204 protein-coding genes, 4 tRNA genes and 2 pseudogenes are annotated in these 203,473 nt (G+C 73.4%); 129 read left to right on the forward strand and 81 right to left on the reverse strand.

Annotation, left to right across the window (positions count from 1 at the left end; translation table 11 throughout):
• The first annotated feature begins 97 nt into the window (after positions 1 to 97).
• Together ACPYO4_RS02520 and ACPYO4_RS02525 are read left to right on the forward strand one after the other, a co-directional pair.
• A complete protein-coding gene (locus ACPYO4_RS02520) occupies positions 98 to 355 on the forward strand; it encodes a FitA-like ribbon-helix-helix domain-containing protein (protein WP_425707640.1) in 258 nt (85 codons plus the stop codon).
• Positions 352 to 741 carry a type II toxin-antitoxin system VapC family toxin gene (locus ACPYO4_RS02525; RefSeq protein ID WP_425707641.1) on the forward strand — a complete coding sequence of 130 codons (390 nt, stop codon included), beginning with the start codon at positions 352 to 354 and terminating at the stop codon, positions 739 to 741. Before ACPYO4_RS02520 ends, ACPYO4_RS02525 begins: the two co-directional genes overlap by 4 nt.
• An 80-nt stretch (positions 742 to 821) precedes the next feature.
• Here ACPYO4_RS02525 and ACPYO4_RS02530 read toward each other — a convergent pair whose 3' ends face one another.
• Positions 822 to 1,415, reverse strand: a complete 594-nt coding sequence (locus ACPYO4_RS02530; RefSeq protein WP_425707642.1) for a hypothetical protein — start codon at positions 1,413 to 1,415, stop codon at positions 822 to 824.
• Positions 1,416 to 1,939: 524 nt separating this feature from the next.
• On the opposite strand from ACPYO4_RS02530, the gene ACPYO4_RS02535 reads away from it, so the two are divergent.
• Entirely contained in the window at positions 1,940 to 3,004 is a 1,065-nt protein-coding gene (locus ACPYO4_RS02535; RefSeq protein WP_425707643.1) for an O-antigen ligase family protein, read from the forward strand.
• A gap of 5 nt (positions 3,005 to 3,009) precedes the next feature.
• On the opposite strand, the gene ACPYO4_RS02540 is transcribed toward ACPYO4_RS02535, so the two are convergent.
• The 4 genes from ACPYO4_RS02540 to ACPYO4_RS02555 form a co-directional block, all read right to left on the reverse strand.
• A complete protein-coding gene (locus ACPYO4_RS02540; RefSeq protein WP_425707644.1) occupies positions 3,010 to 4,506 on the reverse strand; it encodes a bifunctional PIG-L family deacetylase/class I SAM-dependent methyltransferase in 1,497 nt (498 codons plus the stop codon).
• Positions 4,499 to 5,569: an acyl-CoA dehydrogenase family protein gene (locus ACPYO4_RS02545; protein WP_425707645.1), complete on the reverse strand. Its 1,071-nt coding sequence runs from the start codon at positions 5,567 to 5,569 to the stop codon at positions 4,499 to 4,501. The genes ACPYO4_RS02540 and ACPYO4_RS02545 overlap by 8 nt, the downstream gene beginning before the upstream one ends.
• Positions 5,566 to 6,135, reverse strand: coding sequence for a CinA family protein (locus tag ACPYO4_RS02550; RefSeq protein ID WP_425707646.1), 570 nt, complete (start codon positions 6,133 to 6,135; stop codon positions 5,566 to 5,568). Before ACPYO4_RS02550 ends, ACPYO4_RS02545 begins: the two co-directional genes overlap by 4 nt.
• A gap of 126 nt (positions 6,136 to 6,261) precedes the next feature.
• Complete coding sequence (locus ACPYO4_RS02555) at positions 6,262 to 6,990, reverse strand: glycosyltransferase (protein ID WP_425707647.1); 729 nt, start codon at positions 6,988 to 6,990, stop codon at positions 6,262 to 6,264.
• A 134-nt stretch (positions 6,991 to 7,124) separates the two neighbouring features.
• On the opposite strand from ACPYO4_RS02555, the gene ACPYO4_RS02560 reads away from it, so the two are divergent.
• Positions 7,125 to 8,225, forward strand: coding sequence for an FUSC family protein (locus ACPYO4_RS02560; protein WP_425707648.1), 1,101 nt, complete (start codon positions 7,125 to 7,127; stop codon positions 8,223 to 8,225).
• Between the two features lie 84 nt (positions 8,226 to 8,309).
• A complete protein-coding gene (locus ACPYO4_RS02565; protein ID WP_425707649.1) occupies positions 8,310 to 9,152 on the forward strand; it encodes a formate/nitrite transporter family protein in 843 nt (280 codons plus the stop codon).
• Between the two features lie 46 nt (positions 9,153 to 9,198).
• Here the strand turns inward: ACPYO4_RS02565 and ACPYO4_RS02570 are convergent, their stop codons facing one another.
• Entirely contained in the window at positions 9,199 to 9,609 is a 411-nt protein-coding gene (locus tag ACPYO4_RS02570) for a type II toxin-antitoxin system VapC family toxin (protein ID WP_425707650.1), read from the reverse strand.
• A 10-nt stretch (positions 9,610 to 9,619) separates the two neighbouring features.
• Positions 9,620 to 9,847 (reverse strand): AbrB/MazE/SpoVT family DNA-binding domain-containing protein, encoded by a 228-nt coding sequence (locus tag ACPYO4_RS02575; RefSeq protein ID WP_425707651.1) that lies wholly within the window; start codon positions 9,845 to 9,847, stop codon positions 9,620 to 9,622.
• Between the two features lie 199 nt (positions 9,848 to 10,046).
• Between ACPYO4_RS02575 and ACPYO4_RS02580 the strand changes: the two genes are divergently transcribed.
• The 3 genes from ACPYO4_RS02580 (at position 10,047) to ACPYO4_RS02590 (ending at position 12,626) form a co-directional block, all read left to right on the forward strand.
• Positions 10,047 to 10,364: an ArsR/SmtB family transcription factor gene (locus ACPYO4_RS02580; protein WP_425707652.1), complete on the forward strand. Its 318-nt coding sequence runs from the start codon at positions 10,047 to 10,049 to the stop codon at positions 10,362 to 10,364.
• Between the two features lie 3 nt (positions 10,365 to 10,367).
• Positions 10,368 to 10,997, forward strand: coding sequence for an SRPBCC domain-containing protein (locus ACPYO4_RS02585; protein WP_425707653.1), 630 nt, complete (start codon positions 10,368 to 10,370; stop codon positions 10,995 to 10,997).
• Between the two features lie 555 nt (positions 10,998 to 11,552).
• Positions 11,553 to 12,626, forward strand: a complete 1,074-nt coding sequence (locus tag ACPYO4_RS02590) for a 3-deoxy-7-phosphoheptulonate synthase (protein ID WP_425707654.1) — start codon at positions 11,553 to 11,555, stop codon at positions 12,624 to 12,626.
• Between the two features lie 240 nt (positions 12,627 to 12,866).
• Here the strand turns inward: ACPYO4_RS02590 and ACPYO4_RS02595 are convergent, their stop codons facing one another.
• Positions 12,867 to 13,286, reverse strand: a complete 420-nt coding sequence (locus ACPYO4_RS02595; RefSeq protein ID WP_425707655.1) for a type II toxin-antitoxin system VapC family toxin — start codon at positions 13,284 to 13,286, stop codon at positions 12,867 to 12,869.
• Positions 13,283 to 13,537 (reverse strand): FitA-like ribbon-helix-helix domain-containing protein, encoded by a 255-nt coding sequence (locus tag ACPYO4_RS02600; protein ID WP_425707656.1) that lies wholly within the window; start codon positions 13,535 to 13,537, stop codon positions 13,283 to 13,285. Before ACPYO4_RS02600 ends, ACPYO4_RS02595 begins: the two co-directional genes overlap by 4 nt.
• 390 nt (positions 13,538 to 13,927) lie before the next feature.
• Here ACPYO4_RS02600 and ACPYO4_RS02605 point away from each other — a divergent pair, with 390 nt between their 5' ends.
• The gene (locus tag ACPYO4_RS02605) at positions 13,928 to 15,412 is read left to right on the forward strand and encodes an RNB domain-containing ribonuclease (protein ID WP_425707657.1); all 1,485 of its coding nucleotides are present in this window, start codon (positions 13,928 to 13,930) and stop codon (positions 15,410 to 15,412) included.
• A 180-nt stretch (positions 15,413 to 15,592) separates the two neighbouring features.
• Here the strand turns inward: ACPYO4_RS02605 and ACPYO4_RS02610 are convergent, their stop codons facing one another.
• Together ACPYO4_RS02610 and ACPYO4_RS02615 are read right to left on the reverse strand one after the other, a co-directional pair.
• Positions 15,593 to 17,623: a heavy metal translocating P-type ATPase gene (locus ACPYO4_RS02610; RefSeq protein ID WP_425707658.1), complete on the reverse strand. Its 2,031-nt coding sequence runs from the start codon at positions 17,621 to 17,623 to the stop codon at positions 15,593 to 15,595.
• 128 nt (positions 17,624 to 17,751) lie between these two features.
• Positions 17,752 to 17,988, reverse strand: a complete 237-nt coding sequence (locus ACPYO4_RS02615; RefSeq protein ID WP_425707659.1) for a heavy-metal-associated domain-containing protein — start codon at positions 17,986 to 17,988, stop codon at positions 17,752 to 17,754.
• Positions 17,989 to 18,112: 124 nt separating this feature from the next.
• On the opposite strand from ACPYO4_RS02615, the gene ACPYO4_RS02620 reads away from it, so the two are divergent.
• Positions 18,113 to 18,796 (forward strand): Crp/Fnr family transcriptional regulator, encoded by a 684-nt coding sequence (locus ACPYO4_RS02620; RefSeq protein ID WP_425707660.1) that lies wholly within the window; start codon positions 18,113 to 18,115, stop codon positions 18,794 to 18,796.
• A gap of 145 nt (positions 18,797 to 18,941) precedes the next feature.
• Complete coding sequence (locus ACPYO4_RS02625; protein ID WP_425707661.1) at positions 18,942 to 19,640, forward strand: heme oxygenase (biliverdin-producing); 699 nt, start codon at positions 18,942 to 18,944, stop codon at positions 19,638 to 19,640.
• Between the two features lie 193 nt (positions 19,641 to 19,833).
• Here the strand turns inward: ACPYO4_RS02625 and ACPYO4_RS02630 are convergent, their stop codons facing one another.
• Complete coding sequence (locus ACPYO4_RS02630) at positions 19,834 to 21,096, reverse strand: O-antigen ligase family protein (protein ID WP_425707662.1); 1,263 nt, start codon at positions 21,094 to 21,096, stop codon at positions 19,834 to 19,836.
• 162 nt (positions 21,097 to 21,258) lie between these two features.
• On the opposite strand from ACPYO4_RS02630, the gene ACPYO4_RS02635 reads away from it, so the two are divergent.
• On the forward strand, positions 21,259 to 22,356 hold the full coding sequence (locus ACPYO4_RS02635; RefSeq protein ID WP_425707663.1) for a hypothetical protein: 1,098 nt from the start codon (positions 21,259 to 21,261) through the stop codon (positions 22,354 to 22,356).
• A gap of 192 nt (positions 22,357 to 22,548) precedes the next feature.
• Here the strand turns inward: ACPYO4_RS02635 and ACPYO4_RS02640 are convergent, their stop codons facing one another.
• Entirely contained in the window at positions 22,549 to 23,520 is a 972-nt protein-coding gene (locus tag ACPYO4_RS02640) for a LacI family DNA-binding transcriptional regulator (protein WP_425707664.1), read from the reverse strand.
• Positions 23,521 to 23,748: 228 nt separating this feature from the next.
• Here ACPYO4_RS02640 and ACPYO4_RS02645 point away from each other — a divergent pair, with 228 nt between their 5' ends.
• The 6 genes from ACPYO4_RS02645 to ACPYO4_RS02670 all read left to right on the forward strand — a co-directional run bounded on the left by ACPYO4_RS02645 (position 23,749) and on the right by ACPYO4_RS02670 (position 29,396).
• Positions 23,749 to 24,576, forward strand: coding sequence for an ABC transporter permease (locus tag ACPYO4_RS02645; protein ID WP_425707665.1), 828 nt, complete (start codon positions 23,749 to 23,751; stop codon positions 24,574 to 24,576).
• Complete coding sequence (locus ACPYO4_RS02650) at positions 24,573 to 25,370, forward strand: ABC transporter permease (RefSeq protein ID WP_425707666.1); 798 nt, start codon at positions 24,573 to 24,575, stop codon at positions 25,368 to 25,370. The genes ACPYO4_RS02645 and ACPYO4_RS02650 overlap by 4 nt, the downstream gene beginning before the upstream one ends.
• Positions 25,367 to 26,383, forward strand: coding sequence for an ABC transporter ATP-binding protein (locus ACPYO4_RS02655; protein WP_425707667.1), 1,017 nt, complete (start codon positions 25,367 to 25,369; stop codon positions 26,381 to 26,383). The genes ACPYO4_RS02650 and ACPYO4_RS02655 overlap by 4 nt, the downstream gene beginning before the upstream one ends.
• A gap of 102 nt (positions 26,384 to 26,485) precedes the next feature.
• Positions 26,486 to 27,556, forward strand: a complete 1,071-nt coding sequence (locus ACPYO4_RS02660) for an ABC transporter substrate-binding protein (RefSeq protein ID WP_425707668.1) — start codon at positions 26,486 to 26,488, stop codon at positions 27,554 to 27,556.
• On the forward strand, positions 27,549 to 28,658 hold the full coding sequence (locus ACPYO4_RS02665; protein ID WP_425707669.1) for an adenosine deaminase family protein: 1,110 nt from the start codon (positions 27,549 to 27,551) through the stop codon (positions 28,656 to 28,658). Before ACPYO4_RS02660 ends, ACPYO4_RS02665 begins: the two co-directional genes overlap by 8 nt.
• 54 nt (positions 28,659 to 28,712) lie before the next feature.
• Entirely contained in the window at positions 28,713 to 29,396 is a 684-nt protein-coding gene (locus ACPYO4_RS02670; protein WP_425707670.1) for a histidine phosphatase family protein, read from the forward strand.
• A 33-nt stretch (positions 29,397 to 29,429) separates the two neighbouring features.
• On the opposite strand, the gene ACPYO4_RS02675 is transcribed toward ACPYO4_RS02670, so the two are convergent.
• From ACPYO4_RS02675 to ACPYO4_RS02705, 7 genes are all read right to left on the reverse strand, one after another.
• Positions 29,430 to 29,888: a hypothetical protein gene (locus ACPYO4_RS02675; protein WP_425707671.1), complete on the reverse strand. Its 459-nt coding sequence runs from the start codon at positions 29,886 to 29,888 to the stop codon at positions 29,430 to 29,432.
• Positions 29,889 to 30,403: 515 nt separating this feature from the next.
• Complete coding sequence (locus ACPYO4_RS02680) at positions 30,404 to 31,459, reverse strand: PfkB family carbohydrate kinase (RefSeq protein WP_425707672.1); 1,056 nt, start codon at positions 31,457 to 31,459, stop codon at positions 30,404 to 30,406.
• On the reverse strand, positions 31,456 to 32,946 hold the full coding sequence (locus ACPYO4_RS02685; RefSeq protein ID WP_425707673.1) for a purine-cytosine permease family protein: 1,491 nt from the start codon (positions 32,944 to 32,946) through the stop codon (positions 31,456 to 31,458). Before ACPYO4_RS02685 ends, ACPYO4_RS02680 begins: the two co-directional genes overlap by 4 nt.
• Positions 32,947 to 33,072: 126 nt before the next feature.
• Positions 33,073 to 34,098, reverse strand: coding sequence for an ADP-ribosylglycohydrolase family protein (locus ACPYO4_RS02690; RefSeq protein WP_425707674.1), 1,026 nt, complete (start codon positions 34,096 to 34,098; stop codon positions 33,073 to 33,075).
• Positions 34,095 to 34,862, reverse strand: a complete 768-nt coding sequence (locus ACPYO4_RS02695; RefSeq protein ID WP_425707675.1) for a GntR family transcriptional regulator — start codon at positions 34,860 to 34,862, stop codon at positions 34,095 to 34,097. Before ACPYO4_RS02695 ends, ACPYO4_RS02690 begins: the two co-directional genes overlap by 4 nt.
• Before the next feature lie 58 nt (positions 34,863 to 34,920).
• On the reverse strand, positions 34,921 to 36,003 hold the full coding sequence (locus tag ACPYO4_RS02700; protein ID WP_425707676.1) for a FecCD family ABC transporter permease: 1,083 nt from the start codon (positions 36,001 to 36,003) through the stop codon (positions 34,921 to 34,923).
• The gene (locus tag ACPYO4_RS02705) at positions 36,000 to 37,184 is read right to left on the reverse strand and encodes a FecCD family ABC transporter permease (protein WP_425707677.1); all 1,185 of its coding nucleotides are present in this window, start codon (positions 37,182 to 37,184) and stop codon (positions 36,000 to 36,002) included. The genes ACPYO4_RS02700 and ACPYO4_RS02705 overlap by 4 nt, the downstream gene beginning before the upstream one ends.
• Before the next feature lie 97 nt (positions 37,185 to 37,281).
• Between ACPYO4_RS02705 and ACPYO4_RS02710 the strand changes: the two genes are divergently transcribed.
• The 6 genes from ACPYO4_RS02710 (at position 37,282) to ACPYO4_RS02735 (ending at position 45,442) form a co-directional block, all read left to right on the forward strand.
• Complete coding sequence (locus ACPYO4_RS02710) at positions 37,282 to 38,337, forward strand: iron-siderophore ABC transporter substrate-binding protein (RefSeq protein ID WP_425707678.1); 1,056 nt, start codon at positions 37,282 to 37,284, stop codon at positions 38,335 to 38,337.
• 52 nt (positions 38,338 to 38,389) lie between these two features.
• Complete coding sequence (locus ACPYO4_RS02715; RefSeq protein ID WP_425707679.1) at positions 38,390 to 39,382, forward strand: siderophore-interacting protein; 993 nt, start codon at positions 38,390 to 38,392, stop codon at positions 39,380 to 39,382.
• A gap of 317 nt (positions 39,383 to 39,699) precedes the next feature.
• Entirely contained in the window at positions 39,700 to 40,311 is a 612-nt protein-coding gene (locus ACPYO4_RS02720) for an O-methyltransferase (protein ID WP_425707680.1), read from the forward strand.
• Between the two features lie 203 nt (positions 40,312 to 40,514).
• Positions 40,515 to 41,723, forward strand: a complete 1,209-nt coding sequence (locus tag ACPYO4_RS02725; protein WP_425707681.1) for an acetamidase/formamidase family protein — start codon at positions 40,515 to 40,517, stop codon at positions 41,721 to 41,723.
• A 640-nt stretch (positions 41,724 to 42,363) separates the two neighbouring features.
• Positions 42,364 to 43,644: an alpha-hydroxy acid oxidase gene (locus tag ACPYO4_RS02730; protein ID WP_425707682.1), complete on the forward strand. Its 1,281-nt coding sequence runs from the start codon at positions 42,364 to 42,366 to the stop codon at positions 43,642 to 43,644.
• A gap of 226 nt (positions 43,645 to 43,870) precedes the next feature.
• Positions 43,871 to 45,442: an FGGY-family carbohydrate kinase gene (locus ACPYO4_RS02735; protein ID WP_425707683.1), complete on the forward strand. Its 1,572-nt coding sequence runs from the start codon at positions 43,871 to 43,873 to the stop codon at positions 45,440 to 45,442.
• Positions 45,443 to 45,569: 127 nt separating this feature from the next.
• Here ACPYO4_RS02735 and ACPYO4_RS02740 read toward each other — a convergent pair whose 3' ends face one another.
• The 3 genes from ACPYO4_RS02740 to ACPYO4_RS02750 all read right to left on the reverse strand — a co-directional run bounded on the left by ACPYO4_RS02740 (position 45,570) and on the right by ACPYO4_RS02750 (position 48,988).
• Complete coding sequence (locus tag ACPYO4_RS02740; RefSeq protein ID WP_425707684.1) at positions 45,570 to 46,508, reverse strand: serine hydrolase domain-containing protein; 939 nt, start codon at positions 46,506 to 46,508, stop codon at positions 45,570 to 45,572.
• Between the two features lie 136 nt (positions 46,509 to 46,644).
• Complete coding sequence (locus tag ACPYO4_RS02745; RefSeq protein ID WP_425707685.1) at positions 46,645 to 48,132, reverse strand: aldehyde dehydrogenase (NADP(+)); 1,488 nt, start codon at positions 48,130 to 48,132, stop codon at positions 46,645 to 46,647.
• 7 nt (positions 48,133 to 48,139) lie between these two features.
• Entirely contained in the window at positions 48,140 to 48,988 is an 849-nt protein-coding gene (locus tag ACPYO4_RS02750) for a FadR/GntR family transcriptional regulator (RefSeq protein WP_425707686.1), read from the reverse strand.
• A 70-nt stretch (positions 48,989 to 49,058) separates the two neighbouring features.
• Between ACPYO4_RS02750 and ACPYO4_RS02755 the strand changes: the two genes are divergently transcribed.
• Genes ACPYO4_RS02755 through rpiA form a run of 6 tightly spaced genes read left to right on the forward strand, consistent with a single transcriptional unit; the run spans position 49,059 to position 55,871 of the window.
• Entirely contained in the window at positions 49,059 to 50,333 is a 1,275-nt protein-coding gene (locus ACPYO4_RS02755; RefSeq protein WP_425707687.1) for a fumarylacetoacetate hydrolase family protein, read from the forward strand.
• 19 nt (positions 50,334 to 50,352) lie between these two features.
• Positions 50,353 to 51,357: a C-terminal binding protein gene (locus tag ACPYO4_RS02760; RefSeq protein WP_425707688.1), complete on the forward strand. Its 1,005-nt coding sequence runs from the start codon at positions 50,353 to 50,355 to the stop codon at positions 51,355 to 51,357.
• On the forward strand, positions 51,354 to 52,790 hold the full coding sequence (locus ACPYO4_RS02765) for an aldehyde dehydrogenase family protein (RefSeq protein ID WP_425707689.1): 1,437 nt from the start codon (positions 51,354 to 51,356) through the stop codon (positions 52,788 to 52,790). The genes ACPYO4_RS02760 and ACPYO4_RS02765 overlap by 4 nt, the downstream gene beginning before the upstream one ends.
• A gap of 39 nt (positions 52,791 to 52,829) precedes the next feature.
• Positions 52,830 to 54,350, forward strand: a complete 1,521-nt coding sequence (gene xylB / locus ACPYO4_RS02770) for a xylulokinase (RefSeq protein ID WP_425707690.1) — start codon at positions 52,830 to 52,832, stop codon at positions 54,348 to 54,350.
• Positions 54,347 to 55,090, forward strand: a complete 744-nt coding sequence (locus ACPYO4_RS02775; protein WP_425707691.1) for an HAD family hydrolase — start codon at positions 54,347 to 54,349, stop codon at positions 55,088 to 55,090. Before xylB ends, ACPYO4_RS02775 begins: the two co-directional genes overlap by 4 nt.
• A gap of 1 nt (position 55,091) precedes the next feature.
• Positions 55,092 to 55,871 carry a ribose-5-phosphate isomerase RpiA gene (rpiA, locus tag ACPYO4_RS02780; RefSeq protein WP_425707692.1) on the forward strand — a complete coding sequence of 260 codons (780 nt, stop codon included), beginning with the start codon at positions 55,092 to 55,094 and terminating at the stop codon, positions 55,869 to 55,871.
• A 141-nt stretch (positions 55,872 to 56,012) separates the two neighbouring features.
• Here rpiA and ACPYO4_RS02785 read toward each other — a convergent pair whose 3' ends face one another.
• The 7 genes from ACPYO4_RS02785 to ACPYO4_RS02815 form a co-directional block, all read right to left on the reverse strand.
• Entirely contained in the window at positions 56,013 to 56,450 is a 438-nt protein-coding gene (locus ACPYO4_RS02785) for a PPC domain-containing DNA-binding protein (protein ID WP_425707693.1), read from the reverse strand.
• A gap of 108 nt (positions 56,451 to 56,558) precedes the next feature.
• Positions 56,559 to 56,984, reverse strand: coding sequence for a hypothetical protein (locus ACPYO4_RS02790; RefSeq protein WP_425707694.1), 426 nt, complete (start codon positions 56,982 to 56,984; stop codon positions 56,559 to 56,561).
• Positions 56,981 to 58,435 carry an Nramp family divalent metal transporter gene (locus tag ACPYO4_RS02795; protein WP_425707695.1) on the reverse strand — a complete coding sequence of 485 codons (1,455 nt, stop codon included), beginning with the start codon at positions 58,433 to 58,435 and terminating at the stop codon, positions 56,981 to 56,983. The genes ACPYO4_RS02790 and ACPYO4_RS02795 overlap by 4 nt, the downstream gene beginning before the upstream one ends.
• Before the next feature lie 62 nt (positions 58,436 to 58,497).
• Complete coding sequence (locus ACPYO4_RS02800; protein ID WP_425707696.1) at positions 58,498 to 58,971, reverse strand: RpiB/LacA/LacB family sugar-phosphate isomerase; 474 nt, start codon at positions 58,969 to 58,971, stop codon at positions 58,498 to 58,500.
• Between the two features lie 36 nt (positions 58,972 to 59,007).
• A complete protein-coding gene (locus ACPYO4_RS02805) occupies positions 59,008 to 59,901 on the reverse strand; it encodes a ribokinase (RefSeq protein WP_425707697.1) in 894 nt (297 codons plus the stop codon).
• Complete coding sequence (locus tag ACPYO4_RS02810; RefSeq protein WP_425707698.1) at positions 59,898 to 60,968, reverse strand: LacI family DNA-binding transcriptional regulator; 1,071 nt, start codon at positions 60,966 to 60,968, stop codon at positions 59,898 to 59,900. The genes ACPYO4_RS02805 and ACPYO4_RS02810 overlap by 4 nt, the downstream gene beginning before the upstream one ends.
• A gap of 207 nt (positions 60,969 to 61,175) precedes the next feature.
• A complete protein-coding gene (locus ACPYO4_RS02815; RefSeq protein WP_425707699.1) occupies positions 61,176 to 61,730 on the reverse strand; it encodes a GNAT family N-acetyltransferase in 555 nt (184 codons plus the stop codon).
• 269 nt (positions 61,731 to 61,999) lie between these two features.
• On the opposite strand from ACPYO4_RS02815, the gene ACPYO4_RS02820 reads away from it, so the two are divergent.
• From ACPYO4_RS02820 to purM, 4 genes are all read left to right on the forward strand, one after another.
• A complete protein-coding gene (locus tag ACPYO4_RS02820) occupies positions 62,000 to 62,770 on the forward strand; it encodes an SDR family NAD(P)-dependent oxidoreductase (protein ID WP_425707700.1) in 771 nt (256 codons plus the stop codon).
• 184 nt (positions 62,771 to 62,954) lie between these two features.
• The gene (locus ACPYO4_RS02825; RefSeq protein WP_425707701.1) at positions 62,955 to 63,494 is read left to right on the forward strand and encodes a hypothetical protein; all 540 of its coding nucleotides are present in this window, start codon (positions 62,955 to 62,957) and stop codon (positions 63,492 to 63,494) included.
• A 272-nt stretch (positions 63,495 to 63,766) separates the two neighbouring features.
• Positions 63,767 to 65,227, forward strand: coding sequence for an amidophosphoribosyltransferase (purF, locus tag ACPYO4_RS02830; protein WP_425707702.1), 1,461 nt, complete (start codon positions 63,767 to 63,769; stop codon positions 65,225 to 65,227).
• Positions 65,224 to 66,438, forward strand: coding sequence for a phosphoribosylformylglycinamidine cyclo-ligase (purM, locus tag ACPYO4_RS02835; RefSeq protein WP_425707703.1), 1,215 nt, complete (start codon positions 65,224 to 65,226; stop codon positions 66,436 to 66,438). Before purF ends, purM begins: the two co-directional genes overlap by 4 nt.
• Before the next feature lie 266 nt (positions 66,439 to 66,704).
• Here purM and ACPYO4_RS02840 read toward each other — a convergent pair whose 3' ends face one another.
• The gene (locus ACPYO4_RS02840) at positions 66,705 to 66,896 is read right to left on the reverse strand and encodes a DUF3073 domain-containing protein (protein WP_425707704.1); all 192 of its coding nucleotides are present in this window, start codon (positions 66,894 to 66,896) and stop codon (positions 66,705 to 66,707) included.
• Between the two features lie 378 nt (positions 66,897 to 67,274).
• On the opposite strand from ACPYO4_RS02840, the gene ACPYO4_RS02845 reads away from it, so the two are divergent.
• Positions 67,275 to 67,490 carry a BldC family transcriptional regulator gene (locus ACPYO4_RS02845; protein ID WP_425707917.1) on the forward strand — a complete coding sequence of 72 codons (216 nt, stop codon included), beginning with the start codon at positions 67,275 to 67,277 and terminating at the stop codon, positions 67,488 to 67,490.
• Positions 67,491 to 67,605: 115 nt separating this feature from the next.
• Here ACPYO4_RS02845 and ACPYO4_RS02850 read toward each other — a convergent pair whose 3' ends face one another.
• Positions 67,606 to 67,914 carry a DUF3618 domain-containing protein gene (locus tag ACPYO4_RS02850; protein WP_425707705.1) on the reverse strand — a complete coding sequence of 103 codons (309 nt, stop codon included), beginning with the start codon at positions 67,912 to 67,914 and terminating at the stop codon, positions 67,606 to 67,608.
• Positions 67,911 to 68,399, reverse strand: coding sequence for a phage holin family protein (locus ACPYO4_RS02855; RefSeq protein WP_425707706.1), 489 nt, complete (start codon positions 68,397 to 68,399; stop codon positions 67,911 to 67,913). Before ACPYO4_RS02855 ends, ACPYO4_RS02850 begins: the two co-directional genes overlap by 4 nt.
• A gap of 643 nt (positions 68,400 to 69,042) precedes the next feature.
• On the opposite strand from ACPYO4_RS02855, the gene ACPYO4_RS02860 reads away from it, so the two are divergent.
• Positions 69,043 to 70,935 (forward strand): peptidoglycan DD-metalloendopeptidase family protein, encoded by a 1,893-nt coding sequence (locus tag ACPYO4_RS02860; protein WP_425707707.1) that lies wholly within the window; start codon positions 69,043 to 69,045, stop codon positions 70,933 to 70,935.
• A 102-nt stretch (positions 70,936 to 71,037) separates the two neighbouring features.
• Here ACPYO4_RS02860 and ACPYO4_RS02865 read toward each other — a convergent pair whose 3' ends face one another.
• From ACPYO4_RS02865 to ACPYO4_RS02880, 4 genes are all read right to left on the reverse strand, one after another.
• Positions 71,038 to 71,193, reverse strand: a complete 156-nt coding sequence (locus tag ACPYO4_RS02865) for a hypothetical protein (protein WP_425707708.1) — start codon at positions 71,191 to 71,193, stop codon at positions 71,038 to 71,040.
• Between the two features lie 264 nt (positions 71,194 to 71,457).
• A tRNA-Phe gene (locus tag ACPYO4_RS02870) sits at positions 71,458 to 71,530 on the reverse strand.
• A 36-nt stretch (positions 71,531 to 71,566) separates the two neighbouring features.
• Positions 71,567 to 71,640 (reverse strand) — tRNA-Asp (locus ACPYO4_RS02875).
• Positions 71,641 to 71,701: 61 nt separating this feature from the next.
• Positions 71,702 to 71,774: transfer RNA gene (locus ACPYO4_RS02880), tRNA-Glu, on the reverse strand.
• 432 nt (positions 71,775 to 72,206) lie between these two features.
• On the opposite strand from ACPYO4_RS02880, the gene ACPYO4_RS02885 reads away from it, so the two are divergent.
• From ACPYO4_RS02885 to ACPYO4_RS02960, 16 genes are all read left to right on the forward strand, one after another.
• Positions 72,207 to 72,566 (forward strand): metallopeptidase family protein, encoded by a 360-nt coding sequence (locus tag ACPYO4_RS02885; RefSeq protein WP_425707918.1) that lies wholly within the window; start codon positions 72,207 to 72,209, stop codon positions 72,564 to 72,566.
• 298 nt (positions 72,567 to 72,864) lie between these two features.
• Positions 72,865 to 73,548: a hypothetical protein gene (locus ACPYO4_RS02890; RefSeq protein ID WP_425707709.1), complete on the forward strand. Its 684-nt coding sequence runs from the start codon at positions 72,865 to 72,867 to the stop codon at positions 73,546 to 73,548.
• On the forward strand, positions 73,541 to 74,659 hold the full coding sequence (locus ACPYO4_RS02895) for an SRPBCC family protein (protein WP_425707710.1): 1,119 nt from the start codon (positions 73,541 to 73,543) through the stop codon (positions 74,657 to 74,659). Before ACPYO4_RS02890 ends, ACPYO4_RS02895 begins: the two co-directional genes overlap by 8 nt.
• Before the next feature lie 30 nt (positions 74,660 to 74,689).
• Positions 74,690 to 75,112: a gas vesicle protein GvpJ gene (gvpJ, locus tag ACPYO4_RS02900; RefSeq protein ID WP_425707711.1), complete on the forward strand. Its 423-nt coding sequence runs from the start codon at positions 74,690 to 74,692 to the stop codon at positions 75,110 to 75,112.
• Positions 75,109 to 75,861: a GvpL/GvpF family gas vesicle protein gene (locus tag ACPYO4_RS02905; RefSeq protein ID WP_425707712.1), complete on the forward strand. Its 753-nt coding sequence runs from the start codon at positions 75,109 to 75,111 to the stop codon at positions 75,859 to 75,861. Before gvpJ ends, ACPYO4_RS02905 begins: the two co-directional genes overlap by 4 nt.
• Positions 75,862 to 75,866: 5 nt before the next feature.
• Positions 75,867 to 76,121, forward strand: a complete 255-nt coding sequence (locus ACPYO4_RS02910) for a gas vesicle protein GvpG (RefSeq protein ID WP_425707713.1) — start codon at positions 75,867 to 75,869, stop codon at positions 76,119 to 76,121.
• A gap of 5 nt (positions 76,122 to 76,126) precedes the next feature.
• On the forward strand, positions 76,127 to 76,693 hold the full coding sequence (gvpO, locus tag ACPYO4_RS02915) for a gas vesicle protein GvpO (RefSeq protein WP_425707714.1): 567 nt from the start codon (positions 76,127 to 76,129) through the stop codon (positions 76,691 to 76,693).
• Positions 76,694 to 76,719: 26 nt separating this feature from the next.
• On the forward strand, positions 76,720 to 77,211 hold the full coding sequence (locus ACPYO4_RS02920; RefSeq protein ID WP_425707715.1) for a gas vesicle protein: 492 nt from the start codon (positions 76,720 to 76,722) through the stop codon (positions 77,209 to 77,211).
• Positions 77,212 to 77,259: 48 nt separating this feature from the next.
• On the forward strand, positions 77,260 to 78,279 hold the full coding sequence (locus ACPYO4_RS02925; protein WP_425707716.1) for a gas vesicle protein: 1,020 nt from the start codon (positions 77,260 to 77,262) through the stop codon (positions 78,277 to 78,279).
• On the forward strand, positions 78,263 to 78,586 hold the full coding sequence (locus ACPYO4_RS02930; RefSeq protein WP_425707717.1) for a gas vesicle protein K: 324 nt from the start codon (positions 78,263 to 78,265) through the stop codon (positions 78,584 to 78,586). The genes ACPYO4_RS02925 and ACPYO4_RS02930 overlap by 17 nt, the downstream gene beginning before the upstream one ends.
• On the forward strand, positions 78,583 to 79,407 hold the full coding sequence (locus ACPYO4_RS02935) for a GvpL/GvpF family gas vesicle protein (protein WP_425707718.1): 825 nt from the start codon (positions 78,583 to 78,585) through the stop codon (positions 79,405 to 79,407). The genes ACPYO4_RS02930 and ACPYO4_RS02935 overlap by 4 nt, the downstream gene beginning before the upstream one ends.
• Before the next feature lie 126 nt (positions 79,408 to 79,533).
• Positions 79,534 to 82,191, forward strand: a complete 2,658-nt coding sequence (locus ACPYO4_RS02940; RefSeq protein ID WP_425707719.1) for a mechanosensitive ion channel family protein — start codon at positions 79,534 to 79,536, stop codon at positions 82,189 to 82,191.
• 76 nt (positions 82,192 to 82,267) lie between these two features.
• Positions 82,268 to 82,723 carry a peptide-methionine (R)-S-oxide reductase MsrB gene (gene msrB, locus ACPYO4_RS02945; protein ID WP_425707720.1) on the forward strand — a complete coding sequence of 152 codons (456 nt, stop codon included), beginning with the start codon at positions 82,268 to 82,270 and terminating at the stop codon, positions 82,721 to 82,723.
• Positions 82,723 to 83,658 carry an endonuclease/exonuclease/phosphatase family protein gene (locus ACPYO4_RS02950; protein WP_425707721.1) on the forward strand — a complete coding sequence of 312 codons (936 nt, stop codon included), beginning with the start codon at positions 82,723 to 82,725 and terminating at the stop codon, positions 83,656 to 83,658. Before msrB ends, ACPYO4_RS02950 begins: the two co-directional genes overlap by 1 nt.
• A complete protein-coding gene (locus ACPYO4_RS02955; RefSeq protein WP_425707722.1) occupies positions 83,655 to 84,575 on the forward strand; it encodes an AEC family transporter in 921 nt (306 codons plus the stop codon). Before ACPYO4_RS02950 ends, ACPYO4_RS02955 begins: the two co-directional genes overlap by 4 nt.
• Positions 84,572 to 85,531 carry an EamA family transporter gene (locus ACPYO4_RS02960; RefSeq protein WP_425707723.1) on the forward strand — a complete coding sequence of 320 codons (960 nt, stop codon included), beginning with the start codon at positions 84,572 to 84,574 and terminating at the stop codon, positions 85,529 to 85,531. Before ACPYO4_RS02955 ends, ACPYO4_RS02960 begins: the two co-directional genes overlap by 4 nt.
• A gap of 51 nt (positions 85,532 to 85,582) precedes the next feature.
• Here ACPYO4_RS02960 and ACPYO4_RS02965 read toward each other — a convergent pair whose 3' ends face one another.
• Positions 85,583 to 86,344 carry a TetR/AcrR family transcriptional regulator gene (locus ACPYO4_RS02965; protein WP_425707724.1) on the reverse strand — a complete coding sequence of 254 codons (762 nt, stop codon included), beginning with the start codon at positions 86,342 to 86,344 and terminating at the stop codon, positions 85,583 to 85,585.
• An 89-nt stretch (positions 86,345 to 86,433) separates the two neighbouring features.
• On the opposite strand from ACPYO4_RS02965, the gene ACPYO4_RS02970 reads away from it, so the two are divergent.
• From ACPYO4_RS02970 to ACPYO4_RS02980, 3 genes are read left to right on the forward strand one after another with little or no spacing between them, the layout of a single operon-like run.
• Entirely contained in the window at positions 86,434 to 87,375 is a 942-nt protein-coding gene (locus ACPYO4_RS02970) for an ABC transporter ATP-binding protein (protein WP_425707725.1), read from the forward strand.
• Positions 87,372 to 88,232 carry an ABC transporter permease gene (locus ACPYO4_RS02975; protein ID WP_425707726.1) on the forward strand — a complete coding sequence of 287 codons (861 nt, stop codon included), beginning with the start codon at positions 87,372 to 87,374 and terminating at the stop codon, positions 88,230 to 88,232. The genes ACPYO4_RS02970 and ACPYO4_RS02975 overlap by 4 nt, the downstream gene beginning before the upstream one ends.
• Positions 88,229 to 88,840, forward strand: a complete 612-nt coding sequence (locus tag ACPYO4_RS02980; protein WP_425707727.1) for a hypothetical protein — start codon at positions 88,229 to 88,231, stop codon at positions 88,838 to 88,840. Before ACPYO4_RS02975 ends, ACPYO4_RS02980 begins: the two co-directional genes overlap by 4 nt.
• Here ACPYO4_RS02980 and ACPYO4_RS02985 read toward each other — a convergent pair.
• Positions 88,800 to 89,579 (reverse strand): TetR/AcrR family transcriptional regulator, encoded by a 780-nt coding sequence (locus ACPYO4_RS02985; RefSeq protein WP_425707728.1) that lies wholly within the window; start codon positions 89,577 to 89,579, stop codon positions 88,800 to 88,802. The two genes, ACPYO4_RS02980 and ACPYO4_RS02985, sit on opposite strands and share 41 nt — an antisense overlap.
• 117 nt (positions 89,580 to 89,696) lie before the next feature.
• Here ACPYO4_RS02985 and ACPYO4_RS02990 point away from each other — a divergent pair, with 117 nt between their 5' ends.
• The 3 genes from ACPYO4_RS02990 to ACPYO4_RS03000 all read left to right on the forward strand — a co-directional run bounded on the left by ACPYO4_RS02990 (position 89,697) and on the right by ACPYO4_RS03000 (position 92,048).
• A complete protein-coding gene (locus ACPYO4_RS02990; protein WP_425707729.1) occupies positions 89,697 to 90,698 on the forward strand; it encodes an ATP-binding cassette domain-containing protein in 1,002 nt (333 codons plus the stop codon).
• Positions 90,695 to 91,546, forward strand: a complete 852-nt coding sequence (locus ACPYO4_RS02995; protein WP_425707730.1) for an ABC transporter permease — start codon at positions 90,695 to 90,697, stop codon at positions 91,544 to 91,546. The genes ACPYO4_RS02990 and ACPYO4_RS02995 overlap by 4 nt, the downstream gene beginning before the upstream one ends.
• Positions 91,547 to 91,787: 241 nt before the next feature.
• A complete protein-coding gene (locus ACPYO4_RS03000; RefSeq protein WP_425707731.1) occupies positions 91,788 to 92,048 on the forward strand; it encodes a GlsB/YeaQ/YmgE family stress response membrane protein in 261 nt (86 codons plus the stop codon).
• 177 nt (positions 92,049 to 92,225) lie between these two features.
• Here the strand turns inward: ACPYO4_RS03000 and ligD are convergent, their stop codons facing one another.
• The 5 genes from ligD to ACPYO4_RS03025 all read right to left on the reverse strand — a co-directional run bounded on the left by ligD (position 92,226) and on the right by ACPYO4_RS03025 (position 96,315).
• Complete coding sequence (ligD, locus tag ACPYO4_RS03005) at positions 92,226 to 93,506, reverse strand: non-homologous end-joining DNA ligase (protein ID WP_425707732.1); 1,281 nt, start codon at positions 93,504 to 93,506, stop codon at positions 92,226 to 92,228.
• Positions 93,507 to 93,530: 24 nt separating this feature from the next.
• Complete coding sequence (locus ACPYO4_RS03010; RefSeq protein WP_425707733.1) at positions 93,531 to 93,767, reverse strand: hypothetical protein; 237 nt, start codon at positions 93,765 to 93,767, stop codon at positions 93,531 to 93,533.
• 160 nt (positions 93,768 to 93,927) lie between these two features.
• Positions 93,928 to 95,121, reverse strand: a complete 1,194-nt coding sequence (locus ACPYO4_RS03015) for a zinc-dependent alcohol dehydrogenase (RefSeq protein ID WP_425707734.1) — start codon at positions 95,119 to 95,121, stop codon at positions 93,928 to 93,930.
• A 142-nt stretch (positions 95,122 to 95,263) separates the two neighbouring features.
• Positions 95,264 to 95,551: a WhiB family transcriptional regulator gene (locus ACPYO4_RS03020; RefSeq protein ID WP_425707735.1), complete on the reverse strand. Its 288-nt coding sequence runs from the start codon at positions 95,549 to 95,551 to the stop codon at positions 95,264 to 95,266.
• A 35-nt stretch (positions 95,552 to 95,586) separates the two neighbouring features.
• The gene (locus ACPYO4_RS03025; protein WP_425707736.1) at positions 95,587 to 96,315 is read right to left on the reverse strand and encodes a sigma-70 family RNA polymerase sigma factor; all 729 of its coding nucleotides are present in this window, start codon (positions 96,313 to 96,315) and stop codon (positions 95,587 to 95,589) included.
• Between the two features lie 317 nt (positions 96,316 to 96,632).
• On the opposite strand from ACPYO4_RS03025, the pseudogene ACPYO4_RS03030 reads away from it, so the two are divergent.
• The 3 genes and pseudogenes from ACPYO4_RS03030 to ACPYO4_RS03040 form a co-directional block, all read left to right on the forward strand.
• Positions 96,633 to 96,788: pseudogene (locus ACPYO4_RS03030) on the forward strand (SDR family oxidoreductase); the annotation flags it as partial.
• Positions 96,785 to 97,069, forward strand: a complete 285-nt coding sequence (locus tag ACPYO4_RS03035; RefSeq protein ID WP_425707737.1) for a hypothetical protein — start codon at positions 96,785 to 96,787, stop codon at positions 97,067 to 97,069. The pseudogene ACPYO4_RS03030 and the gene ACPYO4_RS03035, both read left to right, overlap by 4 nt.
• Positions 97,070 to 97,099: 30 nt before the next feature.
• Positions 97,100 to 98,752 (forward strand): NAD-dependent epimerase/dehydratase family protein, encoded by a 1,653-nt coding sequence (locus ACPYO4_RS03040; RefSeq protein WP_425707738.1) that lies wholly within the window; start codon positions 97,100 to 97,102, stop codon positions 98,750 to 98,752.
• Positions 98,753 to 98,756: 4 nt separating this feature from the next.
• Here ACPYO4_RS03040 and ACPYO4_RS03045 read toward each other — a convergent pair whose 3' ends face one another.
• Positions 98,757 to 99,485, reverse strand: a complete 729-nt coding sequence (locus ACPYO4_RS03045) for a GAF and ANTAR domain-containing protein (protein ID WP_425707739.1) — start codon at positions 99,483 to 99,485, stop codon at positions 98,757 to 98,759.
• Positions 99,486 to 99,699: 214 nt separating this feature from the next.
• Between ACPYO4_RS03045 and ACPYO4_RS03050 the strand changes: the two genes are divergently transcribed.
• The 3 genes from ACPYO4_RS03050 (at position 99,700) to ACPYO4_RS03060 (ending at position 101,821) form a co-directional block, all read left to right on the forward strand.
• Entirely contained in the window at positions 99,700 to 100,164 is a 465-nt protein-coding gene (locus tag ACPYO4_RS03050; protein WP_425707740.1) for a hypothetical protein, read from the forward strand.
• Positions 100,165 to 100,244: 80 nt separating this feature from the next.
• Positions 100,245 to 101,348 (forward strand): NAD(P)H-dependent flavin oxidoreductase, encoded by a 1,104-nt coding sequence (locus ACPYO4_RS03055; protein ID WP_425707741.1) that lies wholly within the window; start codon positions 100,245 to 100,247, stop codon positions 101,346 to 101,348.
• Positions 101,345 to 101,821 carry a nucleoside deaminase gene (locus tag ACPYO4_RS03060; RefSeq protein WP_425707742.1) on the forward strand — a complete coding sequence of 159 codons (477 nt, stop codon included), beginning with the start codon at positions 101,345 to 101,347 and terminating at the stop codon, positions 101,819 to 101,821. The genes ACPYO4_RS03055 and ACPYO4_RS03060 overlap by 4 nt, the downstream gene beginning before the upstream one ends.
• An 8-nt stretch (positions 101,822 to 101,829) precedes the next feature.
• Here ACPYO4_RS03060 and ACPYO4_RS03065 read toward each other — a convergent pair whose 3' ends face one another.
• A complete protein-coding gene (locus ACPYO4_RS03065; RefSeq protein ID WP_425707743.1) occupies positions 101,830 to 102,834 on the reverse strand; it encodes a helix-turn-helix transcriptional regulator in 1,005 nt (334 codons plus the stop codon).
• A 62-nt stretch (positions 102,835 to 102,896) separates the two neighbouring features.
• Here ACPYO4_RS03065 and ACPYO4_RS03070 point away from each other — a divergent pair, with 62 nt between their 5' ends.
• Positions 102,897 to 103,499, forward strand: coding sequence for a DinB family protein (locus ACPYO4_RS03070; RefSeq protein ID WP_425707744.1), 603 nt, complete (start codon positions 102,897 to 102,899; stop codon positions 103,497 to 103,499).
• Entirely contained in the window at positions 103,496 to 103,957 is a 462-nt protein-coding gene (locus tag ACPYO4_RS03075; RefSeq protein ID WP_425707745.1) for a VOC family protein, read from the forward strand. Before ACPYO4_RS03070 ends, ACPYO4_RS03075 begins: the two co-directional genes overlap by 4 nt.
• 69 nt (positions 103,958 to 104,026) lie before the next feature.
• On the opposite strand, the gene ACPYO4_RS03080 is transcribed toward ACPYO4_RS03075, so the two are convergent.
• A tRNA-Lys gene (locus tag ACPYO4_RS03080) sits at positions 104,027 to 104,099 on the reverse strand.
• Positions 104,100 to 104,305: 206 nt separating this feature from the next.
• Between ACPYO4_RS03080 and ACPYO4_RS03085 the strand changes: the two genes are divergently transcribed.
• Positions 104,306 to 104,704, forward strand: coding sequence for a VOC family protein (locus tag ACPYO4_RS03085; protein WP_425707746.1), 399 nt, complete (start codon positions 104,306 to 104,308; stop codon positions 104,702 to 104,704).
• 9 nt (positions 104,705 to 104,713) lie between these two features.
• Here the strand turns inward: ACPYO4_RS03085 and ACPYO4_RS03090 are convergent, their stop codons facing one another.
• Both ACPYO4_RS03090 and ACPYO4_RS03095 read right to left on the reverse strand, forming a co-directional pair.
• Positions 104,714 to 105,310 (reverse strand): NUDIX hydrolase, encoded by a 597-nt coding sequence (locus ACPYO4_RS03090; RefSeq protein ID WP_425707747.1) that lies wholly within the window; start codon positions 105,308 to 105,310, stop codon positions 104,714 to 104,716.
• Position 105,311: 1 nt separating this feature from the next.
• Entirely contained in the window at positions 105,312 to 106,133 is an 822-nt protein-coding gene (locus ACPYO4_RS03095) for a transglutaminase-like domain-containing protein (RefSeq protein ID WP_425707748.1), read from the reverse strand.
• Between the two features lie 267 nt (positions 106,134 to 106,400).
• Here ACPYO4_RS03095 and ACPYO4_RS03100 point away from each other — a divergent pair, with 267 nt between their 5' ends.
• The 8 genes from ACPYO4_RS03100 (at position 106,401) to pstB (ending at position 117,058) form a co-directional block, all read left to right on the forward strand.
• Positions 106,401 to 107,045 carry a hypothetical protein gene (locus ACPYO4_RS03100; RefSeq protein WP_425707749.1) on the forward strand — a complete coding sequence of 215 codons (645 nt, stop codon included), beginning with the start codon at positions 106,401 to 106,403 and terminating at the stop codon, positions 107,043 to 107,045.
• 40 nt (positions 107,046 to 107,085) lie between these two features.
• Complete coding sequence (locus ACPYO4_RS03105) at positions 107,086 to 108,153, forward strand: GNAT family N-acetyltransferase (RefSeq protein ID WP_425707750.1); 1,068 nt, start codon at positions 107,086 to 107,088, stop codon at positions 108,151 to 108,153.
• A 476-nt stretch (positions 108,154 to 108,629) separates the two neighbouring features.
• Positions 108,630 to 110,999: an RNA degradosome polyphosphate kinase gene (locus ACPYO4_RS03110; protein WP_425707751.1), complete on the forward strand. Its 2,370-nt coding sequence runs from the start codon at positions 108,630 to 108,632 to the stop codon at positions 110,997 to 110,999.
• Positions 110,996 to 111,976, forward strand: a complete 981-nt coding sequence (locus tag ACPYO4_RS03115) for an NUDIX hydrolase (RefSeq protein ID WP_425707752.1) — start codon at positions 110,996 to 110,998, stop codon at positions 111,974 to 111,976. The genes ACPYO4_RS03110 and ACPYO4_RS03115 overlap by 4 nt, the downstream gene beginning before the upstream one ends.
• Before the next feature lie 469 nt (positions 111,977 to 112,445).
• The gene (locus ACPYO4_RS03120) at positions 112,446 to 113,696 is read left to right on the forward strand and encodes a PstS family phosphate ABC transporter substrate-binding protein (RefSeq protein ID WP_425707753.1); all 1,251 of its coding nucleotides are present in this window, start codon (positions 112,446 to 112,448) and stop codon (positions 113,694 to 113,696) included.
• 141 nt (positions 113,697 to 113,837) lie between these two features.
• On the forward strand, positions 113,838 to 114,965 hold the full coding sequence (locus tag ACPYO4_RS03125; RefSeq protein WP_425707754.1) for a PstC family ABC transporter permease: 1,128 nt from the start codon (positions 113,838 to 113,840) through the stop codon (positions 114,963 to 114,965).
• Positions 114,962 to 116,188: a phosphate ABC transporter permease PstA gene (gene pstA, locus ACPYO4_RS03130; RefSeq protein ID WP_425707755.1), complete on the forward strand. Its 1,227-nt coding sequence runs from the start codon at positions 114,962 to 114,964 to the stop codon at positions 116,186 to 116,188. Before ACPYO4_RS03125 ends, pstA begins: the two co-directional genes overlap by 4 nt.
• Positions 116,189 to 116,278: 90 nt before the next feature.
• The gene (gene pstB, locus ACPYO4_RS03135) at positions 116,279 to 117,058 is read left to right on the forward strand and encodes a phosphate ABC transporter ATP-binding protein PstB (RefSeq protein ID WP_425707756.1); all 780 of its coding nucleotides are present in this window, start codon (positions 116,279 to 116,281) and stop codon (positions 117,056 to 117,058) included.
• Positions 117,059 to 117,174: 116 nt separating this feature from the next.
• Here pstB and ACPYO4_RS03140 read toward each other — a convergent pair whose 3' ends face one another.
• The 4 genes from ACPYO4_RS03140 to ACPYO4_RS03155 all read right to left on the reverse strand — a co-directional run bounded on the left by ACPYO4_RS03140 (position 117,175) and on the right by ACPYO4_RS03155 (position 120,640).
• Positions 117,175 to 117,612: a septum formation family protein gene (locus tag ACPYO4_RS03140; protein WP_425707757.1), complete on the reverse strand. Its 438-nt coding sequence runs from the start codon at positions 117,610 to 117,612 to the stop codon at positions 117,175 to 117,177.
• A gap of 182 nt (positions 117,613 to 117,794) precedes the next feature.
• Entirely contained in the window at positions 117,795 to 118,814 is a 1,020-nt protein-coding gene (locus ACPYO4_RS03145) for an anion permease (protein WP_425707758.1), read from the reverse strand.
• Positions 118,811 to 119,437, reverse strand: coding sequence for a hypothetical protein (locus tag ACPYO4_RS03150; protein ID WP_425707759.1), 627 nt, complete (start codon positions 119,435 to 119,437; stop codon positions 118,811 to 118,813). The genes ACPYO4_RS03145 and ACPYO4_RS03150 overlap by 4 nt, the downstream gene beginning before the upstream one ends.
• A gap of 453 nt (positions 119,438 to 119,890) precedes the next feature.
• Complete coding sequence (locus ACPYO4_RS03155) at positions 119,891 to 120,640, reverse strand: winged helix-turn-helix domain-containing protein (RefSeq protein WP_425707760.1); 750 nt, start codon at positions 120,638 to 120,640, stop codon at positions 119,891 to 119,893.
• Positions 120,641 to 120,757: 117 nt separating this feature from the next.
• Between ACPYO4_RS03155 and ACPYO4_RS03160 the strand changes: the two genes are divergently transcribed.
• The 6 genes from ACPYO4_RS03160 to dtd all read left to right on the forward strand — a co-directional run bounded on the left by ACPYO4_RS03160 (position 120,758) and on the right by dtd (position 125,580).
• Positions 120,758 to 121,516, forward strand: a complete 759-nt coding sequence (locus ACPYO4_RS03160) for a hypothetical protein (RefSeq protein WP_425707761.1) — start codon at positions 120,758 to 120,760, stop codon at positions 121,514 to 121,516.
• A 133-nt stretch (positions 121,517 to 121,649) separates the two neighbouring features.
• The gene (locus ACPYO4_RS03165; protein WP_425707762.1) at positions 121,650 to 122,231 is read left to right on the forward strand and encodes an FABP family protein; all 582 of its coding nucleotides are present in this window, start codon (positions 121,650 to 121,652) and stop codon (positions 122,229 to 122,231) included.
• On the forward strand, positions 122,231 to 123,394 hold the full coding sequence (locus ACPYO4_RS03170) for a YgfZ/GcvT domain-containing protein (protein WP_425707763.1): 1,164 nt from the start codon (positions 122,231 to 122,233) through the stop codon (positions 123,392 to 123,394). The genes ACPYO4_RS03165 and ACPYO4_RS03170 overlap by 1 nt, the downstream gene beginning before the upstream one ends.
• Positions 123,395 to 123,399: 5 nt before the next feature.
• Entirely contained in the window at positions 123,400 to 124,608 is a 1,209-nt protein-coding gene (locus tag ACPYO4_RS03175; RefSeq protein WP_425707764.1) for an FUSC family protein, read from the forward strand.
• Between the two features lie 77 nt (positions 124,609 to 124,685).
• Positions 124,686 to 125,057: a DUF2516 family protein gene (locus ACPYO4_RS03180; RefSeq protein WP_425707765.1), complete on the forward strand. Its 372-nt coding sequence runs from the start codon at positions 124,686 to 124,688 to the stop codon at positions 125,055 to 125,057.
• Between the two features lie 88 nt (positions 125,058 to 125,145).
• Positions 125,146 to 125,580, forward strand: a complete 435-nt coding sequence (gene dtd / locus ACPYO4_RS03185; RefSeq protein ID WP_425707766.1) for a D-aminoacyl-tRNA deacylase — start codon at positions 125,146 to 125,148, stop codon at positions 125,578 to 125,580.
• A 93-nt stretch (positions 125,581 to 125,673) separates the two neighbouring features.
• On the opposite strand, the gene ACPYO4_RS03190 is transcribed toward dtd, so the two are convergent.
• Positions 125,674 to 126,351, reverse strand: a complete 678-nt coding sequence (locus ACPYO4_RS03190; RefSeq protein ID WP_425707767.1) for a hypothetical protein — start codon at positions 126,349 to 126,351, stop codon at positions 125,674 to 125,676.
• Between the two features lie 242 nt (positions 126,352 to 126,593).
• Here ACPYO4_RS03190 and ACPYO4_RS03195 point away from each other — a divergent pair, with 242 nt between their 5' ends.
• Positions 126,594 to 129,170, forward strand: a complete 2,577-nt coding sequence (locus ACPYO4_RS03195) for an ATP-dependent Clp protease ATP-binding subunit (protein ID WP_425707768.1) — start codon at positions 126,594 to 126,596, stop codon at positions 129,168 to 129,170.
• 131 nt (positions 129,171 to 129,301) lie between these two features.
• Here ACPYO4_RS03195 and ACPYO4_RS03200 read toward each other — a convergent pair whose 3' ends face one another.
• Together ACPYO4_RS03200 and ACPYO4_RS03205 are read right to left on the reverse strand one after the other, a co-directional pair.
• Positions 129,302 to 130,465 carry a DUF4349 domain-containing protein gene (locus ACPYO4_RS03200; protein ID WP_425707769.1) on the reverse strand — a complete coding sequence of 388 codons (1,164 nt, stop codon included), beginning with the start codon at positions 130,463 to 130,465 and terminating at the stop codon, positions 129,302 to 129,304.
• Positions 130,466 to 130,688: 223 nt separating this feature from the next.
• Positions 130,689 to 131,420: a glutamine amidotransferase gene (locus ACPYO4_RS03205; protein WP_425707770.1), complete on the reverse strand. Its 732-nt coding sequence runs from the start codon at positions 131,418 to 131,420 to the stop codon at positions 130,689 to 130,691.
• Between the two features lie 280 nt (positions 131,421 to 131,700).
• Here ACPYO4_RS03205 and ppdK point away from each other — a divergent pair, with 280 nt between their 5' ends.
• Together ppdK and ACPYO4_RS03215 are read left to right on the forward strand one after the other, a co-directional pair.
• Entirely contained in the window at positions 131,701 to 134,418 is a 2,718-nt protein-coding gene (gene ppdK, locus ACPYO4_RS03210) for a pyruvate, phosphate dikinase (protein WP_425707771.1), read from the forward strand.
• A gap of 58 nt (positions 134,419 to 134,476) precedes the next feature.
• Positions 134,477 to 137,596, forward strand: coding sequence for an FAD-binding and (Fe-S)-binding domain-containing protein (locus ACPYO4_RS03215; protein WP_425707772.1), 3,120 nt, complete (start codon positions 134,477 to 134,479; stop codon positions 137,594 to 137,596).
• Between the two features lie 4 nt (positions 137,597 to 137,600).
• On the opposite strand, the gene ACPYO4_RS03220 is transcribed toward ACPYO4_RS03215, so the two are convergent.
• The 6 genes and pseudogenes from ACPYO4_RS03220 to ACPYO4_RS03245 form a co-directional block, all read right to left on the reverse strand.
• Positions 137,601 to 138,035 carry a type II toxin-antitoxin system VapC family toxin gene (locus tag ACPYO4_RS03220; RefSeq protein ID WP_425707773.1) on the reverse strand — a complete coding sequence of 145 codons (435 nt, stop codon included), beginning with the start codon at positions 138,033 to 138,035 and terminating at the stop codon, positions 137,601 to 137,603.
• A gap of 2 nt (positions 138,036 to 138,037) precedes the next feature.
• Positions 138,038 to 138,325 (reverse strand): type II toxin-antitoxin system Phd/YefM family antitoxin, encoded by a 288-nt coding sequence (locus ACPYO4_RS03225; protein ID WP_425707774.1) that lies wholly within the window; start codon positions 138,323 to 138,325, stop codon positions 138,038 to 138,040.
• 60 nt (positions 138,326 to 138,385) lie between these two features.
• The gene (locus ACPYO4_RS03230) at positions 138,386 to 139,627 is read right to left on the reverse strand and encodes an alpha/beta hydrolase (protein ID WP_425707775.1); all 1,242 of its coding nucleotides are present in this window, start codon (positions 139,625 to 139,627) and stop codon (positions 138,386 to 138,388) included.
• 64 nt (positions 139,628 to 139,691) lie between these two features.
• Positions 139,692 to 140,840, reverse strand: coding sequence for a homoserine O-acetyltransferase MetX (gene metX, locus ACPYO4_RS03235; RefSeq protein ID WP_425707776.1), 1,149 nt, complete (start codon positions 140,838 to 140,840; stop codon positions 139,692 to 139,694).
• A 37-nt stretch (positions 140,841 to 140,877) separates the two neighbouring features.
• The gene (locus ACPYO4_RS03240) at positions 140,878 to 142,203 is read right to left on the reverse strand and encodes a bifunctional o-acetylhomoserine/o-acetylserine sulfhydrylase (RefSeq protein WP_425707777.1); all 1,326 of its coding nucleotides are present in this window, start codon (positions 142,201 to 142,203) and stop codon (positions 140,878 to 140,880) included.
• A 263-nt stretch (positions 142,204 to 142,466) separates the two neighbouring features.
• A pseudogene (locus ACPYO4_RS03245) lies at positions 142,467 to 142,961 on the reverse strand (inorganic diphosphatase); the annotation flags it as partial.
• A 166-nt stretch (positions 142,962 to 143,127) separates the two neighbouring features.
• Here ACPYO4_RS03245 and ACPYO4_RS03250 point away from each other — a divergent pair.
• The 14 genes from ACPYO4_RS03250 to panD all read left to right on the forward strand — a co-directional run bounded on the left by ACPYO4_RS03250 (position 143,128) and on the right by panD (position 158,264).
• On the forward strand, positions 143,128 to 144,528 hold the full coding sequence (locus tag ACPYO4_RS03250) for a D-alanyl-D-alanine carboxypeptidase/D-alanyl-D-alanine-endopeptidase (protein ID WP_425707778.1): 1,401 nt from the start codon (positions 143,128 to 143,130) through the stop codon (positions 144,526 to 144,528).
• A gap of 130 nt (positions 144,529 to 144,658) precedes the next feature.
• Complete coding sequence (locus tag ACPYO4_RS03255) at positions 144,659 to 145,699, forward strand: zinc-dependent metalloprotease (RefSeq protein ID WP_425707779.1); 1,041 nt, start codon at positions 144,659 to 144,661, stop codon at positions 145,697 to 145,699.
• A complete protein-coding gene (gene tilS / locus ACPYO4_RS03260; RefSeq protein WP_425707780.1) occupies positions 145,696 to 146,790 on the forward strand; it encodes a tRNA lysidine(34) synthetase TilS in 1,095 nt (364 codons plus the stop codon). Before ACPYO4_RS03255 ends, tilS begins: the two co-directional genes overlap by 4 nt.
• 18 nt (positions 146,791 to 146,808) lie before the next feature.
• Entirely contained in the window at positions 146,809 to 147,363 is a 555-nt protein-coding gene (hpt, locus tag ACPYO4_RS03265; protein ID WP_425707781.1) for a hypoxanthine phosphoribosyltransferase, read from the forward strand.
• A 195-nt stretch (positions 147,364 to 147,558) separates the two neighbouring features.
• Positions 147,559 to 149,685, forward strand: coding sequence for an ATP-dependent zinc metalloprotease FtsH (gene ftsH, locus ACPYO4_RS03270; RefSeq protein ID WP_425707782.1), 2,127 nt, complete (start codon positions 147,559 to 147,561; stop codon positions 149,683 to 149,685).
• Between the two features lie 98 nt (positions 149,686 to 149,783).
• Positions 149,784 to 150,380 (forward strand): GTP cyclohydrolase I FolE, encoded by a 597-nt coding sequence (gene folE / locus ACPYO4_RS03275; protein ID WP_425707919.1) that lies wholly within the window; start codon positions 149,784 to 149,786, stop codon positions 150,378 to 150,380.
• Between the two features lie 5 nt (positions 150,381 to 150,385).
• Positions 150,386 to 151,273: a dihydropteroate synthase gene (folP, locus tag ACPYO4_RS03280; protein ID WP_425707783.1), complete on the forward strand. Its 888-nt coding sequence runs from the start codon at positions 150,386 to 150,388 to the stop codon at positions 151,271 to 151,273.
• A gap of 113 nt (positions 151,274 to 151,386) precedes the next feature.
• A complete protein-coding gene (gene folK, locus ACPYO4_RS03285; protein ID WP_425707784.1) occupies positions 151,387 to 152,289 on the forward strand; it encodes a 2-amino-4-hydroxy-6-hydroxymethyldihydropteridine diphosphokinase in 903 nt (300 codons plus the stop codon).
• Positions 152,286 to 152,756, forward strand: a complete 471-nt coding sequence (locus ACPYO4_RS03290) for a DUF3180 domain-containing protein (RefSeq protein WP_425707785.1) — start codon at positions 152,286 to 152,288, stop codon at positions 152,754 to 152,756. Before folK ends, ACPYO4_RS03290 begins: the two co-directional genes overlap by 4 nt.
• Before the next feature lie 204 nt (positions 152,757 to 152,960).
• Complete coding sequence (locus ACPYO4_RS03295; RefSeq protein WP_425707786.1) at positions 152,961 to 153,614, forward strand: PH domain-containing protein; 654 nt, start codon at positions 152,961 to 152,963, stop codon at positions 153,612 to 153,614.
• A complete protein-coding gene (locus ACPYO4_RS03300; RefSeq protein ID WP_425707787.1) occupies positions 153,611 to 155,623 on the forward strand; it encodes a PH domain-containing protein in 2,013 nt (670 codons plus the stop codon). The genes ACPYO4_RS03295 and ACPYO4_RS03300 overlap by 4 nt, the downstream gene beginning before the upstream one ends.
• Entirely contained in the window at positions 155,620 to 156,513 is an 894-nt protein-coding gene (locus ACPYO4_RS03305) for a Rossmann-like and DUF2520 domain-containing protein (RefSeq protein WP_425707788.1), read from the forward strand. Before ACPYO4_RS03300 ends, ACPYO4_RS03305 begins: the two co-directional genes overlap by 4 nt.
• Positions 156,514 to 156,876: 363 nt before the next feature.
• Positions 156,877 to 157,773, forward strand: coding sequence for a pantoate--beta-alanine ligase (gene panC / locus ACPYO4_RS03310; RefSeq protein WP_425707789.1), 897 nt, complete (start codon positions 156,877 to 156,879; stop codon positions 157,771 to 157,773).
• 29 nt (positions 157,774 to 157,802) lie between these two features.
• Complete coding sequence (panD, locus tag ACPYO4_RS03315; protein WP_425707920.1) at positions 157,803 to 158,264, forward strand: aspartate 1-decarboxylase; 462 nt, start codon at positions 157,803 to 157,805, stop codon at positions 158,262 to 158,264.
• A 12-nt stretch (positions 158,265 to 158,276) separates the two neighbouring features.
• Here panD and ACPYO4_RS03320 read toward each other — a convergent pair whose 3' ends face one another.
• Positions 158,277 to 159,467 (reverse strand): GTP-binding protein, encoded by a 1,191-nt coding sequence (locus ACPYO4_RS03320; RefSeq protein WP_425707790.1) that lies wholly within the window; start codon positions 159,465 to 159,467, stop codon positions 158,277 to 158,279.
• Positions 159,468 to 159,520: 53 nt separating this feature from the next.
• Here ACPYO4_RS03320 and rpmB point away from each other — a divergent pair, with 53 nt between their 5' ends.
• From rpmB to ACPYO4_RS03355, 7 genes are all read left to right on the forward strand, one after another.
• Positions 159,521 to 159,757, forward strand: coding sequence for a 50S ribosomal protein L28 (gene rpmB, locus ACPYO4_RS03325; protein WP_425707791.1), 237 nt, complete (start codon positions 159,521 to 159,523; stop codon positions 159,755 to 159,757).
• A complete protein-coding gene (gene rpmG / locus ACPYO4_RS03330) occupies positions 159,757 to 159,927 on the forward strand; it encodes a 50S ribosomal protein L33 (protein WP_425707792.1) in 171 nt (56 codons plus the stop codon). The genes rpmB and rpmG overlap by 1 nt, the downstream gene beginning before the upstream one ends.
• Positions 159,927 to 160,232 (forward strand): 30S ribosomal protein S14, encoded by a 306-nt coding sequence (gene rpsN, locus ACPYO4_RS03335; RefSeq protein WP_425707793.1) that lies wholly within the window; start codon positions 159,927 to 159,929, stop codon positions 160,230 to 160,232. Before rpmG ends, rpsN begins: the two co-directional genes overlap by 1 nt.
• 8 nt (positions 160,233 to 160,240) lie before the next feature.
• Positions 160,241 to 160,519: a type B 50S ribosomal protein L31 gene (locus tag ACPYO4_RS03340; protein ID WP_425707794.1), complete on the forward strand. Its 279-nt coding sequence runs from the start codon at positions 160,241 to 160,243 to the stop codon at positions 160,517 to 160,519.
• A complete protein-coding gene (gene ykgO, locus ACPYO4_RS03345; protein WP_425707795.1) occupies positions 160,516 to 160,638 on the forward strand; it encodes a type B 50S ribosomal protein L36 in 123 nt (40 codons plus the stop codon). The genes ACPYO4_RS03340 and ykgO overlap by 4 nt, the downstream gene beginning before the upstream one ends.
• A 38-nt stretch (positions 160,639 to 160,676) precedes the next feature.
• Entirely contained in the window at positions 160,677 to 162,230 is a 1,554-nt protein-coding gene (lysS, locus tag ACPYO4_RS03350) for a lysine--tRNA ligase (protein ID WP_425707796.1), read from the forward strand.
• A gap of 97 nt (positions 162,231 to 162,327) precedes the next feature.
• Positions 162,328 to 163,299 (forward strand): aldo/keto reductase, encoded by a 972-nt coding sequence (locus ACPYO4_RS03355; RefSeq protein WP_425707797.1) that lies wholly within the window; start codon positions 162,328 to 162,330, stop codon positions 163,297 to 163,299.
• A gap of 22 nt (positions 163,300 to 163,321) precedes the next feature.
• On the opposite strand, the gene ACPYO4_RS03360 is transcribed toward ACPYO4_RS03355, so the two are convergent.
• Positions 163,322 to 164,014: a uridine kinase family protein gene (locus tag ACPYO4_RS03360; protein ID WP_425707798.1), complete on the reverse strand. Its 693-nt coding sequence runs from the start codon at positions 164,012 to 164,014 to the stop codon at positions 163,322 to 163,324.
• A 78-nt stretch (positions 164,015 to 164,092) separates the two neighbouring features.
• Here ACPYO4_RS03360 and ACPYO4_RS03365 point away from each other — a divergent pair, with 78 nt between their 5' ends.
• Positions 164,093 to 164,380, forward strand: a complete 288-nt coding sequence (locus ACPYO4_RS03365) for a hypothetical protein (RefSeq protein WP_425707799.1) — start codon at positions 164,093 to 164,095, stop codon at positions 164,378 to 164,380.
• 12 nt (positions 164,381 to 164,392) lie between these two features.
• Here the strand turns inward: ACPYO4_RS03365 and ACPYO4_RS03370 are convergent, their stop codons facing one another.
• Entirely contained in the window at positions 164,393 to 165,253 is an 861-nt protein-coding gene (locus tag ACPYO4_RS03370) for an SMP-30/gluconolactonase/LRE family protein (RefSeq protein ID WP_425707800.1), read from the reverse strand.
• 175 nt (positions 165,254 to 165,428) lie between these two features.
• On the opposite strand from ACPYO4_RS03370, the gene ACPYO4_RS03375 reads away from it, so the two are divergent.
• The 5 genes from ACPYO4_RS03375 (at position 165,429) to ACPYO4_RS03395 (ending at position 169,725) form a co-directional block, all read left to right on the forward strand.
• Positions 165,429 to 166,070 (forward strand): LppA family lipoprotein, encoded by a 642-nt coding sequence (locus ACPYO4_RS03375; RefSeq protein ID WP_425707801.1) that lies wholly within the window; start codon positions 165,429 to 165,431, stop codon positions 166,068 to 166,070.
• On the forward strand, positions 166,064 to 167,728 hold the full coding sequence (locus tag ACPYO4_RS03380; RefSeq protein WP_425707802.1) for an alpha/beta hydrolase: 1,665 nt from the start codon (positions 166,064 to 166,066) through the stop codon (positions 167,726 to 167,728). Before ACPYO4_RS03375 ends, ACPYO4_RS03380 begins: the two co-directional genes overlap by 7 nt.
• Before the next feature lie 99 nt (positions 167,729 to 167,827).
• Positions 167,828 to 168,358 (forward strand): amino-acid N-acetyltransferase, encoded by a 531-nt coding sequence (locus tag ACPYO4_RS03385; protein ID WP_425707803.1) that lies wholly within the window; start codon positions 167,828 to 167,830, stop codon positions 168,356 to 168,358.
• A 208-nt stretch (positions 168,359 to 168,566) separates the two neighbouring features.
• Positions 168,567 to 169,418: a hypothetical protein gene (locus ACPYO4_RS03390; RefSeq protein WP_425707804.1), complete on the forward strand. Its 852-nt coding sequence runs from the start codon at positions 168,567 to 168,569 to the stop codon at positions 169,416 to 169,418.
• 151 nt (positions 169,419 to 169,569) lie between these two features.
• A complete protein-coding gene (locus ACPYO4_RS03395) occupies positions 169,570 to 169,725 on the forward strand; it encodes a hypothetical protein (RefSeq protein ID WP_425707805.1) in 156 nt (51 codons plus the stop codon).
• A gap of 118 nt (positions 169,726 to 169,843) precedes the next feature.
• On the opposite strand, the gene ACPYO4_RS03400 is transcribed toward ACPYO4_RS03395, so the two are convergent.
• Positions 169,844 to 170,278, reverse strand: a complete 435-nt coding sequence (locus tag ACPYO4_RS03400) for a hypothetical protein (RefSeq protein WP_425707806.1) — start codon at positions 170,276 to 170,278, stop codon at positions 169,844 to 169,846.
• 20 nt (positions 170,279 to 170,298) lie between these two features.
• The gene (locus ACPYO4_RS03405) at positions 170,299 to 171,216 is read right to left on the reverse strand and encodes an A/G-specific adenine glycosylase (RefSeq protein WP_425707807.1); all 918 of its coding nucleotides are present in this window, start codon (positions 171,214 to 171,216) and stop codon (positions 170,299 to 170,301) included.
• Positions 171,217 to 171,304: 88 nt separating this feature from the next.
• Here ACPYO4_RS03405 and ACPYO4_RS03410 point away from each other — a divergent pair, with 88 nt between their 5' ends.
• The gene (locus ACPYO4_RS03410; protein ID WP_425707808.1) at positions 171,305 to 172,084 is read left to right on the forward strand and encodes a hypothetical protein; all 780 of its coding nucleotides are present in this window, start codon (positions 171,305 to 171,307) and stop codon (positions 172,082 to 172,084) included.
• Positions 172,085 to 172,093: 9 nt separating this feature from the next.
• Here ACPYO4_RS03410 and disA read toward each other — a convergent pair whose 3' ends face one another.
• The 3 genes from disA to ACPYO4_RS03425 all read right to left on the reverse strand — a co-directional run bounded on the left by disA (position 172,094) and on the right by ACPYO4_RS03425 (position 175,405).
• The gene (gene disA / locus ACPYO4_RS03415; protein WP_425707809.1) at positions 172,094 to 173,149 is read right to left on the reverse strand and encodes a DNA integrity scanning diadenylate cyclase DisA; all 1,056 of its coding nucleotides are present in this window, start codon (positions 173,147 to 173,149) and stop codon (positions 172,094 to 172,096) included.
• A gap of 64 nt (positions 173,150 to 173,213) precedes the next feature.
• Entirely contained in the window at positions 173,214 to 174,584 is a 1,371-nt protein-coding gene (gene radA, locus ACPYO4_RS03420; protein WP_425707810.1) for a DNA repair protein RadA, read from the reverse strand.
• An 80-nt stretch (positions 174,585 to 174,664) separates the two neighbouring features.
• Positions 174,665 to 175,405: a GPP34 family phosphoprotein gene (locus ACPYO4_RS03425; RefSeq protein WP_425707811.1), complete on the reverse strand. Its 741-nt coding sequence runs from the start codon at positions 175,403 to 175,405 to the stop codon at positions 174,665 to 174,667.
• Positions 175,406 to 175,577: 172 nt separating this feature from the next.
• Here ACPYO4_RS03425 and ACPYO4_RS03430 point away from each other — a divergent pair, with 172 nt between their 5' ends.
• The gene (locus ACPYO4_RS03430) at positions 175,578 to 176,750 is read left to right on the forward strand and encodes an acyl-CoA dehydrogenase family protein (RefSeq protein WP_425707812.1); all 1,173 of its coding nucleotides are present in this window, start codon (positions 175,578 to 175,580) and stop codon (positions 176,748 to 176,750) included.
• A 3-nt stretch (positions 176,751 to 176,753) separates the two neighbouring features.
• On the opposite strand, the gene ACPYO4_RS03435 is transcribed toward ACPYO4_RS03430, so the two are convergent.
• Positions 176,754 to 177,605: an aldo/keto reductase gene (locus tag ACPYO4_RS03435; protein ID WP_425707813.1), complete on the reverse strand. Its 852-nt coding sequence runs from the start codon at positions 177,603 to 177,605 to the stop codon at positions 176,754 to 176,756.
• Positions 177,606 to 177,727: 122 nt separating this feature from the next.
• On the opposite strand from ACPYO4_RS03435, the gene ACPYO4_RS03440 reads away from it, so the two are divergent.
• Positions 177,728 to 178,300 carry a GNAT family N-acetyltransferase gene (locus tag ACPYO4_RS03440; protein ID WP_425707814.1) on the forward strand — a complete coding sequence of 191 codons (573 nt, stop codon included), beginning with the start codon at positions 177,728 to 177,730 and terminating at the stop codon, positions 178,298 to 178,300.
• 174 nt (positions 178,301 to 178,474) lie between these two features.
• Here the strand turns inward: ACPYO4_RS03440 and ACPYO4_RS03445 are convergent, their stop codons facing one another.
• Positions 178,475 to 179,137: a potassium channel family protein gene (locus tag ACPYO4_RS03445; RefSeq protein ID WP_425707815.1), complete on the reverse strand. Its 663-nt coding sequence runs from the start codon at positions 179,135 to 179,137 to the stop codon at positions 178,475 to 178,477.
• 112 nt (positions 179,138 to 179,249) lie between these two features.
• Positions 179,250 to 180,629, reverse strand: coding sequence for a TrkH family potassium uptake protein (locus ACPYO4_RS03450; RefSeq protein WP_425707816.1), 1,380 nt, complete (start codon positions 180,627 to 180,629; stop codon positions 179,250 to 179,252).
• Positions 180,630 to 180,742: 113 nt separating this feature from the next.
• Between ACPYO4_RS03450 and ACPYO4_RS03455 the strand changes: the two genes are divergently transcribed.
• The 4 genes from ACPYO4_RS03455 to ACPYO4_RS03470 all read left to right on the forward strand — a co-directional run bounded on the left by ACPYO4_RS03455 (position 180,743) and on the right by ACPYO4_RS03470 (position 182,986).
• Entirely contained in the window at positions 180,743 to 182,032 is a 1,290-nt protein-coding gene (locus ACPYO4_RS03455) for an acetoin utilization protein AcuC (protein WP_425707817.1), read from the forward strand.
• A gap of 129 nt (positions 182,033 to 182,161) precedes the next feature.
• Positions 182,162 to 182,377, forward strand: a complete 216-nt coding sequence (locus tag ACPYO4_RS03460; protein WP_425707818.1) for a helix-turn-helix domain-containing protein — start codon at positions 182,162 to 182,164, stop codon at positions 182,375 to 182,377.
• 136 nt (positions 182,378 to 182,513) lie between these two features.
• Positions 182,514 to 182,612, forward strand: coding sequence for a 30S ribosomal protein bS22 (locus ACPYO4_RS03465; protein ID WP_076808172.1), 99 nt, complete (start codon positions 182,514 to 182,516; stop codon positions 182,610 to 182,612).
• 155 nt (positions 182,613 to 182,767) lie between these two features.
• The gene (locus ACPYO4_RS03470) at positions 182,768 to 182,986 is read left to right on the forward strand and encodes a glutaredoxin family protein (protein ID WP_425707819.1); all 219 of its coding nucleotides are present in this window, start codon (positions 182,768 to 182,770) and stop codon (positions 182,984 to 182,986) included.
• Positions 182,987 to 183,200: 214 nt separating this feature from the next.
• Here ACPYO4_RS03470 and ACPYO4_RS03475 read toward each other — a convergent pair whose 3' ends face one another.
• The gene (locus ACPYO4_RS03475; protein WP_425707820.1) at positions 183,201 to 183,746 is read right to left on the reverse strand and encodes a YceI family protein; all 546 of its coding nucleotides are present in this window, start codon (positions 183,744 to 183,746) and stop codon (positions 183,201 to 183,203) included.
• Positions 183,747 to 183,891: 145 nt separating this feature from the next.
• Here ACPYO4_RS03475 and ACPYO4_RS03480 point away from each other — a divergent pair, with 145 nt between their 5' ends.
• From ACPYO4_RS03480 to ccsB, 6 genes are all read left to right on the forward strand, one after another.
• Entirely contained in the window at positions 183,892 to 184,392 is a 501-nt protein-coding gene (locus tag ACPYO4_RS03480) for a MarR family winged helix-turn-helix transcriptional regulator (protein WP_425707821.1), read from the forward strand.
• A 133-nt stretch (positions 184,393 to 184,525) separates the two neighbouring features.
• Positions 184,526 to 185,311, forward strand: coding sequence for a histidine phosphatase family protein (locus tag ACPYO4_RS03485; protein ID WP_425707822.1), 786 nt, complete (start codon positions 184,526 to 184,528; stop codon positions 185,309 to 185,311).
• Positions 185,308 to 185,904 carry a redoxin domain-containing protein gene (locus tag ACPYO4_RS03490; RefSeq protein ID WP_425707823.1) on the forward strand — a complete coding sequence of 199 codons (597 nt, stop codon included), beginning with the start codon at positions 185,308 to 185,310 and terminating at the stop codon, positions 185,902 to 185,904. The genes ACPYO4_RS03485 and ACPYO4_RS03490 overlap by 4 nt, the downstream gene beginning before the upstream one ends.
• Before the next feature lie 3 nt (positions 185,905 to 185,907).
• Positions 185,908 to 186,786, forward strand: coding sequence for a cytochrome c biogenesis CcdA family protein (locus tag ACPYO4_RS03495; RefSeq protein ID WP_425707824.1), 879 nt, complete (start codon positions 185,908 to 185,910; stop codon positions 186,784 to 186,786).
• Positions 186,783 to 188,627: a cytochrome c biogenesis protein ResB gene (gene resB, locus ACPYO4_RS03500; protein ID WP_425707825.1), complete on the forward strand. Its 1,845-nt coding sequence runs from the start codon at positions 186,783 to 186,785 to the stop codon at positions 188,625 to 188,627. Before ACPYO4_RS03495 ends, resB begins: the two co-directional genes overlap by 4 nt.
• Before the next feature lie 26 nt (positions 188,628 to 188,653).
• Positions 188,654 to 189,688 (forward strand): c-type cytochrome biogenesis protein CcsB, encoded by a 1,035-nt coding sequence (gene ccsB, locus ACPYO4_RS03505; RefSeq protein WP_425707826.1) that lies wholly within the window; start codon positions 188,654 to 188,656, stop codon positions 189,686 to 189,688.
• A gap of 27 nt (positions 189,689 to 189,715) precedes the next feature.
• Here ccsB and ACPYO4_RS03510 read toward each other — a convergent pair whose 3' ends face one another.
• Positions 189,716 to 190,252 carry a PLD nuclease N-terminal domain-containing protein gene (locus ACPYO4_RS03510; protein ID WP_425707827.1) on the reverse strand — a complete coding sequence of 179 codons (537 nt, stop codon included), beginning with the start codon at positions 190,250 to 190,252 and terminating at the stop codon, positions 189,716 to 189,718.
• Between the two features lie 102 nt (positions 190,253 to 190,354).
• Here ACPYO4_RS03510 and ACPYO4_RS03515 point away from each other — a divergent pair, with 102 nt between their 5' ends.
• On the forward strand, positions 190,355 to 190,849 hold the full coding sequence (locus ACPYO4_RS03515) for a DUF4229 domain-containing protein (RefSeq protein WP_425707828.1): 495 nt from the start codon (positions 190,355 to 190,357) through the stop codon (positions 190,847 to 190,849).
• Between the two features lie 16 nt (positions 190,850 to 190,865).
• Here ACPYO4_RS03515 and ACPYO4_RS03520 read toward each other — a convergent pair whose 3' ends face one another.
• Positions 190,866 to 191,762: an RDD family protein gene (locus ACPYO4_RS03520; RefSeq protein WP_425707829.1), complete on the reverse strand. Its 897-nt coding sequence runs from the start codon at positions 191,760 to 191,762 to the stop codon at positions 190,866 to 190,868.
• A gap of 19 nt (positions 191,763 to 191,781) precedes the next feature.
• On the opposite strand from ACPYO4_RS03520, the gene ACPYO4_RS03525 reads away from it, so the two are divergent.
• A complete protein-coding gene (locus tag ACPYO4_RS03525) occupies positions 191,782 to 192,780 on the forward strand; it encodes a stage II sporulation protein M (protein ID WP_425707830.1) in 999 nt (332 codons plus the stop codon).
• A 46-nt stretch (positions 192,781 to 192,826) separates the two neighbouring features.
• On the opposite strand, the gene ACPYO4_RS03530 is transcribed toward ACPYO4_RS03525, so the two are convergent.
• Genes ACPYO4_RS03530 through ACPYO4_RS03550 form a run of 5 tightly spaced genes read right to left on the reverse strand, consistent with a single transcriptional unit; the run spans position 192,827 to position 198,626 of the window.
• Complete coding sequence (locus ACPYO4_RS03530; RefSeq protein ID WP_425707831.1) at positions 192,827 to 194,146, reverse strand: DUF58 domain-containing protein; 1,320 nt, start codon at positions 194,144 to 194,146, stop codon at positions 192,827 to 192,829.
• The gene (locus tag ACPYO4_RS03535) at positions 194,146 to 195,354 is read right to left on the reverse strand and encodes an AAA family ATPase (RefSeq protein WP_425707832.1); all 1,209 of its coding nucleotides are present in this window, start codon (positions 195,352 to 195,354) and stop codon (positions 194,146 to 194,148) included. The genes ACPYO4_RS03530 and ACPYO4_RS03535 overlap by 1 nt, the downstream gene beginning before the upstream one ends.
• Entirely contained in the window at positions 195,351 to 196,586 is a 1,236-nt protein-coding gene (locus ACPYO4_RS03540) for a DUF4350 domain-containing protein (protein WP_425707833.1), read from the reverse strand. The genes ACPYO4_RS03535 and ACPYO4_RS03540 overlap by 4 nt, the downstream gene beginning before the upstream one ends.
• Positions 196,583 to 197,290, reverse strand: a complete 708-nt coding sequence (locus ACPYO4_RS03545) for a DUF4129 domain-containing protein (protein WP_425707834.1) — start codon at positions 197,288 to 197,290, stop codon at positions 196,583 to 196,585. The genes ACPYO4_RS03540 and ACPYO4_RS03545 overlap by 4 nt, the downstream gene beginning before the upstream one ends.
• Positions 197,283 to 198,626 carry a hypothetical protein gene (locus ACPYO4_RS03550; RefSeq protein ID WP_425707835.1) on the reverse strand — a complete coding sequence of 448 codons (1,344 nt, stop codon included), beginning with the start codon at positions 198,624 to 198,626 and terminating at the stop codon, positions 197,283 to 197,285. Before ACPYO4_RS03550 ends, ACPYO4_RS03545 begins: the two co-directional genes overlap by 8 nt.
• 95 nt (positions 198,627 to 198,721) lie before the next feature.
• On the opposite strand from ACPYO4_RS03550, the gene mtrA reads away from it, so the two are divergent.
• From mtrA to ACPYO4_RS03565, 3 genes are all read left to right on the forward strand, one after another.
• Positions 198,722 to 199,405, forward strand: a complete 684-nt coding sequence (mtrA, locus tag ACPYO4_RS03555; RefSeq protein ID WP_425707836.1) for an MtrAB system response regulator MtrA — start codon at positions 198,722 to 198,724, stop codon at positions 199,403 to 199,405.
• A gap of 185 nt (positions 199,406 to 199,590) precedes the next feature.
• Positions 199,591 to 201,219 (forward strand): MtrAB system histidine kinase MtrB, encoded by a 1,629-nt coding sequence (mtrB, locus tag ACPYO4_RS03560; protein ID WP_425707837.1) that lies wholly within the window; start codon positions 199,591 to 199,593, stop codon positions 201,217 to 201,219.
• Between the two features lie 161 nt (positions 201,220 to 201,380).
• Positions 201,381 to 203,087 carry an LpqB family beta-propeller domain-containing protein gene (locus tag ACPYO4_RS03565; RefSeq protein WP_425707838.1) on the forward strand — a complete coding sequence of 569 codons (1,707 nt, stop codon included), beginning with the start codon at positions 201,381 to 201,383 and terminating at the stop codon, positions 203,085 to 203,087.
• The last annotated feature ends 386 nt before the right edge of the window (positions 203,088 to 203,473 follow it).

Consider the following 203,473-nt stretch of genomic DNA (forward strand, 5'->3'; position numbering starts at 1 on the left):
TTGGTAGTCTTCCAGACCGTGGGTTTGGCCCATCCCCCCGCCGCCCGAGCCGGATCGATCCATACATTCTGCATAGAGTGTGAGCTAATCTGGATGCATGGCCTCACTGGTGCAGATCAGGAACGTGCCCGACGACGCGCGTCGGACGCTCAAGGCGCGGGCTGCCGCTCGTGGTGAGTCCTTGAACACCTACCTGTTGAAGCTGATCGAGCAGGAGGTCGCCCGGCCAACGGCTGCGGAGGTGCTCGACCGTGCAGCCAGCCGCAGCGAACGTGCGACGGCGTCTGCCGTCACCGTGCTCGACGAGGCGCGGGCGCAGCGCGAGGGCGAGCTCCCGCAGAGTTCGCCGACGTGATCGTCGTGGACAACGCCGCAGTGGTCGATGCCCTCACTGCGGTGGCAGGGACCGACGAGCTACGCGCCCGGCTCGCACAGGACGAGCTGCATGCCCCGAGCCTGATCGACGTCGAGGTGGTCTCTGCACTGCGGGGACTCACTCTCGGTGGCCACCTCAGCGCGGCCCGGGCGGAGGACCTGCTCACCGATCTCGACGACCTGCCCCTGCGGCGCTGGCCGTCCGACCATGCACTGCGACGGCGCGCCTTCCAGCTGAGGGACAACGTCTCCGCCTACGACGCCGCCTACGTCGCCCTGGCCGAGGCGATGGACTGCCCGCTGGTGACGCGCGACAGCCGCTTGGCTCGCTCGAGCGGCCACGGTGCGCGGATCGTGGTCCTGTAGCCGATCCGTGACGGGCGCCTCGGCGCGCGGGGGCGCTGGTGAGAAGGCGGGTGAATCACCTGCGTGAGGTTAGTTCATCACTATTGCTCTGAACCTTCGTGCACGACGACAACCCCGCCTATCGCCTCACGAAGCATTTCCAGGCTGTCGGAAGGCGCGTTGATGATCCAGTTCGCACCGACGAGCCACTCAAACTGCCCGACCTCTGCGAAGACCTCTCTGCTGGTCTCAACCTGCGCGTTGGCTTCGTCGGCGTTGATGTAGATTGAAAAGACGTCCTCGGTCGAACAACTGCCCGATTGAGCTGCCATCGGCATGTGGTTCGTCTGCTCCCAAGTAGCGCAGTCGTAACCAGCCCCGACGGCAGCATCGCGCAGATCCACTAGTGATCCGTAGCTTTGCGCTTCCACCTGCGGTGATGCACTGGGCGTGGGTTCGGGTTCCGATGTGGGCTCAGGGTCGGTCTCGGCGGGGCTCTCCTCCCAGCGATAGACCTGGTCGCGGGCATCCACCGACTGCGAAGTGGAATCGGTGGACGGGGTCTCCTGTTGCGTCGATGCAGGTGACGACTCGCTGGCTTCCCCGGACGGGGTGGCATCGGTGGGTTCGTCGCCGCTGCATCCCGTCAGCGTTGCAAACGCCACCAACGCCAATCCATAGACCGATTTACGCATCCGTGCGCTCCCGTGCTCTCGAAATGTCAATTCAAGGATATCTGAGTGCTACCGTAAGATTAATGTGATGTGCGGCGCATTTCGAAAGATGCCGGTGCTCCCAGTGCAACCAATGCTGGTGTTGCTCTAGTGCCGCACTCTCCCGACGAAGTGGCGTTGTGGCCGCTCGCCGCGAGCCCGTGGCTACGCTCGACGGTTCGTCATTCTGTTTGGGGGGGGCGATGCCGAGACCTTCGGCTTTGCGTCCGCGGGGATGGTTCGACGCGTGAGGACTACGAGGGGCAGGCGCCGTCGTCTCGCGGGGCCGCCCGGCCTGCGGGCTGAGCGCCGACCCCACACTCTTCCGCCGAGCCCACAGAGTCGGTGCCGAGCCTGCCCACGGCGCATGTGGGGTCGGCACTCGATGTGTGGGTTCGGCGTCTAAGGGGTGTACCGGGGGCGTCGCTACGTCGTCGGCCGGCCCTTGATGCCGACGCGGGTGGTCGGTGACGCGGTAGAGGTCGAGCTGACCTACCGTTCTCGGTGTGCTCGTTCCTCGCGGTCGCCGCCAGGTGGCGGACCGGTACCTGCTGGGGGCCGCGCTCCTCTGGGTGGCGTGGGTGCTCGCCGCCTCGATCCTTGCGGTGTCGACGGCCGGCTCCTGGGTGCCCTACGTGGTGGCGCCGCTCGTCCTCCTTCTCGGTGTGCTCATTGGTGGGCGGCTAGTGACGGCGTGGGAGCGGTGGTGGGTCGCGCCGGTCGCTGTGGTGGGCGCGCTCGCGGTGCTGGCAGCCGACGCGTTCTACGCCAACGCGCAGGCGGCCATCGGGGTCCAGGCCGTGGCGCTCGGCGTGCTCATGCTGGTCTCCGTCCTGCGCCTGGGGTTCAGCGAGCGGACTCCGCTCAGCGTCATCTCGGCTGTGCTGCTGGTCGTTCTCGGGGTCCTGCTCGCGTCGCGGTCGCAGGCGGCGCTCCTGCTCGCCGTCGTCGGGGCGGTGGCCGTGGTGGTGGCTGTGCTGGTGGCCCGGTGGCGGGGCGGACGCGTGCGGGGTACACGAGTGCGTCCGCGGAGTTGGGCCTGGGCCGGACGCGTGCGCGCGCAGAGGTGGGCCTGGGCCGGCGGCGTGATCGTCGGGTTGGCCGCCGTCGTCGTCGTGTGGCTCGGGAGCCGGGATCTGTGGCCGGGGCTCCTCACCGGGCGCTGGAGTCTGAGCGGTGCGCGGCACACGCTGTGGGCCGACGCGCTCGAGCTGTGGGCGCAGGCGCCGGTCGTGGGCGCGGGGCCGGGCTCGTTTGTCGAGCACTCCGCGCTGGCGGCGTCCGACCCGAGCCTGTCCGAGGTGCACTCGTCGGTCCTGCAGGTCGGCTCGGAGCTCGGTGTCATCGGCGTCGTGCTGTTCCTCGGCCTGCTCGCGGCCGGCCTGGCGGTGGCGGCGCGGGGGAGCGGGGTGTCCGGCGTCGTCGGGGTGGTGGCGTGGGCCGCACTGGCCGTGCACGCGATGATCGACCACCTCTACGAGTTCCCGCCGGTGGTGCTCCTCGCGGGCGTGGTCATCGGGTGGGCGGGGGCCGCCGGCGGCCCGGGCGGTGAGGTCGACCGCAGGGGCTGACGGTCCTACCCGCCGCCGAAGAACTCCCCGCTCGCCACGCTCGGGCGCGGTGGTCCGAACGTCTCGATGAGCACGTCCTCGTCGCGGTAGGACGCCAGCCGCTCCCAGCCCGGCTGGTCCGCCAGCGCACGATGGATCGCTTCGGCATCGCGGTACGCGCCGGGGATCGCATGCCGCCAGTGGGCCGCCGCGAGCACCCCATCTTCCGCGAGGGACTCTTGCGAGTAGCGGAGGGCGTCCTCGAACTCGCTGTCGCTGAGGTAGTACGCGAGCTCGCTGAGCACGACGAGGTCGAGCTCGCCCGCGGGCCAGTCGGCGACGCCGCCGACCCGGAAGTCCACGTGCGGGTGCGGGACACGCTCGCGCGCGGTCTCCACCGCGGCGGGGACGATGTCGGTGGCGAGGAGCTGCTCGCAGCGGTCCGCCAGCAGCGCCGTGAGCCCGCCGATCGAGCAGCCCGGCTCGTATCCCCGCCGGAACGTCCGCCGCGGCAGCATGGCCACCGTCAGGGCGTACTTGCGCTCCTCGTACCACCGCTCGTCGACCGACCACGGGTCCTCCCCGCGGTCATAGATCGCAGCGAACCCGGCCGCGCCGTGGGGGAAGACGACCTGGCGGCGGCGCAGCATCCGGTCCCGCACCCGGCGGGGCAGGACCACCTGGTGCTCCGGGTCCGCGCCCACGCGGCCGGCGGGCACGCCGAGGTCGAGGCTGATCTGCGAGCGGAAAGCCACCATCGCCGCGGACCGTGCGTGGTCGAGCTCGTCGTCGACGACCAGCACCCGGGCAGAGTCCCAGTCGACACCCGGGTGCTCGCGCGGCAGCGTGTGCTGCCACAGCCACACCGGGTATTCGACGAGTCGCGCAGTGGGGACGCGGGCCAGGGCTCGGCGCGCGGCGCGCCCGGTGGCGTCATGGTCCGGGTGCCCGTCGTGGCGCAGCGGTGCGGCCACCCACGTCCCCGGCGGGAGCTGGCCGAGCGCCTCGGCGATGCGCTCGGCGAGAGCGTCCTCGTGCTCGGAGACTCGCCCGTCGGGCAGCCGCAGCCGACTGCGCCGGATCTCGTGGTCCGGATCGGCATCGAGCTCCGCTAGCGTCGCGAGCGCGACGTCGGACTCCGCGGAGCGGACCTCGGCGAGGTCCTCCGGCGAGATGAGCTCGGGCGGGTGGGAGGCGTTGCCGTCGGTAACCGCGAGCACGAGCGTGGGGATCCCGGCGCGGGCGGCCGTGCCGAGCAGGGCGCCGGCGCCGAGCACCTCGTCGTCGGGGTGCGGGGAGACGACGACCAGCGCGGGTGCCTCGGCGGACTCGGCGGTCCCGGCGGACTCGTTCGCTCTGACGGGCCCGATTGTCGCGGCGCCGCCGGAGGCAAGGTCGGCGGGGCGGTCGTCGCCGGTCGGCGCCGCGCGCAGGGTCCACGGCTCGAGCCCGTCCTCGAATTCCCGCAGCACCGCCTCCGACGTGGCCGGCGCGGCGTCACCGCGGAACAGCGGCTCAGGCATCGCCGTCGGCGATCGCCGGCATGCCCGCCCCCGGGCGTCGCTCCGGGGTGTCCCCGCCGTTGGGGTCGAAGCCGATGATCGCCCCCCACAGGACGGACGCGTCCTCGCCCGCCTCGGCGCGGGCGGCGACCGCGGCGGCGATCTGGGCCTCGTCGGCCTCGGCGTGGGTCTGGCGGATGTAGACGCCGAGATCGGCCACGCGCCGTGCGTGCTCGCCGTCCGCGCACAGGGGGCCGGCGCCGAGGCCCCGGCCGACGCGCGCGATGACGGTGGTGGCGAGGCGATCGATCCGGGTGCGCACCGAGAGGGCCCGCGCCGTTCGCAGCCCCGCGCGGTCGTCGGGGTCGGCGTCGATCGTCGCGGCGGCCTCGGTGAGCAGCGCCCACCCGGCCGCGAGCTCCGCGGCGGTCGCGCCGGCGTGCGCGCGGACCAGCTCCGAGGCGCCGGGGCGGGCGGCCCGGGCCAGGAGGGGAGCCGCGACGCCCGCGGCCCCGCCGAACCAGCAGGCGGCCACGCCGGCCCCGCCGTGCCAGAAGCCGGGCCGGTCGAGGTAGTCGGCGTGGCTGCCCAGGCGGCGCGCGGGTACCTCCGAGAGCTCGACCCAGCCGGAGTCGCTGTCCGCCATGCCCACGGCCGGCCACGTGTCCGGCACGGCGCGCACCCCGGGCCGGCGCAGGTCGACGGCGAACAGCGCCACCGCACCGCCGTCCCCGTCGACGGTGGCCGTGACGAGCGCGTGCGTGCACAGCGACGCGCCCGAGCACCACGGCTTGGTGCCGGACAGCGTCCAGCTGCCGCCCGCCTCGGCGGCGTAGAGCCGGGGGCTGGGTGGCTCGGCGGCCCAGACGCCCCAGTGGGTGCCGGGCGCCACCAGCTCGGGCGCACCGAGGTCGGTGGTGATCGCCACGGCGTCGGCGTGTGCCTCGGCGAGTCGGCCGGTCACGACGTTGCGCGCCGTCAGCCGCGCGAGGTCGCGCCATCGGGCGAGGGTGGCCCCGCGGCCCGGCAGAGGGAGGTCCAGCTCCGCGAGCAGCGGACCGTAGGTGCCACGCGCGGGGCTCACGCGTGCGCCGTCGTCGGGTCGGTCGCGTTCGTCGACCCTGCGGAGGGGCGCTGGTGGTGCCGCTCGTCGTCGGGCCCCCAGCGCGTGGCCGCCTCCCACAGCATCTCGAGCGCGCGCTCCTCGGTCCGGGCGAGGATCTCGAGCGGCTCGCCGTCGACGTGGTGCAGCTCCGAGTGCACCTGGTCCCCGAAGAGGACGGCGAGCCAGGTGGTGCCCGGCTCCTGGCCCTCCTGGGTGGTGGGGCCGCCGGCCCCGGAGGTCGCGACGGCGAGGTCGGCGGCCATCAGGACGCCCACCGAGCGCGCCATCGTCTCCACCGCTTGCTGGGAGATGACCGGGCCGTGCGGGACGCCGAGGACCCGGCGCTTGACCTCGGCGGAGTAGCAGACCACGCCGCCGGCGAACCACGCACCGGAGTCGGGCGCGGCCGCCAGCTGGGTGGCGATCTTGCCGCCCGTGAGGGACTCGGCGACCGCGGCCCGGAGGTCATTCGCCAGCAGCACGGCGGACAGGCGCCTGGCGATCTCTCCGGCTCGCTCCTCGTGCTCCTGCGACAACGTCGCCATCACGTTCCTTCCTGTGCTCGGGCTGTGCTGAGGTCGCTCGCTCCTCGAAGGACGCGTGCCCGTGCCTCGCGCTGCGCTGATAGTAGGTCGAGGGCGGGTGGGCCGCCGGGCGCGTCGATGCGGCGGTCAGCCGGAGCGCACCCTGGCCGGGGCGAGCCCGCCGGCCAGGTGGGCGAGATCGTCCGCGAAGCCGGCGGGTGCGCGGCCGGCGGTGCGCCGCGAGGTGACCACGGGCATGTCCAGGGCGCGCACCGTGCACAGCCCGCGGGCCGCGGCGCGGCGCACGAGGTCGACGTCCTCGCCGGTCCGCAGCGGTCGGAAGCCGCCGAGGAGCCGGAAGGCCTGCGCGGAGAAACCGAGGTTGGCGCCGTGCACGTGGTCGTGGCCGCGCGCGCTGACGGCGCTCGCGTACTGCTCGGCCCAGGCGCGGTCGAGGGGGTCCTCGGCGTGGCCGCCCTCCAGCGCGACGGTCCCCACCACGAGGTCGACCTGCCTCGACCGGTATCGAAGGTGCGCCGCGACCCAGTCCTCGGGGACCACGGAATCCGCGTCCGTCGTCGCGATCCAGGAGCGGGGGTCCGATGCGGCGCCGGACAGCAGGGCGCGGGCGCAGCCGGCCCGGCGGGCGGCACCGACGTTGCGCGCCTCGATCTCGAGCACCGCCGAGCCGCGGGCCCGGGCGATCTCCGCGGTGCCGTCGGTGCACGAGTCGGCGACGACGATGACCCGCATCTGCGCCCCGGCCGCTCCGGCGGCCGCCCACAGGGAGTCGAGCGTGCGCCCGATCAGCGCCTCCTCGTCACGCGCGGGGACGACGACCCAGACGTCGGGCCGGCACGCAGGACCCACGCTCACGACTGGCCTCCTCACGGCGCGCCGGGTCGACGCGCGCGAGCGCACGCCGTCACGGGCAGTGCACCACAGCGCGGACCGTCTCGCCCGGCGAGGTGGCCGGCAGGGGCGGCGCCGGGTGCAGGAACAATGGGCGGATGCGCCGACTGCGAGAGCTGGCCCTGCGGCCACAGTTCACGACCGACCTGCTGCAGATCCTCAAGAGCGTCGTCGCGGCCACCGCGGCGTGGTGGGTCTCAACCACCGTGCTCAGCTCGCCGCTGCCCTTCCTCGCTCCGTGGACGGCGCTGCTGACCGTGCACGCCACGGTCCACCGATCGCTGTCGCGCGGGGTGCAGTCGACGGTGGCCTCGACGCTGGGCGTCGGGCTGTCGTTCCTGGTGGGCGCCTACCTCGGCGTGAGCGTGTGGACCTTCGCTCTCGCACTGTTCGTCGGGCTGGCCGGAGCGCGGATCTCCTGGATCCGGGACGAGGGCATCGCGATCGCCACCACCGCGATCTTCGTCCTGGGCAGCGGTTTCTCCGAGCAACAACCGCTGCTGCTCGACCGCATCATCGAGGTCGGCCTCGGCGTGGGCATCGGGGTCGCGGTCAACCTGCTGGTCATCCCGCCGCTGCGCGATCAGCAGGCTTCGCGCTACGTCGACAGCATCAATCGCCGGATCGGAGACGTCCTGGTCAACATGGCCGACGAGTTCTCGAACTCCTGGGAGACCGACAAGGCCGAAGCGTGGCGGGAGGAGATCGAGTCGATGACACACGAGCTGAACACCGCGTGGCAGTCGGCGCGCTTCGCCACCGAGAGCAGGCGGTACAACCCTCGGGCACGACTCGCTCGTCGGTCAAGGCCAGGCGAGGAGGTCAGCTACGAGAACATCCTCGAGCGCGTCGACGAGGGGATCTCGCACCTGCGGCACCTGGCCCGGACCCTGTACGAGGCCGCCTACGCCGAGGGCGCCTGGGACGAGGACTTCCGCGAGCGATGGACCACGATCGTGCGCGACACGGGACTCGCCGTCGCCGATCCCGACGCGGACGTGGAGCCGGTCCTCGGCCGGCTCACCGCCCTGGCACGGGACCTGTCCCACAAGCACGACCTGCCGGCGGAGAGCTGGCCGCTCTACGGCTCCCTCTTGTCCGGCGTGCGGCACATCGTCGTCATCATCGACGACGTCGCCTCGGCCCGGGAGGCGCGCGAGGCCGGGGCGAGCAATCCGCGGACAAGCGGCTCGTCGTAGGCATGCGTCGACGGGCGGGCGGTGCTCGCCGGCAGGTAGGCGGCCCGGGCGGCGAGGTTCGGCGCGCGTCCTTACGCTGAGCGGATGGATCAGAGCGAGCAGCGGCGGCGCCTCGGCAGCACGGACTTCGACATCGAGGACGGGTTGGCCCAGGAGGCCGCCGCCACCGTGGTCAAGGGCTCGGAGCGGCTGAACCGGACCTGGCCCGAGCTCATCGTCACGGGGTTCTTCGGCGGGATCGACGTCGGTCTCGGCATCCTCGCGATGCTGCTCGTCAAGCAGGCCACGGGCTCCGACATCCTCGCCGGCATGGCCTTCGGGATCGGCCTGCTGGCGCTCAGGCTCGCGCACTCCGAGCTGTTCACCGAGGAGTTCCTGCTGCCCATCAACGCGGTGCTCGCCGGCCAGGGGACGTGGCTGCAGATCGCCCGGTTGTGGTCGGTCAGTCTCGTCACCAACCTCCTGGGCGGCATCGTGTTCGCCTGGCTCATGGTGCTCGCCCTGCCCGGCTACCACGCCACCATCACCGCCAGCGCGCTGAGCTACCTCGAGCAGCCGTCGGCGGCCGTGACGATCGCCCTGTCCGTGCTGGCAGGGGCCACGATCACCCTGTCGACGCGTATGCAGCAGGGCACGTCCAACGACGTCGTCGCCGCGGTGACCTGCATGGCCTCCGGGCTCCTGCTCATCGGATTCGGGATGCTGCACGGCGCGCTCAACGCGCTCGTCATCTTCGCGGCGATGTTCGCCGGCGCCGACATCTCGGTGGGGGACTTCCTCCAGTGGTTCGGCCTGGTCATCCCGTTCAACATGCTCGGCGGCCTGCTGATCATCACGCTGCCCCGTGTGGTGCGGACGTGGCGGCTGCTGCGGGGGCTGAACCGCGGTGACTTCACGCTCGAGGAGCTCGAGCGGCAGGCGGGGTGACGGGGGTTGCTGAGTTCGGTTCGGACTGGTCGCACGGCCGACCGGGCTACTCCGTGCCCGGCGTGAGGAGGGTGAGACCTGGGAAGTAGGTGCGGTACCGGCGCGCGTCGCGGGTGAGTAGCTGGTATCCCGCGACAGCGGCATGTGCACCGATGTAGAAGTCGGGCATCGGCGACGTCTTGGTTCCGCCCCGGCGGCGGTAGTCGACAAGAGCCTTTCCGGCAACGAAGCCCGCCGCGTACGGCAGTGGTTCGCGCCGGAACGCGGTGATCGGCAGCGCCACGTCGAGCTCCTCGATGCGGTCGAAACCGACGGACACCTCGGCGTAGACGAGCGGATTGATAACCGACTCGCCGTCGTTCAGGACGCGTTCGAGTGCCTCGCCGGACCAGCTCGACCACACGGGGTCGTCGGTGAGGATGTCGAGCAGCACGTTGGAGTCGACCAACGTGATCATGGGCGCGCGCTCACTCGCCACGAAGCAGCGTCATCAGCTCGTCCGTGGACCGGGTTGTGGTCGCGGTACCGCGCATCCGGCCGACCACACGCTCGCCCCTGCTCCCGCCCGGCGAGCTGTGCACGATGCGCAGCGTGCCGTCGTCGTCGATGACGTCGACCTCGTCCCCCTCGGAGAAGCCATGCCGGTGCCGCAGATCGGCCGGGATGGTCACTTGTCCTTTGCTGTTGAGTCTCATCGCACCTCCTGACACGTTGCTGGTGTATTACACGATACTGCGGGAGGTGCGCTTGTGGGAGTCACTGTGGAGGTGGGCGCCGTGCGCCGCTGACTTCTAGATGACTCGGATCGCGGCGGCCCTGGGTCGATGGAGGTGGCAGTGCCAATCGCTATCCAATGCATTGACAGGCATATGCGTGTAGAGGAATATTCCGGGTATGGCCGAGCGCGAGGTGTTCACGGTGATCGGGGACCCGACCCGGCGTCGCATCCTCGAGCTGCTGCGCGACGGGGAGCGGTCGGCCGGCGAGCTGGTCGTCGCACTGGACGCTCCGCAGCCGAACGTGTCCAAGCATCTACGTGTGCTGGGGGAGGCGGAGCTGGTGCGGGTGCGGGTCGAGGGGCCGCGGCGCCAGTACCGGCTCGCCCCGGAGGGTCTGCGTGACCTCGACTCGTGGCTGCAGCCGTTCCGGGAGATCTGGGCCGACCGGCTCGACGCGTTGGAGCGCCACCTGGACGAGACGAACGAGGAGTAGGACATGACCGACGAGCACGGACGACTGGGCACGGTCGAGCGCGACGGCGACACGGTGCGGCTGCGGTATGTGCGGCACCTTGCGCACTCGCCGACCACCGTCTGGCGCGCCCTCACCGAGTCGGCCGGACTGCGGCACTGGTTCCCGGCCGACATCGTCGGCGAGCGGGCCGCCGGCGCCGAGGTGCAGCTGCCGTTCTGGCCCGAGGGGGCGCAGCAGAGCATGGAGATGCTCGACGAGGCCGGTGTGGACACCACCGGCATGGATCCCGACGAGGTGCTCCCCGGCCTGATCCGAGCCTTCGACCCGCCGACGCTCTTCGAGCTGGTCTGGGGCAACTCGGAGGGTGAGGCGGACGTCCTGCGGTTCGAGCTCGAGCCGGTCGACGGCGGGACTCGGCTCGTGTTCACGACGTGGCCCGGCGAGCCCGGGCCGCTCGGCCACGCCGGGACGGCTGCGGGGTGGCATGCGTGTCTGGACGAGCTGGAGTCCATGCTGCGTGGCGCGGCCGGTTCTGCCGGCGCGGCGGGTGTGGCGGGTCCTGCTGGTGCGAGTGGTGCCGCCGGTTCGCCCGACCGGGATGCCGCGCAGCAGTTGCGGGAGGAGTACGCCGCCCGGCTGGCCGAGGCCTGACGGGTGTTCCGGAGCCGGTCGGTGGCGACCGGAGGGGAGCGGGTGAGGCACCCGCGCTACCCCTCGGTATAACGGAGGTCGGGCCGCGTGCGGGCGCCGACGTCGGCACGTGAGGACGGCAGGCCCCGGGCCAAGGGGGGCGCGGCTGGTGTCGCGCGGACGGTAGCGGGTGTGGCGCCCGCGGGAGCTCTCGGTATAACGGAGGTCGGGCCTGACGCTGGCGCTTGGTGACGCACCCGTGCGAACCCTCCATTTATCGGAGGTTGGGCCGGGCGGCAATGGGGGGTCGGGGCGGCAACGGGGAGTCACGGCCCGCAACGTCGTCGATCCCATCTGGCGAGACGCGCGTGACGCCGACCGGTGGCGGGGACGTACGTTCCACACGTGCATACCGCTCGCCAGTATTGGTTTGGCGTGTCGGCCCCGGCCGGCGCGTTCATTCGCTGACGCGCGCAACCGGAGCCGACAGGGCGTGGACCATTGGGTCCGCGCCCTTTGCCATTCATGGCGGGCGCTCCGGACGGGGACGACCCGCCCCCGTCCGAGGAGAGCCCCATGACCGTTACCCCCACCGAACGCACCGTCGACCTGCGCGTGCGCCGCATGGCCCCGCTACCGACCCCCAGCGAGATCCTTGCCGAGCTGCCGCTCCCCGGTGACGCCGCCGCCCTCGTCTCGGGCTCCCGCAGCGAGGTCCAGGACATCCTCTACGGTCGGGACGACCGCCTGCTCGTCGTCGTCGGGCCGTGCTCCGTCCACGACCCGGCCGCCGCGATCGACTACGCGCACCGCCTCGCCGGTGCGGCCCAGCGGTTCGGCAGCGAGCTGGACCTCGTCATGCGCGTGTACTTCGAGAAGCCGCGCACCACGGTGGGCTGGAAGGGCCTCATCAACGACCCCGGCCTCGACGGCGGATACGACGTCCCCCGCGGCCTGCGCACCGCCCGGCGCGTCCTGCTCGACGTCCTGGACGCCGGCATCCCCGCCGGCTGCGAGTTCCTCGAGACCACCTCCCCGCAGTACATCGCCGACACCGTCACCTACGGCGCGATCGGCGCGCGCACGGTGGAGTCCCAGGTGCACCGGCAGCTGGCGTCCGGGCTGTCCATGCCGGTCGGCTTCAAGAACGGCACCGACGGCGACGTCCAGGTCGCGATCGACGCCTCCTTCGCGGCCGCGGCCGAGCAGACGTTCTTCGGCGTCGACGACGAGGGACGCGCCGTGCTCGTGGACACCGCCGGCAACCCCGACGGCCACGTCATCCTGCGCGGCGGGAGGGGCGGACCCAACTACGGGCCGGAGGGGGTTGAAGCTGCGCTGGGTCTGCTGCGCCGCGCGGGTCGGAGCGCGGGGCTGGTCGTGGACGCCAGCCACGCCAACAGCGGCAAGGACCACGTGCGTCAGGCGCAGGTGGCCGGCGAGATCGCTGAGGCCGTCGGGGCGGGGGAGCGCGGCGTCGTCGGGGTGATGCTGGAGAGCTTCCTCGTGGCCGGCCGTCAGGAGCCGGCGCCGAGCGGCCTGACCTACGGGCAGTCCGTGACCGACGCGTGCATGTCGTGGCAGACCACCCAGGACGTGCTCGAGGGGCTCGCGCGGGCGGTGGTGGCGCGGCGCGCGCGGCGGGAGTAATCATGCGAATCGGCGGCGGTGATGATGCGGGCCGGCGGATTGCCGTCGACCCCACACGCTTCCGTCGAACCCACAGGTTGTTCGCCGAGCCGGACCCCGGCGTCGGTGGGTTCGGCGCTCGGCGTGTGGGTTCGGTGCGGACCGGCGGTCAGTCGGTGATCGGTGCGGCGTCGTCGTGCGGGGGTGCAGTTCGGTGCCGGGCGCCCATGTCAACGGTCCCGACCTATCGCGGAGAACTGGTCAGCGTGCGTTCCACGGGTCGATCAGCTCGACATCGGCGCCATCGAAGTCCTGAATGTCTCGGGTGGCGACGGCGAAGCCGTGAGCCGCTGCGGTTGCTGCGATATAGCCATCGGCGGTGGGAAGAGGACGACCGGTGGCGCGGGCGGCGACGGCCATCTCCGCATAGCGTCGGGCTGCGTCCTGGTCGAACGGCAGTACCCGGCCGGGGAACAGGGCGAGCAGTCGATCGAGCGCCTGCGCGAGCCGGTCCTTCCTCACGCCGGCGGGTAGCGCGCCGATGCCGAAAAGGAGTTCCGCGAGAGTCACGCTGGACAAGTACAAGCTCTCGGCGGTCTGGGCGTTGAGCCAGCCCACCACGACCGGATTCGGCTCGGGGCGCATCGCCTCGGAGACGACGTTCGTGTCCAGGACGATCACGGCAGCGTCAGTGGTTCCGCCGGGCTCCGGTCGCGCACCGCGCCGAGCTCGTCGACGTCGTCATCGGTGAGTGCGAGGTCACGGCCCAGCGACGCCAGGGCATCTCCGAGCAGCACCCGCTGGGACGGGATGAGTGCGGCGTTGAGGATTTCCCGCACCTCCGCCTCCGCGCTGCGGCCGTGCTGGGCCGCGCGTACTCGTAGTGCGCGGTGCACTTCGTCGGGAACGTTTCGTACGGTCAGGACTGCCATCGATCCACCTCCACGATTGACAGCAGTCTAACGCAATGCTGTCATTGGTCGACCTGTCGGCAGACATCCACAGATCGCCGGCGAGATTGCGCGGGCGGTGGTGGCGCGGCCGTGCGCGTAGGGGGTGATCATGCGGGCCGGCGCGCTTCCGTCGAACCCACAGGATGTACGCCGAGCCGGACCCCGGCGTCAGTGGGTTCGGCGCTCGGCGATCGCGGCGGCCCGCGCCTCGTGCTGCTCCGAGAACGTCACCATCGCGGTCCTCCCTGCGGCCGGGACGCTCGACGTCGGGGGTTCCGGGCCGTCGGGTCACGCGCAGGGTCGATCGTAGAGGGCTCGTCGTCGAGCGCGCGGACGGCGCAGTGACCCCGGTCTCGTTACTGTCTACGCGTGCCCACACGCCACCTGCGCATCAACACCGCCGCCCCCGACGAGCTCAAGGCCGCCCTCGACGCCCTGGCCGCCGAGCTCGAGCTCCCCACCGCTTTCTCCCCCGAGGTGCTCGCCGAGGCGGAGGCCGCCGCCGAAGGCGCCGCCCTGCCTGCCAAGGACCTCACCGACCTCGACCTGGTGACGATCGACCCGCCCGGCGCGCGCGACCTCGACCAGGCCGTCCTCATCGAGCGCGACGGCGACGGTCACCGCATCCGCTACGCCATCGCGTCCGTCGGGTCGTTCGTGACACCGGGCGGGGCGCTGGACGAGGAGGTTCGACGTCGGGCGATGACCGTCTACGGACCCACCGGGTCCGTGCCCCTGCACCCCGAGGTGCTCTCCGCCGGTGCGGCGAGCCTGCTGGCCGGCCAGGTGGCGCCGGCCTGCGTGTGGGACGTGCGGATCGACTCCACCGGCGAGGTGCGGTCCTCCGCGGTGGAGCGGGCGCTCGTGCGCTCGCGCGCCCAGCTCACCTACGACCAGGTCCAGGACGCCCTCGACGGGCGCGCCCAGCTGGCTGAGGGCGTGCCCGCGGACCTGCCGCGACTGCTGGCCGAGGTGGGGCGGGCACGGCAGGCGCAGGAGGTCGCCCGCGGCGCGGTCTCGCTCGACTTGCCCGAGCAGGTCGTCGAGCTCGGCGACGGCGGGCGGTACGTCCTCGACAGCCGCACCGTCCTGGAGGTCGAGGGCTACAACGCGCAGATCTCCCTGCTCACCGGGATCGTGGCCGCCGAGATGATGCTCGGGGCGGGCGTGGGGATCCTGCGCACGCTGCCGCCGGCGCGCGAGAAGGACGTGGCGAAGCTGCGACGGACCGCCCACGCGCTGGGCGTGCCGTGGCCGGACGGGATGAGCTACCCGGACCTCGTGCGGTCGGTAAAGGCGAGCACGCCCGAGGGGGCGGCGTTCCTCAACGAGGCGACGGCGTTGTTCCGCGGGGCGGGGTACCTCGCGCTGCCAGTCTCGCCCGGTGAGGGCGGGGACGACGGCGAGGGCGGGGATGTGGTGTCGACCCAGCACGCCGCGATCGCGTCCGACTACGCACACGTCACCGCGCCGCTGCGCCGGTTGGTCGACCGGTACGGGCTCGAAGCGTGCCTGGCGATCGCGGCGGATACGGAGGTGCCGGGCTGGGTGCGGGAGGCGCTGCCCGAACTACCCAGTGCGATGGGTGCCCGCGGTCGGAGGGCGAGTGCGTACGAGCGCGGCGCCGTCGACGCCATGGAGGCCCTCGTGCTGCGCGGCCGCGAGGGGGAGGAACTGCGCGGGGTGGTCGTCGACGTCGACGAGAAGAAGCCGCAGCGCGGTGAGGTGCAGGTGGCCGAGCCGGCGGTGCACGCCGTCGTCGAGGGGGAGGGCCTCGAGCTGGGCGCCGAGGTGACTGTGCGCGTGGCCGAGGTGGATGTGCAGGCCAGAAAGGTGCGCGTCGAGGTGGTGTAGGGGCGGGGTCCGGTGAGCGCTGCGGCCTCTGCGACGAGCGGATGGGTTGTGCCACGAGCGGATGGACTGAGGGCATCCTCTCGTGACACGACCCATCCTTTCGATTGGGGGGGGCTGGCGGAGCAGGCCGACCGGGCGGACCCGGTGGCGCTGCCCTCGCACGGCGGGACCACCGCGGGTTCAGCGGGCGGCTGCGCGATCGTCCCGTGTGCGCCGCACGGCTTGATCCTGCTCGGTCCGCCGTTCCGGGGTGCGGCCGGCGCTCGAACCCGCACCGGCGCGGAGCCGGAGCAGCCGCATGGCGTTGGCGATGACCACCAGCACCGAGGCCTCGTGGACGAGCATGCCCACCGACATCGTCACGCCACCGGCGAAGACACCGGCCAGCAGCACGACCACCGTGGCCAGCGCGACCGCGATGTTCTGCCGCATGATCCGCGCGGTGCGCCGCGCCAGGTCGATGGCCTGGGGGAGCCTGAGCAGGTCGTCGGCCATGAGGGCGATGTCCGCGGTCTCCACCGCCACCGCGGACCCGGCGGCGCCCATCGCCACGCCGATGTCGGCGGTGGCCAGCGCGGGGGCGTCGTTGACGCCGTCGCCGACCATCGCCACGGTGTGCCCCTGACGCTGCAGCTCCGCGACGGCGTCGAGCTTGTCCTCCGGGAGCAGGGAGGCGCGGACCTCGTCGACGCCGGTCGCCGCGCCGACGGCCTCGGCGACCCGGTGGGTATCACCGGTGAGCATGACGACCGTCGACACCCCTGCCCGGTGCAGGCGCTCGACCATCTCGGCGGCGTCGGTGCGGACCTGGTCGGCCACCGCCAGGACGCCGATGACGGCGCCGTCCAGCGCGACGATCATCGGGGTCCTCCCCTGAGCGGCGAGCGAGTCGGCGACCTGCTCGGCGTCGGGCTGCTCGGGGAGCTCGTGGTGCGCGAGCAGGGCGGCGTTGCCGATGAGGACCTGGCGGCCGTCCACGACCGACGCGATGCCCTTGCCGGGGACCGGGGTGACAGCGCCGTCGATGGCATCCGGGGCGACGCCCTGGGCCGCGGCCGCCTCGAGGATCGGGCGGGCGAGCGGGTGCTCGGAGCCGGCCTCGGCGGCGGCGGCCCAGGCCAGTACCTCGGTGCGGTCCATCGCGGGGTCGAGGACGACGACGTCGGTCAGCTCGGGCCGACCCTCGGTGAGGGTGCCGGTCTTGTCGACGGCGACCGCGGAGATCCGCGCCGACGTCTCGAGGTACTCGCCGCCCTTGATGAGGATGCCGGAGCGGGCGGCGCGGCCGATGCCGGCGACGATGGCGACCGGGATGGAGATGACCAGGGCGCCGGGGCAGCCGATGACCAGCAGCGTCAGCGCGAGGACGATGTCACCGGTCAGTAGGCCGGCGACGAGGGCCAGCACCATGACGCCGGGGGTGTACCAGCGGGAGAAGCGGTCGATGAAGGTCTGGGTGGCCGCCTTGGCGTCCTGGGCCTCCTCGACCCGGTGGATGATGCGGGCGAGCGTGGTGTCGGCGCCGATCCCGGTGGCGCGCACCTGGAGGAAGCCGCCGCGGGAGACGGTGCCGGCGAAGACCTGGTCGCCGGTGGCCTTCTCGACGGGGATCGACTCGCCGGTGATGGAGGCCTCGTCCAGGGCGCCGGTGCCGGAGACGACCTCGCCGTCGACGGGAACCTTCGCACCGTTCTTCACCAGGACGACCTCGCCCATCGCGACCTGACCGGCGGGGATCTCCTGCTGCGCGCCGTCGCGGACGACGATCGCGGTGTCCGGGGCGACGGCCACCAGCTCGGCCAGCGCCGAGCGGGTCTTGCTCAGCGTGGCCGACTCCAGCGCATGCCCGACCGCGAACAGGAAGGTGACGGCGGCGGACTCCCAGAAGTTGCCGATGACGACGGCGCCGATCGCCGCGACGGAGACCAGCAGGTCGATGCCGATGACGCGCGCGGTCAGGGCGCGCAGGGCCTTGACCACGATGGGGTATCCGGCGACGACCGCCGCGGTCAGCATGAACACGTCGGCCAGGGTGAAGACGCCCGTGGCGTGGGTGGCGTGCCGTCCGGCGTCGAGCCACCACTGGGGCGTCAGCGCGAGGTTCGCCGCGCCGCCGGCGACGTGCTGCAGGGCGAAGGAGAAGAGGATGAGCGCACCGGAGATCGCGGGAACTGCCCAGTTCCCGCGCAGCCGGCGCTGAAGCGTGTGCACGTGAGTCACGACCTTTCCCGTCGCGAGGTGGAGAAGCTGGTGATGGGTGGGTGGAGGAGGACCGGGGCGATGAGGAGAGGGAGGGCGGGGCGCCCTCCCTCTCCTGACGTGGAGTGAGTGGCCGGGGGTCAGAACGCCGAGGGGGCGGCGCTGTAGCCCGCCTTGGCCACGGCAGCGACGAGGTCGTCGACCGAGGCCCGGGCCAGGTCGTGGTCAATCTCGATACGGGCGGAGGCGAAATGCACGGTGACGTTCTCGACGCCGTCGAGCCGGCCGACCTGCTTCTCGATCTTGGCCACGCACGAGGGGCAGGAGAAGCCCTCGGCCCGGAGGATCGTGCGGGTGGTGGCGGCGGTGGTGGTCATGTCGATCTCACCTGTCCTTTCGTCGTGGATTGCGGTGTCTTCGCAATCTAGGAAGGTGGCGCGGAGATCTCCTTGACGCAGGTCAAGTCCGGGCGAGGTGAGGGGCGCCGGGTAGATTCCGGGTATGTCCGAGCCTGATCTGTGCGTGGTCCGGGTCCCGATCTTCCAGGGGCTGACGCGCGCCGAGCAGGAGACGGTGGCGGAGGTCGTCCGACCCCTGCGGGTGGCCAGGGGCGAGACCGTGCACCTGCCCGGGCAGCCCGTGACCCGGGTGCTCGTGGTGCACAGCGGGCGGCTCAAGGTCAGTCAGACCTCGGCCAACGGGCACGAGCAGGTGCTGCGGACCGCCGGCGCGGGTGAGGTGGTGGGGGAGCGGGCCTTCCTCACCGGGCAGCGGTCCGAGGACCTCGTCGTCGCGATCGAGGACAGCCAGATGTGCGCGCTGGACCACGACGACCTCTCGGCGCTGCTCGGGCGCTACCCCGACATCACCCAACGGATCCTGCGCACGCTGTCCGATCGGCTGCACTCGACCGAACGGCTGCTGGCCGCGGTCACCTCCAGCGACGTCGGCGCTCGCGTGGCGGCCTACCTGCTCGACCTGCCCGTGAGCGTGCGCGACTCGGTGGTGGCGGTGCGGCTCCCGATGGCCAAGCAGGACATCGCGGGCTACCTGGGCACGACGCCGGAGACCCTGAGCCGGCGCCTGGCGGCGCTGTCCGACCGCGGGATCATTCGCCTGCAGGGGCGGCGGGACGTGGAGCTGCTGGACATCGACGCGCTCGAGGAGGTCGCGGAGCCGGGGTGAGGGTGAGCCGGTGGTGGATCACTCGGGTGTGGTGGTGCGCCGTCGTGCGGGGTCGGGGCCAGGTAAGGCTTGCCTGACCGGTGGGTTGACGACAGACTGTCAGCACACTTGATCGTGACGTGCCGTCAGCAACCCAGGAGCCCCCATGGCCACCACCACCCAGCCGCTGTCCGAGGTCCTGCGGGACGCCACCCGGCCGCAGCACGAGCACGCCGAGACGCGCTCCTTCGTCAGCGACCTCATGGGCGGGCGCCTGGGCCGTGCGGCGTATGTCGACCTGGCCCGTCAGCACCACGCGATCTACACCGCGCTCGAGGGTGCGGGTGACCGGCTGGTCGGTGGTGGGACAGGTGGTGACCCGGTGGCGGCGGCCTTCGTGCTGCCTGAGCTGCGGCGGGTGCCGAGCCTGGAGGCGGACCTCGCCACCCTCGCCGGCCCGACCTGGCGCAAGGAGCTCCCCGTGCTGGCGGCGACCGAGACCTACGTGGCGCGGCTGGAGGGCATCGCGGACGCGGCCACCTACCTGGCGCACGCCTACACCCGCTATCTCGGCGACCTCTCCGGCGGCCAGGCCATCGCGCGGATGCTCCAGCGCCACTACGGCATGACCGCTGACGATCTGACCTTCTACACCTTCACCGGGATCGAGAAGGTCAAGCCGTTCAAGGACCGCTACCGGGCACTGATCGACGACGCCGCGTTCGCGTCCGAGCAGCGCGATCGGGTGGTCGAGGAGGCCAAGGTGGCCTTCGACCTCAACGCCGCGGTGTTCGTCGCACTGGGCGAGAGGCACGTGGCCGCGGCGGAGGGCGGGCGCGAGACGGCGTCGTCGGGGGCGGCCTGAGTCGCATCCCTTACCTCGCGCGTCGGGACTCAGACCGTCTCTCCCGCTTCGAGAGGATGGGTTGTGTCACGAGGGGATGCCCTCTGCCCATCCTTTCGTGACAGAACCCATCCTTTCGATGAAGTGGTGGGGCTGCGGAGGAGGTGGATGGGGCTGAGCGGGGTACGTGGCCGGTCGGACAGTGGGCGCGTGGTCAAGCAGGTCGGTGGTGCGGGGCCGAGGCCCAGCCGAGGACGAGGCCCGCGGCCAGCGTGACGGGCGGGAACTCGTAGAGGTGGTCGATCATCGAGTGCACCGCCAGCGCGGTCCAGGCCGTGGTGGCCACGAGCGCCGCGCGACCTCCGCGTTGCGCCCCGACGGCCAGGCCTGCCGCGAGCAGCCCTGCCAGCAGCAGGACGCCGACCAGGCCGAGCTCGGCGGCGACCTGCAGGACCGAGGAGTGCACCTCGGACAGGTCGGCGCGCGTGGCGGCGATCGGTGAGGACGCGGCGAAGGAGCCCGGGCCCGAGCCGGTCAGCGGACGCTGCGACCACAGCTCGAGGGCGTCGACCCACAGGGCGTGCCGGGCACCGCTGAGGCTGCCGGAGGTCGACAGCCACGTGGGCCAGGTCGACAGGCCGCCGAGCCAGGTGACGACGGCGGCCGCCACCGCGATGACGGCACCACCGGCGATGACCAGGGTGCGCGGGGCGGTCAGACGGCGTCGGGACGGCAGGTCGCGGCGGACGAGCGCGAGGGTGAGGACGAGCGCGAGAACGACGACGAGCACGCCGGCAGCCTGGGCGCGACCCGCGAGGAGCACGCCGAGCACGACGGCGACGAGCGTCGGGACGGGCAGCGTGAGGTGGGTGACGCGGGTCGGTGCGAGGGTGTCTGGTTCGTGCCGCTCGTTGCTCAGCGCGAGCAGACCGGCCAGGGCGACGAGCTGGAGGCCGAACGCCGCCTGGGCGTTGGCGTAGAACGGGACGAGCAGGGCCAGGCCGGCGACGAGCGCGACGGCGGCGCTCAGGTGCGTGGTGGTGACCCCTCGTCGGGGAGCTGGTGCGTCGGTGGTGTCGTCGTCGGGGGAGCGACTGGGGTCGACGTGCGTGGAACGTGAGGCGAGCACCCGCCCCGCCGCGACGCCGGCGAGGATGACGACCGGCGCGATGAGGAAGGGCAGGGCGTCGGCGGACGGGCCGCCGTGGGCGAGCGAAGCGATCGCCGTGTATCCGAGCCACAGCGCGACCGCGAGCACCAGCAGGAGGTCGGCGCGCGAGTCCAGGCCGAGGTGGGACAGGCCACGACGGGCGGAGCGCTCGGCGGCGGCGAGGCGGGAGCGGGCGGTGGACTGGGAGGTCGCGCCGGTGCGCCGCTCGGCAGAGGACAGGTCTGCGCGGGAGCTGTCACCGGTGCGCGGCTCGCTCGGTGCGGAGTCCTCGGACCGGGGGAGTCCATGAGGCGCGTGTGGGGGCACGTAGGACGACGCTAGCGAAGTCGGGCAACGCGGGGGTGACGGGAGATCGTCCGTGAACGCGCGGTCGAGATCGCTCGACGTCTGTGGCCGCCACCCGCGGAGCCGGTGTATCTGGCGCCAGGGGCCGCATCCGCACACCTTGGTTCTGCCACACTCACCAGGATGCGCGCGAGGGCATGGATGGTGGGCGCAGCGGTCGTCGGCGTCGTCGGTGCCGGGCTGTTCCGGCCCGTGCGCTTCCCGCGGCCGGGCGGCCCGTTCGGGGTCGGCACGACGAGCCGGCACTGGGTGGATCGCACCAGGACCGAGATCCTCTCGTCCGAACCGGGCGAGGTCCGCGAGCTCGTCGCCCAGGTCTGGTACCCGACGACGGCGAGCCGCGGGGAGCGAAGCATCTACCTGGCCGATGCGCCCGACGTGTTCGCCTCACTCCTCCAGGCGCTGGGGGAGGTGACCGGTGGCCGCACATCGCCACCGTTCTTCCTCTTTCGCAAGCTCGCGCGATCGCGGACGAACGCGATCATCATTGCGCGCGTCGTGCGCGGGATCGAGCTCCCTGTGATCGTTACCGCCCACACGATCCTTGCCGAGGCGCTCGCGTCGCACGGCTACGTCGTCGTCGGGGTCGATCAGCCCTTTGTCTCCGCACGCACCCGGCTGGCCGACGGCCGTGTGGTGAGGATGAGGCGGCGCGGGCATCTCTACGACGGGCTCGGCGAGGACGAGGTCATCGCGCACCTGGCGGTCGACGTCAGCGTCGTGCTCGACGAGATCGCCCGGGACCCGGTGCTTGCCCGGACGAGCAGCACGGGATCGGCCGGCGTCGTCGGGGTCTCCCTGGGCGGCACCGTCGCGGCGGCGGCAGCGCGGACGGACCCGCGGATCGCGGCCTGCCTGATGATGGACGCGGCGATGCCGGCGTCGGTCGCTGCCGACGGGATCCCGTGCGCTGCGCTGTGGCTGACCCGGCCCGCTGAGGATATGCGCCGTGAGCGTCGACGGGCGGGTGGTTGGCCGGAAGAGGTCATCGAGAAGACCCTGGGGTCGATGAGAGCGGCGCTCGCACGTCAATCGCCGGGCACCGGGCGGCTCGTCAGCATCCCCGGCATGTTCCACATCGACTTCACCGACGCGCCCCACTGGTTCCCCTGGGCCCGCTGGGTCGGGCTGTCAGGTCCCATCGGCGCTCGGTGTGCGCACCGGATCATCAACCGGAGCGCCGAGTGCTTCTTCACGCGTGCACAGATCGGTGGTGGCTAGGCGCGTCCCCGGGTGATCATCGCAGTTCCTTCGTCGAGAGCATGGGTCGTGTCTCGAGAGCATGGGCGCTAGCCATGGCCTCGACGCACCACCCATGGTCTCGGCGCGATGAGTACGAGAGGCCAGGTGGGCGGGGGAGCGGGGCGCCCCGCTCCTGTCACCCGGGCCCCTCCGCCACCCACACTGACGCGCTCACGCCCGCCCGCGCGGCCCCGTCCACTGCTCGGCCAGCGGCACCTCGAGCCGCCGCGTCGGTGACACGGGGGCCTCACCGCCGAGCAGGGGCAGGAGCTGGTCCATCGCCGCCGCACCCAGGGCCTCGCCGTCGACGTCCACCGCCGTCGCGCCGGGGACCCCGACCACCTCGACGGCACCGTCCGGCGCCGTGCCCTGCCCGAACCGCGCCTGACCACGGGCGATGAGCTCGAACAGCACGCCCAGCCCCAGGTCAGAGGCATAGGGGATCGACACGCTCGCACCCGATTCCGCGACCGCCCCGGCCAGCGCGGATCCGGCGGCGAACGTCGCGGGGGAGGGGCCGAGCACCTCGACCTCCACGCCAACGGCCCGGGCAGCGGCGGCCACCGCCTTCGTGCGCTGGACGTTCTGCCACGACAGCTCGGGCCCGTTGAGGAAGGCGATCCGCCGGTGCCCGCCCGCCGCGAGCCGCCGCACCAGGGCCGCGAAGGCCGCCGCCGTGTCCGCCGCCACCGACGGGATCCCGTCGATCTCCCGGTCCACCAGCACGCTCGGCTTGAGCGCGCACGCCCGCCGCACGAGGTCGTCCGCGCCGCGCGGCGCCACGACGATCATGCCGTCGACCTGCGCGGCCAGCTGCTCGAAGCGGGCGCGTTCGTCCTCGTCCTCCATCGGGTGCACCGCCACCGTCAGGTGCAGGTCGGCGGCCTCGGCCCGCGCGTGCGCACCGGCGATGATCGGCGTGAAGAAGGCGTTGTGCAGGGTCGGGACCAGCAGGGGCACGATCCCGGTCCGCCCGCGCGCGAGCAGCTGCGCCCCGCGGTTGGGCACGAAGCGGAGCTCGGCGGCCGCCGCCTGCACCCGCTCGACGGTCGCCGGTGCCACGAGGTCGGGCCGGTTGAGCGCCCGTGACGCCGTCGCCTTCGACACCCGTGCACGGGCCGCGACATCGTTGAGCGTGGCCACCGGCGCCCCTTTCTGTCCTCCGGTCATTCTTGCCTCCCGACGGCGAGCGGAAGCCTCTCGGCGTCGACAGGGACCGGATCGGTCTGTACTCTCCCACCGTAACCGGTTGTGGAACCGGTTGTGGTCAATCCGGTCGGACGGTCAGCACGCACGCCCGAACATCGACCGCACCACGGCACCACACCGGGACCGGCACCGCCGACGCACCGCACGAGGGAGGGACCACCGATGCGCCACACGCGTGCCTCGACCGCCCTCCTGCTCCTGCCGGGCCTGGCCGTCCTGCTCGTCGGCTTCCTCGTCCCGGCCGTCGCGATGCTGCTCGCGCCGCCGGACGTCACCACCGGCGAGGTCCTGGCCCGGCTCGGGCAGATGCTCACCGACCCCTACGACCTCGCGATCATCGGTCGCACCCTCGGGCTCGGCCTCATCACGACGATCCTGTGCATCCTGCTCGGCTTCCCGATCGCCTACCTGCTCGCCCGGTCGACCTCCCGCTGGGCCGGCGTGCTGCTCGCGCTGGCGATCTTCCCGCTCCTGCTCAGCTCCGTGGTCCGCACCTTCGGCTGGCTCGTGGTCCTCGGCTCGCAGGGCGCGATCCCGCAGCTCCTGCTCCGCCTCGGCCTCGTCGACGAGGCGCCCCAGCTTCTCTACACGCCGCTGGCGATCGTCCTCGGCCTCACCCAGCTGTTCCTGCCGCTCGCCGTCGTCGCCTCCTACTCCGCGGTCGCGCAGGTCGACCCAGGGCTCGACGACGCTGCCCGCGGCCTGGGCGCCGGCAGGATCCGCACGTTCTGGACCGTGGTGCTGCCGCTGTCCCTGCCGGGCGTCGTCGTCGCCTCGGTCCTCGTGTTCGCCGGCTCGATCACCGCCTACACCACCCCCTACCTCCTGGGCGGCTCGCGCGAGCGCGTCCTCGCCACGCAGCTCTACACCTACGCCAGCACGACGATCGACTGGGCCGCCGCCAGCGCCACCGCCCTCATCATGACGATCCTCGTGTTCGCGATCTCGGGCATCTCGGCCGTCATCGGCCGCAGGGGAGCGACCTCATGAACACCCGACGCCCCGTCGCCGCGGCCCTCGCGGTCCTCGGCTACATCGTGATGATCGTGCCGATCCTGTTCGTCGTCGTCACGGCGTTCAGCTCCGGCAGCACGCTCCGGTTCCCGCCCGAGGGCTGGTCGCTGCGCTGGTTCGAGGAGGCGGTGACGTACGCGCCGTTCATGACCTCGCTCGTGTCCAGCCTCCAGCTCGCGCTGCTCGCCACCCTCATCGCGCTCGCCCTGGGCGTGCCGGTCACGCTCGCCATCCACCGCGGCCGCCTGCCCGGCAAGGGCCTGGTGGAGGGCCTGTTCCTCTCCCCGCTCATCGTCCCGGAGCTGGTGGTCGGCCTCGCGCTCTACCAGCAGCTGATGATCGGCCTCGGGCTCGGCAACTTCGAGACCCTCCTGTTCGGCCACACGGTGCTGATGTTCCCCTACGCCGTGCGCGTGACGGGCGCGTCGCTGGCCCTCATCGACCCGGCCGCCGAGGAGGCCGCCCGCGGGCTCGGCGCGGGGCCCGTGCGCACCTTCTTCACCGTCACGCTGCCGCTCCTGCGGCCGGGCATCATCTCGGCCGCCCTGCTCAGCTTCATCGCCTCGTTCAACAACGTGCCGCTGTCCCTGCTGCTGCAGAGCCGCGACTTCCGCACCCTGCCCGTCGTCATGCTCGATTACGTCCAGCAGAACTACACGCCCATCATCGCCGCGATCTCCGTGCTCATCCTTGCCGGCACCGTGCTGATCGCCATCATCACCGAGCGCACCCTCGGGTTCGCCAAGGTGTTCGGAGGGATCAACGGATGACCGCCGCACAGCTCATCGGCGTGAGCCAGGTCTTCGGCGACTTCACCGCCGTCGACGCCATCGACCTCACCATCCCCGAGGGGAGACTGACGACCCTGCTCGGCCCGAGCGGCTGCGGCAAGACCACCAGCCTGCGCATGCTCGCCGGCTACCTCGCGCCCACCTCGGGGACGATCCTCATCGGCGGGAAGGACGCGACGCGTACGCCGCCCGAGAAGCGCAACCTCGGCATGGTGTTCCAGTCCTACGCGCTCTTCCCGCACATGACGGTGGCCGACAACGTGGCCTACGGCCTCAAGGTCCGCCGCGTGGGGAAGGCCGAGCGGGCCCGCCGCGTGGCGGAGTCCCTCGAGCTCGTCGGTCTCGCGCACCTGGCCGGGCAGAAGCCCAAGAAGCTCTCCGGCGGCCAGCAGCAGCGCGTGGCGCTCGCTCGCGCCATCACCATCGGCCCCGAGCTGCTCCTGCTCGACGAGCCGCTGTCCAACCTCGACGCCCGCCTGCGCATCCAGATGCGCGCCGAGATCCGGCGGATCCAGGCCGAGACCGGCCTCACCGTGGTGCTCGTGACGCACGACCAGGACGAGGCCCTGGAGATGAGCGACGAGATGGTCCTCATGAAGGACGGCCGGATCCAGCAGCAGGGCGCGCCCCAGGAGGTCTTCCCGGCGCCCGCCAACCGGTTCGTCGCCGAGTTCCTCGGCTACGAAAACTTCCTCCACGCCCCCGACGGCGAACTTCTCACCGTCCGACCCGAGCACCTCCAGCTGGTCACCGAGTCGGCCGGGTCGGCCGGCGCGCCGACCGGGCTCGAGCTGTCCGGCACCGTCCTCGACGTGGCCTACCGCGGCGTCGACGTCCTCGTCACGGTGGCGGCGACCGACCCGGCCGGGGAACGCGTCGAGGTCACCGCCGACCTGCGCGCCTCGACGGCACCGCAGTTCGCCACGGGCGATCCCGTGCGCGTGCTCGTGCCCGAGCACCACGTGGTCCCGATCGCGGCCGAGGCCGCCTGACACCTCTCGCCCGCCCGACGCCGCACGACACCCACCCCCTGCCCGACGCCGAAAGACCCGAGCCACCCGCCCGTTCCCGTGGCACCCGAAAGGACCCCTGACATGCGGACCCTCCCAGCGCGCCGACTCCTCGGAGCCGCGACCGTCACCACCCTTGCCGCGGCCGGGCTCACCGCCTGCGGAGGCGGCGACGAGGCGGCCGACGAGAACAGCATCGTCGTCAGCACGTTCCCGTTCAATGTCGAGCCGTTCACCGAGGCGGTGATCGACCCGTTCACCGAGGCCACCGGCATCGAGGTGGAGATCGACACCGGGTCCAACGCCGACCGCCTCTCCCAGCTCCAGCTCGACCAGGGCGACTCCGGCATCGACGTCATGCTCATCTCCGACACCTACGCCGCCATCGCGCAGGAGGACGAGCTCTTCCAGGAGGTCTCGGCGGACGACGTCCCGAACCTCGAGGCGATCGCGCCGTTCGCCGTCGAGGAGGGGTTCACCGGCCCGGCCTACAGCTACCAGCTCAACGGGATCATGTACGACACCGACGCCCTGAGCGCCGACGAGGCCGCACAGTGGGAGATCTTCGCCGACGAGGCCAACAGTGGCCGGCTCGTCCTGCCGGACATCGCGGTCACGGCCGGGCAGCTCACGGTCTCCGGCGTCGGGGAGGTGTACGGCACGGGCCCCTACGACGTCGACACCGCCTTCACGACGATGGCCGAATGGACGCCGAACATCCTCCAGTACTACGGCTCGAGCACCGAGATGACGAACCTGCTCACGCAGGGGGAGATCGTCGCCGGGGCCGCCCTCAACGGGTTCGCCACCGACCTCGTCGCCGCCGGTGAGCCCGTGGCCTGGACGCCGCCCGCCGAGGGCCGCTACATGGCCACCAACCGGGCGATGATCCCCACCGGCGCGCCCAACCTCGACGGCGCTCACCAGTTCATCGACTACCTGCTCTCCGCCGAGGCCCAGCAGGCGTCCGCGGAGCTCGTGGGGGACCTGCCGGTCAACCTCGACGTCGAGCTGCCGGAGGAGCTGACCGCCGTGGTCGGCGACATCGGCGACGACCCCGAGGCCGCCGGCTACGCGACGCTCGACCCGGCCGAGATCACGCCCAACCGGGGCGAGTGGGTCGAGCGGTTCGCGCGCGAGGTGGTCGGTGGCTGACGTGACCGACGCTCACGACTTCCTGCGCAGGCTGCCGAAGGTCGATCTGCACTGCCACCTGCTCGGGACGATCCGGCCGTCGACCTTCGCGGATCTTGCCCGGCGCGAAGGGTTGGACCTCCCGGACTCGCCGGAGCGGATCTTCGCCGACATCAACTCCCGTCCGCCGGACCCCTCGCTGTACCTGAACACGCGGATCCGCATGCCGCAGGGGCCGAGCGAGGACGAGCCGGAGACCTCGTACTCGCTGTTCCAGGCCTCCGACTGGGTGCGGCAGGCGCTGCGCGAGCCGGACGACCTCACCCGGATCGTCTACGAGGCGCTCGAGGACGCGCACACCCTCAGCGGGACCCGGCACGTCGAGTTCTCCATCGACATGCCGCCCCCGCAGATCGAGGCCCTCGGCCACGGGCCGATGGTCGAGGCCTACGCCGAGGGGATCCGCCTGGCCGAGCGTGACCTGGGGATCACCGCCCGGATGCTCGCCGCGATCGACCGCTCCGGCACCGGCGAGGAGGCGCTGGAGTGGATCCGTACCGTCGTCGACCACCCGCACGAGTACCTCGTGGGCATCGGGCTGGACAACCTCGAGAACTCCGGGCCGCCGGAGCGGTTCGAGGCGGCCTACCGGCTCGCCGGTGAGGCCGGGCTGCGGCGCACCGCCCACACCTCCGAGCACGTGCCGTCGGCGCGCAACGCCGTGACCTGCCTGGACGTGCTGGGCTGCGAGCGGCTCGACCACGGCTACTTTGTGCTCGAGGACGACGACGTGGTGGCGCGCATGCGCGACGAGCAGATCGGGTTCACGGTGGTCTCCACGACCTCGCGTCGGTCGTGGCGTCCGTGGCGGCGGGCGTCGATCCGGGCGATGATCGACGCCGGTCTCAACGTCTACCCGGCGTCGGACGACCCCGGGATGTTCCCGACGACGCTGCTGGACGAGTACCGGATCCTGCACGAGCAGGTCGGGGTGGGGCTCGAGCAGCTGGCCGACATGGCGCTCGCCGGCATCGAGGCCAGCTGGCTGCCCGAGGAGCAGAAGGACCTGCTGCGCACGGAGTGGCGGGCGACGGTGTCACCGTCGTCATCTCACGACGAGTGAGCAGTTTTCTGCCTGGCGAGTGAGCAGGATTCTGTCACTGCCAGCGTCGCGGTGGTGCTGCTGACCTGCGCCTACCGCCCCGCGCGTGACTCCCCGTGGACGACCTCCCGTGGCGTGGCGGGCGTGCGCAACCTCTACGTCGTCACCCACCCCGAGGCCACGCATCACGTCGACCGCCTGGTCGGCGGCTGGTACGACTCCGAGCTGACGGAACGCGGCCTGGCGGCCTCGCGGGCGCTCGCGACCAGGGTTCGCGGGCTCGTCCCCGAGGGCGCGACGGCGGAGGTCATCAGCTCCGACCTGCGCCGCACCGCGCAGACGGCGCAGGTCATCGGTGCGGCTCTCGGCGTCGAGCCGGTCCTCACGGCCGACCTGCGCGAGCGCTCCTACGGGGAGGGCGAGGGGCGCCCGCAGGCATGGCTCGACGAGCGGTACGTGCCCGCGCCGGCGATGGGCGACCGGATGACCCACGACCACGGGGTGGCCGGCGCCGAGCGCACGATCGACGTCGCCGGCCGCGTCTACCGGGCGATGGACCAGGTCACCGCCCGCGACTGCGAGCACCAGGTAATCGTCACCCACGGCGCGGCGCTCACCTACGTGATCGCCGCGTGGATCAAGATGCCGCTCGACGCCGCCGGGCACGTCGCGTTCCGGGCGACCAGCGGGGGACTCACCCACCTGCGCGAGCACCCCCGTTTCCGCAGCCGTGAGGTGGTCACGCTCAGCAGCGTCTGAGGTGGCCTGCGCCGGACTCGCGCGCTCCGGTTCTCAGCTCCCGACCGGCGCGGCCGGGATGCCGCCGTGGCCACCGACCACCTTCATCGTGAACACTGGTCCGAACCAGCGTTGCCGCGAGCTGTCGGTCGCGAGGTCCACCAGGCTCAGGGCGGCGGCGACGCCGTTGGCGATCAGGCGGCGGCCGGGTGAGCGGGGAGCGAGGCGCTCCAGCGCGACGGTGCTCGCGACGGCGGTCGAGCAGCGCAGTCCCGCACGCCTCCAGGATCCTTCGCCCAGCAGCGGCAGCGCGAACGGCTGGACGTGGACCAGGGCGAAGGTGAGGCGCGAGCGCATGGCCTTCATCGAGTAGCGCTCGCGGGTGGCCGGGAGCTGGAACGCGACGAGCCCACCGACGAGGTCGAAGGCGACGGCGCCGACGAGCGAGCCGCGCAGCCAGCCCGATCGTCGTGCGGTCCGAACGCCGACGGCGAGGGCCGAGGCGGTCGCCACGCCCAGTACTGCGGCCGACTCGCCGCGGCCCAGCGGGCCCACCAACGACGTCCACGCCGAGGCGGGGCGCGTCGTGTCGGCGGGGCGGGTCGAAGCGCGTCGTGCGGGCGAGAACATGGCTGCCTCTCAGGTCGGGATGTCGTGGTCGGCTGTGCGGTGGGAGCGGCTGAGCCGTGCGGCCGTCGCGGACCGGATGCTCAGCGGTGCGGAGCGCGAGGTGCTCCGCCTCGGTCGATTCGGCACGTCGTCGACCCCTGCTCACGAGGCCGTCGACGAGGAGCCCCAGGACGATGCCGAGCGTGACTGCGACGGCGGCGTCGAGCAAGCGATATTCGTCGGACCGGTGGCCGGCGAAGGTCCCGATGCCGAGGCGCACGCCCGTCCTCCGGCGACCAGCCGGTTACACGTTCTTCGAGACGATGGGTGGTGTCTCGAGACGATGGACCCGGGGCATGTTCTCGAGACACCACCCATGCTCCCGACGCGAGCAGCGGGCAGGGGAGTGGGCCAGGCGGTCAGTCGCGGGTCAGCAACTGGTCGATCTCCTCGGCCGTCGGCGACGTCGCCGGGCCGCGGCGGGTGACCGCGATGCCGGCCGCGACGTTGGCCCGCCGCACCGCCTCCGCGAGCGGCACGCCGGCGGCGAGGTCCGCGCACAGCACGCCGGTGTGGGCGTCACCGGCACCGTTGGTGTCCACCGCCTCGACGTCGATGCCCGGCACGTGTACCGCAGCCTCGCCCGGCCGGGCGACCCAGCAGCCGCCCGCCCCGACGCGCACGAGTACCACCGCCTCGAGCTCCCGGCTCAGGGCGGCGGCGAGCTCGTCCGCACCGACGCTCGCCACGTCAGTGCCCGCCGCACCGGCGCCCGCAGCGTCCTCGGGCACATCCGCAGGATTCCGCTCTCCCGCGCCGTCCCGCTCACGGAGCACCCGCCCCGCGAGGATGCCGGCCTCGCGCTCGTTGACCGACCACAGCGTCGCCGCGCCGCGCGCCGCCGCCAGCGCCTCGCCCGCCACCTCACCGATGACCGGCGAGGCGTCGACGACGACCTGCGCCGCCTCCGCCATTCTCGGCAGCGCCCGGGCAAGCATCGCGGCGTTGTCGGGGTGCAGGAGCGAGTAGCCGCTGACGTAGACGACGTCGCCCGGCCCCACCGGTACGCCGTCGAGTGCGTCCACCGCGACGTGTCCCTCCGCGCCGAGGGTGGAGACGAAGGTGCGCTCGGCGTCGTCGTCGACCATCGCCACGCAGAACCCTGAGTCCACCGACGGGTGCGCGTCCAGGAGCAGCTCGACCCCCTCGCCTGCGAGTGCGCGTCGCACCTGATCGCCGAACGGGCCGGTGCCGTGACCGCCGGCGTAGAGCACGTCGGCGCCCTCGCGGCGGGCGGCGGCCATGACGTTGAAGCCGCCGCCGACGAGCATCGCGTGCTCCCGCGCGAACACGTCCTCGCCCGGGCGCGGCACGGCGCCGACCTGCATGACGACGTCGACGATCGCCTGCCCCGTGTGGATCACCCGGGCCGGACGGCCGGGCACCTCGGCTGCACCCCCGACGCGGGCCGTCATCGCGCGGCCACGGACGGGTCGCGGCGGCCGGCGCGGGCACCGCCGAGCGCGGCGTAGAGCCCGGCCGAGATGACGAACGTGGCGACCCACGCGAGACCGTTGGAGCCAATCCAGGTCTCGGCGAGCGCACCGGTGAACCACACCTCGTCGGAGCTGACCCGCGCGGTTGTGAAGAGGAAACCGACGACGATCGCCACCGCCCACGCGAGCGTCGAGCGCCACTCGAACCCTGCGCGATACCAGTAGCCCGAGGCGCGGGTGAGGTCCATGAGGGAGTCGGAGTGATAGGTGCGGCGCCCGATCATGTCGACGACGAACACGCCCACCCACGCCGTGATCGGCACCGCGAGCAGCGAGATGAACGTGATGAACGGGCCGTAGAAGCTCTCCGAGACGAGCATGAAGTAGATGGCGCCGATCGTGGTGACGACGACGTCGAGGATGACGGCGTTGACCCGCTTGATCCGGATGCCCAGGGTGAGCGTGGTGAGGCCCGCCGAGTAGACGGACAGGTGGTTCGACAGCAGCAGGCCGCCGAACGCGGTGACGAGGTAGGGGATCGCCACCCAGGCCGGCAGGACCGAGCGGACCGCCGCCACCGGGTCGCCGGCGCTCGCGAGCCCGGAGTCGCCGGCGCCGAGGATCGCGCCGAGACCGATGATGATGACCAGCGGTATGCCGGCCCCGGCGGACGCCGAGGCGATGAGCGACCCGGCCCGCACGCGGGGCGACTGGTAGCGGGCCATGTCCGCGCCGGCATTCGCCCAGCCGATGCCGGTGCCGGCCGCGATCGTGCCGACGCCGATGATCACGGCGGAGGCCGGCCCCGCCGGGGCCGACAGGACGAGGTCCCAGTCCACGGTGGTCACCAGGTAGGCGGCGACGAAGATGTTGAGCGCCCCGAAGATCCACGTGGCCCACTTCTGCACGGCGACGAGGAAGGCGTGGCCCATGCCGGACACCGCGACGGTGCAGACGACGAAGATCGCGATGCAGACCAGGGCGAGGACCGGGCTCTCCTTGGCGTCCGGGTTCGTGCCGAGCACCAGGGTGGACAGCGAGAGCAGCGCGAACGCACCGGTCGTGGTGTTGACGGTCTCCCAGCCGAGCCGCGAGGCCAGCGAGACGATCGTCGGGCCGATGTTGCCGCGCACGCCGAAGATCGCCCGGGACAGGGTGAGGCTCGGTGCGCCGCCGCGGCGGCCCGCGATCGAGATGACGCCGACGATCGCGAAAGAGCCGAACGCGCCGAGCACGGCGGCGATCAGGGCCTGCCAGATGTTCATGCCCAGCGCCACGAGCGTGACGCCGAGCGGGATGCCGAGGATCGACAGGTTGGCGGCGAACCACACCCAGAACAGGTCGAGCGGGTTGCCCTGCTGCTCCTCGACCGGCACCGGCTCGATGCCGCGCTGCTCGTACTTCGACAGGATCACGTCCTGGGCCTGCTCGGCCGCGGTCGGTGAGGCGTCGTGGTTCGGGGACATCGTGCACCCTTCGTTGGATGGTCCGGGGAAGGACGGGTGGGCGCCGGTACGCGCCGGCGGATCGTCGGTTCCGGGTTGTTCGGGTAGTTCGGAGTCGTTCGGGTTGGTCGGGCGGTGCCCGGTGCGTCAGGCGGGGTCCGGTGCCGCGGGGGCGTGCGACCGGCGCAGTGCGAGCAGCTCGTCCGTGACGCCGGCGAGGTCGAGGTCGGAGACGGACGAGACGGTGGCGACGTCGTCGGCGGGGAAGCCGGCGGGCCCGTGGGTGGCGCCGAGGATCGCGCCGGCCATCGCCGCCACGGTGTCCGTGTCGCCGCCGATGGTGGCGGCGAGGCAGAGGCCGCCGTAGGGGTCGTCGCGGAACCGGTTCGCGATGACCAGAGCGCTGACGACCGACTCCTGGGACTGCACCGACGTGCCGACCACGCCCACGAGGAAGTCCGCCAGGTCGGCGGTGCTCATGGCGTGGGTGGCACGCAGCGCCCACCCGGCGCGGTCGGGGATCGAGGCGCCCGCGACCCAGTGGCCCATCGCCTCCGCGCGGCGGGCCAGGTCGAGGCCGTAGATCAGCGCGTCGTCCGGTGCGGCGCCGTCGACCGCGGCGGAGACCGCCCCCGCGACGGCGGCCGCTCCGGACAGGCCGAGCCCCGTGTTGTGCGTGACGAAGCTGAGGTCGTGGACGGCGCGGAGCAGGGCGTCGGGGTCCGCGGACGGCACCGCCACGGCCACCGGTGTCACCCGCATCGCCGCGCCGTTCGTCGTCCCGCCGGAGCCGGTCTCGGACGGGTCTCCGCCGTCGGCGATCGTCGTGATGGCCGCGGAGGTGGAGGGGCCGAGGAGGTCGAGCGAGCCCTTCGCGCGCATCCGTCCCTCCCAGGCCATGAGCGCGTCGGCGAAGGCTCGGGCCGCCACCTGGCCGTCACCGTCGACGAGCAGCCGGGCGACGAGGAGGGCCTGCTCGGTGTCGTCCGTGACCGAGCCCGCCGGCATGCCCGGGGCGATCGGCTGGTCGGCCGGGCCGTCGACGAGGCCGGTGATCGGCCCCAGCTCGCGGGCGATCCGCTCGCGGGACATCGACTGCGTGGGCATGCCGAGCGCGTCGCCGAGCGCGAGGCCGGTGAGGGCGCCGAGAGCGCGGTCGTGCAGGGTGGTCATGCGGGGGTGTCTCCGAACGTGAGGTGGAGGCTGAAGTGCGCCGGGTCGAGGAAGGACTCGACGTGCTCGACGACGCTGCCGTCGGCCGAGTAGGACAGCCGCGTCGTGCGCAGCACGACGGTGCCGGGGGCGTGCTCGAGGTGCGCGGCGACGTCGCCGGACGTGGGCACGACCCGCGCGTCCTGCGTGCCGTGGTGCGCGACGAGGCCCGCGCTGCGGAGCGTGGCCGTGAGGGAGTCGTCGACGAGGCCGGTGGTCGGGAGGTCGCGCAGCGGGCCGGTGGCGGGCACGACGGCGCGCTCGTAGGAGATCGGGCGGCCGTCCAGGAGGCGTCGTCGGGCAAGGACGACGACGTCGCGGCCGGCGAGCTCGGGCGGCACGGCGTGTGCCGGGGCGGCTGTCGGGTGCGCGGGGCCGGGTGGGGGCGTGGCGCTGGCCGCGGGGACGAGCGTGATGCCGAGGATCTCGGTGGTGACGGCGGCGCCCGCGTCTGTCAGGGCGCGCGCCCAGCCGACGTCCGGATCCAGCGGGCTGCCGTCGAAGGTGACGAACGAGCCGAGCCCCGCGCGGGTGGCGATGAGGTCGCGGCGCTGCAGCTCGGCCAGGGCGCCGCGGACGGTGCCGCGCGAGACGCCGAACTCCGCGGCGATTCCTGACTCGCTGTCGAGGCGCTCGCCGGCACGCAGCGCGCCGGCGCTGATGCGCGCGGACAGGGCGGCGACGATGCGCTCGCGCTGCGTCATCGCAGCCGGGGGACCGGACATGCTGCACATGTTCATACCTGTTCACTTCGCCTGTCAAGGCCGTGCCGCGACCGAACGCTCACCGCCCCTTCCGCGGCTCCGCCGCCAGCAGCCACGCCAGGTACGCCCCGCCGAGCACCACCGTCACGGTGCCCACGGGTACCGGCTGCGCGAGCGTGTGCTGCGCCAGCAGGTCGGCGCCGAGCAGCACGAACGCCCCGGTCAGCGCGGAGTGCACGAGCGGGATGCCCGGGCTGCGGGCCAGCCGACGCGCGATCTGCGGCGCGGACAGGGCCACGAACGCGATCGGCCCGGTCGTCGCGGTGACGAGCGCGGTGAGCAGCACGCCCACCCCGAGCACGAGCAGCCGCGTCCGCTCGACGTGCACGCCGTGGGAGGCGGCCACGTCGTCGCCGAGCTCGAGCTGCCGCATCGGCCGCACGGACAGCAGGAGCAGCGGCAGCGCGGCGAGCACGACCGAGACGGCCGGCACGACGTCTGACCAGCTCGCCAGGCTCAGCGACCCCGACCCCCAGATCGCCGCCGTCATCGCCTGCTCGGTCTCGGCGCGCAGGAGGATCCACGAGTTGACGGCGTGCAGCGCGGCCGTCACGGCGATCCCCACGATGATGAGCCGGAACCCCTGCACGCCGCCGCGCCACGCGAGCAGGTACACGAGCACCCCCGTGCCGAGCCCGCCGAGGAGCGCCCCGCCCGTGGCCCCGACGAGTCCGCCGCCCACCGCGACCGTCGCCACGAGTACGCCCGTGTACGCGCCGGTGGAGAAACCGATGATGTCCGGCGAGCCGAGCGGGTTGCGCGTGAGCGTCTGGAACAGCGCGCCGGCCACGGCCAGTGCGGCCCCGAACACCAGCGCCGCCGACACCCGCGGCAGCCGCCACTCGAGCACCACGGTCGACGCGAACCCTTCCTGCCCCGTCGCCGCGCGCAGCACCTCCACCGGCGTCAGGGGGAGGTCACCCACGCCGAGCGCCACCACGGTGAGCGCGAGGAGGGCCGCTGCGAGCGCGAACCCCACCACGACCGGACGACGACGACGCCTCCGCGTCACCCGCCCTCCGCCCGGTGCGAGCTGGGTGGTCGCGACGCCACCGGGGCGGGCCGCTGCGCCGCCGTCGTTCGTCGTCGGGTCTGCGCTCACAGGGACAGCGCCTTTCGCCGTCGGGCGAGGGCGACGAGGACCGGCGCGCCGACGAGCGCGCTGACCAGTCCCACCGGCATCTCGCCCGGCCACACGACGAGGCGGGCGAGGATGTCCGCGCCGATCATGAGGACCGGGCCGAGCACGAGGGACAGCGCGAGCACCCAGCGCTGGTCGGCCCCCGCGAACCGCCGCGCGGCGTGCGGGACCATGAGGCCGATGAAGGCGATGGGTCCGGCGATCGCCGTCGCGCCGCCCGCGAGGACCGTGATCGCGAGGACGCTGAGCGCCCTCGTCCGAGCGAGGGACACGCCGAGGGAGGCGGCGACGTCGTCGCCCATCGCCACCCCGTTGAGCGCCTTGCCGAGCAGGAGCGCGAGGACGAGACCCGGGAGCAGGAGGGGAGCCACCGAGCCGACGACGTCGAGCCCCCGCCCCGACAGGATGCCCGCCTCCCAGACCTGGAGGGCGTTGAACGTGCGCGGGTCGGACAGGCGCAGCGCGCCGAGGATCCCGGAGAGCACCGCGCTGAGCGCCACGCCCGCGAGGACGAGCCGCACCGGGTCGACGCGCCCGCCGCCCGTGCGGCTGATGAGCGTGACCGCGACCGTCGCGAGCAGCGCGCCCAGCAGCGCGAACCACACGTAGGAGCTGGGGTCGGACAGGCCGAGCAGCGAGATCCCCATCGCGACCGCGAAGCTCGACCCCGCCGACACCCCCAGCAGGCCGGGCTCCGCCAGCGGGTTGCGGGTGAGCGCCTGCATGAGCGCTCCGGCCACGGCGAGAGCGGCCCCGACGGCGGCGGCCGCGAGCGTGCGCGGGAGCCGCAGGCCGGTGACGGCGTGCTGGTCTGCCGCCGAGACGTCGCCGCCCGTGAGGGCCGCGAGCACCGTGGGCAGCGGGACGTGGCTGCTGCCGACGACGATGCTCAGCACGCCGAGCACGAGCAGCAGCGCGAGCGCGACGAGGAGCGCCACCACCCGGACCCGCGTGGCCGACCCGCCGGGGCGGGGGGCGACGTCGCCGGGGACGAGGGGCGCGACGGCGTCGGCCGGACGGGTGTAGGAGGCCTCGGGAACCGGGGGCGTCCCGTCGGGGGCGGGACGGGTGGAGCCATCGGCGGTCGGACGGGTGGCGCCACCGGTGGGCGTGACGGCGTCGCGCCGTGACGAGTGTCCCATCGTGACCGTGCCCCATCCTTTGTGCCTTAGGTGAGCCTCACCTTAGTGTGGTGCCGGGTCGTTGTGGCCCGCAGTCCAGGTCGACAAGGAGACACCGATGTTCCGTACCCGCCCCGTGCGTCGCGCCCGCACGTTCGGCCTCGCGCTGGCCGCGGCCCTCGCTCTCACCCTGACGGCGTGCGGCGACGACGACGGTACAGCCGACGACTCCGGTGGTGGCTCCGCGGGCGGCGGCGCGTCCGAGGCTGGGTCCGACGGCTCGGCCGACTCGCGCGAGGCGTTCCCCGCGACGGTCGAGACCGAGTTCGGCGAGGTGACGATCGAGGAGCGCCCCGAGCGCGTCGTGGCGCTGGGCTGGGGCGACGCCGAGGTCGCGCTCCAGCTCGGCGTGCAGCCCGTGGGCGCCTCCGACTGGATCGGCTTCGACGACCCGACCGGCGTGGGCCCGTGGATGGAGGGCGCCTACGACGAGCCGCCCGAGATGTTCGGCACGATGGAGCTGTCGTACGAGGCGATCGGCGCGCTCGAGCCGGACCTCATCCTCGACGTCCACTCCAGCGGCGACCAGGAGCGCTACGACCGGCTCAGCGACATCGCCACGACCGTCGGCGTCGCCCCCGGCGGGGGCGACTACCTCACCGCCGGCGCCGAGCAGCTCGAGATGATCGCCACCGCACTGGGGGAGGGCGACCAGGTCGAGGACATCCTCGCCGAGCAGGACGCAGCGTTCGCCGAGGTCGCGGAGGCGCACCCCGGCTGGGAGGGGCAGACGGTGACCGTGGGGTCGCGGACCTCCGAGGGCTGGGGTGCCTACACCGCCGCCGGCAGCCGCGTCGAGTTCATGACCGAGCTCGGGTTCGTGCCCAACCCCGAGGTCGAGGAGCTCGCCGATGAGGGCAGCTGGAGCGTCTCGCTGTCCGACGAGCAGCTCCCCGTCCTCGACGCCGACCTCGTCATGGCCACCCCCATCTGGATCGACCCGACCGAGATCACCGACGACGCCGGCTGGCTCGCCATCCCCGCGGTCGAGGACGGCCGCTCGATCGTCATCGACGACGAGGTCTCCGACGCCTTCGCCCTCGCCACGCCCGTCGCCCGCCTCCACGCGCTCGAGCAGCTCGAGCCGCTCATCGAGGAGGCGCTCGGTGAGTGAGGCGTCTGTGCGTGAGGCGAGGGTGCGTGGGGCGTCGGGACGGTCGGCGAACGTGACCGGGACGGGGGGTGCCGACGTCGTCCCCACGCGTGCCTTCCGGACCACGGTGGCGCGCCGGCGGCGGCTCTCGCCGAGCTTCGTGCGCGTGACGCTGACCGCCGACGAGCTGGAGCACGTCGGCCCGCAGGGGACGGCGGCCACGCCCGAGGCGGCGGCTGTCTCCCCGCCGGCCTGGGACCAGCGGATCAAGGCGTTCCTGCCGAGGGCCGACGGGACGTTCCCCGAGCTCGGGCTGTTCGCCGACCCGCCGGCATCGATGATGGAGTGGTACACCGCGTGGCGGCAGCTCGACGACGACGAGCGCAACCCCATCCGCACCTACACGATCCGCGCGATCCGCACGGACCGGCGGGAGATCGACGTCGACTTCGTCCTCCACGTCGACGACGACGGCACCTCGGGCCCCGCTGCCGCGTGGGCCGCCGGGGCGCGGGAGGGGGACGACCTCGTCGTCATCGGTCCCGACCGTCGCGCGTTGGCGAGCAGCGGCGGCATCGAGTGGAGCCCCGGCGCCGCGCGCGACGTGCTGCTCGCCGGCGACGAGACCGCGGTCCCCGCGATCTGCGCGATCCTCGAGGCGCTGCCCGCGGGGTTCCGCGGCGAGGCGTACCTCGAGGTGCCCTCCGGCGAGGACGTGCTGGACGTGACGACGGCGTCGGACGTGGCGGTGCACTGGCTGCCCCGCGACGGCGCGCCGCTCGGTCAGCGCCTCGACGCCGCCGTGCGCGACTGGGGCCGCCGGCGCGTGGCCGGTGGTGGTGCCGGGTCCGGTGCTGGCGCTGGTGGTGACGGTTATGTCGAGCTCGACCCTGACGGGCAGCTCTGGGAGGTCGCCGAGCCGGGCGACGCCGGGCTGTACGCCTGGCTCGCCGGCGAGGCGGGCGTCATCACGACGATGCGCCGCCACCTCGTCAAGGAGCTGGGCATGGACCGCGGGCGGGTGTCGTTCATGGGCTACTGGAAGCGCGGCCGCTCCGAGACCTGACCTGCCGGCCGGTCAGCGCCAGGGGCCGAACCATCCCTGGCGAGTGAGGGGACTTCTGCCTGGCGGGTGAGCGGGCTTCTGCCTGGCGAGTGAGCGGGGGCGCGCCGTCGTGGGACGTTGTCGCCGAGCCGGTCGGTGATCCGCTGAGGCAGTTCCCCGCGTCGACTAACTCGGCACTTATCCGGTTGACTCACCGATCGACCCCTCCGATCGACCCCTCCGATCGACCTCTCCGATCGACCTCTCCGACCGACCGCCCCCACCGACCGACCCTGACGAAGGACGACCCCATGCCGCGCGACGCCCACAGAAGCAGGATGATCACGGACCCGCGGGTGCTGGCTGTCCTCGACGAGCTCTACGAGCGCGAGCGGCACATCGACTGGGCCGACTACGCCTGGCACCCCGACCCGCACCGCCACACGGAGACCGGCTTCTCGCTCAGCCCCGAGCAGGGCGACCAGCTCTACCTGCTGGCGCGGCACGGGCGGGCGAGCAACGTCGTCGAGTTCGCGACGTCGCTGGGCTTCGCCACGATCTACCTCGCGGCCGCGGTGCGCGACGCCGGCGGCGGCACCGTCCGCACCGCCGAGCTCGTGCCGGAGAAGGCGGAGCGGGCGCGCGCGAACGTCGAGCGCGCGGGACTGGGGGAGTACGTCGAGTTCCTCGTCGGCGATGCGCGTCAGACTCTGACCGGCGTCCCCGACGGCGTCGACCTCGCGCTCATCGACGGCTGGGCCCCCGACGTCTCGCTCGAGGTGCTGCGCGTGCTCGAGCCGAGGCTGCGCAGCGGCGCGCTCGTCTACAACGAGAACCTCGACGAGTCGTTCATCGACCACGTGCGGGGCGAGGGCAACGGGTACCGGAGCCTCACGCTGCTCAGCGGCTCGGAGTACAAGCCGAAGGGCGAGCTGGCGCTGCGACTCTGACGCGCCACCGCCCCTTCCTGCGGCGACGCTTCCTCGATACGGTCGGTGGCGTCGGGGTCGTCGTGACGGGGAGCACAGGAGCCACCGTCGACAGCGGGGGACCCCGACGTCCACCCGGCGACCGACGCACGAGCAGGCACACCTCCCTGATCAACGACGAGCCAGCGGTGCGCGGCGTCAGCTTCTCGACAAGGAGGCACGACATGACCGACTCGACAGACTTCACGCGCTCCGGCGTCTCCCGCTTCAAGGACCGCGACCTGGGCGTCCAGCGGTTCCGGTGCGAGGTCGGGGTCCCGCTGGCCGAGCAGAAGCATCTCGGTCACAACCGGTGGCACCCGGACATCCCGCCGCTGGTCGAGGTGGGACTCGGCGACGAGGTCATCCTCGAGAGCGGTGGCTACGACGACTATCAGCTCAAGGACGTCGACGACGACGCCGACATCCACACCTTCGACCTCACCCGCACCCACCCGCTGACCGGCCCGGTGAAGGTCGACGGAGTCAAGAAGGGCGATCTCCTCGTCGTCGACATCCTCGACGTGCTGCCGCTGTCCGGCATCGGCTACTCGAACATCCTGCCCGGCATGGGTGGCCCGCTCGCCGCCCAGTTCCCGCAGGGGTTCAAGACGATCTGGGACCTGCACGGTACGTACGCCACGAGCCGGCAGATCCCCGGCGTGGAGATCCCCGCGATCAGCCACCCGGGCATCATGGGTGTGGCGCCGTCGCACGAGCTGCTGCGGATCTGGAACGAGCGCGAGGACCCCCTGATCGCCGACGGTCTCGCCGGGCCGCGGTCGGAGGCGATCGACACGTCCGTGCTGCGTGACCTCGAGGGCGACGAGTGGCGGCGGGTCGCCGAGGCCGCCGCCCGCACCATCCCGCCACGGGAGAACGGCGGAAACATGGACATCAAGAACCTCTCGCGGGGCTCGCGCGTCTACTACCCGGTGTTCGTCGACGGCGGCCTGTTCTCCTCGGGCGACTTCCACTTCGCCGAGGGCGACGGAGAGGTCACCTGGAACGCCATCGAGATGGACGGGGTCGGCTGGTACCGGTTCGGCGTGATCAAGGACGGGATGGCCCGCTACGGGGTGAGCACGCCGATGTTCCGGCCGTCCCCGTTCGACCCGAACATGGGCACGCGGTACATCTCCTTCACCGGGCTGTCGGCCAGCGGGTCGGAGCAGAAGTACCTCGACACGACGATGGCCGCCGTCCAGGCCCTCGAGCAGGCGATCGAGTACCTGGGGAAGTTCGGCTACACGCCGGAGCAGGCCTACACGATCATCTCGGTCGCGCCCTGCGAGATGCACGTGGGCGGCATCGTCGACATCCCCAACGCGGCCGTGGTCCTCAAGGTGCCGGTGGACATCTTCGACAAGGACATCCTGCCGCAGCCGGAGTAGGAACTCCGTCCACCCCACACGACGTCGAACCCACACGACGTCGGCGAGTCGATGTCCTACGCCGAACCCACACGGAGTGCGTCGAACCAGGTGACGCCGTGAGTGCGGTCGACGGAGGACCTGTGGGCTCGGCAGGAACACGTGGGCTGGGCGTCGAACGACGGTGGGGCGGTGACCGATCGTCAGCTGGTCACCGCCCCACCGCCCCACCGCCCGGTGGCATGACAGGTCGAGCTCGCCAAGTGGCCCACCCGCCGAGGTCGACAGGTCGAGATCGCCGCGGGAGGGCCACCGAGCGCCTGGTCGGCGCGGAAGAGCCGAGTGTTCCGGCGCGTGCGGCTACCGACGCGAGTCCTCGCACGTGAGTGCACGGTCAGCTCGCTCGCCCCGTTCGCGTCGTCCGTCGTGGCATGAGCGCGGTGACCGGAGAGAGGTTGAGCCGAGTGCCGTTGGGCAGCTTCTCCTCGATTCGCTGCGCGACCGGCTGCGCGAGCCGCACGGCTGACGTGCCGCGCTGCTGACGTCCAGTGCGGCCCGGCACCGCCCACCACCGCCCGGCCCGTTGACGACGGCCCTACTACAGTGGATCGCGTCCGGCCCGAGCCGAGGGGCGCGGCATCGACGGTCAAGGAGGCCCGCAGTGGTCGAACGGCAGATCCCCCGCCCCAGCGAGATCTTCGAGCTGGTCCAGCTCCGGCGCCCCAGCCTCGACCTCAAGAGGCGCAGGCTCGAGTCGGCCCTCACGATCGAGGACCTCCGCCGGATCGCCAAGCGCCGCACGCCGGCCGCGGCCTTCGACTACACCGACGGCGCCGCCGAGGACGAGCTGTCGCTGGCGCGGGCCAGGCAGGCGTTCCGCGACGTCGAGCTGCACCCGGCGATCCTCAACGACGTCACCCACGTCGACACGAGCACCACGATCTTCGGCGGGCCTTCCGCCATGCCTTTCGGGATCGCGCCCACCGGTTTCACGCGCCTCATGCAGACCGAGGGCGAGAGCGCCGGAGCCGCGGCCGCCGGCGCCGCGGGCATCCCGTTCACGCTGTCCACGCTGGGCACCACGTCGATCGAGGACGTGGCCGCCGCGAACCCGGGCGGGCGGAACTTCTTCCAGCTCTACGTCATGCGCCAGCGAGAGACGTCCTACAACCTCGTCGAGCGGGCGGCGGCGGCCGGCTTCGACACCCTGTTCTTCACCGTGGACACCCCCGTGGCAGGGGCCCGCCTGCGCGACGCCCGCAACGGGTTCTCGATCCCGCCGCGCCTCTCGCTGCGCACCATCGCCAACGCCGTGCCCCGACCCTGGTGGTGGTACGACTTCCTCACCACCCCGAAGCTCGAGTTCGCGTCCCTGTCCTCGACCGGAGGCACCGTCGGCGAGCTGCTCGACTCGGCGATGGACCCCTCGATCGGGTGGCACGACCTCGAGACGATCCGCGGCATGTGGCCGGGCCGGCTCGTGGTCAAGGGTGTGCAGACCGTGGAGGACGCGCGCCACCTCGTGGACCTGGGCGTGGACGGGATCGTGCTGTCGAACCACGGCGGCCGCCAGCTCGACCGGGCGCCCGTGCCGTTCCACCTGCTGCCGGAGGTGGTGCGCGAGGTCGGGCACCACACCGAGGTCGCGCTGGACACGGGGATCATGCACGGCGCCGACGTCGTGTCGTCGATCGCGCTCGGCGCGAAGTTCACGTTCATCGGCCGCGCGTACCTCTACGGCCTCATGGCCGGCGGGCGCGACGGCGTGGACCGGGCGATCGCCATCCTGTCCGAGCAGATCGAGCGGACGATGCGGCTGCTGCAGGTGGGCTCGCTCGCCGAGCTCGAGCCCAGGCACGTGACGCAGCTGCAGCGGTTGGTGCCGCGGGAGATTCCGCGGGCGGTGCCTGGTGCGGTGCCGACCGAGGTGTCGGGCGCGTGATCGAGCCCGTCGCGGCTCGAGAGGTCCATCGAGTCAATCGGGCATCTATCGAGTCAGCGCCCGCGGGGAATCGACTCGAGCGTTACCCGATTGCCTCGGCGCAGACGCCCGAGTCCTGCCAGCGCGCACCACTGCTCAGAAGTGCGTAGAACAGTGCTCGGACCAGCGCGCACGGGCCCACGCCTAGCATCGAGGAGCAACGACGCGAGCGCCTGGGGAGGCCCCGATGGAGAAGTACTTTGCCGGCATCGACGCCGGAACGACCGGCACCACGGTGATGATCTTCGACCGCGACGGCAACGTCATGAGCAGCGGGTACTCCGAGTACCGGACGAAGCATCCCCATCCCGGGTGGGTCGACCAGGACATGCACGAGCTGTGGGACGGCCTCTGCGCCGCCGCGAAGCAGGCCACCAGCCGGTTCCGCGGCGACCTCTCGCGCATCGTGTCGATCGGCGTGTCCTCGCAGCGCGGGTCGTTCGTCCCCGTCGACGAGAACTGGGAGCCGCTCATCGACGCCATCGTGTGGTCGGACGGTCGCGCCACCAGGGAGACGCAGTGGATCAACGACGAGATCGGCTCTGACGAGTACTGCCGCATCACCGGCCTGAACCCCTCGAGCCTGTGGGTCTACCCGAAGCTGAAGTGGCTCAAGGACCAGCGCCCGGAGGTCTACGACCGGACGTGGAAGATCGTCAACGGTCACGAGTGGATCCTGCACCGCCTCGGGTCCACCGAGCTCTTCGCGAACCCGTCGGCGCTCAACTACAACGGCATGTTCGACATCACCACCCTCGACTACGCCCCCGAGCTCTTCGACCGCGCGGGGCTCGACATCGACCTCATGCCCCCGATCGTCCACGAGCTCCGGCCCGTCGGTGAGGTCTCGGCGGCCGGGGCGCTGGCCACCGGCTTCGCCGAGGGCACCGTCCTGGCCCCGGGTGGCGGCGACCAGCAGTGCGCGGCGGTGGGCTCCGGCGTCAACAAGGCAGGCATGGCCGAGCTGTCGCTCGGTACGGCCGCGGTCATGGTCGCGCAGCTCGACGAGGCGCCCGACATGGTGGCGAACCTCGACGGCGGCGTCTCCTTCGGCGCGCACGCCATCCCGCACCGGTGGGACATGGAGGGCACCGCGCACGCCGCAGGCGCCGTCCTGCGCTGGTGGCGCGACACGTACGGCCAGCCCGAGGTCGCGGCGGCCGAGGCGCTCGACGTCAGCCCGTACGAGCTGATCTCGCTGGAGGCCTCGCACGCGCCGGTCGGCAGCGACGGCCTGCTGTTCTTCCCCTTCTTCAACTCCCAGGCGAACCCGCACTTCCACGACAACGCGCGTGGCGGCATGCTCGGCCTGACCCAGATCCACACGCGCAAGCACGCGGCCCGCGCCGTGCTCGAGGGGGTCATCTACGAGCTGCGCATGGCCGTGGAGGCGATGGAGGGCGCGCTCGGGCGTCCGTTCGACACGATCCGGCTCTCGGGCGGCGGCGCCAAGTCCGTGTTCTGGACCCAGATGCAGGCCGACATCTACGGGCGGCGGGTCGAGCGGCTCAAGGTCTCCGAGTGTGCGGTGCTCGGTGCGGCGATCCTCGGCGGGGTCGGCTCCGGCGAGCTCACCGACGTCGACTCGGCGATCGACGCGATGGTGCACACCCACGGCTTCGTCGACCCGGACATGGAGGCGCACGCCGTCTACAGCGACTACTTCGAGATCTTCGAGAAGGCGTTCCTCGCGCTGGTCGAGGCCGACGTCTACAACGACCTCGCGAAGGTCAACACGCGCCACAGCGGCGAGGACTGAGCCGGGAGGGGCGGCGCCCGGGAGGGCGCCGCCTCGTCCGGGTGGGGCTACGGCCCGACGGCGAACGGCAGCCGCTCACCACGTCCGGGCGACGGCCCGACGGCGAACGACCCGCGCTGGCTGCCGCTCAGTCGAGCAGGGTGATCGCCTTGTCGACGAGCTCCTCGAGGCGCACGACGTCGACCTGGTGCGCCGTCGTGACGACGACCGCCTGCCGGTCCGGGACGATCGCGAGGGTCTGCCCGTCCGTCCCGTGGCCGAAGAAGATGCCGCGCCTGTTGCTCAGCCAGAGGCTGGAACCGTAGGCCCAGCGGCGGAACAGCGGGTTCGTCGGGGTGTCGACCCCCGGCGTGAAGTCGGTGAACTGCTTCATCCGCTCGATCCACCGCGCAGAGACGATGCCCTGCCCGCCGTGGAGCAGCACCTCGCCGACGGCGAGCAGGTCGTGCGGGGTCAGCCAGAGCCGCGTGGCGCCGGCGACGTACTTCCCGTACCGCTCCCACGTGTAGCCGGTGATGCCGAGCGGCCGGAAGAGCACGCGGTCCGCGTAGGCCTCGAGGTCCTCACCCAGCAGCTCCTGCAGCACGATGGACAGCAGGTAGAAGCCGGCGTTGGAGTACAGGTAGTGCGTGCCGGGCTCGTGCATGATGGGCGAATTGACGATGTAGTCGAGGTAGTCGGCCGGATCCATGTCGGCGATGTCGCCGCGCATCATGAGGACCTCGTTGAAACCGATCGTGTGGTTGAGCAGGTGCTTGATCCGCACCCGCTGCAGCTTCTCCCGATTCTCCTCGCGCGTGAGCGTGGACAGCGGCTCGAGGATCGGCCACACGGGGGTGTCCTCGTCGACGTCGTCGCGGCTCTTCACGATCGTCCCCGTGAGGAGCGCCATGATGGTCTTCGACAGCGAGCGGATGTCCGACCGCTCGGTCCGTCCGCCGAATGCATGGAGATGCTCGGTCTCGCCCTGCTTGATGAGCAGGTAGTGCATGTTGAGCGGGTCGCCGTCGCGATCCCGTGCCGACTCGAAGAGGTCGACGAGACCGTCGAACTGCTGGCTGTCCATGAAGTGCCTTGCGCTTTCAGGAGGAGGGGCGGCCGGCTCGGGGCCGGCGTCGTGACGCGTGTCGTGCGTCGGCCCGCGCGTGGCGGCGCCGTCGGAGCGGGCACCACCGCCGACGCCGCCGATCGCGTCATGAAGCCTACGCGTGGTCCGCCAGCACGAGCTGACCGTCGACGCGCCTCGGGATGCCCAGCGGGTTCGCCTCCTGCAGCGGCTCGGGCAGCAGGTCGTCCGGCGTCGTCTGGTAGGTCACGGGCCGGAGCCAACGGCGGATCGCGGTGGTCCCCACCGAGGTGTGGATGCTCGTCGTCGACGGGTAGGGGCCGCCGTGGTGCTGGCCGTGCGACACGGCGACGCCGGTGGGCCAGCCCCCGAACAGCACCCGGCCGGCGCGCTCGCCGAGTGCCGGGACGAGGGTGCGAGCGAGCTCCTCACCAGGCGCGGCGTGGAGCGTCGCGGTGAGCGAGCCGGGCAGCACCCCCAGTGCGGCCCGCACGTCCTCCTCGGAGTCGTAGTCGACGATGAGCGTCGCCGGCCCGAACACCTCCTCGAGCAGGACCTCGGGTGACTCGAGCACTCGCTGCACGGTGGTCCGCAGCACCACCGGGGAGGTGCGCTCCTCGGAGTCGACGACGTCCGCGCCCGCGACCACGTCCACGCCCTCCTGGCCGGCGAGGCCGCTGAGTCGGTCGTGGAAGCCCGCGCGGATCCGGTCGTTGAGCATGGGCGGCGACGCCGGGTCACCCGCCGCGTCGGCGTCGACCTTCGTCGCGAGGCGGCCGGCCAGGTCCGCCCCGGCCGGCGAGAGGACCACGCCGGGCTTGGTGCAGAACTGACCGACGCCCATCGTGAAGGAGCCCAGCAGTCCGTCGACGATCTCGTCGATCGAGGACTCGACGGCCCCGGGCGTCACGACGACCGGGTTGATGCTCGCCAGCTCGCCGTAGAACGGGATGGGCTCCGGCCGCTGGACGGCCAGGTCGAACAGGTGGCGCCCGCCGGCCAGCGATCCCGTGAAGCCGACCGCCCGCACGTCCGGGTGCCGGACGAGCTCGACGCCGGCCTCGCGCCCCTCGACGAGCTGGAGCAGTCCCGACGGCGCACCTGCGCCCTCGAGCGCCTGCGCGCCGAGCTCCGCCACCCGGCGGGACAGGGCGGGATGTCCCTCGTGCGCCTTGACGATCACGGGCGCGCCGGCCGCGAGCGCGCTCGCGGTGTCCCCGCCGAGGACGGAGAAGGCGAACGGGAAGTTGCTCGCCGCGAACACGACAACCGGGCCGAGCGGCACGAGCATCCGCCGCAGGTCGGGGATCGGGGGAGTGGCGGAGGGATCGGTGTGGTCGATCGTCGCCTCGAGGAAGCTGCCCTCGCGAACGACCGAGGCGAACAGCCGCAGCTGGGCGCTGGTCCGGGCGAGCTCCCCGGTCAGGCGCTTCTCCCCGAGGCGGCTCTCGTCGTCGGCGAGGGCGATGAGCTCGGGCGCGTGGGAGTCGAGGGTCTCGGCCAGCGCCTCGAGCCATCCGGCTCGGGTCTCGTAGCTCTCCCGGACGGACGCGCGGGCGGCGTCGGTGGCGGCAGCGACGGCCGCGTCGACGATGGACCTCGAGGTCTCGTTCACGGAGGTCATGTGGTGGTTACTCCTTCGGTCGAGCGGTGGTGGAGGACGTGGTGGGGTCGACGACGACGGCGTCCTCGTCGACGAGCGTGCCGGCGTCGTCGACGACGCGCCCCAGGTGGGCCGAGGTCGCCCGCCGGGCGGCCTCGACGTCACGGGCGGCGATCGCGTCGGCGATCGCCGTGTGCTCGGCGACCGTGTCGGCCTGCGTCGCGAGGTACCCGATGGGCTTGCGGTAGACGTCGCGCAGCACGAGGTTGATGGGCTGGACGAACGCGAGGACGAACGGGTTCTGCGTCGCGCGCGCGACCGCCATGTGGAAGGCCATGTCGGCGTCCATGCAGGCCGCGTAGTCGTCGAGGTTCTCCGCGGCCCGGGCGATGGCGTCGCGCATGTGGGCCACGTCGTCGTCCGTCCGGTTGGCGGCCGCCAGGGTCGCCATGTCGACCTCGGTCATCCTGCGCAGCTCCATGAGCTTCTCGAAGCTCGCGTGGCCGTGCTGCAGCAGCATCCGGAAGCGCTGGACGATGGAGTCGACGTTCGGAGCGATCACCGTCATCCCGCGGCCGGCGCGGATCTCCACGAGGCCGCGGTCCTCCAGCAGCCGGGCGGCCTCGCGCACCACCTGCCGGCTCACGCCGAAGTCGTCGGCGATGGCCTTCTCCGTCGGCATCAGGGATCCGACCGGGTACTCGCCGTGGAGGAGCGCCTCCTCGAGCTGGTCCGCCAGCCACATCGGCAGTCGCGCGGGGCGCACCGGGGTCGGCGCCGATGCCTGACGGGGAGACGGCACGCCCGGGCTCGTCGCCAGACCACCCGTCGCAGGGGTCGGCGCGGGCCGGCTGTCGCCGGCTGATTGACGGCTCATGTCAATCATCATATGTTTGGACACCTCGCACATCAAACACCCCGAAGCCACGCTCGAAGAGGAGTGCCCCATGTCCGACCCGCGAGCGCAGTCCGCGCAGGTCCTGCCCACCGACGCCGCCGACCCCACGCTGGTCGGACGGATCTGGGTCCCGGGCGCAGGCCCGCGCCTCGTCGCCGTCGCGGGCGACGCGCTCGTCGACGTCACCGCCCTCGGGCCGACGATGACCGAGCTGGTGCAGGAGAGCGATCCCGCGTCGCGGGTACGAGCCATCCTCGCCGGCGACGCCACGGCCGCCGCCGCCACGGACGCCGCCGCCGGCACCACCGCGGCCGCCGCCACGGAGACCCTCTCCGCCCCCACCCGGTGGGACCTCGACGAGGTCCTCGCCGCCACCGTGCGCGAGGCGGACCGTCGCCGCGGCGCGGAGGGCCCGGTGGAGCTGGCCGAGACCGTCCTGCTCTCGCCGGTCGACCTCCAGGTGCTCAAGGCCGCGGGCGTCACCTTCGTACGGAGCATGATCGAGCGCGTCATCGAGGAGCGCGTGGGCGGGGACCCGACCAAGGCCGCAGCGGTGCGCGACCAGCTCAAGGAGACGCTCGGCGAGTCGATCCGGGACATCCGCCCCGGCTCGCCCGAGGCGCTCGCCGCCCTCGAGGTGCTGCGCGAGAACGGGCTGTGGTCCCAGTACCTCCAGGTCGGGCTCGGCACGCACCCCGAGGTGTTCACGAAGGCGCCGATCCTGTCCAGCGTCGGCCACGGCTCCGACGTCGGCATCGCCGGCATCTCCACCTGGAACAACCCCGAGCCCGAGCTCGTCCTCGTCATCGACGGCGCCGGACAGGTCAAGGGCGCGACCCTCGGCAACGACGCGAACCTGCGGGACATGGAGGGCGCCAGCGCGCTGCTCCTCCCGCTCGCCAAGGACAACAACGCCTCCGCGGCGCTGGGCCCGTTCATCCGCCTGTTCGACGACGCGTTCACGCTGGAGGACGCCGCCGCCACGACGATCACCATGCGCATCACCGGTGAGGACGGTTTCGAGCTCGAGGCGACGGCCCCCCAGTCGGACATCTCCCGGCCCGTGAGCGAGCTCGCCGCGCACACGATCAACCGCCGTCACCAGTACCCCGACGGCCTGGTCCTGTACTGCGGCACCCCGTTCGCCCCGACCGAGGACCGAGGCGAGCCCGGCCAGGGATTCACCCACCACGAGGGCGACCTCGTCTCCATCAGCTCCCCGCAGCTCGGCACCCTGACCAACCGGGTGACCCCCAGCGAGAGCGCACCGGTGTGGGACTACGGCGTCCTCGACCTCGTCCGCGACCTCCACCGGGCCGGCTGAGGAGCGAAGGAGCTTACGCATGAGCGAGCAGATCATCGCGGTGACCGACACCGCCGTCGACGACGAGACCCTCGAGCGACGCCTCGCGAAGGACGAGGGGGCGACCTACCGGCGCTGGGACGGCTCCGGCGACCTCGGCGCGGTCCTCGACGGCGCCCACGTCGTCTTCACCAACTTCGCCCCGCTCGGTGCCGCCGAGCTCGACCGGCTCGCGCCGGACGCCGTCGTCATCCGGTACGGGGTCGGCGTCGACAACGTCGACCTGGCGGCGGCCGCCGCCGCGGGCGTGCGGGTGTGCAACGTGCCCGACTACGGGGCAGGCGTCGTCGCCGACCACGCCACCATGCTCGCGCTCATGCTCGTGCGGCGGGTGCGCGAGTTCGACGACGCACTGCACGACGGCAGCACCATGCGCGCAGGAGACCTCGGCCCCATCCCGAGCATGGAGAGCCGCGTGGTCGGCCTCGTCGGCGCGGGCCGCATCGCCCGCATGGCCGCCGAGCGTCTCCGGGCGTTCGGTGCGACGACCATCGCCTACGACCCGTACCTCGCCCCCGGCGCGCTCGACGAGGAACAGATCCGCCTCGTCGGCTGGGACGAGCTCCTCGCCTCCGCGCACATCCTCTCGCTGCACCTGCCGCTGACCGAGGACACCCACCACCTGCTCGACGACGCGGCCTTCGCCGCCATGGGCGAGGGCACGTTCCTCATCAACACCGCGCGCGGCGGCCTGGTCGACCACGACGCGCTCGGCCGGGCCCTGGACTCGGGCAGGCTCGCCGGCGCCGCGCTCGACGTCACCGAGCCCGAGCCGCTCCCGACCGACCACCCGCTGCGCTCCCGGCCGGAGGTCATCCTCACGCCGCACGCGGCCTTCTACTCCACGGAGTCGATGGAACGTCTCCAGGTGCTGGCCGTCGACGAGGCACGGCGGGCGCTCCACGGCGAGCCGCTGCGCTGCCCCTTCCCCCTCCCGGACGTCCCTGCACCGCGCCCCGACGACGAAGGACGTGAGACCCGATGACCACCACGCCCCTGCACTGCTCGGCCTACATCGACGGAGAGTTCCGGCCCGGCGGCGAGACCTTCGAGCGCCGCAACCCCGCCACCGGCGAGGTGGCAGCCGTCGCGGACGTCGCCGACCAGGCCACGGTCGACTCCGCCGTGGCGGCCGCCGTGCGCGCCTTTCCCACCTGGAGCCGCACCACCGGGTTCGAGCGCGGGGCACTGCTCCGCCGGCTCGGCGAGGTGGCCCTCGAGCGGGTCGACGACCTCGCGACCACCATGACGCTCGAGCAGGGCAAGCCGCTGAACGAGGCCCGCGGCGAGGTCCGCAAGTTCGCCCAGGCCATGCGCTTCTACGGCGAGGAGGCCGAGCGGATCGGCGGCGAGACCGTCCCGAACGAGTCCAACGACTTCCTCTCGGTCGTCCAGCGCGAGCCGGTGGGACCGGTCGCGGCCATCACGCCGTGGAACTATCCGGTCGAGCTGCTCGGCTGGAAGCTCGGCGGCGCGCTCGGTGCCGGCTGCACGATGGTCATCAAGGACTCCGAGCACACCCCCGGCGCCGGCCAGGTCATGGCGGAGTGCCTGACGGCCGCGGGCTTCCCGCCAGGGGTCGTCAACATCGTCCACGGCGCCGGAGAGGTCGGCGCGATGCTCGCCGGCCACCGGGACATCGCCAAGGTCGCCTTCACCGGTTCCAACGCCACGGGGCAGAAGCTGTTCCGCACGGTCTCCGGCGTCACCCAGCTGACGATGGAGCTCGGCGGCAGCTGCCCGATGATCGTCACCCGGCACGCGAACCTCGACCTCGCGGCCACGGGCGCCGTGCGGCGCTCGTTCCGCAACGCCGGCCAGATCTGCATCGCGATCAACCGCATCTACGTGGAGCGCGCCGTGATGGCCGACTTCACCGACCGCATGGCCGAGCTCACCCGCGCGCTCGGCGTCGGCGACGGCTACGCGGACCCGGACGCCGACGTCGGGCCGGTGACCATGGAGGAGATCCGCGCCCGCACGGAGCGGCACGTGTCCGACGCGCTCTCCGGGGGTGCCCGGCTGCTCTCCGGCGCGGACGACCACCCCTCCGGCGGGCTGTTCCGCCACCCGGCCCTCGTCGTCGACGCGCCGTTCGACTCGCAGATCATGACGGAGGAGACGTTCGGCCCCGCGGTCGGCGTGGCGGCGGTCGAGTCGCTCGACGAGGCGGTCGCGCACGCGAACGGCGTCGCGGGCGGGCTCGCGGCGTACCTCTACACCGACGACCTCGGGGAGACGATGCGCGCCGGCCGGGAGCTCGACTTCGGCAACGTCGCGGTCAACAACGTCGACGCGGGCATCATCAACGCCCCCTACGGCGGCCGCCGCGAGTCCGGCTTCGGCTCGGAGCACGGCCGCGAGGGCCTCGAGGGCTACCTGCAGTACAAGCACCTGCGGATCCGTCACACCCACTGATCGACCCACCTCTCACCCACCGTTGCAAGGGAGCAACTCATGCTGATCGGAATCGACCTCGGAACCTCGAGCTTCAAGGCCATCGCCGTCGACGACGACGGAGTGGTGGTCGCCAAGTCCACCGCGACCTACCCGCTGATCAACCTCCGGTCGGGCTGGTCCGAGCAGGAGCCCGCGGAGTGGTGGCGCGCCACCGGCGAGGCGATGACCGCGCTCGCCGCCCAGCTGCCCGAGAAGGGCAAGGAGATCACCGGCATCGGCCTGTGCGGGCAGATGCACGGCCTGACCGCGATGGATGCCGACGGCGAGGTCATCCGCCCCGCCATCCTGTGGAACGACCAGCGCTGCGCCGCCGAGTGCGACTGGATCACCGAGCAGGTCGGCGGGCTCGACAAGCTCGTCGAGCTCAACGGCAACCGCATGTTCCCCGGCTACACGGGCGGCAAGATCATCTGGCTGCGCGACCACGAGCCGGAGAACTACGCGAAGATGGTCCGCCTGCTCAACCCCAAGGACTACATCCGCTTCCGGATGACCGGCCTGTACGTCACCGACGTCTCCGACGCCTCGGGCACCGGGCTGTTCGACGTCCGCAACCGCACCTGGTCGCTCGAGCTGCTCAGGGCCATCGACATCGACCCCGCGCTGCTGCCCGACGTCGTGGAGTCGACCGAGCAGACCGGCACCCTCGACGACGACATCGCCGCCGCGTGGGGCTTCCCCGCCGGCACACCCGTCTTCGGCGGTGGCGGCGACGCCGTCATCCAGACCTCGGCGATGGGACTTATCGAGGAGGGCTCCGCGGGCTTCACGGTCGGTACGGCGGGGATCGTCGCCGGCGGGCTCTCGCGCTACCCGGACAACCCCGCCGGCCGGGTCCAGGTCAGCTGCGGCAACGAGCCGGGCCGCTGGCACATCATGGGCAACGCGAACAGCGCCGGCGGCGCCTTCCAGTGGCTGCGCGACGCGCTCAGGCCGCTCAACGACGACGAGGAGCTGTCCTTCCAGACGCTCGTCCGCCTCGCCCGCGAGGTCGAGCCCGGCGCGAACGGCGTCCTCTTCCTGCCCTACCTCCTCGGCGAGCGGTCCCCCAACCTCGCCCCCGACGCGAGCGCCGCGCTCGTCGGCCTCACCCAGATGCACGACGTCGGGCACATCGCCCGCGCCGTCATGGAGGGTGTCCTGCTCAACATGCGCGGGATCTTCGAGATCTGCGTCGACGCCGGCCTGCAGAGCGACCAGGTCGTCGCCTCCGGCGGGGTGTCCAACGACCCGATGTGGCTGCAGCTCCTCGCCGACATCCTCGGCCGCGAGGTCGTCACGCAGGTCGGCGCCTCCGAGGGTGGCGCGTACGGCGCCGTGCTCGCCGCCGGCGTCGGCACCGGCCTCTGGGCGGACCTCACGTCCGCGCTCACCCAGGTCAAGGTCGAGAAGACCTACGTGCCCGACGACGACAGGCACGCCCGTTACGAGACCATCTTCGGGGCGCACCGCAGGCTGCACGGCGCGCTCACGGAGGTCTACGAGCTCGCCCGCACGGCCGAGGGCGTCTCCGCGTGACGGCATTCGACCCGGGCGCTCCCGATGCCGTGCCGGTCCGCGGGGTCGTCCTCGACCTCGACGGCACGCTCGTCGACACGCTGGCCGACGTCACCGCCGCGCTGACCGGCGCGTTCGAGGAGGCCGGCCTGCCCGCGGTCGACCCCGCGCTGGCCGCCCGCGGCATGGGCCACGGGGCCTACGACCTCGTGCTCACCGCCATGCAGGAGGTCGCACCGGGACGTGCGGCGGACGAGGCGTTCGTGCGCGACGTCCACGACCGGTACCGGGCCCGGTACGCGGCGGCACCGGCCGCACTGTCGACCCCGTACGCCGACGCCGCGGACGTGCTGCCCGCGCTGCGCCGGGCGGGCATCAGGGTCGGCATCTGCACGAACAAGTCGACCGCCCTGTCGACCGAGGTCCTGCGTGCCGTCGGACTCGACGAGGTCGTGGAGGTCGTGCTCGGCCGCGACTCCGTCCAGCACCCCAAGCCCGACCCGCGGCACCTGCTCGACGTCCTCGACCGGCTCGGCCTGCGGCCCGAGGAGACCGTCTACGTGGGCGACAACCCCGTCGACGTCGTGGTCGGGGCCGGTGCCGGCGTCCGCTACCGGCACGTCGCCTGGGGCGAGCCGGTCGACCCCGACGTCGTGCGGATCGAACGGTTCGCCGACCTCGCCCGCGACCTCGACGTGCCCGGGCTCGCCGTGCCCGAGCTGCACGACGCCACCCCCACCACCCCCGCCAAGGAGCACTGACATGGACGCACTCTCCGCGCAGGACCGGGCGAAGAAGGCGGTCGGCATCGCCGCCGTCGAGCGCTACGTCCGGCCCGGCATGCTGCTCGGGCTCGGCTCGGGCACGACGAGCCACTGGTTCGTGCGCGCGCTCGCCGACAAGGTGGCCGACGGGCTCGAGGTCCGCGGCGTGCCGACGTCGAACGCGACGAAGGACCTCGCGCTCGAGCTCGGCGTGCCGCTCGTCGGGTTCGACGAGATCGACCGCCTCGAGCTCGTCGTCGACGGGCCGGACGAGGTCGACCACGACGGCCACATGATCAAGGGCGGCGGCGCGTGCCTGCTGTGGGAGCGGATCGTGGCCGACGCCGCGGATTGTTACGTGGTGGTGGCAGACACGAGCAAGCTCAAGGACCGCCTCGGCGCGTTCCCGCTGCCGATCGAGGTGATCCAGCACGGGTGGGAGTCCACCAGCCGGTCGATCGGCCGGCTGCTGCAGCACCACGGCTACCCGGCAGGCGTCGACCTGGTCCGGCGGGTCGACCAGGCGGGTGAGGTCGTCATCACGGACAGCGGGAACTTCATCGTCGACGCCCACCTCAAGGAGATCGACGACCCGCTCGTGCTCGACCGGGAGCTCAACTGGATCCCCGGCGTCGTCGAGAACGGCCTGTTCACCGGCCTCGCGGACGAGGTGATCTTCTGCGACCCGTCCGGGGAGGTCTCGATCATGTCCTGCGAGCACGCGCCCGCCGGCCGGCCCACCACGACGCCGCACGGCCTCCGGCTGACCAGCCCCTGACGCACCACCGCCACTGTCGTCGAGTGTGCGGTTCTCGACCCTCGAGCGTGCGGCTCACGAACCGCCGACACCACAACGGCGCCGTCCACCAGAAGGTGGGCGGCGCCGTCGTCGTGCGTGGGCCTTTCGGCCCGGCGACGCTCAGCCGTTCTTGGCCAGGAGCTGGGGCACGCCGTGCTCGTTCGGCTCACGGCTCAGCGAGTGCCCGCCGAGCTCGACGACGACGATCTCGCACAGGTAGAGGATGCGGCAGCCCTCCTCGAGGTGACCGCTCACGGCGGCGTCCTTGGTGGAGACGGTCATGTGGATGTGCGGGAAGCCGTCCGCGATCACGCCCTGCATCGAGACGAGCTCGAGCGCCGTGTCGGTCCATTCCGGGAACACCTCCACCGGTGGATACCCGGTGGTCGTGACCATGTGCATGCGGCAGTGGTCGAGCGTGCCGATGCCGGATACCACGGCGCCGTCGGTGATGCCCGCCCGCGCGATGAAGTCGCGCAGGGACACGAGCAGATCGTCGCCGGGGTCGAGCCGGACCACGTGCGTGGCGGTCGGGGCGGGTCCTGAGAAGTACTCCATCTCTCTCCTTCGATCGTGGGGGATGCTCGGTGGCCGGGACCGGTCTGGGGCCACCGGGCGGGCCGACCACCGTGGGCCGGCCCGCTCGCGCCGTTCCTGGTGCTCCGTCTACCTGGCGGCGGTGCCGACCGGGCGGGCCGCCTGCGGACGCACGGAGCGCGCCCGGTGTGCGGCATAGGCGCTGCACGCCGCCAGCACCAGCGCAAGCGGCGGGAACGACAGGGCGGCGACCACGGCCACCACCATTCCGCCGATCGCGATGACCCGCCAGTTCTTGCGGATCCGGGCCTCCTCGGCGTCGTCGCGTGTCGAGGTCGCGACGCGCACGGGGCTGTCGGCACCGGTCGCGCCGCGTGTCGTCCCGGCGGCCCCCGCACGACCCCGCGCCGGCGGCGTGCCGTGCCGGAGCGACAGGTAGAGGTTCGCCAGGCCGATGGCCACGAAGATACCGGCGAACAGCATGTCGCCGTCGGAGAAGCTCCACACCGACAGGAGCGCGAAGCAGCCGGTCGAGAGAGCTGCGCCGGGCCTCATGAGAGCAGCTCCCAGGTCGAGACGATGCCGAGCACCGTGAGCAGGACCCCCGACAGCCCCACCCACCAGCGAGCCGGCACGGTCAGGCGGTGCGTCTCCGGGAGGACCTTCTTCTCCGTCCAGAGCAGCACCAGGCAGAACAGCCCGGAGGTCAGCAGCCCGCCGAGCACGGATGCCGGGGTGACGATGATGACGAGCTCCCCGACGGTCCAGACCAGCAGCAGGCTGGCGATCAGCATGTAGACGTACATCCACGGGCGCACGCTGTTCGTGCCGCGCACGCGGATCTTCGTGAACACCGGGGCCAGGGTCTCGAACGCCGTGTAGGTGTATAGCTCCCAGAAGGCGTAGAGCGAACCGAAGAACGCGAAGAACACCGCGACGATGTAGAGGTACTCGAAGGTCGGGTGGACGGCCGTGAGGAACTGCGCCTGGAACGTCAGGGTGTCGTTCCCGGCCGGGATGAGCTGTTCGGCTGCCAGCAGGGAGGCGCCGTTGAGCATGAACATCGTGGCGAAGACGCCGATGGCGAGGAACGAGAGCACGGTGTCGCCGAGCGGTGCCCGGCTCCAGGCCCTGGCGCGCTCGACCTGCTCGGGCTCGGTCGACAGCGGGAGCTTGCCGTTGTAGGGCACCTCGGCGAGACGCTCGCCCAGGGCGACCTGGTCCTCGCGGCCGAGCATGCCCCAGCGCTTCTCGCGCGTCATGCCCGCGTAGCCGATGTAGTCGTAGGTGCCGCCGCCGACCGCGCCGAGGTAGGTCGCGACCTCGAGCCACACCGGCCGGGAGGCGATGTCGGGGTACGTGTCGCCGACCCAGGAGTTGTACTCGGGGATGCCGGGGACGAGCCCGCCGAGCGCGGCGAGCCAGTCGGGCTGGAGCACCACGACGCTGACCGCGATGGCCACGAGCATGAAGCCGACGATCACGGTCTGCGCCTTCTCCAGCCGCGCGTAGCCCCCGAACCAGGACAGGACACCGGACAGCACGATCAGCCCGGTGGCCCACAGCGCCCCGCTGCCGGTGGTGAGCGAGGCCATGAGGTCCCCGAGAGCGATACCCATGCCGCCGACCCACGACGGGACGGCGAGGATCGAGACGATCCCCATGAGCAGCGTGAACCAGCCCCGCGGACCGCGGAAGAGGACGGCCCAGCGGGCCATCGGGTGCTCGCCGGTGACGACCGTGTACCGGTTGAAGGAGTAGGCGAGCGCCGCCTTCGCCACGGCGGAGACGACGAACGCCCAGATCAGCGCGTAGCCGAAGACGGCACCGCCGCGGGAGGCGAAGACCATCTCGCCCGAGCCGATGTTGGCCGAGGCCACGATGGCTCCCGGGCCGAGGACCGCGACGGCGGCCGTGAAGGTCAGCCGCTTGCGCAGCTGTTCGGGCGGGTCCGGGTACTCGAGGTTCTCCAGATCCGCGGGAGGGGAGTGCTGCTCGGTGGACATGTCGCTCCTTTGCGAGACGGCGTGGGCCGGGAAGACGGAAAGCAGGGGAGGGGGCGGACCGGTCAGGCGCCGGGACGCCGGGCGGCGGCCGCGGCCTCCAGCTCCAGCTGGTGGAGCTTCTCCACCCGCCGCCGGCAGTCGGGGTCCGTGCTGAACTCCGCGGCGAGGAACTCGGTGACGACCTGCTCGATGACGGTGGGCCCGACCAGCCAGGCGCCGACGCAGATGACGTTGACGTCGTCGTGCTCGACCCCCTGCCGGGCGGAGTACGTGTCGTGGGCGACGGTCGCCCGGATGCCGGGGATCTTGTTCGCCGCGATCGCGGCACCGACCCCGGTACCGCAGACGAGGACGCCCCGGTCGGTCTCGCCGGCGAGGATCGGCTCGGCGACGGCGCGGGCGATGTCCGGGAAGTCGACGGGCTCCTCGGAGTGCGTGCCGACGTCGACGACGGTGTGGCCGAGCTTCTCGAGCACCGCCCGAGCCGTCTCCTTCATGGGGAACCCGGCGTGGTCTGCTCCGATGATCAGTCGCATGTCTGCACCTTTCGTGTGTGCTGGGGGTGGCGGCGGCTATGCGCCGGTGGTGAGGGAGTCGCGGTAGGGGATCGCGGGCTGGGCGCCCTGCCGGGTGACCGCGCTGGATCCGGCGTGCACGGCGAGGGTCACGGCCTCGCCGAGGGAGGAACCCTCGAGGAGCGCGGCGGCGAGGTAGCCGACGAAGCTGTCGCCGGCGCCCGTGGTGTCCACCGCGGTGACGGCGGGGGAGGGGGTCTCCACCGGGGCGCCGCCGGTGGTGTGCGCGGCGCCGCGTGCGCCGAGGGTGACGACCACCGTGAGCCCGTGCTCCGCGGCCAGGTCACCGGCGGTGGTCAGCGGGTCGGCGTCCTCCGCGCGCCCGGCCACCCGGAGGCACTCGTGCTCGTTGACCACGAGGACGTCGACGCCGTCGAGCGGGAGCGAGGGCAGGGCCGGGGCCGCGTTGAGGACGACCGTCGCGCCGGCCTCGTCCGCCAGTCGCGCGGCGTGCGCCACCAGCTCGAGCGGGATCTCGAGCTGCATGAGCACGACGTCGTCGGCGGTGAGGTTCGCGCACGCGGCGGTGACGTCCTCGACGGTGAGCATGTGATTCGTGCCGGGCACGACCGTGATGACGTTCTCGCCGTCGGACTGGACGAGGATGAGCGCGCGTCCCGTGTCGCCGTCCGCGGTGCGCAGGTCCAGGTCGATCCCGTCGGAGGACATCGACCCGCGCAGCAGGTCGGCCGCGTCGTCCGCCCCGACGGCGCCCACCATGCGCACGGGTGCGCCCGCCCGTGCCGCGGCGACCGCCTGGTTCGCGCCCTTGCCACCGGGATGCGTCGCGTAGCCGGTGGCGGTGACTGTCTCGCCCGGACGGGGCAGGACGTCGACGGAGGCGACCTCGTCGACGTTGAGGCTCCCGATGACGACGACCGTGCCGCTCATCGGGTCCTCCCCGGCGGCGTGGTCCCTGACGGCGGTGGTGCGGTGGTCCCTCGGGTGACCACGTGGACGTCGAGCATGCGGGAGCGTCCCTCCTTGTCGTCGAGCAGCAGCTCGGCCGCCTGTCGGCCGAGCTCGTCGATCTGCTGGTGGATGGTGGTGAGCCCCGGTCGCACGTACGACGCGAGGTGGATGTCGTCGAAGCCGACCACGCTGACGTCGCGAGGCACGGACAGGCCCCGCTCGTCGAGCGCGCGGACGGCACCGATCGCTGCCAGGTCGTTGACGGCGAAGACCGCGGTGAGGTCGGTGCCGCGGTCGAGGAGCTGCAGCGTGCCCCGGTAGCCGGCCTCCTCCTCGAAGTCCGCCTCGACGACGAGGGCCGGGTCGGTGTCGACTCCCGCTGCAGCGAGACCCTCGTGGTAGCCGACGGAGCGCTCCCGGGCGACCGCGATCTCCGGGCGGCCCGCGACGTGCGCGATCCGCCGATGTCCGAGGTCGACGAGGTGCTGGACCGCCATCCGGCCGCCGGAGCGGTGGTCGCTGGTCACGGAGGTCGCCCGGGTCGGGTCCAGCTCGCGGTCGAGCGCGACGAACCGCATGCCGTCCAGCGCCCGGACGAGCCGGTCGTCGTCGAGCCGGTCCTCGACGAGCACGACCCCGGCGACGTGGCGGGCGCGCATCTGGGCGATGGCTTCCGCGGTGCGGCTCGGGTCCGCCCCGGTGGCGGTGAGCAGGAGGACGGCGTCGTAGCGCGCGGCGGCCTCCTGGACGCCCTGTGCCAGCTCGGAGAAGAAGGGGTTGGTGATGTCGGGGACGACGATGCCGAGTGATGAGCTCTTGCCGCGCTTGAGCTGTCGGGCGAGCTCGTTGGGCCGGTAGCCGAGCTCGTCGGCCACGGAGCGCACGCGGTCCCGGGTGGTCTCGGCGACGCGGCCGGTGCCGTTGAGCGCGCGGGACGCGGTCGTCACGGAGACGTGCGCCGCCCGAGCGACCTCCCTGATGCCCATCCGATCCTCCTCGTCGAGGCCCGCCGCGGCGCCGATACCGGTGCGGGAACGTTTGCGCATGATCGTGCACCCGCCGTGCGGGCAGGGCAAGGAGGTGCGACGGATGCGCAAATATGCGCAACTGCGGGACGTGCCGCGCTGCGACTCATCGAGTCAATCGGGTACCGATCGAGTCAGCGGCCGCGGGGGACTGACTCGGTACCTACCCGATTGCCTCGGCGTCGACGGTCGCGAACTGGGCGGAGAAGGTCGCGGACGCCCCCCGCACTACGCCCAGGTGCTCAGCGGCGCGCTCCCGAGCCACTGCTCGGCGTCGAACTCGGTGAAGGTGCCCGAGTCCTGGAACCCGAGCCGCCGCGCCAGGCCGATCGAGCGGGTGTTGTCGGTCTGGCTGATGAGGAGCACCGGCTGGTCCTCCAGGTGGGCCGACGCCTCGCGGAGCAGCACCGAGGCGGCCTCGTGGGCGAGCCCCCGGCCCCAGACGCCGCGCAGCAGCACGTAGGACAGCTCCAGCTCCTCACCGTCCTCGCGGACGTGGCCGGGTCGGTGCGCCGACCGGCGCTCGAGGATGACCATGCCGAGCAGGTCGTCGGACCCCGGGTCCGCCACGACGAACTCGCCCGACCCCTCCGTGGACCACGAGATGCTGCGGGCGAGCAGGAGGTCGCGCACACGCTCGGCAGGGACGGCCCCACCGAGGTGACGCCGTACGTCCGGGTCGGACCGCAGCTCCACGAGCCCGTCGAGGTCGCGGTCGATCGCCTTGCGCAGCACCACGCGCTCGCCGGCGGCGGTGCGGAACGGGAGGTCGACGTCGGGCATGCCCCGATTGTGCGACACCCGTGGGGTCCCTACCCGGTTATCGCCCCGCCGCCCGCGCGCGTGAGACCTGATCGTGACGCGCATGTGAGCACCGCGTGGACACGTCTGCGGCGCGAGTCATAATCTCGCCGCACGCCGAGCCGACCGAGGTTCGCGACCGTGATCCGTGACCGGACCGGTCCATCCCCTGAACGCCCGGCGCGACCATCGCGTCCGCCGGGCCGCACGACGCCCGTCCGGCGGACCGACGCTGCGACGAAGGAGTACGCATGTCGGACATCAGGACCCGGTTCTCGCTCGAGGGCAAGAAGGTCGTCCTCACGGGGGCCTCGCGCGGTATCGGGGAGGCGATCGCGGAGGTGCTCGCCGAGGCCGGTGCCGACCTCGTCCTCTCGGGCCGCGACGAGGCGGCGCTCGAGGACACCGCCGCGGCCGTGCGGGCCAAGGGCCGCACCGCACACCTCGTGCCCGCCGACCTCACCACCCCGGCCGGTGCGCGCGAGCTGGGCCGGAAGGCGCTCGAGATCTTCGGTCATGTCGACGTCCTCATCAACAACGCGGGCGTCGCCCACATCGCCCCCTACACCGAGCTCACGCAGGAGCAGTGGGACGCGACGCTCGCCGTCAACCTCACCGCCCCGTTCGCCCTGACCCAGGAGATCGCCCCGAGCATGATCGAGCAGGGGCACGGCAAGATCATCAACATCGCGTCCCAGACCGGTGTCATCGCCGCCGACGACCACGCCGCCTACGCCGCCTCCAAGGGCGGGCTGATCTCGCTGACCAAGGTGCTCGCCGGCGAGCTCGGGCCGCACAACATCCAGGTCAACGCCGTGGCTCCCACCGTGATCCTCACGCCGATGGGCGAGCAGGTCTGGGGCCCGCCCGAGAAGGGCGACCCGATGAAGGCGAAGATCCCGCTGGGGCGGTTCGGCCAGCCGGTCGAGGTGGCCGACCTCGTCCTCTACCTCGCGGCCCCGGCGTCGGACTTCATGACCGGCGGCACCGTCATGCTCGAGGGTGGCTACACGGCGATGTGACGCGGCGCCGCGGGCCGGACGACGAGCCCCGCGCCGCGGTGTCGAGCCCCGAGCCCCGAGCCCGACGTCGAGCCACGGCCCCGACGTCGAGCCCAGCTCCCCGGGCCCCGACGTCGTGGCCGGCGCCCGTCGGTCCGCGCTACGCCCCTTGCGGCCGCGCGGGCCGTCGGCGTGCAATGGAGCCATGGCCACCACGCCGGCAACGCCCCCGACGACGTCGAACCCCTCCGCCCAGAGGCTGGACATCGTCGTCGACGACTCTGCCTGCGACCCGAACGACCTCGCCCAGTGCGGCGGAGTCGAGGTCACCGTCGGCGGTGACGTGCGCTGGGACGACCTCGTGGCGCGCGCCGTGACCTCCGGCTGGCCCGGCTTCGAGCTGCTCGGCGGCGCTGCGGCCACGGTCGCCGAGGCGGTGCGCGGCAACGTCGAGCGGTACGGCGAGGCGGTCGCCGACGTCGTGGCCTCGGTGCGCGCCTGGGACCACGCCGACGACGCACGACGCTCCTTCGCGTTCGTCGAGTGCCGGTTCACGCCCGGCGGGTCGCGGTTCACCGAGGCGCTGGCGGACGGCCGGCCGCGCTACGAGATCCTCGACGTCAGCTTCCTGCTCCAGCAGGGCGACCTCACGGCGCGGGTCACGAGCGCGGAGCTGGCCGGGCGTCTCGGCGTCGAGGTGGGGGAGCGTGTCCCGCTCGCCGACGCCGCCCGCGCCACCCGCTGACCATCCGTCGACGCTGAGCCTGCAGGCCCGGGCCGACGCCGAGCCGGTCGCTCCCCGCCGACGCCGAGGCAGTGGGCAATCCACCGAGTCAGTGCCCGCGGTCGACTGCCTCGATGGATACCCGATTGACTCGGTGAAGGTGCTCCCCGCTGACTCAGCAGATCCCCCATCGTCTCGGCGGAGGGGCCTCCCATCGCCTCGGTGAGGGGAGCACGCGGTCCGTCCCCGGACCGCCCCGCGGCTGCCACCTACCCCCGTGAGACACTGCGGGCGTGGCAGGTGGCGACGGTCGGCTCTCGCACGAGCTCATCCCGGGGGAGAAGGGCCCGCAGGACTCCTGCGGCGTCTTCGGCGTGTGGGCGCCGGGCGAGGAGGTCGCGCGGCTGACCTACTTCGGCCTCTATGCCCTCCAGCACCGGGGGCAGGAGGCCGCGGGCATCGCCACCTCCGACGGCGAGTCGATCCTCGTCTACAAGGACACCGGGCTCGTCTCCCAGGTCTTCGACGACCAGGCGCTCGAGTCGCTCAGCGGCCACCTCGCCGTCGGGCACGCGCGCTACGCCACCGCCGGGGGCCGCGCCTGGCACAACGCGCAGCCGACGCTCGGCCCCACCGCGACCGGCACCGTCGCGCTGGCCCACAACGGCAACCTCACCAACGTCCACGAGCTGCTCGACATCGTCAGCGAGCGCTCCGGCACCGACCTCTCGGGCGACCTGGGCAAGGGTTCCTCGACGGACACCGCCGTCATCACGCACCTGCTCGGCACCGAGCCGCCCTCCGACGGCGGTCTCGGTGACGCCGCCATGGCGGTCCTGCCCCTCCTGCGCGGCGCCTTCTCGCTGGTGTTCATGGACGAGCACACGCTCTACGCCGCCCGTGACCCGCACGGCATCCGCCCCCTCGTGCTCGGGCGCCTGCCCAGCGGGTGGGCGGTGGCCTCGGAGACGGCCGCGCTGGACATCGTCGGTGCCACGTTCGTGCGGGAGGTCGAGCCGGGCGAGCTCCTCGCCGTCGACGCCGACGGCCTGCGCTCGAGCCGCTTCGCCCTGGCCGACCCGAAGGGCTGCATCTTCGAGTACGTCTACCTGGCCCGCCCCGACACCACGATCGCGGGCCGCCCGGTCAACTCCGCGCGCACCGAGATGGGCCGCGTCCTGGCCCGCGAGGCTCCCGCCGAGGCCGACCTCGTCATCCCCACCCCGGACTCCGGCACGCCGGCCGCGATCGGCTACGCCCAGGCCTCCGGACTGCCGTTCGCGCAGGGCCTGGTGAAGAACGCCTACGTGGGCCGGACGTTCATCCAGCCCACGCAGACGATCCGCCAGCTCGGCATCCGCCTCAAGCTCAACCCGATGCGCGAGGTCATCGCGGGCAAGCGGCTCGTCGTCGTCGACGACTCCATCGTGCGCGGCAACACCCAGCGCGCCCTCGTGCGGATGCTCCGGGAGGCCGGCGCCGCCGAGGTCCACGTCCGCATCTCCTCGCCGCCGGTGAAGTGGCCCTGCTACTACGGCATCGACTTCGCCACGCGCGCCGAGCTCATCGCCAACGGCATGAGCGTGGAGCAGATCCGTGACTCCCTCGGCGCCGACTCGCTCGGCTACATCTCCGTCGACGGCATGGTCGAGGCCACCGCCATCGCGCCGGATCGCCTGTGCACCGCCTGCTTCACCGGGGCCTACCCGGTGCCGCACGAGGACGCCTCGCTCACTCCGGTGGTCTCCGCATGAGCTCCTCCACGAGCCCCACGCCGGAGCACACCCCCGCGTCCCGGCCACCGATCGGGAGCACGACGCCGAAGGGCACGACGCCGGACGGCACGACGTCGACGGGCGAGGCGATCACCTACGCGGCCGCCGGCGTGGACACCGAGGCCGGGGACCGCGCCGTCGAGCTGATGAAGTACGCCGTGCGGCGCACGCTCACGCCCGACGTGCTCGGCGGCGTCGGCGGCTTCGCGGGGCTCGTCGACGTCAGCGCGCTCAAGGACTACCGGCGGCCGCTGCTCGCGACCTCCACGGACGGTGTCGGGACCAAGATCGCGATCGCGCGAGCCATGGACGTCCACGACACGATCGGGCAGGACCTCGTGGCGATGGTCGTCGACGACATCGTGGTGGTCGGCGCGACCCCGCTGCTCATGACCGACTACATCGCGTGCGGGAAGGTCGACCCCGTGCGCGTGGCCGACATCGTCCGCGGGATCGCCGCCGCCTGCGAGGTGGCCGGCGTGCCGCTGCTGGGCGGGGAGACCGCCGAGCACCCGGGGCTCATGGCTGCGGACGAGTACGACGTGGCCGGCGCGGCGACCGGCGCGGTCGACGCCGACGACGTCCTGGGACCCGAGCGGGTCCGCTCCGGCGACGTGCTCCTGGCCATGGCCTCCTCCGGGCTCCACTCGAACGGCTACTCGCTCGTGCGGCGCGTGGTGGAGACGGCCGGCTGGGCGCTCGACCGCGACGTGCCCGAGCTCGGCCGCACCCTGGGGGAGGAGCTCCTCGAGCCGACGCGACTGTACACGCGGCCGTCCCTCGAGCTCGCCGGTGCGCTGGGGCCGGACCTGCACGCGTTCACGCACGTCACCGGGGGTGGTCTCGCCGCGAACCTCGCGCGCGTGCTGCCGACGGGGCTCGTGGCCGACGTCGACCGCGGCGCGTGGGAGGTGCCGCCGGTCTTCGGGCTCGTGCAGGCGCTCGGCCGCGTCCCCTGGGACGACCTCGAGGGCACGCTCAACCTCGGCGTCGGGATGGTGGCCGTCCTCGCGCCCGAGCGCGTCGACGAGGCGACGGCCCTGCTCGACGCCGCCGGCGTGCCCACGCGGGTGATCGGCGAGATCGGCGAGGACCCCGGTGGGGTGCCGGACGGAGCGCGCGCCGTCAGCGGGACGAAGGGCGTGGCCGGCGGCGCCGTCCACCTGCGCGGGAGCTACCGCGCCGGCTGACCCCGGTCCCACGAGTGAGGGGCTTTCTGCCCGTACGCCGGACGAGTGAGCGGACTTCTGCCCGTACGCCGGACGAGCGAGCGGACTACTGTCGGCCGACGCGTGCGGTTCGCCGTCGTCGGGCATGGTCCGGTTTGTGCCCTGGTCACGGGCACGACGGAGCCACGGCGCCGAGACGCCGTGGATGTCGTGTGCGCTACCGGCGGACCGTGGTGCTCACGCTCCGCCCGTCCTGACGTCGCCCGACAGGTGCCGGGCGTCCGGTGTCAGGAACGGGCCGAGTAGCCGTCCCACTCGTCGTCGTCCGCCGGAGTGGTCTCGTACGACCGCTGGTCGTCGCCACCGTCACCCCGGGACGCGAGCTCACGCTCGAGTGCCGCGTAGTCGGTCGCTGGGCTGAAGTACTTCAGCTCGCGGGCAACCTTGGTCTGCTTTGCCTTCTGACGGCCGCGCCCCATGGAGCCGACCCCCTCCAACGTAGGAACCGGGGCAAGCATCGCGAACGATGGGGTCCCGGCTGAGTGGTCAAGTATCTGTCGTGGGGCCACCGTACCCCGCCGCCCGGGCAGGTGCCCATTCCGGACAGGGCGTCGTAGGGCACACCCGAGGGGCACACCCGAGCAACGTGCCGGGCGGTGGCCGTCGGTGCGGCGGGCGCGTCGTCGGGGGCGGGCGCCGTGTCGCGCTCAGGGCGCGCGAAGGTGCGTGCCGATCGTCCACGTCCCAATTGTCGGGACCATCGGCCCAGGCGTCCGGCGCAGCGGCGGGCAATGATGGGGAGGAACGGATGGGGCCGCGGGGACGGGTGCGGCCACGAGGACCGAGGGGTGGAGAACATGGACGCGACGCCGCCGAAGGATCTGCTGACGCCCGGGGAGGTGGCCGGGTACTTCCGCGTGGATCCCAAGACCGTCACGCGCTGGGCGAACGCCGGGAAGATCGACGCGGTCCGCACGCTGGGCGGGCACCGGCGCTTCCGCCGCGACCAGGTCGCGCAGCTCATGCGGGAGTCGGGCATCGATCCCGCGCGGCTCGACCGCGAGGCCGGCTGAGCCCGACGCACGCAAAGGGCCGGCCCGGTGTCTCTCGACGCCGGGCCGGCCCTTCGGTCTGTTCTGCCGGGCTGCGCGGGGGTGCCGCGGAGCGCCGGTACTGCGCGGAGCCGCGCTACTTCTTCCCGCGGATCGCGGCGATGACGAACACGCCCGCGACGGCGGCCGCGACGCCGGCGACCGCCAGCGCCCCGGAGTCGCCCTCCTTGACGCCCTTGGCGAACCCGGTGGCCTTGTCCTTCATGCCGCCCACGGCGTCCCTGGCCCCGGCCTTGGCGGCCTCGACCTGGCGCTTGGGGTCGAGCTTGTAGGACAGCTCGCCGACCGTGGAGGTCAGGTCCGCCCGGGCGCGCTCGATCTCGGCCTGGATCTCCTCGGCCGTCTGCTTCTTGTCCGGTCGCTCGCCCGGCGTCTCAACGGTCATCGCTGAACCTCCTCGTCAGAGGTCGTGTCATTGCCGAGCCCCTTCTTCACGGCCGCGACGTCCTCCTTGAGGCCCTCCTGCGGCGCAACGGTGTACTGCTTGTGCTTGTTGAGCGTCTTGATGCCCACGAGAGCGAGGATCCCGACGACGAGGAAGATCCCGACCGTGACGATGAGCGCCGACAGCCACAGGGGCAGCGCCTCGGCGATCCCCCAGGTCGCGGTGAGGAAGGCCATGCCGAGGCCGTAGAGCGCGAGCACGCCGGCGATCGCGAGGAAGATCGCGCCCTTCGAGATCTTGGCGACCTTCTCGGTGGCCTGTGCCTTGGCCAGGTTGATCTCGCCCTTGACCAGCGCGCTGACCTGCTGCGACATACGACTGAAGAGTTCGCCGATCGACGGCTCCTCGGCGGGCGCGTTCGGGGCGAACCCCGGGGCCCGGCGTGCTTCCGTGGGGTCGACGCCCCCCAGGTCGGACTGGCTCACCGTGGATCAGCTCCTCCGTGTCGTGTCACCGGCCGCGGAACGCGCCGCCGGCGTTGATCCCGCTCAGCGTAATGCGGGAGGTCACTCCACCCCAACAGGAACGACGTCGGTGACGACTGGAGCGTCAGTCCGCCGACGCCGCGACGCACGTCGGCCATGGTGCTCGCCTCTCGTCCGGCCGGCGTCGGCGCGCGCGACCGTCGGTGGGCCGTGCGTGCCCGGGACCGCGGATCTGCGATCGCCCGCTGCCGTTCGGCCGTGCCTGCCGACGAGACCAGGGGAAGAGTGACGAGTGCACGGGCTGTCGCACGGTGTCAACCTGTGTGGAGTCGCTGGCCGTCGCTCGCGGTGTTCAGTGTGACGGCGGCGTAGGGCGCCTTGAGTCGGGGCTGGCGGTGGCACCGGTCGGGGTGGGGGCGCGGCCAGCGCGTCGAGACTGGTCCGTCACCGGTGGTGACTTTCGATCCAGGTGCCGACCTGCACGTGCCGGGCAGATTCGCGCTCACTCGCGGGGAGGGACGGCGCTCGTCCGTCGGCGAGGGGGATGAACACTCGGCGACCGGGCACGCATAACGACTTCCCGTTGCCGTGACGGTGGCACGCTGTCCCCGGCTCCCCCCTTCCCGGCCACCCGAGGTCCACCGTGCGCTCTTCCCTTCCTTCCCCGACCGCCCGCCCAGGGCGACGACGCCTGACCGGCCTGAGCTCCGCCGTCGGGCTGGGTCTGCTCCTCTCGCTCGCCGGCCCCGCCGCCGCGGACCCCGGCACCTCCGACGGCACCGGCACCTCCGACGGCACCGAGGAACCGACCACGGTCCCGGCGCCGGAGGACCAGACGGACGAGCTGCCCGAGAACCCGGCCCCCTCCGACGACCCGATCCGGGAGGGCGAGCTCGTCCCGCGCACGCAGAGCACCGCCCCGATCACCGCGGGACCGCTGGCCGAGGTCGACGCCCCGCCCGCGGGGAACCGCGGGGTCGTCGGGCCGCTGGGGACGAGCACGTACGCGCTGACCTCCTACATGGGGCCGCGCTGCATCCCCATCAGGTACGGCTCGACCAGCCACGGCGGCGTCGACTTCGGTGCCCCCGCGGGCACGGCGCTGTACGCGATCGCGGACGGCGTCGTCGTCAACCAGCTCAACGACCCGGTCGCGGGGGAGTGGCTGCTCGTGCGGCACACCATCGACGGCCGGCACGTCTTCGCCAGCTACTCCCACACGCTGGACCGCGACCGGTACGTGCGGGTGGGGGACACCGTGCGCGCCGGACAGCGGATCGCCGACGTCGGATCGACCGGCGTGTCCACCGGCCCGCACCTCCACCTCGAGATCTGGCTCGACGCCTACCTGCGCGGCACCCGCGTCGAGCCGATCGCCTGGTTCGCCGGCCGCGGCGTCGACCTGCGGGCCGCGGCCGTGCGCGCCGTCCCGATGGAGACGCCCGCGACCTGCCAGTACTACGCCATCGGGTCGACGCCGATCCGCGCCTCCGCGTCGTCGGGCGCCCGCGTGCTCACCACCGCCACGCACTTCACGCCGCTGACCGGCTGGCCCGGGGACAAGACCGGCGACTGGGTGCGCGTCCGGGCGAACGGGGTCACCGGCTGGGCGCACGCCTCGAACGTCTCGCCGGTGCGCTCCGGCGAGCCCCAGGCCCGCACGACGGCGGCCACCATCCTGCGCTCGTCACGCGCCTTCGCGGACGACAACCACGTGGCCTCGCTCGCGTCGGGGGCGCGGATCGAGGTCGTCGACGCGCTCATCGACGGCTGGTACCGCGTGACGTCCGGCTCGAGGTCGGGCTGGCTGCACCACTCGACGGTCGCGGTCACGCCCGGGGTGCGGCACGGCATCGACGAGGGGTTCTTCCTCGCGAACACCTTCACCACCAGCGCGACCTCGATCTTCAGCTTCGGCAGCTACTACGACCGGTTCTACGTGGGCGACTGGGACGGCAACGGCACCGACACGATCGCCTACCGGCGCGACGCCGTGTACCGGATCCGCCAGAACAACACCCCGGGCCAGCCCGACGTCGAGCTCACCTACGGGCGCGCGGGCGACGAGGTCTACGTCGGCGACTGGGACGGCGACGGCACGGACACCTTCGCCGTGCGGCGCGGCAACGAGTTCCACATCCGCAACTCGCTGACCTCGGGCGTGGCCGACGTCGTCCTGCAGTACGGGCGCGCGGGCGACGAGGTGCTCGTGGGCGACTGGGACGGCGACGGCATCGACACGTTCACCGTGCGGCGCGGCAACGAGTTCTTCGTGTCGAACACGATGGAGTCCGGCTGGGCCGACGCCGAGCTCACCTACGGCCGGGCCGGCGACGACGTGTACGTGGGCGACTGGGACGCCGACGGCGAGGACACCTTCGCCGTGCGCCGCGGGTTCACCTATTTCGTGCGCAACTCCATGGAGTCCGGCTGGGCCGACACGCAGATCGACTACGGCCGTGCCGCCGACGAGACCTACGTGGGCGACTGGGACGGCGACGGGTCCGACACGCTCGGGATCTACCGCTTCTCCTGAGCGGCGCTCCCGTCCTGAGGGGCGCTCCCGCCCTGAGCGGCGCTCCCGAACATGCGAGAGGGGGCCGGATCTCGTTGATCCGGCCCCCTCCGTCACGCGTCGCTACACGCGGTTCTTGCCCCGCCTGAGGAGGCTCAGGATGAGCGACACCACGACGATCGCGATGCCGAGCCAGATGAGGAACTGCGCCGCCTCGACCGCGACGCCGATGACCAGCATGATGACGCCCGCAACGATGAGAATCAGCCACAAGGACATGTGCACTCCCTTCGACGGCGGCGCCGTGCGGCACCGCGTGTGCTCCCGATGTTCGCAGACCGGTGCGGCATCGGCATCTTGAGAATGGCCGCGTGACAGGTTCACCGCCCTCGCGCCCGTTCACCTGGCCTGCCCGTCCGGCCGCGCGGACGTCACATCGGGGCCGGGTCGGGCTTCGTCGTCGGGCATGGACCCGGCGCGGTTCGCGTCGTCGGGCATGAGCAAGGGGCCGGACCCGCGTGGGATCCGGCCCCTTGCCTGCAGTGGCTCCGACCGGGGTCGATCCGGTGACCTTCCGATTTTCAGTCGGACGCTCTACCAACTGAGCTACAGAGCCCTGCGCCGATGCGCGGCCGTCCGACCGGCTCGACTGCGACCCTGACGGGACTTGAACCCGCGACCTCCGCCGTGACAGGGCGGCGCGCTAACCAACTGCGCTACAGGGCCTTGCTGTGTACTTCTGGTCGTGCTGGTACTGCCGTGCTCGGGACGTTCCGGTCGAGGAGCGTACCCCCAACGGGATTCGAACCCGTGCTACCGCCGTGAAAGGGCGGGGTCCTAGGCCGCTAGACGATGGGGGCCAATGACTCCCGTCGCCCAGGCGTCCTGAGGCCTGGACAAGCATAGGTTGCTCGCCGGGGTGGTTCCAACCGGTTGGGGTGTGCGCTCCGTCATGCCGCGCGGACCATGCGGTGCGCTGTCGAGGACGCGGTTGCTGTGCCGAGGGCACGGTTGCTGTGCCGAGGGCACGGTTGCCGTGTCGAGGACGCGGTGTGTCCTCGAGGGCGCGGTTGCCGTGCCGAGTGGATCCCCGCCGTCGGTCCTCTCGGCGCGTTGCTCGTCATCTCGGCGGGAGGCCGCGTCCTCGGCGGGACCCCGGGCCTGCGGTGAGTACCCGGGCCTGCGGAGGGAACCCGCGCCCTCGACGCACACCCGCGCCCTCGACGCCGATGGAGCGCCCGCCCGTCCGGCCGCCGCACATCGCGGGGTGCGACGATGGGGGCGTGGTGGAGATGAGCGAGCAGGAGTTCGAGGAGGCCGTGGCCGACGCCCTGGACCTCGTCCCGCCCGAGCTCGCCGCCGCGATGGACAACGTGGTGGTCCTCGTCGAGGAGGAGGCCACGCCCGAGCAGCTCGACGGCGTCGAGGCGGGCGAGCTCTTCGGCATCTACGAGGGGACCCCGCTGACCGACCGCGACGACGGCTGGGCCGGCTCCCTGCCCGACCGCATCACGATCTTCCGCGGGCCGACGCTGCGGTGGTGCGAGGACGTCGAGGAGGTCGTCGACGAGGTCGCCGTCACGGTCGTCCACGAGATCGCCCACCACTTCGGCATCTCCGACGAGCGACTCCACGAGCTCGGCTGGGGCTGACGCCGGCCCGACCGCCGCAGGTTCGGACCGCGCCTCCCTCGGCGAGCAGGACCGGTCCAGCGCGCCGACCAGCGAGCACGTACCAACCGCGCGTCCCCCCAGTGAGCGGGGGCGCGTCCTGCGAGCAGTGCAGTAAGCAGGCCCGGACCACCGGCCCCGTCGGCGAGCAGGTCAGGCCGCGCGTTGAGGGCACCCGGTTCTGGGCACACGCAGGGCAGCACCAACGCCGGCAACCGAGCCTCACCGTCATCCGGGGGCCGGCGGCAGCAGTCGACCGCGACATGTTCGGAGGACGCACATGGCTAGCAAGGTGAAAGTGACAGGACTGGTGCTGGCGGGCTACCTGCTCGGCCGGACCAAGAAGTTGGGTCTGGCCCTGACCATCGCGGGCGCGATCGCCGGGTCCAAGGCGGCCGGCAACCGGGACAAGATCTCGAGCGCGTTGAAGGAGCTCACCGAGGCCACGCCCGAGCTCAAGGAGCTGGGCGAGAAGGTGACGGGCCGACTGGCCGACTCCGGGAAGCATGCGGCCACGGCGTTCGCGGCCAAGGGCGCCGACACGCTGAGCGTGAAGCTCAAGGAGCAGACCGACAGGCTGAACGCGTCCATGGACACGTCGTCCTCGACGGATGCGGACGCCGAGTCCGACGACGACGCGCCCGCCGACGAGGCGCCGTCGGACGACGCGCCGGACGCCGAGGACGCCCCCGACGAGGAGGAGTCCGGCGACGCCCCGAAGGACGACGCCGACTCTGACGATGCCGATCCCGCGGACGACGACGAGTCGGCCGAGGCGGCAGAGGACGAGAAGTCCGAGCCCAAGAAGCCCACCCGCCGCAAGACATCGAGCTCGGGCAGCAGGTCCGGGACGGGCAGTCGGGCCAAGCGCGCCGCGTCCGGCGGCCGAGACAAGCGTTCGACCTCTGGCTCGAAGTCGTCGTCGGGCGCCTCCAGCAAGGCCAAGGAGGAGTCGGATGAGTGAGACAACCAGCGAGAACACCTCGGGCTCCGCGTTGGAGGGACTGAAGCAGCAGGCGATCGAGTTCGCCAAGACGGCCGGCCGCAAGGCACTGTCCTCGGCCGGCGACCGGGTCGACGACCTCGTCGACCGCTTCGAGGGCTCGGGAGGCTCCGCCGGCGAGGCCGCGAAGGCGGGCGCAGAGAAGATCGCCGAGGGCGAGTCCCCCGCCAAGGCTGCGCTGTCCGCGGCGGGCACCGGGATCAAGGACAAGATCGCCGGCGCGTTCGGTGGCGGTTCGAGCGGCGGGTCCGGCGACTTCAAGTTCATGAACATCGTCGAGTCGGCAGACCTCGGCGTGCCCGTGAGCGCCGCCTACAACGCGTTCACCCAGTTCGAGGACTGGCCCGACTTCATGAAGAAGGTCGAGCACGCCGAGCGGGGCGACGACGACGTCACGGTGACGATCAAGGGGCAGGTGATGTGGTCGCACCGGACCTGGGACGCGACGATCACCGAGCAGGTCGCGGACTCGCACATCGTGTGGGAGTCGACCGGCGAGAAGGGCCACATCAGCGGCAGCGTCTCGTTCCACGAGGTGGCGCCGCGGCTCACGCGCATGGTGATGGTCCTCGAGTACCACCCGCAGGGCTTCGTCGAGAAGACGGCCAACATCTGGCGCGCCGCGGGTCGTCGCGCCCGGCTCGAGATGAAGTTCTTCGTGCACCACGTGATGACCGAGACGATCCTCGACCCCGACGGCGTCGAGGGCTGGCGCGGCGAGATCCGCGACGGCGAGCTGGTCACCTCGCACGAGGACACCCTGGAGCAGGAGGCCGCGGACCGGGAGGCGGCCGAGGCCGAGGGCGGCGACCAGCCGCCGGAGTCCGAGGAGGAGAGCGCCGAGGACGAGCCGTACGAGGACGAGCCGTACGAGGACGAGGAGCCTCCCGAGGCCGAGGCCGAGGCGTACGACGACGAGGAGGCCTTCGAGGACGACCCCGCCATGGACGAGGACGCCCCGGCCGACGACGAGGAGCTCTCCGAGGAGGAGGTTCCCGACGAGGACACGGCCCCTGCGGCCGACGACGAGTACGACGACGAAGCAACCGACGAGGAGGAGGGGCGCGCCTGACGCGCCCGTCCGAGGAAGCAGGTCGAGAACATGAGTACACAGACTGTCGAGCGTTCGCGCGGAAGCTACGTCGACCGGCCGTCGTCCAGCTCGCTGGCCGACGTCGTCGAGATCATCCTCGACAAGGGTCTGGTGATCGACGCCTACGTCCGCGTCTCGCTGGTCGGCATCGAGGTCCTCACCGTCGACGCGCGCATCGTCATCGCGAGCGTGGACACCTATCTGCGATTCGCCGAGGCGACGAACCGTCTCGACCTGGCGAACCAGGGCGGGCGCGACCTGCCCGAGCTGATGGGCGGGATGATGGAGAACGGCTCCAAGGGCAAGACCAAGGGAGGTGTCGAGGGCGTCAAGGACGCACTCACCGGCGACGACGAAGACGACGACTCGGACGAGGAGGCGCAGCCTCGACGCAGGAAGCGCCCCGCGCGCCAGTCCTCGGACTCCGGATGAGCACACCCAGCGTGATGGTCACGGATCGGTACCTCTACGGCGTCGTCCTCTCGGGCGGCGACCTTCGCGCCGAGCTCGTCGGCGTGCAGGGCCGGCCCGTCCGCACGGTCCGGTCGGGGCGTGTCGCGGCGCTCGTGGGCGACCTCGAGGCGGCCGACGTGCTCGGTACGCCCGACGACCTCCTCGCCCACACGAACGTGCTCGACGCCGTCGCCACGACGGACCCGGTGCTGCCCCTGGCGTTCGGCACCGTCGTCCCGGACGACGTGTCGATCGAGAACGACGTGCTCGCCCCGAGGGAGCGGGAGTACGCCGAGGCGCTGGAGTCGTTGACCGGGTACGCGCAGTACAGCCTGCGCGTGATGTTCGACCGGGACACGGTCCTGCGCGAGATCGTCACCCACGACCGGGAGGCGGGCGACCTGCAGGCGGTCATCGCCGGCACCACCGAGGACCAGACGCGTCCGCAGCGGATCCGCCTCGGTGAGATCGTCGTCCGCTCGTTCGAGAGCCTGCGGCCGGCGGAGGCGGCACCCGTCCTCGACCGACTGGCCGAGGTCGCGGCCGACGTCTCGGAACGTGAGGCCGGGCAGGCGGATGCGGTCCTCGAGGCTGCGGTCCTCGTCGCGTACGACGAGGCGCCGACCTTCGAGGCCGCCGTCGAGGATCTCGCGGCGGCGAACCACGAGCGGCTGAGGTTCCGGCTCGTCGGGCCGCAGGCGCCCTACGACTTCGTGTCGGGCAGGTAGAGGCCATGGGTCTGTTCTCCGCGATCCTCGGGGCCCCCCTGGCCCCGCTCCGCGGCACCGTCTGGGTGGCCGAGCAGGTCCGTGACGAGGCCGAGCGGCAGTACTACGACCCCGGGACCATCCGGCGCGCGTTGGAGGACGTCGCGGACGCACGCACGGCCGGAACGATCGACGCGGACGAGGCGGACCGGCTCGAACGAGAGCTCGTCGCCCGGCTGCTCGAGTCGACGCGACGCACCAACGGGAGAGGGACGCGGTGAGCGACGTGACCACCGACAGGAACGAGAACCAGAGCGAGACCGCCGACGAGGAGGCAGACGTCGAGGAGTCGGCGGAGAGCGCCGACGACCGCACGGACAGCAGGGACCGGGACCGCTCCGACGGCGGGGATCGCGGCCAGGGTGAGGGCGAGCCTCGCCGCAGCCGTCGTCCGGCATCGAGCGGTTCGTCCCGGCCGGCCCGCGCCTCCGCGCAGGGACGGAGCACCTCCGGTGCGCGCTCGGGCTCCCGCAGTGCGAAGACCGAGCGCGAGGAACAGTCCTCGCGCGGGGGACGGCCGAGCGGGCGATCCTCGACGACGCTCTCGGCCATGCAGATCGCCGGCTCGGCGATCGAGCAGTTCAGCTCGCTCACGGCCCGGACGCCGGAGTCGGTGGTCGGTGTCGAGCGGAGAGACGACCAGTGGCAGGTCCGGCTCGAGGTGGTGGAGGCCCGACGTATCCCGGACACCTCCGACCTGATGGCCGAGTACGAGGTCGAGGTGGACTCCGACGGCGACATCGTCGGGTACAGCCGCAAGGACCGTTACGTCCGCGGTCAGGCCTCGGGATGACAGCCGCAACGAAGGGAGACGCGGGCATGAGCGTCGCGCACACCGTCAACAGGCCGATGGAGCCCGAGCGGAACCGCGAGGGCACGCTGCTGCACGTGGTCGAGACCCTCCTGGACAAGGGACTGGTGCTCAACGCCGACATCATGGTGTCGGTGGCGGGCGTCGAGCTGCTCGGCATCAGGATCCGTGCGGCCCTCGCGTCGTTCGAGACGGCGGCACGCTACGGGCTCGACTTCCCGGCCGGCACCGACCGGGACACGGTCGCCTGGCAGGAGGCGATCGAGCAGAAGGACACCTGCCCGGAGTGCGGCAAGCGGGCCGAGCTCAAGCAGCTGATGAACGAGTACTGCCCCTGGTGCGGCTGGCAGAGCGCCATGGCGAAGCAGCTGGCCGCGGACGCAGCCGACCGCTCGGAGCACGCGCACGCCGAGCTGAGCGCCTCCCGCGACGAGCACGACGAGACGGGGGCCGCGGCCGACCGCCCGGACGCCGCGACCACCGCGCAGCGTGACGGCTGACCCGTGATGTCGGCACAACCAGCCCCGGCCGTGCGACAAGCCCCGCCCATGCAGCCGACCAGAGACCCGCGCGCGACCCTGCCCGATCTCATCGAGGTGCTGCTCAACAAGGGCGTCTACCTCAACCTCGACCTCATCATCTCCGTGGCCGACATCCCGCTGATCGGGGTCAACCTGCGGGCCACGATCGCCGGCATCGAGACGATGCTGGAGTACGGGATGATGCGGCAGTGGGACGAGCAGACCCGCGCCTGGGTGCAGCGGTCCGTGACCGCGCACCTGCCGATGGCGACGGACGAGGCCATCGTCGCCAAGATGGCCGGCGGCCACTACCAGGACAACTTCTACCGCACCTGGCGGCCGGGCAGCGCCTACCTCACCAACCGCCGGCTGATCATCCACCGCCGCGACCCGGCAGAGACGCTCTGGCAGTCCGATCTGTCCGCCATCGCCTCGATCCGGCCGCTGCGTCAGCGCTCGACCGGTGGTGAGGAACGGACCCGCATCGCGGTCACGCTGAGCGACGGCGAACAGGCCACCCTGTCCGCCGTCGACCCCGAACGTCTCATCTCACTCACCCGGGAGCAGCGACGACGGGCGCTCGAGCCGGAGGCCACGACCGCGGTCGGGCCCCACGAGACGCGGGGGACGTCGGCCGGAGGCGCCCTGGGTGACGATCTCGCCCCGGGCCCGGACGCCCCGCTGCACCAGGGCCCGGTGTGGTACCTCGAGTCGCTCGCCGAGGGCGGCGTCTGGCGGGCCGGGACGGCGACGCTCACCGAGACCGAGGGACTCGTCTGGACGTCCCCTGCCGACCGCCGTGCCCGCGTGCGCATCCCGCCCCGCGACGTCACGGACCTCCGGCTCGAGAGCCACCGGAACCCGACCGACGCTTCCCGCACGCTGGTGGTCTCGACGAACCGTCGCACCGTGCGCCTGGCGACGGACGACGCCGAGCACTGGGCCCGGGCCGTCATGTCCCTCCTCGCGGAGGACCGGCGGGACCGGGCCGACCACGAGGGGCGAACGGCCCACGATCCGGAGGCGCACGATGGCCCTGCAGGTTGACGAGGAGAGCCTCAAGCACGGGGTGCTCACGCTGGTGGTCACGCTCGTCGAGGTGATCCAGGAGGCGCTCGAGACTCAGGCCGTGCGCCGGATGGAGGGCGGCGACCTCACCGAGGAGGAGCAGGACCGGCTGGGGGAGGCGCTGCTCGAGCTCGACGAGGCCATGGACCAGATCAAGTCCGAGCACGGGATCACCGACTCCGTCACCGACCTCCACCGTGGACTCGACGACGTCGTCGACGAGGTCGTCGACAAGCTGATCAACCCCGCTCGCTGGGCGGAGGAGAACCGCAGGGAGGGCCCGTGACGCCCGATCCCGACGGCACCGGTGGCTCCGCGGGCTCCGCGGAGGTGACGCTCTACGTCTACGCGGTCGTCCCCGCCGGCGACCACCGACCGCGGGTGAGCGGGATCGACGGGGCAGCGCTCGACGTCGTCGGACCGGTCGGTGGACCCCGCGCGGTGGTCCACCGGCACGCCGCGGCTCCCTACGACGGCCCCGACGACGACGTCAAGCTGTGGATCCTGCAGCACAGCGACGTCGTCGAGGACGCGTGGGAGGGGGCGGGCGCCGTCCTGCCGGTCTCGTTCAACGTCATCGTCCGGCCCGACGCCGAGACCGGGGCCACGGCGGAGGCTCAGCTCACCGCATGGCTGATGACCGAGGGCCCGGCGCTGCGGCGCAGGCTCGACGAGCTGACCGGCACGTCGGAGCTGAGGGTGGAGGTCTCTCTGGACCACGAGGAGTACGCGGCCTCGAACGCGGAGATGCGGCAGATCGCGGACGAGATGGCGGACCGGCCCGCGGGGGTGCGCCGGCTGCTCGAGAAGCGCGCCGAGAAGATGGGCAAGGAGATCACGGACCGCGCCGCCGACGACCTCTACCCCGAGCTCCGGACGAGGATCGCCGGGCACTGCGTCGAGATCGAGGAGTACCGCTCGCCCGCGCGGGAGACCGGACTCGTCCCCGTGCTCACGGCGTCGTGCCTCGTGCGCGCGCCCCGCCAGCAGGAGCTCGGCGCGGAGCTCTCGGCGATCGCCTCGGAGCAGCCGGCGGTACGGATCCGGTTCCTCGGGCCCTGGCCGCCGTACTCGTTCGCGGAGCTGCCCGGCGCCGACCCGGCGTGAGCGCCCCGTGCGCAGGCGTGACCGCCCGTCGCGCACAGGTCGAGGGGCGCCGCGCCCCGTGAGTCTGCGCACCTCCGCGCGGACGCTCCGGCACGGCGCCCGACGTCGGCCCCTAGCCTGGGAGCCATGGAAGAGGACACGACCGAGCAGGCCATCGAGACCACCCTCGACGTCCTCTCCGTGGCGTTCAGCTCGCTCGTCGGCGCCGCGGCCGGTCTCGCCGTCGCCCTCCTGCTGGGCGCCGTGTTCGGGGTGCTCGCGCGCCGGCGTGCGCCGATCAGGATCGTCTACGCACGCATCAAGGCTCCGGTGCGGCTGCTGCTCATGGTCATCGGTGCCACGATCGGCTTCTACCTCGCGACCCGGCTGCCCCCGGAGGCGCAGGTGCCGGGCTGGCGCGGCACCATCCAGCACTCGCTCGTCGTGGCGATCATCGTCGCGATCACGTGGCTGGTGGCCGCGCTCGCGAACGTGGCCGAGGACTTCGCACTCAAGGGCGTGCGCGAACGCGCGGGCGACGGCGAGGTCTCCACCCACGGCCGCCGGATCCAGACCCAGGCGGTCATGCTGCGTCGGGTCGGCGTCGTCGTCATCTGGGTCATCGGCATCGCGGTCGTGCTGCTGACCTTCCCCGGCGCGCGCGCGGCGGGTGCGTCGATGCTGGCGTCGGCCGGTGTGCTCTCGGTCGTCGCAGGAATCGCGGCCCAGGGGACCCTGGCGAACCTCTTCGCGGGCATCCAGCTCGCCTTCACGGACGCGATCCGCGTGGACGACACGATCGTCATCGAGGGCGAGTACGGATACATCGAGGAGATCACCCTCACCTACGTGGTGGTCCTGACCTGGGACAACCGGCGGATCATCCTGCCCTCGTCGCACTTCACCACCAACCCGTTCGAGAACTGGACCCGGCGCGAGACCAGCATCCTGGGCACGGTGACCTTCGACGTCGACTGGCGGGTCCCCGTGCCCGCGATGCGGGCCGAGATGCAACGGCTCCTCGACCGCACGCCGCTCTGGGACAAGAACCTCGGCATCTTCCAGGTGTTCGACGCCGTCGGCGGGTACGTCACCGTCCGCGCGCTCGTCTCGGCCAAGGACCCCGGCACGCTCGTCGACCTCAGGTACTACCTGCGCGAGGAGCTGCTCGACTTCCTGCAGACCCGTGCTCCCTACGCCCTGCCCCGCACGCGGATCGAGGACATCGTGCCGCCGCCGGATGCGCTCGTGCCGCCGCGCCCGCGCGACCTCGACGAGCAGGCCGAGCTCGACGCCGACCTGGCCGAGCTCGCCGACCTGGACAAGGAGTTCCGCGACCAGGCCCGCGCGCAGGAGTATGCGGTGCAGCAGGAGAGCCGCGAGACGATCGAGCGGCGCAAGCAGCGGGAGTCGGCGGCGCGACGTGCGCGCCGCCGGGCCGCGCGGGAGGACCGACGTCGGGCGCGTGAGTCCGGCGGCGCCATCGGCAGGTCCGGACCGGTGGGACGGCACGACGACACCGGTTCCCAGACCACGGTGATGAGCACGGAGGCCCTCGAGGAGGCGCTCGCCGCGTCCCGCTCGGACCGGTCCTCCGCCCCGTCGGGACAGTCGCCGACGTCCACCGGCCGCCGCGGCACGGGCCGTGACGCCCGGTCCGGCCGCCGCGCCCGAGGGGCAGGCGCCGGCGCGGCGGACGTCGGTGCAGGTACCGGCGAGGCGGGTGCGGCCGGCGCCGGAGCGTCGGGTACGGAAGCGGCCGCGACCGGTGCGTCGGCCCCGTCGGCCGGGTCCGCAGCGATGGCGGGGCAGGGACCGGTGGGTTGGACCGCCAGGTCCCGGACCTCAGCGGTGTCAGCGATCTCCGCCGGCTCGGCGAACACGGCTGCCGTGTACCCCCCGGGCTACCCCGACGACATGGTGCGCACCGGCTCCGCGGACGTTCCCGGTCTGCACGACGAGTACCCCCTCGGACCCCTGCGCACGAGCCTGGTCTACCGGTTCGGTCGCGGCCTCTCGGCGCCGAGCGCCCGCTCCGCCGCGCCGGCCGGCAAGGGGCCGATCGGTGACGCACCGACCGGGGCGTCGAGAACGGCCGCGTCCGCCACCACCGGCACGCACGCCTCCTCGATGTACACCGGATCCCCGGAGAACGAGGAGCGGGGTGCCAAGTTCACGGGCCCGGACGAGGCCGTGCAGGCCGAGCTCGAGGCGAACGTCGAGCGCCGGCGTGCGGCCAGCACCGGGGAGAACCTCGCCCTGGACGGCGACGACGACTCCGCGCACGACCCGGCCGCCGTCGCCTTCGGATCCGTCGCCACGGGCGGTGGGACCGGCGACGGCGGCGCTGCCGAGGAGCACGGCGAGGACGCCCTCACGTCCGATGAGCGGCCCGTGCCGCCCGACGCCACCCCCGTCGTCGAGGGGCCGGTCGAGGTCACCGGCGACCTGGGTGCGGCGCCGTCGGCGGACGTGCGTCCGGCGCGGTCGGGGGAGACCTCGGTGCTCCCGGCCGTCGAGGCCGAGGGCTTCGCCGACGCCGATGCGGAGGGCTTCGCGGGTGCCGACCCGGAGGGCTTCGGCGACATCGAGGACGACGCCGACGGCGCGTGGAGCGCGTCGGGCGCCGACCCGGAGACCGAGCACGGCGCGCAGGTGCGGGACCCCGACGAGGACGCGCGGGGCCCCCGTGGCCGCGGGGTCGTCTACGGCCGCGACGGCTCGGACCTGGGTGCCGGTCCCGGTGAGGGCGGCGCGGGACGGGGCCACGACGGCGGCGACGGCGGAGGTGCCGGCGGCGACTGAGCTCGACGGTTGTGCGGTGCGTCATCGGCTCTGGACCGCACGTGACGTTTCCGCGGAACAGGCGCACGATGGACCCATGACGACCTCCACCGGCGACTACGCCGTCAGCAGGACCGACGAGGAGTGGCGGGAGATCCTCGACCCCGCCGAGTTCCAGGTGCTCCGCCTCGCGGGCACCGAGCGCCCGGGCACGGGCGAGCTGTTGCACGAGGACCGCGAGGGCATCTACTCGTGCCGCGCCTGCGGCGCCGAGCTCTTCCGCTCGGAGACCAAGTTCGACGCGCACTGCGGCTGGCCGTCCTTCTACGCCCCGCAGGACTCCGACGCCGTCGAGCTGATCGAGGACCGCACCCTCGGCATGGTCCGCACCGAGGTCCGGTGCCGGCGCTGCGGCTCGCACCTCGGGCACGTCTTCGACGACGCGCCGCAGACCCCCACCGGCGACCGCTTCTGCATGAACTCGGTCTCGCTGTCCTTCGCCCCCGCGGGCGACGCGCCCGGGGGCCCCGCCGGGTCCGAGCCCTCGGCCTGATGGCCGGCCGCCCGCTCCGGGTGGCCACGGTCAACCTCCAGCACGGCTCGCCGTCGCGCGGGGACGACCCGCGCCCGGACTCGCACCCGCGCCCGGACTCGCACCCGCGCCCGGAGTCGCACCCGCGCCCGGACTCGCACTCCCACCCGGGCCTGCCCGCCACGCACCGCGCGCTCGTCGCCGCGGGGCGGGCGCTCGCAGGCCTGGAGCTCGACGTCGTCGCGCTCCAGGAGGTCGACCGCGGCCAGCGGCGCTCCCGCTATGTCGACCAGGCGCGGGTCCTCGCGCGCCTGCTGCGGATGCCGTGGTGGCGCCTCGCCGCCGCCGAGGTCGGTCCGCGCGGCGGCCCGAGGTTCCGGCCCCCGTTCGCGCCGACGGCCTGGCGGCCGGCCTACGGGGTCGCGCTGCTGAGCCGGCTGCCCGTGCGGGCCTGGCACGCGTGGGGCTTCCCCGCCGACCTGCGGGTCCTGCGCAGCGCCCACCCGCTGGCCGTCGGCGGGCCCGTGCTGCGCCTCGGTCCGTTCGCCGTGCGTCGTGACGAGGCCCGGGTGGCGCTCGCCGCCGAGATCGACGCGCCGGGCGGGCCCCTCGCCGTCGCCGCCACGCACCTGAGCACCGACGGCGACGCCGCCCGCGCGCAGCTCCGTGCCGTCGCGGGCCGCCTGCGGACGCTCCCCGGCCCGCACGTCCTCGCCGGCGACCTCAACCTCGGCCCCGACGACGTCGCCGCAGTCACCGGCCTCTCGCCCCTCGGCGTCGGGTCGACGTTCCCGGCGCACGCCCCCCGGCGGCAGATCGACCACGTGCTCGGCGCCCTCGGCCCGCCCGGCGCCGCCGGCGCGACCACCACCGGCGAGACCCACCGGCTGCCGGTGTCCGACCACCTCGCGCTCGTCGCGACCGTCGTCGGCCCGCGCCGCGGCGGAGCGTCGTGACCGGCGTCGTCACCGGCTTCCTCGGCCTCGCGCTCATCGCCGCCGCGGGCTACGTGCTCGCGCGGATCGGCGTCGTCGGCAAGGGTGGGGCGGACACCCTGAGCACCGTGGTGTTCTACGTCGGCGTGCCCATGCTCATGCTCCGCACGGTCGCCGAGGCCGACGTCGCGCACGTCCTGTCCCTCGCCGCCGTCGTCACGATCGTCGCCGCCCTGCTCGTCGCGGCGCTCTACGCGATCCTCGCCCGCACGGTCCTGAGGATCGACGCCGCGGGCACCGTCGTCGGCGCGCTGAGCGCCTCCTACGTCAACGCCGGGAACATCGGGCTCCCGATCCTCGTCCTCGCCGTCGGCACCGCCGCGCCCGTCGTCCCCGCGATGATGCTCCAGCTCCTCGTCCTCGCGCCGCTGAGCTTCGCCCTGCTCGACCGCTTCACCGGGCGGACCGGCTCGGGCTGGCGACGCGTCCTCTCCCCGATCACGTCACCACCCGTGCTGGGCGTGCTCGCGGGGCTGACGCTCTCGCTGACCGGGATCACCCTGCCGGCCGCCGTCGGGCTGCCCGTCGGGATGCTCGCCGACATGACCGTGCCGATGCTCCTGCTCGCCTTCGGCATGTCCATCCACGGCGGGGGTGCCGGCCCGGACCGGGAGCCCGCGGCCGTGGTCTGGACCGCGATCGTCCTGCGCGTGGCCCTCGGCCCGCTGCTCGCCTGGACCATCGGGGGACCCGTCGTCGGGCTGGAGGGTGACGTGCTGCTGGGTGTCGTCGTGGTGGCCGCCCTGCCGACCGCCCAGAACGTGTTCGTCTACGCCATGCGGTACGGCACGCACGTGGATCTCGCCCGGCGCGCGGCCCTCGTCACCAGCGTGCTCAGCGTGCCGGTGGTCGTCGCGGCCACGGGCCTGCTCTCGTGACGGCCCGGGGAGGGGGCGCGACGTCGAACGGCACGCCCGGCGGCGGGCCGCCCGGACGTGGCCCGGGCCGGCTGGGCCGACTCGTCGGCTCCGTGCCGCCGCCCGTCTACTTCCTCACCGCGGGGACGTCGAGCTACGTGGGCTCGGGTCTCGCCGTCGGGCTGTTCGTCTCCTCGCCGGCCCTCGCCGTGGGCTGGGCGCGCATCCTGCTGGCGGCGATCATCCTCGTGGCGTGGCGGCGGCCCTGGCGCCGATGGCCCCGCGACCGGCCGTGGGTGGCGCTCGGCTGGACCGCGGCCTTCGGGGCGGCGCTCGGCGGCACGAACCTGCTGTTCTACGAGTCCATCGCCCGGCTGCCGCTCGGGACCGCCGTGTCGCTGGAGTACCTCGGCCCCGTGCTCCTCGCCGCGATCGGCGGCCGGGGCTGGCTCAACCGCGTGGCGGTCGTCCTCGCCTTCGCCGGCGTGGCGACGATCGGTGGCCTGGGCGTGGACCTCGCCGACACCGACCAGCTCGTCGGGACGATCTACGCGCTGCTGGCGGGTGCCACGTGGGCGACCTACATGTGGGTCGGACAGCGCCAGGCGGCGCGAGTGCCGGGGGCGGACACGCTCGCCGTCGGCCTGGCGATCGCGGCGCTGATGTACGCGCCGATCGGGATACCCGGCTCCGGGCCGCTGCTCGCGCCCGACCTCCTGCCGTTCGTCGTCGGGGTGGCGGTGCTGTCGTCCGTGGTGCCCTACGTCATCGACCAGCTGGCCTTCAGGCGGCTCACCGCGTCGATGTTCGCCCTGCTCAGCTCGCTGCTGCCGGTGACCTCGCTGATCGTCGGGCTCGTGGTGCTCGGCCAGGTGCCCAACGCCGCCGAGATCGCCGGGCTCGTCATGGTCTCGGTCGCCGTCGGGCTCGCGAGCCGGCCGAGTCCCGGGCGGCGGGCGAGCCGGCCGGCGCCGTAGTCGACACGCGGACAGGGGCCGGACGCCGTCGTGCACCGGGTCCTCCGGGGCTCAGTCCTCCTCGGCCGACCGGACCCGCTGCTCGAGTCCGGCGATGATGAGATCCAGGCCCAGGTCGTACTCGGACTCGACGCCTTCGTCGGTCTCGACCACGGGGACCTCGCTGATGACGTAGCTGCCCGACTGCATCACCGGCTCCAGGTGCGGGAACCGCTCGGGCGTGACGACCTCGGCGAGGGTCCGGGCCCCTTCGGCCGTCACCGCGACGTTCCCCGTGGCGGCCAGGTTCTGCTCCAGCTCGACGACCGAGGCGACGTGCTGGGAGATCACCAGGATGAGGCCGATCTTCTCGTCGGCCTCCAGCGGCAGGTCCTTCATCGCCGCCAGGCCGTGGTCGGCCGCGCGGATGCTGTTGGGCATGAGGACCGAGATCGGCCCGCGCGGGATCTCGAGCACCCAGGGGTGGTCCCGATAGGCGTGGCGCACCATGTCCGCCCAGTCGCGCAGGGCCTCCTGCCAGTCGGACGGAAGCTCGAGCGTCTCCGGCACGGAGAGCGCGGCGTCCTGCATCAGCCACAGCAGCTCCTCCTTGCCCGAGACGTACCGGTAGAGCGACATCGTGGTGAACCCCAGGGACCGGGTGACCGCCTGCATGGTGACCGCGGCGAGTCCCTCCGCATCGGCGATCTCGATGGCGGCCTCGACGATCCGCTCGTGGCTCAGGCCGCGGCTGGGCCCGCGCTGCGGGACCTCGTGCATGCCCCAGGCGATGGCCACGGCGCGCGGCAGCCCGGTCTCGGTGGCGTCGGTCATGCCGAGCATCCTCCCACCGGCGGAGGTGAAGCGGATCGCTCCGCGCGACATCTGTGTACGTCACAGACTGTGTATGGCACACTCAGTGCATGACATACACAGATGTGCCGCTCGTCGAGATCTCGGGTCTCTCGAAGAGCTATGGCAGGCACCAGGTCCTCAGCGACCTCGACCTGAGCCTTCCGCCCGGCATCCACGCGCTGCTGGGGCCCAACGGGGCGGGGAAGACCACCCTGGTCAACATCCTGTCCACCCTGGTCCCGGCCACCTCCGGCGAGGCGCGCGTGCTCGGCATGGACGTGCGTCGTGACCGGAAGCGGCTCCAGGGGCTGATCTCCCTGACCGGCCAGTACGCGGCCGTCGACGGTTCGCTGTCCGGCATGGAGAACATGCTGATGATGGGTGAGCTCTTCGGGCTCTCCCGCAAGGATGCGCGGCGTCGCGCCGACGAGCTGCTGGAGAGCTTCGACCTGACCGGGGCGAGCGGCCGGCGCACCTCGACCTACTCCGGCGGGATGCGGCGCAAGCTCGACATCGCGGTGAGCCTCATCGCCGGGCCGCAGCTGATCTTCCTCGACGAGCCCACCACGGGCCTCGACACCCGTAGCCGGCAGGCGCTCTGGGACGAGATCAACTCCCTGGCCGACGCCGGAACCTCCATCGTGCTGACCACCCAGTACCTGGAGGAGGCCGACGTGCTCGCCGACCGCATCATGGTGCTCAACGACGGCGGGATCGTCGCCGACGGCACCCCCTCCCAGCTCAAGGAACGCGTCGGTGGATCGACCATCCAGCTGCACGACGACGCCGGCCACATCGTGGAGACCCTGCCCACCGCGGGCTCCGCCGCCGACGTCGCGCGGGAGGTCGCCGAGGTCGCCCGCCGCCGACCCGACGTCGGCATCACCGTGCGCACCCCGACCATGGACGAGGTCTTCCTCGAGCTCACCGGGATCGCGACGCCCTCGACCACCGCGTCCCCCTCGACCGCCGCGACCCCCGCGACCACCACGAAGGAGGTCACCTCGTGACCACGACCGGCACCCTGCCCGCTACCGCGCACGCATCCCCGGAGGCCCTTGCAGGCCGGACCGTCACGCCGATGTCCGGCGCCGGGTTCCTCACCGCGCTCAAGGTCTTCTCCGTGCGGAGCCTCAAGCACTCCTTCCGCGACGCCGAGTCGCTCCTCATGGCCGTCATCCTGCCGATCATGCTCATGCTGATCTTCACCTACGTGATGGGTGGCGCGATGGACGTGAGCGGTGACGGCACCACCTCCAGCGACGCCTACCTCTCGTACGTGCTGCCGGCGATCGTCGTCACGGCCGCCGGGTTCGGGGCGTCCTACACGGCGGTGGTCGTCAGCAACGACATGACGACCGGATTCATGAACCGCCTGCGCACCATGCCCTTCCCGTCCGTCACCGTGCTGCTGGGGCACGCGGTGTCCTCCATGGTGCGCAACCTCCTGGCCACCGCGGTGGTCTTCGCCGTGGCGCTCGCGGTCGGCTTCCGTACCGACGCGTCGTTCCTCCAGCTGCTCGGCTCCGTCGGCCTGGTCGCCCTGTGGATCCTCGTCATCACCGTGGTCTTCGCGGTGCTCGGCATGGTCGCAGGCTCGGCCGAGTCCGCCAGCGGGTACGGGTTCATGCTGTTGTTCCTGCCGTACGTCTCCTCGGGCTTCGCGCCGGTGGAGTCGATGCCGAGCTGGCTGCAGGGCTTCGCTCAGCACCAGCCGATGACGCCCATCATCGACGCCTCCCGAGCCCTGCTCAACGGCCAGAACCCCGGGAACGAGTGGTGGATCGGCGTCCTGTGGTGCGCCGGGTTCGTGGCGCTCGCCGTCTGGATGGCCGCCGTGCTCTTCCCTCGTAAGGTGGCCCGATGATCCGCGAGGCGTGGGGCAGGTTCGTCGGTCCCGAGGCCACACGGCTCGACCACGCGCTGACGGCGACGACGACGGCGGGCGGCGCCCTGATGGCAGCCGCGGTGGCCCGGGGTCGGGGTGGCGGCCGAGCCGCCACCGCGGCGTCGGCCGTCCTGGCGGCCGATCTCGTCGGCGGGGCCTACGTCAACAACACCCTCGCCTGTTCTCGCTGGTACGCCCGGCCCGGACAGGGCGACCGTGAGCACCTGACGTTCGCGGCCTGGCACGTGCATCCCGCGCTCGTGGCGTGGTTGGACCGCGGGCGATCGGGGCCCGTCCCCGGGCCGCTGTGGGCCGCGCTGCACCACGGCTACCTCATGGGTGCCACCCTCGCGATCCGCAGGTTCCCCCGACGACGCCGCACCCTCGGCGTGGCGCTGACCGCCGGAGGACTCGCGCTCGACCAGGCGATCGGCCGGTCTCGGCTCGTCCCCTGGTTCGCGTGGACCTACTACCCCAAGCTGCTCATGGGGCACGCCGCGGCCGCGCTCTGGTCCGACCGCCGGCTGGCCGAGCCGCGGGTCGGCGTCAGCCCGGGGCGTCCGGGTCCGAGCCGGACGCGCGGATGAGCTCGGCGACGCCGTCGACGACGAGCGAGACCCCGAGGCGGAACGTGCGTCGCGGGTCGCGCGCGGCGTCGGCGGCAGTGCCGACGCTGGTGCCGACCCGCCCCGAGACGGGGTAGTCCTCGTCGGCCATGAGATGGTCGAGCGCCGGTGCCACGACGGCCCACCACTCGGCATCGGTCAGACCCGAGCTGCTGCGTGCGGCGTGGTCGGCGCGGAGGTGACGCGCGGCGCCCTCGACGATGTTGAGGAGCGCGGTGAGGCTCGACTCCATGTCCAGGTCGGACAGCCCGATCCCGTCGAGGACCCCCAGCTCCGCCTCGTACTTCCGGGAGGCGTTCGGTCCGAGCAGGCTCCTGGCCTCGTGCACGTCGAGCAACCACGGGTGGCGTTCGAGGAGCTGCCAGTTGCGCTCCGCCACCTCGCGCAGGCCCGTGCGCCAGTCATCGGCAGGCCGTGCGTGGTCGACGTCGCCGTACAGCTCGCCGTAGACGTCGTCGGTCATGAGTGCGGTGAGGTCCTCCTTGCCGGGGACGTGGTGGTACAGCGCCATGGTGCTCACCCCGAGCTCCTCGGCGACCTTCCTCATGGAGGTGGCCGCCAGGCCCTGGGCGTCGGCCAGCTGCACGCCCGCCCGCACGATGCGCCCCACCGAGAGCCCGGACCTGCCCTGCTCCGGGTGGTGCCCCCACAGCAGGTAGAGGCTGCGGACGACCTCGGGCGCCGACCTGCCAGTGGCCACGATCCTCCTGATCCGGACGGAGGCGTGCGATCGACCGCACGCCATGTGCGCATCGGGCAAGGCTAGCGTACGCTCAATTCGTACGCCGTACAGTACGGCGTCAGAAAAGGGAGGACGATGGTGCGCACAGACATGGCGATCGCCTTGACGGACGTCCGCAAGGCCTTCGGCGGAGCACGGGGCCCCGCGGTCCTCGACGGCCTGGACCTCGAGGTCGCGCGCGCGAGCGTCCACGGACTGCTCGGGCCGAACGGGGCGGGGAAGACGACGGCGGTGCGGATCATGACCACTCTCCTCGCGCCGGATGCCGGCCGGGTGGTGGTCGCCGGGCACGACGCCGTCCGGGACGCCGGCCGCGTGCGCGCCAGGATCGGACTCGTCGGACAGATCGCGGCGGTCGACGAAGCGCTGACCGGCCGTCAGAACCTGGTGATGTTCGCCCGGCTCAACCGGTACCGGCCCACGTCCGCGGCCCGCCGCGCGGGAGAGCTGCTGGACCGGTTCGGGCTCGCCGACGCAGCGGATCGGCAGGTGAAGAGCTACTCCGGTGGCATGCGGAGGCGCGTCGACCTGGCCGCCGGCCTCATCACCGCCCCGGACATCCTCTTCGTCGACGAGCCGACGACGGGCCTCGACCCCGGGGTCCGCCAGGACGTCTGGGAGGCGATCCGGGAGCTGGTGAGGGGCGGCACCACCGTCCTGCTGACGACCCAGTACCTCGAGGAGGCCGACCAGCTCGCCGACCGCATCTCGATGCTCGGACGAGGACGGGTGGCGGCGGAAGGCCGCCCGGCCGAGCTCAAGGCCAAGGTCGGTGACGACTGGCTCGAGATCACCCCCACGCACGACGGCGACCTGCTGCGACTCCGCGCGGAGCTGGCCCCATGGTCCAGCGGCGACATCACGGTCGACCACGGCCGGGTCCGGGTGCCGCTGGCCGACCGCACCGCCTCGTTGATCGGCGCGACCGCCGCCCTGCGCGACGCGAGCCTGTCCGTGTCCGACCTCTCCCTGCGCACCCCGAGCCTGGACGAGGTCTTCCTGCAGATCACCGGCCATACCGCGCTCGTTCCCATGAACCAGGCCGGCACCGCCGTCACCGAGGAGGCCACCCCGTGAGCACGACCACCGATCACCCGAGCGCGAGCAGGCTGACCACCGCTCCGGACGGTCCGACCACGCCCGTGGCCCGGGCGCTCGCCGACACCTGGACCATCACGCGTCGCGATCTCCAGCACTGGCGCCACATGATCGGCGCGAGAATATTCAACTGGCTCTGGCCGGTCCTCCTCATGTCGCTCTTCCTCGGGCTCATGGGAGGCGCGCTCGGCGACGCCCTGGGCGGCAGCTACATCGACTTCGTGATGCCCGGTGTGCTGGCGATGACCGTGTTCCTCGGGCTCGAAGGCACCATGACCGCGGTCTGCCAGGACTCCTCGCGCGGCATCACCGACCGCTTCCGGTCCCTGCCGATGAGCGGTATCGCCGTCGTCGGGGGGCGTTGCCTCGCGGACCTGCTGGACTCCCTGGTCTCGCTCGTCGTCGTCGTCGGAGCCGGCGTGGCCTTCGGATGGCGACCCGAGACCACCCTCATGGAGGCGCTCGCGGCCCTCGGTCTCCTGCTCCTGCTGCGGATCGCCATGCTCTGGGCCGGCATCTTCGTGGGCCTGAGGGCTGCCACCCCCGAGTCCCTCGCCCCGATCAACATGCTCGTCTGGCCGGTGCTGTTCTTCTCCAGCGTGTTCATCGCCACGTCGACCATGCCCGGGTGGTTGGCGACCATCGCCGACGCCAACCCCATCTCGGCCACGGCGACGACCGCGCGCGGACTGCTCGGCGCTCCTTCGGACAGCGGCGGTACCTGGTTCGCCGAGCATGCGTCGGTCCTGGCCGTCGTCTGGCCTGTGCTGCTCATCGCGATCTTTATGCCGATGGCCGTCTCGACGTACCGACACCTGCGGCGCTGAGACGCTCACCGGTCGGGCAGCGGTCCGATCGTTCCCTCGTGCGTGAGGCGGCCGACGGCTGCGGGTCCGCAGACCGCTCGACCCGGGTTCTCCCGGCGATCCCGAGAGGGTCAACCGTGACAGAACAGTGATCTTCGACGCGTGGGTCAGCGCGTGCAGTTGTGCACCATCGGTGCAAGAGTTGGACCGCTGTCACAGCAGGGGCCTCGCCCACCGACGGTCCCGGACAAGGAGGCACAGCATGTGGTCTTTCATCTCGCTCGTCGTCGTCGGCGCCATCATCGGTGCTCTCGCGCGCTTGTTCATGAAGGGTGACCAGAACCTGGGCATCCTGTGGACCATCATCCTCGGGGCGCTCGGCGCCCTCGGTGGTGGTTGGGTCGCGGACCAGCTCTTCGGCGGTTCGACGATCGTCACCTGGATCGTGGGCATCGTGCTCGCGATCATTCTCATCACGATCTTCATCGCGGTCCGTGGCCGCGGGGCCCGCGCAGCGCGCTGACCCACGGGGCGAACGCACCGGGTGCCGTCAGGTGCCCGACACGCTCGGGCGCTCAGCCGCCCGACCAGCACGGCCCGGAGGGGCCGGCCACCGAACTGCAGGTGGCCGGCCCCTCCGGTCTGTCCGGCCCCTCCAGACTCTCCGGGTCGTCGACCGCGCCGGAGCGCCCCGGCGGACTCAGTGGTTCCGGAGCATGTCGACGAGCTCGTCCTTCTTCTTGTCCGAGTAGCCGGTGATGCCGAGCTCCTTGGCGCGGTCCTTCAGCTCGTCGACGGTCCAGTCGTCGTAGCTGCCGGCCTCGCCGCCGCGCGCCCCGACCCTCTTCCTGCCCTCGTTGGCCGCGGCGTTGGAGATGCGGGCGGCCTTCTCCTTCGACGCCCCGTCGTCGCGGAGCTCCTCGTACATCTCGGGGTTCTTGATGCTCGGCGGGGTGTCCTTCTGGGGCATGGTGCCGTCTCCTCTTCTCGATGACTCGTCAGGCGTCCTGCGCGTGGACCGTGCGCTCGCCCCGGCCGCGCGCACCGGGAGCCGTGCCCCGCCGACGCTGCCCGCTCCGTCCGGGAGCGGGGCGATGGCCGCCAGCGGATCCTGCGTCCCGCGCATCCGCGCGAGCACCTCGTCGATCGTCAGCTGGCGCAGGTCCGGATCGTCGAGCTCGTACCACACGCGTGGCACCGCCACGGTCGGCAGTCCCCGGCCGCGCGGGGAGTAGGGCGCGACGGTCGTGCGCGCGGCACGGTTCTGGCTCCAGTCGATGAGCACCCGCCCGCGGCGTACGTCCCGACGGATCGTCGAGACCACGAGCTCGGGACGTTCGCCCTCCAGGGCCTGGGCCAGGTCCTCCATGGTCTCGGCGACGTCGTCGCCCGTGACGTGGCCGTCGAGCCCCGCATACAGGTGCAGTCCCTTGCTCCCGCTGGTGACCGGGACCGAGGTCAGGCCCCTCTCCTCAAGCTCGGGGCGGAGCAGGCGGGCGACCTCGACACACTCGGCCAGACCCGCGCCCTCGCCGGGGTCCAGGTCGAGCACGAGGCGGTCGGGAGCGAGCTCCTCCTTCTCGCCGGGGCCGAACCGCCACTGGGGCACGTGGATCTCGAGCGTGCCCATCTGGACGAACCACGCGAGCGTCGCGGCGTCGTCGGCGAGGGGGTAGGTGTTGACGTGGTCGGCGTGCTGCTGGTCGCGCCTGGCGACCCAGTCCGGCGCGTGCCCCTCGAGGTCCTTGGCGAAGAACGACTGACCGGGTTCCGCCGTCGTCCCGACCCCGTCGGGCCACCGCTTCCGTGTGGCGGGCCGACCGCCGGCGTGCCGACCGATCAGCTCCGCCATGGCGACCACGTAGTCCACGAGGTCACGCTTCGTCGTCCCCGTCTCGGGGTACATCACCTTGTCGGGGTGCGACAGGCGGACCTCCCGTCCGTCGATCCGGACGGCCTCGCGGTCCTTCGAGCGAGCCATGGTGCGCGTGCTGGGCGTCCGGGATCAGGCGCTGTCGGTGAGGTCGGCGGCGGTGACCTGGCGGGCGCAGTGGCTGCAGCAGTACGAGGTGCCGTCGACGTCGACGCCGTGGCCGATGATCCGGCACCCGCAGTGGGCGCAGGTCGGCGCCACCGCATGGATGGCGCACTCGAACGAGTCGAAGTCCGCGGACCGCCCGTCGTGGGTGGTGATCCGGAAGCTCTTGTCGTAGCTGTTCCCGCACATCGAGCAGATGGCCATGTCCGTCCCTCTCCCGTCGTGTCCTGCCGGAGGTCGTGCCTACGGTGCCCGTACCCACCCGTTCGAACGGTAAACCTGTGGGATGGATCCCGGGGGGCCGACGCCGGCGCGCCGTCGGGTCGCGCGACGGCCCGTCGGCGGGGGGCGCACCGTGCCCTCGTCAGGTGCGGGGGTCGAGGACGACCTTGATGCAGCCGTCCTCCTTCTTCTGGAACATCTCGTAGGCGGCCGGCGCCTCCTCGAGGTCCAGCCGGTGCGTGCGCAGGTCGAGGGCGCCGAGCGGATCCTCGCGATCCATGACGAGAGGCAGCAGGTCCTCGACCCAGCGGTGGACGTTCGCCTGCCCCATGCGCAGCGTGAGGTGCTTGTCGAACATCTCCAGCAGGGGGAGCGGATCCTTCGCGCCGCCGTACACGCCGGAGATCGACACCGTCCCGCCGCGGCGCACCGAGCTGATCGCGGTACGGAGCGCCGCGAGCCGGTCGATGCCGGCGTGCGTCATCATCGGACCGGCCACGTCGTCCGGCAGCTTCGCCATCACCCGGTGGGCCGCCCCGGCGAGAGGGGAGCCGTGCGCCTCCATCCCCACGGCGTCGATCACCGCGTCCGGCCCGCGTCCGTCGGTGAGGTCGCGGATCCGCTCCGGCACGTCGTCCGCCTCCCGCGAGTCGAGGACCTGTACGTCGTGGCGCGCCGCCATCGCGAGGCGCTCGGGCACCCGGTCGACCCCGATGACCTGCCCGGCGCCCAAGAACCGGGCGACGCGGGCCGCCATCTGGCCGACCGGCCCCAGGCCGAGCACGGCCACAGAGGAGCCGGGCTCGACGTCGGCGTAGCGGACGCCCTGCCACGCGGTGGGCAGGACGTCGGACAGGTAGAGGTACCGCTCGTCCGGCTCGTCGTCGTCCGGCACCGTGATGAGGCCGGCCTGCGCGTGGGGCACCCGCAGGTACTGCGCCTGGCCGCCGGGCACCTGCCCGTAGAGCTTCGTGTAGCCGAACAGCGCCGCCCCGGACCCGTACTCGCGCACCTGGGTCGTCTCGCACTGGCTGTGCAGCCCGCGGGAGCACATCCGGCAGACGCCGCAGGCGATGGGGAACGGGACGACCACCCGGTCGCCCACCGAGACGTCGGTGACGTCGGCACCGACCTCACGCACGACTCCCATCGTCTCGTGACCGAGAACGTCCCCGGGGTCGATGAAGGCTCCCAGGACGCTGTAGAGGTGGAGGTCGGAGCCGCACACGGCGGTCGACGTCACCTCGATGATCGCGTCGGTCGGCTCGAGGATCTTCGGGTCGGGGACATCGTCGACGCGGACGTTCTCGGGTCCCTGCCAGGTCAGTGCGCGCATGCGGGCCTCCTCCTCGTCGGTGCACCGCCGTCGACGGCACTGGCGGTCGTGTACCCGGAGACGGGCGGAGCATGCACGGGCCGGCGGCCCGCCGCGAGCGAACCTGCGTGACGCCGTGCAGGTGCCGGCCCCCGGCCGCGGGTCAACCGGCCCTGCGCTCCGCTTGGTACGCGGCCGCACGATCGTCCGCGCTCATGCCGCCCCAGACGCCGTAGGGCTCGCGGACGGTGAGGGCGTGCTCGCGGCACGCCTCCAGCACGGGACAGGTCCGGCACACGGCCTTGGCAGCCGCGTCGCGGCGCTGGCGGACGCCGCCTCGTTCGCCTTCGGGGTGGAAGAAGTCGTCCGGGTCGTACGCGCGGCACGCACCCTCGAACTGCCAGCTCCATTCCTCGAGCAGCGGGCGGGGAAGACGGGACAGCTCAGACATCGGTAGCTCCTCAGCATCGGGCACGTCAGCCGCGTTCAGGCGGCGTGCGTGCTGGGCGTGGCGGTGGTGGCGCTCGTCGGCGGCGCCGGGCTCCGGCGGGACGTCCCGCCGGGCGTGCCTGCAGCGAGCTGCAGCGTGGCGATCACCCGGCCGAGGCGGCGCGAGACCTGCATCTGGCTGATACCGAGCTCGTCGGCGATGTCCTGCTGGGTGCGGTCCTCGACGAACCGCATGTGCAGGAGGGCGCGGTCGGCCCCGCGCAGGAGACGGCGCAGCGGCCGCAGGCTCGCCAGGTCGTCGATCCGCTCGAACGTGCCGTCGTCGTCCGCGGGAAGCCTCTCGGCCAGCGGTCGTTCGTCCGGCCCCACGCGGGCATCGATCGACTCCGGCGTGTAGCAGCCGACGGCGGCCCGCGCCTCGCGGATGTCCGCCAGGTCCCGGCCCAGCTCGTGGGCGACGTCGGCGTCGGACGGCGGGCTGCCGTCCCGCTGCACGTGCTCGTCGGCGAGGCGCCGGATCTCGAGCTGCAGCTCCTGCACCGCCCGAGGCGGCCGCACCATCCATCCGCCGTCCCGGAAGTGGCGCTTGAGCTCGCCGAGGATGGTGGCGGTGGCGTACGGCGCCAGGGCGCCCCGGGTCGGGTCGTGGCCCCTGGCGGCCTTGACCAGTCCCAGGTAGGCCACCTGCTCGAGGTCCTCGACCTCGGAGCCCCGTCCGCGGAAGCGGCGGGCGAGCGCCCGGGCGAGCCCGAGATGCTCGGTCACTGTGTCGTCATCGACTGCGTCGTGCGCAGTCGTCGGTCGTACGTTCACGGAAGTCCTCCGAGATGAACGTGCGCGTCCTGGCGGCTGCGTCACCAGATCTTCACCCAATCCCAGGGCGGGACTCCTGTCAATCGGCCGGGCCTGTCGCCGGTGCCGGCACCGGCGCCTGGACCGCCGCGTGGACGGCGGGCCGGCCGCCGGGCGGTCCGCGGGTTTCGGCTCGTGCGCGTCGGGTACCTGCCCGGTGCGCCCGTACGGGCCACGACAGCACCACGACCCCGGGGGAGCACCGCATGAGGGCCGACACCCGCCGCATTACCGACCAGCTGCCCGAGTTCGGAAGGAGCACGCCGCTGGGGCGCGCCGGCCAGCCGACCGAGGTGGCCCCGGCCTTCGTCCTCCTGGCGTCCTCCGAGTCGAGCTACGTCGTCGGCGAGACGCTGGGCGTCACCGGAGGGATGATCGGCCCGTGACGGCGCTCGTCACGCCGAGCGCCCGGGACACGGCGCGCGCCGCGGTGCTGGAGTCCCTCAGGCCCTGGCCGACCACCCTGGCCGCCGTCCTGTGCGACTCCACGCGCGAGATTGAATTTCGCGCCCGGACCGTGCCGGCGGGCGCAGGGTGCGGCATCGTCTCCACCTACCTCCACCGAGATCCCAGGCGGCTGACCCGGACGCCGCGGACCAGCGACGGCATCGGGGCGCACGACCCGGCACGACGAGACACGACTCGAGAGGTGGCAGGCCATGTCTGACCGGAGGAACGACGAGCGGGACGGAGCCTCGTGAGGGTCGCCGTCGTCGGCGCGTCCGGGAACGCCGGCACCGCGGTCCTGCGTGCGCTGGCCGCGTCCCCGCGGGTGGACGAGATCGTCGGGGTGTCGCGGCGCCTGCCGGACACGTCGGCCCAGCCGTACGCGTCGGCCACCTGGCACCGCCTCGACCTTGCGGTGCCGGCCCGCGAGCCCGCGCACGAGGACGCCGTGATCGACCGGCTCGCGCGGGCGCTGCGCGGAGCGGACGCCGTCGTGCACCTCGCCTGGCTCATCCAGCCCAACCGGGAGCGCGACCTCCTGCGGCGCGCCAACGTCGGCGGCACCGCGCGAGTCGCGGAGGCGGTCGTCCGGGCGGGCGTGCCGCACCTCGTCGTCGCCTCCTCGGTGGGGGCCTACTCCCCGGTCGACGACGACGAGCCGCGCGACGAGTCCTGGCCGACCGAGGGCATCCGGACCTCGCACTACTCGGTCGACAAGGCCGCCCAGGAGCGCGTGCTCGACGAGTACGCACGTCGGCACCCGGACCTGACGATCGCCCGGCTGCGACCGGCGCTGCTCCTCGGCGGCGAGCCGGCCTCCGAGATCCGGCGCTACTTCCTCGGACCGTTCGTCCCGCCCGGCATGCTCCGGCCCGGGCGGCTCCCGCTCGTGCCGCTACCCGCCGGCCTGCGCCTGCAGGTGGTCCACCCGGAGGACGCCGCCGACGCCTACGTGCGGGTCGTCCTCGACCGGGCCTCGGGCGCCTTCAACATCGCCGCGGAGCCGGTGCTCACCGGCGCGGACCTCGCGGGCGTCCTCGACCACGGTCGGGTCCTCACCGTGCCGCGCGGCCTGCTGCGACGAGTGCTCTCCCTCGCGTGGGAGGTCCGCGCATCGGCGGCCGACGCCGGGTGGCTCGACATGGGCATGGCCGTGCCGGTCATGGACCCGTCACGCCTGTGCACCGAGCTCGGCTGGCGGCCCCGGCACGACGCGGCGGAGGCCCTGCGGGGACTGCTCGGCGGCATGGCCGACGGCGTCGGGGCACCGAGCCCGCCCGTGCGACCCGCGCGCCGCTGGCCGACCGACGCCGTCCCGCCCGGGAGCGCGCTGCGGTTCCACGCGCAGGGTGCCGACGAGGAGCCCACCGCCCACCGGGTGCCGTCCACCCTCGACCGGGAGCTGCTCGGCCTCTACCTCACCGGCGCGACCGCGGGCACCGGACGGGCGCGCCGCATGGCGGACGCCTACGCCGGGACCGACCTGGGGCCCGAGCTGGCGACCCTGGCGGAGCAGATCGAGTCCGAGCGCCTGCTCCTCACCGATCTCCTGCGCACGCTCGACCTCCGACCGCGTGCGCACCGCCAGGTGACGGCGACCGTGGCAGAGCGGATCGGCCGGCTCAAGCTCAACGGTCGTCTCACGGACTCGCCCATGACGCCGGTGCTGGAGACCGAGCTCATGCGCAGCGCCGTCGTTGGCAAGCTCGGGGTCTGGGAGGTGCTCGCCCGGCTCGCGGGCGAGCTCGGACTGCCCGAGCCGATGTTCGAGGTGCTCGCCGGGCGTGCGCGGGAGCAGATCGAGCTCCTCGGGCGGCTCCACCACGTGGTCACCGACGAGGCGTTCGTGTCGGCGAGGCAGCGGGGCGGGACGCAGCGGTCGCGCGGTGCTCCTCGCGGATGACCGCTCAACCCGCGCCGGTACCGACGTCGCTCGGGGGCGTGCGGTGCGTGCGCCGGTTGGCGACCACCCACTCGGCGACGGCGTGGAGCTTGATGTTGTGGTCCTGCGAGTGCCGCCTGAGGAACGCGAACGCCTGGTCCGCATCGAGGTCGAACCGCTCCATGAGGATGCCCTGCGCCTGGCCGACGAGCTTGCGGGCGTCGACGGCCGTCTGCAGACCCTCCTGCTCGTGCGCCGAGGCGATGGCGACCGAGGCGTGCCGGGCGAAGACGTGGGCCACCTCGAGGTCGGCCCGCGTGAACGCGTCCCGCCCGGCCGCGTAGAGGTTGAGCGAGCCGTACCCGCGCTCGTGCGTCCGCAGCGCCACGCTGAGCACGCTCGTGAACCCGAGGTCCGCCACCGCCGGCCCCCAGGCGGGGTATCGCGCGTCGGCCCGGACGTCGCCCGACACGTACGTGCCGCTGCCCACGTCGGTGACGGCGTCGATGCAGGGCCCCTCGCCGTGCACCAGCTGGAGGTGATGGGCCTCGGCCACGCTCGGCGACGTGGCCGCGGCGGTCGCGAGCAGGCCGCGGGCGTGGGACCGCATGATCCCGGCACCGTCGCAGACCACGGCAGCACGCGCGTACTCCGCCACGTGTTCGACAGCCTGCTCGCTGCCGCCACCGGACCCGGAGTGCAGGTCCAGCGCCATGCGGGAGAAGAAGTCGTCGCCCGCGGGGTCCTCGTCCATCGCCGCACCTCCATCGGCCACGCCGGTCGCGCCTGCGGCGGTCGGCGGCACAGTTCGACGCGGGTGCCCGCACCCTCGTCGCTCACGCCCCCCGATCCTATCGGCGAACCTCACCGGTGTGGCTCGCCGGATGCATGGATGCCGCACCCGTGGGTACGCCCCACCCGAAGGCCGGCGGCGATGTGGCTCGATCCATGACAAGGAGGCGGACGACGTGAACGTGCTCAAGCCAATCGTGGCCGTGCTCGGCGACGGCGGGCCGACCGACCTCACGCTTGCGGACGTCCTGGTGGACCGCGGTGCCCGGCCGCACCTGCTCTCGGTCGACGTCGGCTGGCTGAGGTCGGTGCGATCGGCGATCGCGCTGCTGGACACGGCCCCGGGAGCCAGCGCGGTGCTCGGTCTCGCCGAGTCGGGCGGGTCGGGGGCGCGGATCGCCGCGCTCGGCACCACGGCGTCGGGCGCAGCTCTCGAGGACTGGGAGGGGGTGTGCCGACGCTGCGGCGAGCGCAACGACATCACCCTCGTCTGGGCCCCCGGGCCGGCGGTCGGCGGCGCCCCGGAGGGTACCTCCGCGACGCAGGATCCCGGGGCCCTGGCGCTCACGGTGGTCGAGGAGCTCGCACGCGCGGGCCCGGGTGCGCGGATCGTCGATCTGACAGAGCAGCTCGGCAGGTGAGCAGCCCGTCCCCGGACCACGGCCGCGTGGGCGGATCGTGGTGCCGGTCCGCCTGTCGGTGCGGTCGCTAGGGTCGAAGCGTGCCCGCCCCTGCCGGCCGTGCCGGTTCCGACCGCCCCTCCCTCGCCGACCTCGCCGTCCCGATCATCGGCGCGCCCATGGCGGGTGGGCCGTCGACTCCGGAGCTCGTCCACGCCGTCGAGCGTGCCGGCGGCGCCGGCTTCCTCGCCTCCGGTTATGGCAGCGCTGACGCGCTGCTCGAGCAGGTCCGCCGGGTCCGCGAGCTCGGGGCACGCCGGTTCGGCGTCAACCTCTTCGTCCCCGACGCTCTGCCCGCCGACCTCGATGCCGCCCGCGCCTACCGCGACGAGCTCGCACCGCTCGCCGCCGAGCTCGGCATCGATGAGCTCGGCACGCCCCGGCAGGACGACTCCGGCTTCGACGCCAAGGTCGCCGCGCTCCTGGCCGACCCCGTCCCTGTCGTCTCGTTCACGTTCGGCCTGCCCGCTCCAGGGACTTTTCGCCGGTTCCGCGACGTCGGCACCGCCGTGTGGGCGACGGTCACCTCGACCGACGACGCCGTGACCGCGGTGGAGGCGGGCGCGGACGTGCTCGTCGTCCAGGGCCCGGAGGCGGGCGGGCACCGCTCGACGTTCGCCGTCGCCGACACCCCGGGTGACGTGCCGCTGGGCGAGCTGCTGCGCGCCGTGCGCCGCGCCGTCGAGCTGCCGCTCATCGCGGCGGGCGGGCTGACCACGGGGCAGGACGTGGCGCGGGCGCTCGAGGTCGCCGACGCCGCACAGGTGGGCACCGCGCTGCTCGACGCCGACGAGGCCGGCACCTCGCCCGGCCACCGCGCCGCCCTGCGCGACCCGGCGCTCACCACCACCGCCGTGACGCGCGCCTTCACCGGCCGTCCCGCGCGCTCGCTCGTCAACGAGCTGGTGCGCCGCTACGACGCCGTCGCGCCGCCCGCGTACCCCGCGCTCAACCACGTGACCTGGCCGATCAGGCAGGCCGGGGGAGCGGCCGGGGACACCCGGTTCATCCCGCTGTGGACCGGACAGGGCTGGCGGGAGGCGCCCAGCGGGCCCGCGCAGCGGATCGTCGCGGACCTGTGGGCCGCGGCCGAGACGGCGGCCCGGGGCGGGGGTGCGGCGTCGTCGGGCAGGATGCAGCGATGATCACCGATACCGACCGCAGGTTCCTCGTCCGTGCCGTGGAGCTGGCCGAGCGGGCGCTCGCCGCCGGCGACGAGCCGTTCGGCTCCGTCCTCGTCTCTCCCGACGGCGACGTCCTGCTCGAGGACCACAACCAGGTCTCCGGCGGCGACGGCACGCGGCATCCCGAGCTGGCGATCGCGCAGTGGGCGGCCCGGAGCCTCGAGCCGGCCGTCCGGGCACGGTGCGTCGTCTACACCTCCGGGGAGCACTGCGCGATGTGCTCGGCCGCGCACGGCTGGGCGGGACTCGGGCGGATCGTCTACGCGTCGTCGGGGGAGCAGCTGACGCGCTGGGCCGCCGAGCTCGGCCTGCCGGACTCCCCGGTCGCGGGCCTGCCGATCAGGGCGGTGGTGCCGGGCGCCGACGTCGACGGCCCCGACGACGAGCTCGCCGAGCGGGTCCGCGCCCTGCACGCCGCGCGCGCCGGGAGGTAGGTCGCGCGTCACGCCTCGTCGTCGGCTCCCGTCGACGTACCGGGCTCCTGTGCGTCGCCGCGCCCGGCCATCCCCGCCAGCACGCCCGCCAGCCGCGCGGCCGTCTCCCGCAGCTCGGGCGGCTCGACCACCTCCGCCTCGAGACCGAGCAGCGCCACCCGGATCGCCAGCCAGTCGAGGTCCTCCGCGCCGGCGACCAGGACGCACCACCCGTCGGTGTCCTCCTCGACCCGGCCTGCGGCGGCCGGCACCAGGGCCCGCACCTCGTCGGCCGGCGCCCGGAGCCGGACGCGCGCGAGGTACCGGTACGGCGACACGGTCACCGACCGCTGGACGTACTCCACGGGGTCCGGGTGCTCGCGCGGCGCGACCCGCCACGTCGTCACCTCGAGCGCGCTCATCCGGTCGAGGCGGAACGTCCGCCAGTCGGCGCGGTCGACGTCGTACGCCATGAGGTACCAGCGCGGGCCGAGCGTCACCATCCGCACGGGTTCGACGGTCCGCTCCCGCTCGTCGCCGTCGCGCGCCGTGTACCGGAACCGCACTCGCACGGAGTCGTGGCAGGCGCGCGCGAGCCGCACGAGCACATCGGCGTCGATCGAGGCCTGCGGCCCGACGACGGTGCCCGTCGCGTCGTACAGCGCGTGGACCTCCGCACGCAGTCGCGGCGGGAGCACCTGGTCGAGCTTCGTCAGTGCCCGCAGCGCCGCGTCACCGACCCCGGTGACCGTGCCGCCGGCCGCCAGCCGCAGCGACAGGGCGGTCGCGGTCGCCTCCTCGGCGTCGAGCAGGAGCGGCGGGAGTCGCGTCCCGGCCCCCAGCCGGTAGCCACCCCCGACGCCGGGGCTCGCCTCGACGGGATACCCCAGCGTCCGCAGCCGCTCGACGTCGCGGCGGACCGACCGCGGGGTCACGTCGAGCTCGGTGGCGAGCTCGTCCGCGGTCCAAGACGAGCGGTGCTGCAGCAGGCCGAGCAGCCGCAGGACCCGCTCGGTCGTCCCCTCGGTGCGCATACCGAGAACTCTCCCACCGATCGCGGAACGATCCTGTCCGCGTCACCTGCCACGGTGTGTCCATGAGCGAGCCGACGATGACCCTGTCCGACACCTCCTGGAACGGAGCACTGCGCGACCAGACCGACTGGCACTGGCAGCACCAGATCCGCGAACGCCTCGCCGGGCTCACCGACGACGAGTACTTCTGGGAACCGACCCCCGGCGCCTGGAACGTGCGCCCGCGCGGGACCGGCTCCGCGCCGGTCCAGGCCGGCGGAGGTGAGATGACCATCGACTTCGCGTTCCCGCCACCCGAGCCCGCGCCGATGACGACGATCGCCTGGCGCCTCGGCCACGTCATCGTCGGCGTGCTGGCGATGCGCAACGCCGCCCACTTCGGCCGCGCGGCCACCGACTACCAGTCCTTCGAGTACGCGCCGACCGCCGCTGCGGCGCTGGCCCAGCTCGACGAGGAGTACGCACGATGGACCGACGGCGTGGCGAGCCTGGGGGAGGACGGCCTCGCTCGCCCGTGCGGCGAGGCGGAAGGCCCGTTCGCGCAGGACCCGATGGGGCGGCTCGTCCTGCACATCAACCGCGAGCTCATCCACCACCTGGCCGAGGTCGCCCTGCTGCGCGACCTGTACCTGCACGCCCACGCCGACCGGACGGAGCCGTCATGAGCGCGAAGATCCAGATCACCTTCGACGCCCGCGACCCGCGGGCGCTGTCGACCTTCTGGCGCGACGTCCTCGGTTACGTCCACCCCGCCCCGCCGGGCGTCGACCTCCCGGAGGGCGCGGACCCGCTCGCCGCGTGGGATCAGTTCCTCGAGGCGTCCGGGGTTCCCGAGGACCAGCGCAACAGCGCATCGGCGCTGGAGGACCCCGACGGAGCCGGTCCGCGTATCTACTTCCAGCAGGTGCCCGAGGAGAAGGTGGCCAAGAACCGCGTGCACCTCGACGTCCGCACCGCCTCCGACCTGCGCGACGACGAACGGATGGCGGCCCTCGAGGTCGAGTGCGAGCGGCTCGTCGGACTCGGCGGGACCAGGCTCCGGCGGCACGAGCCCGAGGCACCTCTGAGCATCGGCTTCATCGTCATGGCCGACCCCGAGGGCAACGAGTTCTGCCTGGACTGAGGCGCGTGCCCGGTCCTGCTCGTCGACCTGGCGGCCTGCTCGCGCGCCCGCGCGTGGAGGTGGTGGAAGTAGGCCCCGTGGGGCTCGAACCCACAACCCACGGATTAAAAGTCCGTTGCTCTACCGATTGAGCTAGAGGCCCGCGGAGCCCGGCGTCGCCACGGCTCCCGCGAGCGGTCAGGTTACGTCGGGCGGGGTCCCACGCGTGAATCCCGACGACGACGATCCGGACAGCTCCCACGCGACACCCGCCCACAGCTACCCGGGCCGCACACGCCGCCCAGGAGGACGCACCGACTCCTGCTCCCACCGACCCACCTCCGACCCACCGATCGAAAGGGCACGACGATGAACACGCTCAACGGCCTCACCACGATGGTCCTCACCGCCGAGGACGTCGACTCCGCAGCACGTTGGTACGCGGATCTCCTCGGCGTCGACCCCTACTTCCGGCGCCCGGAGAGCGGGCCGGCCGCCTACGTCGAGTTCCGGATCGGGCCCGACGAGGACGAGCTCGGCCTCATGGACCGCTCCTACGCGCCCGGCGCGAGCGGCCCTGGCACGTCGACCACGTACTGGCACGTCGACGACGTCGAGGCCACCCTGGCCGACCTGCTCGCGCACGGTGCCACGACCCACGAGCCGCTGATCGTGCGCGGGCACGGGTTCGTCACGGCATCGGTGGTGGACCCGTTCGGCAACGTCCTCGGCCTCATGCACAGCCCGCACTGGTCCGGGCGCCACTGAGGGGAGTCGTCAGTGCGGGCCGGGGGCGTCCTCGCCAGGGGAGCCCCGGTGCGGTGCGGGGGCGTCCCCGCCGGTGAACCGCGCCGGCCGCTCGGGCGTGAGCGCGGCGTCGATGCGGACGCGCATCTCCTCGCCCATCTCGGGCAGCTCGTCCAGGTCGAACCAGCGCGCCTCGGTGTTCTCCCCGTCGGCCGGGTACGGCTCGCCGGCGACCCACTCGCACCGGAACGTCGCGTCGACGTACTGCGCGACGTCCCCGTTCGCATAGGTGATCGGCTCCAACGTGTGCAGGCGGACGAGCCGCACGGCGCGCGCCCGCACGCCGGTCTCCTCGAGGACCTCCCGGACAGCGGCGTCCGCCACCTGCTCGCCCGGGTCGACGATCCCGGTCACCGGCGTCCACCGGCCGTTGTCGGCGCGCCGGACGAGCAGCACCTCGCGCCGCGGGCCGGGCGTCCCGGGCGTGGCCGCGGCGTCGTCGGGGGAGGGCATGGGAGGAGGTCGGTGCGCACGGTCGCGCACGACCACCGCCGACGTGGCCGTCATCCACAGCAGGGCATGGCCGACGTGCCGGCGCAGCTCGAGAACGAAGTCCGGGGTGCCCACGTCAGGCGATCTGGACGAGCTCGGTGCGGTCGTCGACCGGCAGGTCGCCGTCCACGACCGCGGAGACCTGCAGCGTCTGGAAGCGGATGCCGGCGCCGTGCGAGGTGAGGAAGGCGTTGTCCGCCGCGTCGCGCCCGGTCGAGATCCGCAGGAGCGACTGCCGGGGCGCGAGCCGGGTCGCGTCGATCGCGTGCCAACGGTTCTCGTGCCAGGCCTCGGCGACGGCGTGGAAGTCCATCGGGGACAGACCCGGCGCGTACACCGACGTCACGCGCGCGGGCACGTCCAGCGCCCGCAGCAGGGCGACCACGAGGTGGGCGTAGTCCCGGCACACTCCCTGGCGGGCGAGCATGGTCTCGACCGCCCCGTCCGTCGGTCGGGAGGAGTCTCGCACATAGGCGAGCGAGTCGAACACCCACGCCTCGACGGCCCGGACGAGCTCCAGGCCGCGCAGGCCGCCGAACTCCGCGTGCGCGAGCCGGAACAGCCGGTCGGACTCCGCGTAGCGCGAGGGCCGTAGGTAGGCGAGGAGCTCGGCGGGCTCGTCCATCTCGCCGAGGTCGCCGCTGCCGCTCACGCGGGCCTCGTAGTCCAGGGTCAGCGGCACGCCGAGCTCGGTGTCCTCGCCGAGGTCGAGGACGTGCGTGACGGCGCCGTGCGCGCCGACGAACTCGATGAGCTCGAGCTCGGCGTCGCCGAGTCGGCAGACGAGGCGCTCGTCGATGTCGAGGCCGGGCTGACGGGCGACCGCGACGAGGAACGCGAGGCGGGACGCACCCCGGCGGGTGGTCATCTGGAGGTGGGAGGTGACGGTGCGCAGCACGCAGATCAGCGTAGGTGCCCGGCGAGGTGGTTCACGCAGTGAGGTGCACGACGCGGTGAGATCGTGCGCGAGGCGGCGAGGCCGTGCTTGCGAATCACGACCTCGCCAGTCATGGCACGACCTCACCACCGGTGGTCCCGGACGACGCCCTCGGCGCACCGCGTAGGCCCGGACGGCCCCCGTGGGAGACAATGGACCGACCGCCGCCCGGTGCCGTGCCGGACGCCCGTCGCCCGGCCACCCCCGGGCACGCCGAAGGAGGTCGACATGAACGAACCACGACGACCCCGCCGGCCCGCGATGCTCGACCCCGCCGTGGCGGAGGGCATCGAGGGCGACGAGGACCCGGCCACGAGATCCGAGCTCGCCCACACGACCGCCCGGCTCATCGTCGACGGCGGACGACGCGACTCGGGCACCGACCCCGACCTGCTCGACCGCCTGGTCACGCTCGTGGACTCCGAGGGGCTGGACACCATCGCCGAGCTCTGGTCGCGCAGCCCGGCGGCCACGCTGCCCGGCGCCCTGTGGCGCCTGTACCTGCTGCGCGAGTGGGTCCGCCGCGACCCGGGCACCGTCGCCGCCCGCTACCGCGAGGGCCTCACCCGCGCCGAGGTGGCGGGCGCCGTCGCGGGGGTCGCCGCGCCGAACGGGCCGGACGACGTGGTCGGCGTCGTCGACAAGGTGCTGTCCGGCGTGTACTCCGGGGACCTCGCCGTAGCTCTCGACCGGGCTGCCGCCTTCCTGCGCGTGCTCGCGACGGGCTCCGCGCTCCACGCGGACCACGAGGAGGCCGAGGGCGACGGCACGGACCTCGCCTTCGAGATCACGCGCCGGGCCGGCGGGCTGCTGACCACGGCGGAGGACCTCGAGGCCGCCGCCACCCTGCACGGCAGCGGGCAGCTCGACTGAGGCCACCGCTCACGTACCCACCCGGAGAGGAGATCGACCGATGCGCACCGCGCAGCACCTGACGCACGAGGAGGCCGACGCCGTGCGGGCGCTCGCCGCCGAGGCCGAGCGGGCGGACGGCGTCGCCCCGCTCGACGAGCAGACCCTGCTCCGCCTCGAGCCCGGATCGGCCCGGTCCGCCAGCCACCTCCTCGTCACCGACGAGGACGGCGCCCTGGTCGGGTATGCCCAGGTGGCCGACGGCTCCGGGGAGCTCGTCGTGGCCTCGGCCGCGCGGCGGCGCGGGATCGGCCGGGAGCTGCTGATCGCCGCCCGGGAGCTCGGGCGCCCGACGGGTGGGGTGGAGCCGGACGCTGCCGGCGGATCGACCGATGCCGATGCCGATGCCGACGCCGACGCCGGCGGCGGATCGACCGGCGCCCCCGCGGGCGGCGCGGAGGACCGCCTGGCCGTGTGGGCCCACGGCGATCTCCCGGGAGCGCAGGCGCTCGCGGCCGCGCTCGGTCTCGACCGGGTCCGGGAGCTGCTGCGGATGGGGGCGCGCGTCGCGCCCGGCCCGGTGCCGGGCGCACCCGCGGGCGTGCGGATCGAGACCTTCGACGTCGGACGGCACGCCGAGGCCTGGCTGCGGGTCAACGCGCGCGCGTTCGCCACGCACCCGGAGCAGGGGCGGATGACGCGCGCCGACCTCGACGAGCGACTCGGCCAGCCCTGGTTCGATCCCGAGCTGCTCCTCCTCGCGTTCGACGAGCCGGGCACGGACGAGAACGGACCGGTGCGCACGGCCGACGACCCGGGCACGGACGAGGACGACGACCCGCAGGTCGCGGACGAGAACGGGCCGGCCCGCGCGGCCGACGACCCGGTCGGGTTCATCTGGATGAAGCCCGGCGACGACGGTGAGGCCGAGCTGTACGTGCTCGGCGTCGACCCGGTCGCGCAGGGGCGAGGACTCGGGCGCGGCCTGACCGCCGTCGGCCTGGCCGAGGTGGCGGCGCGGGGGCGGACCGCGGTCGACCTCTATGTCGAGGGCGACAACGCGCCGGCGCTGGCGACCTACGAGAGGCAGGGCTTCGACGTCGTCGAGCGGCACAGCCAGTACGCCTGAGCCGGCCGTCGGGGCGTCACCGCGTCGAGCTGGACTCTTGTGCGCCGATCCTGACCGTGCAGCGGTCCAGTTCGAGCCGGACCGGTCGAGGTCGGGCTGGAGTGGTCCAGGTCGGCGTTGGGGCGGGGCCGTCGGGTCCAGGTCGGCGCCGGGTCCCCCGCTGGAGAGTCACAGCTGCCCCACCGCGCGCCGAGGACGCGGGTTCTTGCCGAGGACACGAGCGAGGTGCCGAGCGGACCCCCGGCGTCAGTCCTCTCGGCACGTACCCCGCGCCCTCGGCACGTACCCCGCGTCCTCGACGCACATCCTGTGTCCTCGGCGTGCGGGCGTGCGGGCGTGCGGGCGTGCGGGCGGGCGTGCGTGCAGGCGTGCAGGCGTGAGGCCGGGCGCGATCCAACACCGATCCCGCTGCCGATGAGTCGAGCCCACAGCGCACGCGGACCCGGTGGCCCCGTGACAGGTGGTTGGATGTCCGCATGAGCTCTTCCTCCGCTCCGCACGGCACCGACGAGCACGCTCCCGACCTGCACGAGGACCGCGAGGACGCCGAGGCGCGAGCCGTGCGGAAGCTGGTCGCAGAGCCGACGCCGATGGAGCCGGACCCCGGCCGGGAGGGCACCGACGACGAGCGAGCCACCGAGGGCGCCGCCACCACCGCGGCCGGCCCGCCGACCTACGTCATCCAGGGCGGCGGCGCGGACGAGGGGTCGGGAGAGCCGGAGGAGCCCGACGACCTGCCCGACGACCGCTTCGCCGACCGTGAGCTCAGCTGGCTCGCGTTCAACCAGCGCGTCCTCGAGCAGGCCGAGGACCAGGACCTGCCCATCCTCGAGCGCGCGTGGTTCCTCGGGATCTTCGCCTCGAACCTGGACGAGTACTTCATGGTCCGCGTCGCCGGCCTCAAGCGCCGGATCAGCACGGGCATGGCGGTTCCCGGCGCGTCCGGTCTCGGCCCACGCCAGGTGCTCGACCGGATCGGGACCTCGGCGCAGGAGCTGATGGCCCGCCACGCGAAGGTCTTCCTCGACGACGTGCAGCCCAAGCTCGCCGAGGAGGGCATCGACATCCTCCACTGGGGCGAGCTCGCGGACAGCGAGAAGGAGCGCCTGCACAAGTTCTTCCGCACCCAGATCTTCCCGGTGCTCACGCCGCTGGCCGTCGACCCCGCCCACCCGTTCCCCTACATCTCGGGGCTCTCGCTCAACCTCGCGGTCCTCGTCCGCAACCCCACCACCGGCACGGAGCACTTCGCCCGCGTCAAGGTACCCGCGCTCCTCCCGCGCTTCATCGCCGTCGACGCCGAGGGGCGCCCCTACCGGCCCGAGGACGTCCCGGAGGACGCGGGCGGGCGCACCTCCTACGTCCCGCTCGAGGAGATCATCGGCCAGCACCTCGACGCCCTGTTCCCGGGCATGGAGATCGTCGAGCACCACACGTTCCGCGTCACCCGCAACGAGGATCTCGAGGTCGAGGAGGACGACGCCGAGAACCTCCTCCAGGCGCTGGAGAAGGAGCTCTCGCGGCGCCGGTTCGGTGCGGCCGTCCGGCTCGAGGTCGAGGAGCACATCTCCGAGCGGGTGCTCGACCTCCTGGCCCGCGAGCTGGGCATCGGCGAGCACGAGATCTACCGGCTCCCGGCCCCCCTCGACCTCACCGGGCTCAACGTCATCCACGACCTCGACCGGCCGCACCTGAAGTTCAAGAAGTACGTGCCGGTGACCGCCGCCGGCCTGGCGAAGGTCGAGTCGGCCAACCCGACCGACATCTTCGCCGCGATCCGCGAGCGCGACGTCCTGCTGCACCACCCCTACGACTCGTTCTCCACGTCGGTCCAGCAGTTCCTCCAGCAGGCGGCGGCCGACCCCAAGGTCCTGGCCATCAAGCAGACGCTGTACCGCACCTCGGGCGACTCCCCGATCGTCGACGCGCTCATCGCCGCGGCCGAGGCCGGCAAGCAGGTCCTCGCGATCGTCGAGATCAAGGCCCGCTTCGACGAGCAGGCCAACATCGAGTGGGCGCGCAAGCTCGAGGAGTCCGGCGTCCACGTGGTCTACGGGATCGTCGGCCTCAAGACGCACTGCAAGCTGTCGATGGTCGTCCGCCAGGAGGCCGACGGCCTGCGCCGCTACTGCCACGTGGGGACCGGCAACTACCACCCGAAGACGGCGCGCGGCTACGAGGACATCGGCATGTTCACCTGCCACCGCGACGTCGGGCAGGACCTCACCCGGCTGTTCAACCAGCTGTCCGGGTACGCGCCGAGCACCAGCTACCACCGGCTGCTCGTGGCGCCGCGCGACATCCGCCCGGGCCTGCTCGAGGGCATCGAGCGCGAGATCGCCCACCACGAGGCCGGGCGCCCGGCGTGGATCAAGATCAAGGTCAACTCCATCGTCGACGAGCGCCTCATCGACGGCCTGTACCGGGCCAGCCGCGCGGGTGTGCCGGTCGACGTGGTCGTGCGCGGCATCTGCGCCATCAAGGTCGGGCTGCCGGGCACGGGGGCGAACCTGCGGGTGCGCTCGATCCTCGGTCGCTTCCTCGAGCACTCCCGGATCTTCGCGTTCGGGGGCGACGGCGACCCGCAGGTGTGGATCGGCTCCGCCGACCTCATGCACCGCAACCTCGACCGCCGCGTCGAGGCCCTCATCCGCATCGTCGACCCGGGCCAGCGGGAGCGGCTGATCGAGATCGTCGACCTCGCGGCCTCCGACGACACGGCCTCCTGGCGGCTCGGCCCCGACGGCTGGACCCGGGTCGCGTACGACGCCGAGGGCAACCGGCTGCGCGACGTGCAGCAGCTCCACATGCGCCAGGCGCGACGGCGGGTCGCGAGCTCGAGGTGAGCAGGTCCGGGCAGAAGATCGTCCGCGCCGCGGGCCTGGTCGTGTGGCGCGTGCGGGACAAGAAGCTCGAGGTCCTGCTCGTCCACTCCCCGCGCCACCGCGAGTGGGGGTTCCCCAAGGGACACCTCGACCCGCACGAGACGTTGCAGGAGTGCGCGGTCCGCGAGGTGGCGGAGGAGACCGGGGAGACGGTCGTCGTCGGACAGCCGCTCGGGGTGGTGCGCTACCGGCTCCCGGGTGGCGGGCGCAAGCACGTGAGCTACTGGGCCGCCTCGGCGGACACGCCCGACGGCGCCTGGTCCCGCGTGCGCCGGGTCCCGCCGGCGGCGCTCGCCACGGAGATCGACCGCGTCGGGTGGATGGAGGTGCGCGAGGCGGGGCGCGAGCTCGGGCACGACGAGGATCGCGAGATCCTCGGCCAGCTCGTGGACCAGTGGAAGGACTCCCGGCTCGACACCTGGACCGTGCTGCTCGTGCGACACGCCCGCGCGCGCTCCCGCAGCGCCTGGAAGGGTGACGAGGAGACCCGCCCGCTCACCGCGGGCGGTGCGGTCCAGGCCGTGGGGATGGGCTCGCTGCTGTCGGCCTACGGGGTCGAGCACCTCGTCAGCTCCCCGTGGGAGCGCTGCCGAGCCACCCTCACCCCGTACGCGGAGCGCGGCGGGATCGAGGTCGAGCTGCACGACGAGCTGACCGAGACCGCCCATGCGAAGCGCAAGCGACCCGTGCGTGCCCTGGTGGACGCCGCCCTGCGCCGCCCGACCAGTCCGACCGCGATCTGCACCCACCGGCCGGTGCTGCCCACGGTCGTCGCGACGCTGCTCGACCGGGCGCCGAACCGGCTGCGCAAGACCGTGCCGACGAGGGACCCGTTCCTGCGCACGGGGGAGATGCTCGTGGTGCACTGCGCGCGGCGTGCCAAGCACGGCCCCGCCGTCGTCGCGGTGGAGCGGGTCCGCGCCGTCGAGGACGACTGAGCCCCCACTCTCCGACGACCGGGAGGACCTCCGACCGGCAGGACGACCGAGCGGACCTCCGACCGGGTCGACGGGTGAGAGGACGTGCGCCCGTCTCGACCACCGAGCGGACGTCCGCCCGGCGAGTGAGCGCCGCGCCCCCTGACGGAGTGCGATCGCGCGCCCGAACCGCCACACCGGCGACCCCCGGCACTGCGCCGGGCCGCCACCCGCGGTGGACGTCCGCGCAGGTCTGCCCGGCCGTCACGCGGCATGTGGCCCGAACGGCGAAGGGGCCCCGATCCCAACGTCATGCGTCCGAAAAGCCCCGGTCCTCCCGCGACCCGTGGTCAAGCTGTGACTGACGTGACTAGGGCAGTTCACCGATTGTTCACCTCCGGCGTGATGTCCGTACACCCTCGGTCCCTAACGTCCCCACGTGGTCGGGCTTTTCCCGAACCGGACTCCACATGTAGAGGATGGAAATACCGTGAAGCTTGCTGGTTCCCGCCGTCTGGCCGGCCTGGCCGCCGTCGGCGCTGTCGCCATGACCCTCGCCGCCTGTGGCGGTGACGACGCCGAGCCCACCACCGAGGAGGAGACCTCGGAGGAGCAGACCTCGGAGGAGGAGGACACCGAGGAGTCCGACTCCGAGGAGACCGACTCCGAGGACGCCGGCGCAGAGTCGCCGTCCGAGACCGAGTCCGACGAGGCCGGGGGTGACGCCGGTGCGTCCGGCGCCCAGGACCTCGGCATCGACTACGCCTCGCTCTCGGGCACGCTCAACGGCTCGGGCGCCTCCTCGCAGGAGAACGGGATGCAGGCGTGGCGTGACCAGTTCGGGCAGCTGTCCGACGTCACGGTCAACTACAACGCCACGGGCTCCGGCACGGGCCGCGAGCAGTTCGTCGGAGGCCAGGTCTCCTTCATCGGCACCGACTCCTACTTCGAGGGCGACGAGCTCGCCGCCGCCGAGGAGCGCTGCGGCGGCAACCCGATCGTCGAGCTGCCGACCTACGTCTCGCCGATCGCGATCGCCTTCAACCTCCCGGGCGTCGACACGCTCAACCTCACCCCGGAGAACGTCGCCGGCATCTTCAACGGCGACATCACCTCCTGGGACGCCGAGGAGATCGTGGCCGACAACCCGGACGCCGACCTCCCCGCGCTGCCGATCATCCCGGTCAACCGCTCGGACGACTCCGGCACCACGGAGAACTTCCAGCAGTGGCTGGACGAGTCGGGCTCGGGCTGGGAGCACGAGCCGTCCGACGTGTGGCCGGTCGACGGCACGCAGTCGGCTCAGGCGACCTCGGGCGTCGTCCAGCTCGTCACCGGCACGGAGGGCGCGATCACGTACGCCGACGCGTCGCAGATCGGTGACCTTGGCGCCGCGTCCATCGGCCTCGCCGACGGCGAGTTCGTCGAGTACTCGGCCGAGGCCGCCACGGCCATCGTCGACGGCTCGGAGCCGGCCGAGGGTGCGAGCGACACGCGGCTGACCGTCGCGCTCCAGCGCGACGGCTCGATCGAGGGCGCCTACCCGGTCGTCCAGATCTCGTACCACGTCGCCTGCACGGTGTACGAGGACGAGACCGAGGCCGCCAACGTCCAGGGCTTCCTCGCCTACATCGCGTCCGCGGAGGGCCAGGAGGCCGCCGAGGCGTTCGGTGTCGCGCCGATCTCGGACGAGCTCCGCGGCGACGTCAACGCGGCGATCGAGCAGATCTCGGCCGGCTGACGCACGCCTGACCACGCCGACGGTCCGGCCCCGGTCGGGGCCGGACCGTCGGCGCGCGTTCCCCGTACGATCGGGCCCGTCAGGTCCCCCCGGGCCGGACGCGGCCGGCCCACCCCACCGCCACGGCGACTGGAGCCTCGCGTGTCAGAACCTGTCAAGACCTCCGAACCCACGGACAACCGCCCCCCGGACCGACGCGTCACCCGGGGCAGGGTCCGCACCGGCGACCGCGTCTTCACCGGCATCTCCTTCGGCGCCGGCGCAGTCATCGTCGCGGTCCTCGGAGCGGTCGCGCTCTTCCTGCTCCTGCAGTCGATCCCCGCGCTGACCTCCAGCTCGGAGGACGTGGCCGCCGCGGCACCGTTCACGAGCGGCAACGGCTTCTGGGCCTACGCCGGCATCACGATCTTCGGCACGCTGCTCGCCTCGGTCCTCGCGCTCATCATCGCGGTGCCGTTCGCGATCGCCATCTCGCTGTTCATCTCGCACTACGCCCCGCGCCGCATGGCGTCCGCGCTCGGCTACGTCATCGACCTGCTCGCCGCCATCCCCTCGGTCGTCTTCGGCCTGTGGGGCATGCGCCTGCTCGAGCCGCTGCTGCGCCCCGCCTTCACCTGGGTGTCCGAGACGTTCACGCCCGTGCTCGAGCTCATCGCCGGCAACTGGGGTGACGCCGACGCCGGACAGGACCCCGAGCAGTGGTACGGCGGCATCCCCGGCCTCAGCTACATGGCCGAGAACTTCGAGTGGTGGCCGCTGTCGCCGTTCCTGTTCGACTTCACCCCGCCGGCCCGCAACATCCTCATGGGCGGGCTCGTCCTCGCGATCATGATCCTGCCGATCATCACCTCCCTGTGCCGCGAGGTCTTCCTGCAGACCCCGCGCCTGCAGGAGGAGGCCTCGCTCGCGCTGGGCGCCACGCGCTGGGAGATGATCAAGCAGACGGTGCTGCCGTTCGGCCGCTCCGGCATGGTGTCCGCCTCGATGCTCGGCCTGGGCCGGGCGCTCGGCGAGACGATGGCGCTGCTCATGGTCCTCTCGCCGGGCCTCGCCGTGAACTTCTGGCTCATGTCCCCCGGGCAGCACGCGACGATCGCCTCGCAGATCGCGCTGTCCTTCCCCGAGGCGCACGCGACCGGTGACCCGGTCGCCGGCCAGGACGTCCTCATCGCGATCGGCCTGATGCTCTTCATCCTGACGTTCGTCGTCAACTACATCTCCCGGGCCATCGTCGCCCGGTACGCCGAGTTCTCGGGAGCCAACGCATGAGCGACACCGACAGCACCGGACCCGTCGGGAGCGGGGGAGCAGCCAACGAGCAGCTGACGACCAACGCCGGGGCGGCGCTCGGCAAGCGGGTCGGCGACGGTCCGCCGGTCCCGTCCGGCGGCCCCTCCATCCGCAGCCACGGCCGCCGCCTGCCGTGGTGGGTGCAGTGGGTCGTCATCGCGTTCGCGCTGGCGGTCGGCATCTTCTTCGGCATGCGGACGGACACGTTCGCACCCGCCGTCGAGACCTGGTCGGACCCGGATCGTGAGGCGCAGTACTCGCTCCCGCTCCTGACGATCGGGCTCTACGCCGTCGTCACGTACGTCCTCGTCATGATCGTCGTCGCCTACCTCTACGAGGGGCGTCGCTACGGCGGCGACCGGGTGGCGACGACCGTCATCACCGGCGCGTTCCTCGTCGCCCTCCTGCCGCTGATCTCGCTGCTGTGGACGTCCGTGCAGCAGGGCTGGGAGGCGATCTCCTGGAGCTTTCTCACGCACAACAACGTGGGCGCGTCGGTCGAGACGGTGGAGACCGGTCTCGGCCACGCGATCGTCGGGACGTTCTACGTCACCCTGCTCACGGCCGCGGCCGCGATCCCGCTGGGCATCTTCACCGCGATCTACCTCGTCGAGTACGGCAAGGGTCCGTTCGCCCGCGCCGTCACCTTCCTCGTCGACATCATGACCGGCATCCCGTCGATCGTCGCGGGTCTGTTCGCCGTTGCCATGCTGACGATGATCATGGGCCAGCTCGGGTTCGACAGCGCCCCGGCGTACCGCTCGGGTGCGATGGGTGCCGTCGCGCTCCTCGTGCTCATGACGCCGATCGTCGTGCGCAACACCGAGGAGATGCTCCGGCTCGTGCCCAACGAGCTGCGCGAGGCGTCCTACGCGCTGGGCGTGCCGAAGTGGCTCACCATCGTCAAGGTCGTGCTCCGCACGTCGGTGGCGGGCATCATCTCGGGCGTGGTCATCGCCGTCGCCCGCGTGATCGGTGAGTCGGCCCCGCTGATGATCACCGCGATGTCGACGGACGTGTTCAACTACAACCCGTTCGACAACTACATGATGACGCTGCCCGTGTACGTCTACAACACGTTCCGCACCGGCGACTTCGAGGCCTCGTGGGGCGGCGCGCTCGTCCTCATCTTCATCGTCCTCGTCTTCAACCTCATCGCCCGGTTCGTGGCGGCGATGTTCGCCCCCAAGGGCGAGAAGTGAGCGGCACCATGACGCTCTCACCCGCCACCACCGGCACCAGCACCGACCGCGCCGTCAACGGCCCGGCCCCCCACGGAAGGATCTGACCGCGTGTCCAAGCGCATCGAGGTCAAGGACCTCAACATCTTCTACGGCTCCTTCAAGGCGGTGGAGGACGTCACCGTCACCATCGAGCCCCGCTCGGTCACGGCCCTCATCGGCCCGTCCGGCTGCGGGAAGTCGACGTTCCTCCGCACGCTCAACCGCATGCACGAGGTCATCCCCGGCGCGTACGTCGACGGTGAGGTCAACGTCGACGGCCAGAACCTCTACGGCCCGGGCGTGGACCCCGTGGACGTGCGCGGCATGGTCGGCATGGTGTTCCAGCGGCCCAACCCGTTCCCCACGATGTCGATCGCGGACAACGTGCTGGCGGGTGTGCGACTGAACAACCGCCGGATCTCCAAGTCCGACGCCGAGGCACTCGTCGAGCGCTCCCTGCGCGGAGCGAACCTGTGGAACGAGGTCAAGGACCGCCTGGCCCGCCCGGGCTCGTCGCTCTCGGGCGGCCAGCAGCAGCGCCTGTGCATCGCCCGCGCCATCGCGGTCAAGCCTGAGGTCCTGCTGATGGACGAGCCGTGCTCGGCGCTCGACCCGATCTCCACGCTCGCGATCGAGGACCTCATCGCCGAGCTGAAGGAGAACTACACGATCGTCATCGTCACGCACAACATGCAGCAGGCCGCACGCGTGTCGGACAAGACGGGCTTCTTCAACATCCAGGGCACCGGCAAGCCCGGCCGCCTCATCGAGTACGACGTCACCGAGACGATCTTCCAGAACCCCGCCAACCAGCAGACGTCGGACTACGTGTCCGGCCGGTTCGGCTGAGCAGGCACCACCCCAGCCGGTCCCCGCACCGAGCGCGGTCGCGCGAACGGCCCTGCCCGACGACGGCGCCGCACCCCTCGTGGGTGCGGCGCCGTTCGCGCTGCGCTACCTCGTCGTCAGCTCGCCGAGCCCTGGGCGGAGCCGGTCGTGTCCTCGCTCGTGGAGAGGATGCAGATGCCGTCGCGGTCGTCGGCCTCGTCCCAGGTCTCCGTGGTCGGGGTGAGGAGCTGGACCATGTACTGGCTGGAGGCGTAGTCGGTGCCGACGTAGCCCTCGAACTCGTCCGCGCATGCCGTCTCGAGCTCGGTCGCGACCTGCGACTCCCCGGGGAAGTCGCCGTCCGCGAAGGTGTGGACGTAGTAGACCTCGCCCGTGTGCGGGTCCTCGCAGTCGATCGTGGGGATCTCGGAGACGGTGCCGCCGGTCGCATCGGACAGGTCGAGGCACTCGCCGACCTCGAACTGCTGAACCGTGGAGCCGCAGGCGGCGAGGAACGGGACGGCGAGGGCCGCGGCGGCGACGGCGGCCGCTCGGCGGGCGTGGATGGCACGCATGGATCGGGGTCCTTCCGGAAAGGGGGAGAGGTCGGTGGCGGTGAGGCCTCCGGCAGGATATCGGTAACCGCCGGCGTTCCTGGCCCCGCACGCCGGGCAGTTCGCCCCATCTCGCGCCGGGCAGTTCGCCCCATCTCGCGCCGGTCGGCGCACCCCTCGTGCCGGCCCTGCGCGGGTGTGGCTCACCCGTTCGGCAGCGCCGCCACCACGTCGTGGGCGATGCCCGCGAGGAGGCCGGCGACGACGGCGACCACCGGCAGCGTGACGAGCCACGCGACGAGCACGCGCCGGGCCGTCACCCACCGCATGCGCCCCGGCGTGACGAGACCCGAGCCGATCACCGCGGACCCGACCGTGTGGGTCGTGGAGACCGGTAGGCCCGGGGAGAGCGCGACGACGCCGAACGTCGTCACCGCTGCGGTCTGGAGGAACGCGCCGCGCCCGACGTCATGCCCGACCATGAGGTCGCCGAGGGTGGCGATGATGCGACGCCCGCCGACCGCGGTCCCGGCGGCGAGCGCGACGGCGGCCGTGAGGACCACCCAGAACGGGGTGTCGCCGTCGGTGGTCCGGCCGGCAAGCGTGAGCGCGAGGGTGAGCACGAGGATCGCCTTCGTGCTGCCGAGCAGACCGATGAACATCGCGGACGCCGTGCTCGCGGCGGACAGCAGGACGCGTGCGGCGGGTTCGACCCGGTCCGCGTCGGTCGCCATCGCCAGGCGCCGCCCGATCCGGGTGCCGACGTGCGCGACGACGAGAGCCACCACGGCGCAGAGCAGCATCGGGGCGAGCACCCGGGTGGCGAGCAGGTCCCACCGCACCTGCGCCCCGGTGGTCACGGCCGCGCCGACCAGGGCGCCGATGAGCGTGTGGGTCGTCGAGACCGGCAGCCCCTGGCGGGCCATGAGCGCGAGCCAGCCCGCCGTGCAGGCGAGCACGACGACGAGGACCGCCAGCCCGGGCGGGCCGCCCGGCGTCGTGGCCACGCCGAGCCCCGACTGGTCCGACAGGTAGGGGTGCAACCACCAGCTCGCCAGCGCGCCGACGAGGACCATGACGGCCGCCCAGCGCGTGGCGGAGCTGGGCGTCAGCGAGCGGGTGGCGACGGCGGTGGCGACCGCGTTCGACGCGTCCTGCACGCCTGCCGCGAACGCGTAGCCGAGCCCGAGCGCCACCGCGAGCGCGAGGAGGACGTCCGTCACCGGCGTCCGGCTCCGGCGGCGAGGATCCGGAGGTCGACGACCAGGTCGGCGCAGTCGGACACGATGTCGGCGAACGCGCCGAGCACGTGGTCCGGGCGGGCCGCCGAGGCGCGGTCCGGGGAGGTCGAGGCGGAGCGCAGCGCCCGCGCGCGGGCCTCCTCGAGGTCGTCGCGGACCCGGGCGGTCTCGCGCGCGATGTCGGAGAGCCGCTCGGGGGTGCGCAGTGCGGCGGTGGCGACGACGAGGAGCTCGGTCGCGCGCAGGACCTCGTCGGCGGCGGCGACCACCGGACGGGACGTGGGGGCCGAGCGGTCCGCCAGCAGCGTGCGCGCCACGCGCAGCAGGCCGTGGACCACCCGGCGCTCCGCCGTGAGCACCCGGTGGAGGTCGCCCCGCTCGAACGGCAGGACGAGATCGCCGACGAGGCGGTCCGTGAGCTCCTCGCCGAGGCGGTCGGTGGTGCGGGAGAGGTCGCCGACCTGCTCGTGAAGCTCGGGCAGGTCCGCCGACGTGGCGCCCACGACGCGGACGAGCACCAGCGCGGCGTCGACGGTCAGCCGCGAGCTGGTCGCCAGGCTGGGGCCGTGCCCGGACACCACGGACGGGCGGCGCGACAGGCGCACGGCGACTCCTGGTGAACGAGGCATGACGAGCGGGTGAACGGGAACCCTAACAGGGCCTGGTGCCGGTCCGGGGCGTGGCCTGCGCCGCGGTCGTGCGCCGTGGTGGCGCCCGGCGTCGAGGCGTTCGGAGCCGTGGGTCTGCCGGTGGCGGGGCGTCGGGTCCTGCGCCCGTCGGCGGGGGACCGCGCCGTCCCCGGGGCCGGGAGACGTCACCGGCGAAGGAGGGACGACGGACCGGAGAGCGCCTGTCGGCGCGAAGGCCGCTCGTAGCGGCAAATGTTGGAGCCCGGGGCTTTCGCGGTCCGCCGTCGAGAACCAACGTACGCCCCGTCCCGGCCTCCTGTCACGTCACCCGGCGGAGGTCGACGAGACCGCGCCCACCGGCGCCGCTCGCACGGCGGCCCGGCACCGCTCGCGCGGCGGGCCGAGCCGCAAGCGGGGGAGCCCCGCGGGTCACCGCTCGCGTGGAGCGGCCGTGTCCGGCCGGTCCTCGCCGTCCGGGGCGTCGGCGGGGCGGACCTCGAACCGGTAGCCCACGTTGCGCACGGTGCCGATGAGCTGGTCGTGCTCGGCGCCGAGCTTCGCACGCAGCCGTCGCACGTGGACGTCCACGGTGCGGGACCCGCCGTAGTACTCGTAACCCCACACGGCCTGGAGGAGCTGCTCGCGGGTGTGCACCCGGCCGGGGTTCGACGCGAGGTGGCGCAGGAGCTCGAACTCACGGAACGTGAGGTCGAGCACGCGGCCCCGCACCCGGGCGGTGTAGGCCGCAGGCTCGATGACGAGGTCGCCGGCGTCGACGATCTCGGCCTCGGCCTCCTCGGGGGTCGGCCCCGGGCTCGGCGAGGAACGGTCGAGGAGCATCCGCAGGCGGGCGTCGAGCTCGGCGGGTCCGGCGCCGTCGAGCACGACGTCCCAGGCACCCCACTCGCTCGACACCGCGGCGAACCCGCCCTCCGCGAGGACGAGCAGGAGCGGCGCGCCCTCCGGCAGCGTCCCGCCGATGCCCGCGGTCCGGGACAACGAGCGCGCGCCGACGAGGTCGTGGCGGCCGTCGACGAGGATGACGTCGGCCCGGTCGTGGGCGACCAGGCCGCTCATCGTCATCGGGGCGACGGTCACGCGGTGGCGCAGGAGGGTGAGTGCGGGCAGCACGCGTCCGGCACCGCCGGGGTCGGCGGTGAGGAGCACGAGCTCGGCCATCCGCTCTCCTCTCGTCCGGATGAGAAGTCTAATCGGCACCGGGCCCGACGGATTCCGCATGCCGCTCGAGGGGGCACGGCTCCCGGCGGACCGGCACCGACCTGGGATGATCGACGCGTGTCCACGCCGTCCCCGCCCTCCGTGCCGCCCTCGCGGCGGGGGACCTCGCTGCGCGCGGCGCTGACCGCCGTCCTCGCGGCGGCACTCGCCGGGACCGCGCTCGCACCGCCGGCGGTGGTCGCCGTCCTCACGCTCGTGTGCTCGGTGCTCCTCGCCGTCGGGCTGCCGCGTCTCCTCGACCTCCCGCACGGCTCGGGCGCGGCCTGGTTCCTGTCCGCCGGGGCGCTCGTCGTCACCGTGGTCGTGTGGTTCGGCGGCCTGGACCGGGTGGTCCTGCTGCTCGCGGCGGCGGTGGTCGCGGCGTTCGTCCACCAGATGGTCCGGCGCGACGGCCGGCCCCGCCTCACCGAGTCCGTGGCCGGTGACGTCCTCGGCCTGGTCGTCATGTGTTTCGGCGCCGGCTGGTTCGTCACGGCGCGCGAGCCGGTGGGCGAGCTGTGGGTCGTCGCCGGTGCGCTGGCGATCGTGGTCGGCACCGTGTGCGCCGCGCTGCCCGTCACGTCGTGGCTGGCCGCGGCCCTCGCCGTCGTCGCCGGAGCCGGTTCCGGCGGCGCCCTCGGTGCGCTCACCGACGACGTCGGGTGGTGGCGGGGCGCCGTGCTCGGCCTCGTCGTGGGCGCCCTCGCCGCCGCGCTGCACCGCACCTCGGCGCGTTCGCCCAGCTCCTCGCGCCTGCGGCCGGCGCTCGCCGCGGCCACGATCCCGGTCCTCGTCGTCGGGTCGGTCGTCACCGTCATGGCCCTCGGCACCCGGTAGCGGGACCACGCCCGACGGCGGACGACCGCCCGGCCGATCCCGGCTCACGCCCGCGCGGAACCGCTCGGCCGTGCCCTGCTCACCCCGGCGACCATCGGGTCGACGCGGCGGCGCCCTCGCCTACCCTGGGGGCATGACGTTCTCGTTCCCCGAGGGACTGGCTCCCGAGAACTACCCGGTCGCCTGGCTGGTGGGCCGCTGGCACGGCTCCGGCGCCGTCGGCTACGACGGCATCGAGGAGCAGCTGGTGGTCCAGGAGATCGAGGTCGACCACGACGGCGGCCCCTACCTGCGCTGGCACGCGACCCTGTGGCTCGCCGACCCCGGACTGTCCGGCCCGGTCGCCAACGAGACGCCCGGCCTCGAGCGCTACGCGAACCTCGTCAAGGCCCAGCAGTGGTCCACCGAGACCGGCTACATCCGCACCGTCCCCGCCGAGCAGGCCGCCGGAGCGCCCGCGCCGCAGACCGCGGAGCTCGAGGTCCTCCTCGCCGACCCGGCGGGCCACCTCTCGCTCTACGTCGGTCGCTCCCAGCCCGCCCGCATCGAGCTCACCACGGACGCCGTGGTCCGTTCGCCCAGCGCCGCCGAGCTGTCGGCGGGCTCCTGGATGCTCGGCCTGGTCCAGTCCGACCTCATGTGGGCCCGGGACATCGCGGCGTTCGGCAAGCCGCTGGCCCCCTACGCGTCCGGCCGGCTGGGGAGGGTCGAGTGATGCTGCCCGGGACCGCACCGGCGGCCGCCCCCGACCTCACCGACTGGCACCCGACCCCCTCGCCGTTCCTCGCCCGGGACGGGGCCGTCGAGGGGTCCGGGCCCGACGCCGGCGTGCCGCTCCACCTCGGCCGCCCCGTGCACGAGCAGCGCGCGCTCGAGGCCGGCGACGCCGTCGTCGACCTCTCCCAGCTCGGCGTCGTGACCATCACGGGCCCGGACCGCCTCACCTGGCTCGACACCCTGTCCTCGCAGTGGGTGCGGGACCTCGCGCCCGGAGCGTCCGCCGAGCTGCTGCTGCTGGACAACCAGGGGCGCCTCGACGTCGCCTCGGCGGTCGTCGACGACGGCGAGACGACCTGGCTGGTCGTCGAAGGCGCCGTCGCCAACAAGCTCGCGAACTTCCTCGACTCGATGCGGTTCATGCTCGACGTCGAGGTGCACCGCCGGGAGGACGTCGCCGTCATCGGCGCCGTCGGGCCCGGGCGGGACCGGCTCCGTGGCGCCGGGGCGCTCGCTCTCTGGGACGACCCGTGGCCGGCCACCGCGCCCGGGTCCACCGCGTACGGCCCCGCCGACGCCGACCATCCCGGCGCCGAGCACCCGACCGGCCTCGCTCTCGTCGAGCGGGACCGGCTCGAGGATGCCGTCGCGGCCGCCCTCGCCGCGGGCGACGGCCGGGGGGCCGGGTCGCTCGCCGGCACCTGGGCGTGGGAGGCCGTGCGGGTCGCCGCCTACCGGCCGCGGCACGGCCGCGAGGTCGACGACCGCACCCTGCCCCACGAGCTCGACTGGCTGCGCACCGGCGTCCACCTGAGCAAGGGCTGCTACCGGGGCCAGGAGACGGTCGCGAAGCTCGTCAACCTCGGGCGGCCGCCCCGGCGCCTCGTGCTGCTCCACCTCGACGGCAGCGAGCACGTCACGCCGGAGCCCGGCGCCGAGGTCGAGCTGGACGGGAGGGTCGTCGGCCGCCTGACCTCCGTGGTCCGGCACGGCACCGACGGCCCGCTCGCGCTCGCCGTCGTCAAGCGGTCGGTCGCCACCGACGCCGTGCTGCAGGCCGGCGACGTGACCGCTGCGCAGGAGATCGTCGTCGACCCCTCCGGGGTGACCGACGCACGCCCCCAGGAGCGGCCCGGCGCCGGTCTGCGGCGCCCGAGGTAGACGCCGTGGCGGACGAGGACGAGCGTTCCGGCCGCGGTCTGCGCCACCTCGCGCTGCACATCCGGACCCGGCTGCGGCAGGGCAGCCGGCGTGCCCGCTGGGCCTTCGTGCCCACCCTCGTGGCGGCCGCCGCAGCCGCGGTCGCCTTCCTCGTCTCGTCCGAGCTGCTCGGGCACGAGATGCCGATCTTCGCGCCGACCGCGGCCTGGCTGTGCCTGGGCTTCACCTCCGACCGCCAGTTGCGGCGCGTGGCGGAGCTCGGCGTGGGCTGCACGCTCGGGGTCGCGCTGGGGGAGCTGTTCGCCGCCCTGTTCGGGATCGGCCCGGTCCAGGTGTTCGTCGTCCTCGTGGTGGCGACCATGTCCGCGCGCATCGTCGACCGCGGCGAGCTGCTCACCTACCAGGCCGGCGTCCAGGGGATCGTCGTCATCGCGATGCCGGCGAGCGTCGCGCTCACCGACGGCGCGATCGGACGCTGGACCGACGCGCTCGTCGGCGCGTCCCTGGCCTTCCTCGTGGCGGCGTTCCTGCCCGACAACGCGATCCGGCGGCCCCGACGGCGTGCCCAGGCGGCGATCACGGACCTCTCCGACTTCCTGCGCACGCTCGGCGAGGCGCTGCGCCTCGCGGACCCGGACCTCGCCCGGGACGCCCTCACGCTGGGTCGCGACACCCAGCAGGTGCTCGACACCTGGGAGCGGACGGTCCGCAACGCCCGGCAGGTCATCGCCGTCAACCCGACGATGCGCGGCGACCGTGCCGAGGTGCGCCGCCTCGCCCGGGCCTCCGTGCTCGCCGACCGCGCCGTGCGCAACGCCCGGGTCGTCGCCCGGAAGGCGGAGAGCGTCGTGGAGGCCGGACCGCGCGCCGACCTCGCGCGCTCGCTCGACGCGCTGTCCTCCGGGCTGCGGCTGCTCGCCGTGGACCTCGGGCGCGGCGACCGGCCCGACCTGTCCCGCTCGCGGATCACCGAGGCCGCCCACACGCTCGACCCCGACGACTACGCCGTGGAGGGCTGGCCCACGCAGACGCTCGTGTCCGTGCTGCGCTCGCTCGTCGTCGACGTGCTGCAGATCGCCGGCATGACCGCTGCCGAGGCCCGCACCCAGCTCCCGACCGTCGACGGCGGATGGCCGTGGGACGCTGACGACGAGCACGACGAGCACGACGGCGAGCAGCGGGCCGACCCGTCCGACGAGCGTCCCGCGCCATGAGGGTGCCCGCCCCCGGCGCGTGCCGTGCGCCGGGACCGGGTCGGTGCCGCCGCCTGCCGACGACTACCGTGTGAACCATGTTCGCCGCCATCCAGACCTACCTCATGCTCGCGTTGAGCATCGGGGCCGTCGTCCTCACGGGATGGGCACTCGTCGACTGCCTGCGGCGCACGGACGCCGCATACGTCGCGGCGGGCAAGCTGCAGCGTCGCGTCTGGATCATCATCCTGGCGGCAGCGCTCGGCGTCTCGATCGTCTCCGTGCCCCCGCCGATCGGCTCGGGCGGGGGAGTGGGCGGGCTGCTCTCGCTCGCCGCGGTGATCGCCGGCGCCGTCTACCTCGCCGACGTGCGGCCCGCCGTGCGGGACGCCTCGCCGCGCCGACGTCGCGGCGGACGCGGCGGCAGGGGCGGATTCGACGACCGGCCGCCGACCGCCTGGCGCACATGAGCCGCCGTGCCCGGACGCCGGCCTGCGCCTGGACGCCGGCCTGCACCCGGACGCCGAGCTGCGCGGGGCGCCCGCGGGCGGCCGCCCGGTGAGGGCCGTCCTGCAGCGGGTCTCGCGGGCCGCCGTGCGCGTAGCCGGTGAGGTCGTGGGGGCGATCGACCGGCCGGGGCTCGTGGCACTCGTGGGGGTCACGCACACGGACACCCCCGCCCAGGCCGAGGTCCTGGCCCGGAAGATCGCCGAGCTGCGGATCCTCGACGGCGAGCGGTCCCTGATCGACGACGCGGCCCCCGTCCTCGTGGTCTCCCAGTTCACGCTCTACGGGTCGACGCGCAAGGGCCGCCGACCGTCGTGGTCGGCGGCCGCGCCCGGCCCGGTGGCCGAGCCGCTGGTCGAGGTGGTCGTGGAGCGGCTGCGCGTCGCGGGCGTCGAGGTCGCGACCGGCCGGTTCGGCGCGCACATGGAGATCGACATGACGGCGGACGGTCCGGTCACGGTGCTCGTGGAGTCCGAGGCCGGCTGAGGCGCCGACGCCGCGACCTCGCCGTGCCGGCATCCTGTGCGGCGGAGATCCGGGAGCGTCCGCCGGTCGCGCACCGGCGTCCGGGACGGCTCGTCAGGGTCGGCCGAAGTACTCGCGCGCGTCGTCGAGGAGATCGTCGAGCAGGCTGCGGCCGGGGTCCTCGTCGTCGCCCTGCCCGTCGGAGCCGCCGCCCGGGCCAGCCCCACGACCGTCACGGTCACCTCCGCGTCCGTCGTCGCCGCGTCCGTGGCCCGGGTCGGCGTCACCGTTGCCGTTGCCACGGCCGTCTCCCCGGTCGCGGTCGCGGCGGTCCTCGTCGTCGGTGCCGTCGGCCCCGGCCGCGTCGTCGCCCTGACCGAGCAGCTCGCGCAGGGTGCCCAGGGGGTCGCTGAGGCGGCGGCGGGCCTCGTCCTCGGCGTCCCGGGCGCGGTCGCGCAGCTCGCGGGCCTCCTCGTCGGCGCGCTCGCGCAGCCGGTCGGCCTCGTCGAGGGCGCTGTCGGTGAGGTCGCGCAGGCCGGTCCCGGTCTCGTCCTCGGGCTCCTGCGGCGCGGGCGTGCTGCTCGGCTCCTCGTCGGGCCCGCCGGCGTCGGACTCCGACTCCGCCGCCGCGGGCCGGTCGTCGAGGGTGAGGCTGCTGTCCTCGGCGCCGGTCTGTCCGCCGTCGCGCGGCCACAGGATGACCATGAGCGTGAGCGTCCCCACGAGGGCAGCCGTCACGAGGGCGGCGAGGAGGAGAACCCCGCGGCCCAGCGGCTGCTCGTTCGAGGACATGGCCCTCATGCTCCGCTGCGCGCGCCGGACCGGCAAGTGCCGCGGGCGGGGCGAGGTCCCCGTGGACGGTCAGGCTCCCGGGCCGACGCCCGGACGGGCCCGACCGCCGCCCGCACGGGCCCTCACGCCCGTGGCGAACACGGGCAGGAACAGCGCCGTCGCGCGGTTAGTGTCGTCGAACGCCCGCAGTAGGGTCGCCCGCTCGACCCGTGCGGCGACCGCACCACACCCAGGGAGTGCCCATGTTCGAACGGTTCACCGACCGCGCCCGTCGCGTCGTCGTCCTCGCGCAGGAGGAGGCGAGGATGCTCAACCACAACTACATCGGGACCGAGCACATCCTCCTCGGGCTCATCCACGAGGGAGAGGGTGTCGCGGCGAAGGCGCTCGAGGCCCTCGACATCTCGCTCGAGGCCGTACGTGCCCAGGTCACCGAGATCATCGGCGAGGGCCAGCAGGCTCCGGCCGGTCACATCCCCTTCACGCCGCGCGCCAAGAAGGTCCTCGAGCTGTCGCTGCGCGAGGCCCTCCAGCTCGGCCACAACTACATCGGGACCGAGCACATCCTCCTCGGCCTCATCCGCGAGGGCGAGGGCGTGGCGGCCCAGGTGCTCACCAAGCTCGGCGCCGACCTCAACCGGGTCCGCCAGCAGGTCATCCAGCTCCTGTCCGGCTACCAGGGCAAGGAGGCCGTCGCGGCCGGCGGTCCGGCCGAGGGGCAGCCGTCCGGCTCCGCCGTGCTCGACCAGTTCGGCCGCAACCTCACCCAGGCAGCGCGCGAGAGCCGGCTCGACCCGGTCATCGGCCGCGAGCAGCAGATCGAGCGCGTCATGCAGGTGCTCTCCCGCCGGACGAAGAACAACCCCGTCCTCATCGGCGAGCCCGGCGTCGGCAAGACGGCGGTCGTCGAGGGCCTCGCCCTGGACATCGTCAAGGGCGACGTCCCCGAGACGCTGAAGGACAAGCAGCTCTACACGCTCGACCTCGGTTCCCTGGTCGCGGGCTCCCGCTACCGCGGTGACTTCGAGGAGCGTCTGAAGAAGGTGCTCAAGGAGATCCGCACGCGCGGCGACATCATCCTGTTCATCGACGAGATCCACACGCTCGTCGGCGCGGGTGCCGCCGAGGGCGCGATCGACGCCGCCTCGATCCTCAAGCCGATGCTCGCCCGTGGCGAGCTCCAGACCATCGGTGCGACGACGATCGACGAGTACCGCAAGCACATCGAGAAGGACGCCGCGCTCGAGCGCCGGTTCCAGCCCATCCAGGTGCCGGAGCCGTCCGTCCCGCACGCGGTGGAGATCCTCAAGGGCCTGCGCGACCGCTACGAGGCGCACCACCGGGTCTCCATCACGGACGAGGCTCTGCAGGCGGCCGTCACGCTGGCGGACCGCTACGTCTCCGACCGGCACCTGCCGGACAAGGCGATCGACCTCATCGACGAGGCGGGGGCGCGCCTGCGGATCCGCCGCATGACGGCCCCGCCGGAGCTGCGCGAGCTCGACGAGCAGATCGAGGAGGTGCGCCGCGAGAAGGAGTCCGCGATCGACGACCAGGACTTCGAGAAGGCCGCCTCGCTGCGCGACGACGAGCGCCGGCTCACCGAGCGCCGCCAGGAGCGCGAGAAGGCCTGGCGCGAGGGCGACCTCGACGTGGTCTCCGAGGTCGACGAGGAGCTGGTCGCCGAGGTGCTCGCGATGTCCACCGGCATCCCGGTCGTCAAGCTCACCGAGGAGGAGTCCAAGAAGCTGCTCCACATGGAGGACGAGCTGCACAAGCGCGTCATCGGCCAGGACGAGGCGATCTCGACCCTGTCCCAGGCGATCCGCCGCACGCGCGCCGGCCTCAAGGACCCGCGTCGTCCGGGCGGCTCGTTCATCTTCGCCGGCCCCACCGGCGTGGGGAAGACCGAGCTCGCCAAGGCCCTCGCGGAGTTCCTGTTCGGTGACGAGGACGCCCTCATCACGCTCGACATGTCGGAGTACTCCGAGAAGCACACCGTCTCCCGCCTCTTCGGCGCGCCCCCCGGGTACGTCGGCTACGAGGAGGGTGGTCAGCTGACGGAGAAGGTCCGGCGTCGTCCGTTCTCGGTCGTCCTGTTCGACGAGGTGGAGAAGGCCCACCAGGACCTGTTCAACTCGCTGCTGCAGATCCTCGAGGACGGTCGCCTGACCGACAGCCAGGGTCGGGTGGTCGACTTCAAGAACACGATCATCATCATGACGACGAACCTCGGCACGAAGGACATCGCCAAGGGCCTGCAGACCGGGTTCCAGGCGTCCGGCGACCTGTCGACGTCGTACGAGCGGATGAAGAACAAGGTCAACGACGAGCTCAAGCAGCACTTCCGGCCCGAGTTCCTCAACCGTGTGGACGACACGATCGTCTTCCCGCAGCTCGACCAGGACGAGATCGTCCAGATCGTCGACCTCATGATCGACCGCCTGGACGCCCGCCTGCGGGACCAGGAGATGACGATCCAGCTCACCGACGCCGCCAAGGCCCTGCTCGCGGAGCGCGGCTACGACCCGGTGCTCGGTGCGCGTCCGCTGCGCCGCGCGATCCAGCGGGACATCGAGGACGTCCTGTCCGAGAAGATCCTGTTCAGCGAGGTCCGTGGCGGCCAGCTCATCAAGGTCGACGCCACCGGCGAGGGCATCCTCGGCGAGCTGACGTTCGAGTTCGTCGACCACGACGGGCCGATCCAGAAGGTCGAGCGGCCCGAGACCGAGCGCGTCGCCACGGCCGGCCGGGCGCTCCCGGCCGCCGCACCGGTGGGCGGCGCCGGCGGCTCGGGGCAGATGCAGCCCGGAAGCTGACTCAGGCCGGCGGCCGACCCGGTCGCCGGGCAGCACGACCGCCCGGACAGGGCGAACGGCGAGGGCCGGAGGTGGACATCCACCTCCGGCCCTCGCCGTCTCTGCGCGTATCGCCCGTCCGCGTCCCTCGGTCAGTCGCCCGACGGCGGATCGTCCACCGCCTCGCCCCGGGCCGCCGGGCGAGGATCGCGCGGGCCGGAGGGCCCCTCCGGACGCGAGGTGGTGCCGGCGCCGGCCGTCGTCCGGGCCGGCGCGGCCCCGTGCGTGACGGTCTCGGCGTCGCGCGCCCTGCGGTTGCGGCGCACGACGGTGAGGACGACTGCGCCGACGAGCGCCAGCACGACGAGCAGCGGCGCAAGGGCGGCCACCGCGACCACGACCCCGCGGATCGCCCCGGTGAACGCCTCCCCGGCGTCCTCCCACATGCGCGACCAGCCGGACTGCGAGCCGGTCGTCGACGGCGAGTCCTCCGTCACGAGATCGACGGTGAGCGTCGACATCGCCGCCTGCTCACCGAGGTTCGTGCGTTGCCCGCGAAGCTGGTCGAGCTCGGCCTGCCGGGCGGTCAGCTCGGTCTCGGCAGACAGCAGGTCGGCGACCGACCCGGCCTCCTCCATGAGCCCCTCGAGGCGGGCGACCGAGGTCTCGAGCGCGCTGATCTCGGCGTCGAGGTCGCGGACCGTGCCGGTCACGTCGTCGGCGTTCGTCGAGACCTGCTCGACCTCGCCGATCTCGCCGAGGTCGGCGAGGAAGGCGTCGGTCCGGTCCGGGGCGACGCGGACGACGACCTGGCCCCAGGGTCGATCCTCCTGGCTGCTCAGCTGGCGGCCCTCGACGCGTCCCTCGTGGGTCTCGACGAGGCCGACCACCTCGTCGGTGGCGGCCACGGGGTCCTCGACGACGACGGTCGCCTCCCCGGTGGTCACCACCACGCGGTCGACGCCGTCGGCCGTCACCTGCGCGGGGTCCCCGCTCGTGTCCGCGGCTGACTGCTCGGCGGAGGCGGCGCTGTCCGCGCCCTGGTCGGCCTCCTGCGCGGGCGCCCGGTCCGCGGTGCCCGCGTCCTCGTCGTAGCCACCGCCGTCGGAGCCCGACGAGCAGGCGGCGAGCGTGGCGGCGAGACCGAGCGTGAGCGCGGCGAGGGCCCGCCGGCCGGTCGGGCGGTGGGCCGGGCGGGCGGCGCTCCGTCGTCCGGTGGCTCGGCCTGCGGTCGAGTGTGCGGGAGCGGTCCCGACGTCGCCCGGTGGCGGCCCGTCGGTGCCCGGGGGTGCGGTGTCAGCGGATGAGGTTCGCATGTCGGAACCGTCGCAGGTCCGCACGTCGCGAGCCACGGCGGCAACCGTTTCGGGACCTCGCGGTGACCCTGCCGTCACCGAAGTTCTCCCCATCGACAGGAGGACCGCGGCCGTGCGTGGTGTGCCCCGGTCGCGCCCGACGACGGTGCTGCGCGGCGCTCCCGGGTGAGTCCCGCCGTCGTGTGGGGTGTGCCCAGGTGCGCCCGGCGGGGATGCGGGATCGTCAGCCGTACCTACGGGCGAAGGCGGCCAGGACGCCGTGGGCGTCGTCCACGCGGACGCGCGAGATCTCGGCGACGACCCGCTCGAACTCCTCGGCGGGGAAGTACCCGGAGTGCAGGTAGTCGGTCATGCGCCGCACGAGCCCGGCCGTGTCGAGCTCCGGGTGGAACTGCGTGACGTACTGGTCGGCCCCGACCCGCAGCATCTGCACGGGCGTGGGGTCCGACGTCGCGAGGACCACCGACCCCGGCGGCGCCACGGTGACGGCCTCGTGGTGGCCGACGTAGGCGTCGAAGGCGACCGGGACGTCGGCGAGCAGGGGGTCCGTGCGGCCGGCCTCGGTGAGCTCGACCCGGACCGCCGAGGTCCCCCGCCCGTAGGTGTGGTCGACGACGGCGCCCAGGCGTCGCGTCAGCGTGCCGACGGCGTAGCACAGACCCATGAACGGCACGCCGGCCGCGACGACCTGGTCGAGGACCGCGCCGAGCCGGTCCTCGGTGCGTCGCTGGAGGTCGGACTGCTCCTCGAGCGGCGTGGAGCCGGTGAACGGCGAGCCGCCCTGGAGCACGCCGGCGAACGCGGCCGGGTCCGGCGGCGCGTAGGCGTCGTCGGTGGCGGAGAGGCGGACCACGCGCTCGACCGGAACGCCCATGTGCCGGGCGACCGCCGAGTGCTCGTCGTCCGCGGCGCGCTGCTCCGGGCGCGAGGAGATCAGGAGGAACGGGGGGCGCACCGGACGATCCTGCCCCACCGGGGCGCGGGACGCCCGACGGTGGGCGCGCGTCCCATCATGCGGCCGCGTCGATGGAGGTCGCGGGGGTAGAGGCCGCGGATGCGCCCAGGGTCGCGCGGATGGCGTCGTGGCGGCACCGCCCGCCCGAGGTCATGGGCGTCGCGCATGAGCGGGTCGTGCGTTCCGCATGACGACGATCGGGCACGCGGGTGCTCGGGACGGCCTACGGTGCACACATGTTCGCGAGGCGGTGCGGACTGTGAACGAAGGACGAGGAGCGATGGCGACGTACGTGTACCGGTTCACCGAGGGTGACAAGGACCAGAAGGACCTGCTGGGCGGCAAGGGGGCGAACCTCGCGGAGATGACGCGGCTCGGCCTCCCGGTGCCCCCGGGCTTCACGATCACGACCGAGGCGTGCCGGGCGTACCTGCGCGACGGCGACGTGCCGGCCGACCTACGGGTCGAGGTCACGCTCGCGCTGCGCGAGCTCGAGGACACCGCCGGGCGCTCGCTCGGAGACTTCCACGACCCCCTGCTCGTCTCGGTGCGCTCGGGCGCGAAGTTCTCGATGCCCGGGATGATGGACACGGTCCTCAACATCGGGCTCAACGACGCCTCCGTGCAGGGCCTGACCGAGCTCGCCGGCGACGCCCGGTTCGCCTGGGACTCCTACCGGCGCCTCATCCAGATGTTCGGCAAGACGGTCCTCGACGTCGACGGCGAGCTGTTCTCCGACGCGCTGGACGCGAAGAAGGAGGCCCGGGGCGCGGCCGCCGACGTCGATCTCACCGAGGACGACCTGCGCGAGCTCGTCGACGAGTACAAGCAGATCGTCAAGGACAACGCCGGGCGGGAGTTCCCGCAGCACCCGCGCGAGCAGCTCGACCTCGCCGTCGAGGCCGTGTTCCGTTCGTGGAACACCGAACGGGCCCGGCTCTACCGCCGCCGCGAGCGCATCCCGGACGACCTCGGCACAGCCGTGAACGTCGTGACCATGGTGTTCGGCAACCTGGGCGACAGCTCGGGCACGGGTGTCTGCTTCACGCGCGACCCCTCCACCGGCGAGTCCGGCATGTACGGCGACTACCTCGTCAACGCCCAGGGCGAGGACGTGGTCGCCGGCATCCGAAACACGCTGCACCTCACCGACCTCGAGGAGCTCGACCCCCGCTCCTACGCCGACCTGCGTGCCGCGATGCGCCGGCTCGAGACGCACTACCGCGACCTGTGCGACATCGAGTTCACGATCGAGCAGGGCAAGCTGTGGCTGCTGCAGACCCGCGTGGGCAAGCGGACGGCCGGCGCGGCGTTCCGGGTGGCGACCCAGCTCGTCGACGAGAACCTCATCACGATGGACGAGGCGCTCGGCCGCGTGACCGGGGCCCAGCTCAGCCAGCTGATGTTCCCGCAGTTCGACCCGGCAGCGACGAAGGAGCACCTGACGACGGGGCTGTCTGCGTCCCCGGGTGCCGCCGTCGGCGAGATCGTCCTCGACACCGCCCAGGCCGAGGCCCGTGCCGCGGCCGGCGCCGACGTCATCCTCGTGCGGCGCGAGACGAACCCGGACGACCTCGGCGGCATGATCGTGGCCAAGGGCGTGCTCACGGCGCGCGGCGGCAAGACGTCCCACGCGGCCGTCGTCGCCCGCGGCATGGGCACCTGCGCCGTGGTCGGGGCCGAGGAGATCGCCGTCGACGTCGAGGCGGAGACCGTGACGATCGGCGAGCGCGTGCTCCGTCCCGGCGACGTCGTGGCCATCGACGGGACCACGGGCGAGGTCTACCTCGGCGACGTCCCGGTCGCGGACTCACCGGTCATGGCCTACATCTCCGGCGGTCTCGACGCCGGGCTCGCCGCGGCCGGGGACGACGCCGACACGCGCGAGCTCGTCGAGGCCGTCCACCGCCTGCTCAGCCACGCCGACGCCCGGCGGCGCATGGCGGTGCGCACGAACGCCGACAACGCCGCAGACGCGCAGCGCGCCCGCGAGCGCGGGGCCCAGGGCATCGGCCTGTGCCGCACCGAGCACATGTTCCTCGGTGACCGGCGCACCCTCGTGGAGCGTCTCATCCTCGCCGAGGGGGAGGCGGAGCGGGACGCCGCGCTGGCCGGCCTGCTCGAGCCGCAGCGCTCCGACTTCGAGTCGCTGCTCGAGGCGATGGACGGCCTGCCCGCGACCATCCGGCTCATCGATCCGCCGCTGCACGAGTTCCTCCCCGACCTCACCGAGCTCGCGGTCGAGGTGGCGCTGGCCGACGAGCGGGGCGAGAGCGGCGAGGAGGTCGAGCGGCGGCGCACGCTGCTGGCCGCCGTGCGGCGGATGCACGAGTCGAACCCGATGCTCGGCCTGCGGGGCGTACGGCTCGGCCTGAAGATCCCCGGCCTCTTCGCGCTGCAGATCCGTGCTGTCGCCGAGGCGGCGGCGCACCGGTCCGCCGCCGGCGGCAGCCCCCAGCCCGAGATCATGGTGCCGCTCGTCGGCTCGCGCCGGGAGCTGCAGATCGTGCGCGACGAGGCGGAGCGCATCGTCGCCGAGGTCGCGGCCGAGCAGGGCGTCACGCTCGACATCCCCATCGGGTGCATGGTCGAGCTCCCGCGCGCGGCAATGACGGCGGAGCGGATCGCCGAGGAGGCCGACTTCTTCTCGTTCGGCACCAACGACCTCACCCAGACGGCGTGGGGCTTCTCGCGGGACGACGTCGAGGGCGCCTTCTTCGCCGACTACCTCGCGAACGGCGTGCTGACGATCTCCCCGTTCGAGACCCTCGACGCCGACGGTGTGGGTGCGCTCGTGCGGATCGGGGCCGAGCGGGGACGGTCGACGAGCCCGGGCCTGAAGATCGGGGTGTGCGGGGAGCACGGTGGGGACCCGGAGTCGATCCACTTCTTCGAGTCCGTCGGCCTGGACTACGTGTCCTGCTCACCGTTCCGCGTGCCGGTCGCGCGTCTCGAGGCCGGCCGCGCGGCGGTCAAGGGCGAGGACGCGACGCGGTAGCCGTCCCGTCGTGCGGCGCCTGGCCCGCGACCCGTGCGCAACGGGAGACACTGGGGACATGACGACGACGGCGGACCGCACCTTGGGCGCGGCGTACCCGGCCACGGCGGACCTCGTCGCCGCGCTCCGCGCCGCCGTCGACGGCGAGGTGAGCGACTCGGTGCGTCGCCGCGCCGAGTACTCCACCGACGCGTCGAACTACCGGGTCGTGCCCCAGGTCGTCGTCACCCCGCGCGACGTTGCGGACACGCTCGCCGCCCTCGACGTCGCGCGCACCGCCGGCGCGCCCGTCACCCTGCGCGGCGGCGGCACCTCGACGGCCGGGAACTCGGTCGGCCCGGGGGTCGTCCTCGACGTCTCCAGGCACCTCACCGCGATCGGCGAGATCGACCCGGAGGCACGGACCGCGGTCGTCGAGCCCGGGGTCGTCATGGCCGACCTCCAGCGGGCGGCGGCCCCGCACGGCCTGCGGTTCGGGCCCGACCCGTCGACCCAGAACCGCGCCACTCTCGGCGGCATGATCGGCACCAACGCGTGCGGGCCGCACGCGCTGGCCTACGGGCGTACCGCCGACAACGTCCACTCGCTCGACGTCGTCGACGGTCTCGGTCGGCGGTTCACCGCGGGCGCCGGGCGGAACGCGCTCGACGTGGTCGACGGACTGTCTGCGCTGGTCACGCGTGGCCTTGCGCCGATCAGGTCCGAGCTCGGTCGGTTCGGCCGTCAGGTGTCCGGCTACTCCCTCGAGCACCTGCTGCCCGAGAACGGGCGCGACCTGGCGAAGATGCTCGTCGGCTCCGAGGGCACGCTGGTGACGATGCTCGGCGGCACCGTGCGCCTGGTCCCCGTGGCCACGCGCCCGGTCCTCGTGGTCCTGGGCTACCCGGACATGATCGCCGCCGCCGATGCCGTTCCTGCGCTCCTCGAGCACTATCCCCTCGCGGTCGAGGGGCTCGACGCGCGGCTCGTCGACGTGGTGCGGCGCGCCAAGGGGGCCGGCGCGGTGCCCGAGCTGCCGGCCGGGCAGGGCTGGCTCATGGTCGAGGTCGGTGCGGAGGAGCACGAGTCCGAGGCCGACGTCCTCGCCCGGGCGCGCGCGCTCGCCGCCGTCGGCGGGACCGACGCGGCGGTCGTCGTGCCGGCCGGCGCCGAGGCGGACGCGCTGTGGCGGATCCGGGCCGACGGCGCGGGGCTGGGCGGGCGCACCCCCGCGGGCATGCCGGCGTGGCCCGGCTGGGAGGACGCGGCGGTCCCGCCCGAGAACCTGGGCGCCTACCTGCGCGACTTCATGGGGATGCTCGACCGCCGCGGTCTGGACGGCCTGCTCTACGGGCACTTCGGCGACGGTTGCGTGCACGTGCGGGTCGACTTCCCCCTCGACGACGGGGAGCGCGGCGCGCGGGAGTTCGGCGAGACGGTGGCCGAGGCGGCGGACATCGCGGTGGCACACGGCGGTTCGCTGTCCGGCGAGCACGGCGACGGGCGCGCGCGCTCCGAGCTCCTCGACCGCATGTACGGGCCCGAGGTCATGAGCCTGTTCGGGCAGGTCAAGAACCTGTTCGACCCGAGATCGTCGCTCAACCCCGGGGTGCTCGTCGACCCGGACCCGGTGGCCGCGCACCTGCGCCGGCCGGCCGCGAAGCCCCTGCCGGTCGCCCCCGGCGGCGGGTTCGCGTTCAGCGAGGACGGTGGTGACGTCACGCGGGCCGCGCACCGGTGCACCGGCGTGGGCAAGTGCCGGGCGGACAGCTCGGCCTCCGGTGGGTTCATGTGCCCGAGCTACCTCGCCACCAAGGACGAGAAGGACGTGACCCGGGGCCGGGCGCGCGTGCTGCAGGAGGTCACCAACGGCGAGCTCGTCGCGCGCTGGGACGACCCGGCGCTGCTCGACTCGCTCGATCTGTGCCTGTCCTGCAAGGCGTGCTCCGCGGACTGCCCCGCCGGCATGGACGTGGCACGGCTGAAGTCCGAGACGCTGCACCGCGCGTACCGGGGCAAGCTCCGGCCGCGCACGCACTACACGCTCGGCCGGCTGCCGGTGCTCGCGGGGCTGGTCACCGCGGTCCCCGGCCTCGCGCGCCTGACCAACGCAGTGCTGAGCGTCGGGGCGCTGCGCCGGCTCGCGTTCGCGGTCGCCGGCGTCGACACCACCCGCGCCATGCCGGGCTTCGCCACGCAGCGGCTGTCGACGTGGTGGCGGAAGCGCTCCGGCGGTCGCGCCGCCGTGCGGGCGGCGGCGACCGCGGCGCTCGCCGGAGGCGGGCACGGCGATCGGGGTGCGGGCCCCGGGGCGCCGGCTGACGTCGTCGGGACGGGGGAGGAGACCGCGGACATCGGCGCGGGGGCCTCCGCGGGCGTGTCCCTGCCCACCGACGCCCCGCACGGCTGGCCGAACCGCACGCTCGAGGCCGACGAACCGCACGCTCGACGAACGCGGGGCAAGGACGCGCCGCGGTACGTCGTGCTGTTCGCCGACACCTTCTCCGAGACGCTCGACGGCGACGGCGCCAAGGCCGTCGCCGAGCTGCTCGAGACCGCCGGCTACACCGTGGTCCTGCCCGACCAGGCGGTGTGCTGCGGCCTGACCTGGATCTCGACCGGGCAGCTCGACGGCGCCCGCGCCCGCATGCGCAACCTCCTCGACGTCCTGGCGCCCTTCGCGGCCAACGGCATCCCGGTGGTCGGTGTCGAGCCGTCGTGCACGGCCGCGCTGCGCGACGACATGCCCGAGCTCCTGCCCGAGGACCCGCGCGCCCGCATGCTGGCCGACGGGACCCACACGCTCGCCGAGCTGCTCGGGTCGCCGGCCCCGCTCGGGCCCGGGGACCGGTGGAGCGCGCCCGACCTCACGGGCGTCGAGGTCGTCGCTCAGCCCCACTGCCACCACCACTCCGTCATGGGCTGGGACACCGACCGCGCGCTCCTGGCGTCGACCGGTGCCAGCGTGACCACCCTCGCCGGCTGCTGCGGCCTGGCCGGGAACTTCGGGATGGAGAAGGGGCACGCCGAGGTCAGCGCCGCCGTCGCGGAGAACGCGCTGCTGCCCGCGCTGCGCGACCACCCCGGTGCGACCTTCCTCGCCGACGGCTTCTCGTGCCGCACCCAGGCCGACCAGCTCGCCGGCCGCGGGGGAGTGCACCTCGCCGAGCTCCTGCTCGGGCGGGGAGTCAGAGGATGAGCCGTCAGCGCTGGACGGGGCTCGCCGGTGCCGGGAGGTCGTCGGGGTAGACGATGTCGATCTCCGAGATCGTCGTCGGGAAGTCCTTACGGTTGTTGGTGAGGAAGCGGTCCGCCCCTGCTGCCACGGCGGTCGCCAGGTGGGTGGCATCGGCGGCGCGCAGTCCGTGGCGAGCCGCCAGCGCCACCGAGAGCCGTGCCACCGGAGCGTCGACGGGAAGTAGCTGGAGCCGGCTGAGAAGGCTGATCAGTGACGCGCACTCGGCGGACCGCGGATCGGTGCGCATCGGCTTGGACAGGACCTCAGGCAGCAGGAGCAGCGACCCGACGCCGGTCGGAGCAGCGCCGGCATCCGCGAACAGGTGGGCGACTCGTGCGCCGAGAGCATGGCCCTCGGTGGCCGCGTAGATCAGCACGTCCGCGTCGAAGGCGCTCAGCACGGTCAGCGCGCGGTCCGGTCGGCACGGATCGAGTCGACCAGCTCCTCCGCCCTCGAGCGGCTGACCGCGGGCGGCTGCAGTGGTGCGTCCTTGGCCAGGTCGAGCAGTTCGCCGATCTGGTCCGCCTGGTCCCACGCCTCAGGTGCCCTGCGGGCTCGGATCGCCTCGGGGCTCACGAGTACCGCGACGACGTGCCCGTGTCGGGTGATGGCGATCTCCTCGCCCGCTGCGACACGATCGAGCTGAGCGGGCAGGGTCTGCCGGGCAGCGCTGGCGCTGATCGTCTCCATGTGGAGAATGTACATGAGTGTACAGAAACGTACGCAGTGGCGCTGCCGCCGTCCGACGCCTCAGCGCAGCACGTAGGCCCGCACCCAGCGACCCAGCTCGTCGTAGACGTTCCTGCGCACCTTCGGCGCGGAGAGCATGACGTCGTGGATCGCACCGTCGAACGCCGCGAGCGTGACGTGCGGCCCGAGGCGCAGCGCCGCCGAGCGGATCGCGGCCACGTCGAGCACGGTGTCGACGAAGCGCAGGTCGGGAGACCACCTGACGGCCTGCGCGGACCGGGCAGAGGTGAGGACGAGGACCGGGCACGAGATGTCGAGGCCGCCGGCGACCTGCCGCTGCCCGGTGAGGATAGCCGCGAGCCACCCGAAGCGCACGGGCCCGGCCGGAGCCATGCGCCATCGTCGGTCCGGCTTCCACCCGGTCCAGAAGCGGTCCTCGGCCTCGTCCGACGGCACCACCTCGTCGTCCCCCTCGGCCACCCCGTCGAGCGTGCGCTGGTAGAGGTCGACGGGACTGACGCGGACGACAGTCTTCGGTGACGTGCGGGCGATGCGCTCGATCACGGGGGTCGTCGCCGCGCCGACGAACCCCGGCATACCCGCGCTGATGAACGGCGAGTTGAGGACGAGCCCCCGGAGCGCGCCAGGGTGCCGGTGCGCCCACAGGGCGGCGGTCAGCCCGCCCGTCGAGTGGCCACCGAGCACGAGGTCCGTGCCCAGGCCGAGCTCGTCGAAGATGACGTCCCGGGCGGCGTGGAGGTCGTCGTCGTAGACGGAGAGCGAGTCCACGTACCCGCGGGACTGGTGGGGGCGCAGGCTGCGCCCGTACTTGCGCAGGTCGAGCCCGTAGAAGGCCCCGCCGAGCGCAGCGACGCGGCGGGCGAGCCCGACATTGTGGACGTAGTCGTTCCAGCCGTGCAGGTAGAGCATCGCCCAGGTCGCGGTGGCGGGTGTGCCGGGCAGCGCGTCCGGGTCCTCGGCCGGGCGGTAGGCGACGAGCGTCGCGACGACCTGCCCCTCCTCGTCGGCGGGCAGGGGGAGGGTGCGGGCGTGGAAGCCGGCCCCGAGCAGGTCGGGGACCCACTCGCCGGGCGGGGACGGGTCGTCGAGCGGCGGCAGGTCGGCCTCGAGCAGGTAGCTGCGGGCGGCGGGACCGACCCCGGTGCGGACCTTGCGGCCCGAGGCGTCGGGGGCGGCGTCCTCCTCGACGGCCGTGTTGGCGGTCGAGTGGGTGTCGGCCCGGTCCGGGTCCTCCGACGCGCGGCTGCCGGACGGGTCGCGTCCGAGTCGGAAGAAGTCCACCCGCCCATGGTGGCACCGGCACACGGGGCGGCGCGCCCCGGGGCGGCCGCTCCGCCCGGTCGGCTCAGTGGAAGGAGTCGACCCGGTCGGACAGGAATCGCGAGAGCGCCGCCCCCACCTGCGCGGACTCCACGAGGAAGCCGTCGTGCCCGTAGGGCGAGTCGATCTCGACGTAGTCGGACGGCCCAGCCACCCCGTCCGCGATCCGCCGCGCGTCGGCCGGGTCGAACAGACGGTCGGAGCTCACGGCGACGGCGAGGGTCCGCGACGTCACGCCGGCCAGCGCCTCGGCGACGCCGCCGCGGTCACGCCCGATGTCGTGGGTGAGCATCGTCCGGCTCAGGGCCACGTAGCTGCCGGCGTCGAACCGCGCGGCGAGCTTGCCCGCGTGGTGGTCGAGGTAGGACTGGACGGCGAACCGTCCGCCGTCGAGCGGCTCCTCCGCGCCCTGCGGGAGGCGTCCGAACCGCTCGTCCAGCTCGAACGCCGAGCGGTAGGTCGTGTGGGCGATCTGGCGGGCCAGGCCGAGGCCGCGGGCGGGCCCCTCGCCGTCGGGCGCGTCGTAGTAGTCGCCGCCGCGCCAGCCCGGGTCGAGCTCGATCGCGCCGATCTGGCTGTGCGCCCAGGCGATCTGGTCGGCGGACGTGCGCGCGTTGGACGCCACCACGGCCACCCGCTCCACGCGGTCCGGGGCCGTCACCGCCCACTCGATCGCGCGCTGCCCGCCGACCGAGCCGCCGACCACGAGCGCGAACGAGCTGATGCCCAGGGCGTCGGCGAGCCGCAGCTCCGCGGCGACCTGGTCACGGACGGTGAGGATGGGGAAGCGGGCGCCCCACGGCATCCCGTTCGGGGACGTCGACGACGGTCCGGTCGAGCCCTGACAGCCGCCCAGGACGTTGGGGACGAGCACGAAGTAGCGGTCGGTGTCGATCGCCAGGCCAGGGCCGACGATCTCGGACCACCAGCCGGGGCCGGCCGGGTCGTCGCCCGGGTGCGTCGAGGTGACGTGCGTGTCGCCGGTGAGGGCGTGGAGCACGAGGACGGCGTTGGACCGGTCCTCGTTCAGCTCGCCGAACGTCTCGTAGGCCATCGTCGCGTGCGGGAGCCGGCCGCCGACCTCGAGGCGCAGGGCCCCGATCGGCGTCTGCCTGCGGTCACCCAGGTCCTGGCCGGCCAGCCACCCGCCGGAGACGGGGAGCGTGCGCGGCACGGAGCTGCGACCGGGACGGCGGCCGGCGCCCGCCACGTCAGGCGCCTTCCGTGCCGGCGACCGTCGCGGCCGCCGCGAAGCCGAGCTCGAGGTCGGCGATGATGTCGTCGATGTCCTCCAGGCCCACGGCGAGGCGCACGAGCGTCGGCGAGGCCCCGGCGGCGGCGAGCTCGTCGTCGGTCAGCTGGGAGTGCGTGGTCGACGCCGGGTGGATGACGAGCGAGCGTACGTCGCCGATGTTGGCGACGTTGGAGTGCAGCTTCAGCGCGTCGACGAACGCGATGCCGGCCTCCTTGCCGCCGCTCGCGAGCTCGAACGCGAGCACCGCGCCCGGGCCCTTGGGCGTGTACTTCTGGGCGCGCTCGTACCACGGCGAGCTCGGCAGCCCCGCCCAGGCCACGCGCGCGACGTCGGCCCGCGCCTCGAGGAACTCCGCCACCTTCCGCGTGTTCTCCACGTGGCGCTCGACGCGCAGGGAGAGGGTCTCGATGCCCTGGCCGATGAGGAACGCGTTGAACGGCGAGACCGCGGGACCGGTGTCGCGCAGGAGCTGGGTGCGCGCCTTGAGCGCGAGGGCCGGCGCACCGAGGTCGGCGAACACCAGGCCGTTGTAGGAGGGGTCGGGGCTGTTGAACCCGGGGAAGCGCTCGGGGTATCGCGACCAGTCGAACGTGCCGCCGTCGACGATGGCGCCGGCGACGGTCGTCCCGTGGCCGCCGAGGTACTTGGTCGCGGAGTGCACGACGATGTCCGCGCCGTGCTCGATCGGCCGCAGCAGGTAGGGCGTGGCGATGGTGTTGTCGACGATGAGCGGCACGCCGATGTCGTGCGCGACGGCCGCGACGGCCTCGATGTCGAGGACGTCGCCCTTGGGGTTGGGGATCGACTCGCCGAAGAACAGCTTGGTGTTCTCCTGGGTGGCGGCCCGCCAGGACTCGGCGTCGTCGGGGTCCTCGACGAAGGTCGTGGTCACGCCGAACTTGGGCAGCGTGTGCCGCAGGAGGTTGTAGGTCCCGCCGTACAGCGACGGGGAGGCGACCAGGTGGTCGCCCGCCTCGGCGATCGAGAGGATCGCGAGGGTCTCGGCCGCCTGCCCGGACGCGAGGAGCAGGCCGGCGACGCCGCCCTCGAGGTCCGCGATCCGGTTCTCGACGACCTCCTGCGTGGGGTTCGTGATGCGCGTGTAGATCGGCCCCGGGTCGGCGAGCGCGAACCGTGCCGCCGCGTGGTCCGCCGAGTCGAAGACGAACGAGGTCGTCTGGTAGATGGGCAGCGCGCGGGCGCCGGTCGCCGGGTCGGGCACCTGGCCGGCGTGGATCTGCCGCGTGGTGAAGCCCTGGGCGGGGGTCGGCGTGTCGGTCATGTCGCTCCTCGGGAGTGGCGTGGCGTGCGTTCGCGGGGGTCCGGTACGGGGTCGAACGTACGACGGCGCCGCAGCCCCGCGCACGGGAGCCACGGCGCCGTCTCAGGAGGTGGACGCCCTCAGTCCTGCGGCTCGACGGGGATCGAGCGGGCGTCGCCGGGGCCGATCGGGCTGGCGTGGCCGCGGTCGCCGTCGAGGTCCGGTTCGCCGCCGGGACCGGGCTGGCTCGAGGAACCGCCGTGGCGGTGGTGGCCGGCGCCGCCGTGCTCGTAGTAGCCGGTCTCGATCGCGCGCTGGTAGGACGCGCGGATCTCCTTCTCCGTGTCCTCGCGCCCCACCCAGTGGGCACCCTCCACGGACTTGCCGGGCTCGAGGTCCTTGTAGACCTCGAAGAAGTGCTGGATCTCCAGGCGGTGGAACTCCGAGACGTCCTCGATCTCCGTGCGCCACGACTGCCGCTGGTCGCTGGCGGGGACGGCGATGACCTTGTCGTCGCCGCCGGCCTCGTCCCGCATGCGGAACATGCCCAGGGCGCGGGCGCGGATCAGGCACCCGGGGAACGTCGGCTCCTCCAGCAGGACGAGCACGTCCAGCGGATCGCCGTCCTCGCCGAGCGTGCCCTCGATGAACCCGTAGTCGTCCGGGTAGCGGGTCGAGGTGAACAGCATGCGGTCGAGCCGGATGCGGCCGGTCTCGTGGTCCACCTCGTACTTGTTGCGGTTCCCCTTGGGGATCTCGATGGTGACGTCGAACTCCACAGCAAGCACTTCCTCGGGTGTCGGGCCGCACGGGGCGGCGAAGATCCACGGTCGGCCCCCGCTCGGAGGACCCTGGCACCGCCTAGTGTGGCGTACGCGGCGCCCCCGGTGCGCCGACGTGCCGGGGGACGGCACCTATCGACGGGCACGGCGGCGGACGGACGGCATGGCACGAATCGGCAGCACGGCACGCAGCACCGTCGTCTGGGTCGCGGGCAGCCTCGCCGTGGTGCTGCTCGCCGTCTACGTGCTCCTCGACGTCAAGGGCGCGGTCCCGGGGCTCCTCACCGACGAGCCCGCCCCGCCCGCGGCCGAGCCCTACCCGGGGGTGGCGCTGCCGGGTGCGCGCCCCGCGGCGGCCGCCGTCGAGGTCCTCGACCCCGCCGCGCCGGCGCCGACCGCCGAGGGGGTCTCGGGCGTCGTCGAGCGGCTCGTGGACGACCCCGACCGGCCGGGGGACGTGGCCGTACGCGTCGTCGACTCCGCCGACGGCGAGGTGCTCGTGGAGCGCGACCCGACCGCCGCCCTGCAGACGGCGTCCTCCGCGAAGATCCTCACCGGCGCGGCCGCGCTGAGCGTGCTGGGCCCGCAGACCCGGTTCACCACGAGCGTCGTCCCCGCCGGCGACGGCCTGCTGGTCCTCGTCGGCGGCGGCGACGTCCTGCTCGCCGAGGGCGAGGGCGACCCGACGGCGACCCGCGGCCACGCCGGGATCGCCGACCTCGCCGACCAGGTGTCGGCCGAGCTGGAGCAGGCCGGCACCACCGAGGTGCGCCTCGCCGTCGACGACTCGCAGTTCACCGGCGAGCCCTACGCCGACGACGTCACCGGGTGGGACCGGACCTTCACCATGGCCGCGACGACGGTCGCCGTGAACACCGGGGCCGTCGACGGTGCCTACACGGCCGACCCCGCGATGGGGGCCCTCGAGACGCTCGCCGACGCGCTGACCGAGCGTGGGGTGACGGCGAGCGTCGAGGGGCGGGCGACGGCCCCCGACGACGCCACCGCGATCGCGACGACCGAGTCCGCGCCGGTCGACCAGATCGTCCGCACGATGCTCCAGGACTCCGACAACGCCATCGCCGACGTGCTCTCGCGGATGGTGGCCCTCGCCGCCGGCCTGCCCGGCGACGCGAGCTCGGGCGGCCAGGCCGTCGTCGACGCCGTCGGTGCCCTCGGGGTCGACACGACCGGCACCGTGATGATCGACGGCGCCGGCCTGTCGATCACGGACTCCACGACCGTGACGGCGCTGACCGACCTGGTCGCCCTCGGGCTCGACCCCTCGGCCGCCGACCTCGCCGGGCTCCCGCCGTCCCTGCCGACCTCCGGGCTCGACGGCACGCTCTCCGACCGTCTCGCCGGTGAGGCCGCCGGCCGGGTGCAGGCCAAGACGGGCACGCTCGTCCGCTCCGTCTCGCTCACCGGTACCGTGCTCACCGCCGACGAGCGGCTGCTCACCTTCTCCGTCGTCCTGCACTCCTTCGACGAGGGCGGGGCGTGGGCCGCGCGCCAGTCGATGGACACGTTCGTCGCCGAGCTCGCCGCCTGCGGCTGCTCCTAGCGTCCGGGCTGCCGGATACCGATCTCGCCGCGTGCCCGGACGCGCTGAGCCGCCCGCCCCGCCCCGTGCCCGGCCACCCCGGGGCGTCCCTGGCGGCGTCGGCGGGCGCCGCGCGGCTACCGTGGGTCGCGTGACCGATCCCGTCGACCTCCGGCTCGCCGCCCGACGCGCCGCCCGGCTCGCGCCCCCGGGTCCGCGCGGCACGCCCGAGGAGCTGACCGCCCTGGTCACCGGTCTGCGCGAGGCCGCGACCGCGGCCCCGCAGCACGTGGGACGACTCACCGGCCTGCGCGACGCCGCCCGGCAGGTCTCCGCCCAGCGCGTCAGCGTGGTCGACCGGCCGGGCTGGGCGCGTGTGAACGCGGAACTCCTCGGCCACGTCTCGACCGGGCTCCTGCCCCCGGCCGGGCGCATCGGTGCCCGGCTCGCCGGCGAGGAGGCCGGTGCCCTGCTCGCCTACCTCTCGACCAAGGTGCTCGGCCAGTTCGACCCGTTCGGCCCGGCCGCTCCGCACCTGCTGCTCGTCGCCCCCAACGTGCTCAAGCTCGAGCGCGAGCTCGACCTCGACGCTCGCGACTTCCGCCGCTGGGTGGCGCTGCACGAGCAGACGCACGCCGTGCAGTTCGCGGCCGCCCCCTGGCTCGCCGACCACCTCACGGAGATGATCCGGGGCACCGTCGGCCCGGCGCTCGCCGAGGACGAGGACCGCGACCTCGGTGGCATGCTCGGCGCACTGGTACGCGCCCTGCGCGACCGGGACGAGGCGGAGGCGCCCACGCTGGAGGTCGCCGGCCCGCTCGTCGACGCCCTGCTCACGCCGGCGGAGCGCGAGTCCCTCGGCCGGGTCGTCGCGGTGATGAGCCTGCTCGAGGGGCACGCCGACGTCGTCATGGACGCCGTCGGGCCCGCCGTCCTGCCGAGCGTGCGCCGCATCCGCCGTGCCTTCGAGCGGCGCCGCGACGGCACCGGCCCCGTCGACCTCCTCCTGCGCACCCTGCTCGGGATGCGGGCGAAGACCGCCCAGTACCGCAACGGCGCGTCGTTCGTCCACCAGGTCGTCGAGCGCGTCGGCCACGACGGGCTCAACGCGGTCTGGGCCGCACCGGACCGTCTGCCGACCCCCGAGGAGATCCTCGACCCGCCGGCGTGGGTGACCCGCGTCCACGCATGACCCGTCCGGCACCCCGACACCCGAAGGTCTCCGGGCCCGCGACGCTCGCGGCGCGCCGGGCCGTGCGCGAGTCGCTCGCGGACCTTCCCCCGGGCGCCCACGTGCTCGTCGCCTGCTCGGGCGGGCCGGACTCGCTCGCGCTCGCCGTCACGGTGGCCCACCTCGCGCCTGCGGCCGGCTGGCTCGCGCGCGCGCTGGTCGTGGATCACGGACTGCGCGAGGGATCGGCGAGCGAGGCCCGCGACGTCGTCGCTCGCCTCGACACGATCGGCCTGCCCGCTACCTCGGTGCGGGTCGACGCCGATGCCGGGCCCGGCGGGCCGGAGGCTCGCGCCCGGGACGCGAGGTGGGCGGCACTGCGCGCCCACGCCGACGACCCGCCGGTCGTCATCCTCACCGGGCACACGATGGACGACCAGGCCGAGACGGTCCTGCTCGGCCTCGCCCGCGGGTCCGGCGCCCGGTCGATCGCCGGCATGCGGGCCGCCGAGGACGGGGTCCGCCGCCCGTTCCTCCAGCTACGACGCACCCAGACCGTGGGTGTGTGCGACGAGCTCGGTCTCGTGCCCCTCCACGACCCGACGAACGCCGCCGACGGGCCCTGGCGCGCCGCCGACGGCTCGGCCCTGCGTCGCGCCGCCGTCCGCGACCGCGCGCTCCCGGCGCTCGCGGACGCCCTCGGCGTCGACCCCGTTCCCGCACTCGCCCGCACCGCCGAGCAGGCCCGGCGCGACGACGACGCACTGACCGCCGACGCCGAGGCACTCCTCGACGCCGCGCTGCACGCCCGCGCCGACGCCGCGCCGACCGACAACGCCGGCGCCCCGCCACACGCCCATGCACCCGTGCTCGTCCTCGACGTGGCCACGCTCGCGGCCGCCCACCCCGCCGTGCGCAGCCGGGCGCTGCGGGCGGCTGGGGAGCGCGCCGGCTGGCGACCGGGCGACGTCAAGGCCGCCCACCTCGCCGCGCTCGACGCCCTCGTCACCGACTACGACGGGCAGGGCCCCACGATGCTGCCCGGGGGCGTCGTCGCCCGCCGCGCGTGTGGCAGGCTGATGCTCTCGCGGAGCGAGCACCAGGCGGACTGACGGAGACGAAGGAGCGACGTGGACGCAGCGGACATGGGCGAGGACCTCGCCGAGGTGATCGTCTCCGAGGAGCAGATCGCGACGCGACTGACGGAGATGGCGGCCGAGATCGACCGCGACTACCAGGGCCGCAACGTGCTGCTCGTGGGCGTCCTGCGCGGCGCGGTCATGGTGATGGCGGACCTCTCGCGCGAGCTGCACACCCCGCTGGAGATGGACTGGATGGCCGTGTCCTCGTACGGGTCGGGGACGAAGTCCTCCGGCGTCGTGCGGATCCTCAAGGACCTCGACTCCGACCTCACGGGACGCGACGTGCTCATCGTCGAGGACATCATCGACTCCGGGCTCACCCTGTCGTGGCTCCAGGGCAACCTCCGCTCCCGCGGCGCCGCGTCCGTCGAGATCGCCACGCTGCTGCGCAAGCCCGAGGCCGCGAAGGTCGACGTCGACGTGCGATACGTGGGCTTCGACATCCCGGCGGCGTTCGTCGTCGGGTACGGGCTCGACTACGCGGAGCGCTACCGGAACCTGCCCTTCGTCGGCCGCCTCGCGGAGCACGTCTACTCGCGCTGACGCACGGGGCGCTCCCGCCGACGCGGCACCACGACCGCCCGCACCCCCGCGCTCGCCCGCGCCGCGCACCGACCGCCGAACCGTTCGCCGTGCGCGGAGCGGCACCGGGCGCCGGACCATCGGCGTGTCGCCCTCGGTTAACCTCGACTGGTCGCCCGGGGCGGGCGCCGACCGGACGGAGCGGCTGAGGCTGGCATGAAGACATCCTGGAAGAAGATCGCGCGGAGTCCCTGGCCGTGGGTGATCGGGGCCCTGCTGGTCGTCGTCGTCCTCGTGCCCTTCTTCGGCGGCGGTCGCGTCTCGCCGATCGACACCTCGCTGGGCATGGAGACCCTGCGCGGCGACACGGTCGAGCAGGCCCGGGTCAACGACACCACCCAGCGGGTCGAGCTCACGCTCACCGAGGACCTCGTCGCACCGAACGGCGACGAGGGCTCGGACAACAACGAGAACTACGGCACGCAGGTCGAGTTCGCCTACGCCGACGCCCAGGGCGGGCAGGTCACCGACCTCCTCGAGGACTCCGACCCGGTGCAGGGCTACGACGTCGAGGTGCCGCAGGGCAACGCGTTCCTGTCGCTGCTCGGCCTCATGCTCCCGATGATCCTCATCCTCGGGCTGTTCTGGTGGCTGATGTCCCGCTCGCAGGGCGGCGGGGTCATGGGCTTCGGGAAGTCGACGGCGAAGAAGGTCAACAAGGAGACCCCCGACGTGACGTTCGCCGACGTCGCGGGCGTGGACGAGGCGGTCGAGGAGCTCCAGGAGATCCGGGAGTTCCTCCAGGAGCCGAGCAAGTTCCAGGCGGTGGGCGCGAAGATCCCCAAGGGCGTGCTCCTGTACGGCCCGCCCGGCACCGGCAAGACCCTCCTCGCCCGGGCCGTCGCCGGCGAGGCGGGCGGCTCCTTCTACTCGATCTCCGGCTCGGAGTTCGTCGAGATGTTCGTCGGCGTCGGCGCCTCCCGCGTGCGCAACCTGTTCGAGCAGGCCAAGCAGAACACCCCGGCGATCATCTTCGTCGACGAGATCGACGCGGTCGGTCGCCAACGCGGCGCCGGCATGGGCGGCGGTCACGACGAGCGCGAGCAGACCCTCAACCAGCTCCTCGTCGAGATGGACGGGTTCGACTCGACGACGAACGTCATCCTCATCGCCGCCACCAACCGCCCCGACGTGCTCGACCCCGCGCTGCTGCGGCCCGGCCGGTTCGACCGCCAGATCTCCGTGGCGGCCCCCGACCTGGCCGGCCGCCACCAGATCCTGCGCGTCCACGCCAAGGGCAAGCCCATGACGCCGGACGTCGACCTCGAGGGCGTCGCCCGCCGCACCCCGGGCTTCTCGGGTGCGGACCTTGCGAACGTCCTCAACGAGTCGGCGCTGCTCACCGCCCGATCCGGCGCGCAGCTCATCGACAACCGGGCGCTCGACGAAGCCATCGACCGGGTGATCGCCGGCCCGCAGCGCCGCACGCGGGTGATGAACGACAAGGACAAGAAGGTCACCGCCTACCACGAGGGCGGTCACGCGCTGACGGCCGCCGCGCTGCGCTACACCGACCCGGTGACGAAGGTGACGATCCTGCCCCGCGGCCAGGCGCTCGGCTACACGATGGTCATGCCCACCGAGGACCGGTACTCGAGCTCGCGCAACCAGCTCGTCGACCAGCTGGTGTACGCGCTCGGTGGCCGCGTGGCCGAGGAGGTCGTCTTCCACGAGCCGACCACGGGCGCGGGCAACGACATCGAGAAGGCGACGAAGACCGCCAAGCAGATGGTCACCGAGCTCGGCATGTCGGCCCGGATCGGCCCGGTCAAGCTGAGCGAGGGCAGCAGCGAGCCTTTCCTCGGCCGGGACATGGGTGGCTCGCGCGAGTACTCCGACGACGTGGCCCGGGTCGTCGACGAGGAGGTGCGCGCGCTCATGATGGACGCCCATCAGGAGGCCTGGGAGATCCTCTCCGAGTACCGCGACGTCCTCGACGACCTCGTGGTCGAGCTCATGGACCGCGAGACCCTCAACGAGGCGGACCTGCGCCGCATCTTCGCCCCGGTGGTCAAGCGCGAGCCGCGCGAGCTCTGGTACGCGTCGGCCAACCGGCCCGACCTCGCGCGCCGCCCCGTCCTCACGCGCGACGAGCAGGCCCGCCGCGCCGCCGAGCCGCCCCAGGCCGGCGACGAGCGGTTCCGGCCGGAGGACACGAGCGACCTGTTCGGCACCCAGCCGCCGCCGTCCTCCCCGGACTTCGGCTCGGGGGATCCCGGCCACGACGGCGGCGCACCGGACGGGTCCGCTCACGGCGGGCCCGCGCCCGAGGCACGGCCGTGACCGGTCCGGACGAGCGCGGTGCGCCGGCTCCGGGGGCGGACGGTCCGGACGCCGCCGGCACCCGCCCGGTCGACGCCGCCGGCACCCGCCGTACGCCGGTGCCCGAGGACGGTCCGCCGCGCTCCCGCCCGGTCGACGTCGACGCCGCCGAGCAGGCCGTCCGCGCGCTGCTCGTCGCGGTGGGGGAGGACCCCGACCGCGACGGGCTGCGGGAGACCCCGGCCCGCGTGGCGCGGTCGTTCGGCGAGCTCTTCGCCGGCCTGGGCGAGGACCCGGCCGACCACCTCGAGGCCGTCTTCGACCTCGGCCACCAGGAGATGGTCATCGTCGCCGACGTGCCGCTGTACTCGATGTGCGAGCACCACCTCCTGCCCTTCCACGGCAAGGCGCACGTCGGCTACATCCCCGGAGAGGACGGGCGCGTCACCGGACTGTCCAAGGTGGCCCGCATGGTCGAGGGTTACGCCCGCCGCCCGCAGGTCCAGGAGCACCTGACCAGCCAGATCGCCGACGCCCTCGTCGAGCGGCTCGGCGCCCGCGGCGCGCTCGTCGTCGTCGAGGCCGAGCACATGTGCATGTCGATGCGCGGCGCCCGGGCCACCGGCACCCGCACCGTCACCTCCGCCGTGCGCGGCATGATGCGCAACCCCGCGACCCGCGCGGAGGCGATGAGCCTCCTGCGCGCCCGCTCGTAGCCGCCGTGCGCACCGGCGACCTCGACCGCGGCGCACCCGCCGGACTGCCCGCCGCCGTCCCGTCCGGCCGCACCCTGGTCATGGGCGTCCTCAACGTCACGCCCGACTCCTTCTCCGACGGCGGCGCGTACCTCGACCCGCGGCGCGCCGTCGAGCACGGGATCGCCATGGTGGACCGCGGCGCGGACCTCGTCGACGTCGGGGGAGAGTCCACCCGCCCCGGTGCCACGCCCGTCGACCCGGACGAGGAGATCCGCCGGGTCGAGCCCGTGATCCGGGACCTCGCCGCGCACGGCGTGCTCGTCAGCGTCGACACCCTCCACTCGGCCACCGCGCAGGCCGCCCTCGACGCCGGCGCCCGGATCGTCAACGACGTCTCCGCCGGGGTCCACGACCCGCGGATCCTCGACGTGGCCGCCCGGGCCGACGCCGTCGTCGTCCTCCAGCACCGCCGCGGCGAGGCGGGCACGATGACGGAGCTGACCGCCTACGACGACCTCGTGCCCGACGTCGTCGCCGAGCTCGCCCAGCGGCGCGAGGCGGCCCTCGCCGCCGGGGTTCCGGCCGCACGGATCGTGCTCGACCCGGGTCTCGGCTTCGCCAAGACGGCAGCCCAGTCCTGGGAGGTGCTCGCCCGGCTCGAGGAGCTCGCCGCGCTCGGCCACCCGCTGCTGGTCGGCACGAGCCGCAAGCGTTTCCTCGCCCGCGCCGTCGCGGACGGGGCCGACCGCTCCGGCGACGCCACCGACCGCGACGCCGTCACCGCAGCGACGACCGCCCTGCTGGCCGCGCGCGGCGTGTGGGCCGTGCGCGTGCACGACGTCCGGCCGTCCGCCGACGCCGTCGCCGTCGCCGCCGAGCTCGCCCCGTACGACCGGGACCGTCCCCGATGACCCCCGGACCAGGTGTGCGCGGGCCCGCGGCTCCCGGACCAGGTGTTCCCGGACCGACGGGGCCCGGGCCGGCGGTGCCCGGGCCGGCGGTGCCGGGGCCCGCGCGGATCAGCGTGACGGGCCTGCGTGCCCGCGCCCACCACGGCGTCTACGCGCACGAACGCGCCGACGGCCAGCACTTCGGCGCGGACGTCACCTTCGAGATCCCGACGGCCGCCGCGGCCGCGAGCGACGACGTCGCCGACACCCTGTCCTACGGCGAGGTCGCGCGCACCGCACGGGCCATCCTCGGCGGGGAGCCCGTCGACCTCCTCGAGACTCTGGCCGAGCGCATCGCGCGGGCCGTCCTCGACCTCGGTGCCGCCGCCGTCGAGGTGACGATCCACAAGCCGGAGGCGCCGGTCGGCGTCGAGGTCGACGACGTCACGCTCACCATCCGTCGGGAGCGCGGCGCCGTCGACGACGTCGCGGATCGGGCCCTGCACGCCGTGCCCGCAGCACCGACGACCGTCGTCCTCGCGCTCGGCGCCAACCAACCCGGGGACCTGGCGACGCCCGCCGACCAGCTGCGGCGCGCCGCCGACTCGCTCGCCCACGCGGGTGGCCTCCACGTCACCGCCGTCTCCCCCCTCGTCTCCAGCGCGGCCGCGCTCGCTCCCGGGCAGGAGCCGCAGCCGGACTACGTCAACGCCGTCGTCCTGGCGACGACGACGCTCTCCCCGGCGGGCGTCCTCGCCCTCGCGCGGTGGTGCGAGGAGGCGGCCGGGCGCGTGCGCACCGAGCGCTGGGCGCCACGCACGCTGGACGTCGACGTCATCGCCGTCGGGGACCTCGTGAGCGACGACCCGGCACTCACGCTGCCGCACCCGCGCGCGGCGGACCGGGCGTTCGTCCTGGTGCCCTGGTCGCTCGTCGACCCGGGCGCCGAGCTGCCGGGGGCGGGCCGCGTGGCCGACCTCGCGGAGCGCGCCCTGGACCGGGACGGCGTGCGCGACGTCGAGGGGTGGACGCCGTGAGGCGCACGTCGGTCGCGTGGCTCGTGGGCGCCGCGATCCTCGCGGGGACGGCGTCGTGGGCGCTGCTCGGCATCGCCGACGTCTACGTCGAGGTCTCCTGGCTGACCGCGGTGATCCTCCTGGGACTCGCCGTCGCGCTCTGGTTCGCCGGTCGCGGTGTCAGGCGCCTCGTCGAGGGGGAGCGGACGACGATGACGCCGATCGGTGCCGCGCGCGTCGCCGCGCTCGCGCAGGCCTCGGCCTGGGGCGGGGCGCTGGTCACGGGCTGGTTCGGCGCCCAGGCGATCGTGGCGGTCGTCCATCGGCACGCGGCGTTCGCCACGGAGCACCTGTGGGAGTCGATCGCGTCGGGCGTGGCTGCGGTGGTGCTCGTCGTCGTCGGCCTCGTGGTCGAGCACTGGTGCTCGATCCCGCCCGAGGACGACGCCGACGTCCGGTCCGCGGCCTCCGGGCCCGAGCCGGCGTAGCCGGACGCGACCGGACCGTCGGCCCCGGCCGAAGCGCCCCCGGAGGGTGATCCACGGACGGTCGCGCGCCCCAGGGTCCGTCGGCGGGTGGACCCCCGTGCACCGCGTCCGCCCGGCGGTGGACCGCGTCCCGCGGCGGGCTTTGACATGATGCCCGCGCGGGGGCGCACACGTCCTCGAGCGGCGAGCGCGATCGGAGCAGGCATGTCCCAGCAGTGGCCCGAACCCCACCCGGAGCAGACCGGGGCAGGGGCGGGCGGGCCCGACGGTGGTCGACCGTCCCCGTTCGCACCGCCCGGCGGCGAGCAGGGTGCCCCGTTCTCTGCGGCGGGCCACGAGGGCACGGCCCCGGTGGCACCGCACGGAGCCGAGCGCCCGTCACCGTTCGCCCCGCCGGGCGTGCCGTTCCTCCCCGTCGACCAGAACCTCGCGAAGGTCCGCATGATCTCCGCCGTCCTGTGGATCGGCCCGTTCGTCGTGGCCGGCACGGTGTTCGCCATCTGGCTCGGCGGCTGGGGCTGGTGGCTCGCCACGGGGCTCCATGTCGCCGCACTGGTGTGGACCCTGCTCCTCGTCCCGCGGCAGGTCCGCGCGATGGGCTACTGCGAGATGGACGAGGACCTGCTGTTCCGCAAGGGGCTGCTGTGGCGCTCGCTCGTGGTCGTGCCCTACGGCCGCATGCAGCAGATCGACGTCGAGGCCGGCCCGCTCGACCGCCGCTTCGGCATCGCGTCGGTCAAGCTGAGCACGGCGTCCGCCCAGACCGATGCGAAGATCCCGGGCCTGCCCGCGGACGAGGCGGCACGCCTGCGCGAGTCCCTGACGTCGCGCGGCGAGGCACGGCTGGCCGGCCTGTGAGCGAGGCACCCGAGCAGACCGACCTCCCCGTCGACGCCGGCGACGGCTGGCGGCGGGTCCATCCCGTCACTCCGGTCCTGCTCGTCTGGCAGGTTCTCGCGGCCATCATCGCCGTCCTCGTCTTCCAGGTGGGTCAGGAGCTGGCCGGGACCGGCGGCTGGACCTGGGTGATGGACCACCTGGGCACCGTCCTGATGTGGCTGGGCATCGGTGTCGTCGTCGTGGTGGTGGTCGTCGGCATCTACTCCTCGCTGTCCTGGCGCAAGATGCGCTACCGGGTCGACGGCGACGGGGTCGAGCTCAACCAGGGCATCCTCTTCCGCCAGCAGCGACGGGCGGCGCTGGCCCGTGTGCAGGCGGTCGACCTGCAGCAGCCGCTGCTCGGCCGGATGTTCGGACTGGCGCGGGTCAAGGTCGAGACGGCCGGCGCCGCGGACTCCAACGTGACCATCGCGTTCCTCCGGCTCGCGGACGCCACCGCCCTGCGCGCGGAGGTCCTCGCCCGCGCGGCCGGCGTCGACCTCGACGAGGTGCGCATCGTCGCCGAGGCCGCCGCATCCGGGCAGGACGCCGAGCAGGCGCTCCGGCAGGCGGCAGACCGTTCGGACGGTGGCACCGGTGCGTCGGGCAGCGGGGCGCCGGGCGGGTCGGACAGCTCTGCCGGCGCCTCCCTGACGGCCGCGCGCACGGGCTACCGGGAGGCGCCGGAGCGCGTGGTGTTCGAGGTCGACAACTCGCGCCTCGTCGCCTCCACCGTGCTCTCCGGGGGCTTCGTCGTCATTGCGCTCATGCTCGTCGGAGTGATCGTCGTGCTGGCGTCACGCGCGCCGTTCGCCGCGCTCGCCGGCTTCCTCCCGGGCGTCGTCAGCGTCGGCGGATTCGTGTGGTCCCGGTTCAGCGGAGCCTTCAGCTTCACCTCGGCGACCTCGCCGGACGGAGTCCGCGTGCGCCGCGGCCTGCTCGAGACCACCTCGCAGACCATCCCGCCGCGGCGGGTGCAGGCGGTGCGCCTCCGACAGCCGCTGCTGTGGCGGTGGCGCGGCTGGTGGCGGGTCGAGGGCTACATCGCCGGGTACGGCGTCACCGAGGGCAGCTTCGCCAGCTCGTCCAGCACGCTCATGCCCGTGGGTACCCGTTCCGAGGCCCTCACCGCGATGTGGTTGGTCGTGCCCGACCTCGGTGCCGACGACCTGCCGGCCGTCCTCGACGCCGGGCTCGACGGCTCCGGCGACACCGCCGGCTTCCTCACCTCCCCGCGCCGCGCCCGGTGGCTCGACCCGAAGGCGTGGCGCCGGCAGGCCGTCCTCGTCACGCGGGAGGCCATCCTCCTGCGAACCGGGTGGCTCACGCGGCAGCTCGAGGTGGTCCCGCACGGCCGTACCCAGTCCGTCGGCATCACCCAGGGCCCGTGGGAGCGCCGGCTGCGCCTCGCGAACCTCCACATGCACACCGTGTCCGGCCCCGGCCAGCCGGCCGTCCAGCACCTCGACGAGCAGGACGCACTCGCCCTCCTGCGCCACCAGGCGGAGCGCGCACGCGAGGCGCGGCACCGGGAGGGGCCCGAGGAGTGGGCCCGCCGGGTCGCCGTCCTGCCGGACGTCAAGGACCGCCCCGACGACGGCGCACCGTCGAGCGCGCAGCCGCCCGGCGCGGCCGGGCCGCAGGGCGTCACGGGCCCGGGCTTCCCGGAGCACGTCCCGCCCGCGTCCGACCTGTCTGCGTCCGATCCGTCCGCGCACGGCGGGCCGGTGCCGCAGTCCGTCACCGCGCCCGAGGGGTCGAGGCATCCCGGTGCGTCCGAGCCCACCCACCGCCGCGGCCCGGACGGTGGCAGCTGGTCACCGTCCCACGGCACGGACGGCCAGCAGGGAGCGGCCGCTCCTCCGGCCGGCCCGGCGGGGCCACCTGTCGGACCGGCGGCGCCTCCGGCGGGACCGAAGGCGCCTCCGGCGGGACCGACGGCCCCGCCGGCCGGTCCGGCCGCCCCGCCGGCGGGCCCGGCCTCGTGACCGACGCGCGACCGGGAAGGCTCGACGTCGGGGTCGTCTCAGCCGGCCGGGCGGGCTCGGTGCTGGGTGCGGCGCTCGGCGCCGCCGGGCACCGCGTCGTCGGCGTCGCCGCACGCAGCGAGGCGAGCCGCGAGCGGGCGTCCGTCCTCCTCAAGGACGTGCCGGTGCGCCCGGCGGCCGCGGTCGCGGCAGACGCCCAGCTCCTCCTCCTGGCGGTCCCCGACGACGTGCTTCCCGGCCTCGTCGGGGAGCTCGCCGACTCGGGTGCCGTCGGTGCGGGCCAGGTGGTCGTCCACGTGTGCGGCCGGCACGGGACCGACGTGCTCGAGCCCGCCTCCGCGCGCGGCGCGCTCGCCCTCGCCGTCCACCCGGCGATGACCTTCACCGGCACCTCGCTCGATCTCGGGCGGCTCCCGGGCTGCCCGATGGCGATCACCGCGGCGCCTGCACTCCTCCCGCTGGCACAGGCGGTGGCGGTCGATCTCGGAGGCGAGCCGGTCGTCGTCGCGGCCGCCGACCGTGCGCTGTACCACGCGGGCCTCGCGCACGGCGCGAACCACCTCGTCACCCTCGTGACCCAGTCGGCGCGGATGCTCGAGCAGGCCGGCGTGCCGGACCCGGGCCAGTACCTCCGACCGCTCCTCGAGGCGGCGCTGAGCAATGCCCTCTCCGGCGGCGAGAGCGCGCTCACCGGCCCCGTGGCCCGGGGTGATGCCGAGACCGTCCGCGCCCACACGACCGCCCTGGGCGAGCTCGACCAGCCCTCCCAGACCGACCTGCTCGCCACCTACGGGCATCTGGCACGGACCACCGCCGCCCGTGCGGTGCGCACCGGCCGCCTGGACCCGGACGCCGCGGCGGCGGTGCTCGACGCCCTCCCGCCCGGCTGACGAGCGTCCCGCACGGCCCACGTGTGCCGCCGCCGCGGTCCTCGACGCCTTCCCCCCGGCACCCGTGCGCCGAGTCAGTGGGATAGGTGCGGCGGCAGTCCGCCCGCCCGGCACCCGTGCGCCGAGTCAGTGGGGTAACGCTCGAGTCAGTTCCCCCGGGCGATTGACTCGAGCGCTACCTGATTGCCTCGGCGAAGGGGTGGCTGCAGAACGCCCAAGGGGGCGGCAGAACGGCGAAGGGGCGGTGGCAGAGCGCTGGCGAGGGGTGGCTAAGCAGTTGCGAAGGGGCGGCGAAGGGGTAGCGGAGGCGCAGTGCCGCGGGTGCACGAGAAGCGTCGATCCGCCCCCGCGTACCCTTGAGGGATGGACAGGCCCCGACCGACCGTCGTGCGCACGCTCGCGGACGCGCGCGCGGCACGCGAGGCCCTCGACGGCCGTGTCGCGCTGGTGATGACGATGGGCGCCCTGCACGACGGTCACCTCTCGCTCGTGCGCGAGGCTCGCGCGCGGGCCGAGCACGTCGTCGTCTCGATCTACGTCAACCCCCTCCAGTTCGGCCCGGGTGAGGACCTCGAGGCCTACCCGCGCGACCTCGACGCGGACCTCGACCTGCTCGCCGGCGACAGCGCTGACGCCGGCGCAGACGCCGCGGTGACGTTCGTCCTCGCCCCCGACGACGCCGAGATGTACCCGCGCGAGCCTCTCGTGCGCATCGACCCCGGCCCGGTCGCCGAGGTGCTCGAGGGTGCCACCCGCCCGGGCCACTTCGCCGGCGTCCTCCAGGTCGTCGCCAAGGTGCTCGCCGCCCTGCGCCCGGACGTCGCGGTGTTCGGCCAGAAGGACGCCCAGCAGCTCGCACTGGTCCGCACGCTGGTCGAGGACCTCGGCCTCGGCGTCGAGATCGTCGGCGCCCCGATCCGGCGGGACCCCGACGGCCTGGCGATGTCCTCGCGCAACGCCTACCTGTCGGCGGTCGAGCGCGAGCGGGCGACGAGCCTGTTCGCCGCACTGGAGGCGGCCCGCACCGCGGCCGACGACGGCGTTCCGGCCGACCACGTGCTGGCGGCCGCGCGCGCCTCGATCGCTGACGCGCCCGGCGTCGAGGAGGACTACGTGGTGCTCGTCGACCCGGCGACGTTCCTCGACGTCGCGGCCGACCACCGAGGTGAGGCGCTGCTCGCGCTCGCCGCCCGCGTCGGGCCGACCCGCCTCATCGACAACATGACCGTCACCATCGATCCACGAAAGGTCACCACGTGACCCACGCCCCTGCCTCCCTGCTGCGCCCGATGATGGTCGGCAAGATCCATCGGGCGACCATCACGGGAGCCGACCTGCACTACGTCGGCTCGCTCACCGTCGATGCCGACCTGCTCGACGCCGCGGACCTGCCGCCCGGTCAGCAGGTCGACGTCGTCGACATCACCAACGGTGCTCGCCTCACGACCTACGTCATCCCCGGGGAGCGCGGCAGCGGCGTGCTCACCATCAACGGCGCCGCCGCCCACCACATCGCCACCGGGGACCTCGTCATCGTCATCGCCTACGGGCACATGTCCGACCAGGACGCCCGTAGCTACGAGCCGGCGGTCGTGTTCGTCGACGAGAAGAACCAGATCGTCGAGTGCTCGCACGAGCCGGGCCAGGTCCCGGACACCGACCGGGGCAGCGCCCCGGACATGGAGTCCTCCGGCGAGACGTTCGCCGCCTACCGGGCCGCACGGACGCTGGGCACGCTGCCGAAGGGCTGAACGCTCCTCCGGTTACGCGGCCTCCCCGGCGCCACGTGCTCCGACGGGGCCGAGGAACGGGGTGAGCGGGTCCGGTGCGTCGGCCCACCCGGCGGGAGGGAGATGTTCCTCCTCGGTGACGATCATCCGCTCGAACGCCGCCACCGCGTTGACGGGGTTGCCCCCGCGTCCGACGACGACGATGCGCGTCCCCACGTCGTCCTCGCCGACCGCGCCCACGCCGGCTGCGCCACCAGCTGCCACGCCCGCATGGCCGTTCGCCGGACCGATCCGCAGCGTGCCGCCGACCCCCTGCCAGCCGCAGGGGGAGTCGGGCCGGTTGGCCACGACGAAGCGGCCGCGCGAGACGGTGTGCTCCGGCGCGAGCGCCCGCGCGCTGCGGAGGAGGCGGCCCGGGTGCAGCGGGCGGTCGGTGGCGAGCACGAGGCGCCAGACGCCGGACCTGGTGACGTCCATCGTGGCGGTGGCGAACCGCATGTGCGGGGTGTGCACGTTGACCTGCTTCCCGGTGCGTGCCGCGGGGTCGAGGTCGTGGTGGGTGCCGGCGGTGGCCGGGTCGGACCGGTGCGCGAGTGCCTCGGCGTCCAGCGATCGGGTGAGGGCGGCCTCGAGCCAGGCTCCGCCGAGGTCCGGGACCACGGCCGATCCGGGGCCGCGCAGCGCCTCGACGAGGTCGAGGGTGGCCTGACGCACCGGTTCCTGGCCGCCGTCGGACAGGACGAGCACGTCGGCCGAGACGAGGTGGAGCAGGAGGTCCTCGTCGCCTCCCGCGAGCCCGGCGACGACCGCCTCGTCCCGGGCCACCATGACGACGCCGGCCGGCCGGTAGCCCGCGAGCTCGGCGTGGAGGTGCTGCTCGATGGTGCGTGCGGCGGGCTGCAGGTCGGCGCCGAGGGGGAGCACGACGAGTACCGCGAGGGCGTCGTCGTGCAGCTCGGCGAGTGCGGGGACGAGGTCCTCACGGGCGAGGCAGCCCAGACAGGGGTGGTCGAGGTCCACGGTGACGTCGGAGCGGGTGCCGCCGGCGTCGGCGATCGTTCGGCGCACCCGCAGGTCGCCGTCGGCGTCCTCGGTCATGTCGTGCGTGAGCACCACGAGGCCGGGCAGCTCGAGGAGCGCCTGGAGCACGGCGGCATCGCGCTCACCGGCCTCGGTGGAGGCGAGCAGGACGACGGGGACGGGGAGCAGGTTCTGGTCGGTCACCCTGCGACCCTACCGCTTGACGAGAACGATTCTCAATACGTAGGATCGGGGACATGTCACGCCACTGCCAGCTCACCGGCGCGCGCCCAGGCTTCGGCCGGCGCGTCTCCCACTCCGGACGGCGCACCTCGCGCCGCTTCACGCCCAACGTCCAGCGCAAGCGCTACTACGTGCCCTCGCTCGGCCGCACCGTCCGGCTCACGCTCACCGCCTCGGCGATCAGCACCGTCGATCGGATCGGCATCGAGGCCGCGATCTCCCGGATCGTCGCGCGCGGGGAGCGCATCTGATGGCCGCGAAGGCTGCGGACCTGCGACCTGTCGTCCGGCTCCGCTCCACCGCGGGAACGGGGTACACGTACGTGACCCGGAAGAACCGGCGCAACGACCCGGACCGGCTCGTCCTGCGCAAGTACGACCCGGTGGTCCGCCGGCACGTCGACTTCGCGGAGGTGCGCTGATGGCCAAGCGGTCCAAGATCGCCCGGGACGAGCAGCGGCGCAGGATCGTCGCCCGGTACGCGACGGTGCGGGCGCGGCTCAAGGCCGCCTCGGTCGACCCGTCGAGGAGCCCGGCCGAGCGCGCCGAGGCGATGCGCGGCCTGCACCGCCTGCCGCGCGACGCGAGCCCCACGAGGCTGCGGAACCGGGACGTCTCCGACGGGCGCGCCCGGGCCTACTACCGAAAGTTCGGGCTGTCCCGTATCCAGCTGCGCGAGCGCGCGCTGCGCGGCGAGCTGCCCGGAGTCACGAAGTCCAGCTGGTAGGAGAGCACATGAAGCACGACATCCATCCCGAGTACCGGCCGGTGGTCTTCCGTGACGTCTCGGTCCCCGAGGGCACGGAGGGGCGCGAGTTCCTCACCCGGTCGACGGCCTTCTCCCGGGCCACGGGGACGACCCTGTGGTCGGACGGTCGCACGTACCCGGTCATCGAGGTCCAGATCTCCTCGATCAGCCACCCGTTCTACACGGGGCGGCAGAAGATCGTGGACACGGCCGGCCGCGTCGAGCGGTTCAACCGGCGCTACGGCCGGACGGGGGGAGCGCGATGAAGGTCCGCGCCTCGCTGAGGTCGCTCGCGCGCAAGGACGGGGCGATCGTCGTCCGTCGTCGGGGACGGACATACGTCATCAACAAGAGGAACCCTCGCTGGAAGGGGCGCCAGGGGTAGACGCGGGCACCTCCCTGGTCCGCGACTACCCTGGTCGGGTGACCGACACTCCCGACCTCCCCGACGACGACACCCCCGAGCAGGTGCGGGTACGCGCCGAGAAGCGCGCCCGGCTCCTGGCGGCCGGCACCGACCCCTACCCGGTCACGCTCCCGATCACCACGACGATCGCACGGGTCCGCGCCGCGCACGGCGACCTCGAGGCGGGCACCGAGCTCGACGAGGTCCTCGTCGGTCTCGCGGGCCGCGTCATGTACCTGCGCAACACGGGCAAGCTGTGCTTCGCCACCCTCCAGGCCGGGGACGGCACGCGGATCCAGGTCATGCTCTCGCTGGCCGCCGTGGGGGAGGAGTCCCTCGCGGCGTTCAAGGCCGACGTGGACCTCGGCGACCACCTCTACGTGCACGGCCACGTCGGCGCCTCGCGCCGCGGCGAGCTGAGCGTCTTCGCGCGTCCCGGGCAGGTCGACGGCGAGCCGGCCCCCGCCTGGCGGATCGCCGCCAAGGCCCTGCGTCCCCTGCCGAAGTCCTACGAGGGCGCTGACGGCGAGGAGTCCTCGCTCTCGGAGGAGGGGCGGGTGCGGCAGCGGCACCTCGACCTCGTCATGCGCTCCGGCGCGCGGGACATGGTCCGGCTGCGTTCGGCCGTCACGCGGTCCCTGCGGCGCACGTTCGACGCCCGGGACTTCCTCGAGATCGAGACGCCGATGCTCCAGGTGCTGCACGGCGGTGCGGCGGCCCGGCCCTTCGCCACCCACATGAACGCCTACGACACCGAGCTGTTCCTGCGTATCGCGCCCGAGCTGTACCTCAAGCGCGCGGTCGTCGGCGGCATCGACAAGGTCTTCGAGATCAACCGGAACTTCCGCAACGAGGGCGCGGACTCCACGCACTCCCCGGAGTTCACGATGCTCGAGGCGTACGAGGCCTACGGCTCCTACGACACGATGGCCGAGCTCACCCGCTCACTCGTGCAGACGGCGGCCCAGGAGGCGGTCGGCACGACGCTCGTCACCCTCGCCGACGGCACCGAGTACGACCTCGGTGGCGAGTGGACGAGCCTGGGGCTGTACGAGTCGCTCAGCGAGAACCTGGGCGAGGAGATCACGCCCGACACCGGTGAGGAGCACCTGCGGGCGCTCGCCGAGCGGCTCGACATCCCCGTTGCCCCGCACGCCACGCCCGGCAAGATCGTCGAGGAGATCTGGGAGGAGCGGGTCGGGGACCACCTGTGGGCGCCCACGTTCGTGCGTGACTTCCCGGTCGACACCTCTCCGCTCACCCGGGCCCACCGCACGCAGCACGGCAAGGTCGAGAAGTGGGACCTGTACGTGCGCGGCATGGAGCTGGCGACGGCGTACTCCGAGCTCGTGGACCCCGTCGTCCAGCGCGAGCGGTTCGAGGCACAGGCCCTCGTCGCCGCGGCCGGGGACCCGGAGGCGATGGTCCTCGACGAAGACTTCCTGCAGGCCATGGAGGCCGGCATGCCGCCCGCCGGCGGCATGGGGATGGGCATCGACCGGCTCCTCGCCGCCATGACCGGGGCCGGTATCCGGGAGACGATCACGTTCCCGCTGGTCAAGCGGCTCTAGGTGGCCGAGCGGCTCTAGGGGTCAAGCGGCTCCAGGTGGCCGAGCGGCTCTAGGGGTCAAGCGGCTCCAGGTGGCCGAGCGGCTCTAGGCTGGCCCCATGGAACACGCACGCCTCGGCGCCTCCGGACTGTCCGTCTCCCGCGTCGGGCTGGGGTGCAACAACCTCGGCCGCCGCGGGACCGTCACCGAGCACCAGGAGGGCGCGACCGCGCTGGTGCACGCCGCGCTCGACGCCGGCATCACCTTCTTCGACACCGCCAACTCCTACGGACCCGGCGTCTCGGAGGTCCTCCTCGGCGAGGCGCTCAAGGGCAGGCGGGACGACATCGTCCTCGCGACGAAGTTCGGCATGAAGGCGCCCGACGACGACGGGCCCGACTTCGGCGCGCGCGGCTCGCGGCGCCACATCAAGCAGTCCGTCGAGCACTCGCTGCGCCGCCTGCAGACCGACCGGATCGACCTGTACCAGTACCACACGCCCGACGACGAGACCCCGATCGACGAGACGGTCGCCGCGATGGACGACCTCGTGCGCGAGGGCAAGGTGCTCTACATCGGGCACTCGAACCTGGCCGGCTGGCAGATCGCCGATGCGGCGCACGTCGCCGGTTCCCTCGGCGGGGCGCAGTTCGTGTCCGCGCAGAACCACTACAACCTGCTGGACCGCCGCGCCGAGCTCGAGGTCCTCCCGGCGGCAGAGCACTTCGGCCTGGGCGTGATCCCCTACTTCCCGCTCGCGAACGGGCTGCTCACGGGCAAGTACTCCGACGGCGTCGCGCCCGAGGGGTCCCGCCTCACCCTCACGCGGCAGCACCTGCTCAAGGACGAGGAGACCCTCGCGACGCTGAAGAGGTTCGGTGACTTCGCGCGGGCGCGCGACCTCACCGAGCTGCAGGTGGCGTTCTCGTGGCTGGCCTCGCGCGGCCCCGTCGCCTCGGTCATCGCCGGCGCGACGACGCCGGAGCAGATCCGGCAGAACGCCGAGGCCATCGCCTGGGTGCCGAGCGTGGAGGACGAGGCGGAGCTCGACGAGCTGTTCCCGCCGGTCCCGAAGGTCGCGCTGTTCTGACGGTCCGCCCGGGGCGCCGGTCTCAGACGTCCGCAGGCTCCGGCGGCAGGCCCGCGGCCACCCGCAGGATCGTGCGCTCGGCGTCGTCGACCGTCACGCGCCGCGTGCCCTTGGCGACGAGGTCGCGGTACATGGCCGGCTCGGCGAGCGTGAGCGAGAGCCCGCGGCGCAGGAGGTTGAGCGGCGGCTTGCGGCCCTCGTCCAGGTCGCGGGCGAGGCGGAACACGAACGTCTGCAGCCGTGGGCGCGTGAGGCACAGCGCGTCCGCGAGGATGCCCTCGGCGCGGCAGGCGCCGACGATCTCGGCGGCGAAGATCCCCTCCGCGACGACGGCGCGGGCGGTGCCGAGCTCGATGATCCGTGAGCCGACGCGCGCGTTGGACGGGATGTCGTACACCGGGACCTCGACGGCGCCGGTGGTCACCAGCTCGACGAGCGACGCCACGGCTGCGGACCCGTCCCAGCTCTCGGGCGAGTCCCAGTCGACCATCCCGTGGCGGCGGGGCAGGCCGGGGTGGTCGCCGTCGAGGTAGAAGTCGTCGAGCGCCACGGTGGGCAGACCGAGCCGGCGCGTGAGCCGGGTCTTTCCCGACCCGGACGGCCCCGTGACGAGCACGACCCTCGCGAGCGGCGTGCGCGCCGCGTCGGGGATGTCGAACAGGGGCTCCTGGGCGCCAACGGGGGCGTCGGTGGGCGGTCGCGCGTCGTCGTCCACGCCACCTCCGCATCCTCGGCGGGCCGGTGCCCGCACCGGACCAGGGTAGGTGAGGCGCGGGCGTGGCACGATCGCACCGTGAGCGACTTCGAGGCCGAGATCAGCCAGCTCGAGACGGCGGCGAGCAACGCGCGCGACGCCACGGAGGAGATCGCCGGCGTCGACCTGCCGGCCGCCCTCGACGGCATCGCGACGGCGATGCCCGGCTCGCGCTCGGCGCTGTCCGCTCCGGACCTGGGGACGAGCTGGACCGGCGAGAAGGACGCGCTGACCACCGGCCTGGACGAGTACGCGGGCGGCCTGGAGGCCGCCGCCCGCCTGTACCGCACGACCGACGACGCCGCGGCGGCCGACTTCGGGGGCTGACCCCCGGGCCGCTCAGCCGCCGAAGGTGCGGACCGGCCGGCCCGGGACCTCCACGCGGATGCGGAACACGGCCCCGGCCTCCGGCTCGGGGTCGTCGAGCTTCTCGCGCGAGGTGGTGACGAACAGCTCGCGGCCGTCCTCGCCGCCGAGCGTGCAGGCGGTGACGAGACGGACCGGCAGGTCGACGGTGACGAGCTCGGTGCCGTCGGGGGCGTGCAGACGGACCTTGCCGACGCGGTTGAGCGCGACCCACACGTTGCCCGCCGAGTCGACGGTGAGGCCGTCGGGCCGCTCGTCGGGGGAGACCGTCGCGAACCGTCGACGGTTGCGCAGTCCGGTGCCGCCCACGTCGAAGACGTCCGTCCCGCCGGCGGCGGTGTCGTTGTAGTAGGCGAGCGAGCCGTCGGGGGAGACGTCGAACCCGTTCGACGTCGTCACCCGCTCGACGGCGGTCGTCACGCCGCCGCCGGGGGTGATGCGGTAGAGGCTCGCGACCTCCGGGCTGCGGTCGTAGGCCATGTTGCCGGCGTAGAGGTTCCCGGCGGCGTCGCAGCCGCCCTCGTTCATCCGCAGCCCCTCGTGCCGCCACAGCGTGAGCCACGGCGACGCCTCGTCGTGGGGCAGGTCGGAGATGGCGAGACCACGCTCGGTGCCGACCACGTAGCCGCCGTCCGCGCGCGGGCGGACGAACGCCGCCACCGGCGAGCCGGTCGGCAGGCGGTCGACCTCGCCGTCCGGGCGGACCGTGAGCAGGTCGCCGGCGAGCATGTCGACGAATCTCAGGCCGCCCCAGGTCTCGGACCAGACGGGCCCCTCGCCGTGGTACGCGACCGCGTCGGTGACCTGCTCGGGGCTCGAGTGCACGTGAGTCATACGTCCATTGTCGGCCACGCGGGGAGCCCGCACGCCCGTCGCGGGAGGTCGATGGGGAGATCTCCCCGTCCGGTGCGTGGGGTCGATTCGGTCACGCGCGCCGGACGTGGCAGATTCGGAGGTGCCGGCCCCGCGTGGCCACCGCCGTCGACGAGCTCGCCGAGGAGATGCGCGCATGGACGATCCCGACGCCCAGCCGACCGATAGCGAGATCGTCGAGCTCGCCGGCGCCGTCAAGGATGATCTCGACGCCGCGCTCGGCGGGCTGACCTGGGTGCAGAACCGCCCCTCCCCGAGCACCGCGCGCACGGGGCCCGGCCCGGACGCGGTCGTCGAGCGGCACCACACGTTCGGCGTCGCACGCTCGCTGGACGACGACGAGTGGGACCGGGCGATCGCGATCGTCGCCGCGCACGCACGGCGGGTGGGCTACACGGCGGCGGAGCTCGCGGTCGACCGGGTGGGCGACCACGAGGCGCGCTTCTACGCCGAGGACGGCCGGACCCTCACGTTCGGCACGGCGGCGTCGACCATCCTGCGTGTGAGTGTGCGCCCCGGCGCGGGGGTGCCGTCCCGGCCCCAGGGACCCGCCCGGGGCGGCGGCACGGCGGGCGACGGACCCGCGGCCGGGGGCCCCACGGGCGACGGCCCCGCCGCCGCGGGCCCGACGGGCGACGGCCCCACCGCCGCGGGCCGCACCGGTGACGGCCCCGTGGCGGGCGCCCCTGCCGACCAGGGGGCGCCCGTCGTCGGGCCGGCGGACGGCCAGCTGCCCGAGGCCGCCCCCGACATCGTCGACGAGGTGCCCCGATGGTGACCTGGTCGGAGGTGAGAACCTGGTCGGCGTCGCACCTGTCCACCGAGGTGACCGCGCTCGGCAACGCCCGCGACACGCTCAAGGGCATCGGCGACGAGCTCGACGCCATGGTGACCCCGGCCGGCTGGACCGGGGACGCCGCCACCGCCGCCGGCACCCGCCGCGGCGAGATCGGCACCGCCGCACAGTCCATCGTCTACGAGGTCGCCCTCGTGCGCGCCGCCGTCGACGAGGCCGAGGACTCGGTGCGCACCATCGAGGAGAAGGTCGAGGCCGTCGCCGAGCTCGCGACCTCCCGCGAGGTCACCGTCGGCGACGACGGCTCCGTCACCGACAGCCGCACACCCCCGACCGACCTCGCCACGGCCGAGGAGCTCGACGCCTACACCCGGGAGCGGCAGGAGGCGGTCGACGTCGTCGCGCGGGCCATCACCGAGGTGCTCCTGCTCGCGGACTCCGCGGACACCACGCTGGCGGACGTCCTGGACTCCGCGCACGGCGACCAGCTCGACTCCGGGCACACCGACCTGACCGACGCGTCCGCCGCCGGGCACCGCGACGGACAGATCACCTGGCCCCGGCCTCCGGACGGCGACGAGCAGGCCCAGGCGGACTGGTGGGAGGACCTCACGCCCGCCCAGCGCCAGGAGATCCTCGACGACCACCCCGACCTGGTGGGCAACCGCGACGGCATCCCGGCCTCTGCCAGGGACGAGGCGAACCGCAACCAGCTGGGCGCCGAGCGGGAGGACGCCGAGGAGGCGCTCGCGGCGGCGCGGGCCTCGGGGGACGGCGGCGCGATCGAGGACGCCCAGGCGGCGCTGGACTCGATCACGCAGGTCGAGGAGACGATCGCCCAGGACGACCGGTACCTGATGCTCCTCGACACCGAGTCCGGCGAGCGGGTGCGGGCGGCGGTCGCCCACGGCGACGTCGACACCGCGGACCACGTCTCCGTGTTCACGCCCGGGTTCACCACCACGGTCGACGGCAGCCTGGCGAGCTACGACAGCCGCATGGCCTCCCTCAAGGCCGTCACCGAGGCCGAGCTCGACCGCTACGGGCACCACGACCAGACCGTCGCCACCGTCTCCTGGCTGGGATACGACGCGCCCCAGTGGGACGAGACCCTCACCGGCAACTCCGTGGCGCTGTCCGGTGCCGCGCAGCGTGGCGGCGAGGACCTCGCGGGCTTCTACACGGGCATCAACGCCTCTCGCGTCGACGACCCCCACCTCACGGCGCTGGGCCACTCCTACGGCTCGACCACCCAGGGCTACGCCCTCAAGCAGGAGGGCACCGGGGTCGACGACGCGGTGTTCATGTCCTCCCCGGGCATCTCGACGGGCGATCTCGACGACTTCCATGTCCCGTCCGACGGGCTGTACTACCTCGAGAACGACGAGGACCTCATCGCCGACCTCGGCCGCTTCGGGCCCGACCCGACGGGCATCGACGGGCTCACGCACCTGTCGACCTACGAGGGGCAGACCGGCTACGGCGAGCACCGCGACGGCACGACCGGCCACTCGTCGGTGTTCGACGACGGGTCGATGGCGCAGCACAACACCGGCCTCGTCGTGGCGGGCCTCGAGGAGCACATCGTCTCCGAGCGGGCGCACGAGTTCTGGACCGACCCGGTGGAGTGGCCCTGGTAGCGCAGCCGCACCGGGCCTGGCGAGGAGCGGTCGCGCGACGGGCGCTGGCTCCCGCCGGCTTCGGACGGCGGGCTCCGGCGCTGGTGGCATGATTCTCCGATGACGTCGCGACCGGACCCGCAGGCACGCGGCGCGGTCACCGTCCGTCCCGCGCTCGTGACGGACGTGCGCACGATCGCCCGGTTGGTCCAGCCCTACGCCCGGACCAACACCCTCATCACCAAGGACCTCGTCGCGTACTTCGAGTCCGTGCAGGAGTTCCTCGTCGCGGAGGACCCCGACGGCGGGACGGTCGGCTGCGGCGCGCTGCACGTGATGTGGGACGACATCGGCGAGGTCCGCACCCTCGCCGTCGACGAGGCGTACCTGCGGCGGGGCATCGGCGGGATGCTGCTCGAGGCGCTCCTGGACCGGGCGCGGCGGCTCGGCCTGCGCCGCCTGTTCTGCCTCACCTTCGAGGTCGACTTCTTCGCGCGGCACGGGTTCGAGGTCATCGAGGGCACGCCGGTCGGCGTCGACGTCCAGGCCGAGCTCCTGCGCTCCCACGACGACGGCGTCGCGGAGTTCCTCGACCTCGCGCGCGTCAAGCCGAACACCCTCGGCAACACCCGGATGCTGCTCGAGCTGTAGTACCCCGGGGAGGGACGACGATCCCGCCCATGGTGCCGCTCCCGGTCGACGGAGGGTCTTTCCGCAGGTCAGGGCGGGGGAGAAGTCCCCGTGGCCCGAATCTGCGCCCCGCGGCGGGCGCTTCCTAGCGTGGTTGACGACCGAGCACGACATCGACATTCCAGTTCGGGCCGACGGCTATCGAGCGCGGCCCGGGAGGGAGACGAACATGAACGCGAAGGTCACCCAGCGTCTGGCGCTCGGCTCGAGCGCGCTGCTCATCGCCGGGGGGATCGCCGCCTGCTCGGACGACGCGTCGGAGACCGTGGAGCCGCCCGCCGTCGAGGACACCCAGGAGCCGCAGGCCCCCGAGCAGGACCAGGCACCCGACGAGGGCGCCTCCGACGGCGGCGAGGGCGTCTCCGACGGCGCCCCGCTCGGCGAGGAGGGCGACTCCGAGGGTGGTGGCATGCCCGGTGAGCAGGCTGCTCCCGAGGGCGGCGTGCCCGGTGAGGAGGACGCACCCGAGGGCGGCGTGCCCGGTGAGCAGGACGCGCCCGAGGACGGCCTGCCCGGCGACGGTGGAGCGCCCGACGACGGCGGCGCGCCGCCCCAGGGCGGTGCCCCCGAGGAGGACGGCGCCGTCGAGGGCCAGCCGGCCTCGACCGGCGAGCCCGGCGTCGCGACCTACTCGGACTGGCTCGCCGTGCCCCTGCCCGAGGACTGGAGCGAGTTCGAGGACGGCGTCTGGACCGGCAACGACGGGGCGGCGCTCCACATGGGTGAGTGCAGCCCGCCGGACGAGGGCCCGCCGCTCGCCTACAGCGACTGCGTCGAGTTCGTGCCCAACGTCGGCCAGCCGAGCGCGAGCGACCCGACCACCGAGGTCGACATCCAGCAGCTGCAGCCGGTCGCCGAGGGCCTCAACGCCACCGAGGTGTCGGTGAGCGACGAGCAGACCGAAGTCGTGTACTGGATCGTCGAGAACCAGGAGACCGCGGAGGTCGCCGTCCTCGAGTACAACAGCGAGGGTGTCGACGAGGCGGTCGTGGAGTCGGTCCGCGAGATGACGCTCCAGTGATCCCGGCACGCACCTGACGGGATGCCGCGCCGACGCACGTCGGGGACCGGGGAGTGCAGCCCGGCGAGCGGCCTGGCGCCGGACCGGGGTCGTCCCTAACGTGTGCACCGACAGCTTCAGGACCGCAGCACCGACCCCCGGAAGGATCATGATGAGCTCGAGGACCACCCGCCTGACTACCGCGGTCGCTGCCCTGCTTCTCGCGGGAGGCCTGGCTGCCTGCGCCGACGACGAGCCGATCGAGCAGGAGGCGCCCGTGGCGTCCGGCGAGACCGTCCTCGCGGGCGCCGGCGCCGCCCAGCGGTAGCTCCTCGCACACGGGTAGGGCAGGGCCCCCGACGTCGAACGGCGCCGGGGGCCCTGCCGCGTCACCGGTCGATGGCGGCGACGACGTGCCGCGCGCCAGCTCCTCGGGCCGGGTGCCCTCAGCGCGACAGGAGCCGCGCCAGCAGCCCGACCTGGGCGGCGACGAGCGCGCACCCCACCGTGGGCAACCACAGCCCCGGGTCCCACCAGGCCCACACGCCGACCGCGAGCACGAGTGCGACCAGCAGCGTCGGCCCGGTCGCCCGCAGGACCGCGCGCAGCCGCGCCGCACCCGGGTCGCGGCCCGCCAGGGCACGGCGGTGGCCCAGGGCCGCGAGCGCGAGCGCGGGCAGCGCGGCCGCCTGCCCGAGCAGCATCATCGTCAGCCCGGGCCAGGGGGACAGCGCGTCCCCGGACATCGCGACCAGGCCGATCCCCAGCACGCCGAGCGCACCCACGGCGCCTGCCATGACGAGCAGCGTCGTCCGCACGGCCCGGGCGCCCGTCGGGGGCGCGGGCCGTTCCTCGGGCGAGGGCGCAGGGTCGGTGGTCACCGGGGCAGGGTAGTCGTCGTTCACGGCAGGCTCAGGCCCGTGCCGCGCTCGACGAGCAGCCCGTCCGCGAGGAGCGAGGACACCGCCCGCTCGGCCTGCGCCGGGTCGGCGTGCGAAGTGCCGCCGCCGGCGGCCGCGACGAGCTCGGCCCACGTGTGGCGGGTGCCCGGCTCCCCGGCGCGCAGCGCCGCCATCACCCGGCCCCGGGCCTGCCGGTCGGTGCCCTCCCAGGTCTGGGTGCGGCGTCGGGCCGCGTGGGCGTCCGGCGGGTACCCGGCGCGGCGCCACGCGCAGCGGGCCGCCAACGGGCAGGCGTCGCACCGCGGCGACCGCGCCGTGCAGACGAGCGCGCCGAGCTCCATCACGCCCGCGTTCCAGCCCGCGGAGGCGTGGTCCTCCGCCGGGAGGAGCGCGGCAGCGAGGTCCCGCTCCGCCCGGGTCGGCGCCCCCGGCGGCGGTGCGGCGACGCCGGACACCACGCGGGCGAGCACCCGGCGGACGTTCGTGTCGAGCACCACCGCACGCCGGCGGTGCGCGAACGCCACCACCGCCGCGGCCGTGTACGGCCCCACCCCGGGCAGGGCGAGCAGCTCGTCCTCGCCGTGCGGGACCTCGCCGCCGTGCCGCTCGACGATCGCGGCCGCGCACTCCTTGAGCCGCAGCGCCCGGCGCGGGTAGCCGAGCCTGCCCCAGGACCGCAGCACGTCGGCGCCGGACGCGGCCGCGAGGTCGGCCGGCGTCGGCCAGCGCGCCATCCAGTCCACCCAGGCGGGCGCCACCCGCGCCACCGGCGTCTGCTGGCTCATCGCCTCCGAGACGAGGACACCCCACGCGGTGGTGCCGGGGCGACGCCACGGCAGGTCCCGAGCGTGCCCCGCCCAGAAGCCGGCGACGGCGTCGTGCAGGACGGCGGAGGTCGAGGCGGACGGGTCGGGCACCGGTCCAGTCTCACCCGAGCGCCGCCGTGCGTGGTACCGCACGGCGTGCCATCGAGGAGCCGGGGCCCGTCCTGCCTACGGTGGGCCCGTGCCCACCGACGACGACCGCGGACCCTCCCCGGCGCAGCGCCGCCGCCCCAGCCGGGCGACGATCTGGCGGCGCCGGATCACCGTGCTGCTGGCGCTGCTCGTCGTGCTCGCCCTGATCGTGTGGGGGATCGTCGCCGCGTGGGGCGCGCTGTTCGGCGGCGACGACGACCCCGGGACGGCGCCGGCCGACGCGGCGGAGACGAGCTCGGAGTCCGGCAGCGAGTCCGCCTCCGACGCCGCCCCGGCCGGCGACCCGGTGGCCTGCACCGACGACCAGCTCGACCTCGCCCTGACGGGGAGCGGGCAGTACGCCGGCGCCCCCGTCGAGTTCGCGGTCGACATGAGCAACTCGGGCGAGGGCGACTGCCTCGTCGACGCCGGCCAGTCCGCCCTGGTGCTCGAGGTCAGCTCCGGCAACGATCAGGTGTGGTCCTCCGCGCACTGTCCCACCGAGGAGTCCCGCATGCTGCTGCTCGGACCCGGCACCGCCTCGGAGTCGCTCGTCACCTGGCCCGGCACCCGGTCGAGCGCGGACTGCCCGGAGGACGCTCCCGCCGTCCAGCCGGGGACCTACCGCGCCGTGCTGCTGCGCGACGGCACCGAGGTCGTCGACAGCGCGACCGTCTTCACCCTCGAGGAGGCGCCGCCCGAGGCTCCGACCGACGGTGAGGAGCCCTCCGACGGCGAGGACCCTGCGGAGGGCGAGGCCCCTGCGGACGGCGAGACCCCCGCGGAGGGTGAGGCACCCACCGACGGCGAGACCCCCACCGACGGCTGACCGGCCGTCTCAGACGAGCGACGTCTCGGCGACCCGGCCCAGCCCCTCGCGCACCGCGAACGCCCGGGCCCGCCCCACGCCCTCGACCTCCTGGAGGTCGTCCGTGGTGGCGGCGAGCAGCGCCTGCAGCGAGTCGTAGTGGCTGACGATCGCGTTGGCCACGGGGAGCGGGAGGCGCGGGAGCTTCGCGATGAGACGGTGACCGCGCGGCGAGGCCGGCGTGTCCAGGTCGGCGCCGCCGGGGCCGCCCAGCCGCATGGCCCGGGCGATCACCGACAGGTCGACGAGATCGGTCGAGGACAGCGCGCCGAGCGCGTCCCGGACGCCGGCGGAGGCCCCGGTGGGCACGTAGTCGCGCACGAGCGAGCGCCGTTCCACGGCGAGGCCCACCATGAGGTCGTCGTGCTGGAGCCGCAGCAGGTGCCCCTCGGTGCCGGCCTGGACGGTCGCGGACTCGACGTCGGAGGAGATCCTGCGGATCATCTCCATGCGCTGGACGATCGTCACGACGTCGCGCACCGTGACCACGTCCTCCACCTCGAGGGCCGTGAACGTGCCGAGCAGCTGGTCGAGGCGCGCGCGGTAGCGCTCGAGGGCGGACAGCGCGAGCTCACCCTTGGCCAGGACGTCGGCCGTGTCGAGGACGAGGTGCCGCAGCTCGCCGACGTACAGCGCGACGGTCCGCATCGACTGGCTCACCGAGATCACCGGGTGCCCGGTCTGCCGGGCCGTGCGCTGGGCGGTGCGGTGGCGCATCCCGGACTCGACCGTGTCGACGTGCGTGCCGGGCATGAGCTGGACGTTGGCCCGGCGGATCCGGCCCGCTGAGCGGTCGACCACGACGGCGCCGTCCATCTTCGACAGCTCCCGCAGCCTGGTGGCCGACAGCTCGACGTCGAGGTCGAAGCCGCCCGAGGAGATCGCCTCGACCGACTCGTCGAAGCCCAGGACGATGATGGCGCCCGTCCGGCCGAGCAGGATGCGGTCGATGCCGTCCCGCAGGACGGTGCCCGGGGCGATCTCGTGGAGCATGGTGCGCATCGTCGCGTCGTCGTCGGTGCCCATGACTCCCCGTTCCCGGCGGAGGTGTCCCGCCACCGTCATCGTAGGCGCGCGGCCCCAGGATCGGTCAGCCCAGCGCGCAGGCGCGGGCGGCCTCGGCCAGGTGGTCGACGCGCGCGACACGGATGCCGGGGACGTGCGCGGGAGCCTCTCCGGCGGCGGGCACGACGGCGGTGGTGAAGCCCAGGCGGGCCGCCTCCGCCAGGCGCCGGCCGACGCCGGTCGTGGCGCGCAGCTCGCCGGTCAGCCCGACCTCCCCGACCGCGATGAGGCCCGGGGGGATGGGCCGGTCCCGGGCGGCCGAGAGCAGGGCGAGGCCGAGCGCGAGGTCCGCGGCCGGCTCGCTCGCGCGCGCACCGCCGACCGTGGAGACGTAGACGTCCAGCCCGGTGGCCTGCACCCCCAGCCGCGCGGTGAGGACCGCCAGCGTCATGGCGACCCGCGCGCCGTCCACCCCGCTCACGGTGCGCCGCGGCGGGCCCGCCGCGCCCGTGAGCAGCGCCTGGACCTCGACCGGCATCGGCCGGCGGCCCTCGAGCGTGACGGTGACGCACGTGCCCGGCACCGGCTCCGGGGCGGCGGACAGGAACAGCCCCGACGGGTCCGGCAGGCCGATGATGCCGTCCTCGCGCAGGTCGAAGCAGCCGACCTCGTCCGTCGCGCCGTACCGGTTCTTCACCGCGCGCACGAGCCGCAGCCTGGAGTGGCGCTCGCCCTCGACGTGGCAGACGACGTCCACGAGGTGCTCGAGCACGCGCGGGCCGGCGATCGAGCCGTCCTTGGTCACGTGGCCGACGAGGATCGCGGGCATGGCCCGGGCCTTCGCCGCGCGGATGAGGGCGCCGGCGACGGCGCGGACCTGGGAGACGCCGCCCGCGGTGCCGTCGACGCTCGCGTCCGCGACCGTCTGCACCGAGTCGACGACGAGCAGCGCCGGGTCCATCGCCTCGACGTGCCCGAGCACGGTCGCGAGATCCGTCTCGGCGGTGAGCAGGAGATCCTCGTGCAGCGCCCCGATCCGTTCGGCGCGCAGGCGCACCTGGCTCGCGGACTCCTCACCCGTCACGTAGAGGACGCGGCCGTGGGCTGCTGCTGCCGCGCGGGCCGCGACGTCGAGCAGGAGGGTGGACTTGCCCACCCCGGGCTCGCCCGCGAGGAGCACGACGGCGCCCGGCACGAGCCCGCCGCCGAGCACCCGGTCGAGCTCGCCGACGCCGGTGGGTCGGGCGCGAGCCGTCTCCACGTCGACGTCGAGGATCGATGCCGCGGGCGTGGCCGGGGCGAGCGCCGTGACCGGGGTGCGAGCGGGTGCGGCGCCGGCCTCCTCGACCGTGCCCCAGGCCTGGCACTCGCCGCACCGGCCCACCCACTTGGCGGTGGTCCACCCGCACTCCGTGCAGCGGAACTCGGCGCGGGGTCGCTTGGTGGTCGGTGGCACGGGTCCACGGTAGGCGCCCGCGCCGACACCGGGAGCGCCCGTCCCCACCGGGGAGGAGTCAGAGGTCGATCGGGCTCGTGTCAGAGATCGAGCCCGGCGAACCAGACGAAGCCGAGGGTCAGTGCCGCGGAGAGCACGATCCACAGCGCGACGTGGCCCCAGATGCGGCCAGGGTCCCTGGAGTAGGTCTTGTCGAGGTAGAAGCGGTGGCCGCTCCCTCGCAGCTCCATGCCGGCGGCCGAGTCGAACGCATGCTCGGCGATGCCGGCGCGCTTGATGATCCGGAGCAGCGCGGCGGTGCGGGGGTCGTACGCGTCGTCGTCGAGCGAGACTCGTAGCCGGTGCCTGAGGTGGTCCTCCCGCGCACCATCAGCCTCCTCGTACACGGTGCCGGACCGGTCGCCGAACCTGGGGCTGTGTCGTGCCGCATGGGTGCCGGCGCGGACGAGCTCGTCCAGCGTGGTGGCCACGAGATGGTCGGCGGCGCCTGCGACCTCGGCCAGGTCGCGGTCCTGACCTGCGGGCAGGGCCGCCCGCTGGCCCACCAGCCAGCTCGCGATCGTGTCGTAGCCCGGGGGCGGTGTCGGGCCGTCGAGCACCCGGGCGTAGTGCTCGATCGTCCCTTCCGTCCTTCGCCACGTATACCGGTTCCGTGGCCCTTGCCATCGCGTGACGTGCTTGTACAGCGTCCCGCCCGCGAGCACCTGCTCCGCGGCCGACTCGACCGCGATCCGCCGCAGCGTGTCGTCGTCGACGAGGCAGGCGCCCGTCTCGTCGTCGTGGACGAGGAGGAGGACGTCGGCGAGGAGCTGTGCCGGCATCAGCGCGGCCCGCCCGGTCCGACGCGACCCGCCGACGCAGCGGGTGCCGGCGCGGGAGCGTACGGCTCGAGCATGGGGGCCATGTCCTCAGGCTAGGACGACCCAGCACCCGGAGGCGTAGTTCCGGGTACCCCTCCCCGCCGCGCCTGGACACCGCGGGGACAATGGGGCCATGACCTCCTCGTCCACGCCGCCGCGCCAGATCCTCACCGACGAGCTCCTCGAGACGATCCGCTCGCGCGCCGCGGGCCACGACCGCGCCAACACCTTCCCGCACGACGACCTCGCCGACCTGCGCGAGGCCGGCTACCTCACCGCCTTCGTCCCGGCCGAGCTGGGCGGTGGCGGGCTCACGCTGGAGGAGATGGCGTCCGAGCAGGCCCGCCTCGCCGGTGCCTCCCCGGCCACGGCGCTCGCCGTCAACATGCACCACATCTGGGTGGGCGTCGCCCGCACGGTCCGCGCCGCCGGCCAGTCGGACATGGACGAGATCCTCGCGCGCGTCATAGACGGCGCGATCATCGCGTTCGGAGTGTCCGAGGCCGGCAACGACCTCGTGCTCTTCGGCTCCGCCTCGGACGCCACCCCCGACGGCGAGGGCGGCTACCGCTTCCACGGCACCAAGATCTTCACGACGCTCGGCCCCGTGTGGACGCTGCTCGGCACGTTCGGCACCGACCGCACGGACCCCGACGACCCGGTCAACGTGTGGGGCTTCGTCGAGCGCGACGGCGGTGGCGTCGAGATCAAGGAGGACTGGGACACCCTCGGCATGCGGGCCACGCAGTCGTACACGACCGTCCTCGACGGGGCGCCGGCGCCCGCGCACCGGATCGTGCGCGCCGTGCCGCCCGGGCCGACCATGGACCCGTTCATCTTCGGGATCTTCGCCAACTTCGAGATCCTGCTCGCGGCCGTCTACCAGGGCGTCGCCCGGCGGGCCCTCGACGTCGCCGTGGCGACCGTGACCAAGCGGATGAGCCTGAAGAACGACGCGCCCTACGCCCACGACCCCGACATCCGGTGGCGCCTCGCGGACGCGGCGATCGAGCTCGACGCGATCGAGCCGCAGCTCGTGGCGCTCGCCCGCGACGTCGACGCCGGGGCGGACCGCCCGCTGTGGATGCCGCAGCTCTCCGCGCTCAAGTCGCGGGCGACCGAGACGGCGCTGCGCGTCGTCGAGAAGGCGTTGCGCGCCTCCGGCGGATCGTCGTTCTACACCAGGGCGGAGCTCTCACGCCTGTACCGCGACGTCGTCGCGGGCCTGTTCCACCCCTCCGACGACGAGTCGGTCCACGCCGCCTGGGCGAACGCGCTGCTCGGGCCGGTGCCGTCGAAGGAGTGAGGGCTACTCCTCGCCGAACCGCTTCATCGTGGACGGGTGCATGCCGGTCCGGCCGGCCTCGCCCTTGTCGAGGGCGTCGATGCGCGCGGCCTGGTCGGCGGTGAGCTCGACCGTCAGCGAGGCGAGGTTCTCCTCGATCCGCGCCCGCGAGCTGGCCTTGGGGATGATCACGTGGTCGCGCCCGATGTGCCACGCGAGCACCACCTGCGCCGGCGTCGCCCCGACCTCGGCGGCGACCTCCTCCACCACCGGGTCGGAGAGGACCCGGCCGCGCGCGATCGGCGACCACGCCTGCACGGTGATGCCCTCGGAACGGCAGAAGTCGACGACCTCCTGGTTCTGCAGGTACGGGTGGATCTCGGCCTGGTCGAGGGCCGGCAGCGGGAGACCGGCGTCCTGGATCTCGCGCAGGTGCTCGGGCTGCCCGTTCGACATGCCGATCGACGTCACCAGCCCGGCGGCTCGGGCGTCCACGAGCACCTGCCAGGTCTCGGCCAGCGGGGTGGTCGAGCCCTCCGGGTAGGGCCAGTGGACGAGGAACAGGTCCAGGGAGTCGACCCCGAGGTCCTCCAACGAGCGTTCGATGCTCGCCCGGGCGGTGCCGGGGGCGTGGTTGGGGTTGTCGAGCTTGCTCGTGAGGAACAGGTCCTCGCGTGCGACGCCGCTGTCCGCGATGCCGCGCCCGACGCCGACCTCGTTGCCGTACATCTGGGCGGTGTCGATGTGCCGGTAGCCCACCTCGATCGCGGTGGCGACCAGGGGCGCCGCGTCGGCGTCGGGAATCTTGTAGGTGCCGAAACCGATCTGGGGGATCGCGTGGCCGTCACCCATGACGACGATGCCTGAGGAGATCATGCGGACCATCCTGGCAGGTGGCGTGGCTCTGCGCCGACCCCGGGCGACGAATGAGCGCGATCCGGCCCGGTGCGGGATATTCTCTCGGCCCGGCGGGCGGGCGCCGCCTACGGTCGGGCCCCATGACACAGCCAGTGACCCTCACGCGCCTCGATCCGACCGGCACGGACCGGGAGGAGCTCGTCGCGTTCATGACCGGCAACGAGTTCCCGTTCCACATGGTCGCGCGGCCGGACCGGGCACGGGTGGAGCGGTCGATCGCCGAGGGCGCCTACCGGGACGACGAGCACGACTCGTTCTGGGTCGACCACGCCGAGCTCGGCCGCATCGGCTTCCTGCGCCTGGAGGACCTTGAGGACGACGCGCCGCTGTTCGACCTGCGGCTGGCCGAGCGCTTCCGCGGCCGCGGACTCGGTGCCGACGTCGTGCGCGCGGCGACCGAGCTCGTGTTCCGCAGGTTCCCGGAGGTCCGCCGCTTCGAGGGACAGACCCGGGAGGACAACGTGGCGATGCGACGCACCTTCCTGCGCTGCGGCTTCCTCAAGGAGGCGCACTACCGGGAGGGCTGGCCCGTGGCGGGCGGCGAGCCCGTGGCGTCGGTGGCCTACGCGATCCTGCGGCGCGACTGGGAGTCGGGCACCACCACGACGTTCGTGTGGGAGGACCTGGACCTGCGGGTTTCCACGAATCCCTGAGCGGTGGCCGGAGACGGGAACTCATCGCTCCACCCGTGTCGTCGAGCTGGACCTTGAGGTGCCGAGCATGACCTCAGCACGGTCGAGCTCGGCGCGGCACGGTCGAGCTCGGCGCGGCACGGTCCAGCTAGGTGTCGAGGTCGGCGCACGCGCAGCCGCGTGCAACGCCCCGGCTCACGGTCGGTGGGCGAAGACCTCGAGCAGCTCGGTGTCGCCCGAGACGATGAGGGTGTCCTCGGCATCGATCCGCGTCTCGAGGGTCGTGTACTCGAACGGCTCGCCGGGGGACTTCTTGCCGATGACCGTGATGCCGTAGCGCGAGCGCAGCGACAGCTCGCCGATGGTGAACCCGTGGGTCTCGCGCGGCGGACGCATCTTCACCACTGCGAAACCGTCCTCCATCTCGATGTAGTCGAGCATCCGGCCCGAGACCATGTGGGCCACCCGCTGCCCGGCGTCGTACTCGGGGTAGACGACGTGGTGCGCGCCGATGCGCCGCAGGATCCGCCCGTGCTCGCCGGAGACCGCTTTGGCCCAGATCTGCGGCATCCCCAGGTCGACGAGGTTGCCGGTGATGAGCACCGACGCCTCCAGGTAGGAGCCCACGCCGACCACCGCCACGGGGAAGTCGGCGGCGCCGAGCTGCTCGAGCGCGTCCGCGGAGGTCGCGTCCGCCTCGACCAGCGGGAGTCGGCTCGACCACGTCTGCACGAGCTCGGGGTCCTTCTCGACCGCGAGCACCTCGCGGTCCAGGGACTCGAGCGTGGCCGCCAGGGCCGCGCCGAAGCGCCCCAGGCCGATGACGAGGACAGCGGAGTCCCGGGCCTGCTTGGCCATGAGGGTCCTTTCCGGGGTCGGGCGGTAACGGTCGGTGAGGCGGTTCGGGCGGTTCCGGTCGGGGCGACGTGCTGGTCGGGGAGTCGTGCGGACGGGGTGTCATTGTGGCCGCTCAGCCGATGACAGGACGCTCCTCGGGCATGCGGATGACGCGACGGCGCGAGCGGATGGCGAGCGCCGCCGCGAGCGTGATCGTGCCGATGCGGCCCGCGAACATCAGGGCGGCGAGCACGTACCTGGCCGAGTCGGGCAGGTGGGGCGTGATGCCGGTCGACAGGCCGCACGTGGCGAACGCGGAGATCACCTCGAACAGCACCTGGTCGAGCGTGAAGTCCGTGACCGAGAGCAGGACCAGGGTGGACAGCCCCACGAGCGTGGCGCCGAGGAAGGCGACGGCGACGGCGAGCCGCACGGTCTCGGTGGGGATGCGGCGGCCGAACGCCTCGATGTCCCGGTCGCCGCGTGCCTCGGCGACGATCGCGAGGACGAGGACGGCGAACGTCGTCACCTTGATGCCGCCGGCCGTGGACGCCGAGCCGCCCCCGACGAACATCATCGCGTCGGTCGCGAACAGCGTGGACTGCTGCATCTGCCCGACGTCGATGGTCGCGAGCCCCGACGACCGCGGCGTGATCGAGTGGACGAGCGTGGCGACGAGCCGGTCGGCGACCGGGAGCGCGCCGAGCGTGTCCGGGTTCCTCCACTCGAACAGGACGAGGGCCACGAGCGTGATGACGAGGAGCGCGACGAAGGTCGACAGCGTGAGCTTGGCGTGCAGCGTGATCCGGCCCGGCCTGCGCCGGTGGCGCCACAGGTCGAGCAGGACGGGGAAGCCGACGGCGCCGAGGAACGTGCCGACGACGACGACGAGACCCAGCCACCAGTCGCCGACGTACGGCACGAGGCCACCGTCGAGCACGACGAAGCCGGCGTTGTTGAAGATGGACAGCGCCATGAAGAAGCCGTGCCACAGGGCGGCCGGAACCGACTCGCCGAGGTCGAGGAACCGCGGGACGAGGATCGCGGCGAGCACGAGCTCGATGAGGACCGAGGCCACGACGACGGCCCGCACGAGGGAGCCGACCTCGCCGAGCCCGGTCGTGCCCGTCTCGGACGCGGTGAGCATCCGCTGGGTCAGCCCGATGCGCCGGGAGACCGCGAGGCCGAGGATCGAGGCGAGCGTCATCACACCGAGGCCGCCGACCTTGATGCTCACGAGGATGACCGCCTGACCGAACCCGGACCAGTAGGTCGCCGTGTCCACGGTGGTCAGCCCGGTCACGCACACGGCGGACACCGCCGTGAAGAGGGCGTCGACGAACGGCGCGCGCGTCCCGGTCGTCGTCGCCACGGGCAGCGAGAGCAGACCCGTCATCACCACGACTATCGCGGCGAACACGAGCAGGGCCATCCGTGCGGGGGAGCGGCGGGCGAGGTCGTCGACCTGGTCCCGTGCCAGCGCGAGCACGCGGCCCACGGCCGAGCGTCCCATCTGCCCTCCAGTACCGACGGCCGGGGCGGACCGCCGTCCCGGGCTGCCGCGTCGTCGTCCGGCGCGTGCGCAGCAGGCGAAACACTGCCACAGGCTCGGGGTAGGTTGCGGGCATGGCCGATGGTGCTCTCGTGTGGTCCCCCGACCTCGTCGGGTACAACTTCGGCGTCGGCCACCCCATGAGTCCGCTCCGGCTGCACCTGACGATCGAGCTGGCTCGAGCCCTGGGGCTGCTGGAGCCCGACGTCGTCGAGGTCCTCGAGCCCGAGGTCTGCGACGCCGAGCTCCTGGCCTCGGTGCACGAGCCGGGCTACGTCGACGCGGTGCGGGCGGCCGAGTCCGACGGGGCGACCGACGCGCGGCGCGGCATCGGCGGCGAGGACAACCCCGTGTTCGGTGCGATGCACTCCGCCTCGGCACGGCTCGTCGGGTCGACCGTGACCGCCGCGCGCGCGGTGTGGTCGGGGCGGGTGCGCCGCGCGTTCTCGCTCGCGGGCGGCATGCACCACGCGATGCCGGGCCACGCCTCGGGATTCTGCGTGTACAACGACGTCGCCGTCGCGATCCGCTACCTCAAGGAGGCGGGCGCCGGCAGGATCGTGTACCTCGACGTCGACGCGCACCACGGCGACGGCGTCGAGCGCGTGTTCTGGGACGACCCCGACGTGGTGACCGTCTCCGTACACGAGCACCCCTCGACCCTGTTCCCGGGGACCGGGTACCCGCAGGACGTCGGCGGCCCCGGCGCGCGGGGGTCCGCCGTCAACGTCGCACTGCCCGCCGGCACCTCGGACGAGCAGTGGCTGCGGGCGGTCGAGGCGGTCGCCTCGCCGATCGTCGAGGCGGTGCGGCCCGACGTCCTCGTCACGCAGCACGGGTCGGACTCCCACGGGAGCGACCCGTTGACGAACCTCGCCGTGTCCGTCGACGCTCAGCGGGCGGCCGCCGTGATGTTCGCCGGTCTCGCCGAGCGGTTCGCCGGCGGTCGGTGGGTCGCCACGGGCGGCGGCGGGTACGAGGTCGTCAACGTCGTGCCGCGCGCCTGGTCCCACGTGCTCGGCGTCGTCGCGGGCACGCCGCTGGACCCGGGAACCCCGGTCCCCGAGGAGTGGCGGCAGCTCGTGCACGACCTCGCCGAGGGCGCGGTCGCCACGACGATGTCCGACGCCGACCCGTTCACGGTGCCCGGCACCGACGCGGCGCCTGCGGCCGGCCCCGGCGGCCCGGCGGCACCGACGGCGGAGGCGCCGGCGGGGGGTGGGACGTCGTCGAGCGGGGTCCTTGGCGGGCCGGCCGGCCGGTTCGTCGACGGCTTCGACCCGGAGAACCCGGTCGACCGAGCGATCCTCGCGACCCGGCAGGCGGTCTTCCCGGAGCACGGCCTGGACCCGCTGACGGCGTAGCGCACGTCACGTTCGAGGTCGCGACACGCGCACGGATTGGCCGGGTGGCCCTCGGGCCCGCTATGTTCCTTCCTCAGGAGCCCCACGAGTCACGTGCGCGGCCGGGGGATCATCAGGAGCTGGGAGCACATGGTCGACAGCCAGGGGAGCAGCCGTTTCCTCACCGTCGCCGAGGTGGCGGAGTCTCTTCGCGTCTCCAAGATGACCGTCTATCGCATGGTCCACTCCGGCGAGATCCCCGCCGTCCGCGTGGGACGCTCGTTCCGGGTGCCCAACGCCGCCGTCGACCAGCTCATCGCCGAGGGCCTGCAGGGCTGGGACTCGGCCGAGGGCACCGGCTCCTGACCGCGCGGGTGCTCCTCCCGCGGCCCTGTGGCGGGTCTGACCCGGCCGGCGCCACGCTCCCTCCCGCCACCCGCTAGACTTGCCGGGTTTCCCGGACGCGGACGCGTCCGTACCCGAATCGGACTGAGGTGGACCCGTGGGATCTGTCGTCAAGAAGCGCCGCAAGCGCATGTCGAAGAAGAAGCACCGCAAGCTGCTGCGCAGGACGCGCCACCAGCGCCGCAACAAGAAGTGATCCGTCGCTTCCGTCGTCGATCGGACCCGGGCCCCGCAGGGGTGCCGGGTTCGTCGCGTTCCGGGGAGCGCTCGCCGGCGGTCGCGGCCTCCCCGCAGGCCTGGCTCGGCGGCCCGGCCGGTGACGGGGCGCGTGCGCCCGCGAGGCTCGAGGTCGTGTCGCGCGCCGGCTGCCACCTGTGCGAGCAGACCGCCGCACGTCTCGGACCGATCGCCGAGCGGCACGGGGCGGCCCTCGTGCTCCTCGACGTCGACGCCGACCCCGAGCTCGCGGACCTCTCCGACCACGTGCCGGTCGTCCGGGTCGACGGCGTGGAGGTCGACCGGCTGATGGTCGACGTCGGCCGGGTGGAGCGGGCGCTCGCCGCGCGCTGAGCGGGCCGCCCGGACCGGGCCCGCCGACCGCAGGTCGCCCTCCCCGCCACGTTCGTCGAGCGTGCGGTCGGCGGCCGTCGGGTGTGCCGGCTCGTGCCGCGCACCCGCGTGACCGGGAACCGCACACGCAGCGAACGGCTCGGGGTGGACACGACGGCGGCCGGCCACCCCGGGGTGACCGGCCGCCGTCGTGCTCAGCGGGAGAGGGTCAGGCTCAGGCCTGCGCGGCCGGCGGGACGGCCTCGACCTCGATGGTGATGTTGACCTTGTCGGAGACGAGGACGCCACCGGTCTCGAGGGCGGCGTTCCACGTGAGCCCGAAGTCCTTGCGGGAGATCGTCGTCGTCGCGGAGAAGCCGATGCGGTCCTGCCCGAACGGGTCGGTGGCCGCGCCGTTGTACTCGACGGCGAGCGCGACCGGCTGGGTGACACCCTTGATCGTCAGGTCGCCGTTGAGCGTGAACTCGTCGGCGTCGCCGTCGACGGAGGTCGACACGAAGGTCCACTCCGGGTTGTTCTCGGCGTCCCAGAAGTCGGCCGACCGCAGGTGGTTGTCGCGGTTCTCGTCCTTGGTGTCGACCGAGCCGGACTGGATCGTTACGTTCGCGGTGGACTGCGCGACGTCCTCGGCGACGACGAGCTCACCGGCGAAGTCGGTGAACTGGCCACGGACCTTCGAGATGCCCGCGTGGCGGACGGTGAAACCGACCTCCGAGTGCGAGGGCTCGATGGTGTAGGTACCGGCGGGGATGGTCGACATACTGCCTCCAGGGATGGATCGCGCCGGCTGCGCCGACGAAGTGGTTGAAGCGTGAACGATTGAACTGTAAACTACATCGGGACGGTGGCGCAAGCCCCGCGACCGTGGCTCCCGCGCCGCGGCGGTACCAGGATGGAGGACCTGGATGAACACGCGATGGCTCAGCCTCGACGAGCAACGGTCGTGGCGTCTCTTCCTGCGAGCCTCCGCGCAGGTTCTCGAGGACGTCAACCACGACCTCACGGTCAGTGCGCGGCTCTCCCTGCCGGAGTACGAGGTGCTCGTGCGTCTCTCCGAGGCGCCGGACCGGACGCGCCGCATGTCCTCGCTCGCCGAGGACCTCGTGCACTCGCGCTCGCGACTCACGCACACCGTCCGCAGGCTCGAGGACGCCGGCTACGTCGAGCGCCGCAACGACTGCTCGGACCGCCGCGGCGTCAACGCGCACCTCACCGACGCGGGGTACGCCCGCTTGTCCGAGGCCGCGCCCGGGCATGTCGACGCCGTGCGCTACAGGCTCGTCGACCGGCTCACCGAGGCGCAGATGACCGAGCTGGGCCAGATCATGGCCGCCCTGCTCGACGACGAGGAGATCGACCGGGAGGTGGCGCGCGCGAGGGAGCCCGACCTTCCTTCGCCGACCTGACCCGGCTGCCGTCGTCGCCGACCTGACCGGGCTGACCCACCTGACCGCGCTGCCATCGTGGAACCGGATCCGCCCGAGTCCGACGTCGCGGGCGCGTACCCGCGGGGGCCGCACAGTTTGCGACACTGTGACCATGCCCCACACCGTCGTCCACCTCCTACGTCACGGCGAGGTCCACAACCCCTCCGGCGTCCTGTACGGACGCCTCCCGGGGTACCACCTCTCGGAGCGCGGGCGCGCCATGGCCAGGGCCGTGGCCGCGCACCTGAGCGAGACCGGTCACGACGTGCGGCGCGTGGTGGCCTCCCCGCTCGAGCGCGCGCAGGAGACCGGGCGGCCCGTGGCCGAGGCGTTCGGCGTCGAGGTCGAGACCGACGAACGGCTGATCGAGGGCGGCAACGCGCTCGAGGGGACGGCGATCCGCGCCGACCCGCTCGCTCTCGCGCACCCGCGGCACTGGCCCCTGTACGTCGACCCGTTCCGCCCGAGCTGGGGCGAGGCGTACCGGGCGATAGCGGACCGGACGACCGACGCGGTGCGGTCCGTCCTCGCTCGCTCCGAGGGGGGTGAGGTGGTTCTCGTCTCCCACCAGCTGCCGATCTGGATCACCCGCCTCGTCGTCGAGCGCCGCCCCCTCGCGCACGACCCCCGGCGCCGGGAGTGCGCGCTGGCGTCCCTGACCTCCCTGCACTTCGACGACCGGCGCCTCGTCGGGATCACCTACGACGAGCCGGCCGCCGCGCTCGTGGCCGACGCGAGCGACGTCACGCCGGGCACCTCCCGTGCCGCGGTCAACACCGGGTCGGCCCGTCGGTCGGTCCGGTCCGGGACGCGGACCTCGCCGCCGCTGCCTCGGGCCGTGCCCACGCCCGAGACGGCCGACTCGGCGGCGGACGCCGGCGAGCAGGCCCGAGCGTGACGGGCCGCTCCTCCCTGCGACGCACCCTGCCGGCGGCGCTCGGTGCCCTCGGGCTCGCGGTCACGCTGACCGCGTGCGCACCCGAGGGCTCGTCGCCCGACGGCGGCTCCGTCGGCGCGGGCTACGAGGCCGGTGACGGCTCCTTCACCACCTGGGAGCCGGAGGAGCGGGGCGCCGCGGTCGAGCTGACCGGTACGTCCTACGACGACGAGCCGATCGACCTCGCCGAGGCGCGCGGCAGCGTCGCCGTCGTCAACTTCTGGTACGCAGCCTGCCCGCCGTGCCGCGTCGAGGCGCCCGACCTGGCCGCTCTCGCGAACGACATGGCCGACGAGATCGTCATGCTCGGCGTCAACCCGCGTGACGACACGGCGACCGCCCAGGCCTTCGAGAACACGTTCGACATCCCCTACCCGTCGGTCCACGACTCCGAGGCGCGTGCCGTCGCCGCGTTCGAGGGCCTGGTCCCGCTGTCCGCCATGCCGACCACCGTCGTGCTCGACCAGGAGGGTCGGGTCGCCGCCCGCATCCTCGGCCAGGCGGACCCGACCATCCTGCGCGGGCTCGTCGACGACGTCCTCGCCGAGGCCTGAGCCGTGGACGCCGTCGCCTCCGTGGGGGAGGTCGTCACCTCGGGATCGCTCCTGCTCGCGGTCCCGCTCGCCCTGCTCGCCGGGCTGATCTCCTTCTTCTCCCCGTGCGTCCTGCCGCTGCTGCCCGGCTACGTCGGCCTGCTCGGAGGGATGGCGGGCTCGACGACGGAGCGCTACCGGGAGGCGACCGCCGTCCCCGCGTCCGGCGCAGGCGGGAGCCCGGCAGGCGCTGGTGCGGGCCCGGTCGGCGCAGGTGCGGCGATCGCACGGCGCGAGGCCCAGGCGGCGGCGACGGGTCGCGCGTCCGGCCGCCGGGTCGCGCTCGGCGCGATCCTCTTCGTCTCCGGCTTCTCCGCGGTGTGGGTGGTGGCCGGCGTGGCCGTGGCCTCGCTGGGGATCGCCCTCGCCCCGGTGCTGCCGACCGTCCTGCGCGTGGCGGGCGTCGTCGTCATCCTGCTCGGGCTCGCGTTCGTCGGCCGGATCCCGTTCCTCCAGGCCGAGCGACGCCTCGACGTCGCCCCCCGCGCCGGCCTCGCCGGCGCGCCCGTGCTCGGCGCCGTGTTCGGGCTCGGCTGGGGACCGTGCATCGGCCCGACCCTGGCCGCCGTGCTCACCCTGGCCCTGTCCGAGCAGTCCGTGGCGCGCGGCCTCCTGCTCACGGTCGTGTACTGCCTCGGGCTCGGGGTCCCGTTCGTCGTCGCCGCCGTGGCCGTCGCCCGCTCGGCGCGCGCCCTGTCCGCCCTCAGGCGTCACGCCCGCACGATCCAGGTCGTCGGCGGCGTCGTCCTCATCGCTCTCGGGGTCCTGCTCGTCACCGGTGCCTGGGAGTGGATCGTGGGACGCCTGCAGGGCCTCGTCGCCGGGTGGGTGACGCCGCTGTGACCGCGGACCCCACCAACCTCTCCTCCAAGCCCGGCCAGGGCCGGGCGGGCCCCGACGACGACGCGGCAGCGGGTGACGGCAGCCGCGCCACCGGACCGTCCCTGTCCCTCGTGGGCTGGTTGCGGTGGGCGTGGCGCCAGCTGACGTCGATGCGCACGGCGATCCTCCTGCTCCTCCTGCTCGCCGTCGCCGCGCTCCCGGGCGCGTTCATCCCCCAGCAGGCCTCCGACCCCGCGGCCGTGTCGCAGTTCCGGGCCGAGCGTCCCGAGCTGTCCGGCTGGCTCGACCGGCTCGACCTGTTCGACATGTACGGGTCGATCTGGTTCCAGACCGTCTACGTGCTGCTGTTCGTCTCCCTGATCGGCTGCATCGTCCCGCGCATCGGCGTGCACGTGCGGTCGCTGCGGGCCGCGCCGCCGAAGGTTCCCGGCCGGCTGACCCGGTTCGCCGGGCACAGCGTCCGTCGCGACCCCACCCGTACGCCCGCCGAGCTCGGCGAGGCGGCGCGCCTCGCGCTGCGCCGCCGGTTCCGTGCGGTGGTCTCAGCGAAGGACGACGGCACGGTCGAGGTCTCGGCCGAGCGCGGCTACCTGCGGGAGACCGGGAACATCGTCTTCCACCTCGCCCTGCTCGCCGTCCTCGTCGCCTTCGGGCTCGGGCAGATGATCTCCTACCGCGGCCAGGCCATCGTCGTCGAGGGGGAGAGCTTCGCGAACTCCGTGGTCGACTACGACTCCTTCACCGCCGGCTCGCTCGTGCGCACGGGCTCCCTCGACCCGTTCGTCGTCCGCCTGGACGAGTTCAGCTCCGAGTTCACGCTCGACGCCCAGGCCCGCGACTTCCTCGCCGAGGTGTCGGTGACGCGTGCCGACGGCACCGCGGAGGCCGGCGACATCGCCGTCAACCATCCGCTCAACGTCGATGGCACGAACATCTACCTCTCCGGCAACGGCTACGCACCCCGCCTGACCGTGCACGACGGCGCGGGCGAGGTCGCGTTCTCCCAGCCGGTGCCGTTCCTGCCCGAGGACGGGGTCTACACCTCGAGAGGCGTCGTCAAGGTCCCGGACGTCTCGGGCGACCAGGAGCAGCTCGGCCTCACCGGGACCTTCCTGCCCACCGCGATCGTCGACACCGCCGGCACGCCCGTCTCGATCCATCCGCAGCCGGAGGATCCCCTGCTCGTGCTCACGCTGTGGGTGGGCGACCTCGGGCTCGACGAGGGCGAGCCCCAGAACGTCTACGTCCTCGACACCGACCGGATGCGGCAGGTCTACGAGCCCGCGGCCGACGGCTCGGCCGGGTCCGCCGAGGGTGGGCAGGTGCCGCTGACGATCTACCTCGGCCCAGGTGACACGGTCGAGCTGCCCGAGGGGCTCGGCTCGATCACGTTCGAGGAGGAGCTGCCGCGGTTCGTCGCCCTCGACCTGCGCAACGACCCCACGCTGCCCTACCTCCTGGCGGCCTCGATCGCGGCGATGCTCGGCCTGTTCGGCTCGCTGTTCGTCCCCCGCCGACGGGTGTGGGTGCGGCTGACCTCCGACGGCGACGGCACGCGGCTCGAGACCGCCGCGCTCGCACGGGGGGACGACCCCGGAACCGAGCGCGAGGTCGAGCGGCTCCTCGCCGCGCTCGACCTCGAGGAGGACTCCTCGGACGGTGACGTGGGCGACGACGCGTCCGCGGACCGGTGGGACGGGACGGGTGACACCCCGGCGCCCGAGGGGACGACCTCCGACGACGGCGCCGCCCCGCCGTCCCGCGGGCCGGACCGGCGCCCGCGACCGCGCCCCGCTCCGGAAAAGGGGTTGGGGCACAATGACATCACCGAGCGCCCTTAGGGCGCCCCGACGACGAAGGACGACGCATGCCCGAGTCCACGCTGGCTCAGATCTCCACGGTGGCCATCTACGGCGCGATGGGGGCCTACGTCATCTCGCTGCTGGCGTTCGCCGTCGACCTGGCGAGATTCATGGACAGCTCGGACAAGGGCCGTCGCTTCGCGCGGATCGGCGTGTCCTCGATGGTTGCCGGTTTCGTCATCCACGTCGTCGGGGTGATCACGCGGGCGATCGCGACCGAGCGCGTCCCGTGGGCCAACATGTACGAGTTCTCGATCGTGTTCACGCTCATCGCCGTGGGGATCTTCCTGCTCCTCAACCGGTCGCGCGACCTGCGTGTCCTCGGTGCGGGTGTCGCCGGGCTCGTGGTCCTGTCCCTGGGCCTCGCGGTCTCGGTGCTCTACGTCCGGGCGGACGGCATCCCGCCGGCGCTCGACAGCTACTGGCTGATCATCCACGTCTTCGTCGCCACGCTCGCCGTCGGCGTCCTCGCGGTCTCCGCGATCCTCTCGCTCGTCCAGCTGCTGCAGGAGCGCGCCGAGATCGGCCGTGCGCGTCGGGCCGAGGCGCGTGCCACCGCCGACTCGGCCGCCCTGGTCGCCGCCGACGGGCGCGCGGCGGCACCGACCACGCGGTCGGCCGCGGGTACGGGTGCGGCGGGGCCCGACTCCGGCGGGACCGACCCCGCAGGCGCGCCGAGATCCGGCCTCGCCGGATTCCGCGACCGTCTCTCCGAGCGCCTGCCGAGCTCCGCGGAGCTCGAGCGCACGGCCTTCCAGCTCATCGCCGTCGGCTTCATGCTGTGGACGTTCACGCTCATCGCCGGCGCCATCTGGGCCGAGCACGCGTGGGGCCGCCCGTGGGGTTGGGACGTCAAGGAGGTCTGGTCGCTGCTGATCTGGATCGTCTACGCCGCGTTCCTCCACGCGCGCCTGACCCGGGGCTGGCAGGGGCGGCGGGCGGCCTACCTCTCGCTCGCGGGCTTCGCGCTCATCCTCGGCAACTACTACGTGGTCAACCTGTTCCTCAACTCGCGGCACTCCTACTCGGGGATCGGGTAGCACCGGCGCCGACCGGCGGTCGTCCGGTCAGGCCGGCGAGCCCGGGCTCTCGCGGGGGTCGACGGCGAGCCCTCCCGCCGGGCCGGGGTCGCCGTCGTCGTCGCCCGGGCCGTCCGCGTCGGAGCGGCGATCCGTGCCGGGGTCGCCGTCGTCCGGTGCGTCGGCGGCGGTCGTCGGCTCGGCCGCCGTGGCCCGCGGGTTCTCACGCTCGGCATCGCGCGCACGCTGGCGGCGCTCGCGCTCGGCACGGCGTCGGTCGGCCTCCAGTCGGGCGAGGAACTCGGGGTCGTCGTCCGGCGCCACCGGTCGGCGGGGTTGGCGGGTCGGGCCGGCGCCGAAGGAGCCGGTGCCGCCGGTACGGTCCGGCCCGCCCGTCGCGCGTGCCAGCGTGCGGGAGAGCACGAGCCAGGCGACCGCGCCGATCACGGGCAGCAGCAGGATGAGGACGATCCAGACTCCCTTGGGGATGCGCGCCGGCATCCGTTCGTCGTCCGAGCGGGCACAGTCGATCAGCGCGAAGACGATGACGCCGACCGCGATGACGATGGGGATGGCACGTTGCACCCCTTCAGGGTAGGTCGACGGACGCGGCGGCGAGGCGCGACGCTGGTCACCGCCGGCCGGTGACCGCGACCCGGGGGCCGGGGACGGACGTAGCCTGGGCCGGTGGCCATCGCAAAGTACGCGCTCGCACGGGTCGTCGTGCTGCTCGGTGTCGCAGGGGTGCTCTACCTGGCCGGTGCCCGGTCCTGGCTCCTGTGGCTCGGCGCGCTCCTGCTCGCCGCCATGGTGTCCTACGTGGTGCTGCCGGGCGTCCGGGACGATGCCGCGGGCAGCCTCGCCCGGCAGGACGACCGCCGGACCAGGGTCGACGACGACGCCGACGAGGAGGACGCCATGCTCGACGACCGGGCCGGTGACGACGTGGGGGCGGACGACGACCGGGCCGAGGACGACGACGCGCGAGGACCCGACGACGTGCGTCCGGACGACGACCCGGGGCCGGGCGACGCCGCGGGGCCGCGCGACGCCGCGGCGGAGCAGGCCCGCGGCGAGACGATGTCGGACGGCGACGGGTCCACGCTGGAACGGGTCCCGGAAGCCGTCGAGGACGCACCCACGCGCAGCGACTCCGACGAGGCCGACCGCCGGAGCGACTGAGAGCCTCGGCGCGCGGTCAGGCGTAGTCCTGGACCTCGTGCGGCAGGCGCAGCATGAGCGCGGCGGCGCGGTCCTCCTGTGCCTGGGCGGTGGCGAGCCGCTCGCGCTCGGCGTCGCGACGCACCACGAGGACGGCGGCGAGGAAGCGCTCCGGGTGCGCGCCCGGCGGGGCCGGGCGCGAGGCGTACGGCTCGATCTGGGCCGCGAGCGAGCGGGAGACGGCGGCCCGCGTCTGCGGCGTCATCAGCGCCGTGCGCCCGAGGAGGTCGCGGGCGGCCGCCGCCAGCGCCGCCGGCAGGGGCCGCACCGTGAGCCCCTCGGCCCAGGGGCCGAGCTCCGGTGGCATCACCAGCGGCAGCCGCAACGCCTCCGACGCGCGCACCGACACCACGATGGTCCCCGCCAGCCGGTCGCCGAGCCGCTGACCGCGGCCGGAGGCCAGCGAGGCGATGATCGCGCCGCCGCCGAGGGTGAGCCACAGCTCGCCGACCCCCGCGAGCGCCCGCACGGAGGTGTGGCGCAGGCGCACCGGTCCGCCGTCGTCGCGGACCACGCGGGTCCCGGTGGCGATGCGACCCAGCGAGCGCCCCCGGGTGAGCGCCTCGACGGCCATCGGTGCGCCCACCCACCACAGGGCGAGGAACGAGATGACCAGCGCCTGGAGCTGCGCCTCGTTGATCCCGTCGTCGAGCAGGCCGACGACCAGCAGCAGCGACGCGAGCAGCCCGAGCAGGTGGGCCAGGCCGTCCAGCAGGCCGGACAGGACGCGGGTCGCGAAACCGGTCGGCGCCAGGTCGAGGGCGACGGCCTCGGAGGTGACGACGACGTCGCCCGCGAGGCCCGCGGTCGTCAGCGCCCCGGCCTGGTCGCGCGCGGGTCCGCGGCGAGCGTCGGGAGCGGGAGGGGCGGCCACGTGTGGCAGGGTACTGCGCGTGGATGCCGAGGCGTTGGGAGCCGTGCGGTCCGGCCGCTGGGAGCGGCTCGACGACCTCGCGGGGCGCCGCAGGCTCACCGGTCAGGAGGCCGACGAGCTCGTCCGTCTCTACCAGGCCACGTCCGCCGACCTGTCGCGCGTGCGCACCCGGTCCGCCGACCGGTACGTCACCGGTCACCTGTCCGACGTCCTTGCCCGCGCGCGCGGACGCATCGCGGGCACCCACGAGGTCAGCCTGCGGGCCGTACGCAACCTCTTCGTCGTGACGATGCCGCTGGCCCTGTACCGGGTGCGGTGGTGGACGCACGGAGTGACCGCGGCGTTCCTGCTCGTGGCCCTGGCCGTCGGCTGGTTCTACGCCACCACGCCCGGGGCGCTCGCCGAGCTCGGCTCGACCAGCCAGCTCCAGAGCTACGCCGACGAGCAGTTCGCCGCCTACTACTCGAACTATCCCTCGCACGACTTCGCCGCACAGGTCTGGACGAACAACGCTTGGATCGCCGCCCAGACGATCGGCCTGGGCATCACCGGCGTGTGGCCGGTTCAGGTCCTCGCCGTCAATGCGGTCGGCATCGGCCAGGCCGGCGCGATCATGTCGGAGTACGGCGACCTCGGGGTGTTCTTCTCCCTCCTCGCGCCGCACGGCCTGCTCGAGCTCACCGCGATCTTCGTGGCGGGCGGCGCGGGGCTCCGACTGTTCTGGACCCTGCTCGTGCCCGGTCGCCGCACCCGGCAGACGGCACTCGCGGTCGAGGGGCGCACCACCGTCACCGTCGCCGGCGCGCTCGTCGTCGTCCTGCTCGTCTCGGGCCTGGTGGAGGGGTACGTCACCGGGACGACGGTGCTGGACTGGTGGGTGAAGATCGTCATCGGCGCGGTCGTCTGGCTGGGGTTCTGGGTGTGGACGATGTGGGCCGGCGGCCGGGCCCATCGGGACGAGCTCAGCGCCGACCTCGCCGACGACGCGGCCGGCTACCGCGTCGCCGAGGCCGGCTGACCGCCGCTCGTCCGGCCCGGGCCGCCGCACAGGCGGACCCGGCCCCTCACAGCCGGCCGGCGGCCTTGAGGGCGAGGTAGGCGTCGGCCAGGCGCGGCGCGATCTCGTCGGGGTGGCCCTGCACGACGTCGGCGCCCGCCTGCCGTACCCGGGTCGCCACGGCGTCCCGCTCGAGACCGGTGCGCTCCGCGGCGGCCGCGTCGTGCACCGAGCCGGAGTCCCCCCGGTCGCTGCGCAGCTCCTCGACGGCCGGGTCCTCGACCCCGGCGACGACGACGGTGTGGTCGCGCGCCAGACGCCGCACCACGGGCAGGAGACCGGAGCTCATCGTCGAGGGGTCCACGGCCGTGAGCAGGACGACGAGCGCCCGCTGGGAGAGCGTCTCGCCCACGGTCTGCGCGACGGTCGTCCAGTCCGTCTCCAGCAGGGCGGGCTCGACGACGGCGAGCCCGTCGGCGAGACTGCTCATGAGCCTCGCCCCGGCCACGCCGGTGATCCGCGCGCGGACCTCGGCGTCGACGGCGACGACGTCCACCCTGTCGCCCGCGTGGGAGGCGAGCGCGGCGAGGAGGAGGACTGCCTCGATCGAGGCGTCGAGGCGGGGTGCGTCGCCCAGGCGCGCCGCGGACAGCCGGCCGGAGTCGACGACGACGAGCACCCGGCGGTCCCGCTCGGGGCGCCAGGTCCGCACGTGGACGTCGCCGCGCCTGGCGGTCGCGCGCCAGTCGATCGACCGCACGTCGTCCCCGAGGACGTACTCCCGCAGCGAGTCGAACTCGGTGCCCTGCCCCCGCACGAGCACGCTCGCCCGGCCGTCCATCTCGCGCAGCCGTGCGAGCCGGGAGGGCAGGTGCCGGCGGGAGCGGAAGGCGGGCAGCACCCGCACCGCGGCGGGGACGTCGAGGGTGGCCTGGCGCGCACCCAGACCCAGCGGGCCGACGAGACGCACGGTGACACCTCCGGCCACCCGTTCGCCACGGCGCGTGGGGACCAGGACGGTGCGCAGGCGGCGACGCTCGCCGGCGGGGACGTCGAGGCGGTGCCGGTCCGCGTCGGTCCTGCCCGGACCGGCCACGTCGCCGAACCCGGCGGACGGCGGCCAGGCGTCCCGCAGGACGCCGCGCACCCGCCGTCGCGAGTCGTTGGACACGGTCACCGTGACGGTCGCCGCGTTGCCCAGGCGCACGGCCCGGGGAGCGTCCCGGTCGACGCGCAGCTCCTTCGGGCTGGGCGCGAGCAGGGCGTCGGCGAGCACCACCACGACGACGACCGCGATCCAGATCGCGAGCGTCGTCCAGGTGGGGTGCAGCGCCACGGCCACCACCCCGAGCGCGGCGAACGCCGCGGCGAGCGGGGTGGGCAGCATCAGCGTGGGACCTGGACCGAGGACAGGAGGCCCTGCAGGACGCCGACGGCGGTGACGCCCTCGAGCTCGGCCTCGGCGTGCAGCGCGACCCGGTGGCGCAGTGTGGGCACGGCGAGCGCCTTGACGTCGTCGGGGGTGACGTAGGTGCGTCCCGTGAGCCAGGCCCAGCCGCGCGCGGTGGCCAGCAGTGCCGTCGCACCGCGGGGCGAGACGCCGAGCGAGAGTGCGGGGGAGCTGCGGGTGGCCCGCACGAGGTCGACGACGTAGCCCAGGACCTCGGGCGCGACCTCCACGCGCGCGACCTCGGCGCGTGCGACGGCGAGGTCCGCGGGGCCGGCGACCGGACCGACCCCGGCGCCGGCGAGGTTGCGCGGGTCGAACGCGGCGGCGTGGCGGCGCAGCACCTCGATCTCCTCCTCGCGGGCCGGCAGGTCGAGGACGAGCTTGAGCAGGAAGCGGTCGAGCTGCGCCTCGGGCAGCGGATAGGTCCCCTCGTGCTCGACCGGGTTCTGGGTGGCGATCACCATGAACGGGTCCGGCAGGCGGCGGGCCTCGCCGTCGGTGGTGACCTGCCGCTCCTCCATCGCCTCCAGCAGTGCGGACTGGGTCTTGGGCGGCGTGCGGTTGATCTCGTCGGCGAGCATGAGGTTGGTGAACACGGGGCCCGGGCGGAACGAGAACTCCGCGGCGCGCGCGTCGTAGATCAGCGAGCCCGTGATGTCGCCGGGCATGAGGTCGGGCGTGAACTGGACGCGCTTGGTGTCCATCTCCAGGGCCGTCGCCAGCGTGCGGACCAGGAGGGTCTTCGCGACGCCGGGGACGCCCTCGAGGAGCACGTGACCGCCGGCCACCAGTGCGATGAGCATCCCGGTGACGGCGCCCTCCTGGCCGACCACCGCCTTGCCGACCTCGGCCCGCAGCGCGCCGAGGCGGTCGCGGGCGGCCCGGGCCTCGTCGGACTCCTGGTGGCCGCGGGCGGAGCGGGGGCCGGGTGCGGCCGGGGCACCCGGTGCGCCGGGCCCGCCGGCGTGGCCGGGCGCGCCGCCCTGTCCGGGCCCGCCGGCGTGACCGGGCGTGCCGCCCTGCTCGTAGGCGCCGGCCGGTGTGCCGGCGGGAGCGCCGGCGTTGCCGGGTCCGGCCGGTCGGCCGGGCGCCCAGGCGCCGCTGTCCCGGGGGGCGAACCTCTCGTCGTCGGGGTGGTGGGTCACGGTCGGTGAACCTCGCTCTCCAGGGTGTCCAGGTCGGTGGCAAGCTGAGTGAGCTCCGCGCCGGTGCCGGGCGGGGCGCCGTACAGGAGGTCGCGCACGCGGGCCTCGTCGCGTCCGCTCGCCCGGGCGACGGCGTCGGTGAGGTCGACGCGGTGCACGGAGCGGGGCAGTCCGAGCCGGCGTGCGAGCCGCGCGGCGGCCCCCGCGCGCAGGCCTGCCGCGGCGTGGGCGGTCGCGCCGTAGCGACGGTACAGCGCGCCGCGGCCTCGCACGGTCTCGGCCGAGCGCACGACGACGGGCAGCGGTTCGGGGATCACGCGGCCGAGGCGGCGGCCGCGCGCGACGGCGAGGACGATCACCGCGAAGGCGGTCGCCCAGCCGACCATGACGAGCCAGTCGGGCGAGAGCGTCGCCGGCGGCACGCCCTCGGAGAGGTCGACCGCCTCGACGGTTGCGGTCGGGGTGAACCAGACGAGCCTCTCGTGGTGACCCAGGGACCTGAGGACGAGCGCCGCGTGGCCGTCCTCGTCGAGCGCCGCGTTCGACATGAGGCGGCCGTCGGCGTGGACCCGCACGGAACGGTCGCCGTCGGACCAGACGGCATAGGCCGCGGCGTCGCCCGACGCGAAGCAGGTGGTGACGTCCGGGTCGTCCGAGGTCAGCCCGCCCCGGAAGGGGCCGATGCGGCTCGCGGCCTCGGCGTCCGGGTCGTCGCAGTCGGCCTGGACGGGGGCCTGGCTCCCGCCGCCCACGGTCTCGATCGGCGCGCCGGTACCGCGCAGCGTGGGAGCGGCGGGGTCGACGAGGACGAGGTCGGCCCCGGTGCCGGCCAGCTGCGCGGCCGCGTCCTCGGTCAGGTGTCTGGACGCCGTGACGACGAGCGTCGTCCCGGCGTCGGCGAGGTCGACCGCCTCGCGCTGCGAACCGATCACCTGGACGTCGACGCCCTGGTCGCGCAGGATCTCCGCGGTCGCCTGCGCGCCCTCCGGCTGCGGGTTGCGGGCGGAGAGCGGGTCCGCGTCCCGGCCCGACGACCGATCGACGGTGACGAGCACGAGGATCGCCAGGGCGAGGACGACGATCCCCACGCGCAGCAGCCGCTTCCACCGGGCGGGGCGGCCGGTCGGTGCGCCGTCGGTGCTCGTCGCCACCTCGGGGACGAGGTCCGCGGGTGCGGGGCCGTCGGGGGCGGAGTCGGTGGGCGCGGGCCCGGCCGGGGCGGACGCGCTCATGCCAGCACCCCGTCCAGCGACGGTGGCAGCTCCGCGGCGCGGGACTCCTGGGCCCCCTGGCCGGCCGCGCGCCGCGCGCGCCGGACGGCGTCGTCGAGCGCGCGGAGCCGTTCGTCGTCGCCCGCGGCGGCCCGGGTGTCGCCGTAGCGGACGGCGTCGAACAGGCGACCGCCCCACGTGAGCTCGCCGGAGATCTCGGGCAGTGCGCGTGAGCCCAGGTCCGCGGCCTCGTGCGCCGTCAGGCCGGGGCGGTCCTCGATGAACGCGCGCTCGTCGAGCGAGCGCACGATGGCCCGGAACCGCTCGATCACGGCGCGGGAGTAGTCCCCGGACCGTGCGGCGGCGTCGGCGGCGGCGCGCAGGTCGCGCGAGTCGCGGTCGTCCTCGAAGAGCACCCCGGCCGGCTCCTCGACGCGCGCCCGGCGCCGTGCCCGGACCGGTCCGGAGAGCACGAGCGCGAGGACGACCACCACCGCGATGGCGCCGACGACGACGAGCGGCAGGATCTGGACGGGGATCGCGCCGCCCCCCTGGCCGAGTCCGTCGAACAGGTCCCCGACCCGGTCGAGGAGCCGGGAGAGGAACCCGGGGGAGTCGTCGTACATGCGGCGGGAGAGCTCCTCGACCGCCCAGTCGTGCGCCTCGGGCGCGTCGGGCGTGACGGGGACGTCCGCCGGCCACCGGGTGGGCGGGAGGTCAGGCACGGTTCGAGGCGGCGCGCGCGAGCTGGACGTCGAGCCCCTCGCGGCGCATCCGCTGGTCGATGTAGACGAGGGAGGCCACGCCGGCCGTGAACGGGGTGATGATGAGGTTGACGAGCACCGAGGCCAGCGAGGTGAGGACGATGACCAAGGCGTCGGACAGCCCCATCGCACCCCCGACGAGCCCGATCGGCAGGGACACGACGCCGCCGACCACGACGGCGATGATGGCGGCGAGGATGTAGATCCCCACGATCCGCCAGGTCGAGCCCGACGACAACGACCACGAGCGGGAGACGGCCCGCCCGGGGCCGGCCTTCTCCAGGACCACGGCCGGGTAGGACAGGGACAGGCGGGTCATGACGATGAAGGCGGGGATCGCCGAGCCGATGGCGATGAGGAGGGTGACGGCGACCGCCGTGACCATCCCCCCGGTCGAGGACCCCGACGTCGAGCCGGCGATCGCGGCGACGAACGCGAAACCGACGACCGACATGACGATGACGGTGACGAACATCAGAGCGAAGGCGATGAGGCCGAGCAGGAGGCTGAGCCCGACGAGCGAGAGGATCCGCCCCTTGACGGCCTGCCACACCTGGCCGATGGTCGCGCGCTCGCCGATCGCCGAGCGGCTGACCGAGACCACGAGGGCGCCCGTCGCGATGAGGGAGGTCAGCGCACCGACGACGAGGAGCGCGAAGCTCGTCAGCCCCTGGACCCCGGCCGACTCCTCGATCGTCAGCGACTGGCTCGCGTTCGTCGACGCCCAGCTCGCCGCGAGGGACAGCACCACGGTGAGCACGCTGACCACACCCGAGTAGAAGAACATCGTGCCCGGGTTGTGCCTGACGGCCCGGAAGGCGCCCTCGATGACCTCGCCGACGCGCAGCGGTCGGAGCGCCACGATGCCCGGCTGACCGCCCGCCAGACTGTCGGCGACCCAGGCGCCCGAGCCCGGGGCGTCGGCGGCGCCGTACTGCCCGTAGCCGGACGGGCCGCCCGCCGGGGGAGCGCCCCACTCGACGGGTGGTGGCGTCGTGCCGGCGCCGTACTGGCCGTACTGGTCGTAGGTGGGCTGCTGCCCGGGTGGCGGGGTCGTGCCGGCGCCGTACTGGCCGTAGGTGGGCTGCTGACCGGGAGGCGGCGTCGTGCCGGCGCCGTACTGCCCGTACTGCCCGTAGGTGGGCTGCTGACCGGGAGGCGGCGTCGTGCCGGTGCCGTACTGCCCGTACGCCGGCGGCCCGCCGGCTGCGCCGGGGTCGCCGGCACCCCAACCGTGCTGACCGGGGTCGCCCCACGGGCCCTGGTCCGGCCCTCGCCCCGTGCCACCCTGCGTCATCCCGCCTCCGTCTCGGTCCACTGCGCGCCATCGTGCCACGCATCCACGGCGCGCCCGCCCGCAGAAGTACCCGGTCCGTGTAGGACACTGGTCGTATGAGTTCTCGCCTCCTTGTCGTCGACGACGACGTCGCCCTGGCCGAGATGATCGGGATCGTCATGCAGTCGGAGGGGTTCGACGTCGTGCATGTCGCCGACGGTGCCGCGGCCCCCGAGACGTTCCGGCAGACGCACCCGGACATCGTCCTGCTCGACCTCATGCTCCCCGGGCTCGACGGCATCCAGATCTGCCGCATCATCCGGGCGGAGTCCGACGTCCCCATCGTCATGCTCACGGCACGGTCGGACACGCTCGACGTCGTCGCCGGTCTCGAGGCCGGTGCGGACGACTACGTGCAGAAGCCGTTCAAGCCCAAGGAGCTCGTGGCCCGGATCCGGGCGCGGCTGCGCCGGCAGGACGACGTCGACCCCGAGCGTCTGCGCATCAGCGACCTCGACATCGACGTCGCCGCCCACGAGGTCCGACGCGGCGAGGAGCTCATCGCGCTCACGCCGCTGGAGTTCGACCTCGTCGTCGCGCTCGCGCGCAAGCCGCGCCAGGTCTTCACGCGCGAGCAGCTCCTCGAGACGGTGTGGGGCTACCGGCACTCGGCGGACACCCGGCTCGTCAACGTCCATGTCCAGCGCCTGCGGGCCAAGGTGGAGCTCGACCCGGACAACCCGCAGGTGGTCGTCACCGTGCGGGGCGTCGGGTACCGGGCGGGACCCGTCCAGGCGTGAGTCCCTCCGACGAGGCGGCGGGCAGCGACCGTCCGTCGGCCACGTCGGACGGCCGGGACGACGACGCCGGAGCGAACCGGACGCCCGGGCCCGGCGCGTCGGGATCGGGGCCCGGGACTGCGACCGGTGGGCCCGCGCGCGGGCGGATCGGTGCGACGCCGCCCCGACGGTCGTGGCGCGCCCGCGTGCGGCGCCGTGCCCTCGATCTCGCCCGCAGCTGGCGCGGCTCGCTGGCCGTACGCGTGGTCACGGTGACCGTGATCGGCGGGCTGCTCGGCCTGAGCATCATCGGCGCGGTGATCTCCGTCGAGATCCGCGACCGTCTGTTCGACGGCAGGCTCGAGCAGGTCATCGCCGACGCCGCCGAGCGGGCCAGCGAGGCGCAGGCGGACATGGACGACTCCACCGCCTCCACGCCCAGCCAGGTGCAGACGCTCGCGACGGACATCGTCGAGCTCAGCCAGGGGGCGACCGCCGGGGTCGTCGGCACCGTCATCACCCGCGACGAGCAGCATGCGACCGGGCCGACGATCCCCGAGCCGACCAGCTCGACCGTCATCCGGGACGCCATCACCGAGGAGATGCACGCGGCCGTCGAGCCCGGCTCGTCGCTGCACTGGCAGTCGGTCACGCTGACCATCGACGGCGAGGAGGTGCCGGCGATCGTCGTCGGCGCGCCGGTCCTCCTGCCGATCGCCGGGGAGTACGAGCTCTACACCGTTTACGGTCTCCAGCCCGAGCAGCAGATGATCGCCGTCGTCACGTCCGTGCTCGGGGTCGCGGCGCTCGCGCTCGTCGCCCTCGTCGCGGCGATGGTCGCGCTTGTGCTGCGCTGGGTGCTGCGGCCGATCCGGCAGGCGTCGCGCACGGCCGAGCGGCTCGCGGCCGGGCTCCTCGACGAGCGGATGGACGTGCGCGGGTCCGACGAGGTGGCGCGGCTGGCCGAGTCGTTCAACGAGATGGCGGACTCGCTGCAGCAGCAGATCAGCGACATGTCCGAGCTCTCCCGCCTCCAGCAGCGGTTCGTCTCGGACGTGTCCCACGAGCTGCGCACGCCGCTGACGACGATCCGCATGGCGGCGGACCTCATCCACGACCGGCGCGACGACTTCGACCCGCCCGTGCGCCGCTCCGCCGAGCTGCTGGTCGCGCAGATCGAGCGGTTCGACCACATGCTCGCCGACCTGCTCGAGATCTCCCGCTTCGACGCGGGCGCCGCCATCCTCGAGGTGGGACCCACGGACCTCGCCGAGCTGGTGGACGGGGTCGTCGAGGGGCATGCCATCCTCGCCGAGCGCAAGGGCTCCGTCGTGTCCGTGCACCGTGCGACGCCGAGCTGCACGGCCGAGGTCGACGCGCGCCGGATCGAGCGAGTCCTGCGCAACCTGCTCGTCAACGCGATCGAGCACTCGGAGGGACGGCCGATCGAGATCACGGTCGCCGAGGACGAGCGCACGGCCGCGGTCCTCGTCCGGGACCACGGCGTGGGCATGTCGGAGGAACAGGCCGACCGGGTCTTCGACCGGTTCTGGCGCGGCGACACGGCGCGTACCCGCACCACCGGTGGCACCGGGCTCGGCCTGTCGATCGCCCAGGAGGACGTCGGGCTGCACGGCGGCACGCTTGCCGCGGCCGGACGCACGGGGCAGGGCGCCGCGTTCCTGCTCACCCTCCCGCGCCAGGACGGCAGCCCGGTCGGGCCGTCCCCGATCGAGCTGTGGCCCGGAGACTCCACCGTCGAGCCGACCCTGGCCGCCCCGCTCGTCGGGCTCGCCGGGCCGACAGGTGGCGAGCGCATCGAGGAGGGGCGATGACGACAGGATCGGCGGCGAGGGCCGTGTCGGGTGCGTCTGCGGTGTCGGGTGCGTCGGGTGTGTCGCCGGCGGGGACCCTGTCGGCTGCGGCCACCCGTGCGCCGGGTGGTGCGGGTACGCCGACCGGGCCGGCCCGAGGGCTCGTCCGAGGTGTGCGTGGCGTGCGACGTGTCCGGGCCGTGCGCAGGGTCGCGTCCCGCCTGGTGGCCCTGCTGCTGGCCCTGGCGGTCCTCGCGGGCTGCGCGCAGCTGCCCGGCTCCGGCCCGGTGAACGCCGCCGACCCGACGGTGAGCGCCGCACCCTCGCTCGGTCTGTATGCGCGGGGACCCCAGGCGGGCGCCACGCCCGACGAGATCGTGCGCGGGTTCCTCGCCGCGAGCGCGACCGGCTTCGCCGACGACTTCTCGGTCGCGCGGGAGTTCCTCGGGGGCGGCGCCACCTCGGCGTGGCAGCCGCTCGCGCAGGTGCGCGTGTACGCGGACTCCGAGGAGCCGGAGATCGCCACCACCGATGACGGCGGCGTGTCCGTGACGACGCAGATGTTCGCGGTGATCGACGGCTCGGGACACTACGCCGAGGCCGCGAGCGACCAGGACATCCGCACGGACTTCACGCTCGCGAGGGACGACGACGGCGAGTGGCGGATCATCGACCTCGAGGACGGCGTGCTGCTCTCCGCCGAGTCGTTCTCCGTCCAGTACGTCGCGGCACCGCTGTACTTCCCCGCGGCCGACGGCGAGACCGTCGTCGCCGACCTGCGGCACTATCCGCGCCAGAACCTCGCCTCCTCGCTGGTCCAGGGCGTGCTCGGTGGCCCGTCGGCCTGGCTCGAGCCGGCCGTCATGACGCCTGCCCCTGTCTCCACGCGTCTCCTGCTCAGCTCCGTGGACGTCGCCGACGGCGTGGCGACCGTCGACCTGACCGACGACGTCCTCGAGGCCTCTAACCGCGAGCGCGAGCTCCTCGTGGCACAGCTCCGGCGGACGCTGTCGGCGGTCCCGGGGGTCTCCGACGTCACGGTGACCGTCGGCGGGAACGCGCTTGCCATCGGCTCGGTGCCGGAGCTTCCGGCCTACCCCTACACGCCCCAGCCGCTGCTGGCGGTGGCCGATGACGAGCTCGTCGAGCTCGACGGCGGGCTGGAGGTGCGCGTGACCGGCGCGGCGGCGCCCCGCACCGGGGTGGTCTCGGCCCCGGCCGGCTCGCCGGCGGACCCGCCCGACGGACAGGTCTACCTCGACGGCCCGACCCGCATGATGGCGGCACCGACGGCCGGCCGCAGCGCCCGCCTCGTCGTGTCCGGGACCGAGCTCGTCGCCCCCTCGATGGACCGTTACGGCTGGGCGTGGACCGGCGAGCGGACCAACGCAGGCACCCTGCGCGCCGCCCTGCCGAGCGGCGGTACTTCCGAGATCGACGCACCCTGGCTCGACGGGTCGGTCGTGCGCGCCGTGCGCGTCTCGCGGGAGGGAGCCAGGGCGGCGGTGATCCGCGAGCAGGGCGGCTCGATCCTCGTCGAGGTCTCGGGCGTCCAGCGCGGTCCCGACGACGAGCCGCGCTCGCTCGGCACCTCGCAGGCGCGGGTCGGGGTCGGTCTCGTCGACGCGACGGACCTCGCCTGGATCGATGCCACGACGCTCGTGGTGCTCGGCCGCACGGCCACGGACCCGGCCCCCCGGCCTTATCTCGTCAGCATCGGAGGGGACACCGAGCCGCTGCCCGTCCTCCAGGGCGCCGTGGCGCTCACGGCCGGCCGGGGCGGGACGAGCGTGGTGCTGCAGACCTCGGACCTCGGCATCTACGAGCGCACCGGTGCCTCGTGGACGCGTATCGCGGAGGGACTGTCCGACCCGACCTTCCCCGGTTGACCCCCTCACACCCGCCATATCGGCGAGTGAGCGGCGTTCTGCCTGGCGAGTGAGCGGGGTTCGGTCGGGCGTCAGGGCGAGTGAGCGGGGTTCGGTCGGGTACGTGGGCGCGGGTGTGCCTGGCGGTCAGCGCGGTTCCGTCGGGCGCCAGGGCGTGCCCTCGCGAACAGCCCGCTGCCGCGTCGCGAGGGGCGCCGTATCCGCGGCTTCGCCGCGAAGGTGCGTTCTGTCCTCACGGTCGCCGAGGCAGTGACCAAAGTGGTGAGTCAGTGCCCCGCGTCGGTTGACTCGGCGGATACCTGACTGACTCACCGCCTGTCCGGCGGGGGGGGGGGGGGGGGGGGGGGGGGGGGGACGCACCCCCCCCTCTCTTCCCCCCCCCCCCC

Origin of the sequence: Georgenia sp. Z1491 (assembly GCF_049856175.1) — a bacterium.
Lineage (GTDB): Bacteria > Actinomycetota > Actinomycetes > Actinomycetales > Actinomycetaceae > JB111.

Bases quoted from the DNA above. Each gene is read 5' to 3' on its own strand.
- ACPYO4_RS02520 (WP_425707640.1), top strand. From the start codon at position 98: ATGGCCTCACTGGTGCAGATCAGGAACGTGCCCGACGACGCGCGTCGG.
- ACPYO4_RS02530 (WP_425707642.1), bottom strand. From the start codon at position 1,415: ATGCGTAAATCGGTCTATGGATTGGCGTTGGTGGCGTTTGCAACGCTG.
- ACPYO4_RS02540 (WP_425707644.1), bottom strand. From the start codon at position 4,506: ATGCCTGAGCCGCTGTTCCGCGGTGACGCCGCGCCGGCCACGTCGGAG.
- ACPYO4_RS02550 (WP_425707646.1), bottom strand. From the start codon at position 6,135: ATGGCGACGTTGTCGCAGGAGCACGAGGAGCGAGCCGGAGAGATCGCC.
- ACPYO4_RS02560 (WP_425707648.1), top strand. From the start codon at position 7,125: ATGCGCCGACTGCGAGAGCTGGCCCTGCGGCCACAGTTCACGACCGAC.
- ACPYO4_RS02565 (WP_425707649.1), top strand. From the start codon at position 8,310: ATGGATCAGAGCGAGCAGCGGCGGCGCCTCGGCAGCACGGACTTCGAC.
- ACPYO4_RS02570 (WP_425707650.1), bottom strand. From the start codon at position 9,609: ATGATCACGTTGGTCGACTCCAACGTGCTGCTCGACATCCTCACCGAC.
- ACPYO4_RS02575 (WP_425707651.1), bottom strand. From the start codon at position 9,847: ATGAGACTCAACAGCAAAGGACAAGTGACCATCCCGGCCGATCTGCGG.
- ACPYO4_RS02580 (WP_425707652.1), top strand. From the start codon at position 10,047: ATGGCCGAGCGCGAGGTGTTCACGGTGATCGGGGACCCGACCCGGCGT.
- ACPYO4_RS02585 (WP_425707653.1), top strand. From the start codon at position 10,368: ATGACCGACGAGCACGGACGACTGGGCACGGTCGAGCGCGACGGCGAC.
- ACPYO4_RS02590 (WP_425707654.1), top strand. From the start codon at position 11,553: ATGACCGTTACCCCCACCGAACGCACCGTCGACCTGCGCGTGCGCCGC.
- ACPYO4_RS02600 (WP_425707656.1), bottom strand. From the start codon at position 13,537: ATGGCAGTCCTGACCGTACGAAACGTTCCCGACGAAGTGCACCGCGCA.
- ACPYO4_RS02615 (WP_425707659.1), bottom strand. From the start codon at position 17,988: ATGACCACCACCGCCGCCACCACCCGCACGATCCTCCGGGCCGAGGGC.
- ACPYO4_RS02620 (WP_425707660.1), top strand. From the start codon at position 18,113: ATGTCCGAGCCTGATCTGTGCGTGGTCCGGGTCCCGATCTTCCAGGGG.
- ACPYO4_RS02625 (WP_425707661.1), top strand. From the start codon at position 18,942: ATGGCCACCACCACCCAGCCGCTGTCCGAGGTCCTGCGGGACGCCACC.
- ACPYO4_RS02635 (WP_425707663.1), top strand. From the start codon at position 21,259: ATGCGCGCGAGGGCATGGATGGTGGGCGCAGCGGTCGTCGGCGTCGTC.
- ACPYO4_RS02645 (WP_425707665.1), top strand. From the start codon at position 23,749: ATGCGCCACACGCGTGCCTCGACCGCCCTCCTGCTCCTGCCGGGCCTG.
- ACPYO4_RS02650 (WP_425707666.1), top strand. From the start codon at position 24,573: ATGAACACCCGACGCCCCGTCGCCGCGGCCCTCGCGGTCCTCGGCTAC.
- ACPYO4_RS02655 (WP_425707667.1), top strand. From the start codon at position 25,367: ATGACCGCCGCACAGCTCATCGGCGTGAGCCAGGTCTTCGGCGACTTC.
- ACPYO4_RS02660 (WP_425707668.1), top strand. From the start codon at position 26,486: ATGCGGACCCTCCCAGCGCGCCGACTCCTCGGAGCCGCGACCGTCACC.
- ACPYO4_RS02680 (WP_425707672.1), bottom strand. From the start codon at position 31,459: ATGACGGCCCGCGTCGGGGGTGCAGCCGAGGTGCCCGGCCGTCCGGCC.
- ACPYO4_RS02685 (WP_425707673.1), bottom strand. From the start codon at position 32,946: ATGTCCCCGAACCACGACGCCTCACCGACCGCGGCCGAGCAGGCCCAG.
- ACPYO4_RS02690 (WP_425707674.1), bottom strand. From the start codon at position 34,098: ATGACCACCCTGCACGACCGCGCTCTCGGCGCCCTCACCGGCCTCGCG.
- ACPYO4_RS02695 (WP_425707675.1), bottom strand. From the start codon at position 34,862: ATGTCCGGTCCCCCGGCTGCGATGACGCAGCGCGAGCGCATCGTCGCC.
- ACPYO4_RS02705 (WP_425707677.1), bottom strand. From the start codon at position 37,184: ATGGGACACTCGTCACGGCGCGACGCCGTCACGCCCACCGGTGGCGCC.
- ACPYO4_RS02710 (WP_425707678.1), top strand. From the start codon at position 37,282: ATGTTCCGTACCCGCCCCGTGCGTCGCGCCCGCACGTTCGGCCTCGCG.
- ACPYO4_RS02720 (WP_425707680.1), top strand. From the start codon at position 39,700: ATGATCACGGACCCGCGGGTGCTGGCTGTCCTCGACGAGCTCTACGAG.
- ACPYO4_RS02725 (WP_425707681.1), top strand. From the start codon at position 40,515: ATGACCGACTCGACAGACTTCACGCGCTCCGGCGTCTCCCGCTTCAAG.
- ACPYO4_RS02735 (WP_425707683.1), top strand. From the start codon at position 43,871: ATGGAGAAGTACTTTGCCGGCATCGACGCCGGAACGACCGGCACCACG.
- ACPYO4_RS02740 (WP_425707684.1), bottom strand. From the start codon at position 46,508: ATGGACAGCCAGCAGTTCGACGGTCTCGTCGACCTCTTCGAGTCGGCA.
- ACPYO4_RS02745 (WP_425707685.1), bottom strand. From the start codon at position 48,132: ATGACCTCCGTGAACGAGACCTCGAGGTCCATCGTCGACGCGGCCGTC.
- ACPYO4_RS02750 (WP_425707686.1), bottom strand. From the start codon at position 48,988: ATGAGCCGTCAATCAGCCGGCGACAGCCGGCCCGCGCCGACCCCTGCG.
- ACPYO4_RS02755 (WP_425707687.1), top strand. From the start codon at position 49,059: ATGTCCGACCCGCGAGCGCAGTCCGCGCAGGTCCTGCCCACCGACGCC.
- ACPYO4_RS02760 (WP_425707688.1), top strand. From the start codon at position 50,353: ATGAGCGAGCAGATCATCGCGGTGACCGACACCGCCGTCGACGACGAG.
- ACPYO4_RS02765 (WP_425707689.1), top strand. From the start codon at position 51,354: ATGACCACCACGCCCCTGCACTGCTCGGCCTACATCGACGGAGAGTTC.
- xylB (WP_425707690.1), top strand. From the start codon at position 52,830: ATGCTGATCGGAATCGACCTCGGAACCTCGAGCTTCAAGGCCATCGCC.
- rpiA (WP_425707692.1), top strand. From the start codon at position 55,092: ATGGACGCACTCTCCGCGCAGGACCGGGCGAAGAAGGCGGTCGGCATC.
- ACPYO4_RS02785 (WP_425707693.1), bottom strand. From the start codon at position 56,450: ATGGAGTACTTCTCAGGACCCGCCCCGACCGCCACGCACGTGGTCCGG.
- ACPYO4_RS02790 (WP_425707694.1), bottom strand. From the start codon at position 56,984: ATGAGGCCCGGCGCAGCTCTCTCGACCGGCTGCTTCGCGCTCCTGTCG.
- ACPYO4_RS02795 (WP_425707695.1), bottom strand. From the start codon at position 58,435: ATGTCCACCGAGCAGCACTCCCCTCCCGCGGATCTGGAGAACCTCGAG.
- ACPYO4_RS02800 (WP_425707696.1), bottom strand. From the start codon at position 58,971: ATGCGACTGATCATCGGAGCAGACCACGCCGGGTTCCCCATGAAGGAG.
- ACPYO4_RS02805 (WP_425707697.1), bottom strand. From the start codon at position 59,901: ATGAGCGGCACGGTCGTCGTCATCGGGAGCCTCAACGTCGACGAGGTC.
- ACPYO4_RS02810 (WP_425707698.1), bottom strand. From the start codon at position 60,968: ATGCGCAAACGTTCCCGCACCGGTATCGGCGCCGCGGCGGGCCTCGAC.
- ACPYO4_RS02815 (WP_425707699.1), bottom strand. From the start codon at position 61,730: ATGCCCGACGTCGACCTCCCGTTCCGCACCGCCGCCGGCGAGCGCGTG.
- ACPYO4_RS02820 (WP_425707700.1), top strand. From the start codon at position 62,000: ATGTCGGACATCAGGACCCGGTTCTCGCTCGAGGGCAAGAAGGTCGTC.
- ACPYO4_RS02825 (WP_425707701.1), top strand. From the start codon at position 62,955: ATGGCCACCACGCCGGCAACGCCCCCGACGACGTCGAACCCCTCCGCC.
- purM (WP_425707703.1), top strand. From the start codon at position 65,224: ATGAGCTCCTCCACGAGCCCCACGCCGGAGCACACCCCCGCGTCCCGG.
- ACPYO4_RS02840 (WP_425707704.1), bottom strand. From the start codon at position 66,896: ATGGGGCGCGGCCGTCAGAAGGCAAAGCAGACCAAGGTTGCCCGCGAG.
- ACPYO4_RS02845 (WP_425707917.1), top strand. From the start codon at position 67,275: ATGGACGCGACGCCGCCGAAGGATCTGCTGACGCCCGGGGAGGTGGCC.
- ACPYO4_RS02850 (WP_425707705.1), bottom strand. From the start codon at position 67,914: ATGACCGTTGAGACGCCGGGCGAGCGACCGGACAAGAAGCAGACGGCC.
- ACPYO4_RS02865 (WP_425707708.1), bottom strand. From the start codon at position 71,193: ATGTCCTTGTGGCTGATTCTCATCGTTGCGGGCGTCATCATGCTGGTC.
- ACPYO4_RS02885 (WP_425707918.1), top strand. From the start codon at position 72,207: ATGAGCGAGCAGGAGTTCGAGGAGGCCGTGGCCGACGCCCTGGACCTC.
- ACPYO4_RS02890 (WP_425707709.1), top strand. From the start codon at position 72,865: ATGGCTAGCAAGGTGAAAGTGACAGGACTGGTGCTGGCGGGCTACCTG.
- ACPYO4_RS02895 (WP_425707710.1), top strand. From the start codon at position 73,541: ATGAGTGAGACAACCAGCGAGAACACCTCGGGCTCCGCGTTGGAGGGA.
- gvpJ (WP_425707711.1), top strand. From the start codon at position 74,690: ATGAGTACACAGACTGTCGAGCGTTCGCGCGGAAGCTACGTCGACCGG.
- ACPYO4_RS02905 (WP_425707712.1), top strand. From the start codon at position 75,109: ATGAGCACACCCAGCGTGATGGTCACGGATCGGTACCTCTACGGCGTC.
- ACPYO4_RS02910 (WP_425707713.1), top strand. From the start codon at position 75,867: ATGGGTCTGTTCTCCGCGATCCTCGGGGCCCCCCTGGCCCCGCTCCGC.
- ACPYO4_RS02920 (WP_425707715.1), top strand. From the start codon at position 76,720: ATGAGCGTCGCGCACACCGTCAACAGGCCGATGGAGCCCGAGCGGAAC.
- ACPYO4_RS02925 (WP_425707716.1), top strand. From the start codon at position 77,260: ATGCAGCCGACCAGAGACCCGCGCGCGACCCTGCCCGATCTCATCGAG.
- ACPYO4_RS02930 (WP_425707717.1), top strand. From the start codon at position 78,263: ATGGCCCTGCAGGTTGACGAGGAGAGCCTCAAGCACGGGGTGCTCACG.
- ACPYO4_RS02940 (WP_425707719.1), top strand. From the start codon at position 79,534: ATGGAAGAGGACACGACCGAGCAGGCCATCGAGACCACCCTCGACGTC.
- msrB (WP_425707720.1), top strand. From the start codon at position 82,268: ATGACGACCTCCACCGGCGACTACGCCGTCAGCAGGACCGACGAGGAG.
- ACPYO4_RS02950 (WP_425707721.1), top strand. From the start codon at position 82,723: ATGGCCGGCCGCCCGCTCCGGGTGGCCACGGTCAACCTCCAGCACGGC.
- ACPYO4_RS02965 (WP_425707724.1), bottom strand. From the start codon at position 86,344: ATGACCGACGCCACCGAGACCGGGCTGCCGCGCGCCGTGGCCATCGCC.
- ACPYO4_RS02970 (WP_425707725.1), top strand. From the start codon at position 86,434: ATGACATACACAGATGTGCCGCTCGTCGAGATCTCGGGTCTCTCGAAG.
- ACPYO4_RS02980 (WP_425707727.1), top strand. From the start codon at position 88,229: ATGATCCGCGAGGCGTGGGGCAGGTTCGTCGGTCCCGAGGCCACACGG.
- ACPYO4_RS02990 (WP_425707729.1), top strand. From the start codon at position 89,697: ATGGTGCGCACAGACATGGCGATCGCCTTGACGGACGTCCGCAAGGCC.
- ACPYO4_RS03000 (WP_425707731.1), top strand. From the start codon at position 91,788: ATGTGGTCTTTCATCTCGCTCGTCGTCGTCGGCGCCATCATCGGTGCT.
- ligD (WP_425707732.1), bottom strand. From the start codon at position 93,506: ATGGCTCGCTCGAAGGACCGCGAGGCCGTCCGGATCGACGGACGGGAG.
- ACPYO4_RS03010 (WP_425707733.1), bottom strand. From the start codon at position 93,767: ATGGCCATCTGCTCGATGTGCGGGAACAGCTACGACAAGAGCTTCCGG.
- ACPYO4_RS03015 (WP_425707734.1), bottom strand. From the start codon at position 95,121: ATGCGCGCACTGACCTGGCAGGGACCCGAGAACGTCCGCGTCGACGAT.
- ACPYO4_RS03020 (WP_425707735.1), bottom strand. From the start codon at position 95,551: ATGTCTGAGCTGTCCCGTCTTCCCCGCCCGCTGCTCGAGGAATGGAGC.
- ACPYO4_RS03045 (WP_425707739.1), bottom strand. From the start codon at position 99,485: ATGGACGAGGACCCCGCGGGCGACGACTTCTTCTCCCGCATGGCGCTG.
- ACPYO4_RS03060 (WP_425707742.1), top strand. From the start codon at position 101,345: ATGATCACCGATACCGACCGCAGGTTCCTCGTCCGTGCCGTGGAGCTG.
- ACPYO4_RS03065 (WP_425707743.1), bottom strand. From the start codon at position 102,834: ATGCGCACCGAGGGGACGACCGAGCGGGTCCTGCGGCTGCTCGGCCTG.
- ACPYO4_RS03070 (WP_425707744.1), top strand. From the start codon at position 102,897: ATGAGCGAGCCGACGATGACCCTGTCCGACACCTCCTGGAACGGAGCA.
- ACPYO4_RS03075 (WP_425707745.1), top strand. From the start codon at position 103,496: ATGAGCGCGAAGATCCAGATCACCTTCGACGCCCGCGACCCGCGGGCG.
- ACPYO4_RS03085 (WP_425707746.1), top strand. From the start codon at position 104,306: ATGAACACGCTCAACGGCCTCACCACGATGGTCCTCACCGCCGAGGAC.
- ACPYO4_RS03100 (WP_425707749.1), top strand. From the start codon at position 106,401: ATGAACGAACCACGACGACCCCGCCGGCCCGCGATGCTCGACCCCGCC.
- ACPYO4_RS03105 (WP_425707750.1), top strand. From the start codon at position 107,086: ATGCGCACCGCGCAGCACCTGACGCACGAGGAGGCCGACGCCGTGCGG.
- ACPYO4_RS03110 (WP_425707751.1), top strand. From the start codon at position 108,630: ATGAGCTCTTCCTCCGCTCCGCACGGCACCGACGAGCACGCTCCCGAC.
- pstA (WP_425707755.1), top strand. From the start codon at position 114,962: ATGAGCGACACCGACAGCACCGGACCCGTCGGGAGCGGGGGAGCAGCC.
- ACPYO4_RS03140 (WP_425707757.1), bottom strand. From the start codon at position 117,612: ATGCGTGCCATCCACGCCCGCCGAGCGGCCGCCGTCGCCGCCGCGGCC.
- ACPYO4_RS03155 (WP_425707760.1), bottom strand. From the start codon at position 120,640: ATGGCCGAGCTCGTGCTCCTCACCGCCGACCCCGGCGGTGCCGGACGC.
- ACPYO4_RS03165 (WP_425707762.1), top strand. From the start codon at position 121,650: ATGACGTTCTCGTTCCCCGAGGGACTGGCTCCCGAGAACTACCCGGTC.
- ACPYO4_RS03170 (WP_425707763.1), top strand. From the start codon at position 122,231: ATGCTGCCCGGGACCGCACCGGCGGCCGCCCCCGACCTCACCGACTGG.
- ACPYO4_RS03180 (WP_425707765.1), top strand. From the start codon at position 124,686: ATGTTCGCCGCCATCCAGACCTACCTCATGCTCGCGTTGAGCATCGGG.
- ACPYO4_RS03190 (WP_425707767.1), bottom strand. From the start codon at position 126,351: ATGTCCTCGAACGAGCAGCCGCTGGGCCGCGGGGTTCTCCTCCTCGCC.
- ACPYO4_RS03195 (WP_425707768.1), top strand. From the start codon at position 126,594: ATGTTCGAACGGTTCACCGACCGCGCCCGTCGCGTCGTCGTCCTCGCG.
- ACPYO4_RS03200 (WP_425707769.1), bottom strand. From the start codon at position 130,465: ATGCGAACCTCATCCGCTGACACCGCACCCCCGGGCACCGACGGGCCG.
- ppdK (WP_425707771.1), top strand. From the start codon at position 131,701: ATGGCGACGTACGTGTACCGGTTCACCGAGGGTGACAAGGACCAGAAG.
- ACPYO4_RS03215 (WP_425707772.1), top strand. From the start codon at position 134,477: ATGACGACGACGGCGGACCGCACCTTGGGCGCGGCGTACCCGGCCACG.
- ACPYO4_RS03225 (WP_425707774.1), bottom strand. From the start codon at position 138,325: ATGGAGACGATCAGCGCCAGCGCTGCCCGGCAGACCCTGCCCGCTCAG.
- ACPYO4_RS03240 (WP_425707777.1), bottom strand. From the start codon at position 142,203: ATGACCGACACGCCGACCCCCGCCCAGGGCTTCACCACGCGGCAGATC.
- ACPYO4_RS03250 (WP_425707778.1), top strand. From the start codon at position 143,128: ATGGCACGAATCGGCAGCACGGCACGCAGCACCGTCGTCTGGGTCGCG.
- tilS (WP_425707780.1), top strand. From the start codon at position 145,696: ATGACCCGTCCGGCACCCCGACACCCGAAGGTCTCCGGGCCCGCGACG.
- ftsH (WP_425707782.1), top strand. From the start codon at position 147,559: ATGAAGACATCCTGGAAGAAGATCGCGCGGAGTCCCTGGCCGTGGGTG.
- ACPYO4_RS03295 (WP_425707786.1), top strand. From the start codon at position 152,961: ATGTCCCAGCAGTGGCCCGAACCCCACCCGGAGCAGACCGGGGCAGGG.
- panC (WP_425707789.1), top strand. From the start codon at position 156,877: ATGGACAGGCCCCGACCGACCGTCGTGCGCACGCTCGCGGACGCGCGC.
- panD (WP_425707920.1), top strand. From the start codon at position 157,803: ATGATGGTCGGCAAGATCCATCGGGCGACCATCACGGGAGCCGACCTG.
- rpmB (WP_425707791.1), top strand. From the start codon at position 159,521: ATGTCACGCCACTGCCAGCTCACCGGCGCGCGCCCAGGCTTCGGCCGG.
- rpmG (WP_425707792.1), top strand. From the start codon at position 159,757: ATGGCCGCGAAGGCTGCGGACCTGCGACCTGTCGTCCGGCTCCGCTCC.
- rpsN (WP_425707793.1), top strand. From the start codon at position 159,927: ATGGCCAAGCGGTCCAAGATCGCCCGGGACGAGCAGCGGCGCAGGATC.
- ACPYO4_RS03340 (WP_425707794.1), top strand. From the start codon at position 160,241: ATGAAGCACGACATCCATCCCGAGTACCGGCCGGTGGTCTTCCGTGAC.
- ykgO (WP_425707795.1), top strand. From the start codon at position 160,516: ATGAAGGTCCGCGCCTCGCTGAGGTCGCTCGCGCGCAAGGACGGGGCG.
- ACPYO4_RS03355 (WP_425707797.1), top strand. From the start codon at position 162,328: ATGGAACACGCACGCCTCGGCGCCTCCGGACTGTCCGTCTCCCGCGTC.
- ACPYO4_RS03370 (WP_425707800.1), bottom strand. From the start codon at position 165,253: ATGACTCACGTGCACTCGAGCCCCGAGCAGGTCACCGACGCGGTCGCG.
- ACPYO4_RS03375 (WP_425707801.1), top strand. From the start codon at position 165,429: ATGGACGATCCCGACGCCCAGCCGACCGATAGCGAGATCGTCGAGCTC.
- ACPYO4_RS03380 (WP_425707802.1), top strand. From the start codon at position 166,064: ATGGTGACCTGGTCGGAGGTGAGAACCTGGTCGGCGTCGCACCTGTCC.
- ACPYO4_RS03385 (WP_425707803.1), top strand. From the start codon at position 167,828: ATGACGTCGCGACCGGACCCGCAGGCACGCGGCGCGGTCACCGTCCGT.
- ACPYO4_RS03390 (WP_425707804.1), top strand. From the start codon at position 168,567: ATGAACGCGAAGGTCACCCAGCGTCTGGCGCTCGGCTCGAGCGCGCTG.
- ACPYO4_RS03395 (WP_425707805.1), top strand. From the start codon at position 169,570: ATGAGCTCGAGGACCACCCGCCTGACTACCGCGGTCGCTGCCCTGCTT.
- disA (WP_425707809.1), bottom strand. From the start codon at position 173,149: ATGGGCACCGACGACGACGCGACGATGCGCACCATGCTCCACGAGATC.
- ACPYO4_RS03425 (WP_425707811.1), bottom strand. From the start codon at position 175,405: ATGCCGGCACAGCTCCTCGCCGACGTCCTCCTCCTCGTCCACGACGAC.
- ACPYO4_RS03430 (WP_425707812.1), top strand. From the start codon at position 175,578: ATGACCTCCTCGTCCACGCCGCCGCGCCAGATCCTCACCGACGAGCTC.
- ACPYO4_RS03435 (WP_425707813.1), bottom strand. From the start codon at position 177,605: ATGATCTCCTCAGGCATCGTCGTCATGGGTGACGGCCACGCGATCCCC.
- ACPYO4_RS03440 (WP_425707814.1), top strand. From the start codon at position 177,728: ATGACACAGCCAGTGACCCTCACGCGCCTCGATCCGACCGGCACGGAC.
- ACPYO4_RS03445 (WP_425707815.1), bottom strand. From the start codon at position 179,137: ATGGCCAAGCAGGCCCGGGACTCCGCTGTCCTCGTCATCGGCCTGGGG.
- ACPYO4_RS03450 (WP_425707816.1), bottom strand. From the start codon at position 180,629: ATGGGACGCTCGGCCGTGGGCCGCGTGCTCGCGCTGGCACGGGACCAG.
- ACPYO4_RS03455 (WP_425707817.1), top strand. From the start codon at position 180,743: ATGGCCGATGGTGCTCTCGTGTGGTCCCCCGACCTCGTCGGGTACAAC.
- ACPYO4_RS03460 (WP_425707818.1), top strand. From the start codon at position 182,162: ATGGTCGACAGCCAGGGGAGCAGCCGTTTCCTCACCGTCGCCGAGGTG.
- ACPYO4_RS03475 (WP_425707820.1), bottom strand. From the start codon at position 183,746: ATGTCGACCATCCCCGCCGGTACCTACACCATCGAGCCCTCGCACTCG.
- ACPYO4_RS03480 (WP_425707821.1), top strand. From the start codon at position 183,892: ATGAACACGCGATGGCTCAGCCTCGACGAGCAACGGTCGTGGCGTCTC.
- ACPYO4_RS03485 (WP_425707822.1), top strand. From the start codon at position 184,526: ATGCCCCACACCGTCGTCCACCTCCTACGTCACGGCGAGGTCCACAAC.
- ccsB (WP_425707826.1), top strand. From the start codon at position 188,654: ATGCCCGAGTCCACGCTGGCTCAGATCTCCACGGTGGCCATCTACGGC.
- ACPYO4_RS03530 (WP_425707831.1), bottom strand. From the start codon at position 194,146: ATGCTGCCCACCCCGCTCGCCGCGGCGTTCGCCGCGCTCGGGGTGGTG.
- ACPYO4_RS03540 (WP_425707833.1), bottom strand. From the start codon at position 196,586: ATGAGCGCGTCCGCCCCGGCCGGGCCCGCGCCCACCGACTCCGCCCCC.
- ACPYO4_RS03550 (WP_425707835.1), bottom strand. From the start codon at position 198,626: ATGACGCAGGGTGGCACGGGGCGAGGGCCGGACCAGGGCCCGTGGGGC.
- mtrA (WP_425707836.1), top strand. From the start codon at position 198,722: ATGAGTTCTCGCCTCCTTGTCGTCGACGACGACGTCGCCCTGGCCGAG.